Source organism: Streptomyces sp. NPDC053665 (assembly GCF_055585285.1).
The window spans coordinates 446,580-672,760 of record NZ_JBVJKK010000003.1 but is presented as its reverse complement, the minus strand read 5'-3'; the positions used below and the strand labels follow the sequence as shown (position 1 = coordinate 672,760).

The 226,181-nt window shown below is 72.5% G+C and carries 205 protein-coding genes (1 of these 205 only partly in view); 90 read left to right on the top strand and 115 right to left on the bottom strand.

Features of this window, described 5'->3' with window-relative positions:
* From ACZ6ZN_RS16045 to ACZ6ZN_RS16025, 5 genes are all read right to left on the bottom strand, one after another.
* Positions 1–755: the 5' portion of an ABC transporter permease gene (locus ACZ6ZN_RS16045; protein WP_398106669.1), read on the bottom strand. It extends 238 nt beyond the left edge of the window; 755 of the gene's 993 nt are visible here — the first part of the coding sequence; the start codon lies at positions 753–755; its stop codon lies off the left edge, out of view.
* 4 nt (positions 756–759) lie between these two features.
* On the bottom strand, positions 760–2,478 hold the full coding sequence (locus ACZ6ZN_RS16040) for an ABC transporter substrate-binding protein (protein ID WP_469646606.1): 1,719 nt from the start codon (positions 2,476–2,478) through the stop codon (positions 760–762).
* 187 nt (positions 2,479–2,665) lie between these two features.
* Positions 2,666–2,758, bottom strand: a complete 93-nt coding sequence (locus ACZ6ZN_RS16035; protein ID WP_311774658.1) for an Ms4533A family Cys-rich leader peptide — start codon at positions 2,756–2,758, stop codon at positions 2,666–2,668.
* Between the two features lie 67 nt (positions 2,759–2,825).
* Entirely contained in the window at positions 2,826–4,409 is a 1,584-nt protein-coding gene (locus ACZ6ZN_RS16030) for a DUF3152 domain-containing protein (protein ID WP_469646602.1), read from the bottom strand.
* 8 nt (positions 4,410–4,417) lie between these two features.
* Positions 4,418–5,458, bottom strand: coding sequence for an alpha/beta fold hydrolase (locus ACZ6ZN_RS16025; RefSeq protein ID WP_451876097.1), 1,041 nt, complete (start codon positions 5,456–5,458; stop codon positions 4,418–4,420).
* A 245-nt stretch (positions 5,459–5,703) separates the two neighbouring features.
* Here ACZ6ZN_RS16025 and ACZ6ZN_RS16020 point away from each other — a divergent pair, with 245 nt between their 5' ends.
* From ACZ6ZN_RS16020 to ACZ6ZN_RS16005, 4 genes are all read left to right on the top strand, one after another.
* A complete protein-coding gene (locus tag ACZ6ZN_RS16020) occupies positions 5,704–5,928 on the top strand; it encodes a hypothetical protein (RefSeq protein ID WP_451876096.1) in 225 nt (74 codons plus the stop codon).
* Positions 5,929–6,135: 207 nt separating this feature from the next.
* Complete coding sequence (locus ACZ6ZN_RS16015) at positions 6,136–6,783, top strand: TetR/AcrR family transcriptional regulator (RefSeq protein WP_398106674.1); 648 nt, start codon at positions 6,136–6,138, stop codon at positions 6,781–6,783.
* 135 nt (positions 6,784–6,918) lie between these two features.
* Complete coding sequence (locus tag ACZ6ZN_RS16010) at positions 6,919–7,146, top strand: DUF3107 domain-containing protein (protein ID WP_037674258.1); 228 nt, start codon at positions 6,919–6,921, stop codon at positions 7,144–7,146.
* Between the two features lie 228 nt (positions 7,147–7,374).
* Complete coding sequence (locus ACZ6ZN_RS16005) at positions 7,375–7,644, top strand: hypothetical protein (protein WP_451876095.1); 270 nt, start codon at positions 7,375–7,377, stop codon at positions 7,642–7,644.
* Positions 7,645–7,717: 73 nt separating this feature from the next.
* On the opposite strand, the gene ACZ6ZN_RS16000 is transcribed toward ACZ6ZN_RS16005, so the two are convergent.
* Complete coding sequence (locus tag ACZ6ZN_RS16000; protein ID WP_451876094.1) at positions 7,718–8,467, bottom strand: ferritin-like domain-containing protein; 750 nt, start codon at positions 8,465–8,467, stop codon at positions 7,718–7,720.
* A 476-nt stretch (positions 8,468–8,943) separates the two neighbouring features.
* Between ACZ6ZN_RS16000 and ACZ6ZN_RS15995 the strand changes: the two genes are divergently transcribed.
* Both ACZ6ZN_RS15995 and ACZ6ZN_RS15990 read left to right on the top strand, forming a co-directional pair.
* On the top strand, positions 8,944–11,547 hold the full coding sequence (locus ACZ6ZN_RS15995) for a DEAD/DEAH box helicase (protein ID WP_469646598.1): 2,604 nt from the start codon (positions 8,944–8,946) through the stop codon (positions 11,545–11,547).
* A 128-nt stretch (positions 11,548–11,675) separates the two neighbouring features.
* On the top strand, positions 11,676–12,548 hold the full coding sequence (locus ACZ6ZN_RS15990) for an alpha/beta fold hydrolase (RefSeq protein WP_398106678.1): 873 nt from the start codon (positions 11,676–11,678) through the stop codon (positions 12,546–12,548).
* An 83-nt stretch (positions 12,549–12,631) separates the two neighbouring features.
* On the opposite strand, the gene ACZ6ZN_RS15985 is transcribed toward ACZ6ZN_RS15990, so the two are convergent.
* Positions 12,632–13,525 carry an NYN domain-containing protein gene (locus ACZ6ZN_RS15985; RefSeq protein WP_398106679.1) on the bottom strand — a complete coding sequence of 298 codons (894 nt, stop codon included), beginning with the start codon at positions 13,523–13,525 and terminating at the stop codon, positions 12,632–12,634.
* Between the two features lie 204 nt (positions 13,526–13,729).
* On the opposite strand from ACZ6ZN_RS15985, the gene ACZ6ZN_RS15980 reads away from it, so the two are divergent.
* Entirely contained in the window at positions 13,730–13,906 is a 177-nt protein-coding gene (locus tag ACZ6ZN_RS15980) for a hypothetical protein (protein ID WP_167545766.1), read from the top strand.
* 112 nt (positions 13,907–14,018) lie between these two features.
* On the opposite strand, the gene ACZ6ZN_RS15975 is transcribed toward ACZ6ZN_RS15980, so the two are convergent.
* From ACZ6ZN_RS15975 to ACZ6ZN_RS15965, 3 genes are all read right to left on the bottom strand, one after another.
* Positions 14,019–14,624 carry a MarC family protein gene (locus tag ACZ6ZN_RS15975; RefSeq protein ID WP_398106680.1) on the bottom strand — a complete coding sequence of 202 codons (606 nt, stop codon included), beginning with the start codon at positions 14,622–14,624 and terminating at the stop codon, positions 14,019–14,021.
* A gap of 207 nt (positions 14,625–14,831) precedes the next feature.
* Entirely contained in the window at positions 14,832–15,692 is an 861-nt protein-coding gene (locus tag ACZ6ZN_RS15970) for a PHP domain-containing protein (RefSeq protein ID WP_469646593.1), read from the bottom strand.
* 226 nt (positions 15,693–15,918) lie between these two features.
* Positions 15,919–16,560, bottom strand: coding sequence for a DUF6758 family protein (locus ACZ6ZN_RS15965; RefSeq protein ID WP_398106682.1), 642 nt, complete (start codon positions 16,558–16,560; stop codon positions 15,919–15,921).
* A gap of 158 nt (positions 16,561–16,718) precedes the next feature.
* On the opposite strand from ACZ6ZN_RS15965, the gene ACZ6ZN_RS15960 reads away from it, so the two are divergent.
* The gene (locus ACZ6ZN_RS15960; RefSeq protein ID WP_398106683.1) at positions 16,719–17,942 is read left to right on the top strand and encodes an MFS transporter; all 1,224 of its coding nucleotides are present in this window, start codon (positions 16,719–16,721) and stop codon (positions 17,940–17,942) included.
* Between the two features lie 30 nt (positions 17,943–17,972).
* Here ACZ6ZN_RS15960 and ACZ6ZN_RS15955 read toward each other — a convergent pair whose 3' ends face one another.
* Entirely contained in the window at positions 17,973–18,557 is a 585-nt protein-coding gene (locus tag ACZ6ZN_RS15955) for a suppressor of fused domain protein (RefSeq protein ID WP_451880230.1), read from the bottom strand.
* 455 nt (positions 18,558–19,012) lie between these two features.
* On the opposite strand from ACZ6ZN_RS15955, the gene ACZ6ZN_RS15950 reads away from it, so the two are divergent.
* Together ACZ6ZN_RS15950 and ACZ6ZN_RS15945 are read left to right on the top strand one after the other, a co-directional pair.
* The gene (locus tag ACZ6ZN_RS15950; RefSeq protein ID WP_398106685.1) at positions 19,013–20,128 is read left to right on the top strand and encodes a magnesium and cobalt transport protein CorA; all 1,116 of its coding nucleotides are present in this window, start codon (positions 19,013–19,015) and stop codon (positions 20,126–20,128) included.
* A 23-nt stretch (positions 20,129–20,151) separates the two neighbouring features.
* The gene (locus ACZ6ZN_RS15945) at positions 20,152–20,667 is read left to right on the top strand and encodes a hypothetical protein (RefSeq protein WP_398106686.1); all 516 of its coding nucleotides are present in this window, start codon (positions 20,152–20,154) and stop codon (positions 20,665–20,667) included.
* A 4-nt stretch (positions 20,668–20,671) separates the two neighbouring features.
* Here the strand turns inward: ACZ6ZN_RS15945 and ACZ6ZN_RS15940 are convergent, their stop codons facing one another.
* On the bottom strand, positions 20,672–21,427 hold the full coding sequence (locus tag ACZ6ZN_RS15940; protein WP_398106687.1) for a hypothetical protein: 756 nt from the start codon (positions 21,425–21,427) through the stop codon (positions 20,672–20,674).
* A gap of 225 nt (positions 21,428–21,652) precedes the next feature.
* Between ACZ6ZN_RS15940 and ACZ6ZN_RS15935 the strand changes: the two genes are divergently transcribed.
* From ACZ6ZN_RS15935 to ACZ6ZN_RS15925, 3 genes are read left to right on the top strand one after another with little or no spacing between them, the layout of a single operon-like run.
* Positions 21,653–22,936: a magnesium transporter MgtE N-terminal domain-containing protein gene (locus ACZ6ZN_RS15935; protein ID WP_469646589.1), complete on the top strand. Its 1,284-nt coding sequence runs from the start codon at positions 21,653–21,655 to the stop codon at positions 22,934–22,936.
* Positions 22,926–23,522, top strand: coding sequence for a DUF1003 domain-containing protein (locus ACZ6ZN_RS15930; RefSeq protein ID WP_398106689.1), 597 nt, complete (start codon positions 22,926–22,928; stop codon positions 23,520–23,522). Before ACZ6ZN_RS15935 ends, ACZ6ZN_RS15930 begins: the two co-directional genes overlap by 11 nt.
* 43 nt (positions 23,523–23,565) lie before the next feature.
* Positions 23,566–24,699, top strand: coding sequence for an Mrp/NBP35 family ATP-binding protein (locus ACZ6ZN_RS15925; RefSeq protein WP_376332476.1), 1,134 nt, complete (start codon positions 23,566–23,568; stop codon positions 24,697–24,699).
* Between the two features lie 146 nt (positions 24,700–24,845).
* On the opposite strand, the gene ACZ6ZN_RS15920 is transcribed toward ACZ6ZN_RS15925, so the two are convergent.
* The 5 genes from ACZ6ZN_RS15920 to sigE form a co-directional block, all read right to left on the bottom strand.
* Positions 24,846–25,517, bottom strand: a complete 672-nt coding sequence (locus ACZ6ZN_RS15920; protein ID WP_398106690.1) for a hypothetical protein — start codon at positions 25,515–25,517, stop codon at positions 24,846–24,848.
* 235 nt (positions 25,518–25,752) lie between these two features.
* Positions 25,753–26,190 carry a sec-independent translocase gene (locus tag ACZ6ZN_RS15915; RefSeq protein ID WP_398106691.1) on the bottom strand — a complete coding sequence of 146 codons (438 nt, stop codon included), beginning with the start codon at positions 26,188–26,190 and terminating at the stop codon, positions 25,753–25,755.
* Positions 26,191–26,406: 216 nt separating this feature from the next.
* On the bottom strand, positions 26,407–28,494 hold the full coding sequence (locus tag ACZ6ZN_RS15910; RefSeq protein ID WP_469646585.1) for a S1C family serine protease: 2,088 nt from the start codon (positions 28,492–28,494) through the stop codon (positions 26,407–26,409).
* A 133-nt stretch (positions 28,495–28,627) separates the two neighbouring features.
* Positions 28,628–29,611 (bottom strand): anti-sigma factor family protein, encoded by a 984-nt coding sequence (locus ACZ6ZN_RS15905; RefSeq protein ID WP_451880251.1) that lies wholly within the window; start codon positions 29,609–29,611, stop codon positions 28,628–28,630.
* On the bottom strand, positions 29,608–30,306 hold the full coding sequence (gene sigE, locus ACZ6ZN_RS15900; protein ID WP_369197193.1) for an RNA polymerase sigma factor SigE: 699 nt from the start codon (positions 30,304–30,306) through the stop codon (positions 29,608–29,610). The genes ACZ6ZN_RS15905 and sigE overlap by 4 nt, the downstream gene beginning before the upstream one ends.
* 234 nt (positions 30,307–30,540) lie before the next feature.
* Here sigE and ACZ6ZN_RS15895 point away from each other — a divergent pair, with 234 nt between their 5' ends.
* Positions 30,541–31,239, top strand: a complete 699-nt coding sequence (locus tag ACZ6ZN_RS15895) for an O-methyltransferase (protein ID WP_398107114.1) — start codon at positions 30,541–30,543, stop codon at positions 31,237–31,239.
* Between the two features lie 105 nt (positions 31,240–31,344).
* On the opposite strand, the gene ACZ6ZN_RS15890 is transcribed toward ACZ6ZN_RS15895, so the two are convergent.
* Positions 31,345–31,512 (bottom strand): DUF3117 domain-containing protein, encoded by a 168-nt coding sequence (locus ACZ6ZN_RS15890; RefSeq protein WP_003966491.1) that lies wholly within the window; start codon positions 31,510–31,512, stop codon positions 31,345–31,347.
* Positions 31,513–31,895: 383 nt separating this feature from the next.
* Here ACZ6ZN_RS15890 and chcB point away from each other — a divergent pair, with 383 nt between their 5' ends.
* Positions 31,896–32,699, top strand: a complete 804-nt coding sequence (gene chcB / locus ACZ6ZN_RS15885) for a 2-cyclohexenylcarbonyl CoA isomerase (RefSeq protein WP_469646581.1) — start codon at positions 31,896–31,898, stop codon at positions 32,697–32,699.
* Between the two features lie 68 nt (positions 32,700–32,767).
* On the opposite strand, the gene ACZ6ZN_RS15880 is transcribed toward chcB, so the two are convergent.
* Together ACZ6ZN_RS15880 and ACZ6ZN_RS15875 are read right to left on the bottom strand one after the other, a co-directional pair.
* Complete coding sequence (locus ACZ6ZN_RS15880; protein WP_469646578.1) at positions 32,768–33,355, bottom strand: DNA-3-methyladenine glycosylase I; 588 nt, start codon at positions 33,353–33,355, stop codon at positions 32,768–32,770.
* Positions 33,352–33,741, bottom strand: a complete 390-nt coding sequence (locus ACZ6ZN_RS15875) for a DivIVA domain-containing protein (RefSeq protein WP_398106696.1) — start codon at positions 33,739–33,741, stop codon at positions 33,352–33,354. Before ACZ6ZN_RS15875 ends, ACZ6ZN_RS15880 begins: the two co-directional genes overlap by 4 nt.
* A 135-nt stretch (positions 33,742–33,876) precedes the next feature.
* On the opposite strand from ACZ6ZN_RS15875, the gene folP reads away from it, so the two are divergent.
* Positions 33,877–34,737, top strand: coding sequence for a dihydropteroate synthase (gene folP, locus ACZ6ZN_RS15870; RefSeq protein ID WP_451880248.1), 861 nt, complete (start codon positions 33,877–33,879; stop codon positions 34,735–34,737).
* 273 nt (positions 34,738–35,010) lie between these two features.
* Here the strand turns inward: folP and ACZ6ZN_RS15865 are convergent, their stop codons facing one another.
* Complete coding sequence (locus tag ACZ6ZN_RS15865) at positions 35,011–35,769, bottom strand: LOG family protein (protein ID WP_398106698.1); 759 nt, start codon at positions 35,767–35,769, stop codon at positions 35,011–35,013.
* Between the two features lie 120 nt (positions 35,770–35,889).
* Positions 35,890–36,969, bottom strand: a complete 1,080-nt coding sequence (gene dapE, locus ACZ6ZN_RS15860) for a succinyl-diaminopimelate desuccinylase (RefSeq protein ID WP_469646575.1) — start codon at positions 36,967–36,969, stop codon at positions 35,890–35,892.
* Positions 36,970–37,054: 85 nt separating this feature from the next.
* On the opposite strand from dapE, the gene ACZ6ZN_RS15855 reads away from it, so the two are divergent.
* Entirely contained in the window at positions 37,055–38,155 is a 1,101-nt protein-coding gene (locus ACZ6ZN_RS15855) for a VldE C-terminal domain-containing protein (RefSeq protein WP_469646573.1), read from the top strand.
* Between the two features lie 347 nt (positions 38,156–38,502).
* A complete protein-coding gene (locus tag ACZ6ZN_RS15850) occupies positions 38,503–38,949 on the top strand; it encodes an ATP-binding protein (RefSeq protein ID WP_398106701.1) in 447 nt (148 codons plus the stop codon).
* A 79-nt stretch (positions 38,950–39,028) separates the two neighbouring features.
* Here ACZ6ZN_RS15850 and ACZ6ZN_RS15845 read toward each other — a convergent pair whose 3' ends face one another.
* Positions 39,029–40,120, bottom strand: coding sequence for a bifunctional succinyldiaminopimelate transaminase/glutamate-prephenate aminotransferase (locus ACZ6ZN_RS15845; RefSeq protein ID WP_469646570.1), 1,092 nt, complete (start codon positions 40,118–40,120; stop codon positions 39,029–39,031).
* A 119-nt stretch (positions 40,121–40,239) separates the two neighbouring features.
* Complete coding sequence (fdxA, locus tag ACZ6ZN_RS15840) at positions 40,240–40,560, bottom strand: ferredoxin (RefSeq protein WP_014048159.1); 321 nt, start codon at positions 40,558–40,560, stop codon at positions 40,240–40,242.
* A 140-nt stretch (positions 40,561–40,700) separates the two neighbouring features.
* On the opposite strand from fdxA, the gene ACZ6ZN_RS15835 reads away from it, so the two are divergent.
* Positions 40,701–41,720 carry a GNAT family N-acetyltransferase gene (locus ACZ6ZN_RS15835; RefSeq protein ID WP_469646568.1) on the top strand — a complete coding sequence of 340 codons (1,020 nt, stop codon included), beginning with the start codon at positions 40,701–40,703 and terminating at the stop codon, positions 41,718–41,720.
* A 17-nt stretch (positions 41,721–41,737) separates the two neighbouring features.
* The gene (locus tag ACZ6ZN_RS15830; protein ID WP_469646564.1) at positions 41,738–42,589 is read left to right on the top strand and encodes a transglutaminase family protein; all 852 of its coding nucleotides are present in this window, start codon (positions 41,738–41,740) and stop codon (positions 42,587–42,589) included.
* 163 nt (positions 42,590–42,752) lie between these two features.
* Here ACZ6ZN_RS15830 and ACZ6ZN_RS15825 read toward each other — a convergent pair whose 3' ends face one another.
* From ACZ6ZN_RS15825 to ACZ6ZN_RS15810, 4 genes are all read right to left on the bottom strand, one after another.
* Entirely contained in the window at positions 42,753–45,299 is a 2,547-nt protein-coding gene (locus ACZ6ZN_RS15825) for a hypothetical protein (RefSeq protein ID WP_469646562.1), read from the bottom strand.
* Between the two features lie 156 nt (positions 45,300–45,455).
* Positions 45,456–45,869 carry a DUF6113 family protein gene (locus ACZ6ZN_RS15820; RefSeq protein ID WP_398106706.1) on the bottom strand — a complete coding sequence of 138 codons (414 nt, stop codon included), beginning with the start codon at positions 45,867–45,869 and terminating at the stop codon, positions 45,456–45,458.
* Entirely contained in the window at positions 45,866–46,726 is an 861-nt protein-coding gene (mshB, locus tag ACZ6ZN_RS15815; RefSeq protein ID WP_469646559.1) for an N-acetyl-1-D-myo-inositol-2-amino-2-deoxy-alpha-D-glucopyranoside deacetylase, read from the bottom strand. The genes ACZ6ZN_RS15820 and mshB overlap by 4 nt, the downstream gene beginning before the upstream one ends.
* Before the next feature lie 28 nt (positions 46,727–46,754).
* A complete protein-coding gene (locus ACZ6ZN_RS15810) occupies positions 46,755–46,949 on the bottom strand; it encodes a hypothetical protein (RefSeq protein WP_398106708.1) in 195 nt (64 codons plus the stop codon).
* 177 nt (positions 46,950–47,126) lie between these two features.
* On the opposite strand from ACZ6ZN_RS15810, the gene ACZ6ZN_RS15805 reads away from it, so the two are divergent.
* The gene (locus ACZ6ZN_RS15805; protein ID WP_469646555.1) at positions 47,127–49,250 is read left to right on the top strand and encodes a prolyl oligopeptidase family serine peptidase; all 2,124 of its coding nucleotides are present in this window, start codon (positions 47,127–47,129) and stop codon (positions 49,248–49,250) included.
* A gap of 246 nt (positions 49,251–49,496) precedes the next feature.
* Here ACZ6ZN_RS15805 and ACZ6ZN_RS15800 read toward each other — a convergent pair whose 3' ends face one another.
* The 8 genes from ACZ6ZN_RS15800 to ACZ6ZN_RS15765 form a co-directional block, all read right to left on the bottom strand.
* A complete protein-coding gene (locus ACZ6ZN_RS15800) occupies positions 49,497–50,645 on the bottom strand; it encodes an ABC transporter ATP-binding protein (RefSeq protein WP_451880126.1) in 1,149 nt (382 codons plus the stop codon).
* A complete protein-coding gene (locus ACZ6ZN_RS15795; protein ID WP_398106711.1) occupies positions 50,638–51,696 on the bottom strand; it encodes an ABC transporter ATP-binding protein in 1,059 nt (352 codons plus the stop codon). The genes ACZ6ZN_RS15800 and ACZ6ZN_RS15795 overlap by 8 nt, the downstream gene beginning before the upstream one ends.
* Positions 51,697–51,707: 11 nt before the next feature.
* Positions 51,708–52,670, bottom strand: a complete 963-nt coding sequence (locus ACZ6ZN_RS15790) for an ABC transporter permease (RefSeq protein WP_398106712.1) — start codon at positions 52,668–52,670, stop codon at positions 51,708–51,710.
* Positions 52,663–53,592 carry an ABC transporter permease gene (locus ACZ6ZN_RS15785; protein WP_398106713.1) on the bottom strand — a complete coding sequence of 310 codons (930 nt, stop codon included), beginning with the start codon at positions 53,590–53,592 and terminating at the stop codon, positions 52,663–52,665. Before ACZ6ZN_RS15785 ends, ACZ6ZN_RS15790 begins: the two co-directional genes overlap by 8 nt.
* Positions 53,593–53,724: 132 nt before the next feature.
* Positions 53,725–55,338, bottom strand: a complete 1,614-nt coding sequence (locus ACZ6ZN_RS15780; protein ID WP_398106714.1) for a peptide ABC transporter substrate-binding protein — start codon at positions 55,336–55,338, stop codon at positions 53,725–53,727.
* A 610-nt stretch (positions 55,339–55,948) separates the two neighbouring features.
* Positions 55,949–57,856, bottom strand: coding sequence for a translational GTPase TypA (gene typA / locus ACZ6ZN_RS15775; protein ID WP_376334675.1), 1,908 nt, complete (start codon positions 57,854–57,856; stop codon positions 55,949–55,951).
* Between the two features lie 144 nt (positions 57,857–58,000).
* Positions 58,001–58,627 carry a hypothetical protein gene (locus ACZ6ZN_RS15770; RefSeq protein ID WP_469646551.1) on the bottom strand — a complete coding sequence of 209 codons (627 nt, stop codon included), beginning with the start codon at positions 58,625–58,627 and terminating at the stop codon, positions 58,001–58,003.
* 115 nt (positions 58,628–58,742) lie between these two features.
* Positions 58,743–60,908: an ABC transporter family substrate-binding protein gene (locus ACZ6ZN_RS15765; protein ID WP_469646549.1), complete on the bottom strand. Its 2,166-nt coding sequence runs from the start codon at positions 60,906–60,908 to the stop codon at positions 58,743–58,745.
* A 289-nt stretch (positions 60,909–61,197) separates the two neighbouring features.
* On the opposite strand from ACZ6ZN_RS15765, the gene ACZ6ZN_RS15760 reads away from it, so the two are divergent.
* Genes ACZ6ZN_RS15760 through ACZ6ZN_RS15745 form a run of 4 tightly spaced genes read left to right on the top strand, consistent with a single transcriptional unit; the run spans position 61,198 to position 65,112 of the window.
* Positions 61,198–61,488 carry a hypothetical protein gene (locus ACZ6ZN_RS15760; RefSeq protein ID WP_451880124.1) on the top strand — a complete coding sequence of 97 codons (291 nt, stop codon included), beginning with the start codon at positions 61,198–61,200 and terminating at the stop codon, positions 61,486–61,488.
* Between the two features lie 55 nt (positions 61,489–61,543).
* The gene (locus ACZ6ZN_RS15755) at positions 61,544–62,380 is read left to right on the top strand and encodes a hypothetical protein (protein ID WP_469646547.1); all 837 of its coding nucleotides are present in this window, start codon (positions 61,544–61,546) and stop codon (positions 62,378–62,380) included.
* A gap of 18 nt (positions 62,381–62,398) precedes the next feature.
* Positions 62,399–64,339 (top strand): fumarate reductase/succinate dehydrogenase flavoprotein subunit, encoded by a 1,941-nt coding sequence (locus ACZ6ZN_RS15750; protein ID WP_469646545.1) that lies wholly within the window; start codon positions 62,399–62,401, stop codon positions 64,337–64,339.
* A complete protein-coding gene (locus ACZ6ZN_RS15745) occupies positions 64,336–65,112 on the top strand; it encodes a succinate dehydrogenase/fumarate reductase iron-sulfur subunit (RefSeq protein ID WP_469646543.1) in 777 nt (258 codons plus the stop codon). Before ACZ6ZN_RS15750 ends, ACZ6ZN_RS15745 begins: the two co-directional genes overlap by 4 nt.
* A 45-nt stretch (positions 65,113–65,157) precedes the next feature.
* Here the strand turns inward: ACZ6ZN_RS15745 and ACZ6ZN_RS15740 are convergent, their stop codons facing one another.
* Positions 65,158–66,297: a glycoside hydrolase family 18 protein gene (locus ACZ6ZN_RS15740; RefSeq protein ID WP_469646542.1), complete on the bottom strand. Its 1,140-nt coding sequence runs from the start codon at positions 66,295–66,297 to the stop codon at positions 65,158–65,160.
* A 228-nt stretch (positions 66,298–66,525) separates the two neighbouring features.
* On the opposite strand from ACZ6ZN_RS15740, the gene ACZ6ZN_RS15735 reads away from it, so the two are divergent.
* From ACZ6ZN_RS15735 to ACZ6ZN_RS15720, 4 genes are all read left to right on the top strand, one after another.
* Entirely contained in the window at positions 66,526–69,510 is a 2,985-nt protein-coding gene (locus tag ACZ6ZN_RS15735) for a hypothetical protein (protein WP_469646541.1), read from the top strand.
* 11 nt (positions 69,511–69,521) lie between these two features.
* Complete coding sequence (locus ACZ6ZN_RS15730) at positions 69,522–70,373, top strand: immunity 49 family protein (RefSeq protein ID WP_469646539.1); 852 nt, start codon at positions 69,522–69,524, stop codon at positions 70,371–70,373.
* 519 nt (positions 70,374–70,892) lie between these two features.
* Positions 70,893–71,684, top strand: a complete 792-nt coding sequence (locus ACZ6ZN_RS15725) for an immunity 49 family protein (protein ID WP_469646537.1) — start codon at positions 70,893–70,895, stop codon at positions 71,682–71,684.
* Positions 71,685–71,707: 23 nt separating this feature from the next.
* Positions 71,708–72,574 (top strand): immunity 49 family protein, encoded by an 867-nt coding sequence (locus tag ACZ6ZN_RS15720; RefSeq protein WP_469646535.1) that lies wholly within the window; start codon positions 71,708–71,710, stop codon positions 72,572–72,574.
* 17 nt (positions 72,575–72,591) lie between these two features.
* Here the strand turns inward: ACZ6ZN_RS15720 and ACZ6ZN_RS15715 are convergent, their stop codons facing one another.
* The 8 genes from ACZ6ZN_RS15715 to ACZ6ZN_RS15680 all read right to left on the bottom strand — a co-directional run bounded on the left by ACZ6ZN_RS15715 (position 72,592) and on the right by ACZ6ZN_RS15680 (position 80,854).
* Complete coding sequence (locus ACZ6ZN_RS15715; RefSeq protein ID WP_469646533.1) at positions 72,592–73,008, bottom strand: hypothetical protein; 417 nt, start codon at positions 73,006–73,008, stop codon at positions 72,592–72,594.
* Positions 73,009–73,064: 56 nt separating this feature from the next.
* Positions 73,065–75,701, bottom strand: a complete 2,637-nt coding sequence (locus ACZ6ZN_RS15710) for a SpoIIE family protein phosphatase (RefSeq protein ID WP_451877702.1) — start codon at positions 75,699–75,701, stop codon at positions 73,065–73,067.
* Between the two features lie 252 nt (positions 75,702–75,953).
* Positions 75,954–76,361: an ATP-binding protein gene (locus ACZ6ZN_RS15705; protein ID WP_398106729.1), complete on the bottom strand. Its 408-nt coding sequence runs from the start codon at positions 76,359–76,361 to the stop codon at positions 75,954–75,956.
* 211 nt (positions 76,362–76,572) lie between these two features.
* Entirely contained in the window at positions 76,573–77,001 is a 429-nt protein-coding gene (locus tag ACZ6ZN_RS15700) for a (deoxy)nucleoside triphosphate pyrophosphohydrolase (RefSeq protein WP_469646530.1), read from the bottom strand.
* Between the two features lie 204 nt (positions 77,002–77,205).
* Positions 77,206–77,397, bottom strand: coding sequence for an SPOR domain-containing protein (locus ACZ6ZN_RS15695; RefSeq protein ID WP_451877703.1), 192 nt, complete (start codon positions 77,395–77,397; stop codon positions 77,206–77,208).
* A 341-nt stretch (positions 77,398–77,738) separates the two neighbouring features.
* Complete coding sequence (locus ACZ6ZN_RS15690) at positions 77,739–78,491, bottom strand: GntR family transcriptional regulator (RefSeq protein WP_398106732.1); 753 nt, start codon at positions 78,489–78,491, stop codon at positions 77,739–77,741.
* Between the two features lie 147 nt (positions 78,492–78,638).
* The gene (locus tag ACZ6ZN_RS15685; RefSeq protein WP_469646525.1) at positions 78,639–79,778 is read right to left on the bottom strand and encodes a DUF4190 domain-containing protein; all 1,140 of its coding nucleotides are present in this window, start codon (positions 79,776–79,778) and stop codon (positions 78,639–78,641) included.
* Between the two features lie 170 nt (positions 79,779–79,948).
* Positions 79,949–80,854, bottom strand: coding sequence for a LysR family transcriptional regulator (locus ACZ6ZN_RS15680; protein ID WP_451877705.1), 906 nt, complete (start codon positions 80,852–80,854; stop codon positions 79,949–79,951).
* Positions 80,855–80,946: 92 nt separating this feature from the next.
* Between ACZ6ZN_RS15680 and ACZ6ZN_RS15675 the strand changes: the two genes are divergently transcribed.
* Both ACZ6ZN_RS15675 and ACZ6ZN_RS15670 read left to right on the top strand, forming a co-directional pair.
* Complete coding sequence (locus ACZ6ZN_RS15675) at positions 80,947–81,777, top strand: oxidoreductase (protein ID WP_398106735.1); 831 nt, start codon at positions 80,947–80,949, stop codon at positions 81,775–81,777.
* Positions 81,778–81,969: 192 nt separating this feature from the next.
* Positions 81,970–83,550 (top strand): S8 family peptidase, encoded by a 1,581-nt coding sequence (locus tag ACZ6ZN_RS15670; protein WP_469646521.1) that lies wholly within the window; start codon positions 81,970–81,972, stop codon positions 83,548–83,550.
* Positions 83,551–83,625: 75 nt separating this feature from the next.
* On the opposite strand, the gene ACZ6ZN_RS15665 is transcribed toward ACZ6ZN_RS15670, so the two are convergent.
* Both ACZ6ZN_RS15665 and ACZ6ZN_RS15660 read right to left on the bottom strand, forming a co-directional pair.
* A complete protein-coding gene (locus tag ACZ6ZN_RS15665; RefSeq protein WP_398106737.1) occupies positions 83,626–84,192 on the bottom strand; it encodes a DUF4383 domain-containing protein in 567 nt (188 codons plus the stop codon).
* Between the two features lie 52 nt (positions 84,193–84,244).
* Positions 84,245–84,754 carry a MarR family winged helix-turn-helix transcriptional regulator gene (locus tag ACZ6ZN_RS15660; protein ID WP_451877707.1) on the bottom strand — a complete coding sequence of 170 codons (510 nt, stop codon included), beginning with the start codon at positions 84,752–84,754 and terminating at the stop codon, positions 84,245–84,247.
* A gap of 74 nt (positions 84,755–84,828) precedes the next feature.
* Between ACZ6ZN_RS15660 and ACZ6ZN_RS15655 the strand changes: the two genes are divergently transcribed.
* The 7 genes from ACZ6ZN_RS15655 (at position 84,829) to ACZ6ZN_RS15625 (ending at position 94,851) form a co-directional block, all read left to right on the top strand.
* Positions 84,829–86,952 carry an MMPL family transporter gene (locus ACZ6ZN_RS15655; RefSeq protein WP_469646517.1) on the top strand — a complete coding sequence of 708 codons (2,124 nt, stop codon included), beginning with the start codon at positions 84,829–84,831 and terminating at the stop codon, positions 86,950–86,952.
* 111 nt (positions 86,953–87,063) lie between these two features.
* On the top strand, positions 87,064–88,659 hold the full coding sequence (locus ACZ6ZN_RS15650; protein WP_469646515.1) for an SDR family oxidoreductase: 1,596 nt from the start codon (positions 87,064–87,066) through the stop codon (positions 88,657–88,659).
* Positions 88,656–90,029: a cryptochrome/photolyase family protein gene (locus ACZ6ZN_RS15645; RefSeq protein WP_469646512.1), complete on the top strand. Its 1,374-nt coding sequence runs from the start codon at positions 88,656–88,658 to the stop codon at positions 90,027–90,029. Before ACZ6ZN_RS15650 ends, ACZ6ZN_RS15645 begins: the two co-directional genes overlap by 4 nt.
* A gap of 126 nt (positions 90,030–90,155) precedes the next feature.
* Positions 90,156–91,298 carry a polyprenyl synthetase family protein gene (locus ACZ6ZN_RS15640; protein WP_469646509.1) on the top strand — a complete coding sequence of 381 codons (1,143 nt, stop codon included), beginning with the start codon at positions 90,156–90,158 and terminating at the stop codon, positions 91,296–91,298.
* On the top strand, positions 91,295–92,872 hold the full coding sequence (gene crtI, locus ACZ6ZN_RS15635) for a phytoene desaturase family protein (RefSeq protein WP_451877712.1): 1,578 nt from the start codon (positions 91,295–91,297) through the stop codon (positions 92,870–92,872). Before ACZ6ZN_RS15640 ends, crtI begins: the two co-directional genes overlap by 4 nt.
* Complete coding sequence (locus tag ACZ6ZN_RS15630) at positions 92,859–93,851, top strand: phytoene/squalene synthase family protein (protein WP_469646505.1); 993 nt, start codon at positions 92,859–92,861, stop codon at positions 93,849–93,851. Before crtI ends, ACZ6ZN_RS15630 begins: the two co-directional genes overlap by 14 nt.
* The gene (locus tag ACZ6ZN_RS15625; protein WP_451877714.1) at positions 93,844–94,851 is read left to right on the top strand and encodes a DUF5914 domain-containing protein; all 1,008 of its coding nucleotides are present in this window, start codon (positions 93,844–93,846) and stop codon (positions 94,849–94,851) included. The genes ACZ6ZN_RS15630 and ACZ6ZN_RS15625 overlap by 8 nt, the downstream gene beginning before the upstream one ends.
* Positions 94,852–95,704: 853 nt before the next feature.
* On the opposite strand, the gene ACZ6ZN_RS15620 is transcribed toward ACZ6ZN_RS15625, so the two are convergent.
* The 4 genes from ACZ6ZN_RS15620 to ACZ6ZN_RS15605 all read right to left on the bottom strand — a co-directional run bounded on the left by ACZ6ZN_RS15620 (position 95,705) and on the right by ACZ6ZN_RS15605 (position 100,654).
* The gene (locus tag ACZ6ZN_RS15620) at positions 95,705–97,288 is read right to left on the bottom strand and encodes an FAD-dependent oxidoreductase (RefSeq protein ID WP_469646502.1); all 1,584 of its coding nucleotides are present in this window, start codon (positions 97,286–97,288) and stop codon (positions 95,705–95,707) included.
* A complete protein-coding gene (locus ACZ6ZN_RS15615; protein WP_469646494.1) occupies positions 97,285–98,052 on the bottom strand; it encodes a class I SAM-dependent methyltransferase in 768 nt (255 codons plus the stop codon). Before ACZ6ZN_RS15615 ends, ACZ6ZN_RS15620 begins: the two co-directional genes overlap by 4 nt.
* Positions 98,049–99,320, bottom strand: a complete 1,272-nt coding sequence (locus tag ACZ6ZN_RS15610; protein ID WP_469646491.1) for a lycopene cyclase family protein — start codon at positions 99,318–99,320, stop codon at positions 98,049–98,051. The genes ACZ6ZN_RS15615 and ACZ6ZN_RS15610 overlap by 4 nt, the downstream gene beginning before the upstream one ends.
* A 92-nt stretch (positions 99,321–99,412) precedes the next feature.
* Positions 99,413–100,654, bottom strand: a complete 1,242-nt coding sequence (locus ACZ6ZN_RS15605) for a MerR family transcriptional regulator (protein ID WP_469646488.1) — start codon at positions 100,652–100,654, stop codon at positions 99,413–99,415.
* Between the two features lie 160 nt (positions 100,655–100,814).
* On the opposite strand from ACZ6ZN_RS15605, the gene ACZ6ZN_RS15600 reads away from it, so the two are divergent.
* From ACZ6ZN_RS15600 to ACZ6ZN_RS15575, 6 genes are all read left to right on the top strand, one after another.
* Positions 100,815–101,423, top strand: a complete 609-nt coding sequence (locus ACZ6ZN_RS15600; protein WP_469646486.1) for a sigma-70 family RNA polymerase sigma factor — start codon at positions 100,815–100,817, stop codon at positions 101,421–101,423.
* A gap of 106 nt (positions 101,424–101,529) precedes the next feature.
* The gene (locus tag ACZ6ZN_RS15595; RefSeq protein WP_398106751.1) at positions 101,530–102,360 is read left to right on the top strand and encodes a DUF4397 domain-containing protein; all 831 of its coding nucleotides are present in this window, start codon (positions 101,530–101,532) and stop codon (positions 102,358–102,360) included.
* Positions 102,353–103,015, top strand: a complete 663-nt coding sequence (locus ACZ6ZN_RS15590) for a class F sortase (RefSeq protein ID WP_469646482.1) — start codon at positions 102,353–102,355, stop codon at positions 103,013–103,015. The genes ACZ6ZN_RS15595 and ACZ6ZN_RS15590 overlap by 8 nt, the downstream gene beginning before the upstream one ends.
* On the top strand, positions 103,015–103,380 hold the full coding sequence (locus tag ACZ6ZN_RS15585; protein ID WP_469646480.1) for a hypothetical protein: 366 nt from the start codon (positions 103,015–103,017) through the stop codon (positions 103,378–103,380). Before ACZ6ZN_RS15590 ends, ACZ6ZN_RS15585 begins: the two co-directional genes overlap by 1 nt.
* Before the next feature lie 93 nt (positions 103,381–103,473).
* On the top strand, positions 103,474–103,743 hold the full coding sequence (locus ACZ6ZN_RS15580) for a type II toxin-antitoxin system Phd/YefM family antitoxin (RefSeq protein WP_469646478.1): 270 nt from the start codon (positions 103,474–103,476) through the stop codon (positions 103,741–103,743).
* Positions 103,736–103,999 (top strand): type II toxin-antitoxin system RelE family toxin, encoded by a 264-nt coding sequence (locus ACZ6ZN_RS15575; protein ID WP_364867173.1) that lies wholly within the window; start codon positions 103,736–103,738, stop codon positions 103,997–103,999. The genes ACZ6ZN_RS15580 and ACZ6ZN_RS15575 overlap by 8 nt, the downstream gene beginning before the upstream one ends.
* 110 nt (positions 104,000–104,109) lie before the next feature.
* Here the strand turns inward: ACZ6ZN_RS15575 and ychF are convergent, their stop codons facing one another.
* Positions 104,110–105,198, bottom strand: a complete 1,089-nt coding sequence (ychF, locus tag ACZ6ZN_RS15570; protein ID WP_398106763.1) for a redox-regulated ATPase YchF — start codon at positions 105,196–105,198, stop codon at positions 104,110–104,112.
* Between the two features lie 169 nt (positions 105,199–105,367).
* On the opposite strand from ychF, the gene ACZ6ZN_RS15565 reads away from it, so the two are divergent.
* On the top strand, positions 105,368–105,973 hold the full coding sequence (locus tag ACZ6ZN_RS15565) for a DUF6542 domain-containing protein (protein ID WP_469646474.1): 606 nt from the start codon (positions 105,368–105,370) through the stop codon (positions 105,971–105,973).
* Here ACZ6ZN_RS15565 and ppgK read toward each other — a convergent pair.
* Together ppgK and ACZ6ZN_RS15555 are read right to left on the bottom strand one after the other, a co-directional pair.
* Entirely contained in the window at positions 105,970–106,716 is a 747-nt protein-coding gene (gene ppgK / locus ACZ6ZN_RS15560; RefSeq protein ID WP_398106765.1) for a polyphosphate--glucose phosphotransferase, read from the bottom strand. The genes ACZ6ZN_RS15565 and ppgK overlap by 4 nt on opposite strands.
* A gap of 71 nt (positions 106,717–106,787) precedes the next feature.
* Entirely contained in the window at positions 106,788–107,813 is a 1,026-nt protein-coding gene (locus tag ACZ6ZN_RS15555; protein WP_398106766.1) for a 4-hydroxy-3-methylbut-2-enyl diphosphate reductase, read from the bottom strand.
* A gap of 103 nt (positions 107,814–107,916) precedes the next feature.
* Between ACZ6ZN_RS15555 and ACZ6ZN_RS15550 the strand changes: the two genes are divergently transcribed.
* From ACZ6ZN_RS15550 to ACZ6ZN_RS15535, 4 genes are all read left to right on the top strand, one after another.
* On the top strand, positions 107,917–109,296 hold the full coding sequence (locus ACZ6ZN_RS15550) for an APC family permease (RefSeq protein ID WP_469646470.1): 1,380 nt from the start codon (positions 107,917–107,919) through the stop codon (positions 109,294–109,296).
* A gap of 93 nt (positions 109,297–109,389) precedes the next feature.
* On the top strand, positions 109,390–110,598 hold the full coding sequence (gene xseA / locus ACZ6ZN_RS15545; protein ID WP_451877725.1) for an exodeoxyribonuclease VII large subunit: 1,209 nt from the start codon (positions 109,390–109,392) through the stop codon (positions 110,596–110,598).
* Between the two features lie 9 nt (positions 110,599–110,607).
* Positions 110,608–110,853, top strand: coding sequence for an exodeoxyribonuclease VII small subunit (locus tag ACZ6ZN_RS15540; protein WP_451877726.1), 246 nt, complete (start codon positions 110,608–110,610; stop codon positions 110,851–110,853).
* A gap of 147 nt (positions 110,854–111,000) precedes the next feature.
* On the top strand, positions 111,001–111,591 hold the full coding sequence (locus ACZ6ZN_RS15535) for a malonic semialdehyde reductase (protein ID WP_398106770.1): 591 nt from the start codon (positions 111,001–111,003) through the stop codon (positions 111,589–111,591).
* An 85-nt stretch (positions 111,592–111,676) separates the two neighbouring features.
* Here the strand turns inward: ACZ6ZN_RS15535 and ACZ6ZN_RS15530 are convergent, their stop codons facing one another.
* Positions 111,677–112,201: a DUF4245 domain-containing protein gene (locus tag ACZ6ZN_RS15530; protein ID WP_469646467.1), complete on the bottom strand. Its 525-nt coding sequence runs from the start codon at positions 112,199–112,201 to the stop codon at positions 111,677–111,679.
* A 128-nt stretch (positions 112,202–112,329) separates the two neighbouring features.
* Between ACZ6ZN_RS15530 and glpX the strand changes: the two genes are divergently transcribed.
* The gene (gene glpX, locus ACZ6ZN_RS15525; protein WP_333932393.1) at positions 112,330–113,364 is read left to right on the top strand and encodes a class II fructose-bisphosphatase; all 1,035 of its coding nucleotides are present in this window, start codon (positions 112,330–112,332) and stop codon (positions 113,362–113,364) included.
* A gap of 70 nt (positions 113,365–113,434) precedes the next feature.
* Here glpX and ACZ6ZN_RS15520 read toward each other — a convergent pair whose 3' ends face one another.
* Both ACZ6ZN_RS15520 and ACZ6ZN_RS15515 read right to left on the bottom strand, forming a co-directional pair.
* Complete coding sequence (locus ACZ6ZN_RS15520) at positions 113,435–113,812, bottom strand: WhiB family transcriptional regulator (protein ID WP_369197122.1); 378 nt, start codon at positions 113,810–113,812, stop codon at positions 113,435–113,437.
* Between the two features lie 174 nt (positions 113,813–113,986).
* On the bottom strand, positions 113,987–114,703 hold the full coding sequence (locus tag ACZ6ZN_RS15515; protein WP_469646464.1) for a DUF1707 SHOCT-like domain-containing protein: 717 nt from the start codon (positions 114,701–114,703) through the stop codon (positions 113,987–113,989).
* Between the two features lie 167 nt (positions 114,704–114,870).
* Between ACZ6ZN_RS15515 and ACZ6ZN_RS15510 the strand changes: the two genes are divergently transcribed.
* The 4 genes from ACZ6ZN_RS15510 (at position 114,871) to ACZ6ZN_RS15495 (ending at position 121,242) form a co-directional block, all read left to right on the top strand.
* Complete coding sequence (locus tag ACZ6ZN_RS15510) at positions 114,871–116,541, top strand: fumarate hydratase (protein ID WP_469646461.1); 1,671 nt, start codon at positions 114,871–114,873, stop codon at positions 116,539–116,541.
* Positions 116,542–116,618: 77 nt separating this feature from the next.
* Positions 116,619–118,022 carry a class II fumarate hydratase gene (locus tag ACZ6ZN_RS15505; protein WP_469646458.1) on the top strand — a complete coding sequence of 468 codons (1,404 nt, stop codon included), beginning with the start codon at positions 116,619–116,621 and terminating at the stop codon, positions 118,020–118,022.
* An 82-nt stretch (positions 118,023–118,104) separates the two neighbouring features.
* Positions 118,105–118,797, top strand: coding sequence for a cytidylyl-2-hydroxypropylphosphonate hydrolase (gene fomD, locus ACZ6ZN_RS15500; RefSeq protein WP_398106775.1), 693 nt, complete (start codon positions 118,105–118,107; stop codon positions 118,795–118,797).
* A 315-nt stretch (positions 118,798–119,112) separates the two neighbouring features.
* A complete protein-coding gene (locus ACZ6ZN_RS15495) occupies positions 119,113–121,242 on the top strand; it encodes a SpoIIE family protein phosphatase (protein WP_398106776.1) in 2,130 nt (709 codons plus the stop codon).
* A 111-nt stretch (positions 121,243–121,353) separates the two neighbouring features.
* Here the strand turns inward: ACZ6ZN_RS15495 and ACZ6ZN_RS15490 are convergent, their stop codons facing one another.
* The gene (locus ACZ6ZN_RS15490; protein ID WP_451877730.1) at positions 121,354–123,645 is read right to left on the bottom strand and encodes a transglycosylase domain-containing protein; all 2,292 of its coding nucleotides are present in this window, start codon (positions 123,643–123,645) and stop codon (positions 121,354–121,356) included.
* Between the two features lie 274 nt (positions 123,646–123,919).
* Between ACZ6ZN_RS15490 and ACZ6ZN_RS15485 the strand changes: the two genes are divergently transcribed.
* The 5 genes from ACZ6ZN_RS15485 (at position 123,920) to ACZ6ZN_RS15465 (ending at position 128,768) form a co-directional block, all read left to right on the top strand.
* A complete protein-coding gene (locus ACZ6ZN_RS15485) occupies positions 123,920–124,855 on the top strand; it encodes an SPFH domain-containing protein (RefSeq protein ID WP_469646453.1) in 936 nt (311 codons plus the stop codon).
* The gene (locus ACZ6ZN_RS15480; protein ID WP_398106779.1) at positions 124,852–125,127 is read left to right on the top strand and encodes a hypothetical protein; all 276 of its coding nucleotides are present in this window, start codon (positions 124,852–124,854) and stop codon (positions 125,125–125,127) included. The genes ACZ6ZN_RS15485 and ACZ6ZN_RS15480 overlap by 4 nt, the downstream gene beginning before the upstream one ends.
* Before the next feature lie 94 nt (positions 125,128–125,221).
* Positions 125,222–125,746 carry a PadR family transcriptional regulator gene (locus tag ACZ6ZN_RS15475; RefSeq protein ID WP_398106780.1) on the top strand — a complete coding sequence of 175 codons (525 nt, stop codon included), beginning with the start codon at positions 125,222–125,224 and terminating at the stop codon, positions 125,744–125,746.
* Positions 125,743–126,432, top strand: a complete 690-nt coding sequence (locus ACZ6ZN_RS15470; RefSeq protein WP_451877733.1) for an ABC transporter ATP-binding protein — start codon at positions 125,743–125,745, stop codon at positions 126,430–126,432. The genes ACZ6ZN_RS15475 and ACZ6ZN_RS15470 overlap by 4 nt, the downstream gene beginning before the upstream one ends.
* Positions 126,429–128,768 (top strand): ABC transporter permease, encoded by a 2,340-nt coding sequence (locus ACZ6ZN_RS15465; protein WP_469646451.1) that lies wholly within the window; start codon positions 126,429–126,431, stop codon positions 128,766–128,768. Before ACZ6ZN_RS15470 ends, ACZ6ZN_RS15465 begins: the two co-directional genes overlap by 4 nt.
* Positions 128,769–128,784: 16 nt before the next feature.
* Here ACZ6ZN_RS15465 and ACZ6ZN_RS15460 read toward each other — a convergent pair whose 3' ends face one another.
* Positions 128,785–129,729, bottom strand: coding sequence for a LysR substrate-binding domain-containing protein (locus ACZ6ZN_RS15460; RefSeq protein WP_469646922.1), 945 nt, complete (start codon positions 129,727–129,729; stop codon positions 128,785–128,787).
* Positions 129,730–129,868: 139 nt separating this feature from the next.
* Here ACZ6ZN_RS15460 and ACZ6ZN_RS15455 point away from each other — a divergent pair, with 139 nt between their 5' ends.
* Positions 129,869–130,423 (top strand): peroxiredoxin, encoded by a 555-nt coding sequence (locus ACZ6ZN_RS15455; RefSeq protein ID WP_469646448.1) that lies wholly within the window; start codon positions 129,869–129,871, stop codon positions 130,421–130,423.
* 6 nt (positions 130,424–130,429) lie between these two features.
* Positions 130,430–130,963, top strand: coding sequence for an alkyl hydroperoxide reductase (locus ACZ6ZN_RS15450; RefSeq protein WP_381427571.1), 534 nt, complete (start codon positions 130,430–130,432; stop codon positions 130,961–130,963).
* Between the two features lie 72 nt (positions 130,964–131,035).
* Here the strand turns inward: ACZ6ZN_RS15450 and ACZ6ZN_RS15445 are convergent, their stop codons facing one another.
* From ACZ6ZN_RS15445 to ACZ6ZN_RS15430, 4 genes are all read right to left on the bottom strand, one after another.
* Positions 131,036–132,346: an AI-2E family transporter gene (locus ACZ6ZN_RS15445; RefSeq protein ID WP_469646446.1), complete on the bottom strand. Its 1,311-nt coding sequence runs from the start codon at positions 132,344–132,346 to the stop codon at positions 131,036–131,038.
* Positions 132,347–132,486: 140 nt separating this feature from the next.
* A complete protein-coding gene (locus ACZ6ZN_RS15440) occupies positions 132,487–133,185 on the bottom strand; it encodes an aggregation-promoting factor C-terminal-like domain-containing protein (protein WP_398106784.1) in 699 nt (232 codons plus the stop codon).
* Positions 133,186–133,601: 416 nt separating this feature from the next.
* A complete protein-coding gene (locus tag ACZ6ZN_RS15435; RefSeq protein ID WP_451877736.1) occupies positions 133,602–134,927 on the bottom strand; it encodes a PhoH family protein in 1,326 nt (441 codons plus the stop codon).
* Between the two features lie 322 nt (positions 134,928–135,249).
* Positions 135,250–136,023 (bottom strand): isoprenyl transferase, encoded by a 774-nt coding sequence (locus ACZ6ZN_RS15430; protein ID WP_398107117.1) that lies wholly within the window; start codon positions 136,021–136,023, stop codon positions 135,250–135,252.
* Between the two features lie 771 nt (positions 136,024–136,794).
* Between ACZ6ZN_RS15430 and ACZ6ZN_RS15425 the strand changes: the two genes are divergently transcribed.
* Positions 136,795–137,961, top strand: a complete 1,167-nt coding sequence (locus tag ACZ6ZN_RS15425; protein WP_469646442.1) for a winged helix DNA-binding domain-containing protein — start codon at positions 136,795–136,797, stop codon at positions 137,959–137,961.
* Here ACZ6ZN_RS15425 and ACZ6ZN_RS15420 read toward each other — a convergent pair whose 3' ends face one another.
* The 3 genes from ACZ6ZN_RS15420 to ACZ6ZN_RS15410 all read right to left on the bottom strand — a co-directional run bounded on the left by ACZ6ZN_RS15420 (position 137,962) and on the right by ACZ6ZN_RS15410 (position 140,285).
* On the bottom strand, positions 137,962–138,765 hold the full coding sequence (locus ACZ6ZN_RS15420) for a class I SAM-dependent methyltransferase (RefSeq protein ID WP_469646439.1): 804 nt from the start codon (positions 138,763–138,765) through the stop codon (positions 137,962–137,964).
* Positions 138,766–138,841: 76 nt separating this feature from the next.
* Positions 138,842–139,333 (bottom strand): GNAT family N-acetyltransferase, encoded by a 492-nt coding sequence (locus ACZ6ZN_RS15415; RefSeq protein WP_451877739.1) that lies wholly within the window; start codon positions 139,331–139,333, stop codon positions 138,842–138,844.
* A 70-nt stretch (positions 139,334–139,403) separates the two neighbouring features.
* Complete coding sequence (locus ACZ6ZN_RS15410; RefSeq protein WP_451877740.1) at positions 139,404–140,285, bottom strand: LLM class flavin-dependent oxidoreductase; 882 nt, start codon at positions 140,283–140,285, stop codon at positions 139,404–139,406.
* Between the two features lie 180 nt (positions 140,286–140,465).
* Between ACZ6ZN_RS15410 and ACZ6ZN_RS15405 the strand changes: the two genes are divergently transcribed.
* On the top strand, positions 140,466–140,882 hold the full coding sequence (locus ACZ6ZN_RS15405) for a DUF192 domain-containing protein (protein ID WP_469646434.1): 417 nt from the start codon (positions 140,466–140,468) through the stop codon (positions 140,880–140,882).
* A gap of 28 nt (positions 140,883–140,910) precedes the next feature.
* Here the strand turns inward: ACZ6ZN_RS15405 and ACZ6ZN_RS15400 are convergent, their stop codons facing one another.
* The 16 genes from ACZ6ZN_RS15400 to ACZ6ZN_RS15325 all read right to left on the bottom strand — a co-directional run bounded on the left by ACZ6ZN_RS15400 (position 140,911) and on the right by ACZ6ZN_RS15325 (position 155,854).
* Positions 140,911–141,759 (bottom strand): hypothetical protein, encoded by an 849-nt coding sequence (locus tag ACZ6ZN_RS15400; protein WP_469646432.1) that lies wholly within the window; start codon positions 141,757–141,759, stop codon positions 140,911–140,913.
* On the bottom strand, positions 141,756–143,870 hold the full coding sequence (locus tag ACZ6ZN_RS15395; protein WP_469646429.1) for a hypothetical protein: 2,115 nt from the start codon (positions 143,868–143,870) through the stop codon (positions 141,756–141,758). The genes ACZ6ZN_RS15400 and ACZ6ZN_RS15395 overlap by 4 nt, the downstream gene beginning before the upstream one ends.
* 104 nt (positions 143,871–143,974) lie before the next feature.
* Positions 143,975–144,622, bottom strand: coding sequence for an OmpA family protein (locus ACZ6ZN_RS15390; RefSeq protein ID WP_469646427.1), 648 nt, complete (start codon positions 144,620–144,622; stop codon positions 143,975–143,977).
* An 8-nt stretch (positions 144,623–144,630) separates the two neighbouring features.
* Positions 144,631–145,212 (bottom strand): hypothetical protein, encoded by a 582-nt coding sequence (locus ACZ6ZN_RS15385; RefSeq protein WP_469646424.1) that lies wholly within the window; start codon positions 145,210–145,212, stop codon positions 144,631–144,633.
* 16 nt (positions 145,213–145,228) lie between these two features.
* On the bottom strand, positions 145,229–145,855 hold the full coding sequence (locus tag ACZ6ZN_RS15380) for a pilus assembly protein TadG-related protein (protein WP_469646920.1): 627 nt from the start codon (positions 145,853–145,855) through the stop codon (positions 145,229–145,231).
* Positions 145,855–146,088 (bottom strand): hypothetical protein, encoded by a 234-nt coding sequence (locus tag ACZ6ZN_RS15375; RefSeq protein WP_361301215.1) that lies wholly within the window; start codon positions 146,086–146,088, stop codon positions 145,855–145,857. The genes ACZ6ZN_RS15380 and ACZ6ZN_RS15375 overlap by 1 nt, the downstream gene beginning before the upstream one ends.
* A 148-nt stretch (positions 146,089–146,236) precedes the next feature.
* Entirely contained in the window at positions 146,237–147,205 is a 969-nt protein-coding gene (locus tag ACZ6ZN_RS15370) for a response regulator (RefSeq protein ID WP_469646421.1), read from the bottom strand.
* Positions 147,206–147,231: 26 nt separating this feature from the next.
* Positions 147,232–148,995, bottom strand: coding sequence for a sensor histidine kinase (locus tag ACZ6ZN_RS15365; protein WP_469646419.1), 1,764 nt, complete (start codon positions 148,993–148,995; stop codon positions 147,232–147,234).
* Between the two features lie 28 nt (positions 148,996–149,023).
* The gene (locus ACZ6ZN_RS15360) at positions 149,024–149,911 is read right to left on the bottom strand and encodes a DUF5936 domain-containing protein (RefSeq protein WP_398106798.1); all 888 of its coding nucleotides are present in this window, start codon (positions 149,909–149,911) and stop codon (positions 149,024–149,026) included.
* Between the two features lie 16 nt (positions 149,912–149,927).
* Entirely contained in the window at positions 149,928–150,872 is a 945-nt protein-coding gene (locus ACZ6ZN_RS15355; RefSeq protein WP_451877749.1) for a type II secretion system F family protein, read from the bottom strand.
* A 9-nt stretch (positions 150,873–150,881) separates the two neighbouring features.
* The gene (locus ACZ6ZN_RS15350; RefSeq protein ID WP_469646416.1) at positions 150,882–152,219 is read right to left on the bottom strand and encodes a CpaF family protein; all 1,338 of its coding nucleotides are present in this window, start codon (positions 152,217–152,219) and stop codon (positions 150,882–150,884) included.
* 25 nt (positions 152,220–152,244) lie between these two features.
* The gene (locus tag ACZ6ZN_RS15345) at positions 152,245–152,601 is read right to left on the bottom strand and encodes a TadE/TadG family type IV pilus assembly protein (protein WP_398106801.1); all 357 of its coding nucleotides are present in this window, start codon (positions 152,599–152,601) and stop codon (positions 152,245–152,247) included.
* On the bottom strand, positions 152,591–152,986 hold the full coding sequence (locus tag ACZ6ZN_RS15340) for a pilus assembly protein (protein ID WP_398106802.1): 396 nt from the start codon (positions 152,984–152,986) through the stop codon (positions 152,591–152,593). The genes ACZ6ZN_RS15345 and ACZ6ZN_RS15340 overlap by 11 nt, the downstream gene beginning before the upstream one ends.
* Positions 152,983–154,236: a CpaE/TadZ family protein gene (locus tag ACZ6ZN_RS15335; RefSeq protein ID WP_398106803.1), complete on the bottom strand. Its 1,254-nt coding sequence runs from the start codon at positions 154,234–154,236 to the stop codon at positions 152,983–152,985. Before ACZ6ZN_RS15335 ends, ACZ6ZN_RS15340 begins: the two co-directional genes overlap by 4 nt.
* Before the next feature lie 6 nt (positions 154,237–154,242).
* Positions 154,243–154,950: a Flp pilus assembly protein CpaB gene (gene cpaB / locus ACZ6ZN_RS15330; RefSeq protein ID WP_451877751.1), complete on the bottom strand. Its 708-nt coding sequence runs from the start codon at positions 154,948–154,950 to the stop codon at positions 154,243–154,245.
* A gap of 70 nt (positions 154,951–155,020) precedes the next feature.
* Complete coding sequence (locus ACZ6ZN_RS15325) at positions 155,021–155,854, bottom strand: hypothetical protein (protein ID WP_469646918.1); 834 nt, start codon at positions 155,852–155,854, stop codon at positions 155,021–155,023.
* 385 nt (positions 155,855–156,239) lie between these two features.
* On the opposite strand from ACZ6ZN_RS15325, the gene ACZ6ZN_RS15320 reads away from it, so the two are divergent.
* Genes ACZ6ZN_RS15320 through ACZ6ZN_RS15300 form a run of 5 tightly spaced genes read left to right on the top strand, consistent with a single transcriptional unit; the run spans position 156,240 to position 160,919 of the window.
* Positions 156,240–157,799, top strand: a complete 1,560-nt coding sequence (locus ACZ6ZN_RS15320; protein ID WP_469646412.1) for a hypothetical protein — start codon at positions 156,240–156,242, stop codon at positions 157,797–157,799.
* 19 nt (positions 157,800–157,818) lie between these two features.
* Entirely contained in the window at positions 157,819–158,379 is a 561-nt protein-coding gene (locus tag ACZ6ZN_RS15315; protein WP_469646410.1) for a hypothetical protein, read from the top strand.
* Between the two features lie 2 nt (positions 158,380–158,381).
* Positions 158,382–158,816 carry a DUF3592 domain-containing protein gene (locus ACZ6ZN_RS15310; RefSeq protein ID WP_451877754.1) on the top strand — a complete coding sequence of 145 codons (435 nt, stop codon included), beginning with the start codon at positions 158,382–158,384 and terminating at the stop codon, positions 158,814–158,816.
* A complete protein-coding gene (locus tag ACZ6ZN_RS15305) occupies positions 158,813–159,202 on the top strand; it encodes a hypothetical protein (protein ID WP_451877755.1) in 390 nt (129 codons plus the stop codon). The genes ACZ6ZN_RS15310 and ACZ6ZN_RS15305 overlap by 4 nt, the downstream gene beginning before the upstream one ends.
* Positions 159,203–159,233: 31 nt before the next feature.
* A complete protein-coding gene (locus ACZ6ZN_RS15300) occupies positions 159,234–160,919 on the top strand; it encodes a chitinase (RefSeq protein ID WP_469646405.1) in 1,686 nt (561 codons plus the stop codon).
* A 104-nt stretch (positions 160,920–161,023) separates the two neighbouring features.
* Here ACZ6ZN_RS15300 and ACZ6ZN_RS15295 read toward each other — a convergent pair whose 3' ends face one another.
* From ACZ6ZN_RS15295 to ACZ6ZN_RS15280, 4 genes are all read right to left on the bottom strand, one after another.
* Complete coding sequence (locus ACZ6ZN_RS15295) at positions 161,024–162,328, bottom strand: Nramp family divalent metal transporter (protein ID WP_469646403.1); 1,305 nt, start codon at positions 162,326–162,328, stop codon at positions 161,024–161,026.
* 156 nt (positions 162,329–162,484) lie between these two features.
* A complete protein-coding gene (locus tag ACZ6ZN_RS15290; protein WP_398106811.1) occupies positions 162,485–162,967 on the bottom strand; it encodes an ATP-binding protein in 483 nt (160 codons plus the stop codon).
* An 81-nt stretch (positions 162,968–163,048) separates the two neighbouring features.
* Complete coding sequence (locus ACZ6ZN_RS15285) at positions 163,049–163,954, bottom strand: anti-sigma factor RsbA family regulatory protein (protein ID WP_469646400.1); 906 nt, start codon at positions 163,952–163,954, stop codon at positions 163,049–163,051.
* A 42-nt stretch (positions 163,955–163,996) separates the two neighbouring features.
* A complete protein-coding gene (locus ACZ6ZN_RS15280) occupies positions 163,997–166,651 on the bottom strand; it encodes an ATP-binding protein (RefSeq protein WP_469646397.1) in 2,655 nt (884 codons plus the stop codon).
* A 273-nt stretch (positions 166,652–166,924) separates the two neighbouring features.
* Between ACZ6ZN_RS15280 and ACZ6ZN_RS15275 the strand changes: the two genes are divergently transcribed.
* The gene (locus tag ACZ6ZN_RS15275; RefSeq protein ID WP_469646394.1) at positions 166,925–168,271 is read left to right on the top strand and encodes a M14 family metallopeptidase; all 1,347 of its coding nucleotides are present in this window, start codon (positions 166,925–166,927) and stop codon (positions 168,269–168,271) included.
* Between the two features lie 22 nt (positions 168,272–168,293).
* On the opposite strand, the gene ACZ6ZN_RS15270 is transcribed toward ACZ6ZN_RS15275, so the two are convergent.
* The 5 genes from ACZ6ZN_RS15270 to ACZ6ZN_RS15250 all read right to left on the bottom strand — a co-directional run bounded on the left by ACZ6ZN_RS15270 (position 168,294) and on the right by ACZ6ZN_RS15250 (position 172,670).
* Positions 168,294–168,812, bottom strand: coding sequence for a hypothetical protein (locus tag ACZ6ZN_RS15270; protein ID WP_469646391.1), 519 nt, complete (start codon positions 168,810–168,812; stop codon positions 168,294–168,296).
* A gap of 65 nt (positions 168,813–168,877) precedes the next feature.
* Positions 168,878–170,356 (bottom strand): GntP family permease, encoded by a 1,479-nt coding sequence (locus ACZ6ZN_RS15265; RefSeq protein ID WP_469646389.1) that lies wholly within the window; start codon positions 170,354–170,356, stop codon positions 168,878–168,880.
* A gap of 102 nt (positions 170,357–170,458) precedes the next feature.
* Positions 170,459–170,869: a RidA family protein gene (locus ACZ6ZN_RS15260; RefSeq protein WP_398106817.1), complete on the bottom strand. Its 411-nt coding sequence runs from the start codon at positions 170,867–170,869 to the stop codon at positions 170,459–170,461.
* Positions 170,866–171,633, bottom strand: a complete 768-nt coding sequence (locus ACZ6ZN_RS15255; RefSeq protein ID WP_469646385.1) for an IclR family transcriptional regulator — start codon at positions 171,631–171,633, stop codon at positions 170,866–170,868. Before ACZ6ZN_RS15255 ends, ACZ6ZN_RS15260 begins: the two co-directional genes overlap by 4 nt.
* Positions 171,630–172,670 (bottom strand): sugar kinase, encoded by a 1,041-nt coding sequence (locus ACZ6ZN_RS15250; RefSeq protein ID WP_469646383.1) that lies wholly within the window; start codon positions 172,668–172,670, stop codon positions 171,630–171,632. The genes ACZ6ZN_RS15255 and ACZ6ZN_RS15250 overlap by 4 nt, the downstream gene beginning before the upstream one ends.
* Positions 172,671–172,803: 133 nt before the next feature.
* Between ACZ6ZN_RS15250 and ACZ6ZN_RS15245 the strand changes: the two genes are divergently transcribed.
* Entirely contained in the window at positions 172,804–174,087 is a 1,284-nt protein-coding gene (locus ACZ6ZN_RS15245) for an amino acid deaminase (protein WP_469646380.1), read from the top strand.
* Between the two features lie 13 nt (positions 174,088–174,100).
* A complete protein-coding gene (locus ACZ6ZN_RS15240) occupies positions 174,101–175,714 on the top strand; it encodes an N-acyl-D-amino-acid deacylase family protein (protein ID WP_469646377.1) in 1,614 nt (537 codons plus the stop codon).
* A 20-nt stretch (positions 175,715–175,734) separates the two neighbouring features.
* Here ACZ6ZN_RS15240 and ACZ6ZN_RS15235 read toward each other — a convergent pair whose 3' ends face one another.
* Both ACZ6ZN_RS15235 and ACZ6ZN_RS15230 read right to left on the bottom strand, forming a co-directional pair.
* Positions 175,735–176,661, bottom strand: a complete 927-nt coding sequence (locus tag ACZ6ZN_RS15235) for a S1 family peptidase (RefSeq protein ID WP_469646374.1) — start codon at positions 176,659–176,661, stop codon at positions 175,735–175,737.
* 161 nt (positions 176,662–176,822) lie between these two features.
* Positions 176,823–177,581: a hypothetical protein gene (locus tag ACZ6ZN_RS15230; protein WP_469646372.1), complete on the bottom strand. Its 759-nt coding sequence runs from the start codon at positions 177,579–177,581 to the stop codon at positions 176,823–176,825.
* A gap of 125 nt (positions 177,582–177,706) precedes the next feature.
* Here ACZ6ZN_RS15230 and ACZ6ZN_RS15225 point away from each other — a divergent pair, with 125 nt between their 5' ends.
* Positions 177,707–178,918 (top strand): pyridoxal phosphate-dependent aminotransferase, encoded by a 1,212-nt coding sequence (locus tag ACZ6ZN_RS15225; protein WP_398106824.1) that lies wholly within the window; start codon positions 177,707–177,709, stop codon positions 178,916–178,918.
* Positions 178,919–179,046: 128 nt separating this feature from the next.
* Positions 179,047–179,463 (top strand): SCO4983 family protein, encoded by a 417-nt coding sequence (locus ACZ6ZN_RS15220; protein WP_469646369.1) that lies wholly within the window; start codon positions 179,047–179,049, stop codon positions 179,461–179,463.
* Between the two features lie 162 nt (positions 179,464–179,625).
* Here the strand turns inward: ACZ6ZN_RS15220 and ACZ6ZN_RS15215 are convergent, their stop codons facing one another.
* On the bottom strand, positions 179,626–180,687 hold the full coding sequence (locus tag ACZ6ZN_RS15215; RefSeq protein ID WP_469646367.1) for a hypothetical protein: 1,062 nt from the start codon (positions 180,685–180,687) through the stop codon (positions 179,626–179,628).
* A gap of 401 nt (positions 180,688–181,088) precedes the next feature.
* Positions 181,089–182,918 carry a phosphoenolpyruvate carboxykinase (GTP) gene (locus ACZ6ZN_RS15210; RefSeq protein WP_469646365.1) on the bottom strand — a complete coding sequence of 610 codons (1,830 nt, stop codon included), beginning with the start codon at positions 182,916–182,918 and terminating at the stop codon, positions 181,089–181,091.
* 325 nt (positions 182,919–183,243) lie between these two features.
* On the opposite strand from ACZ6ZN_RS15210, the gene trhA reads away from it, so the two are divergent.
* Both trhA and ACZ6ZN_RS15200 read left to right on the top strand, forming a co-directional pair.
* Positions 183,244–183,957 (top strand): PAQR family membrane homeostasis protein TrhA, encoded by a 714-nt coding sequence (gene trhA, locus ACZ6ZN_RS15205; protein ID WP_469646362.1) that lies wholly within the window; start codon positions 183,244–183,246, stop codon positions 183,955–183,957.
* Between the two features lie 112 nt (positions 183,958–184,069).
* Positions 184,070–184,810: a Mut7-C RNAse domain-containing protein gene (locus ACZ6ZN_RS15200; RefSeq protein ID WP_469646359.1), complete on the top strand. Its 741-nt coding sequence runs from the start codon at positions 184,070–184,072 to the stop codon at positions 184,808–184,810.
* A gap of 84 nt (positions 184,811–184,894) precedes the next feature.
* On the opposite strand, the gene ACZ6ZN_RS15195 is transcribed toward ACZ6ZN_RS15200, so the two are convergent.
* From ACZ6ZN_RS15195 to ACZ6ZN_RS15170, 6 genes are all read right to left on the bottom strand, one after another.
* Positions 184,895–187,237, bottom strand: coding sequence for a galactose oxidase-like domain-containing protein (locus ACZ6ZN_RS15195; RefSeq protein WP_469646916.1), 2,343 nt, complete (start codon positions 187,235–187,237; stop codon positions 184,895–184,897).
* A gap of 59 nt (positions 187,238–187,296) precedes the next feature.
* The gene (locus tag ACZ6ZN_RS15190; RefSeq protein ID WP_469646356.1) at positions 187,297–188,490 is read right to left on the bottom strand and encodes a glycosyltransferase; all 1,194 of its coding nucleotides are present in this window, start codon (positions 188,488–188,490) and stop codon (positions 187,297–187,299) included.
* Positions 188,487–190,136: an ArnT family glycosyltransferase gene (locus tag ACZ6ZN_RS15185; protein ID WP_469646355.1), complete on the bottom strand. Its 1,650-nt coding sequence runs from the start codon at positions 190,134–190,136 to the stop codon at positions 188,487–188,489. Before ACZ6ZN_RS15185 ends, ACZ6ZN_RS15190 begins: the two co-directional genes overlap by 4 nt.
* The gene (locus ACZ6ZN_RS15180) at positions 190,133–191,416 is read right to left on the bottom strand and encodes a glycosyltransferase (protein ID WP_469646353.1); all 1,284 of its coding nucleotides are present in this window, start codon (positions 191,414–191,416) and stop codon (positions 190,133–190,135) included. Before ACZ6ZN_RS15180 ends, ACZ6ZN_RS15185 begins: the two co-directional genes overlap by 4 nt.
* A gap of 146 nt (positions 191,417–191,562) precedes the next feature.
* Positions 191,563–193,596 (bottom strand): thioredoxin domain-containing protein, encoded by a 2,034-nt coding sequence (locus ACZ6ZN_RS15175; RefSeq protein WP_469646350.1) that lies wholly within the window; start codon positions 193,594–193,596, stop codon positions 191,563–191,565.
* Between the two features lie 49 nt (positions 193,597–193,645).
* Positions 193,646–194,962 (bottom strand): recombinase family protein, encoded by a 1,317-nt coding sequence (locus ACZ6ZN_RS15170; protein WP_469646347.1) that lies wholly within the window; start codon positions 194,960–194,962, stop codon positions 193,646–193,648.
* A gap of 158 nt (positions 194,963–195,120) precedes the next feature.
* On the opposite strand from ACZ6ZN_RS15170, the gene ACZ6ZN_RS15165 reads away from it, so the two are divergent.
* A complete protein-coding gene (locus ACZ6ZN_RS15165) occupies positions 195,121–198,318 on the top strand; it encodes a tetratricopeptide repeat protein (protein WP_469646346.1) in 3,198 nt (1,065 codons plus the stop codon).
* Between the two features lie 161 nt (positions 198,319–198,479).
* Here the strand turns inward: ACZ6ZN_RS15165 and ACZ6ZN_RS15160 are convergent, their stop codons facing one another.
* Positions 198,480–198,767 carry a hypothetical protein gene (locus ACZ6ZN_RS15160; protein WP_469646343.1) on the bottom strand — a complete coding sequence of 96 codons (288 nt, stop codon included), beginning with the start codon at positions 198,765–198,767 and terminating at the stop codon, positions 198,480–198,482.
* Positions 198,760–199,641 (bottom strand): mycothiol conjugate amidase Mca, encoded by an 882-nt coding sequence (gene mca / locus ACZ6ZN_RS15155; RefSeq protein WP_398106837.1) that lies wholly within the window; start codon positions 199,639–199,641, stop codon positions 198,760–198,762. The genes ACZ6ZN_RS15160 and mca overlap by 8 nt, the downstream gene beginning before the upstream one ends.
* A gap of 147 nt (positions 199,642–199,788) precedes the next feature.
* On the opposite strand from mca, the gene ACZ6ZN_RS15150 reads away from it, so the two are divergent.
* Together ACZ6ZN_RS15150 and greA are read left to right on the top strand one after the other, a co-directional pair.
* Positions 199,789–200,187, top strand: coding sequence for a DUF4307 domain-containing protein (locus ACZ6ZN_RS15150; protein ID WP_451876650.1), 399 nt, complete (start codon positions 199,789–199,791; stop codon positions 200,185–200,187).
* Positions 200,188–200,366: 179 nt separating this feature from the next.
* Complete coding sequence (greA, locus tag ACZ6ZN_RS15145) at positions 200,367–200,864, top strand: transcription elongation factor GreA (protein WP_398106839.1); 498 nt, start codon at positions 200,367–200,369, stop codon at positions 200,862–200,864.
* A 58-nt stretch (positions 200,865–200,922) separates the two neighbouring features.
* Here greA and ACZ6ZN_RS15140 read toward each other — a convergent pair whose 3' ends face one another.
* From ACZ6ZN_RS15140 to ilvA, 3 genes are all read right to left on the bottom strand, one after another.
* Positions 200,923–201,780 carry an ABC transporter permease gene (locus ACZ6ZN_RS15140; protein ID WP_398106840.1) on the bottom strand — a complete coding sequence of 286 codons (858 nt, stop codon included), beginning with the start codon at positions 201,778–201,780 and terminating at the stop codon, positions 200,923–200,925.
* On the bottom strand, positions 201,777–202,754 hold the full coding sequence (locus ACZ6ZN_RS15135; RefSeq protein WP_469646340.1) for an ATP-binding cassette domain-containing protein: 978 nt from the start codon (positions 202,752–202,754) through the stop codon (positions 201,777–201,779). Before ACZ6ZN_RS15135 ends, ACZ6ZN_RS15140 begins: the two co-directional genes overlap by 4 nt.
* Positions 202,755–202,933: 179 nt before the next feature.
* Positions 202,934–204,163 carry a threonine ammonia-lyase gene (ilvA, locus tag ACZ6ZN_RS15130; RefSeq protein ID WP_469646337.1) on the bottom strand — a complete coding sequence of 410 codons (1,230 nt, stop codon included), beginning with the start codon at positions 204,161–204,163 and terminating at the stop codon, positions 202,934–202,936.
* 164 nt (positions 204,164–204,327) lie between these two features.
* On the opposite strand from ilvA, the gene ACZ6ZN_RS15125 reads away from it, so the two are divergent.
* From ACZ6ZN_RS15125 to ACZ6ZN_RS15115, 3 genes are all read left to right on the top strand, one after another.
* Entirely contained in the window at positions 204,328–204,834 is a 507-nt protein-coding gene (locus ACZ6ZN_RS15125; protein WP_398107120.1) for a MarR family winged helix-turn-helix transcriptional regulator, read from the top strand.
* Between the two features lie 199 nt (positions 204,835–205,033).
* Positions 205,034–205,534, top strand: a complete 501-nt coding sequence (locus tag ACZ6ZN_RS15120; protein WP_398106843.1) for a sigma factor-like helix-turn-helix DNA-binding protein — start codon at positions 205,034–205,036, stop codon at positions 205,532–205,534.
* A gap of 37 nt (positions 205,535–205,571) precedes the next feature.
* The gene (locus tag ACZ6ZN_RS15115; protein ID WP_451876647.1) at positions 205,572–205,820 is read left to right on the top strand and encodes a hypothetical protein; all 249 of its coding nucleotides are present in this window, start codon (positions 205,572–205,574) and stop codon (positions 205,818–205,820) included.
* Between the two features lie 22 nt (positions 205,821–205,842).
* On the opposite strand, the gene ACZ6ZN_RS15110 is transcribed toward ACZ6ZN_RS15115, so the two are convergent.
* Entirely contained in the window at positions 205,843–206,997 is a 1,155-nt protein-coding gene (locus tag ACZ6ZN_RS15110; RefSeq protein WP_451876646.1) for a cystathionine gamma-synthase, read from the bottom strand.
* A gap of 173 nt (positions 206,998–207,170) precedes the next feature.
* Between ACZ6ZN_RS15110 and ACZ6ZN_RS15105 the strand changes: the two genes are divergently transcribed.
* The 4 genes from ACZ6ZN_RS15105 to ACZ6ZN_RS15090 all read left to right on the top strand — a co-directional run bounded on the left by ACZ6ZN_RS15105 (position 207,171) and on the right by ACZ6ZN_RS15090 (position 211,947).
* Positions 207,171–208,289, top strand: a complete 1,119-nt coding sequence (locus tag ACZ6ZN_RS15105; RefSeq protein WP_469646333.1) for a hypothetical protein — start codon at positions 207,171–207,173, stop codon at positions 208,287–208,289.
* A 132-nt stretch (positions 208,290–208,421) separates the two neighbouring features.
* On the top strand, positions 208,422–209,528 hold the full coding sequence (locus ACZ6ZN_RS15100) for an AI-2E family transporter (RefSeq protein WP_451876668.1): 1,107 nt from the start codon (positions 208,422–208,424) through the stop codon (positions 209,526–209,528).
* 75 nt (positions 209,529–209,603) lie between these two features.
* Positions 209,604–210,794 carry an MFS transporter gene (locus ACZ6ZN_RS15095; RefSeq protein ID WP_469646330.1) on the top strand — a complete coding sequence of 397 codons (1,191 nt, stop codon included), beginning with the start codon at positions 209,604–209,606 and terminating at the stop codon, positions 210,792–210,794.
* Positions 210,795–211,023: 229 nt separating this feature from the next.
* Positions 211,024–211,947 (top strand): DUF5829 family protein, encoded by a 924-nt coding sequence (locus ACZ6ZN_RS15090; RefSeq protein ID WP_469646328.1) that lies wholly within the window; start codon positions 211,024–211,026, stop codon positions 211,945–211,947.
* A 28-nt stretch (positions 211,948–211,975) separates the two neighbouring features.
* Here ACZ6ZN_RS15090 and ACZ6ZN_RS15085 read toward each other — a convergent pair whose 3' ends face one another.
* Entirely contained in the window at positions 211,976–212,359 is a 384-nt protein-coding gene (locus ACZ6ZN_RS15085) for a VOC family protein (protein WP_469646325.1), read from the bottom strand.
* A gap of 177 nt (positions 212,360–212,536) precedes the next feature.
* Positions 212,537–213,577, bottom strand: a complete 1,041-nt coding sequence (locus ACZ6ZN_RS15080) for an NAD(P)-dependent alcohol dehydrogenase (RefSeq protein WP_398106849.1) — start codon at positions 213,575–213,577, stop codon at positions 212,537–212,539.
* A 179-nt stretch (positions 213,578–213,756) separates the two neighbouring features.
* Between ACZ6ZN_RS15080 and ACZ6ZN_RS15075 the strand changes: the two genes are divergently transcribed.
* From ACZ6ZN_RS15075 to ACZ6ZN_RS15060, 4 genes are all read left to right on the top strand, one after another.
* Positions 213,757–214,677 carry a helix-turn-helix transcriptional regulator gene (locus ACZ6ZN_RS15075; RefSeq protein ID WP_469646323.1) on the top strand — a complete coding sequence of 307 codons (921 nt, stop codon included), beginning with the start codon at positions 213,757–213,759 and terminating at the stop codon, positions 214,675–214,677.
* 454 nt (positions 214,678–215,131) lie between these two features.
* The gene (locus ACZ6ZN_RS15070) at positions 215,132–215,593 is read left to right on the top strand and encodes a hypothetical protein (RefSeq protein ID WP_469646321.1); all 462 of its coding nucleotides are present in this window, start codon (positions 215,132–215,134) and stop codon (positions 215,591–215,593) included.
* A 75-nt stretch (positions 215,594–215,668) separates the two neighbouring features.
* Entirely contained in the window at positions 215,669–215,965 is a 297-nt protein-coding gene (locus ACZ6ZN_RS15065) for a hypothetical protein (protein WP_469646319.1), read from the top strand.
* Positions 215,962–216,336, top strand: a complete 375-nt coding sequence (locus tag ACZ6ZN_RS15060) for a hypothetical protein (RefSeq protein ID WP_398106853.1) — start codon at positions 215,962–215,964, stop codon at positions 216,334–216,336. Before ACZ6ZN_RS15065 ends, ACZ6ZN_RS15060 begins: the two co-directional genes overlap by 4 nt.
* A 65-nt stretch (positions 216,337–216,401) precedes the next feature.
* On the opposite strand, the gene ACZ6ZN_RS15055 is transcribed toward ACZ6ZN_RS15060, so the two are convergent.
* The 3 genes from ACZ6ZN_RS15055 to ACZ6ZN_RS15045 form a co-directional block, all read right to left on the bottom strand.
* On the bottom strand, positions 216,402–219,644 hold the full coding sequence (locus ACZ6ZN_RS15055; RefSeq protein ID WP_469646914.1) for a S8 family peptidase: 3,243 nt from the start codon (positions 219,642–219,644) through the stop codon (positions 216,402–216,404).
* Between the two features lie 386 nt (positions 219,645–220,030).
* Positions 220,031–221,281 carry a L,D-transpeptidase gene (locus ACZ6ZN_RS15050; RefSeq protein WP_451876641.1) on the bottom strand — a complete coding sequence of 417 codons (1,251 nt, stop codon included), beginning with the start codon at positions 221,279–221,281 and terminating at the stop codon, positions 220,031–220,033.
* A gap of 274 nt (positions 221,282–221,555) precedes the next feature.
* A complete protein-coding gene (locus ACZ6ZN_RS15045) occupies positions 221,556–221,888 on the bottom strand; it encodes a hypothetical protein (RefSeq protein ID WP_469646314.1) in 333 nt (110 codons plus the stop codon).
* A gap of 109 nt (positions 221,889–221,997) precedes the next feature.
* Here ACZ6ZN_RS15045 and ACZ6ZN_RS15040 point away from each other — a divergent pair, with 109 nt between their 5' ends.
* Positions 221,998–222,312 (top strand): LPXTG cell wall anchor domain-containing protein, encoded by a 315-nt coding sequence (locus tag ACZ6ZN_RS15040; protein WP_398106856.1) that lies wholly within the window; start codon positions 221,998–222,000, stop codon positions 222,310–222,312.
* Positions 222,313–222,392: 80 nt separating this feature from the next.
* Here the strand turns inward: ACZ6ZN_RS15040 and hutH are convergent, their stop codons facing one another.
* The 3 genes from hutH to ACZ6ZN_RS15025 all read right to left on the bottom strand — a co-directional run bounded on the left by hutH (position 222,393) and on the right by ACZ6ZN_RS15025 (position 226,168).
* The gene (gene hutH, locus ACZ6ZN_RS15035) at positions 222,393–223,931 is read right to left on the bottom strand and encodes a histidine ammonia-lyase (protein ID WP_469646913.1); all 1,539 of its coding nucleotides are present in this window, start codon (positions 223,929–223,931) and stop codon (positions 222,393–222,395) included.
* A 102-nt stretch (positions 223,932–224,033) separates the two neighbouring features.
* Entirely contained in the window at positions 224,034–225,185 is a 1,152-nt protein-coding gene (locus tag ACZ6ZN_RS15030; RefSeq protein WP_451876639.1) for a GGDEF domain-containing protein, read from the bottom strand.
* A 182-nt stretch (positions 225,186–225,367) separates the two neighbouring features.
* A complete protein-coding gene (locus ACZ6ZN_RS15025; protein ID WP_398106858.1) occupies positions 225,368–226,168 on the bottom strand; it encodes an enoyl-CoA hydratase/isomerase family protein in 801 nt (266 codons plus the stop codon).
* Positions 226,169–226,181 lie beyond the last annotated feature (13 nt).

Genomic DNA, 226,181 nt, shown 5'->3' with positions numbered 1-226,181 from the left:
GCCTCGACGGTGATGTTCGTCGGGACGAGGATGGCCGCGAAGGTGATGACGGGCGCCGCGAGCCCGGGCAGCAGTTCGCGCCGGGCGATGCGGACGGTGCCCCAGCCGCTGAGCCGGGCGGCGGCGACGTAGTCGAGCTGCTTGAGCGTGAGGGTCTGCGCGCGCACCATCTTGGCGAGCGTGCCCCAGCCGGAGACCAGGCCCACGACCAGCGCGACCAGCACGGGGCGCGGGAAGCTCGTGGGCACGACGGCGAGCAGGGCGAGGGCGACGACCATCAGGGGCATGGCGACGAAGATGTCGGCGACGCGGGTCAGGACGAGGTCCACCCAGCGGTTGCCGAGCCCGGCCGCGACACCGACGACCACGCCGAGCACGAGCTGCACGACCGTCGCGGCGAGCGCGACGCCCAGCGACACCCGCGCGCCGTACACCAGCCGGGCGAAGAGGTCCCGGCCGGTCTGGGGTTCGACGCCGAGCCAGTGGTCGGCGCCCGCGCCGCCGAACGGGCCGACGGGCACACCACCGCGCGCGGAGTCGACGAGGGCGGGGTGGTAGGTGGTCGGGTCCTGCCCCTCGACGGCGGTGAGCAGGGGTGCGGCGAGCGCGACGAGGACGAGAGCCGCGACGACGGCCGCCGCGACGAGGGCGGCGCGCTGCGTGCGCAGCCGCCGCCAGAACTGACGGGCCCCCGAGGCGGCCGGGACGGTGGTGTCCGTCCGGGCCGCCTCGACGGTGACGAGTGCCTCGCTCACGACGTCACTTCACCGCGACCTGCGAGACGTCCAGCACACCGGTCCAGTCGCTGATGACGACGTTCTTGACGTCCTCGCCGTACAGGCGCTTGTAGACCGGGTGGAACAGCGGGACGGTCAGGGCCTTCTCGCCGATCTTCCTGTCCAGCGCGCCCCAGCGCTTCGCGGCCTCGTCGAGGTCGGTCAGCTTGTTGATCGCGTCGATCTCGGCGTTGACGGACTTGTCGTCCAGCAGGCCGGTGTTGAAGTTCGCGCCGTCCTCGACGATCTGCCGGCCGTCGAAGATCGGGGCGAGGAAGGGACCGCCGGAGGGCCAGTCGGCACCCCAGTGGGCGAGGAAGAGACCCGGCTCGGTCTTCACGTCGTGGATCTTGTCGGAGTAGTCGTTCTCCTCCAGGCCCTGGAGCTTGACCGTGATGCCGGCCTTCTTCAGGGCGTCCTGGACGGCGGTCGCGATCTCCGGGCTGGTCTCGAAGTCCTTGGCGTTGGAGTGCGTCAGCGTGATGGTCAGGCCGTTCGGGTGCCCGGCCTCCTTCAGCAGCTGCTTGGCCTTGGCCGGGTCACCGGCCTTGCCGGCCGGGAAGAGGTCGTAGGGCGTGTAGCCGAAGGACTTCTGGTTCGGGAGGAAGGTGGTGGCCGGTTCGGCCAGCGCGGATCCGCCGGCCGCGTTGACCACGGAGGACCGGTCGACGGCGTACGAGATCGCCCGGCGCACCTTGGCGTCGTCGAAGGGCTTGATCCTCGGGTTGAACGCGAGGTAGTTGGTGTAGCCGAAGTGCCCGGTGCCCACGCGTGCGGCGAGGTCCTTGTCGCCGGTGACCTTGGCGAGTTCGGCCGGGCCGAGGTTGGTGTCCGTGGTGACGGCGGCGGCGTCCGCTCCGCGGGAGGCGGACAGCCGCTGGTTGATGACGGACGAGTCGAGCCCGGACCGTACGTCGATCTTGTCCGGGTAGGCCTTGCGCTCGTCGTCGGTCGCGGCGGACCAGTGGGTGTTGCGCTCCAGGATCAGCCGCTCGCCGTCGTTCTCGTTGCGCACGACCTTGTAGGGCCCGGAGGAGACCGGGTGCTCCTCGTACTTGGTGCCCTTGTCCTTGCTCTTCGGGACGGGCGTGAACTGCGTCTGCGTGGCCAGGTAGGGGAACTCGCCCTCGGGCTTGTTCAGATGGAACACGATGGTCCGCTCGTCCGGCGTCTCGATCGCGTCCAGGCCCTTCTTGTCCTTGTAGGGGCCCTGGTAGTCGGCGGCTCCGGTCAGCCAGTCCCGCAGGTAGGGGGCGCCGCCGGACAGCTCGGGGGCGAAGGAGCGCTCGATGCCGTACTTGATGTCGGCGGAGGTGATCGGCGTGCCGTCCTCGAACTTCAGGCCCTCCTTCAGGGTGTACGTCCACACGGTCGCGTCCTTGTTGGGACGCCCGGTGTCGGTGGCCAGGTCGGGGACGACCTTCGCGCCGGCCGCGCCGTCCTCCCGGTTGCGGGTGGTGAGGGTGCGGAAGACCAGGGAGGGGACGTTGCCGCCGCCGGAGGTGTAGAGGCGGGCGGGGTCGAAGTCCTGCTGCGGGTTGGCGTTCAGGACGGTGAGGGTGCCGCCCTTGCGGGGCGTGGAGTCGCCGCCGGCGGCCTTGGCATCGTTGTCCTCAGGCCCGCAGGCGGCGGCACCCGCTGCCAGGAACAGGCTGACGGATGCCGCGGCCACGCGGCGCGCTGTGACGGACGGTTGGCGCATCGGGATGACGACCTCTCGGAAGGGCGTCCCGCCGCGTCCGGATCGGTCGATCCCGGATGGCGAGACGGAGTGACGAAGGGTGAGACGGATGAAGACAGACGTCTGCCCGGCGCCGGGTCGTCGAAGAAGGCGTGACGGGGTCACGCACAAGAGGGTGCTGATTCGCGACGCGCGCCTCGGGCGGGCGTCAGCAACAGTGGATGTCGGCCACGCAGAGCGGGGTCACGCCGATGAGCGCCAGCTCGATGGCGGCGCGAACGGAGACGTGACGGGGCGACATGCTCAGAAATATGTACGAACTCTCTGCACATGTCAACGCGAGCCGCGACACACCTCCGCCCTGCGGGTCAACTGCCCGGATACGGCCAGGCGTTGGCGCGGCAGCTGATGCCGTCGTGCTCCAGGAACTTGGTCTGCTGCTGCATGACCGGGGCGAGATCGCCGTCCTTGTCACAGGTCACGTGACCGTATCCGAGCCGGTGCCCGACCTCGTGGTTGATCAGCATCTGGCGGTAGGCGTGGATCCTGCCGTCCCCGTAGGTCTCCGAACCCTGGGCCCACCGGTAGGCGTTGATCATCACGCGCTCGGTGGCGGCCGAGTCGCAGGAGACGTTGTCCACGGTGGTGTCCAGACCGGACTTGGCACACCAGTCGGCGGTGGTGCCGGGGCTGGCGAGCGTGATGACGAAGTCGGGCTCGCCGGAGTGGATGCGCTCGAAGGTGCGGGCGCCGCCGTGGGCCCAGCTGCGCCCGTCGTTGAGCGTCTTCTGCACGGCCTCGGCGAACAGTTCCCCGTCCAGCCCGAGTCCTCGCTCGACGTCCACGCGGTAGGTGTACTTCCGGCCGGTGCCGGGCGCCTTGTCGATGCCGGGGACGGCGTCGAACTTCCCCGAACCCGTGAACGCGGCGCCGAGCGGGTAGATCCGGCCCATCTTCTCGCCGTACGTCGGCGGGGGCGCGGCGGGCAGCGGGGCGGGCGCCCTGCCGTCCGCACGCGAGGCGGAATCACGCAGGTCACGGGCCTGATCGGTGGCGGACTGCGACTGCACGCCGGTCCCGCCCCGGTCGTCGGCGACCTGTCCGGCGACGACGACGGCCAGCACGGTGGTCACGGCGGCGGCCGCGATGCCGGTGAAGGCGCGGCCCTTGCCGCCCTTGCCTGGCACGGGCGTACCGGAGGGCCGGCCGGCGTCGCCGGAACCGGCCGGGGCGCCGGCCTTCCGGTCCGGCGCGGAACCGCCGGCGTCCGCGGCGTGCGCGGAGGCGGGCGTACGGGGCGCGAAGACGTCGTCCTCCTCGTCGAAGGCGTCGAGATACTCCTGCCGCGGCACGGGCACGGACGCCCGGCGCTGCCGCGGTATCGGAGCACCGACTCCGGCGGGTCCCCCGCCGCTCCCCCTCGACTCACCCCAGCCGCCCCCGGCTTCCCGCTGCTCGGGGTGACCGCCCCGGACCTGCGGGAACCCGTGCGCGGGCGTGCCGTCCGGCGGCCGGTGCGCACCCCGGGCGGGGGTGCCGTCCGGGATGCGCGGCACTCCGCGCGGGGGCGTGCCGTCCGCGAACCGCGGATCATCCTGCGGGACCGTCCCACCGCCGGAACCCGGCACTCCACGACCAGGAGTACCGCCCGGCGGCCGAGGCACACCTCGCGCCGGGGTGCCGTCGGGCAGACGCGGTAGACCGTGCGCCGGCGTGCCGTCCGGGAAGCCGCTGTCGGGGTGCCGCGGTGCGGCGCCCGGGGAGGGCGCGGGACGCCGTCCCGGGAGCCTGCGCGTGCCCGGCGGCGGCCAGCCGCCCTGCGCGGCGCCGGGTGCCGCGGCGCGGCCGCCCCGGCTCGTGTCGGAGCCGGGCGCCGGCCTCTGCGCCGAAGCGGCCCTGCTCTCCGCGGTGTCGCCCTTGGCGACCGACCCGCGGCGGCTGTGGCGTCCCACGTCGCGCCTCAGCCCCCCATGCTCTCGTCGGTGCTCTCCGGCTCTGGCCCGTCCTGCGCGGCGCTCTCCGCCCGTCGCGCCCGCTCGGTGCCCAACTCTCCCGCATCGGCGAGGAGTTCGCGAAATGCCGTGGCCACCGTCTCCGGGTACTCCATCATCGCCACATGGCCCGCCTCCGGCAACGTCACCAGCCGGGAGTCACGGAAGGCGCGGGCCGCCCGCTGGGCCATGCGGAAGCCGACGAGCTGGTCGCGGCCGCCGTAGACGAGCAGGGTGGGTGCGAGGACCCGCTCGGCCTGGCGCCACAGTCCGTGCTGGCCGCCCAGGGTGTAGGCGTTGACGATCCCGCGCGCGGAACGCGCCATCGCGTCCCAGAAGTACGGCAGCCTCAGCCGCCGCTCCATCTCCTGCACGGCGTTGCGGAACCCTTCCGGCGTCACGCGCCCGGGGTCGCCGTAGCAGAGGGCCATGACGCCGCGGACCCGCTGCTCGGCCGTCCAGGTCCGGGTGAGGCGGGTGAAGAGCGGGGCCACGCCGGGCACCGCCAGGAGCCCGGTGGGCACGGCGGAGCGCTGGACGCGGATCTCGGGCAGAGCGGGTGACACAAGCGTGAGCGTACGGACCAGATCGGGACGGACCGCGGCGACACGGGTGGCGATGGCGCCACCGAGCGAGTTCCCGAACAGGTGCACGGCTCCGCGGCCGGAGGCGTCGAGGTAGCGGATGACCGCGCGCGCGTGCCCGGTGACGGAGTAGTCGCCGTCGTCCGGTGGCGGCGAGTCGCCGAAGCCCGGCAGGTCCAGTGCCTCGCTGTCGACGGCGTCCGCCAGCAGCGGCATCAGCGCCGACCAGTTCTGCGACGACCCCCCGAGCCCGTGCACGTACAGGGCGGGCGGCAGCCCGTCGCGCGCCGGCGGCCTGGACCGGACGGTGAGGGTGACCCCGGGCAGCTCGACCGACCTCAGCCGCTCGCCCTCCGCCACCCGGACGGTGCCCACCTTCGGCAGCACGTTGGCAGGCGGCACGAACGGCAGCTCGGTCGAAGACATGCGGCAATGTTACGAGACGATCACGCCGCGGCCCGTGTGTTCGCCGTCACAGGAATGAGCCGGATGGGGGGTCGCACCCGAGGCACTCGGTAGCACCATGGAAAGCAGTCGACGGGACGCACAACGGGTCACACTCCGGACGCGGATCGCATAGCGTCCGGAACGGGTGTCTCCTACGCTCGTGGAGAGGGCACCCGCGTGTGGCCCCTGCATTCCCAGGGACGATCGCAGGAAGGGAGCCCAGCATGGCCGTAGACCCCACCGACCCGGAGACGTTCGAGGCCGAGGACGCGCCGCAGGCGCCGGAGTTCGACGTCGAGGCCCCCGAGGTCGACGCGGCCGAGCAGCACGCGGACATCACGCCGGACCGCGACGACCCGCTGACGGCCGTCGACCCGGGGCGCGCCAACGAGGCCGACATGGCGGAGCAGGCGCGGATCGTCTCGCTGGACGAGGACGACTACCGGTGACGCACGTCGCCGAAGGGCGGCGGAACGCACCACCGAGCAGGAAAGGAGCCGCATTTTGCCCGCTCTGACCCTGTTTGAAACCTTGTCAACCGCTTTCGTAACCGTCCGGTCCGTGAAATTCTGCGCTCTCACCGCGCACACCACGGTTACCGAAAAGTACGATGGCGACGCGGCCAGATCCGCACGTGGACGACTTTGGGAGGCGGCGTGACAGCCATCGAGCAGACAGAGGCGGTTCGCCCGAGAGGTACACGCCTGCCGCGCCGTGCCCGACGCAACCAGCTTCTGGGTGCCGCCCAGGAGGTGTTCGTGGCCCAGGGCTACCACGCCGCCGCGATGGACGACATCGCGGAGCGGGCCGGCGTCAGCAAGCCGGTGCTCTACCAGCACTTCCCGGGCAAGCTCGACCTCTACCTCGCCCTGCTGGACCAGCACTGCGAGTCGCTCATCCAGTCCGTGCGCAGCGCGCTCGCCTCGACGACCGACAACAAGCAGCGCGTCCGCGCCACGATGGACGCCTACTTCGCGTACGTCGAGGACGACGGCGGCGCCTTCCGCCTGGTCTTCGAGTCGGACCTGACCAACGAGCCCGCCGTGCGCGAGCGCGTCGACAAGGTCACCAACGAGTGCGCCGAGGCGATCTGCGACGTGATCGCCGAGGACACCGGCCTGTCGCGGGCGGAGTCGATGCTGCTCGCCTCGGGCATGGGCGGCCTCGCCCAGGTCGTGGCGCGCTCCTGGCTGCACAGCGACCGCAGCGTGCCCCGCGACCAGGCGGTGCAGCTGCTCACCTCGCTGGCGTGGCGGGGCATCGCGGGCTTCCCGCTGCACGGGACGGATCAGCCGCACCACTGAGGGGCGCTTTGTTCCCGCCCGGTGTTCGCTCGTGGCGTTCTCGGGCGGAGCATGTACGTCCCCTCACCGGGCTAATGTGTGCTGCGTACGGCGCGGAAGGTCGCGCACATCACTGACCGTCGGAGGGACATAGCCGTGGAGGTCAAGATCGGCGTGCAGCACGCGCCCCGCGAGATCGTTCTGGAGAGCGGTCAGAGTGCCGAGGAGGTCGAGCGGGCGGTGTCCGAGGCGCTGGCCGGGAAGTCGGCGCTGCTGAGCCTCGTGGACGAGCACGGCCGCAAGGTCCTGGTCCCGGCCGACCGTCTCGCCTACGTGGAGCTCGGCGAGCCGGCTCCACGCAAGGTGGGCTTCGGCGCGCTGTAGACGCTCGCACGCGAACGGGGCGGGACCGCCGGTCGGCGGTCCCGCCCCGTTCGCGTTTCCCCGCCTCCATTCGCGGTCCCGCCCCGTTCGCGTTCCCGCCTCCGGGTTTCGGCATGTCTCCACGAATGGAGCACAGGCACCCCACAGGTGGATTGGATTCCGCAGGTCAGGGGTAAGACGGGCTACGACCGATTCGGGCAGGCCGGCCGTGTGGGAGGGACCCCCGACATGCTCCTGGAAACGCTGACTTCCGCGCTCCTCGGCCTCACGCTGGCCTGGGCGGCCGTGCACCGCCTGCCGCACCGCCTCCCGGCCCGCCCCCTGGTCCTGTCGACCGGTGTCATGGGCGCCCTGTTCGGGGCGTTCGTCATGCACAGCGCGCTGGACGCGGGGCACCTGCTCGTGGTGCTGCTCGGCGCGGTGATCGTCTCGGTCGCCTCGCTGTCGCTGCTGCTGCGCCCCGCGGGAAGACTGCGCCGCCGGTCGGCGACCGCCTGAGCGGCCGCAGGCGCCGGCGGCCGGGGCGACGGAAAGACCCCGAGGGCGGTTCCGGCCGGGGCGCGGCGGCCCGCTAGGCGGCCAGGCCCAGGGCGGCCATCCGCTTGGTGTGCGCCTCGGTGATCCGGGAGAACATCTTCCCGACCTCCGCGAGGTCGAAGCCGTCCGCGACACCGCCCACCAGCATCGTCGACAGCGCGTCGCGGTCCGCCACCACCCGCTGCGACTGGGACAGGGCCTCGCCCATCAGCCGCCGTGCCCACAGCGCCAGCCGTCCGCCCACCCGCGGGTCGGCGTCGATCGCGGCCCGCACCTTCTCCACGGCGAAGCCGCCGTGGCCGGTGTCGTCGAGCACGGCCAGCACCAGGTCGCGGGAGTCGGAGTCCAGCCGGGCGGCGACCTCACGGTAGAAGTCACTGGCGATGGAGTCCCCGACGTAGGCCTTGACGAGTCCCTCGAGCCAGTCCGAGGGGGCCGTCTGCTTGTGGAAGCCGTCGTAGGCGGCGACGAACGGCTCCATCGCCCGCGTCGGCTCCTCGCCGATCTCGGCGAGCCGGTCGCGCAGCCGCTCGAAGTGGTGGAACTCGGCCGACGCCATCTTGGCCAGCTCCGCCTTGTCCTCCAGCGTCGGCGCCAGCTTGGCGTCCTCCGCCAGCCGCTCGAACGCCGCCAGCTCCCCGTACGCGAGCGCACCCAGCAGGTCCACGACCGCGGCGCGGTACTGCGGGTCGGCGGAGGCCGTCGCCCAGTCGCGGGCGGCGACCGGGGTGGCCGCGGAGGCGGCGGTGTCCGAGGCGTTCTCAGGCTTGTCAGAGCTCGTCATGCAGCGCACAATAGCCCGCCCGCCGGGGGGTGTAAGGCCCTGGTCGATCACTGTGACGACGACTACGTGACCAAATCGGCCATCGCATGTGCGGGAATCCGGGGTATGGTGGTAATGCGCCTGCTGGTACGTCGACGTACCTCGACAGGCCGCACGTATGAGGATGCCCGGTCGGTGGCCCGATCGGCTCCGACCCGACAGACCTCCAGCCCGTACGGCACAGTGCGTACGGCAGCCGGAGGGACACCCTCAGCGGCATGAGCGCTAGAGCGTCGGCGCGGTCCCGTGCTCTACGGCCCGCCCGTAGGCAGCCGACGTACCCGGCACGGTCCTGACACGACCCCGCGCTCGCCTCGCGCCGCCCACACAGAAGAGGCAGCACCCTGACTACGACGTTCCGAGAGCTCGGAATCCTCCCCGAGACCGCCGAGGCCCTGGAGGCCGTCGGCATCATCAACCCCTTCCCCATCCAGGAGATGACGCTCCCCGTCGCCCTCTCGGGCAAGGACGTCATCGGCCAGGCCAAGACCGGTACCGGCAAGACGCTGGGCTTCGGCCTCCCGCTCCTCGAGCGCGTCACCGTCCCCGCGGACGTGGAGGCCGGACGCGCCGCGCCCGAGGACCTCACCGAGGCCCCGCAGGCCCTCATCGTCGTCCCCACGCGCGAGCTGTGCACGCAGGTCACCAACGACCTGCTGACCGCGGGCAAGGCACGCAACGTGCGCGTCCTCGCCATCTACGGCGGCCGGGCCTACGAGCCCCAGGTCGAGGCCCTGAAGAAGGGCGTCGACGTGGTCGTCGGCACCCCGGGCCGGCTGCTCGACCTCGCCGGGCAGAAGAAGCTGAACCTGAAGCACGTCAAGTGCCTGGTCCTCGACGAGGCCGACGAGATGCTCGACCTGGGCTTCCTGCCCGACGTCGAGAAGATCATCAACATGCTGCCGGTGCGGCGCCAGACGATGCTGTTCTCGGCCACCATGCCGGGCGCGGTCATCGGCCTGGCCCGCCGCTACATGTCGCAGCCCACGCACATCAGCGCCACCTCCCCGGACGACGCGGGCGCGACGGTCGCGAACACGAAGCAGTTCATCTACCGCGCGCACAACATGGACAAGCCCGAGATGGTCGCGCGCATCCTCCAGGCCGAGGGCCGCGGACTGGTCATGGTGTTCTGCCGCACCAAGCGCACCGCGGCCGACCTCGCGGACCAGCTCAAGCAGCGCGGCTTCGCCTCCGGCGCGGTCCACGGCGACCTCGGCCAGGGCGCCCGCGAGCAGGCCCTGCGCGCCTTCCGCAACGGCAAGGTCGACGTGCTCGTCTGCACCGACGTCGCCGCCCGCGGCATCGACGTCGAGGGCGTCACGCACGTCATCAACTACCAGTCGCCGGAAGAGGAGAAGACGTACCTGCACCGCATCGGCCGGACCGGCCGCGCGGGCGCGAAGGGTACGGCGATCACGCTGGTCGACTGGGACGACATCCCGCGCTGGCAGCTGATCAACAAGGCGCTCGACCTGGGCTTCACCGACCCGCCGGAGACGTACTCCACCTCCCCGCACCTGTACACGGACCTCGGCATCCCCGAGGGCACCAAGGGCATCCTGCCGCGCTCGGAGCGCACCCGCGCGGGTCTGGACGCCGAGGTGCTGGAGGACCTGGGCGAGCCGGGCGGCCGCGGGCCGCGCGGCCGCGGTGGCCGGGACGGACGCGGCGGGCGCGACGAGTCGCGTTCCGCGGACCGCGAGCGCTCCGAGCGCACGCCGCGCCGCCGTCGCCGCACGCGGGGCGGTGCGTCGACCGAGGGCGCCCCGGCGCCCGCGGGCACCGGCGCCCCGGAGACCGCCGTCGCCGGCGGTACGGCCGAGGCGGAGGCCGACACGGCGCCGCGCACGCCGCGCCGCCGTCGCCGCACGCGCGGTGGCGCCGCGGCCGGAGCCGCTCCGGTCACGGCTGCCCCGGCAGCGGTGACCGAGCAGGCGGAAGCGGCGGTGGCGACGGCCGAGGGCACGGTTGCCGAGGGCACGGCTACCGAGGCCGCGACGGCCGCCGGGACGGACACCGCGCCGCGCCGGCGCCGCACGCGCCGCTCGCAGACGCCCGCGGTCGAGACGCCGGTGGCGACCGAGACCGTGCCGGCCGTGGAAGCCGAGCCGGTCACCGCCGAGCCCGAGGCCCGTGCGCCGCGTCGCCGTACGCGCAAGGCCACCGCTACTCAGGACGCCGTCGACACGGCCAAGGGCACCACGGAGGCCGCGCCGACGGAGCCGAAGCCGCGCCGCACGCGCAAGGCCGCCGCCCAGGCGGAGACCCCTGCCGTGGCCGAGCCGGCCGAAGCCGCTGAAGCCGCCGAGGCCAAGCCGCGCCGCACCCGCAAGACCGCGGCCGCCAAGGCAGAGGCAGCGGTCGACACGGCCGAGGCCGCCGAGGCCAAGCCGCGCCGGACGCGCAAGGCGGCTGCGACCGCCGAGGCCGCGGACACGGTCACCGAGACCAAGCCCCGCCGCACCCGCAAGACGGCCGCCGCCGCGCAGGATGCCGTCGACACGGCCGAAGCCGCCGAGGCCACGCCGCGCCGCCGCACCCGCAAGGCCACCGAGACCGCCACCGCCGACATCCCGGCCCAGACGGTCCAGGAGCCCGACGCCGCCGAGGCCAGGCCGCGCCGCACCCGCAAGACCGCGGCCGCCAAGGCAGAGGCAGCGGTCGACACGGCCGAGGCCGCCGAGGCCAAGCCGCGCCGGACGCGCAAGGCGGCTGCGACCGCCGAGGCCGCGGACACGGTCACCGAGACCAAGCCCCGCCGCACCCGCAAGACGGCCGCCGCCGCACAGGAAGCCGTCGACACGGCCGAGGCCACCGAGGCCACGCCGCGCCGCCGCACCCGCAAGGCCACCGAGACCGCCACCGCCGACATCCCGGCCCAGACGGTCCAGGAGCCCGACGCCGCCGAGGCCAAGCCCCGCCGCACCCGCAAGACCGCGGCCACCAAGGCCGAGGCAGCGGTCGACACGGCCGAGGCGAAGCCGAAGGCACGCCGTACGCGCAAGGCCACGGCCGGCGCGGAGCCCACGGAGGGCTGACCTCCCGCCCGACGGCCCGGCCCCCGCACCCGGGGGCCGGGCCGTCGGCGTTCTCGCGCCGCTCCGGGGCAGCACGGTCACGGACGCCGCGCGACCCCGAGGGCCGTGCCACCCGTTACCCTCACCCCGTGACCAGCCACCCCGCCTTCCCCCCGCCCCCGGGCGCCCGTGCCTACCGTCTGCGCACGGACCGCGGTGAGTTCGCCGTCGTCGACTCGTCGCCGGAGGAGGGGAGGGATCTCGCGGGGGTCGTGCTGATGCTGCCCGGGTTCACCGGCAGCAAGGAGGACTTCCGGTTGCTGCACGAGCCGCTCGCGGAGCGCGGCTACCGGCTCGTCGCCGTGGACGGGCGCGGCCAGCACGAGTCGGACGGTCCCGAGAGCGACGAATCGGCCTACGGCCAGCGGGAACTGGCCCGGGACGTGCATGCCCAGGCCGCGGCGCTGGGCGTGCCGGTGCACCTCGTCGGGCACTCGCTCGGCGGGCAGATCGCCCGTGCCGCCGTCCTGCTCGACCACTCCCCCTTCCTGTCCTTCACCCTGATGTCGTCCGGCCCGGCCGAGATCTCCGTCTCCCAGCAGCAGCGGGTGAAGCTGCTGCGCGACGCGCTGGCCGTGATGTCGATGGAGGAGGTGTGGGAGGCCATCCGGGCGATGGGCCCGCCGGAGGAAGTGGGCGGTCCGGCCCGGGGGTTCGGCGACGAGGAGCAGATGCGCCGGCGCTGGCTGGGCAACAAGCCCGCGCAACTGCTCGCGACGGGACGGCAGTTGTGCAGCGAGCCGGACCGTGTGGCCGAACTGGCCGCGGTGCCGCTGCCGATGCACGTCCTGTCCGGCGCGTACGACGACACCTGGCCCGTGCCGGTCCTGGACGACATGGCCGTACGCCTGGGCGCGCACCGCACGGTCGTCGAGGGTGCCGAGCACTCCCCCAACGCCGACCGCCCCCTGCCGACGGCGCAGGCCCTGGCCGACTTCTGGGACGGCACGCGGCGCGGGTGAGGAACCGGCGTCCGCGCGACCACCGGCTGCGGGCCGGCGGGTGCGGGCCGGCGAGTGCGGCGCCGCTCACCGCGGGCAGGCGCCTAGTACAGCGTCTGCAAGTGGTCCCAGAAGCCGTCGCGCAGGGAGCGGCGCAGGTCCGCCTGGCCGCGCAGGGAGTACTGGAGGAGGCCCTCCGCCTCCACGAGCAGGTCCTGGTCCACCGAGCCGGGCAGGTACGGGTGGCCGGGCAGCAGTTCCACCAGCGCGTCCCGGCCGCGGGCGGCCAGCCACTTCGCCGCGATCTGCGCACCCACGAACCGCACGTCGTCCCGGGTGGGCCGGGACGCGGCCGGCTCGTAGGCGGCGGCCGTGCGGCGGGAGACGTACGGCTTGAAGAAGTCGAGGTCGAGGGTGCGCTGGCTGTCGACCTCCCAGAGCAGGGGTTCCGCCTGGTTGCGGCCCTCCGGCGCCTCGATGCCCCACAGGTGGACCCGGGCGCCGTAGCCCTGGGCGGCCTCGACCGCGGAGACCAGGTCCTCGTCGCCGCCCAGGAGGGCCGCGTCGCTGATGGCGCGGTGCCGGGCGAGGGACTCCAGGTCGGTGCGGATGAGGGAGTCGACGCCCTTCTGCTGGTTGTTGGCGTTCAGATTGCCCAGCCGCACCTTGACGTCCGGCAGTTCGGCGATGGTCTGCTGCTCGGCGGTGTGGATCCGGCGGCGGGCGCCGTCGTACCAGTAGACCCGCAGGAGCCTGCTGTCCGCGAAGACCGTGCGGGCCCGGTCGATGAGCGCGTCGATCAGCCCTTCGGCGTCCAGGTCGAAGGCGCGCCGGTCCTCCGTCCCGGAGACCAGGCGCCCGGCGGCCGCGTAGAGGTACCCGGCATCTACGAAGATCGCGTGCGTGGAGGGCGTCTTCGCCACCTCGGCGAGCATGCGCTGGAGCAGCTCGTTGGTGCGGTCGATGCGGGCACTGAGGGCCGCCAGGTCGTCGTTCATCTCTTCCATTGTCCGGGCGGTCACACTGCGAACACAACCGGTCCCGGTCGGTCCCGTAACAACACTCTTACGGCTCAGTAATTAGACGTTCGAAAATTTTCCTTAGCGTAGGGAATGTTTGAGGCACCCGATTCCGTTGACCCCTACGGAACACCGAGCGCCGCAGCCTGGTGGGCCACCACTCAAGTAGTTCTCCTCAGGAGGATGACCAGACGAAGGGAGAAGCCCTTGCGCTTCGAAATCATGCGACTCGACGACGTCGACGGCACACCTGTCGACTCGACCGTTGTGGACGCCGCCTCCGTCAACCGCATCGTGCAGCAGGCCGCCGCCATCGGGCAGCGCCTGTGGATACGCCCGGCCGAGACCACGGCCTCATAACGCGCGCAGCGCTTCCATGCTTCGCAGCCCCCGCCCGGCACCGGCCGAGCGGGGGCTGCGCTGTTGCGCGACGGCGGACACGAGCCGGGTGCCCGCCCGCCGCCGGGCCGCCTCAGGCGCCCTGGATCACCTGCGTGACGCCGTTGATGATCTGCTGCACGGCGATCGCGGAGAGCATCATGCCCGCCAGCCGCGTCACCAGGACCACGCCGCCGTCCTTGATGATCCGGATGATCACCAGCGAGTAGCGCATGACCAGCCACAGCACGACGTGGATGGCCAGGATCGCCGACCACACCGACACCTGCGTGGCCACGCTGTCGGCCTTCTGCACGGCCAGGATGACCGACACGATCGCGCCCGGCCCGGCCAGCAGCGGCATGCCGAGCGGCACCAGGGCCACGTTGACGTCCTTGGTCTGCTGCGGCTCGTCGGTCTTGCCGGTGAGCAGGTCGAGCGCGATGAGCAGGAGCAGCAGCCCGCCCGCGATCATCAGGGCGGGCACGGAGACGTGCAGGTAGTTGAGGATCTGGTGCCCGAGCAGCCCGAACACCGTGATCACCCCGCCGGCGACGCAGACCGCCTGGAAGGCCATCCGCTTCTGCACCTTCCCGGGCCGCCCCGCGGTGAGCGCGAGGAAGATCGGGGTGATGCCCGGCGGGTCCATGATGACGAACAGGGTGAGGAAGAGGGAGCCGAAGACGGCGAGGTCGAACATGTGCGTGATGGCCTTGCGAGTGAGCGGAGGGCGGAGCGGGACGGCGGGCCGCGGGCGACGCGACCACCGGTGCCACCGCCGAGGGCAGGCGTCCGTCCGGCGCGGCGGTGCGGGGCACCGGCCCGCACGGACGCGGGTGAGGACGTGACGAGGCCGCGGCGGATCGCGCCGTGGCCCGTCAGGCGAACGGAAGGGTGGTGGAACGCCTCAGACGGTTCCGCCGGCGCCGGGCACCGGGAACGCCCCGAACGCCCGCCGGGTGATCTCCCCGTAGACCTCGGGGTCGGTCGTGTACTCGCCGAGCACGCAGGTCTTCCGGCTGCCGTGGTAGTCCGAGGACCCGGTCACCAGCAGCCCCAGTTCCTTGGCCAGACCGCGCAGCCGTGCCCGGGTGTCGGCGTCGTGGTCCATGTGGTCGATCTCGATGCCGTCCAGTCCGGCCTCGGCCATCTCCGCGATGGCGGCGTCCGGCACGGTGCGCCCGCGCTTGCTCGCGCCGGGGTGGGCGAAGACCGCGACCCCGCCCGCGCCCTTGACCAGCCGGATCGCCTCGAAGGGGTCGGTCTCGTGCTTCTCCACGAAGACCCGGCCGCCGTCGGCCAGCCAGTCCGGGGTGAAGGCGTCGTTGACGGTGGGCACGACACCCAGCTCGACGAGCGCGCTGGCCACGTGCGGCCGTCCGACCGACCCGCCCGCGGCGATGCGCGCCACCTGCTCCCAGGTCACGGGCACACCCAGGTCCTGGAGCTTGGCGATCATGCCCTGGGCGCGCGGCACCCGGTCGTCGCGCACGAGCTCGCGTTCGGCGAGCAGCGCGGGCTCCTCCGGGTCGAAGAGGTAGGCCAGCATGTGCATGCTGATGCCGTCGATCCGGCAGGACAGCTCGGCCCCGGTGACCAGCGTCAGCCCCTCGGGCAGGGCGGCGACCGCCTCGGCGTGGCCGCGCGTGGTGTCGTGATCCGTGAGCGCGACGACGTCCAGGCCGGCGACGGCGGCCTTGCGGACCAGTTCGGCCGGTGTGTCCGTACCGTCGGAGGCCGTGGAGTGGGTGTGCAGATCGATACGCACGACACGGACTCCCAGCGGGGGACGACGGACACGGACGCTTCAGGATAACCGTCTTTTCAGCCCGCCCTGTCACACCCGCTCGGCGCCGGCGCCCCCTACACGCAGCCCACTGCACGCAGCCCCCTACACGCAGCCCACTGCACGCAGCCCCGAACGGACACGTTCCCCCACCCGCGTCCACGCCCGCCGGCGGGACGACCGCCGGCCCGGCGCGGGCCCCGGCCCGCTACGGCTGAAGCAACCGCGGCGACAGCGCGCCGCACGGCACCAGGTCCACCTCCGCGCCCGCCTCCCGCAGATCCGCCAGCACCAGCTCGTCGTACATCAGCAGGCCCGACTGCTCCGGCCACACCACGGCCCACAGCCACATCCCGAGGGCCTCGCCGGCGAACACGGCACGGTCGCCGGGCGCCCCGGTCACGTGCCACAGCGGCGTGGGCCGCCCCGCGGCCAGCACCTTCGCCTGCGCCGGCTTCCCGACGTCGATGAGCGGGCCGGGATCGGGGCCGTCCACCCCGGCGTACCGCGCGCCGAGTCCGACGCCGAGCTCCTCCGCGACCAGGATCAGCTCGCCCATCCCGCCGAGCGGCCCGGGTCCGGTGCACGCCACCGCGGTCGCCCGGCCGCCGGTGCGGTCGTCGCCCGCGCAGGCCACTCCGGTGAACAGCCACCCCACGGGCAGCGGCCACGGCATCCACACCGGCACCTGCGTGCGGTGCACCACGACGTTGAGGGCGTCCACGCTCGGCGGTATCACGGGCTGCACCGGATGGACGGTGCCGTGCGCATCGCACTGCCACGCATCGGAGAAGAGGCCGGGAGCCCTGACCCGGCCACCGCACTTCGGGCAACTGGGTTCGCCCCTCATAGGGCCCCACGGTCCTACCCCCGCCCCGCCGCGTCAAGGACGATCACCCAACCGGACGGAACGCTTCACCCCGAAACCAGATGTAGGTTGCATTAGTTAGAGTGGCTAACTTAGTATGTGTATATACCAACTACCTCGTCTCGGGAATGGGAGCACGCATGGACCCCTTCGACGCCGGAGCGGGCGGCCTCCTCAAGCAGCCCAAGTCCGTGTGGGCGACCGCCGGGGCCTCGGTCGTCGCCTTCATGGGCATCGGACTCGTCGACCCGATCCTGCCGTCCATCGCCCAGGGCCTGGACGCCACGGCCAGCCAGGTCTCCCTGCTCTTCACCTCGTACTTCCTGATCACCGCCGTCGCGATGCTGGTGACCGGCTTCGTCTCCAGCCGGATCGGCGGGCGCAAGACCCTGCTGGCCGGCCTGGCACTCGTGGTCGTGTTCGCCGCACTCGCCGGGACCTCGGGCTCGGTGGCCGAACTGGTCGGCTTCCGGGCGGGCTGGGGCCTCGGCAACGCGCTGTTCGTCTCGACGGCCCTCGCGGTCATCGTCGGCGCGGCGGCCGGCGGCAGTGCCGCCGCGATCCTGCTGTACGAGTCGGCCCTCGGCCTCGGCATGGCCTGCGGTCCGCTGCTGGGCGCCCTGCTCGGCGACGCCAGCTGGCGCTACCCGTTCTTCGGCACGGCGTTCCTGATGGCCGTCGGCTTCCTGTGCATCACGGTGTTCCTGAAGGAGCAGCCCCGGCCGGCCCGCAAGACCTCGCTGCTGGACCCGCTGAAGGCCCTCGGCCACGGCGGCCTGGCCTCGGCGGCGGTCTCGGCGTTCTTCTACAACTACACGTTCTTCACCGTGCTGGCCTTCACGCCGTTCGTGCTGAACATGAGCCCCTACCGGTCGGGCGCGGTGTTCTTCGCCTGGGGTGTGCTGCTCGCCGTGTTCTCGGTGATCGTGGCGCCCCGGCTGCAGAAGCGCTTCGGCTCGCTGAAGGTGCTGGGCGGCTCGCTGGTGCTGCTCGCGGCCGACGTCCTCGTGCTCGGCTACGGCTCGCACACCACCGCCGTCGTGTGCACCGTCCTGTCGGGCGCCTTCATCGGCGTGAACAACACCGTCTACACCGAACTGGCCCTCGGCGTCTCGGACGCGCCCCGGCCGGTGGCGAGCGCGGGCTACAACTTCGTCCGCTGGTTCGCCGCCGCAGCCGCGCCCTACTTCGCACCGAAGATCGAGGAGTGGGCCGACCCGCACATCCCGTTCGTGGTGGCGGCCGTCACCGCGGTCCTCGGCGCCGCCGTGGTGGTCGTGCGGCGCAAGGCGCTGACGCACGAGGCCGAGGAGCTCCAGCCCCGGCACGCCACCGAGGACGGGGTCACGGTCTTCGCCAACTGAGGCTCACTGAATCGAAGTTGGTGAGCTTGCTCACTCCAGCGGCACGGACGTGCGGGACGGGTCCCGCAGGTCCGTGCCGTGGTTCAGCCAGCGCTCCTGCAACGCCTGCGCCCCGTGCACCCGCTTCCAGGCGGCCTCGTTCGGCGTCATCGGCAGCAGCGGCAGGAACCGGACGGGGTCCAGCGGCTCGTCCAGTTCCAGGTCCTCGATCAGGCCGCCCGGTTCGGCGACCAGGACCGAGGTGAAGGGCGCCCCGGGCCACAGCGGGTCACCGACGTCCAGGGACGCGCCGGGAGCCACCACCAGGCCCTCCACCTGCGGGGAGGCGGCCAGCACGGCGAGCGGGCGCAGCACCTTGCCGGTGTCCGCGCCCCCGGGGCGCACCGACAGGACCAGCTCGGCCCGCGGGCCCCGGACCGGGTCGGCGACGACCGCCGTGGGGTCCGTCATGGGGTGCGCGGACATGCCGAGCGTGGCGTAGCGGACGACGTCACCCTCCTGGAAGCGGAGCACCTCGATGCGGTCCGCCCCGAGGAAGGTGACCGCCGCGCGCGCGTCCGGCTCGCCCAGCGCGGTGCGCAACCGGGCCTCGACCAGAGGAAGAACATCTGCCATGCGGCGAGCATAGAACTCGTCAGTAGCGGGCAAAGCAGCGCCTTGACAGGTGTGTCGGCTGCTACTCTTGCCCGGTGGTTCGGGGCAGCACGCAGAAGCGTCGCGGTCAAGCCCCGGCGCCGAAGGAACTCCCTTACGAGGGACCGGCCGGAGGAGGTGGGGCTGCAATGGATCGAAGTCGACCGTGCAGTAGCACCACGCTCTCCCGCCGCTGATGTAGCTGCTCCGTCTTCTGGCCGGCTGCCACCTCTCGCACTCGCCTCACGCGGAAGAGCGCTTCGTCTCGCTTTGCCTGATCTGCCTCAGTAGCTGAATCAGTGACGAACTCGCCACCGCGACGGTGCGGTGCTCCCCGCTTTGTGGACGTGCCAAACATCCGCAGTCCCCACGTCTTCATTCCGGGTGGTTCCAGCCGTCGCCGGGCCGTTCGTCGCCCTCCCGCGAAGGAGCCCGCCATGTCGATGATCCGCGACCTGCGCGCCGTTGTCCGTCCCTCCCGCGTGTCGCTGCGCAAGGACGGCGGGACGTACGACAGCACCCGCAGCCCGGCGGCGGCCACCGCCGTCGTCGACTGCGCCGTCTACCGCGACGGCCGCCGCATCGAGACCGAGACCCCGCTGACCCCGCACGAGGCGGTGCGCCTGGTGCGCCGCGACGGGGGCTTCGTGTGGATCGGGCTGCACGAGCCGACGGAGGACGAATTCTCCGGCATCGCCCGGGAGTTCGGGCTCCACCCGCTGGCCGTGGAGGACGCCGTCCAGGCCCACCAGCGGCCCAAGTTGGAGCGCTACGACGACTCGCTGTTCACGGTGTTCAAGACCATCCACTACGTGGAACACGACCAACTCGACGCCAACAGCGAGGTCGTCGAGTCCGGCGAGGTCATGTGCTTCACCGGCCGGGACTTCTTCATCACCGTCCGGCACGGCGGCCAGGGTTCCCTGCGGGCGCTGCGCCACCGCCTCCAGGACGACCCCGAGCTGCTGGCCAAGGGCCCCTCGGCCGTACTGCACGCCATCGCCGACCACGTCGTCGACGGGTACATCGCCGTCGCCGACGCCGTGCAGGACGACATCGACGAGGTCGAGACCGACGTGTTCTCCCCCGGGCGCAAGGGCACGCCGCGGGGGTCGGACGCCGGCCGGATCTACCAACTCAAGCGCGAGGTGCTGGAGTTCAAGCGGGCCGTGTCTCCGCTGCTGCGACCCATGCAACTGCTCAGCGAGCGGCCGATGCGGCTGGTCGACCCGGACATCCAGAAGTACTTCCGGGACGTCGCCGACCACCTGGCCCGCGTCCAGGAGCAGGTCCTCGGCTTCGACGAGCTGCTCAACTCCATCCTCCAGGCCAACCTGGCGCAGGCGTCCGTCGCGCAGAACGAGGACATGCGCAAGATCACCTCCTGGGCCGCGATCATCGCCGTGCCGACCATGGTATGCGGGGTGTACGGCATGAACTTCGACCACATGCCGGAGCTGCACTGGCGCTACGGCTACCCGGTCATCCTGGGCTTCACGGTGGTGGTGTGCCTCGGCATCCACCGCACCCTGAAGCGCAACGGCTGGCTGTGAGCCGCCTGGATAGGCTGGTGCCCATGACAAGCGAGCTGCTCGGCCAGGCCCTCGTCGAGGAGGCCACCAAGAAGTCCGGCCTCGTCTGGGTGCAGGGCCCGGACGGCCCGGCGCGCGCCCTGTGGCACGTGTGGCACGAGGGTGCCGCCTGCCTGGTCGGCGACGGGCCCGGCGAGCAGCCGCTGCCCGGCCTGGCCGACGGTGCCGAGGCCCGGGTGACGGTCCGCAGCAAGGACAAGGGCGGCCGGCTGGTCTCCTGGACCGCCCGGGTCACCCAGCTCCAGCCGGACACCGAGGCGTGGGAGGCGGCCGTCGCCGAGCTGAAGGGCAAGCGGCTGAACGCGCCCGACGGCGAGGCCATGACCGGGCGCTGGGCCCGCGAGTGCCGGGTGCTGCGGCTGGAGCCGACCGGGGCGACGGAGCCGCTGCCCGACGGCTCCCTGTCCGAGCCGCCCCTGCCCTCCCCGGCGACCACGCGCCGGCCGGTTCCGGCGGGCCTGCCCCGTCTGCTGCTGAAGAGGAAGCGCAGACGGGCCTGACGCCCTACGAGGCCGGCAGCTGCTTGCCGTAGTCCACGGTCTCGCTCCTGTCCGGCTCCCGGAGCGCGAAGTCCTGCCCCCAGGCGGAGAACGTCAGCGTGCCCGCGCCGCCGGCCCGCTCCAGGCGCAGCGGGTAGGGCCTGCCCTCCAGGGAGACCTCCAGGGTGCCGCCCGAGCCCTTGTCGCCGGTGACCCGGATGGTGCGCACGCCCGCCTCCTCGTCGTGGCCGTCCGTGGCGAGCGTGCCGTGCAGGGTCAGCAGACCGTCGAGGAGGACCCCCTTGTCCGTGAACCCCGTGAACTTCTTGTACGAGGGGTCGCCCTGCGGCACCTTCACGTACTTCCCGCCCAGCTTGGAGGCCGCCGCCGCGTCCGACGCGCCCCCCTTGCCCTGGCCGCTGCCGTGACTCCAGAACTCCGCGTCCGCCATCACGAAGAGCTGCTCGCCGACGCGCAGCAGCTTGAAGGTCGCCCCCTTGGTGGTCACCGACCCGGTGCCGCCGTCGTCCTTCAGCCGCATGTCGAGCGCATACGTCCGGCCGCCGCTGACGACGTTGCCGTGCACCCGGACCGCCCCCGCGGACTCGGCCACCGCACGGGTCTTGGCCTGGATCTTCGCCGCCGGGAGCCGGCCCACGCCGTTGGTGCCCTCGTTCGGGTCCTCCGCGCAGCCGGTGAGCACCGTCCCCGTCACGAGCAGCGCGCACGTCGCGCTCGCGAGTGCGGCACTGCGGTGGCGGCCGTGGCGAATCGGAGTCACAGGTGGGGCTGCCTCTCTGACGGGAGACCTGAACGGCGTACCGCAGGGTACCGGGGACGTGCGGGCAGGTCGGAGCCGGTCCGTCCGGACCGTCCGCCGACGCAACCCCGATCGGGACGGGCTAGCCTGAAGCCCACCCGAGCGGGCAATTCGGAAGAGACAGGCACCAGCACAGCCCCACACACCGGCATCACGAACCACCCCGCACGAAAAGGAGCCGCGGCCATGGCAGCGGGCGCCCCCCGGATCTTCGTATCGCACCTCTCCGGCATCGCCGTGTTCGATCCCGCCGGCGACCAGGTGGGACGGGTGCGCGATCTGGTCGTCATGCTGCGGGTGGGCCAGCGGCCGCCGCGACTGCTCGGCCTCGTCGTCGAACTCGCCACCCGGCGCCGCATCTTCCTGCCGATGACCCGGGTCACCGCCATCCAGTCCGGCCAGGTGATCACCACCGGTGTGCTCAACGTCCGGCGCTTCGAGCAGCGGCCCACCGAGCGGCTGGTGTTCGGGGAGCTGCTGGACCGACGCGTGACGCTGACCGAGACGGGTGAGGAGGTCACCGTCCTGGACCTGTCGGTGCACCAGCTGCCCGCCCGCCGGGACTGGGAGATCGACCGGGTCTTCGTCCGCAAGGGCAAGCCCGGCGGGGCCTTCCGGCGGGCCCGGGGCGAGGCGCTGACCGTCGAGTGGTCGGCCGTCACCGGCTTCTCGCTGGAGGAGCAGGGGCAGGGCGCGGAGAACCTGCTGGCGACACTGGAGCAGCTGCGCCCGGCCGACCTGGCCAACGTGCTGCACCACCTGTCGCCCAAGCGCCGGGCCGAGGTGGCCGCCGCCCTCGACGACGACCGGCTGGCCGACGTGCTGGAGGAGCTGCCGGAGGACGACCAGATCGAGATCCTCGGCAAGCTGAAGGAGGAGCGGGCCGCCGACGTCCTGGAGGCCATGGACCCGGACGACGCGGCCGACCTGCTGGGTGAGCTGCCGACGGACGAGCAGGAGCGACTGCTGAGCCTGATGCAGCCGGGCGACGCGGCCGACATGCGGCGGCTGATGTCGTACGAGGACCGTACGGCGGGCGGGCTCATGACCACCGAGCCGATCGTGCTGCGCCCGGACGCCACCGTCGCCGACGCCCTCGCCCGCGTCCGCAACCGCGACCTCTCCCCCGCGCTGGCCGCTCAGGTCTATGTGTGCCGGCCGCCGGACGAGACCCCGACCGGCAAGTACCTGGGCACGGTCCACTTCCAGCGCCTGCTGCGCGAGCCACCGCCGTCCCTGGTCAGTTCCATCGTGGACACCGACCTGCAGCCGCTCGACCCGCAGGCGGACCTGCCCGCCATCGCCGGGTTCTTCGCCACGTACGACATGGTCGCCGCCCCCGTCGTCGACGAGGCGGGGTCGCTGCTCGGCGCGGTGACCGTGGACGACGTGCTCGACCACATGCTCCCGGACGACTGGCGGGAGCAGGAGTTCCACCTGGACGAGGAGGTGGCGACCGATGGCTCCTGAGCGCGACACCGCGCGCGACCGCGCCCCCGCGGGCGCCACCGCCGCCTCCCGCCCGCGCACGCGCCTGGACCAGCCGCTGCCCCGCCGGCGCCGCTTCCTGCCCGAGTACGACCCGGAGGCCTTCGGGCGGCTGTCGGAACGGATCGCGCGCTTCCTGGGCACCGGGCGGTTCATCGTCTGGATGACGGTCGTCATCATCCTGTGGGTCGTGTGGAACGTCTTCGCGCCGGGCCATCTGCGCTTCGACGAGTATCCGTTCATCTTCCTGACGCTGATGCTGTCCCTCCAGGCGTCCTACGCCGCCCCCCTGATCCTGCTCGCGCAGAACCGGCAGGACGACCGCGACCGGGTCAACCTGGAGCAGGACCGCAAGCAGAACGAGCGGTCCATCGCCGACACCGAGTACCTGACCCGGGAGATCGCCGCCCTGCGCATCGGCCTCGGCGAGGTCGCCACCCGCGACTGGATCCGCTCCGAGCTGCAGGACATGGTCAAGGAGCTGGAGGAGCGGCAGAACGGCCACCGCCACGACCCCGTCGTATTCCCGGCGGAACGGTCACGGGGACGTGACGCAGACGACCGCTGAGACGCTTTCCTACGCCCCGGTACGGCGCCGTACCATCGTCCCTATGGCTATGGAAGACGCGGTGCGCGAGGCACTGGCGACGGTGAACGACCCCGAGATCCACAAGCCCATCACCGAGCTCGGGATGGTCAAGTCGGTGGAGATCGGTGCTGACGGGGCGGTCGCGGTCACCGTGTACCTCACGGTCTCGGGCTGCCCGATGCGGGACACGATCACGCAGCGCGTGACCGACGCGGTCTCCGCGGTCGAGGGCGTCACCCGCGTCGACGTCACGCTCGACGTGATGAGCGACGAGCAGCGCCGCGAGCTGGCCTCCGCACTGCGCGGCGGGCAGACCGAGCGCGAGGTCCCCTTCGCCAAGCCGGGCAGCCTCACCCGCGTCTACGCGGTCGCCTCCGGCAAGGGCGGCGTCGGCAAGTCCTCGGTGACGGTCAACCTGGCCGCGGCGATGGCGGCCGACGGCCTGAAGGTCGGTGTCGTGGACGCCGACATCTACGGCCACTCCGTGCCGCGCATGCTGGGCGCCGACGGCCGCCCCACCCAGGTCGAGAACATGATCATGCCGCCGTCCGCGAACGGCGTGAAGGTCATCTCCATCGGCATGTTCACCCCGGGCAACGCCCCGGTCGTCTGGCGCGGCCCCATGCTGCACCGCGCCCTCCAGCAGTTCCTCGCGGACGTGTACTGGGGCGACCTGGACGTCCTGCTGCTGGACCTGCCCCCCGGCACCGGTGACATCGCGATCTCCGTGGCCCAGCTGGTCCCGAACGCGGAGATCCTCGTCGTGACGACCCCGCAGCAGGCCGCCGCCGAGGTCGCCGAGCGCGCGGGTTCCATCGCCGTGCAGACCCACCAGAAGATCGTCGGCGTGGTGGAGAACATGTCGGGGCTGCCCTGCCCGCACTGCGGCGAGATGGTCGACGTGTTCGGCACCGGGGGCGGCCAGCTCGTCGCCGACGGCCTGACGCGCACGACCGGCGCGAACGTCCCGGTCCTCGGCAGCATCCCGATCGACGTGCGCCTGCGCGAGGGCGGCGACGAGGGCAAGCCGGTCGTCCTGACGGACCCGGACTCCCCGGCGGGCTCGGCCCTGCGCGCGATCGCGGGCAAGCTGGGCGGCCGCCAGCGCGGCCTGTCGGGCCTGTCGCTGGGCATCACCCCGCGCAACAAGTTCTAGTCCAAGACGTCCTCGGGCCGACCCCCAGGGGGCGCGGGGAACTGCGCGACAAGCCACGACGAACCCGACAGTCGCCCACGAACCCTGCCCCCTACGGCGAAGGGGCGCCGAAACACCCGGCGCCCCCGGCTCACTCACGCGCGAGCTCACGCGTACGCGGCGATGTCCTTCACCACGGCGAAGCCGAGCCCGTACGCACTCATGCCCCTGCCGTACGCCCCGACGTGCACCCCGGCCGCGGTGGAACCGGCGAGCACCCAGCCGAACTCCGACTCGCGGTAGTGGAACGCCGTCGGCACGCCGTCGACGGGCAGCGACAGCGTCGACCAGTCGGACCCGTCGAGGTCGTCGGCCAGCACCCACGCCGTCTCGGTCTGCTGCTCCAGCCAGTCGTCCCGCAGGGCGTGGTCCATCTGCCCGGGCCAGGTGAAGGACAGCAGGCCCACACCGGCGAGCCAGGCCGCGGACGACACCGACGTGGCCTCGAGCAGGCCCGTGCCGTCGGCCGTGCGCCGCTGGGGATTGGCCGCCACGGTCACCACGACCGCGAACTTCTCCTTGGACTCCTGATCGCCCCCGGCGGCGTGCTCGTTGCGCACCGTGGGCTCGTCGCCGTGCCCGATGGACCCGTGCTCCACGGCTCCGTCGGCCGTGGTTCCGACCTGCATCAGCCAGCGCGGTCCCGTGAAGGCCTCGTCGAGGCCGTACCACGGGAAGGGCGCACGCAGGTAGCCGTCGACCGTGCGCCGTGCGAAGGGGGCCTGTTGTCCGCCCTCCGCGGCCGGCGCCTGCGCGACCGCCCGACTCGTCGTCTCCATGTGCCCGGACGCCTCCTCGCTCTCGTCGGGCCGGTGGGCCCGCCCCCCTCGGGTGGCGCTGCTGGTCCGTGTGCGGCCACCCGTCAACTGGGCAGCATAGCCACACCGCCGCGAGCAGCAGGGAAAGCGCCCGGCGCGTGGGCCGCACGGGCGCCCGGATCAGGCCGTACTCGCCCCGACCGGAGTATGAGACGCGTCACTCGCGCCGGGGCGGGCCTCCCGGGCGGCCGCTCGCTCAGGTGGCGTCCGCGTCGAAGGGCGGACGGTCGTCCCGGCCCGGCGTCTCGGGCTTCTTCGTCATGTCGATCCGGCCGCCGGAGGAGCCGGACGAGGAGGAGGACGCGTCCGAGTCACGGCTGTGGACGGCGTCGGTGACCTCGGCCATCTCCTTCTTCAGGTCGAAGCCGTTGCGGATCTCCTTGAGTCCGAGGTCCTCGTTGTCCAGCTGCTTGCGGATGAACGTCTTGGGATTGAGGTCCTCGAACTCGAAGTCCTTGAACTCCGGGCCCAGTTCCTCCCGGATGTCGTTCTTGGCGCTCTCCGAGAACTCACGGATCTTCCGGATCGTGCGCGTCACGTCCTGGATGACCTTGGGGAGCTTGTCCGGACCGAAGACGAGCACGGCGAGGACGATGAGCGTCACCAGCTCGAGTGGTCCTATGTCATTGAACACCTGAAGCTCCTAGCGATGTCCTCGGTCCTCGGCCCTCGTGGTCGGTGCGGTCCTGCCGTGGTCCGGGCCGGATCCACGGTACCCGCCCATCCCGTCCGACCGGTACCGTCCCGGGGTCGCCGGCCGCGCGAGGTGGGAGCGCTTCCCCGATTGTTCGTCTCATCGGCCCCTCCCGGGAGCCGACGAGACGGCTGCGCGCGTCCGGCACGTCATCCCTCAGCCGCCCGACGATCCGAGGACCAGGGAGACCGTCCGGCTCTTGCCGCCCCGCTCCACGGTGAGTTCCAGCCGGTCGCCCGGGCGGTGCGCCCGGGTCTTCACGATCAGCTCCTCCCCGGAGTGGACCCGCGCGCCGTCGACCTCGGTGATGACGTCCCCCGCCTTGATACCGGCCTCGGCCCCGGGGCCGCCCTTGGTGACGGGCGGCCCGCCCTCGCCGCCCTTGGCGGCGACCCGGGCGCCGTCGCCCGAGTAGTCCATGTCGAGGGTGATGCCGATGACCGGGTGGGTCGCCCTGCCGGTGTTGATCAGTTCCTCGGCGACGCGCTTGCCCTGGTTGATCGGTATGGCGAAGCCCAGGCCTATCGAACCGGCCTGCCCGCTGCTGTCCGGGCCCGAGCCGCTCTCGGCCGAGCGGATGGCCGAGTTGATGCCGATGACCCGGGCCCTGGCGTCGAGGAGGGGCCCGCCGGAGTTGCCGGGGTTGATGGGCGCGTCGGTCTGGAGCGCGTCGACGTACGACACGTCGCTGCCGTCGCCCTTCTCGCCGCCGGCGGTGATGGGCCGCTGCTTGGCGCTGATGATGCCGGAGGTGACCGTGCCGGCCAGGTCGAAGGGCGCGCCGATGGCCACGACCGGGTCGCCGACCCGCACGTTGTCCGAGTTGCCGAGGGGCAGGGGGGTGAGGCCGCGCACGCCCTTCACCTTCACGACGGCGAGGTCGTAGCCGCTGTCCCGGCCGACCACCTCTGCCCGGGCGGTCTGCCCGCCGTCGAAGGTGACGGTGATGTCCCCGCCCGATCCGGCGGGCTGGACGACATGGTTGTTGGTGAGGATGTGGCCGCGGGTGTCGAGCACGAACCCGGTGCCCGTGCCCTGCTCGCCGGAGCCGCTCACATGCAGGGTGACCACGCTGGGCAGCGCCCGGCCGGCGATCCCGGCGACCGTGCCGGCGTCCCGCCCGGCGGGCTCCTTGCCGGCCTGCGGCAACTCGACGGCGCCGATGCCGCCGTTGCGCTCCAGGTACGTCCCCACGGCGCCTCCGATGCCGCCGGACACCAGCGCGATCACCAGACCGGCCACGACCAGTGCCTTCCGGCCCCTTCTGCGCCGCTGCCCCGTGCTCGGCACGGTGGCGCCGGTCTGCTGGAGCGGGCCGTGGCTGCCGCCGGGGGCCGCCCAGGGGTCGTAGCGCCGCCAGGGGTCGGGAGCGGTGGGTACGGCCTGGCCCTGGGCGCCGGGCGCCGCCGGCGGCGCAGCGGACGCGGGGCCGCCGGGGGGCGCTGCCTGGGCCGGCACCGGCGCGACGGCGGGCGGGGCAGGGGTGGGCGGGGTCTGCGCGGGCGGCGGGGCGACGGCGGCCGGGGCCGTGGGCCCGGGCGGCGCCATCGGTGCCGCACCGTGGGAGACCGGTACGGGGGCCGCCTCCGCCGGGGCCGGGTGCGCCGGGGCCTGGTGCGCCGGGGCCGGGTGCGCCGGGGCGGCCGCGGCCGGTGCCGCCGCGGGGTGCTGCACGGGCGGGGCGGGCGCCCAGGGCCCCGGCTGGCCGTAGGGCGGGGTGCTGTAGGGGTCGGGATCGTGCAGGAGCCGGGGACCGCTCACCGCGGACCCGGAGACGGAGGGCCCGGGCACGGTGGCCGCGGCCGGGCCGGGATCGCCCTGCGGGGCGTCGCCGGCCGCGGGGACCGACGGGTCCGGCTCCTCGGCCCTGCCGTCGGCCGGCGCGCCGGGTTCCGCCACGGGGGCCTCGGGGCTCCGCAGCTCGTAGTCGCCGTCGCCCTGGTCGCCCCGGTCGGGCTGATCATTCTCGGTGCTCTGGGCGCTCGGGGCGCTCGGGGCGCTCTGGGTGTGCGGTTCGTGCTCGTCGTCGCCGGCGGGCCGGGCCGCGGGTCGTGCGAGTTCGAAGTCCCCGTCGGTGCCGGTGGGCGTCCGACCGGCGGCGTCCGCCGGGACGGGCTGCGGCGGCCGGCCGGTGCCGCCCTGCTCCGTCGCCTGCTCCGGGCCTGCGTCCTGCGGCTCACCTGCGGGTTCCTGCGCCCGTGGCCTGCCCCACCACTTCGCCTTCGTGGGCTTCCCCTCGTCCATGCTCTCCCCACAGCCGCGGCACGGCCCGTCGCGGTGGCCGCAGTTCGTCGAATCGGCGCCCGGCCCCCTGGCTGGGCCGCGGGCGGCACCCCCCGGATTCAATCAGGTTCCCCGGCCACCGCGCAGGGGCCGGTCAGCGGGCCGTCCGGGACGAGGGCGCCGGGGAAGGAGTGGCGCCGGGGTCGGTCAGGGGTACCGCGAGCAGGGGCGCCGTGATCTCCGGGACCGCGGACCAGGAGGTCAGAGCGGCCGGTGTGGCCGCCTCCAGCGGGCGTATCAGCGGGGACACGACCGCGGCGCCGGCCATGACCGGGGCGGCCAGCGCGTGCACGGCCTGGTGGGGAGCGGAGGGCGCCGGCACACCGGGCAGCAGGGGCGCGGACACCTCGGTCGGGGCGACCGGGGAGTGCCCCAGCACGTTCTGCGTGAGCAGCGGGACGGCGGCGCGGCGCCGCTGGGAGTCGGGGGCCGTCGCGGCGCCCGTGCCCTGCGTGCGCATCGGTGTCACATTGCTGCCCGTGCCGGAGCCGCCGCGGGCCTCGGTGTCGGCCGGGGTGCCGGCGTTGACACCGCCGAGCGCGATCGCGGCCAGGGACACCGCGCCGGCGGCCACGAAGGCGAACCGCAGCCGCGAGGAGGACCGGTCCGGGTCGGGCCGGTGCACGTCGTGGATGCGGAAGCCCTGGCTTCCCGAGGGGAGGCCGCGCTGGTCGGACGGCAGGGCGGGCGCATGGTCGCGGGACGGGGCGTAGCCGAACTCGAAGCCGCCGCGCTTCACGCCGAAGGCCCCGGACGACGCGAACCGTCCGGACACGTCGGGCAGGCCTCCCCCGCCCGGCGGTGTGGCATCACCGTCCGGGCCGCCACCCGCGGGTAGTCCCTGCAGGCGGGCCAGGAAGCTCTCGGAGGGAGGCGGTGGTGCCGCCTCCGCGAAGACGTTCTTCAGCCGGCGCTGGGCGTCCACCTCCGCCTTGCACTTCGGGCAGGTGGCCACGTGCGCCAGTACGCGCTCGCGCGCGTCATGACCGAGCTCTCCGTCCACCAGGGCGGAGAGTCGGTCTCCCAGGTGCTGCTCTGCGAGGCGTCCCTCGGAAGCCTCCGGTCGTGTTCCGCTCACGCGCTCGCGCCCCCTCCTCCCAGGGCGGGGACACGGGGCACGAAGGAACGGCGCTCGGCGCGCGCCTCCGGCGAGCGGTGCGCGAGGGCCTTGCGCAGCTGGGAGCGGCCGCGGTGGATGCGCGAGCGGACGGTACCGAGCTTCACCCCGAGCGTCGCGGCGATCTCCTCGTACGACAGTCCTTCGATGTCGCACAGGACGACCGCGGCGCGGAACTCGGGGGCCAGGGTGTCGAGGGCCTGCTGGACGTCCGCGTCGAAGTGCGCGTCGTTGAAGACCTGCTGGGGCGTGGGCTCCTTGCTGGCCAGCCGCTCGGCCGCGTCGTCGCCGAGCGCGTCGAAGCGGATGCGCTGCTTGCGGCGGACCATGTCCAGGAACAGGTTGGTGGTGATGCGGTGCAGCCAGCCCTCGAAGGTGCCGGGCGTGTAGGTCGACAGGGAGCGGAAGACGCGGACGAAGACCTCCTGCGTGAGGTCCTCCGCGTCGTGCTGGTTACCGGTCAGACGGTAGGCGAGCCGGTAGACCCGGCCGCTGTGCGTGCTGACGATCTCCTCCCAGGTGGGCGGAGTCCACGCCTGCCCGTCCGCGTCGCTGGTGAAGGTCGCGGTCTGGGTGAAGCCGGCGTGGCTCTGGTCAGCAACGGTGTCGTTCACAGATGTCGGCCTGCCCGCCGATCCGAGGAAGCGCCGGAGCACCCCTGCACGATCCACAGACGCAGCCGCACCTCCCCTGTCAGCTCTGGTGGTGTCCAGTGGAGCCCCTACCATAGCCACCTCGCCCGTTAGGACCGGATAAGCGGTTTTACGAGAAATTGATGTGGGTCGATACGCCTCGTACTGCTGCGTCGGGACTTGCTCGCCGTCCTGATCCACCGTCTGCCCCCCGTCACGGCCCACGCCTGTCGCTCATCCCCTTAAACGACCGGTCCCATCTGCGGGTTCCCGCGCCCAACGGATACAGTCACGCCCAGGCATTCACGGGGACAGGAGAGGGTCATTACCGGCAACCGGCAGACGAGCTGGGCGTTCGCCGACGCCTATGTCGCCGAGGACGAAGCGCTGCAGTGGGCCCGGGACCGGGCCCGTGAGGCAGGGCTGCGCTCGGTGACGCCCGGCACGGGCGCCGCGCTGCGCTTGCTGGCGGCCTCCGTCGACGCCAAGGCCGTCGCCGAGATCGGGACCGGCTGCGGGGTCTCCGGGATCCACCTCCTGCACGGTATGCGGCCGGACGGCGTGCTGACGACCGTCGATCCGGAGCCGGAGCACCAGCAGTTCGCCCGCCAGGCGTTCCGCGCCTGCGGCTTCGCCAGCAACCGGGCGCGCTTCATCCCGGGCCGCGCCCTGGACGTGCTCCCCCGCCTCGCGGACGCCGGCTACGACCTGGTCTTCTGCGACGGCGACCGCCTCGAGGTCATGGACTACCTCGCCGAATCGTTGCGGCTGCTGCGCACCGGCGGGCTGGTCGTCTTCGAAGGCGCGTTCGCCAACGGGCGGACCGTGGACTCCGGCCCGCAGCCCACCGAGGTGCTGCGGCTGCGGGAGCTGCTGCGCGCGGTGCGCGAGAGCCAGGAGCTGGTGCCGTCGCTGCTGCCGGTGGGCGACGGCCTGCTGTGCGCGGTGAAGCGCTAGCGGCTCACCGCGGCCACCCCGGCGCAGGGCGCCGGAGCGGGAAGACAACCGCCCCGGCACCTCAGGTGAGGCCGGGGCGGTTGAAAGGGTATGGTCGCTTGCGCGTCAGCCGACGACCTTCTTGAGGGCGTCGCCGAGCGCGTCGGCCTCGTCCGGGGTCAGCTCGACGACGAGCCGACCGCCGCCTTCGAGCGGAACGCGCATGACGATGCCCCGCCCCTCCTTGGTCACCTCGAGCGGGCCATCACCCGTCCGCGGCTTCATGGCCGCCATGCTCGTTCCCCTTCCTGAAACCCAGCTCATCGTCAAAGCCGACGCCCTGAGAAGGGCACACGTGCGGCCCTTGTGGCAGGACACGCGTCACCGGCATCGAACACATTGCTTCCCAGCCATTATCCCGCATCCCAGGACCCGATGACCAACATCGGTTGGCATCGCTTGGGCAACGCACGCGTGCAAAACCACTCAATTCGGCGATGAGGCTGCGATACTCCGCCACCACACGCGCATCCGGCGAACGGATCCGGACGAGAATTCTTTGACGCAGGTCACACGTCCGGTCCGGTCTTCCGCCGGTGATCTCCGTCATGCTGTCCTGCAGACCCGGGACGTACCGGCCGGTACGTCCCCGATCCGCGACACGGAGGGGATACGCCATGGCCGACGCCGTGCTCTACGAGGTGAGCGACGGGCTCGCGACGATCACGCTCAACCGCCCGGAGGCGATGAACGCGCTGAACGTGGCGGCCAAGGTGGCCCTGCGGGAGGCGGTCGAGTCCGCGGCGGGCGACGCCGCCGTGCGGGCGGTGCTGCTGACCGCCGCCGGCGACCGGGCGTTCTGCGTGGGCCAGGACCTGAAGGAGCACATCGGCCTGCTGGTCCAGGACCGGGAGACCGGGTCGGGGCAGACCATGAGCACGGTCCGGGAGCACTACAACCCCATCGTGCGGGCCCTGGCCGGGGCGAGGAAGCCGGTCGTCGCCGCGGTGAACGGGGTGGCCGCCGGGGCGGGCTTCGGCTTCGCCCTCGCGGCGGACTACCGGATCGCGGCGGACACGGCCTCGTTCAACACCTCGTTCGCCGGGGTGGCGCTGACCGCCGACTCGGGCATCTCCTGGACGCTGCCGCGGGTGATCGGCCCCGGCCGCGCCGCCGACCTGCTGCTCTTCCCGCGCAGCATCAGCGCCCAGGAGGCGTACGAGCTCGGGGCGGTCAACCGGGTGGTGCCGGCCGGGGAGCTGCGCGCGGAGGCCGAGAAGGTGGCGCGGGCGCTGGCCGAGGGGCCGACGGTGGCCTACGCGGCGCTGAAGGAGTCGGTGGCCTACGGGCTGACGCACTCGCTGGAGGAGGCGCTGGTGAAGGAGGACGAGCTCCAGACCCGGGCGGGCTCCTCCGAGGACCACGCGATCGCCGTCCAGGCCTTCGTCAACAAGGAGAAGCCGAAGTATCTGGGCCGGTGAGTCCGGGGCGGCAGGCGCCGTCGAGGGCCGCGGGCGCGTGGAAACTGGTCGCGCGGTTCCCCGCGTCCCTACGACGTGCTTCGGGCGACGCACAGCTCCAGGTGGTCGTCGACCAGGCCGCACGCCTGCATCAGGGCGTACGCCGTCGTCGGGCCGACGAAGCGCAGGCCCCGCTTCTTCAGCGCTTTGGACAGGGCCGTCGACTCGGGGGTGACCGGCGGGACGTCGGACAGGGCCCTGGGGGCGGGGCGGGCGGCCGGGTCGGGGGCGTGGGACCAGATCAGCTCGTCCAGCTCGCCGGGGGACCACTCGGCCAGCACGCGGGCGTTGGCCATCGTCGCGTCGATCTTCGCGCGGTTGCGGATGATGCCGGCGTCCGCCATCAGGCGCTCGCGGTCCGCCTCCGTGAAGGCGGCCACCGAGGCGATCTCGAAGCCGGCGAAGGCGGCGCGGAAGCCAGGCCGGCGGCGCAGGATGGTGATCCAGGACAGGCCGGACTGGAACGCCTCCAGGCTCAGCCGCTCGAAGAGCGCGTCGTCGCCGTGGACGGGGCGGCCCCACTCCTCGTCGTGGTAGGCGATGTACTCCGGGGCGGACAGGGCCCAGGGGCAGCGCAGCGCGCCGTCCGGGCCGGCGAGGGCGGCACCGGTGCTCACGGGCGGTCCTCCTGACCGGGGGCGCGCTTGTCCAGGGGGACGTGGTGGTCGCCGGTGCCGTGCACCGGGCCGTGGGCCGCGGCCGAGCGGGCCCCCGCCAGGGCCGACTCCAGGTCCGCGATGCGGGCGTCGCGCTCGGCCAGCTCCGCGCCCAGACGGCTCAGGGCGTCGTCCACGTCGGCCATCCGGTAGCCGCGGGCGGCGAGCGGGAAGCGCAGGCGCTCCACGTCGGCGCGCTCGACCGGGCGGTCCGGGGGCAGCGGGTCGCGCAGCCGCTCGGGCGCCGCCTCGGGCAGCGGGCCGTTCTCGCCGCCGCCCACCACGGCGAGGGTCACGGCGGCGACCACGACGGCGAGCGCGACGACCAGGAAAAGGAACATAACCATCGCGGGCCCCCACGGTCGCATGGAACTTGAGTCTTCTCGGACGGACGGTGTCAGGGTCCGATCGTGCCATGCGCGTGTGACGGTTAGGGTCGCAGGCGGCGGAAGAGGGGCACCTACCAGGAAAGGTCACAGGGGATGCTCAGGCTGGGCAGGCGGGAATTCGGACCCCACGAACCGGTGATCATGGCGATCGTCAACCGGACCCCGGACTCCTTCTACGACCAGGGAGCCACCTTCCGCGACGAGCCGGCCCTCGCGCGGGTGGAGCAGGCCGTGGCCGAAGGCGCCGCGATCGTCGACATCGGCGGGGTCAAGGCGGGGCCGGGCGAGGAGGTCACGGCCGAGGAGGAGGCCCGGCGCACGGTCGGGTTCGTGGCGGAGGTCCGCCGCAGGTTCCCCGACGTGGTCATCAGCGTGGACACCTGGCGGGCCGAGGTCGGCCGGGCGGTGTGCGAGGCCGGGGCGGACGTCCTCAACGACGCGTGGGGCGGTGTCGACCCGGCCCTGGCTCAGGTCGCCGCCGAGTACCGGGTGGGTCTGGTGTGCACGCACGCGGGGGGCGCCGAGCCGCGCACCCGCCCGCACCGGGTCGAGTACGACGACGTCATGGCCGACGTCCTCGACGTCACGGTCGCCCTGGCCGAGCGGGCGGTGTCGCTGGGCGTGCCGCGGGAGTCGGTCATGATCGACCCCGGGCACGACTTCGGGAAGAACACGCGGCACAGCCTGGAGGCGACGCGGCGGCTGGACGAGATGGTCGCCACGGGGTGGCCGGTGCTGGTGTCGCTGTCCAACAAGGACTTCGTCGGGGAGACGCTGGACCGGCCGGTGAAGGAGCGGGTGGTCGGGACGCTGGCGACCACGGCCGTGTCCGCGTGGCTGGGCGCGCAGGTGTACCGGGTGCACGAGGTGGCGGAGACCCGGCAGGTGCTGGACATGGTGGCGGCCATCGCGGGACACCGGGATCCCGCCGTCGCGCGACGCGGGCTGGCCTGAGGGCGGCCGCGCGGCGCGGAGCCGGTCTGAGAGCCATCGCGCGGCGCGGGCTGGCCTGAGGACCGTCGCGCGGCGGGACCGGCCTGAGAGTCGTCGCTCGGCACGGGCCGACCTGAGAGCCATCGCGCGACGCGGCCGACCTGAGGACCGTCGCTCGGCGCGGGCCGGTCTGAGCCACCGGGAGTCGGGAGCCGCGCCCCGGCCCCCCGGCCTGGCCCGCCGTGCACCCCCGCGGTCCGGCCGGGCGCCGGGGCTGCCCGGCCGGGGACGTGCCTACCTGCCCGCTTCCTTCGACACCAGGGCCACCGCCTCGTCCACGTCGTCCGTCACGTGGAAGAGCAGCAGGTCCTTGTCCGCCGCCTTGCCCTGGGCGATCACCGTGTCGCGCAGCCAGTCCAGCAGGCCGCCCCAGTAGTCGGTGCCGAAGAGGACGATGGGGAAGCGGGTGACCTTCTGGGTCTGGACCAGGGTGAGGGCCTCGAAGAGCTCGTCGAGGGTGCCGAGTCCGCCGGGCAGGACCACGAAGCCCTGCGCGTACTTGACGAACATCATCTTCCGGACGAAGAAGTAGCGGAAGTTGAGGCCGATGTCGACGTACGGGTTCAGTCCCTGCTCGAACGGCAGCTCGATGCCGAGGCCGACCGAGACGCCCTTGGCCTCGCAGGCCCCCTTGTTCGCGGCCTCCATGGCACCCGGCCCGCCGCCGGTGATGACCGCGAAGCCCGCCTCCACCAGGCCCCGGCCGAGCCGGACTCCGGCCTCGTACTCCGGGGAGTCCGCCGGGGTCCGGGCCGAGCCGAAGACGCTGATGGCGGGCGGCAGTTCGGCCAGGGTGCCGAAGCCCTCGATGAACTCCGACTGGATGCGCAGCACCCGCCAGGGGTCGGTGTGCACCCAGTCGGAGGGGGCGCGCTCGTCGAGCAGCCGCTGGTCGGTCGTCGCGGGCTGGACCTGATCCCGCCTGCGGAGGACCGGGCCGAGGCGCTGTTCCTCCGGCGGCTGCTTCTTCCCCTCGGGGTTGCCGGTCGCCATGTGCGCTCCCTCCGTCGTGCCTGTCTTTCCACCTCAGCGTAGATCTACGCGGGTTACGAACGAGGGACGTGAGCATGTCCGCGATGCAGCGGCGTAAACACGGCGGGTGCGACCGGGGTGTCAGGCGGTGAGCCAGTTCCGCAGGCGCTCCTCGCCGGCCAGGATCTTGGCGATCTCCACGCGCTCGTCCCGCTTGTGGGCCAAGTGGGGGTTGCCGGGGCCGTAGTTGACCGCCGGGACGCCCAGCGCCGAGAAGCGGGAGACGTCGGTCCAGCCGTACTTCGGCATCGGGGTGCCGCCGACCGCCGCGATGAACGCCTTGGCCGCCGGGTGGGACAGCCCGGGCATCGCGGCCGGGCTGTGGTCGACGACCTCGAACCCGCTCAGCGCGCAGTCCGCGAAGACCTCCCGGACGTGCGCGACGGCCTCCTCGGGCGTGCGGTCCGGCGCATAGCGGAAGTTGACCGTGACGACGCACTCGTCGGGGATGACGTTGCCGGCCACTCCCCCGCCGATGCCGACCGCGTTCAGGCCCTCGCGGTACTCCAGGCCGTCGATCACCGGCCGGCGCGGCTCGTAGGCGGCGAGGCGGGCGAGGAGCGGGGCGGCGGCGTGGATGGCGTTGGAGCCCATCCAGCCGCGCGCGGAGTGGGCCCGCTCGCCCGCGGTCCTCAGCTCGACGCGCAGGGTGCCCTGGCAGCCGCCCTCGACCTGGCCGTCGGACGGCTCCAGCAGGACCGCGAAGTCGCCCTCCAGCCATTCGGGACGGGCCTCGGCGACGTGCCGGAGGCCGTTGAGCTCGGCGGCGACCTCCTCGTTGTCGTAGAAGACGAAGGTCAGGTCGCGGTTGGGGGCCGGGACGGTGGCCGCGATGCGCAGCTGCACCGCCACGCCGGACTTCATGTCGCAGGTGCCGCAGCCCCACAGGACGCCGTCCTCGTCGAGCCGGGAGGGGACGTTGTCCGCGATGGGGACGGTGTCGATGTGCCCGGCCAGGACGACCCGTTCGGAGCGGCCCAGGTTCGTCCTGGCCACGACGTTGTTGCCGTACCGGTCGACCGTCAGGTGGGGCAGCGCGCGCAGCGCGGTCTCGATCGCGTCCGCCAGCGGCTTCTCGGTGCCGCTCTCGGAGCGGAAGTCGACGAGCCGGGCGGTGAGCTCCGCGGCGTCCAGCGTGAGGTCAAGCGAGGTGTCGGCCATGCCGTCGACCCTAACGCGCGAGGTCGTGCGGCCGCTGTGCGCACCGGGCTCCTGCCACTCCGTACTCTCCAGTACCTTGTACCGCGTGCCTGAGCAGTCATCTCCCCAGCGCCGTGGCCGCCTCTTCCGATTCGGGTCCGGCCTCGTGGCCCTGCTCGCGGTCGCCGGTTACCTCGTCGTGCAGTACGTCACCGGGGGATCGGGCGGGCCGGGCTGCAAGGTCGTCTCGGGCAAGGGCGACGGGGCCTCGTACGAGTTCACGCCCGAGCAGGCCGTCAACGCGGCGACGATCACCGCCGTGGGCACCGCGCGCGGCCTGCCGGAGCGGGCCGTCACCATCGCGCTGGCGACCGCCCTCCAGGAGTCGGCCCTGCGCAACATCGACTACGGCGACCGCGACTCCCTCGGCCTGTTCCAGCAGCGGCCCTCGCAGGGCTGGGGCACCCCGCGGGAGATCATGGACCCGACGTACTCGGCGGGTGAGTTCTACGACCACCTGGTCAAGGTGCCGGGGTACACGCGGCTGCCGCTCACCGTCGCCGCGCAGCGGGTGCAGCGCAGCGGCTTCCCGCAGGCCTACGCCAAGCACGAGCCGGACGCGTCCCTGCTCGCCGCGGCCCTGACCGGGCAGTCCGCGGCCACGCTGACCTGCGAGGGCCGCCCAGGTGCCACGCGCGCCTCGGGTGCGGACGGAGTGCGGGCCGCACTGGTGCGCGACTTCGGCCGGGACGTGCTGGCGCCGGCCGCCGCCCAGGTGGACGCCTCCCCGTCGGCCGCCTCCACGCCCTCGCCGGGCGACACGGCCCCCTCGACGCCCTCGCCGGGCGACACGGCCGCCTCGGCGCCGTCGCCGGGCACCTCGGCCACGACCGCGCCCTCCCCCGCCGCCCCGGCCACGCCGACGCCCTCCCCGAGCGGCTCCGCCGGGGACGGCGGCCGCACGGTCACCCTCCCGGTGCCCCCTGGCACACCGTCCGCCGGGGGGCGGGGCCCGGACCAGCGGGGCTGGCAGCTGGCCCACTGGGCGGTGGCCAACGCCTCCGAGCTGCACATCGCGCGGGTCGCCTACGGGGGCCGCGAGTGGGTCGCGGGGAGCACGGCCAGCGAGTGGCGCGAGGCCGCGGGCGCGGGCACGGCGGGCGCCGAGCGCGCCGCGGAGACGGTCCGCATCGTCACGATGCGCTGACTCGGGCAGGGGTGCGGGGGCTCACTCCGGAGAGTTGCCCCGCCGGTGCCGCGGTGCTCGGGTGGGCAGGTTTTCGCACGCTCACCCCACGTACCCCGAAATCCCTTGGGAACAAAGGGCGGGAAGGTTTCCGCGAGCATTTCCACGAGGGCCTCTTTGACCGTTTTTATCCGCAGCCGATAATGCGACGCATTACCAACTCTTTACGTCGGGTCGCCGCAACCTTCGCGGGCTTCGAGCGGTAGTCACTGCGTCCGAGCCGGAGCGATCAACAGCCAGTCGATCAACTCCCGGACCAGGCCGGACCGTTCACGAACCTCACTGTTCTCACCCGTCGAAGGAGCACCATGTCCCTCCCCCTGACCCGCCGGATCGCCCGTGCCGCGCTGCTCGTCGCCGCGGGAGCGGCTGCCGGGGTCGGTGCGGCCGGCTCCGCCGGCGCGGCCCCCCAGCTGCCCGCCGCCCCCAGCCTCGGCGGCCTGACCGCCCTGGACGGGGCGAACGTCGCCAACACCGTCGACGGTGCCGCGCAGAACGTCACCGAGTCCGCGGGCGAGACCGGCGGCGCGACCGTCGAGAAGGCGGTGCCGGCCGCGGGCAGGACCGGCGGCAAGGCGGTCAAGAAGACCACGCCCGTCGCGCAGCAGGCGGCCGGTGACGCGGCCGGCACGGCCGGGCAGCTCGTCGGCGACACCGCCGGCTCGGCCAAGGGCGGCCTGCCGACCGACTCGCTGACCAAGGGCGGCGTGCCGTCGGCCGACTCGCTGCCGGTGAAGAGCCTGCCGCTCGGCTGACCCGCCGGTGTCCTGACGCGGAAGGGGCCCGGGGAGTTCTCCCCGGGCCCCTTCCGCGCGCTGTGCGGCCCTGCGGCGGTCACAGCCGCCGTACGGCCGCCGCCACCCTCTCGTCCGTCGCCGTGAGCGCCACGCGGACGAACTGCGCGCCCGCGGGGCCGTAGAAGTCGCCGGGGGCCACCAGGATCCCCCGCTCCGCGAGGTGGGCCACGGTGTCCCAGCAGGACTCGCCGCGCGTCGCCCACAGGTACAGGCTCGCCTCGCTGTGCTCGATGCGGAAGCCGTGTCCGAGCAGCGCCTCGCGCAGCAGGGTGCGGCGGGCGGCGTAGCGCTCGCGCTGCACGCGCACGTGCTCGTCGTCGCCGAGGGCGGCGACGACCGCCGCCTGGGTCGGCGCGGACGTCATCATGCCGCCGTGCTTGCGGATCTCCAGCAGCGGGCCGAGGACCGCCGGGTCGCCCGCCAGGAAGGCGGCGCGGTACCCGGCCAGGTTCGAGCGCTTGGACAGGGAGTGCACGGCGACGATGCCGTCGTACGAGCCGCCGTTGACGTCGGGGTGCAGCACGGAGACCGGGTCGGCCTCCCAGCCCAGTTCCAGGTAGCACTCGTCGGAGACGAGCAGGACGCCGTGCTCACGGGCCCAGGCGACGGTCCGGGTCAGCTCCTCCTGGGACAGCACCTTGCCCGTGGGGTTCGACGGGGAGTTGAGCCAGAGCAGCCGCAGGCCCTCGGGGTCCAGCGCGGTCGGGTCGTCGTAGGCCTCGTACGCGGCGCGGGCCAGCCGGGCGCCGACCTCGTAGGTCGGGTAGGCCAGCCGCGGGAAGGCCACGCGGTCGCCCGGGCCCAGGCCGAGCTGGGTCGGCAGCCAGGCGACGAGCTCCTTGGAGCCGACGATCGGCAGCACGTGGCGGTGGGTGACCCCCCGGGCGCCCAGGCGGCGCTCGACCCAGCCGGTGATCGCGTCGCGCAGCTCGGGCGTGCCCCAGACGGTGGGATAGCCCGGCGAGTCCGCCGCGGCCACGAGGGCCTTCTGGATCAGCTCGGGGACCGGGTCGACCGGGGTGCCGACGGACAGGTCCACGAGGCCGTCCGGGTGGGCGGCGGCCGTGGCCTTGTAGGGCGTCAGCTTGTCCCAGGGGAAGGTGGGCAGGCGGTCGGAGACTGCGGACACGGGTTCTGGCTCACTTTCTGGTCCGTCCGAGCCGGTGACGGCGAACGCCTCGGCCCCGTACGGCGATCACCGGGTGATCGGGCCGTACGGGACCGAGGCGGCGCTGGCGCGGACCGCTCTTACTGGTTCTGCGGCGGCAGCGCGGCGACGAACGGGTGGTCCCGCTCGATCAGACCCAGCTTGCTCGCTCCGCCGGGCGAGCCGAGATCGTCGAAGAACTCGACGTTCGCCTTGTAGTAGTCCTTCCACTCCTCGGGAGTGTCGTCCTCGTAGAAGATGGCCTCCACCGGGCACACCGGCTCGCAGGCCCCACAGTCGACGCATTCGTCCGGGTGGATGTACAAGGACCGCTGGCCCTCGTAGATGCAGTCGACCGGGCACTCCTCGATGCACGCCTTGTCCTTGACGTCGACACAAGGCTGCGCGATGACGTAGGTCACGCTGTCGTTCCTCCTCGATAGGGCGCTGGCGGGCCTCCGTAGGCTCCGCCGCCTGGCGCGCGGGAGCGCGGCGTCGTCGATGCCCGCCCCTAGTATCTCCGTTCCTGGGCATGATCCGAACAGGAGGGGTGAACTGACCTGTGGAAATCTCTGCCGCCGGGCGACTCGAGGTCCGTATCACGCCTGCTGACGTGGGCAAACGGGTCTCCGTCCGGAGCTTGATCGAACATCCGGTTCCGGTGGAGAAGTTCACCGACACGGTCGGTGTTCTCACATCATGGGACAACGGTGTGCTGCTGATCACACGCCGGAGCGGCGAACGCGTCCGCATCGCGGAGTCCGCGCTGGTCGCGGGCAAGATCGTCCCGGCCGCCCCGGCGCGTCGCCGCGGCCCGGCCGCCTCCTACGAGGAACTGGCCCGGGTCGCCGCGCGGGCCTGGCCGCCCGTGGAGAGCGAGCGGCTCGGGGGGTGGGAGCTGCGTGCCGCGTCCGGGTTCACGCGCCGCGCCAACTCGGTGCTGCCGCTGGGAGAGCCGGGCCTGCCCCTCGACGAGGCCCTCGCCGCGGTACGGCGGTGGTACGGCGAGCGCGGCCTGCCCGCCTACGTGCAGACCGCGACCGGCGCGGAGGGCACCCAGGAACTGCTCTGCGCCGCGCTGGAGGAGCGCGGCTGGGTGCGTGAGGTGACCGCCGAGCTGTGGGTGGGACCGCTGGCGCCGGTCGCCGACCTGGAGCAGTCGCCGGAGGTCGTGCTGTCCCGCGAGGCGGGCGAGGACTGGCTGGCCCGCTACCAGCGCAAGGGGGTGAGCGAGGTGGCCCTGCGCGTGCTGCACGCGGGTCCGTCCGTGTGGTTCGCGACCGTGCCCGGGTCCGCGGGGCCGGCCGCCGTGGGGCGATGCGTGGTGGACGGGCGCTGGGCCGGTTTCGCCGCCGTCGAGGTCGATCCGGAGCTGCGGCGCCGGGGGCTGGGTACGGCCGTGATGGCCGCGCTGGCCCGGCGGGCGCTCGACGAGGGAGCGTCGGCCGCCTGGCTCCAGGTCGAGACGGACAACGAGGCGGCGCGGGCGCTGTACGCCGGGATGGGGTTCGGGGCGCACCACGCCTACCACCACTACCGGGCGCCGGACGTCACCGGCCCGGCCGGTGACGAGACGTCGTGAGAGGGGCCCGGCCGACCATGCCCGACCCCTTCCCCCCGTCCCCGGAGCGTTCCGCCGAGCTGCGTCGGCGCTTCGCCGAGGAGGCCCGCTCCGAACGGCCCGACCTGGCGACGCTGTGCCTGCTGGTGGGCGCCCAGGCCGACGGCGGACTCGACGAGGCGGGTCTGGACGCCGCACAGGTCGAACTGGACCGGCTGGCGGGGCTGCTGCCCTACCGGCCCGGCGGGCCGCGTGCCTGGGCGCTCGCGCTGCGCGACCTGCTCGGTGAGCGGCTCGGCTTCCACGGCACGCCGGCCGACTACCGGCGGCTGGAGTCCTCCCTGCTGCACGCGGTGCTCACCCGGCGCCGGGGGCTGCCGATCCTGCTGTCGGTGGTGTGGATCGAGGTGGCCCGCCGGGCCGGGGCGCCCGTGTACGGGGTCGCCCTGCCGGGGCACTTCGTGGTCGGTTTCGGGCCCGACGAGGGGCAGGTGCTCGCCGACCCCTTCGACGGCGGGCGCGTGCTGAGCGGCGGGGACGCGGAGCTGCTGGTGGCCGGGGCGACGGGGGCGGGGATCGATCCGTCGATGCTGCGGCCGGCGGACCCGCTGGAGGTGGTGGTGCGGATCCTGAACAACGTGCGGGCGTGGGCGGCGGCCCGGCCCGAGCGGTCGGACGTGGCGTTGTGGGCGGTGGAGTTGTCGCTGCTGCTGCCCTCGCATCCGGCGCGGTTGCGCTACGAGCGGGCGCAGTTGCTGGTGCGGCGGGGTGAGTTCGTGGCCGGGGCCACGGAGTTGGAGGCCTACGCGGAGGTCGTCTCGGCGGTGGACGAGGCGGCTGCCGAGCGGGTGCGGGGGGAGGCCTTCGCGGCCAGGGCGATGTTGAACTGACGCCTTCTCGCCGTAGCGGCAGGTGTGGGATCGCGGGTGCGGGTACGTCGTGGCTCGTCGCGCAGTTCCCCGCGCCCCTTAAGGGGCGCTCCGCGGTTGCGGACGAACGACGCGAGCCCCCGCCCTCGGAGGGGCGGGGGCTCGCGTGCCGCGGGCGGCCGGGTCAGTTCGGCTTGGTGTCGATGACTCCGACGCGCTCGGCGGGTGTCTTGCCGCGCAGGGCCTCGCGCAGGGCCGAGACGACGTCCTGCGGGGTGACGTCCCGCTTGCCGCTCGCGCCCTCGATCTGCACGCCCTCGAAGGTCTGGCCGTAGGCGGCTCGGAGCGCCTTGAGGTCGTAGGTGTCCTGCAGCTTGCCGTCGACGGCCTTGAAGCTGAGGATCTTCGGCAGGGAGACCGGGCCGAAGTCGATGCTGTGGGCCGCGTCGGTGCGCACGGTGACCAGGTCGGACATCGCGGGCTGCGCGATCTCCTTCAGCACGCGGTCGACCTCGGCATCGGAGACGGTCGGCTGCCGGGTGGTGGTCGGCAGGGCGACGGTGCCCGCCGCTCCCGTCTCCACCTGGGCGCGGTACGCCTGCTCCACGGCCGTCGTCGACTTGGCGAGGTCGACGCCCTTGCCGGGCTTGCCGTAGACGGGGACGGCCTTGCCGCCCTTGAACGTGATCGTGCCGTCGGTCGAGGCGCCCGAGCCGCCCGCCGCGTTCTGCAGGGAGGCGTGCAGCTTCTCCTCGTCGACCGGCATGACCGGGGTGACGACGCGGTGCCGGCCGAAGAGGGAGCCGATCACGGAGACCGGGTTGTAGTCGCTCTTCGCCGCCGTGTCGGCCGTCGCGTCCATGTCGAACTGGAGGCCCGCGTTGTCCGGGTCGAGGGAGACGGTCCTGCCGGCCACCGACAGCTTCAGCGGCTTGCCCGCCTGCTCCTCGAAGGCCGCGTCGAGCTTCTTCACGGCGCCGTCGCGTGTGGTGCCGCCGATGTCGACGCCGAGCACGGTGGTGCCCTTGGGCACGTCGGTGCGGTTCATCAGCAGGCCGGCGCCGTAGAGACCGCCGGCGGCCACGACCAGGCCGGCCACGAGCAGGACGAGCTTGTTGCGGCCCTTCTTCTTCGGCGCCTTCGCGGAGGTCGCCGGGGACGGCGGGACCGGCGCCGGCTTGGGGGCCGTGCGCGGTGCCGGGCCGTCGCCGGGCGTGCCCGGGCCGAACGGCGAGCCGGTGCCGGGCGTCACGACGGGCATGCCGCTGGTGACGGTGTGCCCGGAGACGTTGTCGTGCCGGGGCGGGTAGCCCTGGCCGTCCAGCGGCTCGGGGGCCTGCTTCTGCGGGGTGAGGACGGCGGTGTCGTCGCTCAGCCCGCCGCCGGGGCCTGCGGTGCCCGGGGCGGTGGGACCGCCGGCGGGTGCGGGGCCGGTGGGGCCGCCGGAGCCGGTGGGTGCGCCGGGGCCGCCGCCTATGGCCCGCGGGCCCGTGGGAGCGCCCGGACCGCCCGGGTCGCGGAAGGTGCCGGGACCGCCGGGAGCACCGGGACGGCCGGGATCGCTGAAGTTCTCGGGCCCACCGGGCCTGTGCGGCTCGCCGAAGCCACCCGGGACCCGGGGCGCGTCGAAGCCGCCCGTGCCGTTCGGGGCGTCGCTGAACCCGCCCGGCACGCCGGAGCCGCCGGAACGGCCGGGGCCGCCCTGCGGGTCGAAGGCGTCCGCGCCGCCGAGGGCGTCGGGCCGGCTGAACGCACCCGTGTCCTCGGGGCCGAGGGGACCGCCGGGTCCGTCGAAGCCGCCGTGCGCGCCGTAGGCGTCGGGACCGTCGGGGAGGCTGTAAGAGCCCGTGTCCTCGAGTCCTCCGGGAGCGCCCTGCCCCGCGAAGTCCCCGGTGACGGGGCCGCCGGTGGGCCCGGCCGGCCCGCTGCCGTTCTCCGAGAAGTACGGCAACTCGTCGCGGCGGGCGTCGCCGTTGCCCGGGGCGGGACGCGAACCGCCCGCCGTCAGCGCCTCGGTGACGTCGAAGGAGCCCGTGCCGCCGCCGTGCCCCGGGGCGACCGGACCGCCGGTCGCCCCTCCGGGGAGGCCGGAGCCGTTCGTGCCGCCGGACCGGGAGCCGCCCGGCACGCTCATCGAGCCGACCACGCCGCCGGGCCGACCGGCACCCGGCCGGGCCCCGCCCGGCGTACCGGCACCGCTGCCCTGCGCCCCGGCGCCGGGTGCGCCCGAAGTCGGGGCACCCGGGGCGGAACCGCCCGCCGCGGGCCCCGAACCTCCCGGAGCACCCGCCCCGTTCGGCGCGCCGCCGCCCGGACCGCCCTTGGCCGGGGCGGACTTGCGTGGCGCGAACCAGTCGCTGGTCGGCTTGTCGTCGGCCGGCGGGGCGGGTTCGGCGGCCGGCGGCTCGGCCGGGCCCGCGCCCTGCGGGGCGGCGGGGCCGGCCGGCGTGGGCGTCGCGGCGCCCGCGTCGGTGTCGCCGGAGGCGTCCGTGTCGGTGACGGGCTTGCGCATCACCACGGGCGGGATCGGCCGCGACCCGGGGATGTTGATCCGGATCCGGGTCGTCAGCGTGGTCTCGGTCTTGCGTTCCTCCGGCCGCGTGGCCGAACGGCCCGCGTCCGTACCGTCGTCGGAGACCACCGGGGTCCCGTACGGCGGCGTACCCGACGGGTAGGCGGCTCCGCCGCGCCCGTTGGGCCCGGAGGACGAGGTGTCAGTTTCACGACTCAAGGCAGGTTCTCCCGGTTGGCTCCGCCGCCCGACACGACCTCACGCGGGCAGCTCGGCGACGCGCACCACCATACTGGCCACTTCTCGCCCGTATCCCGGGACCGCCGGGGAAACTCACACCGGACCCCCACGGGCATGTTCAGGCGAAGTGGTACGTCACTTGGCAAGTCGGGCTGGGCCGCCGTCCGGTTGCCGTCCGGGGGTGAGGGTGGCGCAGATCACAGCCACCAGGATGCCCCCGAGCAGGAAGAGGTAGGAGCCGCTTCCCGCGGCGAAGAGGAAGTCGCCCTCGGGGCGGCTGGCGGTGAGCAGGACGACGGCGAGCATCCAGCCCGCGGCGGTCGCCACACCCCCCGCCCGGGCCCGCATGAGGCGCGCGGCACCGAGCACGGCCCCGGCCTCGCCGGCCAGGGCGAGCAGCAGCCCGCCCGGGAACCAGCCGGGCTGCACCAGCGCCCCGGCCGCGCCGACCAGGGCCCCGAGCACGAAGAGCCCCGCGTAGGCGCCGAGGCGTCCGGCGGACGGCGGCCGCATCGGCTGGGCGAGCAGGGAGGTCGTCCGGTCGTTCACGAGACCCCCTCGACACCGGCGAACAGGTCGGTCTCCCGCGCGCCGGGGCCCCGCTCGCCGCGCACCAGCTCGTAGTACTCGGTGGTGAGGATCGGCTGGGCGAGGTCGTTGGACAGCACGAAGTACTCACCGTCGACGGTGATCTGGGTGGCGTGGGCGCGCATCGCGGCGGCCTTGGCGGCGGCGTACGCGGTGCCGTCGATCTCGGTGGTGACGCGCTCGTCGGGCACCACGCCCGGTACGTCGCCGACCTCGGCGGTCTTGGTGAAGGGGGTGCGCGGCAGGTCCTGGCGGAGCCGGGCGAAGGCGTCCTCCACGACCGACCGGGGCGCCCGGTTCCAGTAGATCTTGGGGATCGTCCAGCCCGACTCGGCGGCCAGCCCGGCCGCCCGCATGGCGACGCGGTGGGCCTGGATGTGGTCGGGGTGGCCGTAGCCGCCGTCGTCGTCGTAGGTGACCAGGACCTGGGGCCGCACCTCGTGGATGATCTCGGCCAGCTGGGCGGCGGCCTCGTCGACGTCGGCCCGCCAGAAGCAGGCGGGGTCGTCGTTGTCGGGCAGGCCCATCATCCCGGAGTCGCTGTAGCGGCCGGCGCCGCCGAGGAGGCGGACGTCCCGGACGCCGAGCGCCTGCATGGCCTCGGCGAGTTCGCGGCGCCGGTGCCGGCCGAGGGCGGCGCCGCTCAGGTGCGCGAGCCCGGGCGGGATGACCTCGCCGCGTTCGCCGAGGGTGCAGGTCACCAGGGTGACCTGGGCACCCTCGGCCGCGTAGCGGGCCATGGTCGCGCCGTTGTTGATCGACTCGTCGTCCGGGTGCGCGTGCACCAGCAGCAGACGACGGCCGGGCAGATCCTTCATGGGCCCAGCCTACGAGGTCGCGCGGGGCTCAGAACTTGATGCTGCCGATCATCCCCGCGATGTTGTTCGTCAGCTCGCTGATCGTGGGAGCGACGGTCGAGGAGGCGAGGTAGAAGCCGAGCAGCATGCAGACGATCGCATGCCCCGCCTTCAGTCCCGACTTCTTGACGAGCAGGAAGACGATGATCGCCAGCAGCACCACCGCCGAAATCGAGAGTGCCACGGCGGCTCACCTCCAAAGATCCACGAGGGCGCGGGGGGTCGGACTGTGGGGGCAGTAAATCCGTACAGCAGCAAGCAGGTTGATACCCACTATGCGACATTGATCATAACTATCCCGGCGTGCGCATCGCTCGGCGCACGGCCGCACAAGGGGGCGCATGGCCAATATGGTCAGGGCATGACGACCGAGCCTGACTCCTTTCCCCGACGGCACGCCCGTACCCAGCGCTTCACGCTCGGCGCGCCGCGTTCGTTCACCGTGGCGCCCGACGGTTCGCGTGTCGTGTTCCTGCGCTCCGGTTCCGGCACGGACCGGGCCGGCGCGCTGTGGGTCCTCGACCCGCAGACGGGCGGGGAGCGCGTCGCCGCCGACCCGCGCGCCCTGCTGGGCAGCGGCGCGGAGGACCTCTCGCCCGAGGAGCGGGCCCGGCGCGAGCGCAGCCGGGAGGGCGGTGCCGGCATCGTCGCCTACGCCACCGACACGGCCGTGGAGCTGGCCTCCTTCGCCTTGTCGGGGCGGCTCTTCACGGCCGGGCTGCGCGCCGGGACGGCCCGTGAACTGCCCGTCGCGGGACCGGTGATCGACCCGCGTCCGTCGCCCGACGGGCGGTTCGTCGCGTACACCGCGCGGGGCGCCCTGCGGGTGGTGGAGGCGGACGGGACGGGCGACCGGGTGCTCGCCGAGCCGGAGGCGGAGAACGTCTCCTACGGGCTGGCCGAGTTCGTCGCGGCCGAGGAGATGGGGCGTTCGCGGGGCTTCTGGTGGGCCCCGGAGTCGGACCGGCTGCTGGTGGCGCGGGTGGACGACACGCCGGTGCAGCGGTGGTGGATCTCCGACCCGGCGCATCCGGAGCGGGAGCCGCAGCGGGTGGCGTACCCGGCGGCCGGGACCGCGAACGCGCAGGTGCGGCTGTTCGTGGTCGGTCTCGACGGGACGCGCACGGAGGTGGTGTGGGACCGGGCGCGCCATCCGTATCTGACGCGTGTCCACTGGTCGGCGGCGGGTGCGCCGCTGCTGCTCGTGCAGTCGCGCGATCAGCGCGGCCAGGTGTACCTCGCGGTGGACCCGGACACGGGCGCGACCCGGATGGTGCACGCCGACGAAGATCCAACATGGCTGGAACTTTTCCCCGGTGTGCCGTGCTGGAGCCCCTCCGGGCAGCTGGTCCGGATCGCGGACGAGGGCGGCGCACGGGTGCTGGCGGTCGGTGAACGGCCGCTCACCGGGGCGCAGTTGCACGTCCGTGCGGTGCTGGACGTGTCCGACGCGGACGTGCTGGTCTCGGCGTCGGCCGGGGAGGACGCCGCCGACCCGGAGACGGGCCAGGTGCACGTGTACCGGGTGAACGAACTGGGCGTGGAGCGGGTGTCCCGGGAGCCGGGTGTGCACGCGGCGGTGCGGGCCGGGGACGTGACCGTGCTGGTCTCGGCGGTGCTGGATCGGCCAGGTTCCCGGGTGCAGATCCTGCGCGACGGAAAAGCGACCACGACTGTCCGCTCGTACGCAGAAGACCCTGGTTTGTCCCCCCGCGTGACGCTCACCGAGGGGGGCGCACGCCGTGTCCCGTGCGCCGTGCTTATGCCTCGGGACTACGACGGTGACACCCCGCTGCCGGTGCTCATGGATCCGTACGGCGGTCCGCACGGCCAGCGGGTGGTCGCCGCGCACAACGCGCACCTCACCTCACAGTGGTTCGCGGACCAGGGCTTCGCGGTCGTGGTCGCGGACGGCCGGGGTACCCCGGGCCGCTCCCCCGCCTGGGAGAAGGCCGTCCACCACGACTTCACGCTGTCGCTGGAGGACCAGGTGGAGGCGCTGCACGACCTCGCCGGGCTCTTCCCGCTGGACCTGTCCCGGGTCGCGATCCGCGGCTGGTCCTACGGCGGCTGGCTGGCGGGCCTGGCGGTCCTGCGCCGCCCGGACGTCTTCCACGCGGGCATCGCGGGCGCGCCGGTGACGGACTGGTCCCTGTACGACACCCACTACACGGAGCGCTACCTGGGCACTCCGGCGGATCAGCCGGAGTCGTACGCGCGCAGCTCCCTGGTCACCGCCGGGGGTCTGTCCGCGCCGGCCGAGCCGCACCGGCCGCTGATGATCGTCCACGGTCTGGCGGACGACAACGTCGTGGTCGCCCACGCGCTGCGGCTGTCCTCGGCCCTGCTGTCGGCCGGCCGCCCGCACGAGGTCCTGCCGCTGTCGGGCGTCACGCACATGACCCCGCAGGAGCAGGTCGCCGAGAACCTGCTGCTCCTCCAGGTCGACTTCCTCAAGCGCGCCCTGGGCATCACCGCCGGCTGACCCCCGACCGCGGGACGACGGGCCGGGGCGACATGGCGCGCCCCGGCCCGTGACACGGCACCCGCACGGCCGTACACCACCCACCCTGACGCGCGGTCATATCGACCCCGGGTCAACCGGGTTGCCTGTGTGTTAACGATGTCCAGGGTCGCCCGGAACGCCTTGCGATGCAGCACGTCGGCGTCACCCGGAACGCCGGTTCCCGGCACCCCGTTCAGGGGGCCGGGAACCGGGAGGGAAGGGGTGTCAGGCCGCGTGGACGACGTCCTTCTCCTCGGCGAAGTGGCAGGCCGACTCGTGCGCCGCCGGGGTGTCCGCGTCCTCGAAGCGCGCGGGGATCGCCAGCAGGGGCACCTCCTCGGCGCACTTGTCCTGCGCCTTCCAGCACCGGGTGCGGAAGCGGCAGCCGGAGGGCGGGTTGGCCGGGGACGGCACGTCACCGGTCAGGATGATCCGCTCGCGGCCCTCGCGGGCGTCCGGGTCGGGCACCGGGACCGCCGACAGCAGCGCCTGGGTGTAGGGGTGCGTCGGATGGTCGTAGATCTGCTCGTCGGTGCCGATCTCGGCCATCTTGCCGAGGTACATGACCCCGACCCGGTCCGAGATGTGCCGGACGATCGACAGGTCGTGCGCGATGAAGAGGTAGGAGAGGTTGAACTCGTCCTGCAGCTTCTCCATCAGGTTGACGACCTGCGCCTGGACGGACACGTCCAGCGCGGAGACCGGCTCGTCGCAGATGATGATCTCGGGGTTGAGCGCGAGGCCGCGGGCGATGCCGATGCGCTGGCGCTGACCGCCCGAGAACTGGTGCGGGTAGCGGTTGATGTACTCGGGGTTGAGGCCGACCACGTCCAGGAGTTCCTGGACCCGGCGCCGGCGGTCGCCCTTCGGCGCCACCTCGGGGTGGATCTCGAAGGTCTCGCCGATGATGTCGCCCACCGTCATACGGGGGTTGAGCGAGGTGTAGGGGTCCTGGAACACCATCTGGATGTTCCGGCGGACCGCCTTCAGCGCACGCCCGGACAGCTTGGTGATGTCCTGGCCCTTGTAGAAGATCTCACCCGCGGTGGCCTTCTCCAGCATCATCAGCAGCTTGGCGACCGTGGACTTGCCACAGCCGGACTCGCCCACGATGCCGAGCGTCTCGCCCTGGTACAGGTCGAAGGAGATGCCGTCGACCGCCTTCACCGCGCCGACCTGCTTCTTGAACAGGATGCCCTGGGTGAGCGGGAAGTGCTTCACCAGGTTGCGCACCTGCAGGATCGGCTCGCCGCGGTCCACCGGCGCCTCGATCGCGGCGACCGCCTCCGTCTCGGAGGAGGCGTCGACGACCTCGACCTCGGAGACGTTCGGCGTGGCGTCCTGCGGCCCGTCGGTCTTGCCGAGCTCAGCCATGGATCGTCTCCTTCCAGAAGTGGCACGCGCTGCCGCGGCCGACCAGCTCGCCACCGTCCCGCTCGGTGACGGGGTACAGCGGCGGGACGTCCGTGCGGCAGATGTCCTGCGCCTTGGGGCAGCGCGGGTTGAAGGCGCAACCGGACGGGATACGCGTCAGGTTGGGCGGCAGGCCCTTGATCGCGTACAGGTCCTGGCCCTTCTGGTCCAGGCGCGGGATCGAGTCCAGCAGACCCTTGGTGTACGGGTGCGCCGGCCGCTTGTACAGCTCGTGGACCGGGGCGCGCTCGACGATGCGGCCCGCGTACATCACGGCGATCTTGTCGGCGACGTCGGCGACCACGCCGAGGTCGTGGGTGATCAGGATCAGACCCATGTTGTACTCGCGCTGAAGGTCCGCGAGCAGGTCCATGACCTGGGCCTGGACCGTCACGTCGAGGGCCGTGGTGGGCTCGTCGGCGATGATCAGGTCCGGCTCCAGGGCGAGCGCCATCGCGATCATGATGCGCTGGCGCATACCGCCCGAGAACTGGTGCGGGTAGTCGTTCACCCGGGCCGCGGCGGCCGGGATCTTCACCCGGTCCATCAGCTCGATGGCCTTGGCCTTGGCGTCCTTCTTGGACATGCCCTGGTGGACGCGGAACATCTCCGCGAGCTGGTAGCCGACGCTCAGCACCGGGTTCAGCGAGGACAGCGCGTCCTGGAAGATCATGGCGATGCGCTGGCCGCGGATCTTGCGGCGCTCCTCGGCGGACATCTTCAGCATGTCCTGGCCGCGGAAGAGGATCTCGCCCTTGGGGATGCGGCCGGGCGGCATGTCGAGGATGCCCATGATGGCCTGGGCGGTGACGGACTTGCCGGAGCCGGACTCGCCGAGCACGGCGAGCGTCTCGCCCGCGGACACCGAGTAGTTGACGCCGTTGACGGCCTTGGCGACACCGTCGCGGGTGTGGAACTCCACGTGCAGGTCGCGCACTTCGAGCAGCGGGCGGCCCGTGCCCTCCGCACCGTCCGGTGCCGGGTTCTCGGCCACTTCATCGATGATGGTCACGTACGCCTCCCTCAGCGCAGCTTGGGGTCGAGGGCGTTGCGTACCGCATCGCCGAACATCAGGAACGACAGCACCGTGATCGACACCATCACTGACGGGATGATCAGGGTGTGCGGGGCGATACGGAGCTGTTCACGTCCTCGCGCCACGTCGCCGCCCCAGGATACGGCCGTGTCTCCGAGACCCACGCCCAGGAAGGACAGGGTGGCCTCGGCCGCGATGTAACCGCCGAGCGCGATGGTCGCGACGACGATGATGGGCGCGAGCGCGTTGGGCAGGATGTGCCGGAACAGGATCCGCGAGGTCGAGGCGCCGAGTGCCTTGGCGGCCACGACGTAGTCGGCCTGCTTGATGGTGATCACGGCACCGCGGGCGACTCGGGCGATCTGGGTCCAGCCGAGGAAGGCCAGCGCCATGATGACGACCCAGACGGTGCGGTCGTCGAAGGAGTTGAGCACCACGAGCGCGCCGAGCAGGAACGGGATGCCGAGGAAGATGTCGGTCACCCGCGACAGCAGCGTGTCGGTCCAGCCGCCGAAGTAGCCGGCGATCATGCCGATGATCGTGCCGAGGATGGTCACGGCGACGGTGACGCCCACACCCACGGTGATCGAGGCGCGGGCGCCGTAGACGACGCGCGCGTAGATCGACCGGCCCTGGACGTCGTAGCCCAGCCAGTCCGGGGCGAAGAAGTGGCCCCAGTTCGGCTTGCCGAGGTAGTGCTTGGCCAGGTCGGCGTCGCGCGGGGAGGCGCTGGTGAACAGCCCCGGCCACAGCGACATGACCAGCAGGAAGACGATGAGCGCGGCGGAGACCAGGAACAGCGGGTTGCGCCGCAGGTCGTGCCAGGCGTCGGACCACAGGCTGCGCGGCTTGTCGGGGGCCGGGCCGGCCTCCGCCACCACGACGCCCGCGGTGCTCACGGTGTCGCCGGGGAGGGCGTCGACCTTCTTTTCTACGGTCTTGTCAGGCATACCGGATCCTCGGGTCCAGGACCGCGTACAGCAGGTCGACGATCAAGCTGGCGGCGAGGTAGATGAGCACCATCAGCGAGGCGATGCCCACGACCGTGGCGCCTTCACGCCGGGTGAGCGCATCGTAGATTTCGAGGCCGATGCCCCGCACGTTGAAGATGCCCTCGGTCACGATGGCACCGGTCATCAGGTTTCCGACCTCGATACCGAGGAAGGTGACCACGGGGATCAGCGAATTGCGCATCAGGTGGACGCCGATGATGCGGCGGCGCGGCAGGCCCTTGGCCACGGCGGTGCGCATGTAGTCCGAGCGCAGGTTCTCCGCGATCGACGTACGGGTCAACCGGGCCACGTAGGCGAGGGAGAGCGATGCCAGCACGGTGGCCGGGAGCGCGAGCTGCGCCCAGTCCGTCGAGTCGGTCACCGTGGGGGTGGTGATCGACCACTTGAACGCGAACAGGTACTGCAGCAGGAAGCCCAGCACGAAGGACGGCATCGACACGAGGACCAGCGTCAGCGTCAGCAGACCGCGGTCGCGCAGCGTGTCGGGGCGCAGACCGGCGACCACACCCAGGCCGATGCCCACGAGCGTGACGAAGGTGAACGCGAAGATCGTGAGTCGGATCGTCACCGGGAACGCGTCGGCGATGATGTCGGCGATGGGCCGCTGACTGGCGATCTGCGTACCGAAGTCGCCCTGGAACAGGCCGGTCATGTAGTTGACGTACTGCTGAAGGAGCGGCTGGTCGAGGCCCAGCTCCTTCTTGATGCTCGCGACCACCGTCGGGTCGTACGCCTGGTCGCCCATCATGGCCCGGACGGGGTCGCCGGGCAGGGCGTACATCATGCAGAAGATGAGCAGGGTTGACCCGATGAAGACCGGGATCATCTGGAGCAGTCGTCGTGCGACATAGCGCCCCATAGGTGCCTCCGTGAGGGGTTAACGCAGGTGCGGGGGCCGTCTCCTGGTGACGAGACGGCCCCCCGCACCTCCCGCCGCCACCGGGGTGGCGGCGGGCTTACGGCCGAGTGGGAAGAGCCCGCAGGACTCCTCTTACTTGGTGGTGACGGCCCACACTTCGAGGTCACCGTGGAAGTCGACGTTGACGTTGTCGACGTTCTTACCGTGGCCGCCGTTGATGCGGTAGTACCAGAGCGGGATGGCCGGCATGTGCTCGACCAGCTTCTTCTCGACCTCCTGGAAGGCCTTCACCGACGCCTCGAGGGACTTGGCGTTGTCCGCCTTGTTCATCAGCGAGTCGATCTCCTTGTTGGAGAAGCGACCGTTGTTGGCCTCGGCGGTGGTGTGGTACAGCTCCTTCATGAAGTTGGCGTTGACCGGGTAGTCGGCGACCCAGCCACCGCGGTACATGCCCTTCACCTGGTCGTTGTCACGGGCCTCGAGGTCCGTGGCGAAGTCGGGCTTCGGGTCACCCGTGCAGTCGACACCGGTGGCCTTGCGGATGGACTCGCAGACCGCGGTCACCCACTCCTTGTGCCCACCGTCGGTGTTGTACTGGATGGTGAACTTGTTGCCCGGGACGCCGCCACCCTCCTTGATGAGCTGCTTGGCCTTCGCCGGGTTGTACGTGAACACGTCCGTGTCCAGGTTCTGGTTGCCCTTGACGCCGGGCGGGGTGAAGCCCTTGGCCGGCGTGCGGGTGTTGTTCAGAACCGTCTTGGTGATCGTGTCGCGGTCGATCGCCATCGACAGACCCTGCAGGACCTTCGGGTCGATGTCCTTGAAGGTCTTGGAGTAGAACGCCGGGGTCAGCGTCTGGATGGCCGCGTACGGCTGCTCGATGGCGCCGTCGCCCAGGTCCTGCTTGTACTTCGGCAGGTCCGTCGGGCCGACCTGGCGGATCATGTCCAGGTTGCCGGAGACGACGTCCTTGTACGCGGCCTCGAGGGTCGTGTACGCCTTGAACTGGACGCCCTTGTTCTTGGCCTTGTTCGGGCCCTGGTAGTCGTCCCAGGCCTTGACCTGGATGAGCTTCTTGTGGTCCCACTTCTCGAACGTGTAGGGACCGTTGCCGACCGGCTTCTGGCCGAAGGCCTTCGGGTCGTCGTAGAAGACCTTGGGCAGCGGGGCCCAGGTGGTGTAGCCGAGCTTGTAGTTGAAGTACGGCATCGTGTACTTCAGCTCGATGGTGAAGGTGTGGTCGTCCACGGCCTTCAGACCGGACATGGTCTCGGCCTTCGGGTCACCCTTCTCCGGGTGGACATCGTCGTAGCCCTTGATGTCCTGGAACCAGAAGGAGTTCTGCTGGTTGTTCTTGATGTTGGCGTACCAGTTCCAAGCGTCGATGTACGACTTGGAGGTGACTTCTTCGCCGTTGTGGAACTTCCAGCCCTTCTTGAGCTTGACCGTCCACGTCTTCGAGTCGTCGGTGGTGACCGACTCGGCGTTCGTGTAGACGATGTCGCCCTTGGCGTCGAAGTCCAGCAGCTGGGTGAAGAGGGCCTGGATGACGTACGAGCCGTTGCTCTCGTTCGTGTCGGCCGGGATCAGCGGCTTCTGCGGCTCGCCGACGTCGACCGAGACATAACCGGCAGGTCCGGAACCCTTGCTCTTGCTCTCACCATCACCGTCGCCGCCGCAGGCGGTGGCGGCCAGGGCGACGACTATCGCCCCCGCGACCCACTTGGCGCTCCTGGCACCGCGCATGGGTTCCTCCTAAGAAGTCATTGGTTCACCGCGAAGGGAGCACACGACACATCACGGCCCCCGCCCGTCGCCGGTGCCGGAATTCGTCGAGTGCCCCCGCGCTCGTGAGTCGCGCCGCTGCCGGCTACTGACCCGTTCATCCGAGCTCTACGCGCCTAACTATCTGCCAAACGCCTGGACCGAACCACACTCTCGAGGTCTCGGTTCGATCACAGCTCACACCTACATCTTCCAAAATCCGGACAAAGGGTTTGGTGAAAGATCCCTGCGAAACGGACTTGTTACACATCTATCGGTGGCGACCGTCCGCATTCCGGACGCGAGAGGGAGAAAAACCGCTTGCGGTCGTCGCGGACCCCGTGCAGGGTTCCAGCGGAGCCGGCCTCACGCTCAACGAGCGTGTGCGGCACGGAGGTTGCACGACGCCGGAATCGTCAGGCGCGCCACTTCCGCAGCAGGGTAGTGGCGGCGGGCCGCCCGCGGCGGGCGCGGCGGCCAGGTCAAGGGTTTTCCCTACCCTTCTCCTCCACGTCGCTCCCCCTTCAACAGCACAGCACCGGGTGCCCCGCGGGGTGCGGGGTGCCCGGTGCTGTGCGCCGTGGAGAGGGTGTCAGCCGTGCTTGGCGCGGCTCGCGGCGCGGGCGCGCTCACGGGCGTCCAGGTTCACCTTGCGGATGCGCACGGCCTCCGGGGTGACCTCGACGCACTCGTCGTCCCGGCAGAACTCCAGGGACTGCTCCAGCGACAGCTTGCGGGGCGGGACGATCGACTCGGTCACGTCGGCGGTCGAGGACCGCATGTTCGTGAGCTTCTTCTCCTTGGTGATGTTGACGTCCATGTCGTCGGCGCGCGAGTTCTCGCCGACGATCATGCCCTCGTACACCTCGGTGCCGGGCTCGACGAACAGCACGCCGCGCTCCTGGAGGTTGGTCATCGCGAACGCGGTGACGGCGCCGGAGCGGTCGGCGACCAGGGAGCCGTTGTTGCGGGTCTGGAGCGTGCCGAACCAGGGCTCGAAGCCCTCGTGGATGGAGTGCCCGATGCCCGTGCCGCGGGTCTGGGTCAGGAACTCGGTACGGAAGCCGATGAGACCGCGGGAGGGCACCACGAACTCCATGCGGACCCAGCCGGAGCCGTGGTTGGACATGTTGTCCATGCGGCCCTTGCGGACGCCCATGAGCTGCGTGACCGCGCCCATGTGCTCCTCGGGCACGTCGATCGTCATGCGCTCGACCGGCTCGTACGTCTTGCCGTCGACCTCCTTGGTGACGACCTGCGGCTTGCCGATGGTCAGCTCGAAGCCTTCCCGGCGCATCGTCTCGACCAGGATGGCCAGCGCCAGCTCACCGCGGCCCTGCACCTCCCAGGCGTCCGGCCGCTCGGTGTCCAGCACCCGGAGGCTGACGTTACCGATCAGCTCGCGGTCGAGGCGGTCCTTGACCTGGCGGGCGGTGACCTTGCGGTCCTTGACGGCCGCCTTGTTGTCGGCGCCCTTGCCGGTGGCGCCGCGGCCGACCAGCGGGGAGGTGTTGGTGCCGATGACCATGGAGATCGCGGGCTCGTCGACCGTGATCAGCGGCAGCGCGACCGGGTTCTCCGGGTCGGCCAGGGTCTCGCCGATCATGATGTCCGGGATACCGGCGACGGCGCAGATGTCACCGGGGCCGGCCTTCTCGGCGGGCTTGCGGGTGAGCGCCTCGGTCATCATCAGCTCGGAGATGCGCACGTTGCTGACGGACCCGTCGCGCTTCATCCACGCGACCGTCTGGCCCTTGCGCAGCTCGCCCTGCTCGACGCGGAGCAGCGCGATACGGCCGAGGAAGTTGTCGGCGTCCAGGTTGGTGACGTGGGCCTGGAGCGGGGCGTCCTCGTCGTAGGTCGGGGCCGGGATGTGCTCCAGGATCGTGGAGAAGAACGGCTCCAGGCTGGTGGAGTCGGACGGGACCGTGCCGTTGTCCGGCTTGGTCAGCGAGGCGATGCCGTCGCGGCCGCAGGCGTAGACGATCGGGAACTCGATCTGCTCCTCGTCGGCGTCCAGGTCGAGGAAGAGGTCGTAGGTCTCGTTGACGACCTCGTCGATCCGGGAGTCCGGGCGGTCCGTCTTGTTGATGCACAGGATGACGGGCAGGCGCTGCTGGAGCGCCTTGCGCAGCACGAAGCGGGTCTGCGGGAGCGGCCCCTCGGAGGCGTCCACGAGCAGGACGACGCCGTCGACCATCGACAGACCGCGCTCGACCTCGCCACCGAAGTCGGCGTGGCCGGGGGTGTCGATGATGTTGATGGTGATGGGCTCCCCGCCGTCCTTGGGGTGATACTTCACCGCCGTGTTCTTGGCGAGGATCGTGATGCCCTTCTCACGCTCCAGGTCGTTCGAGTCCATCATGCGGTCGTCGACCGAGTCGAGCTGGTGGGCGGCGAAGGCACCGGCCTGCTTCAGCATGCCGTCGACGATGGTGGTCTTGCCGTGGTCGACGTGGGCGACGATGGCGACGTTGCGGATGTCGTGGCGCGTGGCCATAAAGCGGCGATCTCCCGGAGTGTGAGGAAGGGGCCGTCGCGTACGTCTGTGTTACGCGGACCCTGCCGGGCTCAACATGCCACGGCCTCACCCCATGGTACGGGTCCGCGCCCCCGGAGGTGACCCGGGCCGTGTCGACGCAGGTCAGGCACCCTCGGCGGCCTCGGATCCGGCGGGGCACCGGCGCTGGGCGGCGATCCGGCCCGCCGCTTCGTCCGGGGGCTCCGCGGAGCAGGGCAGCAGGGCCGATCCGGATCCCTCCCAGGTGCGCACGTGTCCCCGCGCCGGCTCGCCGTCCCCGCAGGTGCGGGTGAAGTCGGCGTCGACCAGGTCGAGCTGCGCCCAGGCGTAGTACGCGCCCCGGCCGAGGCCGTTCCGGTATTCGACGAAGTGGTCCTCCGCCGGCCGCTCGGTCCGCGACGGCCCGGCCAGGGGCCCCTCGGTCTTCAGGTGCCTGGCGAGCTCCTTGATCACCCCGGCCGCGTCCGTGCCCCGGGGCGTACCGGTCACCGACGGCCGGTACACCGTGTCTCCCACGGCTTCCAGACGGAGGGAGTAGGTGTCGGGTTCCTCCGTGAACCTGATCGGGTCGGACAGCGCGGTCAGCCGCTGCTCCCTGCGGACACCCGACCAGGTGTAGGTGCCCTCGTCGCAGGTCCCCGCCCTGTCCGCACGGCCGCTGCCCCCGCCGGGCGCGCATCCCGCGGTCCCCGTCGCCAGCAGCCCGGCGACCAGGGCCGCCAGGCAGGTGTGTCGTGCCGTTCCGCGCATGCGCCGGCTCCGTCCCCCGTACGCGGACCCGCCCGGCGTCCGCACCATGATCACGTACGGACTCATGGTGGGGACGCCGGGCGGGCGGCGGCAAGCTATTTGAGCGTTCTCGGAGCTACGGCGCCGTCGAGCCCTTCGCCGAGGCGCCCGAGGCCGGCTTCGCGCCCTTCTTCAGGAAGCCCATGTCCTCGTACACCGGTGTGCCGAGGCCGAAGGCGCCCGTGTTGACCAGGTTCTTGCGGGCCGCGACGAGCTGCGGGCGCTGGAAGAGGGGGAGGGAGCCGGCCGCCGCCCAGATGCGGGAGTCGGCCTTGCGGATCAGGGAGCGGGACTCGCCCTCGTCCAGGGTGGCGGCGGCCTGGTCGAAGAGCTGGTCGACCTGGTCGGTGCCGACCCGGGTGTAGTTCTGCTCGACGTTCAGCGAGCCGTCGGCGGCCGGCACGGGCTTGGCGTAGACGGGGCGGGCGTCGGTGGCCGGGTAGGCGCTGGCGGGCCAGGACCACAGCGCGAGGTCGTACTGACCGGAGGCGATGTGGTCCTTGAAGTAGGACTCGTCGGACACCTTGGAGATCTCCGTGCCGATGCCGACGCGCTCCAGCATGGCGGAGATGCGCTCGGCGACCGTGCGCAGTGTCTGGGAGCCGGGCCCGGAGGGGAGCACGAAGCGCAGGGTGAGCGCCTTGCCGTTCTTGGCGAGCCGGGCGGCCTCCTGGTTGGCCGGAGCGGCACTGCCCTTGGGGGCGTACGCGCCGGGCGCGCCGCCCTGGTGGGCCTGCTGGTGGCCGGCGGGGTCGAGCCCGCGCGGGGCCTTGTCGTCCTGCCCGACGATGTAGGTGCCGTCGTCGGACGTGTCCTTGGAGTCGGACTTCTCGCCCTCGGCGCCTGCCGCCTTCTCCTTCTCCTTGTCCTTCTTCTTCTCCTGCTCGACCGGGCCGCCGCGCACCCATCCGGCGTCGGCGAGCAGGGCCTGGGCCTCCTTGGTGTCCTGGCCGCCGAGGGCGCCGCTGCCGTCCGCGTAGGCGGCCTGCCCGGACAGGGCCAGGTGGCTGCCGACCGGGACGGCGGGCAGGCCGAGCGGCTTGAGGACGGCCTCGGCGAGTTCCTTGCGGTCCAGCGCGCGGGCGACGGCCCGGCGGACGCGCTCGTCGGCGAGCGGTCCCTCGGCGCCGTTGAGGGCGAGCTGGGTGAAGGCCGGTTCCAGGGACTTGCGCACCTCGAAGCCGCTCAGGGCCTGCTGCTGCCGGGCGTACTTGGCGGCGGCCTTGCGCAGCTTCCTGCGGGCGACGGTCTCCTCGTCGGCGGCGTCCTCGTCGGAGCCGTTGGCGACGGCCCAGGACTTCAGGGAGTCCGCGGCGGAGCGGTCGGCGCCCGGGCCCATCATCGGGCTGCTGGAGCTGTGCGGGCGGGCGGCGACGGTGATGCGGCGGGCCGCGGTGGGGTCGATCTCGGCCAGGTCGAGGTCTCCGGCGGCCAGCTCGGCGGCCCGCTTGTCGCGCGGGACGGAGCGCAGCACGATCCCGGACAGCTTGGCGGGCTCGCCCCACCAGCGCGGGTTGCGGGCGAGGGTGATCTCGTCGTCCTCGCGGTCGACCTTCTTCACGGTGAAGGGGCCCGCGCTGACCTCGAGTTTCTTGCGGGCGCCGTCGTTGAAGGAGTCGGGGGTGCCCATGACGTCCTTCGGGTACAGCGGGGAGAACAGCGAGCGCCAGTCGGCGTAGGGGCGGCTGAAGGTGACCCGGACCTCCAGGGCGCTGTCGCCGCGCTCGACCTTCTGGATGCGGTCGTACCCGGCGTTGCGGGCGGTCCAGTACGCCGTGTCCTTGCCGGACAGGGCGCGCCACTGGGCGGCGAAGTCGGCGGCGCCGATCTCCCGGCCGTCGCTCCAGACGGCCTGCTGGTTGAGCTTGTACAGCACCACCTGCTTGGGCTCGGTGTCGACGACCTCGGCGGACTCCAGGTAGTCCGCGTTGCGCTCGGGGCGGCCGGAGGCGTTCATGCGGAACATCGACGGCAGGACGGCCTGGGCGACCCGGCCGGTGGTGGCGTCGGCGTCGGACTGGAAGGTGTTCAGGGTGTCGGGCACCGAGTCCACGGCCCAGCGCAGGGTGCCGCCGTCGGCGATCCGGTCGCGGGCGGCGGGCCGGACGTCCTGGCCCGCGAGCGGCTTGCCGGAGGGGTCGTCGGAACCGCATCCGGCGAGCGCGGGCACGGCGAGGACGCCCGCGGTCAGGAAGGCGGCCGAGCGCGCGAGGGCGCGTGGGCCGACGCCGTGCTGGGACATCTGTGCTACCTCCGGGGAGCCGCGGGCGTTACGATCACATTTGGCGGTATTTGGAGCTTGTCTGATGTATGCCGCCACTGAAGAGGAAAGGGTTCGGCAACACAGGGCGACACGGCGGTCACGGGCGGCACATCACCCGTCCGGCGCAACACCCCCGCCGGCTGCACCCGCACGCCCCGGCCAATCGATGCACATCCCTTCACAGCGCAAGGTGTGACGCGCAACACTCGCAGGCGCATGAACGTTGCCGCCTTGGGCCGCGAAGGACCCGTGGAAGTGAGGGCAAGTCATGTCCGTTCACGACGAACTGACGTCAGTCCAGCGCAGTCTCGACGAACTGTCCCGCTCGCTGGGACGCCTGGAGAAGCAGCTCGGCACCGGCGGCCTGGAGATGCGCCGCGTCCGCGCCGACGCCAACCACCTGCGCGAGAGCGTCGCCCTGCTGCGTGAGGCCGCCGCCTCACCGGCCGCGCCCGTCCGCCCGGAACTGGTCACCATCTCGGACGCCCCCTACGACCCCTCCCTGTGGATCGACTCGGACGACGAGGGGCTCGGCGCCCGGGACCGGCGCGCCCCCTGACCGGGAGGGCGTCGAGCGACCGGCACCTCCCCCGACACCCGACCGGAGTCGTCACGTGGCCACTGGTACGGAACCTCCCGCCACCGATCCCCGTCCGATAAGCGGCGGCGTGCGGACGGGTACGCGCGCCGCGATCGCCGCCCCGCACCTGCGCACCGACCGCTGGTGGCTGGCCCCGGCCGGCACGGTCGCCGGGCTGCTCGCCTTCATCGTGTACTCGACCTGGCGGGCCTTCGCCGACGCCGACTACTACGCGGCGCCCTACGTCTCGCCCTTCTACTCCCCCTGCCTGGCCGAGCGGTGCGAGCCGATGCGGTCCGGCCCCAACTGGGAGATCTTCGGAAGCTGGTGGGGGATCTCCCCCGCGATCATCATCCTGATCTTCCCGCTCGGCTTCCGGCTGACCTGCTACTACTACCGCAAGGCCTACTACCGGGGCTTCTGGGCCTCCCCGCCGGCCTGCGCGGTGGCCGAGCCGCACAAGAAGTACACCGGTGAGACCCGCTTCCCGCTGATCCTCCAGAACGTCCACCGCTACTTCTTCTACGCCGCGCTCCTGGTCGCCGGCATCCTCACCTACGACACCGTGCTCGCCTTCCGCGACGAGACCTACGCCTGGGGCCACATGGGCCTGGGCACGCTGGTGTTCCTCGTCAACATCGTGCTGATCTGGGCGTACACGATCTCCTGCCACTCCTGCCGGCACATCGTCGGCGGCAAGCTGAAGCACTTCTCCCGGCATCCCGTGCGCTACCGGATGTGGCAGTGGGCCGGGAAGCTCAACGCCCGGCACATGCAGCTCGCCTGGGCGTCGCTGGTGAGCGTGGCGCTCGCCGATCTGTACGTCTACCTGGTCGCGTCCGGCGTCTTCGACGATCCGCGCTTCTTCTAGAGGGATGGGGACCGACTGATGTCCGTGATCGACCGGCAGGAATGGGACGTCGTCGTGGTGGGCGCCGGCGGTGCCGGGCTGCGCGCCGCGATCGAGGCCCGCGAGCGGGGCGCCCGTACGGCCGTGATCTGCAAGTCGCTGTTCGGCAAGGCGCACACGGTGATGGCCGAGGGCGGCATCGCCGCGGCGATGGGCAACGTCAACAGCGGCGACAACTGGCAGGTCCACTTCCGCGACACCCTGCGCGGCGGGAAGTTCCTCAACCAGTGGCGCATGGCCGAACTGCACGCGCAGGAGGCGCCGCAGCGGGTCTGGGAGCTGGAGACCTGGGGCGCGCTGTTCGACCGTACGAAGGACGGGCGGATCTCCCAGCGCAACTTCGGCGGGCACGAGTACCCGCGCCTCGCGCACGTCGGCGACCGCACCGGCCTGGAGCTGATCCGCACCCTCCAGCAGAAGATCGTCGCGCTCCAGCAGGAGGACTTCGAGGCCACCGGTGACTACGAGTCCCGGCTGAAGGTCTTCCAGGAGTGCACGGTCACGCGCGTGCTGAAGGAAGAGGACCGGGTCTCCGGCGTCTTCGGCTACGCGCGCGAGTCGGGGCGCTTCTTCGTGCTGGAGGCGCCCGCCGTGGTGATCGCCACCGGCGGCATCGGCAAGTCCTTCAAGGTGACGTCGAACTCGTGGGAGTACACCGGCGACGGGCACGCCCTGGCGCTCCTCGCGGGTGCTCCCCTGCTCAACATGGAGTTCGTGCAGTTCCACCCGACGGGCATGGTCTGGCCGCCGTCGGTGAAGGGCATCCTCGTCACCGAGTCGGTGCGCGGTGACGGCGGTGTGCTGCGCAACTCCGACGGCAAGCGGTTCATGTTCGACTACGTCCCCGACGTCTTCAAGGACAAGTACGCCGAGACCGAGGAGGAGGCCGACCGCTGGTACGACGACCCGGACCACAACCGGCGTCCGCCCGAGCTGCTCCCCCGTGACGAGGTCGCCCGGGCGATCAACTCCGAGGTGAAGGAGGGCCGCGGCTCACCGCACGGGGGCGTGTTCCTCGACGTGTCGACGCGGATGCCGGCCGAGGTCGTCAAGCGGCGGCTGCCGTCGATGTACCACCAGTTCAAGGAGCTGGCGGACGTCGACATCACGGCGGAGGCGATGGAGGTCGGCCCCACCTGCCACTACGTGATGGGCGGGGTCGCGGTCGAGTCCGACACGGCCGCGGCGCGCGGGGTGCCGGGCCTGTTCGCGGCCGGCGAGGTGGCCGGCGGCATGCACGGCTCCAACCGGCTCGGCGGGAACTCCCTGTCCGACCTGCTGGTGTTCGGCCGCCGGGCCGGCTGGCACGCGGCCGCGTACACGGCGGGGCTCGCGGGGGCGCGGCCGGTGGTGGACGACTCCCTGGTCGAGGCCGCCGCGGCCGAGGCCCTGCGGCCCTTCTCCGCCGAGGCGGAGACCGAGGAACCGTCGGGCGGCCCGCCGGAGAACCCCTACACCCTGCACCAGGAACTGCAGCAGACCATGAACGACCTGGTCGGCATCATCCGCCGTGAGCCGGAGATGAAGCAGGCCCTGGAGAAGCTGGCGGAGCTGCGGGTGCGGGCCCGCCGGGCCGGGGTCGAGGGGCACCGGCAGTTCAACCCGGGCTGGCACCTCGCCCTCGACCTCAGGAACATGCTGCTGGTCAGCGAGTGCGTGGCGCGGGCCGCGCTGGAACGCACCGAGTCCCGCGGCGGGCACACCCGTGAGGACCACCCGGGCATGGACCGCAAGTGGCGGCGGATCAACCTGCTGTGCGCGCTCACCGACCCGACGGGCGGACTGGCGGCGACGGACCCGGTCCGGGGCCAGATCACCCTCGCCCGGGAGACCACCGAACCCGTCCGTGCCGACCTGCTCGCCCTGTTCGACAAGGAGGAGCTGGTCAAGTACCTCGCCGAAGAGGAGCTGTACGAATGAGCGGCTACACGGCCCACTTCAAGGTGTGGCGCGGCGACACGGCAGGCGGCGGCCTGGAGGACTTCGAGGTCGAGGTGAACGACGGTGAGGTGGTGCTGGACATCGTCCACCGCCTCCAGGCCACCCAGGCGCCCGATCTCGCGGTGCGCTGGAACTGCAAGGCGGGCAAGTGCGGTTCGTGCTCGGCGGAGATCAACGGCCGTCCGCGGCTGATGTGCATGACGCGCATGTCGGTCTTCGACCGGGCGGAGACGATCACGGTCACACCGCTGCGGGCCTTCCCGGTGATCCGCGACCTGGTCACGGACGTCGGCTTCAACTACGACAAGGCCAGACAGGTCCCGGCCTTCGTGCCGCCGGCCGGGGTCGCCCCCGGCGAGTACCGCATGATGCAGGAGGACGTGGACCGGCCGCAGGAGTTCCGCAAGTGCATCGAGTGCTTCCTGTGCCAGGACACCTGCCACGTCGTCCGTGACCACGAGGAGAACAAGCAGGCCTTCGCCGGGCCCCGCTTCCTGATGCGGGTCGCGGAGCTGGACATGCACCCGCTGGACGCGGCGGGGGAGACGGGCCTGGACCGCAAGGCCACCGCCCAGGACGAACACGGCCTGGGCTACTGCAACATCACCAAGTGCTGCACGGAGGTCTGCCCCGAGGGCATCAAGATCACGGACAACGCCCTGATCCCCCTGAAGGAACGCGCGATCGACCGCAAGTACGACCCGCTGGTCTGGCTGGGCTCGAAGATCAGACGCCGCTCCTCGGCGGGCTGAGCACCCGGCGGCCGTGCGCGCCGCCGGGCCCGTGTCCCGGGCCACTCACCCGAGCCACCCCTTCTCGTAGGCACGCCAGTCCGCCTCGGTCGCGGCGAAGTCGATGTACAGGGCGACGCCGAAGCGGGCGCGGTCCGCGTCCGTGCGCGACAGGCCGAGGCGGACGCCGCGCACGGCTGCGGGGACGGTCTCGGCGTGGTTCCAGTGGCCGAAGCGGTTCTCGTGGAAGAACGGCAGGCCCATCAGCAGGTCGGTGGAGGACGGCGTCACCTCCAGCGCGAGGGACGTCTGCTGGGCGACGTAGCCGCTGTAGGTGCTCTCCAGCGGCTGCATCGTGTCGTACGACATCACGGCGATCTGGTCGACGCGTCGGGCGACCTGGCCGAAGAACTGCTGCGACCACCACTTGGGGTGGCCGGTGACGCTGCCCCACAGGGTGTGGAAGCCGGGCAGCGGATCGATCTGGTGTGCGGCGACGGAGAGCCGGGCGTCGCGGGCACGGGTCTCGCTGCGCAGGGCGTCGAGCAGGGCGAGGTAGTCGCGGTCGCCGGAGTGCAGCGGTTCGAGGTCGAGGTGGACGCCCTCGTAGCCGGCGTCCAGGACCTGCCGGGCGGACGCGACGACCGCTGCCCGGGTCCGGGGCTCCGCCAGCCGCATGCCCTCCGGGCCCTCCGTCGCGAGGACGTCGCCCAGGAAGGCCTGGACCCGCACGCCGGGCATCTCCCGGTGCACCGCGTCGATGAACCAACGTGCCTTCGGATAGACGGACTTCGGCAGCGTGCCGTCATGCTCCAGCGGCCCGGTGTGGACGTACAGGTCCCGGACACCGGTGTCGTGGAGGCGGTCGGCCAGGGCCCGGACGTCGGCGTCCTTCCTGCGCCCGTCGACCCAGGCGTGGCCGAGCCAGAGGGCGTCGCGGTCGCGGGTGCGGGTGCCCGGCGCGAGGTCGCCGGTGTGGTGGACGTAGAGGGCCGTCTCGGCGGCGAGCACGGGGAGGAGCAGGGCGAGCACGAGCGCGAGGGCGACGCGCCGCGCCCGGCGGACCAGGCGGGTGCGGCGGGAGCGCGCAGTCGCGTGCGGGCCGGGCGGCGCGCCCTGTGCGCCCCCGGGGGTGGCGCTCGCGCTCCCCTCCGCCACCTCGCTGCCGGACACCGGCTCGGTACGCCCCGTCGTCTCCGTCCCCATCCCACTCCCCCTCGCCGACGGGTGTTGCGTGGGAGGACGACGAAGGTCGGCGCCCCGGTTGCGCCCGGCCGCGGCGCGACGCCTCCTCACCGGAGTGCTCCGCCTGTGTAGGGGTTCCGTAACGAGCCCTGAAACAGCCGTACTTCCCTTTGTAAGATGATCCAACTTGCCAGAGCCTGGGATGACTTGCCGAGCCGATGGTGACGGACACACGGGGGTGGGGAAGCAGTGATCCAGCCGGAGAAGATCCCGCAGTTCACGGGTGATCTGGAGCAGCTGGAGTCGGACCATGCGGCCCTGAAGAAGGACGCGGGTGCTGTCCGGGGTGCCGGTGGGGACATCCATTCCCGCTTCCAGGGTCTGTCGGCGTACTACACCGCTCCGGAGGCGGAGCAGTTGTTCGCGACGACGAAGCCGGTGAAGGACCGGGCGGATGCGTTCGCGGACGATCTGGAGACGGTGTCGGGGGCGTTGTCGTCGTATGCCACCGAGGTGCGTCCGCTGGTGGCGAAGCTGAAGCAGTTGAAGGCGGACGCGGCGGCGTTCGTGTCGTCGGTGAAGGACGACGACGAGTGGGAGTACGACGAGGACAAGGTCGGGGAGCACAACAAGCTGCGGGACGACATCACCGCGACGGTGGCGGCGTTCTGGGCGGCGGAGCGCACCTGCCACAACAAGATCACCGCGTTGTGGCCCGGCGGCACCCAGATGGTGGCCGGGGACGGCTCCGAGAAGGAGAACCAGTACGGGTTCAACGCGGAGGATCTGAAGAACGCGAAGCTTCCCTGGGGTGACCCGGTGGAGGAGAAGCACCATTGGTACGAGGTCGGCCACTGGGTGAAGTCGTTCGTGTGGGACGGGCTGATCGTGGACGGCATCTGGGGCACGATCAAGGGCCTGGGCACGCTGGTCGGTTTCGGTGGCTGGGAGGCGATGGGCCAGGCCTGGAAGGGCTTGGCGCAGCTCGCGACGGGGCTTGCCCTGTCGGCGATCCCGGGTGTGGCGACGGCGTTCTGGGCGCTGCCGGACGACAAACTTCCCTCCTGGATTCGTGATTCGCGCACGGCGATGAAGGAGACGGGCAAGGCGCTGGTGGCGTGGGACGAGTGGGGCAAGAACCCTGCGCGTGCTGCGGGTGCGGTGACGTTCAATGTGGTCACGACGGTGTTCACGGGTGGTGCGGGGGCTGCGGCGTCGGGTGCGGGCAAGGCCGGTGCGGTGGCCAAGGCGTTGTCGGTGGCGGGCAAGGCGGGCCGGGTGATCGACCCGATGACCTACATCGCCAAGGGCGCCGGCGCGGGGTTGTCGAAGATCGGCGACATCACCAAGGGCCTGCGCGGAGTCGGTGCCATCGACATTCCTACGCTCCCTGAGAACGCGCTGACGCTGCCGAAGGGTTCGACGGTGCTGCCGGACGGGACGGTGCACCTGCCGGAGGGTGCGGCGGTCCCGGCTGGGCTGCACGAGCTGCCGGGCGGCGGGTTCAAGGTGCCCGACGACGTGCCGGTGGTGCACGAGGACGCGTTGCCGGTGAAGGCCGAGGGCGGCGATCCGGTCCTGTACGCCGACGGCAACGGCAACATCGTGGACGGGCAGGGCAAGGTCCTGCTGGACGTCGAGAAGCCCGGCACGCAGGACGTCGTGGACCGCCCCGCGGGCCCGGAGAGCACGGGTCCGGCGGGCGCGGACGTGCCCAGGGTGGACTCCCCGGCGAAGGTCCCGGCGATGGCGGGGGCGGCCCCGCACACGGTGGACGCGGGCACCCACCTGAACCTGGCCGACAGCCTCGACACCAACCTGGGCGACGTCGGCCGGGCCACGGACAACCCGGCCACCACCCCGGCCGTCCACGCCGGAGGGGACCTCCCCGGGGGCTCGGTGGGCGACCACCTTCCGGGCGGCACGGCGGGCCACACGCCAGGCGGACGGGTGGGCGACCACCTGCCCACGAACGAGCTGGACAACGGGCGCCACGGCGGCACCGACGGCACCCCGGGGACGGGTGCGGGCCGCCCGGAGACGCCGTCCACCGCCGGCCACACGGACGGCCCGGGCACGAGCGGCACACACGGCGACGGCCCCGCAACGGGCGCCGGCGGCCACCACGAGCCGCCGGCACCGGGCAGCGGCGGCCTGCCCGGCGGCGCGGACGACCTGGGCCGGGGCGCGGACGACCTCGGCCGGGGTGCGGACGACCTGGGCGCGGGTGCGGACGACGCGGCATGGGGCGCGGATGACGTCGCGGGCGGGGCGGACGATGCCACCGGCGGGCCGGCTCAGCACGCGGACGACGCTGCTCGGCACCGCGCGGAGTACGAGGCGGCGCGCGAAAAGCCCGCCGACGCTCGCACTCCCGACGAGCGGGCCGTGATCACCCGCGAGCACGTCCGGCTGGCCAACGAGGACCCGGTCTGGCGCGCGGAGCACTATGACAAGTGGGGTCCCGGCAAGCGCAACAACGCCGAGGAGATGGTCGACGGCCAGCTGCTGCCCAAGCTGGTCGAGAAGCCGGGGGGCGGCTGGATGGCCGCCGCTGACCTGCCGTACGCGAACCCGGAGGCATATCACCTCGACGATCTCGTGCGAGGGCGTGACACAGTCGATCCGCGAGGACTCGGTCATCTCGATGACGTCGCGGCAAAACGGTACGCCGGCATGGAGCTGACCAGCGCGGAGAAGGCCTACAAGGCCGACCCGACCGGTGAAACTGCGAAGGCACTGGCCGAAGCACAGGAGAACTTCCACAAGACAGTCGGCGAGGGAGTCAACAACAACAGCAGACTGGGCGAAGCTCTCGGTGAGGAAGCCGCGCGCCGGCACATGCTCTTGCAGAAGGAGTTCGAAGGAGCCAGGGAGATCACCGATCTGCCCGAGACCCCGAACGGATCCCGGCGATTCGACCAGCTCTGGCGCGACAAGGACGGCAACCTCGTCATCGTGGAAGCGAAGGGGCCCAACGCGCGGTTGGATTGGCGCCAGGGCAACGGCTCTCTGGACCGGCGCACCATGGTCAAGCAAGGAACCATCGAATACGTCCGCACGATCTGTGCCGATATGGAGCAGCGCGCCCTCGCATCTCCTAAGGACGCTCAGTACGCGCGGGAGATCAGGGCTGCCCTCAAGGCCAAAACGTTGCGGTATGTCCTGGTCCAGGCCACTGAGAACACCGGCCGGTACGCTGGGGCTGAGCTCAAGCACTTCAAGCTCTTCTAAGGAGAATCGCCTTGGTCTCGACCATTGCCCGTCACCCCTTTCCCACGGGGAACGCGGAGGAAGGCCTCGTCGTCCTCCAAGAGAATGCGCAGGAACTGCTCGAGGGCTTGGAAGCAGATTCGACCGGCCTTGGCGATGCGCTGAGTACGACGCTTACTCTCGCCGAAGCGCACTGCCTCATGGATCCGCGGGCGGCGATCTTTCCGACGTGGGACGCCTGGGTGACCGCGATGCAGGTGGGTTCCGCCGTCTTCGCCACCGCGACGGCGACCGAGGGGAACGTGCAGTGCCGCATCGCGCACAAGGACCGCACGCTGCAGGCGACGGGCCCGCAGTGGTACGTGCACCCCGGAGCATGGCTCACGGCCTTCTACCTGGCGGTGGCGTGCCGGGAGAAGGACAGGATCACGGCGCTGTGCCGCGTTCCGTTGTCCTTGCTGCGTGAGAACGGCGAGCAATTCGAGGAGCACGACTACGCCTGGATCGACACACTCCAGACCTACTGGCTCGGAGGGCAGGACCTGGTCGCCAAGTTGGTTTCGGCAGTAGACGGCACCGACCCCGAGGCCGTCTTCGATCGGGAGACGGTGAGCAAACTCATCTATCCGCCCATGGAGATGTTCCACCGCTTCATCCGCAAGGACCACGAAGGCTTCAATCGCGCGCTTGCTCAGGCACTCGAACTGCACAAGCAGTACTGGAGTGAGGAGGACCGTGCCGTCAGCGTCGCGGGACTCGTCGCCTTGGCTCCGCTTGCCATGGTCTGCCTTGCACACGACGCGGGGATCCCGATCGAGGTCGAGTCCGAGTACCTCCCGGCCGTCCTGATCAAGCGCAACTGGTGCGGCGAATTCCCCACATGACGCACTGCGGGCGGCGTCGTCCCGACGTGACCGAAAGGCACACGGAGGCGGCGCCGTGAACACCACCATTGCCCGGCACTGGGAACCCACTCCTACGTCCGCGAGCTGGGCCGAGTCTCTCGGGAGGATGTCGCGGCGGACGCGGGGAAGGTCGAGCAGCGGCCCGACAGGCTGGACTCCATGTTCGACACCGCTCTGCACCTGCAGGCCCGGTGCACGGTGGATCCCCGCGCAGCACAGCTCGAGACGTGGAAGGTGACTGTCTCCGCCCTGCAGATCGGGTCGGCACTGTTCGCCGCCACTGGGCAGACCGACGGTGTCGTCGAGTGCCGCATCAACCACCAGGTCCGACGTCAATTCTCCGTACATTCCCGGCCAGTTGCTCAACCGCGCGTGGCTCGGCGAGTTCCCGACGTGAGCAGTCAGTGCGTCGCACCCACTCTTCACAAGGAGAATCCGCTGCCTGCTGTCATCTCCCGCCCTCCGTTGCCCACGGGGAACGCGGAAGAGGGTCTCGCCGTGCTCCAGGAGAACGTGCGGCAGCTGATCGACGGGCTGGAGGAAAGCTCCACGAGGCTGGGCGACGCCCAGCGCGTCACGCTCACGCTGGCCCAGTCGCGCTGCCTGGTCGATCCTCGGGCGGCGGAGTTCCCGACGTGGGACGCCTGGGTCACGGCAATGCAGGTCGGCTCAGCCGTCTTCGCTGCGGCGACCGCGACGGACGACCAGGTGCAGTGCAGCATCGCGCACAAGGACCGCACTCTGCGGGCCACCGGTCCGCAGTGGTACGTGAATCCCGGTAGTTGGCTCTCCGCCTTCTACCTGGCCGTGATCTGCCGGGAAAGGGACCGGATCACCGCTCTGTGCCAGGTCCCGTTGTCCCTTCTGCGGGAGAACGGCGGACAGTTCGAGGAGTACCACTACCTCTGGATCGATACCCTCCAGACCTACTGGCTCGGCGGCCCGGACCTGGGCCCGAAGCTGGTCGCCGCGGTCGACGGCACCGAACCGGAAGCCGTCGCGGACCCCGAGACGGTGAGCAAGCTGCTTTATCCGCCGATGGAGGTCTTCCATCGCTTCGTCCGGAAGGACCCGGAAACCTTCAACCAGGCACTGGCCCGGGCGCTGGAACTGCACAAGCAGTACGGGAGCGAGGAGGACCGCACCTTCCAGGCCTCGGGTCTCGTCGCCCTGGCTCCGCTCGCCATCGCCTGCTTCGCACACGACGCGGGCATCCCGATCGAGGTCGAGTCCGAGTACCTCCCGGCCGTGCTGATCAAGCGCAACTGGTGCGGTGAGTTCCCCACATGACGCACGTTGGGCGGTGTCATCACATGGTCACCCGCATCCCCCGCCATGCCTTCCGCACGGACGACGCGGGTGAGCTCATCGCCCCTGTCATCAGGGGCACCAACGACGTGCTCGACCACATCGAGACGTCGGAGGACGACCGGTACGACGCCCTGGAGACAGCGCTCACGCTGGCGAAGTGGCGCTGTCTGACGGACCCGACAGCGGGTGAGTTCCCGGCCTGGGAGGCGTGGGTCACCGCCATGCAGGTCGGTTGCGGGCTTTTTGCAGCCGGTATGGCCAACGAGGGCACCGTGTCGTGCCGCGTGGGCAGTAACGGTGAGGTGAAGCAGCTGCCCGCCACCGGTCCGCAGGACTACCTGCACGCGGGCAACTGGCTGACCTCGTTCTACCTGGCGGTGATCTGCCGCGACAACGACCGGGTCGACCAGCTGGCACACGTGCCCGTCTCCTTCCTGCGGGAGTCCGGCGCGGAGTTCGACGAGTACGTCTACGCCTGGGTGGAAACCCTCCAGCACTTCTGGTTCGGTCGTCAGGAAACCTGGGACACGCTCGTCACCGCCGTCGACGGCACGACGCCCGAGGCGGCCACGATCGCCGGCCCGGAGCTCATGCTGAAGATCCTCCACCCACCGCTGGAACTGTTCCAGCGCTGTCTGCGCCGCGAGGCCGAGCAGTTCAACGCCGCACTCGTCGACGCCCTCACCTGGCACAAGGAATACTGGACCGCCAACGAGGCACGATCGCTCAGCGGTGAGGGGCTGGTCGCTCTCGCCCCGCTCGCCCTCGCCTGCATGGCCTACGACGCCGGCCTTCCCGTCGAGGTGGAGTCCGAGTACATCCCTCGGGCCCTCCTGACGCGGGCCTGGGTGGGTGAGTTCCCCACCTGACGTCCGGCAGAGGCCGCCTAGTGAGGGACGGTGGTGACCGCTTGGCTCAGGTCCATCGTCACCAGGGCTCCGGAACGGGACACGAGCAGGTCGGGGATGTCGTTCTCGTACCAGCGCAGTTGACCGATGACGCCCTCGTTCTTCGCATGGTGCGCGAGCGTCTCCGCCAGTGACATCAGGTCGGCGAGCAGCTCGGCGTGGATCTCCTGGCGGGCCGTCAGGGACCAGTGGTGCTCGGCGCGCTGGAGGGCACCGGTGAGGAGGCCTCCGATGCGCCGGGCCGGGCCGCGGTCCGCCAGCAGGGGGACGAACTCCGCCTCGTCCTCCTGGCCGTCGGCGTCGCCCTCGAGGTGCAGGCGCAGGAGCTCCAGCACGGGGTCGGGCGTCGTGGGCGACAGGTCGAGGGCCAGGTCAACGGCGTAGAGGTCACTCATGCGCGAGGAGTGTAGGCCCGGCCCGGCCGGGGGTGATCGCCGGCCGGGGTGCGCGCTCAGAACAGGCTCAGCAGTGCCTCCGCCGGGTCCGGGAGGCCCGGGCCGCCGTCGGGGAGGGGGAGTTCGAACCAGACGGTCTTGCCGCGCGGGGTGCGACGGGAGCCCCAGGCCGCGCTGAGGAGGCCGACCAGTTGCAGCCCGCGGCCGCCCTCGTCCGTGTCGCGCGCGCGGCGGCGGCGCGGCTGGACCAGACCCGCGTCCCACACCTCGCAGACCAGGGTGCGGTCCAGGAGGAGCCGCAGGCGGATCTCGCCCTCGCCGTACCGCAGGGCGTTGGTGACGAGTTCGCTGACGAGCAGTTCCGTGGTGTCGACGAGCGGCTCCAGGTCCCAGCTGAGCAGCTGGGCGCGGGCGTACTCGCGGGCCCGGCCCACACTGCGCGGCTCGCGCGGCAGGGTCCAGTCCCCGACGGACTCGGTGGGCAGGCCCTGGACGCGTGCCATCAGCAGGGCGATGTCGTCCTCGCCGTGATGGGTGTCGAGCGTGTGGAGGACGTGGTCGCAGACGTCCTCCAGCGGCTGGGTGGGGTCGGCCAGGGCGCTGACGAACGCCTGGAGGCCCTCGTCGAGGGGGTGGTCGCGGCTCTCGACCAGTCCGTCGGTGTAGAGCGCGAGCAGGGCGCCCTCGGGCAGTTCGACCTCGACCTCCTCGAAGGGCTCACCGCCGACGCCGAGCGGCATGCCCGGCGGTACGTCCAGCATCAGGGCCGGCTCGCCGGGTTCGACCAGGACGGGCGGCAGATGGCCGGCGTTGGCGAACGTGCAGCGCCGGGTGACGGAGTCGTAGACGGCGTAGACGCAGGTGGCCAGGTAGACCTCCGACAGGTCGGCCTCGCGGGGGCGGCGGGCCGCCCGCGTGGCCTGCTGGACGCCGCCGGGGGCGCCGAGGCCCCGGGCGATCTCGTCCAGCTGGGAGAGCACCTCGGCCGGTTCGAGGTCGAGCTGGGCCAGGGTGCGGACCGCCGTGCGCAGTTCGCCCATGGCGACGGCGGCGCGCAGGCCGCGGCCCATGACGTCGCCGACGACCAGGGCGGTGCGGTGCCCGGGCAGTTCGATGACGTCGAACCAGTCGCCGCCGACCTCGCTGGGCCGGCCGGTGTTGGCGCTCCCGGGCAGGTAGCGGCAGGCGATGTCCAGGCCGGAGGCCTCGGGGTCGCCCGGCGGGAGCAGGGACCGCTGCAGTATCAGGGCGCGTTCATGCTCGCGGCGGTAGAGGCGGGCATTGTCGATGCAGACCGCTGCGCGGGCCGCGAGTTCCACGGCCAGGTCGCGGTCGCGTTCGCCGAAGGGCTCGCTGCCCTTGGTGCGGGCGAACTGGACCAGCCCGACGACCGTGTCGTGGGCGACCATCGGCACGGCCAGCGTGGACTGCACCAGGCCGCCGTCCTCGCCGGCGACGGTCTGTGGGCGGGCCGTGCGCAGGGCGTCCGCGCAGGGCGAGTTGAACGGGTAGTGGTGGACGGCGCCGACCGAGACGGGCGCGCCGGCGCCGGCGAAGGGCGCGTCGGAGACGGCGCTGGCGAAGGCGACGCGGCGCAGTTCGCCGCTGCCGTCGGCGAGCCCGGGCGGGGTCTCGTCGCCGACCAGCAGGCCCTGGTAGAGGTCGACGGTGGCCAGGTCGCAGAAGCCGGGGACGACGACGTCGAGGAGTTGCCGGGCGGTGGTCTCCAGGTCGAGGGAGTTGCCGATGCGGGCGCCGGCCTCGTTCAGCAGGGCGAGGTTGCGGCGGGCGGCGGCGGCCTCGCGGGCGGCGGCGCGGCGGGCGGTGATGTCGGTGCCGAGCCAGGCGACGCCGATGGGCCGGCCCGAACCGCTGTGGACGCGGTAGAGGTTGACGGACCAGTGGCGGCGTTCGTCGGAGTCCGGCACGAAGCCCGTGACGTGCATGTCGGTGATGGAGTTGCCGGTCTCCAGCACGCGGCGCAGCGTGGCGGAGACCCGTTCGGCCTCCGCGCGCTGGAGGTAGTCGTGGACGCCCTTGCCGCGGTGGTCGTCGGGCGAGCCGCCGAAGATGGACGCGAACCGTTTGTTGGCGCGGCGGACCCGCAGGTCCGGGTCGATGAGCAGGAAGCCGAACGGCGATTGACCGAAAATGGCCTGCGAGGCGGCGAGGTCGGTCTCGATGCTGCGCAGGGTGCGCACGTCGACGACGATGCACACGGCGGCCTTCTCGCCGTCCTCGGTGCGCGTCGGCATGACGTACACCTCGGCGAGTCCCTCGTGGCCGCACTCCCCCTCGGCGCCCTTGGGCAGCCGGAAGGGCACCACGCCGGTCCACTCCCGGCCGTCGAGGATCTCGGCCATCTTGCGCATGCCCCGCTCGTGGTGACGCGGGTCGATGAACGCCTCGATGGGGTCCATGCCGACGGCCCGGCCGGCGGGGATGCCGAAGAGGTGCTCGGCGCGCAGGCTCCACTGCTCGATCAGCCCGTCGGGGCCGATGGAGAAGGACGCCACCTTGATGTAGTCGTAGATGGAGCCGGGGGGACTGGCCTGCCAGATCGCGTCCCCCGCGCGGGCGCCATCGGCCGCGAAGGCAGCCGTGGCCGCGGGGTCCGGGCCGTCCGCGGCCCCGGCCCTCGCGCCCTCCGACGGGTCCTCGGACTCCGTGGCCTTCGCTGGTATCTCGCTCACGCGAACCGTCCCCTCCAGCTCACCGCGCCCGGCACCGGTCACCGGGGGCGGCTGCCCGCAGTATCCAGCACTACGGTGCCGCACAACACGGTGTTCACGATCACAGCACGGTCCCGATGGTTTTCGGTCCGGACCGTGACAACACTTCCAGTCTTCTAACCAGGGGACACGTCGTCGAATCACGTTCCGCGGCACCGGTCACCAGCCCGAACCGGCCGCTCTACAGGGATGACGGGTACGTACACCGTTTTTTCACTCCGGCACCGGGAGTTCGAACCACACGGTCTTGCCCAGTCCGCCGGGCCGGGTGCCCCAGCGGCGGGAGGAGGAGGCCACCAGTTGCAGTCCGCGGCCGCTCTCGTCCTCGGGGCGTGCGGCGCGTGCGCGGGGCGGGTCGGGGAGCGGGTCGGAGACCTCGACCCGCAGGACGCCGCCCGGACCCGAGGGGCGGACGAGGCGGACGCCGATGGGGCCGGTGGCGTGCCGCAGGGCGTTGGTGACCAACTCACTGACCAGCAGCGCCGCCAGGTCGGCGAGGGGGTCGAGGCCCCAGTTGCGGAGTCTGCCGCGGACGGCCTGGCGGGCGGTGCGCACGGCGCCGGGCTCGGCGGGGAAGGTCCACTCGGCGCAGTCACCCTCGGGGTTCGTCACGCCGATCACTTCCAGACAGACGGCCGACCCATGTCCGGTTTCATGGGGTTAATGGGCACATACCCGATATCCGGGGCGGAGTACCGCGCGGGATGGCGCACTGTGGCACGAAAGGCGTACGCAGTGCCCCTGCAGCGGACGTGGCGCCCCGTACGCCCCCGTCCGGCCTCGCGCGCCGGGCGCCTGCCCGGGTCTTGCACGCCGGGCGCCTGCCCGGGTGTCACACGCCGGGCGCCCCCGTGCGGCCCGGGCTCCCCAGGAGGGCGAGGGTCTGCCGTACGGCCGGGACGTCCTGGTCGAGCCAGCGCACCTCCCAGACGTCCGCGGAGCCGACCCAGCGGAGTTCGTCGTGGTCCTGGAGGGGCTCGGGCGGGGCGGACCCGGGACGCAGACGCGCGGTGAACACCTGCAGGACGTAAGGATGCTTCAGGGGCCACTCCCCCGGGACGCGCGCGCCGGCCTCCGCCTCGACGCCGAGTTCCTCGCGTAGCTCGCGCTCCAGCGCCGCCTCGGGCGTCTCCCCCGGTTCGACCTTGCCTCCGGGCAACTCCCAGCGCCCGGCCAGTTCGACGGGCGCGCTGCGCCGGGCGGCGAGCAGCTGCCCGTCCTCGATCAGCGCGGCACCCACGACGACGATCCGCTCACTCATGCGGGGAGCCTACGGGAGGCCGCTGAGCGCCGGGTCCACTCCCGGGGCCGGGTCCACTCCCCGGGCCGGGTCCCCTCCCGGGCCGCCCGGCGGACACGGGCCGGTGCCCCCTGGCTGCGCCTGCCCTCCCCGCTCGTCAGCAGGGTCCGCGGGTCGCGCCCGTGAGCCGTGTCCTGTCAGCCGGATCCCGTCAGTCGGGTCCCGTCAGTCGTGTCCGGCCGATCCGCCCTGCCCGAGGCGCTCGACCCAGTAGAGCTGCTTGTGGCCGCGGCCGTCGAGGCTGTCCGCGATCTTCTGGGCCTCGGCCCGGGTCGCGTACCGGCCCACGCGGTACCGGTTGCCGTTGTCGTCCTCGCGTATCACGAGCCAGGGCAGAGCGACCGTGCTGTCGTTCATCGCGCCCCTCCTCTTCCCACCCGCGGCCTGAGCCGTGCCCCACCCGCCAAGGAAACCGCACTGCGCATATGCCCGAGCCTACGCCTTACCTTCACGGAGCGAATACGGCTTTACACAAAGAGGTACGCAACCAGCCAGAACCCCGGGGGCGCACGCCCGTGAACGCGCCGTCCGCACACCCTCGCGCCGCGGGGCGGAGGCACACCGCGCACGTCGTCCCCGAGCAGCGGGAACGACGTGACGAGGGAGCAAGCGGAACGGGCCGGTCACCGGCGGGCGATGTACCGGTCGTGTGAGCGGGGCGCGCGGGAAGTGCGCCCCGGGGCGGATGTGAGCGTCCGCTACTTGACCGGAAGGTGGTAGGCGACCCGGTACCGGTCGGCCGGGACGACCACGTCGGCCGTCTCGACCGGACGGCCCGACGCGTAGAACGTGCGCTGGATGACCAGCACCACATGACCCGGGACGCCGCCCAGCGCGAGCAGTTCCTCGGCGAGGCCGGGACGGGCGCCGACCTCCTCGGTGACGTTGTCCACGATCACGTCGATGGCGCGCATGCGCTCGACGACCCCCATGCCGCCGACCGGGCCCTCCTCCGGCAGCATCACGGGCGTACGCCCCGTCACGGCGAGGGGCTCCCAGGACGTGGACAGCATCATCGCCTCGCCGCCCTCGCGGTACAGATACCGCGTGCACATGACCCGGTCGCCCGGCTCGATGCCCAGCCGCTCGGCGATCGCGATGCCGGCCTCGGTCTGCTCGCTGCTGGACTCCCAGGTGCCCCGCCCCTCGCCGTCGGCCTGCTCCTGGCGGAACGGCGTGGCCCCACCGGCCGGGAGGTAGCCCGAGCGGGAGATGCGGCGGGGCACCGGGCGCTCGCGCACGTACGTCCCGGAGCCGGAACGGCCCTCGACCAGGCCCTCCGCCATCAGGACCTTGCGCGCCTCCAGCGCCACCGTGTCCGAGACGCCGTACTCCTGGCGGATCCGGGCCTGGGAGGGGAGCCGGGTGTGCGGCGGCAGCTGACCGTCGACGATCTTCTGGCGGAGATCACCCGCGACGCGCAGGTACGCCGGCTGCTCACCGAATGTCACTGGCCGCTCCCATCAGGTTGTACAGACAGCAACAGCGTGGCAACCGTACGTTGTGCGAGGCAAGCAAAGGCCAGAGAATCACTCGATGTGATGACATGTGACGGCTGAAGCCTTTACGCAGGCACTTTCTCCCCGCTATGGGCGCCGTCACACCTGCGCCGCGGAGTCACCGCCCCGGCCCGCCCGGGGGGACGGCGGGGTGGCGGCCAGCCCGAGGGCCTTGCGGGCGGTGACGGCGGCGGGACCGTCGTGGTACGCGTACGCCTCGTCGTGGTGCGCGCGATACGCGTCCGCGTCGGCCGCGGTGCTCGCCCGGTCCCACGCCTCCCGCGCGTCCTCGAGATCGGCGGTCAGGGCGCCGACCGGCCCGCGGGCGCCGGACGGCCAGGCGTGCCCGCGCAGTGCCTCGATCTGCTCGCCGAGCACGGCGTGGACCCGCGCCGCCCAGGCCCGGTGGGCGGCGAGACCGTCCTCCGGGGCGCTTCCGGGTTCCTCGTACAGGGCCGCGTCGACGGCGTTGGCCGCGGAGAGGAGGACGACCTGGTGGGAGTCGAACGCCGAGGGGGCGCCGCGCAGCGATCCGGTCAGCGGGGGGCCCTGGTCGATGCGGGCGAAGACGCAGGTGACGGCGTGGCCGCCGGAGCGCCGGCTCATCGGTGAGGGCATCAGGTAGTACACGTCCACGTCGGCGGGCAGCGCCCAGGTGTCCATCGCGTACTCGCTCCGGAGTGCCGCGCACCGCTCCTCGGCGAGGGCGGCGGTCCTCGTGTCCCCGGGGCGGGAGCCGCGCGGCAGCGGCACGACGCCGAAGACCTCGCCGTCGTGCCCGCTCGCACACGGCACCGTGCGCAGGTCCGGGGTGTCGCCGTCCAGGCCGCCGGGCGCGTTGAAGCACTCGCCCTCCTCCAGGACGAGGATCTCGTCGCCCCGCGCGGCGTCCGTCAGCCCTTCCCACGCCCGGGAGGCCAGTCCGGTGGACAGCACCGCCGTCCAGAGCACGGCCCCCGCGGTGGACAGCACCACCCCCGTGATCGCCATGCCCCGGCCGCTCTGTCCCGTCCTCCTGATCTGCGACAGCGCGACCAGGCCCAGGACGAGGCCGGCGACGGGCAGGAAGCAGAGCAGTCCGAGCACCAGGGCGGCCACGGCGAGCCCGTTGACGGACACCGGCGTGCCGTGCGGACGCCCGTGCGGCGGCGGGGCGAGCGGGGCCGGCGGCGCGTCGGCCGGCGGCGGCGCGAACGGGTCGCGGGGCTGCCGCTCGTCCGGGGGCGGGGGTATCGACACGGGCGGGACGCTCCTGGTTGAGGCGGTGGACGGGCTCCGACGGACGGCTGGGCGCATCGTAGGCGGCCGGGGTGACTCGGGACGTCGGACGGGCGGTCCGGGACGGGCGGGACAGGGCGCGGGGCCGCCGCGGAGGACGTGCGGGCCACCGGGCTCGCCCCCGCCCCGGTTCAGGCCCGCCCCGTCACCTGCCGGCAGGCCCGCGCATAGGCCCGGATCAGGGTCCGGTGCTCGTCCTCCCGGCGCCAGGCCAGGGCGTAGCGGCCGGGTGGGACGCCGTGGACCGGGCGGGCCGTCACGCCGCCGAGGGTGAGCAGCGGGACGTTGCCGGCGGCGACGAGGCAGACGCCGAGACCGGCGGCCAGGGCCTCGTAGGTCTCCTCCGTGCCCGCGACCTCGGCGCCGATGCGGGGCGGGCGGCCCGCGCGGGCGTCGAGCGCGAGCCAGAAGTCGCGCAGCGGGCCGCTTCCGGCGGGCAGGGCGAGGAACGGTTCGTCGAGCAGGTCGGCGAAGTCGACATCGGGGCGGGCGGCGAGGGGGTGGGTGTCCGGGAGGGCGACCATCAGCGGCTCCTCGGCCACGATCGTCCAGGCGTAGCGGTCCTGGTCCGGCAGGGGCAGCCAGACGAACGCCACGTCGGCCGAGCCGTCGGCGAGGCCGGCGGTCGGGTCCTGCCAGCCGACCTGGCGCAGCCGGACGGTGGTGGCGGGGTGTGCGTCGGTGAAGCGGGAGCGGATCGCGGGCAGCAGCCCGCCGCGGACCGGACTGGTGCTCATGCCGACCACCAGGGTGTCGCGCCGCCGGGCCCGCAGGGCGTCCATCGCCGCCGCCCCCTCCCGCCACGCGTCCAGCACGGCCCGGGCGTGCGGCAGCAGGGCCGCCCCGGCCTCCGTGAGGGACACGCCGTGCCGGTCGCGCCGGAACAGCTCGGTGCCCAACTGGCGTTCCAGGGCGCGGATCTGCTTGCTCAGGGCGGGCTGCGACACATAGAGCCGTTCGGCGGCACGGGTGAAGTGCAGGTCCTCGGCCACGGCGACGAAGGAGCGCAGGTCCCGTACGTGCACGTCCACGGTCATGCCCATCAGTTATCACCGAAAGTCTTGGACGGGCAACGGCTTCGGCGGTGAGGGTGGTCGGTGACAGGACGAGGACGAGGCGAGGAGCCGTCATGGACAAGGTGTGGTTGATCACGGGTGCGAGCAGCGGGTTCGGCCGGGCGATCGCCGAGGCCGCGCTCGCGGCGGGTGACGTCGTGGTCGGAGCGGCCCGGCGCCCCGAGCACCTCGGCGATCTGGCCGCGGCCCACCCCGACCGGGTGGAGGTGCTGCGGCTGGACGTCGCCGACACGACGGCCGCCGAGGCGGCCGTACGGGACGTGGTGGCGCGGTACGGGCGGATCGACGTGCTGGTGAACAACGCGGGCCGCACGCACGTCGGGGCCTTCGAGGAGACCACCGAGCAGGAACTGCGGGAGCTGTTCGACGTGCACGTGTTCGGTCCGGCGGCCCTCACCCGGGCCGTGCTGCCGTTCATGCGCGAGCGGCGCTCGGGCGCGATCGTCCAGATGAGCAGCATGGGCGGGCAGATGTCGTTCGCCGGCTTCTCGGCGTACAGCGCGACGAAGTTCGCCCTGGAGGGCCTGTCCGAGGGGCTCGCGGACGAGGTCGCGGAGTTCGGGATCAAGGTGCTGGTCGTCGAGCCGGGCGCCTTCCGTACCGGTCTGTTCGCGGCCGGGCGGGCCGGGACCAGTCAGGACAGCGGCGTCTACGCCAAGGTGGCCGGGACCCGCGCCGCGGTCGCCGGGGGTGACGGCAGTCAGCCGGGCGATCCGGCCAAGGCCGCCGCGCTGATCCTGGCCGCGCTGGACTCCGACGCCACGCCGCTGCGCCTGCCCCTCGGGGACGACGGCGTCAGCGCCGTGCTCGGCCATCTGGACCAGGTGCGCGACGAGGTCCGGGCATGGGAGAAGCGAAGCCGGGACACGGCGTTCGACGCCTGACGGACCGCCACAAGGGCCCTGCGGTGCGCGCAGGGCCCTTGTGCAATCCCCGGGCAGGCCTCAACCTGACGCTGACGCACACGAGTTGCCGCTTGATTGACATGCCCATGACCCTCAGGCCACTCATCGGCGGCGACCGACGGGCGTGCACCCCACCCCCCAGCGCACCACCGATCGAGGAGGACCCCTCAGATGGCAGTGATGCGTACTCCCCACGGTTCACCCCGCCGCAGACTCGCCGCGCTCGGCGCGGCTGCCTGCGCGGCACTCGTCGCGAGTCTCGTCTCCGCCCTCCCCGCCGGAGCGGCGCCGGTCGCGGCCGAAGGGCGCATCCAGTACGAGGACGCCGCGAACTCCGTTCCCGGCAGCTACATCGTCACCCTGAAGACCGGGCGGGCCGGCTCCGCCCAGGGCCGCGCGCTCGCGCACAAGTACGGCGCTGACATCGAGCGGACCTACACCAAGGCCCTGAACGGCTACGCGGTCGAGGCCTCCGCGTCCGAGGCGAAACGTCTCGCCGCCGATCCGGCCGTCGCCTCCGTCGTGCAGGACCGGACGTTCTCGATCAGCGCGACTCAGCCCGGTCCGCCGTCCTGGGGCCTGGACCGCATCGACCAGCGGAACCTGCCGCTGAACAACGCGTACACCTACCCGGACTCGGCCGGCGAGGGTGTCACGGCGTACGTCATCGACACCGGTGTCCGCATCTCGCACGGCGACTTCGGCGGCCGGGCCGCCAACGGCTACGACGCCGTCGACAACGACAACACCGCCCAGGACGGCCACGGACACGGCACGCACGTCGCCGGCACGATCGCGGGCAGCGCCCACGGCGTGGCCAAGAAGGCCAGGGTCGTCGGGGTGCGCGTGCTGAACAACTCCGGCCAGGGCACCACCGCCCAGGTCGTCGCGGGCATCGACTGGGTCGCCCGCAACGCGGTGAAGCCGGCCGTCGCCAACATGTCCCTGGGCGGTCCCGGTGACACCGCCATCGACACGGCGGTGCGCAACGCCATCACCGCCGGCGTCACCTTCGTGGTCGCGGCCGGCAACGAGTCCACCGACGCCTCCACCCGCTCCCCGGCCCGCGTCGGGGAGGCCGTGACGGTCGGCGCGACGACGTCCTCCGACGCCCGGGCGAGCTACTCCAACTACGGATCGGTCCTCGACCTGTTCGCCCCGGGCTCGTCGATCACGTCGGCCTGGAACTCGAGCGACTCCGCGACCAACACCATCTCCGGCACCTCGATGGCGAGTCCGCACGTCGCCGGGGCCGCGGCCCTGCACCTGGCCGCCAACCCCGCGGCCACGCCCGCGCAGGTCTCCGCCGCCCTGACGTCCGCCGCCACCACCGGCGTCGTCACCAGCCCCGGCACCGGCTCGCCCAACCGCCTCCTGAACGTCGGCGGCGGCTCGACCACCCCGCCCGGGCCGCGTTTCGAGAACAGCGCCGACCAGGCCATCGCCGACAACGCCACGGCCGAGTCGCCGGTGACCGTCTCCGGCGTCTCCGGCAACGCCCCCGCCGCCCTGGCGGTCGAGGTGCACATCGTCCACACCTACATCGGCGACCTCCAGGTCCAGCTGGTCGCCCCGGACGGCACCGCGTACACGCTGAAGTCGTACGGCACCGGCGGCAGTGCGGACAACATCGACACCACGTACACCGTGAACGCCTCCTCGGAGGTGGCAGGCGGCACCTGGAAGCTCCGGGTGAGCGACAACGCCCGGTACGACACCGGGCGGATCGACGCCTGGGCGCTGCAGTTCTGATCCACGCGAGCGGAAGGGGGCCGGGCCGGTGACGGCCCGGCCCCCGGCCGTGGCGGGTGCGGCTCGTGGCTCGGCTCAGCCGGGCAGGTGCCCCCGGGACGCGCCACCGCCCGTCGTCGCCGCCGGGAGCCGCCGCGGGGGAGCCGCCGCGGCGCCGAGCGCCTTCGGGTCGCGGGCCGCGCGCTCCGGGTGGCGGCGCCGGTAGTAGGGGTTGTCGGGGGCGAGCCGGCTGGAGACGCGGCCGTACATGCCGAACGTGGCGATGACCAGGCCCATGACGAAGCTGAAGATCACGTTGGTCATGCCGAAGTCGAGGATGTTGGCGGGCCGGTCCAGCACGAAGACGTGGGCGAAGCCGCTGAGGACGAACAGGGCTCCGACCGTCATGTTGAGGGTGGAGGCGAAGTTGCCCCCGATCACCGCTCCCGCGAGCAGCGCGAGACCGACCACGGTGGAGATGACGCTCAGCGCCACGTTGGTGGTCATGCCCGCGACGGTGTCGCCGGAGGTGTCGAAGGGGCTCAGGGCGTCGGCGAAGCCGAGGGCCGCGAACACCAGCAGCACCAGGCCGCAGAAGCCGGCGCCATAGCGGTAGACGGTCGCCAGGTGGTGGTCGACCGGGAGTTCGTCTCGTAGCTTCATGCCCCGGTTTCGGCGGTTGTGTCCCGCTCGGATGCGGTGCCCGGGGAGGCTCTCAGTCCGGGGTACGGCGCAGCCGGGCGAGTTCGGCGTTCATCTCGGCGAGGAAGCGGACGACCACGGCCAGTTCGTCGGGGCCGAACCGGCTCCGGGCCGCCTCGGTGCCGCGGGCCAGGGGCCGGAAGTAGTCCCGGGCCAGGCTGCGGGCCGCGTCGGCGTAGTGGAGGTGCACGACACGGCGGTCGCCGCCGTCCCGCACGCGCCGGACGTGCCCCGCCCGCTCCAGCCGGTCCAGGCAGGCGGTCACCGCCCCGGACGTGAGGTTCAGCTGCTTGCGCAGCCGGCCGGGCGTCATGGGCTCGCCGCTCGCCTCGGGATCGGCCTCCGCGTCCAGGATCGCGATCAGCGCCTGCATGTCGGTCAGGTGCAGGCCCTGCGCCTGGGCGAACTCCTGCGCGATGCGGTTGAACTCGCTGTTCATCCGGCGCAGCAGAACGGCGAAGGACTGCAACCCGATGGGGTCGTCCGCCGGAAGAGATGCCGTGGGCACGCCGGGACCGCTCATCCCCCCAGCCTAGTATCTCTCAATGATTGAGATACTTTATGAGTGAGTTATTTCGTCTACGGCTTGGGATGCGCATGACTACCGCACAGCGTTGGGCCCGACGGCTCGTACCGCTCGCCCTCCTGCTCGTCTGGCTGGGGGTGGGCGGGACGCTCGGCCCCTACGCGGGCAAGCTCGGCGAGGTGGCCACCAACGACCAGGCCGCCTTCCTCCCCCGCAGCGCCGAGTCCACCCGGGTGCTGGAGGCCCGCAAGGCGTTCGACCAGTCCGAGACGGTGCCGGCCATCGTGGTGTGGACGGCGGACGGGCAGCGCTTCACGGCGGACCGGCAGGCGCAGGCCACCCGGGCCGTCGCCGGGCTCGCCGGCGAGCCCGGCGTCGTCGGCCGCCCCTCCCCCGCCCTGCTCTCCGACGACCGGGAGGCGATGCAGGCCGTCGTCCAGCTGGAGCCCGATCTCGGCGACGAGTTGCCCACCACCCTCGACGCCGTACGGAAGGCGGCCGACGGCGTACCGGGCACCGAGGCGCGGATCGCCGGGCCCGCGGCGAGCCAGGCCGACCTGTCGGACGCGTTCGCCGGCATCGACGGACTGCTGCTCGGCGTGGCCCTGGGCGCCGTGCTGCTGATCCTGCTCCTGGTCTACCGCAGCGTCCTGCTGCCGTTCCTGATCATCCTCAGCTCGGTCTTCGCCCTGGGTCTGGCCTGCGCCGTGGTCTACGCCCTGGCGGAGCGGGACGTGGTCCGGGTCGACGGGCAGGTGCAGGGCATCCTGTCGATCCTGGTGATCGGCGCGGCCACGGACTACGCCCTGCTGCTCGCCGCGCGCTTCCGCGAGGAACTGGCCGTGCGCGGGGACCGGGTCGCCGCGGCCGTGACCGCGGTGCGCCGCTCGTCCGGCGCGATCACCGCCAGCGCCGCCACCGTGGCGCTGGGCCTGCTGACCCTGCTGGTCAGCGACCTCACCAACAACCGCGCCCTCGGCCCCGTCGGCGCCATCGGCATCGCCTGCTCCCTGCTGACCACGCTGACCTTCCTGCCCGCCGTGCTGGCCCTGCTGGGCCGCACCGCGTACTGGCCGTCCCGGCCGAAGCAGCCGCAGGACTCCGTGGAGGGCAGCGGGGTGTGGCGCCGGGTCGCGGCCCTCGTGTCCGCCCGGCCGCGCCGCACCTGGGCGGTGACGGCGCTGCTGCTGGCCGTGTGCGCGGCCTTCGCCCCGTCCCTGTCGTCCAAGGGCGTGCCCCTGGACGAGATCTTCGTCAACGACGCGCCCTCGGTCGCGGCGCAGCGCACCCTCGGCGAGCACTTCCCCGGCGGTTCCGGCAACCCGGCGATCGTCATCGCCGACGCCGGCCGGACCGAGGAGGTGACGGCCGCCGCCCGCTCCACCGAGGGCGTGGCCGGCGCCGGTGCCGTCTCCGCCTCCGGACGCCCCGGGTCCGGCAAGCCGCTGGTGGCCGACGGGCGGGTGCGCATCGACGTCACCCTGAAGGCCGCGGCCGACAGCGACGCCGCCAAGGAGACCGTCGAGCGGCTGCGCGAGAAGGTGCACGCCGTGCCCGGCGCCGGCGCCCTGGTCGGCGGCTACACGGCGCAGCAGTACGACACCCAGCAGACCGCCGCCCACGACCGGACGCTCATCGTGCCCGTCGTCCTCGCGGTGATCCTGCTGATCCTCATGGTGCTGCTGCGCTCGCTGCTCGTGCCGGTGCTGCTGGTCGCGACCGTCGGGCTGAACTTCCTGGCCACGCTGGGCGTCTCGGCGCTGGTCTTCCAGCATCTGCTGGGCTTCAGCGGCACGGACGCCTCCGTGCCGCTGTACGGCTTCGTGTTCCTGGTGGCGCTCGGCGTCGACTACAACATCTTCCTGATGTCCCGGGTGCGGGAGGAGGCCCTCGCGCACGGCAACCGCCAGGGCGTGCTGCGCGGGCTGACCACGACCGGCGGGGTGATCACCTCCGCCGGTGTGGTGCTGGCCGCGACGTTCGCCGCGCTCATGGTGATCCCGCTGGCGTTCCTGGTGCAGATCGCGTTCATCGTCGCCTTCGGCGTCCTGCTGGACACGCTCGTGGTGCGCTCGCTGCTGGTGCCCGCGCTGATGATCGACGTCGGGCCGAGGGCGTGGTGGCCGAGCGCCCTGGCCCGCGAGGAGGAGCCCGCGCCGCGGGAGAAGGCCGCCGCCGCTGCTCCGTCCGGCTGAACGGGCCGCGCCACGGGCCGGGTGCATCCGCGACGGGCGCCGGGCGGGAAAAGCTGCTGTCGGGACCGGCCGTGCCGCGGCGGCGCGGAGGCCCATCGGACGGAGGCGGGTATGACGACGGACGGGCAGCGGCCGCTGTGCCTGGTCACCGGGGCGTCCGGATACATCGGGGGGCGCCTGGTGCCCGAGCTGCTGGACGCCGGGTACCGCGTCCGGTGCCTGGCCCGCTCCCCCGGCAAGCTGCGCGACCACCCCTGGGCGGGCGACGCGGAGACCGTGCGCGGGGACGTCACCGACCCGGAGTCGGTCGCCGCCGCCATGCACGGCGTCGACATCGCCTACTACCTCGTGCACGCCCTCGGCTCCGGCCCGGAGTTCGAGGACACCGACCGGCAGGCCGCCCGCGTCTTCGCCGAGCAGGCGCGGGCGGCCGGTGTCCGGCGGATCGTCTACCTGGGAGGGCTCACCCCCTACGGCGTCCCCGAGCACGAGCTCTCCCCGCACCTGCGCTCCCGGGCCGAGGTCGGGCGGATCTTCCTGGAGGCCCCCGTGCCGGCGGCGGTGCTGCGGGCGGCCGTGGTCATCGGCTCCGGATCGGCGTCGTTCGAGATGCTGCGCTACCTCACCGAACGGCTGCCCGTCATGGTCACCCCCAGCTGGGTGCACACCCGCACCCAGCCCATCGCCGTACGGGACGTGCTGCGCTACCTCGTCGGGTCGGCGTCCCTCCCCGACGACGTCGACCGGGCCTTCGACATCGGCGGCCCGGACGTGCTGACCTACCGGCAGATGATGCTCAGCTACGCGGCCGTCGCCGGGCTGCGGCGGCGGCTCATCGTGCCGGTCCCGGTCCTCACCCCGCGCCTGTCCAGCCACTGGGTCGGGCTGGTCACGCCCGTGCCCGCCTCCCTCGCCCGGCCCCTGACGGAGTCCCTGCGGCACGAGGTCGTCTGCCGGGAGCACGACATCGCCCGCCACGTGCCGGACGGGCCGGGCCTGCCGCTGCCGTTCGACCAGGCCCTGTCCCTGGCGCTGCGCAAGGTCCGCGACGCGCAGGTGTCCACCCGCTGGTCCTCGGCGTCCGTGCCCGGCGCGCCCAGCGACCCGCTGCCCACCGACCCGGACTGGGCGGGCGGCAGCCTCTACCAGGACGAGCGGGAGCGGCCCGTCGACGCCTCCCCGGAGGCACTGTGGCGGGTCGTCGAGGGCATCGGGGGCGAGAACGGCTGGTACTCCTCCCCCCTGGCCTGGGCGGTACGGGGTTGGCTCGACCGGTTCGTCGGCGGGGTGGGACTGCGCCGGGGGCGGCGTGACACCCACCACCTGAGGGTCGGCGACTCCCTGGACTTCTGGCGGGTGGAGGAGATCGAGCCGGGCCGTCTGCTGCGGTTGCGGGCCGAGATGCGCCTGCCCGGGCTCGCCTGGCTGGAGATGTACACCGAGACCGACGAGCAGGGCCGCACCCGCTACCGCCAGCGCGCCCTGTTCCACCCGCGCGGCCTGCTGGGCCACGCCTACTGGTGGAGCGTCGCCCCCTTCCACGCCGTGGTGTTCGGCGGGATGGCGCGCAACATCGCCCGGGCCGCGGCCGGGGAGGCCGGCACCGGCCGCGGCGCCCGCGCCCGGCGCATCCGCCGGAACCGCTCCTCGGGAAGCACGGGGCAGCCCCGTACGGAACCGCGCCACCGCACCAGGAGTGACACATGACCGTCGCGGTCGTCCTGTTCACCTCGGACCTGCGCCTGCACGACCACCCGCCCCTGCACGCGGCGCTGCGCGCGGCGGACGAGGTGGTACCGCTGTTCGTGCGCGACCCCGCGGTCCACGCGGCGGGTTTCGACGTGCCGAACCGGGCCGCCTTCCTCGCCGACTGCCTGGCCGACCTGGACGCCGCCCTGCGCGAGCGCGGCGGCCGCCTCGTGGTGCGCTCGGGCCCGGTCGCCCGGGAGGTGCGCGCGGTCGCCGCCGCCTGCGGTGCCGCGGAGGTGCACCTGGCCGCCGGCATCACCGGGTTCGCCCAGCGGCGCGAGGAGCGGCTGCGCGAGGCACTCGCGGCGGACGGCGTCGCGCTGCACGTGCACGACGACGTCATCACCGCCCTCGCCCCCGGACGGGTCACGCCCAGCGGCTCCGACCACTTCGCCGTGTTCACGCCCTACTACCGCCGCTGGTCCCGGGAGCGGCTGCGCGAGCCCCTGCCCGCGCCGGACGCGGTCCGCGTGCCCGCCGCGGCCACCGGCGAGGAACCGCCGTCCCGCCCGCGGGAGGCGGACGTGGCGCCGGGCCTGCCGGCCGGTGGCGAGACGGCGGGCCGCGAGCGGTTCGCCGACTGGGCGCGCGGCGACCTCGCCCGGTACGCCGACCGGCACGACGACCTGGCCGGTGACGCCACGTCACGGCTCTCCCCGTACCTGCACTTCGGGGCGCTGTCACCGGCCGAACTCGTCCACCGGACCCGGGCACAAGGCGGCGCCGGCGCCGAGGCGTTCGTGCGGCAGCTGTGCTGGCGCGACTTCCACCACCAGCTCCTCGCGGTCCGGCCCGAGGCGTCCCGGCAGGACTACCGCAGCCGCGGCGACCGGTGGCGCGACGAGGACGAGGCGGCCGGGGACATCGCCGCCTGGCGGGAGGGCCGCACGGGCTATCCGATGGTGGACGCGGGCATGCGCCAGCTGCGCCACGAGGGCTGGATGCACAACCGGGCGCGGCTGCTGACGGCGAGTTTCCTGACCAAGACGCTGTACGTCGACTGGCGCGTCGGGGCCCGGCACTTCCTGCGGCACCTGGTCGACGGCGACATCGTCAACAACCAGATGAACTGGCAGTGGGTCGCCGGCACCGGCACCGACTCGCGCCCCCACCGCGTGCTCAACCCCGTGGCACAGGGCAGGCGTTACGACCCGGACGGCGCCTACGTACGGCGCTGGGTGCCCGAGCTGGCCGACGTCGGGAGTGGCGCGGTGCACGAACCCTGGCGGCTCCTGGACGACCGGCGCGCCGCGCTGCGTTACCCCGAACCGGTCATCGGCCTCGGTGAGGGTCTGGCCCGTTTCCGCCAGGCGCGCGGTCGCTCATGAGGATCCGGGTACTCAGGAGCTGGCCGCGCGCGGACGGGCGGCCACGCCGCGTCGGTGCGCATCCGGATCACCACTCCCGGCGGAAGCACTGATGTGCGAATGACCGGATGCGAGAAGGGGTTGCGCATGCTTGGACCGCGGCCGACAGCGGCCGGACCGGGGGCACCGGACGACGCCCCGCTCACCGCCCCCGGGGCCACCCGGGCCGTGGAGGCCGTCCTCGGGCGGGTGCTCGAGGCGCGGCTGCGCCAGGCCCGGCAGGCCGACACGGTGGCCGCCCGCGATCTGGCCGAGCGCGTCGCCGCGTTCGCCCTGCGCGGCGGCAAGCGGCTGCGTACGGCGTTCGTGTGGTGCGGCTGGCGGGCCGCGGGCGGGTCCGGCGACACCGGGCCCGTCCTGCGGACCGGGGCCGCCCTGGAACTGCTCCAGGCGTGCGCCCTCATCCACGACGACGTGATGGACGGCTCGCCGCTGCGCCGGGGCGCGCCTGCCCTGCACGTGGACTTCGCCCGCGGGCACCGGGCCGCGCGGATGTCCGGCTCCGCCGAGGCGTTCGGCTCGTCGGCGGCCGTGCTGGCCGGCGACCTGGCGCTGGCCTGGGCGGACGACCTGCTGACGGAGACGGCGCTCGCCTCGCCGCACGGCGCCCGGCTGCACGCCGAGTGGCGGGCCATGCGCACCGAGATGGTCGCCGGCCAGTACCGCGACCTGAAGGCCCAGGCGAACGGCTCCTCCAGCGGCGAGGAGGCCCTGACCATCGCCGAGTTGAAGAGCGCCCTGTACACGGTCGCGCGGCCGCTGGCGCTGGGTGCCTCGCTGGCGGGAGCCGACCCGCGCACGATGGACGCCCTGCGGGCCGCCGGCCGGAGCGCGGGGCTGGCCTTCCAGCTGCGCGACGACCTCCTCGGCGCGTTCGGCGACCCGCTGCTGACCGGGAAGCCCGCCGACGACGACCTGCGCTCGCGCAAGCTCACCCATCTGCTGGCCACGGCCGTACGGCTCGCCGGGACCACCGGTGACCGCGAGGCCTCCGCCGTGCTCGCCGCGGGCCCGGGCGGGCGGCCGCAGCAGACCGTGGAGCGCATGCGGGCGGCGCTGGAACGGACCGGTGCGCGGGCCGAGGTGGAGGCGAGGATCGCCGAACTGGCGGCCGCCGGCCTGCGGCACTTCGAGGCCACCGGGGCCGGCCCGGAGGTGCGGCGGGAGTTCTCCGCCCTGGTCGAGCGGGCCGCGGGCGTCGCCCCGCGCCCCGCGGAGGAGCTGGTATGAGGACCGTTCCGGGTCCGACCGACCACGTCGTCGTCGTGGGCGCCGGGCTGTCCGGCCTGGCCTGCGCGCTGCACCTGCTGGGCGCGGGCCGCCGGGTCACGCTCGTCGAACGGGACCCAGGGCCCGGCGGCCGGGCCGGCCGGGTACGGCTCGGCGGCTACCAGGTGGACACCGGCCCCACCGTGCTGACCATGCCGGACCTGGCCGACGAGGCGTTCGCCGCGGTCGGCGACAGCCTGTACCGCCGCGTCGAGCTGACGCCGCTGCACCCCGCCTACCGGGCCCGCTTCGCCGACGGCAGCGCGCTGGACGTGCACACCGACGGCGAGGCCATGGAGGCGGAGGTGCGGCGCTTCGCGGGGCCCGCCGAGGCCGCGGGCTACCGCAGCCTGCGCACGTGGCTGGAGCGGTTGTACCGGGCGCAGATGCGCCGCTTCATCGACACCAACTTCGACTCGCCGTTGCAGCTGGCGCACCCCGACCTGGCCCGCCTGGCGGCCCTCGGCGGCTTCGGCCGACTGGACGCCCGCATCGGCCGCTTCCTCGGCGACCCGCGGCTGCGGCGGGTGTTCTCCTTCCAGGCGCTGTACGCCGGGGTCGCCCCGGCCCGGGCGCTCGCGGCCTACGCGGTGATCGCCTACATGGACACCGTGGCCGGTGTCTGGTTCCCCAAGGGCGGTATGCACGCCCTGCCCCGCGCGATGGCCGACGCGGCGGCGGACGCCGGTGCCGAGCTGCGCTGGTCGGCGGAGGTCAGCGCCCTGGAGCGGGTGTCCGGGCGGGTGCGGGCCGTCCGCCTCGCCTCGGGCGAGCGCATCCCGTGCGACGCGGTGGTGCTGACCTGCGAACTGCCCACCGCCCACCGCCTGCTGGGCCGGACACCCCGGCGCCCGGTGCCGCTGCGGCACTCCCCCTCGGCGGTGATCCTGCACGCCGGCACGGACCGCACCTGGCCCGGGCTCGCCCACCACACCCTGTCGTTCGGCGCCGCCTGGGAGCGCACGTTCGACGAACTGACCCGCACCGGGACGCTGATGAGCGACCCGTCCCTGCTGATCACCCGCCCGACCGCGCACGACCCGTCCCTCGCGCCGCCGAGCCGCCACCTGCACTACGTGCTGGCGCCCTGCCCCAACACCGACGTCGGGCCCTCAGCCGCCGCCTGGCGGGACCTCGGCCCGCGCTACCGCGACAGCCTCGTCGCCGAGCTGGAACGGCGCGGCCTGGACGGGTTCGCGGGCAGCGTCCAGGAGGAGATGCTGGTGACGCCGCTGGACTGGGCGGCCCAGGGCCATGCTGCGGGCAGCCCCTTCTCCGTGTCCCACACCTTCGCCCAGACCGGGCCGTTCCGGCCCCGCAACCTGGTGCGCGGCGTGGACAACGTGGTGCTCGCGGGCTGCGGCACCACCCCGGGCGTCGGCGTGCCGACCGTGCTCATCAGCGGCAAACTCGCCGCCGCGCGCGTCACCGGCGGCGCCGTCCGCCGTTCCCCGGGGCCCCGGCCCCGGCCCCGCCCCGCCGCGGCGGATCTCCCGTCCACCCCGACCGGAGCAGGAGCCCATGACCCGTCGTGAACTGGACGCCGCCGGGATCACCGACCCCGGCCTGCGCGCCGACTACACCCGGTGCCGGGAGCTCAACGCCCACCACGGACGCACCTACTTCCTGGCCACGCGCCTGCTCCCGCTGGAGCGCCGCTCGGCCGTGCACGCCCTGTACGGCTTCGCCCGCTGGGCCGACGACATCGTCGACGACCTGGACCGCGGCCTCGGACCCGAGGAGCGCGACCTGGCGCTGAAGCGGCTGGAGGGCGACCTCGCGCAGGCGCTGCGCACCGGCGGCGGCGACGAGCCCGTGGTGCGGGCGGTGTCCGACACCGCCGAGCGGTACGGCATCGAGGTGGCGCTGTTCGAGGACTTCCTCGCCTCGATGCGCGCGGACCTGACCGTCACCGACTACCCGACCTACGCCGACCTGCGGGCCTACATGCACGGCTCGGCCGCGGTGATCGGCCTGCAGATGCTGCCCGTGCTCGGCACGGTCGGGCCGCGTGAGGAGGCCGCACCGCACGCGGCCGCGCTGGGCGTGGCGTTCCAGCTGACCAACTTCCTGCGGGACGTGGGCGAGGACCTGGACCGCGGCCGGGTGTACCTGCCGGCGGACCTGCTGGCCGCGCACGGCGTGGACCGGCCGCTGCTGGAGTGGAGCCGGCGCACCGGCCGTCAGGACGCGCGCATCCGGGCGGCGTTCGTGGCGGCCGAGGCGCTGACCCGGGACGTGTACCGGCAGGCGGAGCCGGGCATCGCGATGCTCGACCCCCGGGTACGCCCCTGCATCCGGGCGGCGTTCACGCTGTACGGCGGCATCCTCGACGCGATCGCCCGGCAGGAGTACACCGTGCTGCACCGCCGTGCCGTCGTCTCCCGCCCCCGGCGGGCGGCGACCGCGGCGGCCGGGATCGTGCGCGTGGCCGGTGCGCGCCGGCGCGCCCGCTCGGCGCGTGCGGCGACGGGGACCGCAGGACGGGAACGGAAGGAGCCGGGCCATGGGTGACCGGACGGACAGGGCAGGCTGGACCTCGCCGTTGCGGCGGCGCAGCGGGCCGGCGTGGGCGGAACAGACCCCGACCTGGCGGGCAGCGAGGCCCGGCCTGATCGCCGACGCGCTCAAGCGCGCCGGGGCGCGGCCCTCCGGCAACTGGTTCGTGGCCGGCGCCTCCCGGGACGTGCGCCCTGGGGGCGGCCCCCGCGGCCGGACGATCGGCGGTGTCGAGGTCGTGCTGTGGCGCTCGGACTCCGGTGAGCTGCGCGCGGGCCCGGGCGCCTGCCCGCACCTGGGCGCTCCGCTCAAGGACAGCCGGGTGGTGTGCGGGACGCTGGTGTGCCACTGGCACGGGCTCGCCCTGGACGGGTCCCCGACCGCCGGCTGGCAGCCGTTCCCGGTCCACGACGACGGGGTGCTGGTGTGGGTGCGGCTGGACGCGCTCGGCGGGGAGGAGCCGTCCGAGCGGCCCGTGGTCCCGCCGCGCCCCGCGGCCGGCACGGGCGTGGACTCCGTGTACACCGGGGTCGGGCGCTGCGAACCGCAGGACGTCGTCGCCAACCGGCTCGACCCGTGGCACGGCTCCTGGTTCCACCCGTACTCCTTCGTCGACCTGGAGGTCGTCCGGGAACCGGAGGGCGAGGAGGACGACGCCTTCGTCGTCGACGTGTCCTTCCGGGTGGCGGGGCGTCTGGTGGTGCCCGTGCGCGCCGAGTTCACGGCGCCCGAGCCGCGCACGGTCGTCATGCGGATCACCGACGGCGAGGGCGCCTCGTCCGTGGTGGAGACCCACGCGACGCCGCTGTCCCGGCCCGGCGCCGAGCGGCCGCGCACGGCGGTGGTGGAGGCGGTGATCGCCACCTCCGAGCGGCGCGGCTTCGCCCTCGCCCGGGCCGCCGCCCCGGCCCTGCGCCCCTTGATGCGGCACACGGCGGGACGGCTGTGGCGGGACGACCTGGCCTACGCGGAGAGGCGCTGGGAACTCCGCAGCACGGGCCGCTTCCCGGGCTGACGCCCGGGGCCCCGCCCGACCCGCCGGGCGGGGGCCCGCCGGACGGACCCGAGCAGCGCCCCCGGCCACCGAACGACACCGCCGGCCAGACCGACCGACGCTCGGGCCTGACAAGGCCCGGCCGGGCAGGCCCCCGTCGACGCACCCGGTCGATACGGCACCGCCGCACAGGCCCGGGCAGCGCATCGGCCGGAGCCGCACCGCCGGGCAGGGCCGAGCGGTGCTCGGGGCTGACAAGGCCGGGCCGGACGGACCGAAGGGGCGCCCCGGGCGGAAACGGCACGGCGCACAAACCCCGAGCGGCCTCCGGCCTGGTATGACACCGCCGGGTGGCCCGACCAGCTCGCCGGGCTGACAAAGCCCCGCCGGGTGACCCGAGCGGCGCTCCGGCTCATAAGGCACGCCCGGGCAGGCCCGACCGGTGCCCTGGCCCAAACGGCACCGGCGCACAGCCCTGGGCAGCGCAGCAGCCGATACGGCACCGCCGGACGGACCGAAGCGGCGCCCCCGGCCAACCCGCCGGTGCACAGGCCCGAGCGGCCCACGGGCCGACAAGACCCCGCCGGGTGACCCGAGCGGCGCTCCGGGTCATGGGGCCTCGGGCAAGCCCGACCGGCGCCCCCGGCTCAAACGGCGCCGCCGCACAGCCCCGAGCAGCGCACCAGCCGTAACGGCATCGCCGGGCGGGCCCGGGCGACTCGACCGGGGCCCGGGCCCGCCCGGCTGCCCGAGCCGACCCCGGGGCCCGTGCCCGTCGGGCGACCCGGAGCCCGTCCGGCGACCCGGAGCCCCTCAGGTGGCCCGGGGGCCGTTCGGCGGCCCGGGGGCCTGTGGACTGGCCGGGCGCGTCGGCTCAGGGGTGTCGTCCCGCCAGGGTGCCGAGGGCGCGTAGCGCCGGGGAGCGGCCCGCGCGGGGGACGGTCCAGAGCACCTGGCCGCGTACGCCCCACCGGGCGAGCAGCGCGTTGGACGCCAGGAAGCCGGTGGTGGCGGCGCGTTCCATGAGCGCCACGGGCAGGTCGCAGCGCAGGCCGTCGCCGGCCAGTGTCAGCCACGGGTGAGGGGTGGTCACCGTGGGACGGCGGTGGTGGGTGCCGGCGGTGAAGAGCGGGCAGTCGGCACGCCACTCGTGCCGTGCGTCGACGACCCGCGCCCGCCTCGTCTCGGGGTACACCCGCCGCAGCTGCGCGAGCAGTTCGTCCTGCACCTTGTCCCGGTCCGCGTCCTCGGGGACGGCGTAGGCGTGCAGTTCCACGACCGAGCCGCCGGTGCGCGCCGCCCAGCGGGCGGCCTCGCCCTCGTAGCGTTCCAGGACGCTGATGTTGTCCAGGCCCTCGTAGCCGCTGGTGCCGAGGAAACCGGGGCGGTCGGCCCGCACGGGGCGGTCCAGCCAGAGCCGGGAGACGAGGAACGGCGGTGCGGTGCGCAGCGCGTCGATGTCCTCGCGCCAGGCGCCGGTGCCGAGGCCGGGCGAGGCCGCGACGGTGTGCCGCAGTCCCTCGGTGTCCAGGGCGAGCACCACCGCGTCGTACCGGGCGGTGCCGGTGCCGGTGCGTACCCGGGCCCCGCCGTCGTCGAGGGGGTCGATGCCGTGGACGGCCGTGCCGGTGCGGATGTCGGCGCCCAGCCGCCGCAGGTAGTCGCCGAGCGGCTCCCACAGGGCCTGGGGGAAGGGCTCGTCGGGCACGTCGAACAGCAGCCCCTCGGACGAACCGAGGAAGTAGATGTGGAACATCAGCATCAGCTCGGCGGCGGACAGTTCCCGCGGATCGGCGAAGAAGCTGCGCGAGAACACCTCGAAGGCCAGGTGGTGCGCGGCCTCGGGGAAGCGCACGCCGCGCAGGAACCCGGTCGCGCTGACGTGGTCGAACCGCTCGTACACCTGCGGCACGCGGACGTCCAGCAGCGGCAGCGCCGCGCGGGCGTCCATGGAGGTCAGGTCGCGCCAGCCGAAGGTGGGGCTGAGGGCGACGAAGCCGAGGGCGCTGAGCGGCGGGGTGCGCGGGACGCGGGCGAAGCTGTCGGTCAGTCCGCCGCTGTGCCGCAGGGGGTAGTCGGGCAGCGGGGTGAGCCGGTCGAGGCCGGGGTCGGTCCGGCGCAGCAGGCCGCGCAGGTTGTAGTACTGGCGGAAGAACGCGTGGAAGCCGCGGCTCATGGTCACCTCGGAGCCGTCGGCGAGCCGGGTGCGCCGCCCGGCGAGGCGGCCGCCGAGGGACTCCTCCCGTTCGTAGAGGGTGACCCGGGCGCCGCGCTCGGCCAGTCCGGTGGCGGCGGCGAGGCCGGCGATGCCGCCGCCCACCACGGCGACGGACGGCGCGTCCCCCGGCCCGAACCGGTCCCGGCCGGGGGCGGGCATCAGCACCTCGGCCTTGCGGTCCCGGCCGCGGCGGGCGGAGTGTCCGGCCCGGCCGCCGCTCATCGGGCGGCCGCCGCTCATCGGGCGGCCTCCGCTGCCGGGGCGGCCTCCGCGGCCGGGGTCGCCTCCGCGGCCGGGGCGGAGCCGTTGCGGGCGACGAAGGTGTGGGTGATGCCGGTCTGCCATCCGGCCAGCGGCAGCGCGCGGGCGTCCGCGAACCCGGCGCGGGCCAGCCGGCCGGTGAAGGCGGGGGCGGTGTCGAAGGCGAGGACGCTGTGCCACAGGTGCCGGTACAGGGCCCGGTCGCCGGTGAGGGTGCCCGCCGGGATGACGACCCCCTGGCAGACGGCCGTCCACAGCGCCCGGTGCGCGGGTGAGCCGCCGAGGCTGTACTCGTGCACGGCCAGTCGCCCGCCCGGCTTCAGCCGGGTCCGCACCGAGCGCAGCACAGCGTCCGGATCGGAGACGTTGCGGAACAGGTAGGCGGCGAACACCGCGTCGAACGGGCCCTCGTCGGCCGTCGTCAGTTCCTCGGCGCTCAGGTGCAGGAAACGCACCCGGTCGGGCCACGGCTTGGCCAGCGCCCGGCGGAGCATGCCGCCGGAGGCGTCCACGGCGGTGATCCGGGCCCGGGGCGCGGCCCGCAGCAGGGCCCGGGTGGAGGCGCCGGTGCCGCATCCGAGGTCGAGCACGTGCAGTCCGGCCCCGTCGTCGGGCAGCCGGAGCCGGCGCGCCGAGCGGAGCAGGTCGGTGCGGTAACCGGGGTTGAGGGCCGTGAGCCGGTCGTAGGTGCGGGACGCGTGGTCGAAGGCGCGTGCCAGGTCGTGGTCGCGCAGCAGGGTCATCGGTGGCTCTCTCCGGTTCCTGGGAGGGGGTGGGTTCTGCGGGGCAGGAAGGGCACCTCGAGCGCGGTGCGCAGCATCGGTCCCACCGGGGTGCGCAGGCCGATGCCCCACTCCTCCCGGAGCGAGGTCGCGCCGTCGAGGAAGCGCAGCAGGCGGTGTGCGGGCGTACGGCGGAACAGGCCGGTGAAGAAGGCGGGGCCGTCGACGCGGCCGGTGTCCAGGGCCCGCAGCAGCACCGCGTCCATGGCGAGGGCTCGCCGCCCGTGCGGCGGGGGCACGGTGCCGCGGCCCTCGCGCAGGGCGGTGGCGACGGCCCGGCTGTGCCGCTGGACGGCGGCGAAGGTGTAGCCGGTGGCGGGGCGCGTGGCGCCGCCGGCCGTGCCGATGCGGAACACGGAGCGGCCGGCGCGGCGCGGGAAGCGCCCGTCGGTCATGGGGATGACGCCCTGCTCGGCCGACTCGACGTCGAACGCGCCCAGCTTCAGCACGTCGCGGGCGTAGTGGCCGAGTGCGGCCTCGTACGCCGCGGTGGTCAGCGGGGAGCGGGAGAACTCGGTGTACTCCACGAGCGCCCGGTCCGGCGCCAGCGGGAGGACGTAGCCGAAGGCGAGCCCGTGCCGGGGCTGCGGCACCCGGAAGTCCATGAGGTCGGCGACCGCGGGGTCGAACCGGGCCCGGCCCGTCCGCACGAACCACCCGCGGAAGTGCTGGAGCAGCTGCGTGCGGGCCGGGGGCAGCCCCGGCGGCGGGCGGGAGTCGAACACGTACCGGGCGCGCAGCGTCAGGGCCCGCCCGTCGGGTGCCGTGCACCGGACCTCCGCGCCCCCGGGGACGTCCCGCACGGTCTGTGCCGTCGCCCGCAGCAGGCGCCCGCCGGGGTCCCGCTCCAGACGCGCGTGCACGAGCCGCTCGAACGCCGAGGAGCGCACCATGCGGTAGGTCGCCGGGGCCGGGTCGACGGTGAGGGCGGTGCCGTCGCGGCCGTGCACCCGCAGCAGGGACCAGTCGGCCGTCACCGCCGCGCCGAGCCCGTCGTCGCCTTCGTCGTCACCGTCGCCGTCGCCGTCGTCCCAGTAGCACCAGGTCCGTTCGGCCGGGCGCGTGGGACCGTCCGGGGGCTCCACGACGGTGACGGTGGCCGTGCCGGTCCCGAGCAGCCGGTGGGCCAGGCTCAGCCCGGCTGCCCCGCCCCCGACGATCACGACGTCCGGCCCGCCGGACACGTCCGCGACGGCGCCGGCGGCCGCCTGCCCGCGCGCACCGCTCATCCGCACACCCGCTCCCACCGCCCGGCCGAGGCCGCCATCCGATCCTCCGTCACTTCCCCGTCCGGGCGGCTCCCGGATGCGGCCGGACCCGGCTAACGCGACACGACCGACTCCAGGAGGGCGACGGCCTCCGCCAGTCCGGCCGGCCGCGGCAGCCCGGTCACCGCCCGGCCCGCCCAGCCCGGCCCGATCGTCAGGACGACCGGTTTGCGCCGGGCACCGCGTACCCCCCATTCCATCGCGGCAACGTGCGCGGCGAGGGGACGGCTCGCGGTGGTACGGGACTGGGCCCACAGCGCCACCGCCGCCGGGCCGGTCCTGCGGACGGCGGTGACGAGGGACTCCACGGGCAGCGCGCCCCCGAACATCCGCACGGGCAGGCCGCGTTCGGCCAGCGCGGCGGCCAGCACCTCCAGCGGCAGGGTGTGGCTCTCCCCCGGCACGCACGCGAGCACGATGGTGGCCCCGGGGCGGTCGGCGGCGGAGGGCGGGGTGCAGCGCCGCAGCGCGCCGGAGACGTGCCAGGACAGGAAGTGCTCCACCTCGACGTACTTCTCGCCCGAGCTCTCCCACTTGCGGCCGACCGCCTGGAGCGTCGGCATGATCACCTCGGTCCACGCGGTGACCAGCCCGTGTTCGTCGATCGCCGAGCCGAGCAGGTCGTCCAGCGCGGCGGCGTCCAGCCGCAGGGCGGCCCGGGCGATGCCCTTGCACTCCTGGCGCACGTCGCCCAGGCGCATCCCGCTTCCGGCACGGCTGCCTCCCCGGGCCGTCCCGGCACCCCGGGCGGAGCGGCGACCCGGCGCGCCGGCGACGGCGGCGGAGGAGGAGGCGTAGGAGGAGGACGACGACTCCGCGTCCGGGCCGTCGCCGGAAGTTGCGTCGATTGCCGCCCGGCCCCGACCGGACACCCCTGCCGCGTCGGTCGCAGCCCCGTCCGTTGCGTCGAAACGGCCGGGAGCGGAGTCGGGGGGCGACGCCCCCGCCGGGTCCCCGTCCCCGAGGGGCCCGCCCGCTGCCGGCGGCGTCTCGCTCAGGACCGTCCGGGCCGCTTCGGCGGGTGCCACACCCGTCGCCGTCAGCGCGCACATGCGCTCCAGCCGGGCCATGTCCACGGCGGTCCACCTGCGGTGCCGGCCCCCCGTGTGCGCGTCGGGCCCGAGGCCGTAGCGCCGGTCCCAGGTGCGGACGGTCGTGGGGGCCACGCCCAGCCGCCGTGCCACCTCACCGGTGGTCAGTCCCGCGTCCCCGGGCAGCTCGGCGCGCGGCTGCCGGGCCACCGTGCGGTCGTCGCGGTGATGGCGGTCGTCGCGGTCGCGTTCTCGTGCACCCATGCGTCGATCGTACGACGCACAAACGACGCATGTTGAGCTGCGTCGTTTATGCACCGAACACTGGCGGGGAACGCACGGCCGGCGCCTTCCCCGCCGCAGCCGGTGCGGTCCGACAACGGCCTTCCGTCCCCGTACGGAGCCCGGCAGGAGGAACCCGGCCATGATCACGAACACACGAGTCGCCGCCCCAGCCCCGCCCGTGGAGGAGACGCGTGACGAGGAGGAACTGGCCCGTGGCCTGCTGGCCGCCGACGAGGAGGCGTTCGCCGCGATATACCGGCGCTGGGGCTCCTTGGTCCACACCATGGCCACCCGGGTGCTCGGCGATACCTACGAGGCGGAGGACGTCACCCAGCAGGTCTTCCTCGGCGCCTGGCACGGCCGCGCGGGATTCCGCCCGGAGCGGGGGCCCCTGGGCGCCTGGCTGGTCGGGATCACCCGCCGCAAGATCGTCGACGCGCTGGCGGCCAGGACGAGGCGACTGACCCTCGCCGACTCCGCCGCCCGGGACGCGGACGCCCCGGCGGGCCACGGCGAGTCGGCACCGGACCGCGTCCTGGACCGCGTCCTGCTGATCGACGCCCTGGCCCGGTTGCCGCACCACCAGCGGGAGGTGCTGTGCATGGCCTTCTACGAGGACCTGACCCAGACGCAGATCGCCGAACGCACCGGCATGCCCCTGGGCACCGTCAAGAGTCACGCCCGCCGCGGCCTGCACCGGCTGCGCCAGACGGTCGAGCAGCCCCCGGTCCACGACACCGGCGTGTGACGCGACTTCGGCCGGCCTGCGGCGGCACGCATCCGCAGCGGCCCCGGCACCCGAAACAGGACCGAGACTCCGCACCGTACGGAGACTTGCTGAAGGGATGATTCCGATGACCTCCCCCCTCCGCCTCGCCCTCGCCGCCTCGACCGGTGCCTGCGCCCTGGCGCTCGGCGTGACCGCGCCCGCCCTGGCCGCCGACGACTCCGGCAAGGCCATGGTGTCCGTCTTCCACGGCATCCCCGGTATGACGGTGGACGTGTACGCCAACGGCGACGAACTGATCGGCGACTTCAAGCCCGGCACCGTGACGGACCCGCAGTCCCTCGACGCCGGCACCTATGACATCAAGATCTTCGAAGCGGGTCAGGGGCCGGACGGCACCCCGGCCCTGGAGAAGAAGGTGGAGGTGCCCGAGGGCGGCAACGCCACGGTCGCCGCCCACCTCTCCGCCGACGGCAAGCCCGAGCTGACGGCCTTCACCAACGACGTCTCGCAGGTCGACGCGGGCAAGTCCCGCCTGACGGTCCGCCATGTCGCCGCGGCACCCGCCGTCGACGTCCGCGCCGGCGGGCAGACGGTCTTCAGCGACCTGACCAACCCGAAGGAGGACACCGCCGTGGTCGACGCGGGCACGATCAACGCGGACGTGGTGCTCGCCGGCACGGACACGGTGGCCATCGGCCCGGCCGACCTGAACCTCGCGGAAGGCACGAGCAACGTCGTCTACGCCTGGGGCAGCGCGCAGGACAAGAACCTGGCCCTGGCCACCCAGACGTTCAGCGGCATGGAGTCCGCTCCGCGCGGTGTCCCCGCCGGCGGCAGCGGGGCCGCCATGACCCCGAACTCCTCCGACCTGTCGGCCGGCTGGGCCGTCGCGGGCGGGGCGGCCGTGCTGACGGGCGCGCTGCTGGTCCGCCGGATCGCCGGCCGGCGTGGCTGACCGCGCGCGCCGGCTGACCGGACCGATCGTGGCGGCTGCCGCTCTGGCAGCCGTCCTCGGTTTTCCGCCGGCCCCGGGGGAGGCCCCGGCCGGGGCGGACTTCGGGGCGGCCCGTTCGGACGCCGCGTCCCGCACGGCCCCTCCGGCCGAGGGCGCCGGCCCGGGGATCACGCACCGCCGGCTCCCCGCGGCACCGGCACCCCCGCCCGAGCAGGTCCTCGCGCCCCGCGCCGGCCTCGACGCCCGGGTCCGCCCGGTGGGCGTGACGGGCCAGGGCGACATGGCCGTCCCCGAGGACCCCTCCGAGGCCGGCTGGTACCGCTACGGCCCCGCGCCGGGCGGCGACCGGGGCTCGGCCGTGCTCGTCGGGCACGTCGACGACGACACCGGGGAGATCGGCGAGTTCGCCGCGCTCCTCGACGTGCGCCCCGGGGACCGGGTGGAGGTGCGCCGGGCGGAGGCCGGGCCGGTGCGCTACCGCGTCGTCGCGCGCCGGACCGTGCCGAAGGGCGAACTGCCCGCCTCGGCGTTCCGCCGCTCCGGCGCTCCGGTGCTCACGCTCATCACCTGCGCGCCGCCGTTCGTCCCCGAGCGGGGCGGCTATCTGTCCAACCTCGTCGTCACGGCGGAGCCCGTCGAGCCCGGGAGGGCGTAGTGGCCCACGTAGAGCCCGCTCACCTGGTGGAACTCGCCCTGGGGCATGGCACGGCGAGTGAAGAGGACGCCGGGGCGCTGCGGCACATCGACCGGTGCCGTCGCTGCCGGGACGAGCTGCGGACGATGACCCGCGTGGTGACCGCCGCCCGCACGGCCCAGCTGGTCGACCTCCCGGCCGCGCCCCCGGAGCGCGTCTGGCAGCGCATCACCCAGGACCTCTCCCCCCGGCCCCCGGCCCCTCGGGCCCCCGGCGACCGCACGAAGAGGGACAGACTCCTCGCCACGGCCTGCGCCGTCACGCTCCTGGCCGCCGCCGTCAGGGCCGCCCACCGCGCCCGCCGTCCGCGCACCGGGGCCGGCTAGGCCCGCGGCTGCGGGCAGCGAAGCGGAGGACGGCACCTCAGACGGACCCCTGAGCCGTTGTGTACACATGAGACACTCGGTACACTTGGGCGCATGACACAGCCGTTGCCCACAGAGTCCATCCGCGATGTCCGGGCACACCTGGCCGAGGTCGTGGAGCGGGCCGACCGCGACGACCTGCCCACAGTGATCACGCGTCGGGGCAAGCAGGTGGCTGCCGTGGTGTCCATCGAAGTCCTCCGGAAGTACCAGGAGTGGGAAGAGCGCGAGATCAACCGCATCATTGACGAGCGCATGGCCAACCCGGCTCCCGGCGTCCCCATCGAGGACATCATGAGGGAGACGCTGGCGCGCAGTGAGTGAGTACCGCACGGTCTTCCGGCCCGAGGCTCAGGCCGAGCTCCGCAAGGTCCCGCGAGACATGGCCCTCCGCATTCTGGCCAAGCTGACCGAGCTGGAGAGCGACCCGCTGGGATTCAACACCACGGCACTCGTCTCCCAACCCGACCGGCGCCGCCTCCGGGTGGGCGATTACCGCGTGATCTACACGCTCGACAACGGTGAACTGGTGGTGTGGGTCGTGCACGTCGGGCATCGCTCCACCGTCTACGACACCTGAGGTCTCCTGACACCCACCTGGTCGGAGGAATCCCGCACCGATCCGGCACGGGATCGACGAAGGGGCCGGACTCTCAGAGCCCGGCCCCTTCCGACGTGAATGTCGGCCGCTCACACGTTGAAGCGGAACTCCACCACGTCGCCGTCCTGCATGACGTAGTCCTTGCCCTCCATGCGGGCCTTGCCCTTGGCGCGGGCCTCGGCGACCGAGCCGACCTCCACCAGGTCGTCGAAGGAGATGACCTCCGCCTTGATGAAGCCCTTCTGGAAGTCCGTGTGGATGACGCCGGCCGCCTCGGGGGCCGTGGCGCCCTTCTTGATGGTCCAGGCGCGGGACTCCTTGGGACCGGCCGTGAGGTACGTCTGCAGGCCGAGCGTGCGGAAGCCGACGTGCGCCAGGGTCGCGAGGCCCGGCTCCTCCTGGCCGACGGACTGGAGCAGCTCCAGCGCCTCGTCCTCGTCGAGCTCGGCGAGGTCCGCCTCCAGCTTGGCGTTGAGGAAGATCGCCTCGGCGGGGGCGACCAGGGCCCGCTGCTCGTTCTTGAAGTCCTCGTCGGTCAGCTCGTCCTCGTCGACGTTGAAGACGTAGAGGAACGGCTTGGTCGTGAGCAGGTGCAGGTCGTGCAGGAGCTCGGCGCGCTCGCTGCCCTGGACGACGCCGTGCGCGAAGAGCGTGTCGCCCTTCTCCAGGATCTCCTTGGCCTCCTCGACGGCCTTCACCTTCGGGGCGATGTCCTTCTTGATCCGCGACTCCTTCTGGAGCCGGGGCAGGACCTTCTCGATGGTCTGCAGGTCCGCGAGGATCAGCTCGGTGTTGATCGTCTCGATGTCGTCCTTGGGCGAGACCTTGCCGTCCACGTGCACGACGTTCTCGTCCTTGAAGGCCCGGATGACCTGGCAGATCGCGTCGGACTCGCGGATGTTCGCGAGGAACTTGTTGCCCAGGCCCTCGCCCTCGCTCGCACCGCGCACGATGCCCGCGATGTCGACGAAGTCGACCGTCGCCGGGAGCACCCGCTGCGAGCTGAAGATCTCCGCCAGCTTCGTCAGGCGGGGGTCGGGCACGCCGACCACGCCGACGTTGGGCTCGATCGTGGCGAACGGGTAGTTGGCCGCCAGCACGTCGTTCTTGGTCAGGGCGTTGAACAGGGTCGACTTGCCGACATTCGGCAGACCGACGATTCCGATCGTGAGCGACACGTTGCGACTTCCCGTGAGTGGAGGGGGCGGGGGGCCGATGGAGCGGCCGATCCACCAGTCTACGGCGTGCCCGCCACCGCCCCGGCGACGTATCGAACGCTTGCCCAGGCTGGGGTCCACGGCGTGTCAGACAGCCTATTCGGCATATTGAACGACCTAAGTTGGTGCGGTGGAGCGATACAGGACGCGACCTGCCCAGTACGGAACGCGACGCGACCGGCCGCGGCCGCCCCTGCCGCCGCAGGTGAAGCGCGGTGCGGACGGCCGTCCCGCGCGCCCGGCCCGGCCCCCGGGCCAGCAGCGGCCCCCCGGCCAGCAGCGGCGCCCGGCTCCGGTGCGACGGCCCGCCGCCGCCCCCGCTCCGGCCGCCCGGGGCCTGCCGAACCCGCGGCTGACCGGGCTCGGCAGCGGGCTGTTCTGCGCGGCCGTGATGTTCCTGCTGGGCGCCCTCTGCTCGGCCCTGTTCGGGGCGTCGCTCACGGCGTACGGGGTGCTGTTCCTGCCGGTGTGCGTGCTGACCGCACTGTGGGTGCGGCCCGGGGACCTGATGACCGCGCCCATCGTGGTGCCGATCGCGTTCGCCGTGGGACTGCTGCCGCTGGCCGACGGCGACAGCGGGGCGGGCGGCCGGCTGATGGGCCTGGTGACGGCACTCGCCACGCAGGCCGGCTGGCTGTACGGCGGGACGCTCGTCGCCGGGGTGCTCGTGATCGCCCGCCGGATCCGGCTGGTGCACCGGCGCCGGACGGCGGCGGCGCGCCAGCCGGCCGCCTAGAGCTCCGCCACCCGCATCGCCGCGCCGACGATCCCCGCGTTGTTCTGCAACTGCGCGGGGACGATCTCGGCCTTGACGCCCTCGATGTGGGGCAGGAACTTGTGGGCCTTGCGGCTGACGCCGCCGCCGATGATGAACAGCTCGGGCGAGAACAGCATCTCCACGTGCGCGAGGTACGTGCTCACCCGGTGCGTCGCCCAGTGCTCCCACGTCATGTCGTGGTCCTCGCGCACCTTGCTGGAGGCCCGCTTCTCCGCGTCGTGCCCGTCCAGCTCCAGGTGGCCCAGCTCGGTGTTGGGCACGAGGGCGCCGTCGACGAAGAGCGCGCTGCCGATGCCCGTGCCGAACGTGAGCAGGATGACGGTGCCCCGGCGGCCGCGGCCCGCGCCGAAGTGCATCTCGGCGACGCCCGCCGCGTCCGCGTCGTTCAGCACCGTCACCGGCAGGCCGCCCAGCCGCTCGCCGAGCAGGGCCCGGGCGTCGGTGTCGATCCAGCCGGCGTCGACGTTCGCCGCCGTGCGGATGGTGGCCCCGTCGGTGACCACGCCGGGGAACGTGACGCCGACCGGCCCCGACCAGCCGAAGTGGTCGACGACCTGCTTGACGCCGTCGGCCACCGCGTCGGGGGTCGCCGGGTGAGGGGTGAGGACCTTGTGGCGCTCCTGCGCCAGGTCGCCCTTGTCGAGATCCACCGGGGCGCCCTTGATCCCGGAACCGCCGATGTCCACACCGAAGATCTGCATGACACCCACGTTACGACGTACGACGGACGGTCACGGGCCGGACGGCGGTCACCGCCCGGCCCTCGGCACGATCACTCCGCGGAACGTTCACCGGTCCCGGCGCCGCCCCGCCCGGCGACCAGCGCGGCCGCCTCCTCGCGCAGATCGCGGCGCAGCTCCTTGGGCAGGGAGAAGGTGATGGACTCCTCGGCCGCCTTGACGATCTCGACGTCCTCGAAGCCGCGCCGGGAGAGGAACTCCAGGACCTGCTCGACGAGGATCTCCGGGACGGAGGCGCCGGAGGTGACGCCGACCGTGGTCACGCCCTCCAGCCAGGCCTCGTCGATCTCGTCGGCGAAGTCCACGAGGTAGGCCTCGCGGGCGCCGGCGATCTTGGCGACCTCGACGAGCCGCTTGGAGTTGGACGAGTTGCGCGAGCCGACCACGATGACCAGGTCGGACTCGGCGCCCATCTGCTTCACGGCCAGCTGACGGTTCTGCGTGGCGTAGCAGATGTCGTCGCTGGGCGGGGAGACGAGCTGCGGGAACTTCTCCTTCAGCGCGTCGACGGTCTCCATGGTCTCGTCGACGGACAGCGTGGTCTGGGAGAGCCAGACGACCTTGGAGGGGTCGCGGACCTCGACCTTGGCGACGTCGCCGGGGCCGTCGACGAGCTGGATGTGGTCGGGGGCCTCGCCGGAGGTGCCGATGACCTCCTCGTGGCCCTCGTGGCCGATCAGCAGGATGTCGTAGTCCTCACCGGCGAACCGCACGGCTTCCTTGTGGACCTTGGTGACCAGGGGGCAGGTGGCGTCGATGGTGGCGAGCTTGCCGCGCTCGGCCTCCTCGTGGACGACGGGGGCCACGCCGTGCGCGGAGAACATGACGATGTTCCCCGGGGGCACTTCCTCCGTCTGCTCGACGAAGATCGCGCCCTTCTTCTCCAGGGTCTGCACGACGTACTTGTTGTGGACGATCTCGTGCCGGACGTAGACCGGAGCGCCGTACTGCTCCAGCGCTTTCTCGACGGCGATCACGGCGCGGTCCACGCCCGCGCAGTAGCCACGGGGGGCGGCGAGCAGGACACGGCGGCCAGGCGAAGCAGACATGCGTCCCATCGTAAGGCCGCGTTCGGCGGGTCAAAGATCGCGGCCGTCCGCGGTCCCCGGGAAGACTGAACGAACGGGAACGGCGGTGACGCGGAGCGGAGGGCGGGCCACGATGGCGGAGACCGGTACGCGGGCCCCTTCCCCGGGCGGGGAGCACGCCCTGCGGCGCAGCCTCGGCTTCCGCGACCTGGTCGTCTACGGGCTGCTCTTCATCGCGCCGATGGCCCCGGTGGGCGTGTTCGGCACGCTGGACGCCAAGTCGCACGGCGCGGTGGCGCTGGTGTACGTCGTGGCCACGGTCGCGATGGCGTTCACCGCGTTCAGCTACGCCCAGATGGTCCGGGTAGTCCCGCAGGCCGGGTCGGTGTTCGCCTACGCGCGCGTGGCGCTCGGCAACGGGGCCGGGTTCGTGGCGGGCTGGATGGCGATGCTGGACTACGTCCTGATCCCGGCGGTGGCGTACCTGTTCTCGGGCGTGGCGATGAACGCGCTGGTCCCGGAGGTGTCGCGGTGGGTGTGGTCGGCGCTCGCGGTCCTGGTGACGACGCTGCTCAACCTGTGGGGCGTCCGGGCGGCCGCCCGGGTGGGCTTCCTGGTGCTGGCGATGGAGGTCGTGGTCCTGGCCGTGTTCGTCGTGACGGCGATCGTGGTGCTGGCGCGGGACGGGGCGGAGCGGGATTGGCTGTCGCCGCTGACGGGGGACGGCTCGCAGGGCGCGTTCGCGCTGTCGGCGGTGCTGGGGGCGGTGTCGGTGGCGGTGCTGTCGTATCTGGGGTTCGACGCGATCGCCTCCTTCGCGGAGGAGGTCACGGGCGGTTCGGCGAAGATCGCGCGGGCGCTGCTGTTCTGCCTGGCGCTGGCGGGTGTGCTGTTCCTCGTGCAGACCTACCTGGTGGCCCTGCTGGAGCCGGTGTCGTCCGCGCGGCTGGCGGCGGAGCCGGGCCGGCAGGGGTCGGCGTTCTACGACACGCTGGACGCCGCGGTCGGCACCTGGCTGCACGACCTGGTGGCGGTGAGCAAGGCCATCGGTGCCGCGTTCGCGGCGCTGGCCGGGCAGGCCGCGGCGGGCCGGCTGCTGTTCGCGATGGGACGCGACGGGCGGCTGCCGCGCGTGCTGGCGCGGACCGACGCCGGGGTGCCGCGGGTGGCCCTGCTGGTCGCGGCGGTGATCACGCTGGTGGCGGCGGTGTGGGCGGCCCGCCGCGACGACGGCATGGACCAGCTGGTGTCGGTCGTCGACGTGGGCGCCCTCACGGCGTTCACGCTGCTGCACGCGAGCGTGGTGGGCTGGTTCGCGGTGCGGCGCCGGGGCGGCCCGGTGAGCTGGTGGCGCCATGTACTGATCCCGGTGGCGGGCGCGGCGATCACGGTCGCGGTGATCGTGGAGGCGTCGCCCACCGCCCAGGCGGTGGGCGCGGTGTGGCTGGCGATCGGCCTGACGGTGCTCGCGGCCCAACGAGGCCGCCGCCCCGCCCGGGACACCACCCCGTGACGCGCCCGCGGGTCGTGACCCCGGCCTGGACGGCCGGGAGCGGGCGGGGGCGGGCAGGGGCGTGTTGTCGGTGGGGGCCACTACGCTCGCGGCATGGCAGTGAACACGACCCCGGAGTCCCCACTGCCCGTCGGTGAGGTGTCGCGCCTCATCGGGGGGTGGATCGACCGGCTCGGCGCGGTGTGGGTCGAGGGGCAGATCACGCAGTTGTCGCGGCGGCCCGGCGCCGGTGTGGTGTTCCTGACCCTGCGCGACCCCTCGCACGACATCTCGGTCGGCGTGACCTGCTACCGGCAGGTGTTCGACCAGGTGGCGGACGTCGTGAGCGAGGGCGCCCGGGTCGTCGTCCTGGCCAAGCCCGAGTGGTACGCGCCGCGCGGGCAGCTGTCGCTGCGGGCCACCGAGATACGGCCCGTGGGCGTCGGCGAGCTGCTCGCGCGCCTGGAGCAGCTGAAGAAGTCCCTCGCCCGGGAGGGCCTGTTCGCGCCGGAGCGCAAGAAGCCGCTGCCGTTCCTGCCCCAGCTCATCGGGCTGGTCTGCGGCCGGGCCTCGGCCGCCGAGCGGGACGTGCTGGAGAACGCCCGGCACCGCTGGCCCGCCGTCCGCTTCGAGGTGCGCAACGTGGCCGTGCAGGGCGTGCACGCCGTGCCGCAGGTCGTGCAGGCCGTGAAGGAGCTCGACGCGCTCGACGACGTGGACGTGATCATCGTCGCCCGGGGCGGCGGCAGCGTCGAGGACCTGCTGCCGTTCTCCGACGAGCAGCTGGTCCGCACGGTCGCCCAGTGCCGCACGCCCGTGGTGTCGGCCATCGGGCACGAGCCGGACAACCCGCTGCTGGACCACGTGGCCGACCTGCGGGCCTCGACGCCGACCGACGCCGCCAAGAAGGTCGTGCCGGACGTGGGCGAGGAGTTCGAGCGGGTGCGGCAGCTGCGGGACCGGGCCCGGCGGTGTGTGCACGCGCTGCTCGACCGGGAGGAGCGCGGCCTGGCGCACGCGCTGTCCCGCCCCTCGATCCAGGACCCGCACCGCATGATCGACGAGCGCGCGGACCAGGTCGAGGACCTGCTCGACCGCGCCCGGCGCTGCCTGCGCCACCAGCTCGACCGGGCCGAGTCGGAGCTGACGCACACGCACGCACGCGTGGTGGCCCTCTCCCCCGCCGCGACCCTCAAGCGCGGCTACGCCGTGCTCCAGCGGCCGGACGGGCACGCGGTGCGCGACCCGGGCGAGGTGGAGCCCGGCCAGACCCTGCGCGCCCGGGTCTCCGAGGGTGAGTTCTCCGTACGAGTGGACACATAGGGTGGGTGGATGACCAGCGAGGTGGAACAGGCGCCGGGCGTGAGTGAGGCGCTCGGGTACGAGCAGGCGCGGGACGAGCTGATCGAGGTCGTCCGCCGTCTGGAGGCGGGCGGTACGACGCTGGAGGAGTCCCTGGCGCTGTGGGAGCGCGGCGAGGAGCTGGCCCGGGTGTGCCGGCGCTGGCTGGAGGGGGCGCGGGCCCGGCTGGACGCGGCGCTGGCTGACGAGGCCGTGGCCGACGAGGACGGCGAGTAGCGGGATCCCCGGTCATCTCCGGTTTTCCGGACGGTGACGCACGACACCCCCCACTTAGTTGAACGTTGAACTTCATTGGCGTAGGGTCGCAGACGTCAGCCGGTCCGGCTCCCGCCGGGCCCGACGTACGTCCCGAGAAGGTTCTCCATGTCTCTCGTTCTTGACCCCGCCGCCCAGGACCTCCTGTTCCGCGAGGCCCGCACCGCCAACGCGTTCACCGACGAGCCGGTGACCGACGAGCAGGTGAAGGCGATCTACGACCTGGTCAAGTACGGCCCGACCGCCTTCAACCAGACCCCGCTGCGCATCACCCTGGTCCGCTCCCCCGAGGCCCGTGAGCGCCTGGTCGCGCACATGTCCGAGGGCAACCGTGCCAAGACCGCGGCCGCCCCCCTGGTCGCGATCCTCGCCGCGGACAACGAGTTCCACGAGGAGCTGCCCCAGCTGTTCCCGGCCTTCCCCCAGGCCAAGGACGCCTTCTTCGCCGAGCGCCCCGTCCGTGAGGGCTCCGCCGCGATGAACGCCGCCCTCCAGGCCGCGTACTTCATCGTCGGCGTCCGCGCCGCCGGTCTCGCCGCCGGCCCGATGACCGGCTTCGACTTCGAGGGCGTGCGCAAGGAGTTCCTCGACGACGACCACACCCCGCTGATGGTCGTCAACATCGGCCGCCCGGGCCCGGACGCCTGGTACCCGCGCTCCCCGCGCCTGGAGTACGAGCAGGTCGTCACCACGGTCTGACCGCACACGACGAAGGCCCCCGGTACGCACCGGGGGCCTTCGTCGTGTGCCGGTCGCGCGAGGACCTTTCGCGTGTCCGGCGCGGCTACTTCGTCTCGAGCGCCTGCGCCATGCGCGTCAGCTGCCCGAACCCCGCGGTGCCCGTGACGACCGTCGTCGAGCCCTTGGTGCCCTCCAGCACCAGCGCGTCGTAGCGGCCGCCCTCGTAGCGGGTCCACGTCCTGCCGTCGATCGTCTGGGTCCGGCCGGTCTCCCGCGCCCCCTGCGTCGCCTCGTCCAGGAAGACGGGCCGACGCTGAGTGGACTGCTCGACCGCCACGTACTCCCCGTCGGGGTCGTGGAACCCCAGGTGCCAGGCGTCGAAGTCGTCGCCCCGGAAGCGGACGGAGGTGGCCTTCCACGCGTCGGACAGGCCCTCGGGCGCGGCGACGGGGTAGGGGGCGGCGCGGCGGGCCGTGAGCAGCTCGACCCGGTAGTCGACGCGCTTGACGTCGGGTTGGCTCTCGTCGTGCGGGATGAAGAGGTAGATGAAGCCCGCCACGAGGACGATGACCCCGAGGGAGAGGATCATGTCGCGCGCCGTCTTCTGCTTGCCGTTCGTACCTGCCACGCCCCCTATCGTCGCAGGTGTCCGTCGCGCTCATCCGTGGGGGCCCCTGCTCATTCTGCGCGCCCGGATATAGAGTCGGGCGAACAACACCCTCATCCGGCCGTCGTCGTACAGAAAGGTGCGCTCCGATGACCGAGCATCATCACTTGCCGTCCGAACTCGATGTGCCCTCCGAGGCCCCCGACCGCAACCTCGCCCTGGAGCTGGTCCGGGTGACCGAGGCGGCGGCGATGGCCGCGGGCCGCTGGGTGGGACGCGGGGACAAGAACGGCGCCGACGGTGCCGCAGTGCGTGCCATGCGGACACTCGTCTCCACCGTCTCGATGAACGGCGTCGTCGTCATCGGTGAGGGCGAGAAGGACGAGGCGCCCATGCTGTTCAACGGCGAGCGCGTCGGGGACGGCACCGGGCCCGAGTGCGACATCGCCGTCGACCCGATCGACGGCACGACGCTGACCGCCAAGGGCATGACGAACGCGATCGCGGTGCTGGCCGCCGCCGAGCGCGGGTCGATGTTCGACCCGTCGGCCGTCTTCTACATGGACAAGCTCGTCACCGGGCCGGAGGCCGCCGACTTCGTCGACATCGACGCCCCGGTGTCGGTGAACATCCGCCGGGTCGCCAAGGCCAAGCGCTCCACGCCGGAGGACGTGACCGTCGTCATCCTGGACCGGCCGCGGCACGAGGGCATCATCAAGGAGATCCGCGACACCGGGGCGCGCATCAAGCTGATCTCCGACGGTGACGTGGCCGGCTCGATCCTGGCGCTGCGGGAGGGCACCGGGGTCGACCTGCTGCTCGGCATCGGCGGCACCCCCGAGGGCATCATCTCGGCGTGCGCCGTGAAGTGCCTCGGCGGCACCATCCAGGGCAAGCTGTGGCCCAAGGACGACGAGGAGCGGCAGCGGGCGATCGACGCGGGCCACGACCTCGACCGGGTGCTGACGACCGAGGACCTCGTCACCGGCGAGAACGTGTTCTTCGTGGCGACCGGCATCACGGACGGCGAGCTGCTGCGCGGGGTGCGCTACCGCGCCGAGACCGCGACGACCGACTCCATCGTGATGCGCTCGCGCTCGGGCACGGTCCGCAGGATCGATTCGGAGCACCGGCTGTCCAAGCTGCGCGCGTACAGCGCGATCGACTTCGACAAGGGCAAGTAGCGCCCGTCGGGCGGACAAGGCGAAGGGCGTCCCCGGTGCGGTGGGGACGCCCTTCTCCGTGGGCGTGCGGTCAGCCCGCCGCGGCTATCTGGTTCGCCGCGCGGGCCGTCTTCTTCAACTCCATGTCGCGGCGGCGGCGCCGGGCCAGGACCACGCGGCGCTCCGCGGCGGTCAGGCCGCCCCAGACGCCGTAGGGCTCGGGCTGGAGCAGGGCGTGCTCGCGGCATTCGACCATGACCGGACAGCGGGCGCAGACCCGCTTGGCCGCCTCCTCCCGGGACAGCCGGGCCGCGGTGGGCTCCTTGGAGGGGGCGAAGAACAGGCCGGCCTCGTCCCGCCGGCACACCGCCTCGGTGTGCCACGGGGCGTCCTGGTCCCTGTCTCGCGCTGGCACCCGCGGGGCCGGAACGGCAGCTACCTGCAGGGACGAATGCGGCGGTTGCAGCACGGTCTACTCCTGACGACGGCTTCGCGAGCGAGAGACGATGCAGCAAGGCCTACCCGCTGTACGCGCGCCTATGCACTGAGTTCCCAAGGGCTGCACGCGCCCCGTCCCGCGGGGCCGCGGACCGACCGCCGGCCGGGGCCGGCCGGACTCGTGCACCCGGCCGATTCGCGATCGTCAATGGCCCAGGTGCCTGCGCAAACCCTTGTCGACCTTGCGCTGCACCCGGTCCAGGATGTCCGCGACGAGCTTGCCGCGGCGGGGCCGCGCCTCGACGCTGCCCAGCACGGCCCACCCGTCGACGTAGACGATGGGGGCCTCCGGATCGCCCGAGTCGAGGGTGGCCACCTCGAAGCTGCCGAGGACGCCGCCGCCCATGCCGCGCAGCGACACGTTCTCCGGGACGCGGATGTCGACGCTACCGAAGACCGCCCACGACTTGATGACGACCTGCTGGTGGTCGTAGAGCGCCTCGCTCAGGTCGATCTCGACACTGCCGAAGATCGCGTACGCGTGGATCCGGCGGCCCGCGCGCCAGCGGCCCTTGCGGACCGCGCTGCTGAAGACCGCGACGACGTTGTCGTCCGGCTCGACCGGGATGGCGCCGGCCGTCGGCCGGTGGGGAGCCGCGGCGTGGGCCGCCCCGGGGCCCCGGCCGTGGGCCGCGGGCAGGTCCCGGACGAAGACCTCCAGCTCGCCCACCGTCTTGGCGCGCAGCACCCCCTCGACGCGCTCGGCGTGCTCGTCCGCCGTGAGGCGGCCCTCGGCCAGGGCGTCGTGCAGGAGGTCGGCGATGCGGTCGCGCTCGGCGTCGGAGGCGCGCAGCTCGGAGGCGGCGAGCGCGGCCTGCTGCCGGGTGTCCGGCTTCTGTAGGTCCTGCTTCTGAAGGTCCACGGCAGCAGCGTACCGAAACACGATAGATCGCGACACCCCCCGGGAGCGCGGCCGGTGTGACGAACTGAGCCTTACCTCACAAGCTCGCCGTCCGCGGCAGGTTCTACGCTGGTTGGCGCTCGCCGATGGAGGCGGGCCGCCGTCCATAGAGTGAGGAATGGGCTGAGATGCCTGAGTTCGCGTACACCGATCTGCTCCCCCAGGGAGAGGACACCACCCCCTACCGGCTGGTGACCTCCGAGGGCGTCTCGACGGTCGAGGGACCGGACGGGCGCACCTTCCTCCAGGTGGAGCCGGAGGCGCTGCGCAAGCTCGCCGAAGAGGCGATCCACGACATCCAGCACTACCTGCGCCCGGCCCACCTCGCGCAGCTGCGCCGCATCATCGACGACCCCGAGGCGTCGGGCAACGACAAGTTCGTGGCGCTGGACCTGCTGAAGAACGCCAACATCGCGGCGGCGGGCGTGCTGCCCATGTGCCAGGACACCGGCACGGCCATCGTCATGGGCAAGCGCGGACAGAACGTGCTGACCCAGGGCCGCGACGAGGAGGCCCTGAGCCGCGGCATCTACGACGCCTACCGGAACCTCAACCTGCGCTACTCGCAGATGGCTCCCCTCACCATGTGGGAGGAGAAGAACACCGGCTCCAACCTCCCCGCCCAGATCGAGCTGTACGCGACCGACGGCGGCGCCTACAAGTTCCTGTTCATGGCCAAGGGCGGCGGCTCGGCCAACAAGTCGTTCCTGTACCAGGAGACCAAGGCCGTCCTGAACGAGTCCTCCATGATGAAGTTCCTGGAGGAGAAGATCCGCTCGCTGGGCACGGCGGCCTGCCCGCCCTACCACCTGGCGATCGTGGTCGGCGGCACATCCGCCGAGTACGCCCTGAAGACCGCGAAGTACGCCTCCGCGCACTACCTGGACGAGATCCCCGCCGAGGGCTCCGAGCTCGGGCACGGCTTCCGCGACAAGGAGCTGGAGGAGAAGGTCTTCGAGCTGACGCAGAAGATCGGCATCGGCGCCCAGTTCGGCGGCAAGTACTTCTGCCACGACGTGCGCGTGGTGCGCCTGCCCCGGCACGGCGCGTCCTGCCCGGTGGCCATCGCGGTCTCCTGCTCCGCCGACCGCCAGGCCGTCGCCAAGATCACCGCCGAGGGCGTCTTCCTGGAGCAGCTGGAGACGGACCCGGCGCGGTTCCTGCCGGAGACCACCGACGAGCAGCTCGACGAGAGCGGCGACGTCGTGAGGATCGACCTGAACCAGCCGATGGAGACGATCCTCGCGGAGCTCACCAAGTACCCGGTGAAGACCCGCCTGTCCCTGACCGGCCCGCTGGTCGTGGCGCGCGACATCGCGCACGCCAAGATCAAGGAGCGGCTGGACGCGGGCGAGGAGATGCCGCAGTACCTGAAGGACCACCCGGTGTACTACGCCGGCCCCGCCAAGACCCCCGAGGGCTACGCGTCGGGCTCCTTCGGCCCGACCACGGCCGGCCGGATGGACTCCTACGTGGAGCAGTTCCAGGCGGCGGGCGGCTCCAAGGTGATGCTGGCCAAGGGCAACCGCAGCAAGCAGGTCACCGACGCGTGCCACACGCACGGCGGCTTCTACCTGGGCTCCATCGGCGGCCCGGCCGCACGCCTGGCCCAGGACTGCATCAAGAAGGTCGAGGTCGTCGAGTACGAGGAGCTCGGCATGGAGGCGGTCTGGAAGATCGAGGTCGAGGACTTCCCGGCGTTCATCGTCGTGGACGACAAGGGCAACGACTTCTTCCAGGACCCGGCCCCGGCGCCGACCTTCACCTCCATTCCGGTACGCGGTCCCGGACTCGCCTGACGCGGGCGGTGACGAATCGCCTCCACGGGGAACAGTGGTCGCGGCGCTGACGCTGTGACACGTGGAGGTGATCGTCGATGACCGACGAGCAGGACAGGACCGAGTACCGCACCGAGCACGACTCCATGGGCGAGGTGCGGGTGCCCGCGCACGCCAAGTGGCGGGCCCAGACCCAGCGGGCCGTGGAGAACTTCCCGGTCTCCGGGCAGCGCATCGAGCGCGCGCACATCGAGGCGCTGGCCCGCATCAAGGGCGCCGCGGCCAAGGTCAACGCGGAGCTGGGGGTCCTGGACGAGGACGTCGCGCAGGCGATCCAGGAGGCGGCCGGGGAGGTCGCCGAGGGCCGATGGGACGAGCACTTCCCGGTCGACGTGTTCCAGACCGGGTCGGGGACCTCGTCGAACATGAACACCAACGAGGTCATCGCCACGCTGGCGAGCGAGCGGCTGGGCCGCGGCGTGCACCCGAACGACCACGTGAACGCCTCCCAGTCGTCCAACGACGTCTTCCCCTCCTCGATCCACATCGCGGCCACCGCGGCCGTGACGCGTGACCTGGTCCCGGCGCTGGAGCACCTCGCCGCCGCCCTGGAGCGCAAGGCGGAGGAGTTCGCCGATGTCGTGAAGTCGGGCCGGACGCACCTGATGGACGCCACGCCCGTGACGCTCGGCCAGGAGTTCGGCGGGTACGCGACCCAGGTGCGCTACGGGGTCGAGCGGCTGCGGTCCTCCCTGCCCCGGCTCGCCGAACTGCCCCTCGGCGGTACGGCCGTCGGCACCGGCATCAACACCCCGCCCGGCTTCTCCGCCGCCGTCATCGAGGAGGTCGCCCGCACCACCGGGCTGCCCCTGACCGAGGCCCGCGACCACTTCGAGGCGCAGGGTGCCCGGGACGGCATCGTCGAGACCAGCGGCCAGCTGCGCACCATCGCGGTCGGCCTCACCAAGATCGCCAACGATCTGCGCTGGATGTCCTCCGGACCGCGCACCGGCCTCGCCGAGATCGCCCTGCCCGACCTCCAGCCCGGCTCCTCGATCATGCCCGGGAAGGTGAACCCGGTCATCCCCGAGGCCGTGCTGATGGTGTGCGCCCAGGTGATCGGGAACGACGCCACCGTCGCCACCGCGGGCGCCGCCGGCAACTTCGAGCTCAACGTGATGCTGCCGGTCATCGCGAAGAACGTGCTGGAGTCCGTCCGGCTGCTCGCCAACGTCTCGCGGCTGCTGGCCGACCGCACCGTGGACGGCATCACCGCGAACCGCGAACGGGCCCGTGAGTACGCCGAGTCCTCCCCCTCCGTCGTCACCCCGCTCAACAAGTACATCGGGTACGAGGAGGCCGCGAAGGTCGCCAAGAAGGCGCTGGCCGAACGGAGGACCATCCGTCAGGTCGTGCTCGACGGCGGCTACGTGGAGCGCGGCGACCTGACCGCGGAGCAGCTCGACGAGGCGCTGGACGTGCTGCGGATGACGCGGCCGTGACCGGAGCGGCGGGTGTACGCCCGGCGCGTGAACCGTGACACGCGCCGCAGCGTCGTATGCCTACGGCACCTAATATCTGTGCATGGCGGACGGTGATGCGATGAGACGCGTGGAATCGGGTGGTGCGGCGGGCTTCTGGGCGCCGGGGGACCGGATCCTGTGGCGGTACCGGGAGAACGCGGGTCCGCACGTCCACATCGCCCGCCCCGTCACGGTGGTGCGCGACGACGCCGACCTGCTCGCCGTGTGGCTGGCGCCCGGCACCGAGTGCGTCAAGCCCGTGCTCGCCGACGGCACGCCCGTCCACCTGGAGCCCCTGCGCACGCGCTACACCAAGCCCCGCACCGTGCTGCGCGACCGCTGGTTCGGCACGGGCGTGCTGAAGCTGGCCCGCCCCGGTGAGCCCTGGTCGGTGTGGCTGTTCTGGGAGCCGGGCTGGACGTTCAAGAACTGGTACGTGAACCTGGAGGAGCCGCTGACCCGTTGGGCGGGCGGCGTGGACTCGGAGGACCATTTTCTGGACATCTCCGTGCACCCGGACCGCAGTTGGCACTGGCGCGACGAGGACGAGTTCGCCCAGGCCCGGCGGGACGGCCTGATGGACGACCGGCAGGCCGAGCGGGTGCGCACGGCCGGTGAGGCCGCGGTGGATCTGATCCGCGCGTGGGGGCCGCCGTTCTCGGAAGGCTGGCAGCACTGGCGTCCGGACCCGTCCTGGCCGGTACCGTCACTGCCGGACGACTGGGATCGTACGCCCGCGCACGTGTCCTCATGAGACCCTTGATGCGCCCCCGGGCGGGAAACGTAGGATCGTCCTCCGCAAGAGCGCGGGTGACAACTACCGGAGCACGCGCTGAGCTTGACCGATCGTCACCGAGGGGCGGCAGGACGTGAGCGAGGGGTACGAGGGCGACACCGGCGGTACCTGGGCCGCGGGCCCCGCGAGCCGCGGGCGGCTCGCCGCCGGCACAGGAACCACCTCTGACCGCGCGGGAATTCCGTTCCTGGGGCACGTATTCCGGGTATCGGAGTTTCGGCGGGACCACCTGCACCTGTGGCGTGCAGCCCCGGACGGACGGATTCGACACGCGTGACGGAGCAGCCGACCTCCTTCGAACGCCCCCAGCCGGGCGTCGACCCCGCGGACCCCCGCGGGGCGCTCGTGCACACCCCGGCACCCGCGCACGCGCCCGGCGCGGGCACGTTACCGGTACAGGGCCGCCCCGGCGGCGACGTCACCGTTCCGGTCACGACGGCGCACCTGACGCCGGGCACGTCGGACCCGGGCACCTCCACGCCGTTCGGCAAGGGCAAGGACACCGTGAGCGACCCCGCCTCCGAGCACTCCCAGCCGGGTGCCGAGCAGACCGCCGAGCGCGACACCCCCCGGCCGCGACCCGCCCCCGAGGGCATCCCGCTCCAGCCGGCGGACGAGCAGGACCGGCCGCTTCCCGACGCCGGGTCGCAGGAGCGCCGCAGCGGCCAGACCCTGCCGCCCGGCCGCCCCACGCCGATGCGGCGGGACGGCGACCGGCTGCGGTTCGTCGGGGCCGCCACCCGGCGGATCGCCCGCGGCATCGACCTCGACGAGATCGTGATGGGGCTGTGCCGGGCCACCGTGCCCACCTTCTCCGACGCGATCCTGGTCTACCTGCGCGACCCGCTGCCCGTCGGTGACGAGCGGCCCACCGGTCCGCTGGTGCTGCGGCTGCGCCGCACCGACCGGATACCGGCGGAGCGCGACACCGAGAACGGCTTCCTGCCGGCCGCGCAGCCCGAGCCGAGCGAGCTGGACTCGGTCGGCGCCGAGCTGTGCGAGGTGCGGCCCGGCAGCGCGCTCGCCGAGGTGCTGCGCGGGGTGCGCCCGGTGTTCACCGAGGCGCCCGCCGCCCGCGCGGCCCTGCCGGAACTGCTCGGTGAGGGCGGGGAGTTCGCGCTGCCCGACGGACAGCGCGCGATCCTGGCCCCCCTGCGGGGCCGGCGGCGGGTGATCGGCGCGGCCCTGTTCCTGCGCCGCCCCGAACGCATCCCGTTCGAGCCGGACGACCTGCTGGTGGCCGCCCAGCTCGCCACGCACAGCGCCCTCGGCATCGACAAGGCGGTGCTGTACGGGCGCGAGGCGTACATCGCGGACGAGTTGCAGCGCACCATGCTGCCCGAGACGCTGCCCCGCCCGACGGGTGTGCGACTGGCCTCCCGCTACCTGCCGGCCGCGGAGACGGCCCGGGTCGGCGGCGACTGGTACGACGCGATCCCGCTGCCGGGCAGCCGTGTAGCGCTGGTCGTCGGCGACGTGATGGGCCACTCCATGACGTCGGCGGCGATCATGGGCCAGCTGCGCACGACGGCCCAGACCCTCGCCGGGCTGGACCTGCCGCCGCAGGAGGTCCTGCACCACCTCGACGAGCAGGCCCAGCGCCTGGGTGTGGACCGCATGGCGACCTGCCTGTACGCCGTCTACGACCCGGTCGCGCACCGCATCACCATCGCCAACGCCGGTCATCCGCCGCCCGTTCTGCTCCACCTGGGCGGCCGGGCGGAGGTGCTGCGCGTGCCCGCCGGAGCCCCGATCGGCGTCGGCGGTGTCGACTTCGAGGCCGTGGAGCTGGACGCGCCCGCCGGCGCGACCCTGCTGCTCTACACCGACGGCCTGGTGGAGTCCCGGCTGCGGGACGTGTGGACCGGCATCGAGCAGCTGCGCGAGAAGCTCGCCGCGGTCGCGCAGCTCACCGGGCCGGACCATCCGCCGCCCCTGGAGGCGCTGTGCGACGAGGTGCTCGACATGCTCGGCCCGGGCGACCGGGACGACGACATCGCGCTGCTCGCCGCCCGCTTCGACGGGATCGCGCCCAGTGACGTGGCCTACTGGTTCCTGGAGCCGGAGGACGCCGCCCCCGGCCGGGCCCGCCGCCTGGCCCGCCGGGCGTTGCAGCGCTGGGGCCTGGAGGAGCTGAGCGACTCGGTGGAGCTGCTGGTCAGCGAGGTCGTGACGAACGCCGTGCGGTACGCGTCCCGGCCGGTGACCCTGCGGCTGCTGCGTACGGACGTGCTGCGCTGCGAAGTGGGTGACGACGTCCCGCAGTTGCCGCGGTTGCGTCAGGCCCGCGCGACGGACGAGGGCGGGCGCGGCCTGTACCTGGTCAACCGGCTGGCCCGGCGCTGGGGCGCGACCCGGCTGAGCACCGGCAAGGTGGTCTGGTTCGAGCTGAACCGGGGCTGACCCGGGCACCCGCCCGTACGAACGCGCCGAAGGGCGCCCGGCCTGTGCCGGGCGCCCTTCGCCGTCCTGCTCGTCGTCGTCCTGCTCGTCGCCGCCCTACTCGTCGCCGCCCTACTCGTCGTCGTCCGGTCCGAGCGGCTCGAACGGGTCGCCGCCGTCGCCGGGCGGTGTCGTCGACGGGCTCGTGGGCGGGGTGGTCGTCGGTGCCGTGGTCGACGGGCTGGCGGGCGGCGAGCTGCTCGGCTTCTCGCTCGTCGGCGGCGGGGAGGACGACGGCTCCTCGGTCGTCGGCTCCTGCGTCGGTTCCTCGGTGGGCTCCTGCGTGGCCGAGGGTGTCCTCGTCGGCTCCACGGCCGCGCCCTGCAGCGTCTCGAGGTCGAACGCGGTCGTCTGCCGCATCACGCCGAAGGTGTACGCGGCCCAGATCTGCGCCGGGAAGCCGCCGCCGTTGACGCGGGGCTGCCCGCCGGCCTTGTACATGGGGACCTGCTTGTACGGGGGCTTGTCGTCCTCGCCGAACAGTCCCACGGACGTGACCAGGTTGGGCGTGTAGCCGGTGAACCAGGCCGACTTGTTGTTGTCGGAGGTGCCCGTCTTGCCCGCGACCTGCTGGCCGTTGCGCTGCGGGTTGTCCCGTACGGACTTCTGGGCGGTGCCGTCGTCGACGACGCCGGTGAGCACGGAGGTGACCGTGTCGGCGGCCTCGCGGCTGATGACCTGCTCACCGACCGGATCGGGCATCTTCACCGTCCGGCGCAGATGCTCGGCCGACTTCAGCACGGACGGGGTGACCTTCCTGCCGTGGTTGTCGAGGGTCGCGTAGACCCCGGCCATCTGCAGGGGGCTGGCGCCCATGCTGCCCAGGGTCTGGGCGGGCACGGGCTCCATGGTCTCGATCTCCATGCCGAGCTTGCCCGCGATCTCGACCACCTCGGGCATGCCGACGTCGACGCCCATCTGCGCGAAGACGGAGTTGACGGACTTGTTCATGGCCGTCTGCACCGTGATCGGGCCGTAGTTCGCGTCGTCCTCGTTCTCCGGCGCGAAGCCCACCTTGCTGCCGTCGCTGACCACCGGGCGCTTGCTCGTGCCGTCGTAGACGGTGTTCGCGGTGATCGGCTTGCCGTCCTGCGTCTTCGCGCCCTTCTCCAGGGCCGCGGCCAGGATGACCGGCTTGAACGTGGAGGCGGGCTGGTAGTCGGCGCGGGTGGCGTTGTTCACGTAGTGCTTGAAGTAGTCCTTGCCGCCGTACATGGCGACCACGGCGCCCGTCTTGGGGTTCACGGACACGGCACCGGCCTGGACGTCCGCGTCGACCTTGCGCTCGTCCGGGTCCAGCTTGCTGTTCAGCTGCTGCCGGACCGACTTCTCCAAGGCCGCCTGCTTCTTCTTGTCGATGTTCAGCGTGAGGGTCCAGCCGCCGGCGTTGACCAGCGCCTCGGCCTCCTTGGCGCTGTCGGCGGCGCCCTCGGCGACCAGCTGCTTCTCCAGGGCCGCGTTGGCCGCGTTGACCAGGTAGCCCTTCTGGCCCTCCATGCCCGGGGCGGGCTTCGGATCCTTCGGGACGGGGAAGGTCATGCCGTCGCGCTCGGAGCGGTCGAGCCAGCCCTCCTCGACCATGTTGTCCAGGACGTAGTTCCAGCGGGCCTTCACCAGCTTCCGGCCGGCCGGGGAGGCGACCGCCCAGTCGTACTGGCTGGGGGCCTGGAGCAGTGCGGCGAGGTAGGCGCCCTGCGCGACGGAGAGCTTCTCGGCGTCGGTGCGGTAGTAGGCCTGGGCGGCGGCCTGGATGCCGTAGGCGCCCCGGCCGTAGTAGCTGGTGTTGATGTACCCGGCGAGGATGTAGTCCTTGGACTTCTCGCGGTCCAGCTTCAGGGAGATGACCAGCTCCTTGAGCTTGCGGGAGACGGTCTGGTCCTGCGTCAGGTAGTAGTTCTTGACGTACTGCTGGGTGATCGTCGAGCCGCCCTGCGCGCCCCGTCCGGCCAGGGTGTTGAACAGGCCGCGGGCGGTGCCCCGGAAGTCGACGCCGGCGTCCTTGTAGAAGGTCTTGTTCTCGGCCGCCACGAAGGTCTGCCGCACGCCCTTGGGGACCCGGGACAGATCGACGTTCTCCCGGTTGACCTTGCCGTCGCGGGCCATGATCGTGCCGTCGCTGTACTTGTAGATGTTGCTCTGGCGCTTGGCGTCGGCGTTCCCCTCGGGGATGTCGATCACCATGTACAGCACGATGAAGGCCCCCATGCCGAGGAGGCACAGGCCGAGGAAGGTCCCGAGGATCTTCTTCCAGGTGAAGAGCCTGCGTATGCCGCTCTTGCCGGCCGCGTCCGACGAACGGCGGCGCCGGGGCGCCGCCCGGCGCCCACCGCGCTGTCGGGCGCGTCTCTCTTCCGCTCGTCCCATGGGTCCGATCCGCTCCGCTTCGTTCATGTGTGCGCGTGTGTCACACAGGTTCGCCGCTCAGGTCAGCTCAGAAAGCTAACACCGGGAGATATGAGATAGGGCTGCCGATCCGGCCCCAACCGGACGTGACAATCAGCACCCATCCCAACGGAACCGACGTACGAACCCTGTACGAGGTTGCCAGGAACGGTTAAAGTGATATCACTTAGCTAGACAGAAGCTATGCGGCCGCCGGCTGCTGGAGACGGCTTCTTCCGAGAACGGGGGTTCACCCATGCCCACCCACGACACCCAGGTCACGGCCGACGTGCCCGAGATGCCCGCGCCGCGCGTGCGGGAGTTCGCGGCCCACAGCATCGGCGGCGGGCTCGCCCTGCTGCTGGGACTGCTCGGGCTGCTCGCCGGCGCCGGGCTGATCGCCGCCGCCACGGCCGCGGGCTCCTCCGGCGCGAAGGCCGCACTGATCGTCGCCGGCATCCTGGTGGCGCTCGCCGCGTTCCTCGCCATGTGCGGGCTCAACATGGTCGCGCCGGGCGAGGCCCGGGTCGTGCAGCTCTTCGGCCGCTACCGGGGCACGATCCGCCAGGACGGTCTGCGGTGGGTGAACCCCTTCACCTCGCGCACCAAGATCTCCACGCGGGTGCGCAACCACGAGACCGCCGTGCTGAAGGTCAACGACGCCTACGGCAACCCGATCGAGCTCGCCGCCGTGGTGGTGTGGCGGGTCGAGGACACCGCCCAGGCCACGTTCGAGGTGGACGACTACGTCGAGTTCGTCTCCACCCAGACCGAGGCGGCCGTGCGGCACATCGCCATCGAGTACCCCTACGACGCCCACGAGGAGGACGGCCTCTCGCTGCGCGGCAACGCAGAGGAGATCACCGAGAAGCTCGCCGTCGAACTGCACGCGCGCGTGGAGGCGGCCGGCGTGCAGATCATCGAGTCCCGCTTCACCCACCTCGCCTACGCGCCCGAGATCGCCTCGGCGATGCTCCAGCGGCAGCAGGCCGGCGCGGTGGTCGCCGCCCGGCGGCAGATCGTCGACGGAGCCGTCGGAATGGTGGAGGCCGCGATCGCCCGCATCACCGAGCGGGACATCGTGGAGCTGGACTCCGAGCGCAAGGCGGCCATGGTGTCCAACCTCATGGTCGTGCTGTGCGGCGACCGCGCCGCCCAGCCGGTCCTCAACACCGGGTCCCTCTACCAGTGACCGTCCCCGACGAGAGCCCGGGTGCGCGCCGCCGGCCGCAGCAGCAGCGCAAGCAGGTGCTGCTGCGGCTGGACCCCGCGGTGTACGAGGCGCTGGCCCGGTGGGCCGGGGACGAGCTGCGGTCGGCCAACGCGCAGATCGAGTTCCTGCTGCGCAGGGCACTGGCCGAGGCGGGCCGGCTCCCCCGGGAGACCGGACCGCTGCCCCGGCGGGGGCGCCCACCGGGAAACCCGCCCGGCCCCCAGGGCGGACCGCCTGTTGCGGAACCGTGACAACAAGGCCCGACCTGCGCTCCCGTACACCCCGCCATGCACTGCACACTCGGCGTATACATCGTGCGTATACACGCCGTGTACAGTCCTTCCCATGTCCATCGGTCACACCCTCCTGGGGCTCCTGGAGTCCGGCCCGCGCCACGGTTACGACCTCAAGCGGGCCTTCGACGAGAAGTTCGGTCACGACCGGCCGCTGCACTACGGCCAGGTCTACTCGACGATGTCCCGCCTGCTCAAGAACGGGCTCGTCCAGGTCGACGGCATCGAGGCCGGCGGCGGTCCCGAGCGCAAGCGGTACGCCATCACCGAGGCCGGCGTCACGGACGTCGAGCGCTGGCTCGCGACCCCCGAGAAGCCGGAGCCCTACCTCCAGTCGACCCTCTACACCAAGGTCGTCCTCGCGCTGCTCACCCGGCGCGACGCCGCCGACATCCTGGACACCCAGCGCTCGGAGCACCTGCGCAGCATGCGGATCCTCACCGACCGCAAGCGCAAGGGCGACCTGGCCGACCAGCTCATCTGCGACCACGCGCTGTTCCACCTGGAGGCGGACCTGCGCTGGCTGGAGCTGACCGCGGCGCGTCTGGACAGGCTCCGTGAGGCGGTGGCCCGATGACCGCTCCCGCCGGCTCGCTCCTCACCGCACACGACCTGCGCAAGACCTACGGCCCGACGACGGCGCTCGACGGCGCCGGGTTCTCCATCCACCCGGGCGAGATCGTCGCCGTCATGGGCCCCTCGGGCTCGGGCAAGTCCACGCTGCTGCACTGCCTCGCCGGGATCGTGATGCCCGACTCGGGCTCCATCGCCTTCGACGGGCGCGAGGTGACCTCCATGAGCGACGCGGAGCGCAGTGCCCTGCGCCGCTCGGAGTTCGGCTTCGTCTTCCAGTTCGGGCAGCTGGTGCCGGAACTGACCTGCGTGGAGAACGTCGCCCTGCCGCTGCGGCTGGGCGGCAGGTCCCGCAAGGAGGCCGAACGCACCGCGCTGGCCTGGATGGAGCGGCTGGAGGTGGACGACCTGCGCAAGAAGCGCCCGGGTGAGGTCTCCGGCGGCCAGGGGCAGCGGGTGGCCGTCGCCCGGGCGCTGGTCACCGACCCGCGGGTCGTCTTCGCCGACGAGCCGACCGGCGCGCTGGACTCCTACAACGGCGAACGCGTCATGGAACTGCTCACCGACGCCGCCCGGTCCGCCAACGCGGCCGTGGTGCTGGTCACGCACGAGGCCCGGGTGGCCGCGTACTCCGACCGCGAGGTCGTCGTGCGCGACGGGAAGTCACGGGACATGGAGCGCGTCGTATGAGCCTCGGGCAGTGGCCCCGTGATCTGGCGATGGGCACCAGGTTCGCGTTCGCCGGCGGGCGCGAGGGCTGGACCCGGGCGGTGCTCACGGCCGTCGGCGTCGGGCTGGGGGTGGCGCTGCTGCTGCTCACCACCGCCCTCCCCAGCGCGCTGGCGGAACGGCAGCGGCGCGACGAGGCCCGCAGCGACCACACGTACAGCCAGCCGAAGATACCGAAGGCCGACGACACGCTGATCGTCGTCGACGCGAACACCACCTTCCGCGACCTGGACGTACGCGGGCGGCTGCTGGAGGCGGAGGGCCCGAAGGCCGCGCCGCCCCCGGGCGTCGCAGAGTTCCCGGGCCCGGGCGAGATGGTCGTCTCCCCCGCGCTGAAGGAGCTGCTGGCCTCCGACGAGGGCGAGCTGCTGCGCGAGCGGCTGCGGTACCGCGTCGCGGGCACCATCGGCGAGCAGGGGCTCATCGGGTCGCAGGAACTCGCCTACTACGCGGGCGGCGAGGGGCTCGCGCGGAAGATCGAGGGCTCCGCGCAGGGGGCCCGGATCGACGGCTTCGGCGACGACGGCCCGGCGCAGTCCGACCCCTGGGACCCGGTCCTGCTCCTGCTGGTCCTCGTCGTCTTCGTGGTGCTGCTGATGCCCGTCGCGGTGTTCATCGCCGCGGCCGTCCGGTTCGGCGGCGAACGGCGTGACCGCAGGCTGGCGGCGCTGCGGCTGGTGGGCTCCGACAGCCGGGCCACCCGGCGCATCGCCGCCGGCGAGGCCCTCGCCGGCTCCCTGCTGGGGCTCGTCCTGGGCACCGGCTTCTTCCTGGCCGGACGCCGGCTGGCCGCCTCCTTCGAGGTGTTCGGCGTCAGCGTCTTCCCCAGCTATCTGAACCCCTCCCCGCTGCTGGCCGTGCTGGTGGCGCTGGCGGTGCCCGCGGCCGCGGTGCTGGTGACCGTCCTCGCCCTGCGCGGGGTCGTCATCGAGCCGCTGGGCGTGGTGCGCACGGCCAGGCCCGCCCGGCGCCGGCTGTGGTGGCGGCTGCTGCTGCCGCTGGGCGGACTCGCGCTGCTCGCCCCGATGATGGGGCAGGGCGACGACGGGGGGCAGTTCAACCAGTACCTGGTCGTCGGCGGTGTGATGCTGCTGCTGGTCGGCGTCACGGCCCTGCTGCCGTGGGTGGTGGAGACGGTCGTCTCCCGGCTCGGCGCGGGCGGGGTCGCCTGGCAACTGGCCGTACGCCGCTTGCAGTTGAGCAGCGGTGCGGCGGCCCGCATGGTCAACGGCATCGCGGTCGCGGTGGCCGGGGCGATCGCGTTGCAGATGCTGTTCGCCGGGGTGGAGGGGTCGTACACCAAGGCGTCGGGGTACGACGTCTCCCGGGCCCAGATGAGCGTGGACGTGCCGGACGGCGCGGGCCTCGCGGCCACCGTGCGGCAGTACCGCGACACCGAGGGCGTACGCAAGGTCACCGCGCTCTCCGACGTCCATCTCGCCGACCGGCGCGGCGAGGAGGCCTCCTACGTCCAGGTCACCATCGCCGACTGCGCCTCCCTGCGCGAGGTGGCCACCCTGTCCTCCTGCCGCGACGGCGACGTCTTCGCGCTCCGGGGCGCGCGGGACGGCGAGGAGAGCGAGAAGGCGGCCCGGCCCGGCGCCGAGCTCTGGGTGGACCCGAGCGGCACCGCCCGCCCCGGTGACGACTGGTTCTCCTGGACCCTGCCGCGGGACCTGCGGACGGCCGAGTCCCGCGAGGACCCCACGGGCTACGAACGCAGCGGCGTCCTGCTCACGCCCGGTGCCCTGCCCGGCAAGCTCGCGGCGTACGCCTCCTCCCGGCTCTTCCTGAGCTTGGACCCCTCGGTGCCCGACGCGCACGACCACGTGCGCAACACGGCCGCGCGGCTGGATCCGACGTCGGATCCGATGACCTGGCAGAGCGTCGAGCGCAACGAGCGCTACGCGACGATCCGCACGGGTCTGTCGGTCGGAGCCGCGGCGGTGCTGGCGCTGATCGGGGCGAGCCTGCTGGTGTCGCAGCTGGAGCAGCTGCGTGAGCGGCGCAAGCTGCTGTCGTCGCTGGTCGCGTTCGGCACCCGGCGCCGCACCCTCGGCCTGTCGGTGCTGTGGCAGTCGGCCGTGCCGATCGGGCTGGGCCTGCTGCTCGCCGCGACGGTGGGCATGGCCCTGGGCGCCGTCCTGCTGCGCATGACCGCCACGGCGGTCCGGGTGGACTGGGCGAGCGTGCTGATGATGACCGGCATCGGGGCGGGCGTGGTGCTCGCGGTGACGCTGCTGAGCCTGCCGCCGCTGCTGAAGCTGACGCGGCCGGACGGACTGCGCACCGAGTAGCGCACCGGACGCGCCGTCAGGCGTCCTGCTCCAGGACGCGTACGGGCAGCGGCCGCAGCGCCTGCCGCAGGGCCGCCGCCAGCTCCTCGTACTCCGCGCCGCGCGCGGCCCCCGTCCGCATCGCCAGGGCGACCCGGCGGGTGGGGGCCGGCTCGGCGAAGGACCCGGTGAGGAGCTGGCTGCTGCGCGAGATCTCCACCTTCAGGGCGGTGCGCGGCAGCAGGGTCACACCGAGGCCGCCGGCCACCAGCTGCACCAGCGTGGACAGTCCGGCGGCCGTGGTGGTGACGGGGGCGTCCTCCCGGCCGGCCTCCCGGCAGATGTCGAGGGCCTGGTCGCGCAGGCAGTGGCCCTCGTCCAGCAGGAGCAGGCGCAGCTCGCGCAGCGCCTCGCGCGGGATGCCCTCCCGGCCGCCGAGCCGGTGGTCGAGCGGGGTGACGAGCACGAAGTCCTCGTCGAACAAGGGCAGTTCGGTCACGCCCGGCACGCCCAGGGGCACGGCGAGCAGCAGCAGGTCCAGCCGTCCGCCGGCGAGCCCGTCGAGCAGGTTGGCGGTCTGCTCCTCGTGCACCTGGAGGTCGAGGTCCGGGTAGCGCTCGTGGACCAGCCGCAGGACGGTCGGCAGCAGATAGGGCGCCACCGTCGGGATGACGCCCAGCCGCAGCACCCCCGTGAAGGGGGCACGGGTCGCCTCGGCCTCCTCCATGAGCGACTCCACCTCGCCCAGCACCGCCTTGGCCCGTGCGGCGATCCGCTCGCCCTCGGGCGAGAGCAGCACCTTGCGCGTCGTACGCTCGAGGAGCGTCACTCCGAGTGTCTCCTCCAGGGCCGACACGGCACCGGACAGCGCGGGCTGGCTCATCCCGATCGCGGCGGCGGCGTCCCGGAAGTGCAGGTGCTCGGCGACGGCCGCGAAGGCCCGCAGCTGCGCCAGGCTCGGCTGCCTGCGCTTACTACCCACGGTCACTGATAACTACCTCCGATCAACCCGACCGAGTGTAGCTATTTCCCTAATCAATCGACGCTGTGCCAACATCAACACCGTCCAACCCATGGGAAACACCCGCAATCCGGGTGTTTCTTCGCTGCAAGGAGAGCGTGTGCTCACTGTCGGTGACAAGTTCCCCGAGTTCGACCTGACCGCCTGCGTCTCGCTGGAGAAGGGCAAGGAGTTCCAGCAGATCAACCACAAGACCTACGAGGGTCAGTGGAAGGTCATCTTCGCGTGGCCCAAGGACTTCACCTTCGTGTGCCCGACCGAGATCGCCGCCTTCGGCAAGCTGAACGGCGAGTTCGCCGACCGCGACGCCCAGGTCCTCGGCTTCTCCGGCGACTCCGAGTTCGTCCACCACGCCTGGCGCAAGGACCACGACGACCTGCGCGACCTGCCCTTCCCGATGATGGCCGACTCCAAGCACGAGCTGATGCGCGAGCTGGGCATCGAGGGCGAGGACGGCTTCGCCAAGCGCGCGGTGTTCATCGTGGACCAGAACAACGAGATCCAGTTCTCCATGGTGACCGCGGGCTCCGTCGGCCGTAACCCCAAGGAGGTCCTGCGGGTCCTGGACGCCCTCCAGACGGACGAGCTGTGCCCCTGCAACTGGTCCAAGGGCGACGAGACCCTGGACCCGGTCGCGCTGCTCTCCGGGGAGTGATCTGACATGTCCCTCGACGCACTGAAGTCCGCCATACCGGACTACGCCAAGGACCTGAAGCTCAACCTGGGCTCGGTCATCGGCAACTCCGACCTCCCGGCCCAGCAGCTGTGGGGCACGGTCCTGTCGACGGCGATCGCCTCGCGCTCCCCGATCGTGCTGCGCGAGCTGGAGCCGGAGGCCAAGGCCAACCTGTCGCCGGAGGCGTACACGGCCGCCAAGGCCGCCGCCGCGGTGATGGCGATGAACAACGTCTTCTACCGCACGCGCCACCTGCTGTCGGACCACGAGTACGGCAGCCTGCGCGCGGGCCTGCGGATGAACGTCATCGGCAACCCGGGCGTCGACAAGGTCGACTTCGAGCTGTGGTCCTTCGCCGTCTCCGCCATCAATGGCTGCGGCATGTGCCTCGACTCGCACGAGCAGGTCCTGCGCAAGGCGGGCCTGGACCGTGAGGTCGTCCAGGAGGCGTTCAAGATCGCTTCCGTGATCCAGGCGGTCGGCGTCACGCTGGACGCCGAGGCCGTCCTGGCCGAGTAGTCCCCGGCCGCCGGCCGGTCATGGCAGGGCCCCGTCCACCACCGGTGGACGGGGCCCTGTCGCGTCGTCGCGTCACTCCGCCGGGGACTCGGCCGGGGCGGGCTCCGCGCTCACCGCCGTGGCCCCCCGCGGCGGCACGGCCTGCCGCACCGCGGCCTTGCGGGAGTACGACCGCAGATACCCGGCGACCGTGTTGGTCACGGCGACCAGCGGCACCGCGACCACGGCCCCGCCGATCCCGGCCACCATGCCGCCGCAGGCCACCGCCAGCACCACCGCGAGCGGATGCACCCGCACGGCCCGTCCCAGGATGAACGGCTGGAGGATGTGCCCCTCGATCTGCTGGACCGCCAGCACCACCACCAGCGTCATGACGGCCGTGAACACGCCCTGCGTGACCAGCGCGACGACCACCGCCAGCGCCCCGGACACCACCGCGCCCACCAGCGGGATGAACGCGAACAGGAAGATGAACACCGCCAGCGGCACGGCCATCGGCACGTCCAGGAAGTAGATGCCGAGCCCGATGAAGATGGCGTCGATCAGGGCGACGATCACCGTGCCCCGCACGTACGCCGTCAGCGTCCGCCAGGCCGCCGGGCCCGCCCCGGCCACGCCCGGGCGCGCCGCCGCCGGCACCAGCTTCAGGCTCCACTGCCAGATCCGCTTGCCGTCGTAGAGCAGGAAGAGGGTGCAGAAGACGGCCAGCAGGATCCCGGTCAGCGCCTCGACGACCACCGTGACGCCTTCCAGCCCGGCCGAGGTGATCTGGTCGGTGTTGGCGCCGACCGCCTCGCGCAGGTTCGCGGCGATCTCGTTGATCTGCTTGTCGGTGACGTGGAAGGGGCTGTTCAGCAGCCAGTTCCGCAACTCGTCGATGCCGTCCTGGATCTGGCTGGAGAGGTCGTCGATGTTCTCCATGACCTGCCAGGTCACGAACCAGCCGATGAGGCCCATCACGACGAACCCGAGGATCGCGGTGAGGGCGGTGGCCGGGCCGCGCGGTACCCCGTGCCGGCGCAGCCGCGCCACGGTCGGCTGGAGCAGGGCCGTGATGAGCAGCGCGATGACGAAGGACAGCACCACGAGCTGGACGGCGCTGATGACCCGCATCAGCACCCAGAGGGTGCCGGCCAGGACGAGCAGCCGCCAGCCGGCCTCGGCGGCGACACGTACCCCCCAGGGCACGGCGAGCGCGGGGTCGGGCCGGGGGGCGACGTCGGGTGCGTAGTCCGGGGGCGGCGGGACGTGTTCGTAGACCCGTGCGCCGGACTCGTCGTCCTCACGCCGGCGTTCGGCTTCGGCGCGGCGCTCGTTGTACCGCTCGCTGATCTCGGTCAGCCCGGCACCGACCCGGCCGAGCCACCCTGGCACTCGCGACATGATCCGTCCTCTTCCCCCGTCTGTCCGCGCCACTCCCCCGGAGGAGGTGTCCGCGTCCGACCGTACATGGCGCGAGCCCCGCACCGGACGACGGTGCGGGGCTCGTGCTCAGGATCGGTTCGGCCCGGGGGCCGGCCGGCTCAGTACCAGTGGTTGGCCTGCCAGAACGACCAGGCGTCACACGGACTGCCGTAGCGCTCGTTCATGTAGTTCAGGCCCCACTTGATCTGGGTGGCCGGGTTGGTCTGCCAGTCCGCGCCGGCGGACGACATCTTGGAACCGGGCAGCGCCTGGAACATGCCGTAGGCCCCGGACGAGGGGTTGACCGCCTTGTAGTTCCAGTCGGACTCGTGGTCCACGATGTTGCTGAAGCACTGGAACTGGCCCGCCGGCACCATCTGCCGCGCCATCGCCTGGATCTGGGCGATGGAGTAGGAGCTGGCGACGGGGAAGTCGGAGATGTCCTTGGAGCGGCTCGCGGTCTTCTTGACCTCCGCGCGCTCCTTGGCGGCCTTCTCCGCCTCGGCTGCCTTCTCGGCGGCCTGCTTCTTGGCGATGGCCGTCTCGGCGGCGGCCTTGCGGGCGGCCTCCTCGGCGTCCTTCTTCGCGCTCGCGTCCGCGGCGATGGCCTGGACATCGGCCTGCTGCGTCAGGGAAGCGGTCTGCACCTGGGCCTGCTGGCCCGCGGGGATGTCCGCGAGCAGCGTGGTGCCGCTTGCCGTCGCTTCGGCGTCGTTGTTCTGCGCGGTGCTGCCCGAGGCAACGCCGACGACGCTTCCGACAGCGGTGACCGCGGTGGCCGAGGCCACTGCGAGTCCCCGGACCGAGATCCGGCTCACACGGTTTCCTTCCAGCATCGCCCGCTTCGGTGACCCTCGCGGACGCAATCGTGCCCCTGGCGCTGGCCTCCCCAACTGCGGGTCACGGGAGGCGCGGACCCGGTGGGCAACTCCCACGAAGGGAGCGCCGCGTGGTGCTCGGGCGGCATACGACATCGCTATGGAGTTGGCGTGGTGTTCGGGTGGCGCTGTACCGCTGGGGGTACGCCTGAGTCGTATGCGGGGCCTGACAGGAGTGAGACTCTGCCGTAACCCGACGGCGCGAGGCAATTCCGAGTTGCGTGTGAAAGCTCACATCTCGTTTGGCGCGGGAAATTCACAGGAACGGCCCCACGCGAAGGCGCCGCCCGGCTAGGCTCTTCGCCTTTCCGGACGGCGCCAACTCCTGAGCAATCGCCCCCGCTTGGGGCGCTTGGTCAGACTTGCCCGTCTTCGAGCATTTCGGTCACAAGGGCGGCGATCTGCGACCGCTCGGACCGGGTGAGGGTCACATGCGCGAAGAGCGGATGGCCCTTCAGCTTCTCCACGACGGCGACGACACCGTCGTAGCGGCCGACCCTCAGGTTGTCCCGCTGGGCCACGTCGTGGGTGAGGACCACCCGCGAGTTGGCCCCGATACGGGACAGCACGGTGAGCAGGACGTTCCGCTCCAGCGACTGGGCCTCGTCCACGATGACGAACGCGTCGTGGAGGGAACGGCCGCGGATGTGGGTGAGCGGCAGCACCTCCAGCATGCCGCGCGCGGTGACCTCCTCGATGACCTCGCGGCTGGTGACGGCCGACAGTGTGTCGAACACCGCCTGCGCCCAGGGGCTCATCTTCTCGGCCTCGGAGCCGGGCAGATAGCCGAGCTCCTGCCCGCCGACCGCGTAGAGCGGACGGAAGACCATCACCTTCTGGTGCTGACGCCGCTCCAGCACGGCCTCCAGGCCCGCGCACAGCGCGAGCGCCGACTTGCCGGTGCCGGCCCGGCCGCCCATGGACACGATCCCCACGTCCGGATCGAGCAGCAGGTCGAGAGCGATGCGCTGCTCGGCGCTGCGGCCCTTGATGCCGAACACCTCACGGTCGCCGCGCACGACCCGGACATTGCCGTCCGGGGTGACCCGGCCCAGCGCCCTGCCGCGCTCGGACTGGATGACCAGGCCGGTGTGCACGGGCAGTTCGGCGGCCTCCGGGACGTGGACGCGGCCCTCCTCGAAGAGGATGTCCACCTGCTCGCCGGACAGGGTCAGTTCGGACATACCGGTCCAGCCGGAGGCGTCCGTGATGGCGAGTTCCGCGCGGTACTCCTCGGCGAGGAGCCCGACGGAGGACGCCTTGATCCTGAGCGGGAGGTCCTTGGACACGACGGTGACGTCGAACCCCTCGGCCTGCAGGTTGCGGGCGACCGCGAGGATGCGGGAGTCGTTGTCCCCCAGGCGGTAGCCGCTGGGCAGCACGCTGGGGTCCGAGTGGTTGAGCTCGACACGGACGGTCCCGCCGAGATCCCCGATCGGGATGGGGGCGTCGAGGCGACCGTGCCGGATCCGGAACTCGTCGAGCAGGCGCAGGGCCTGCCGGGCGAAGTAGCCGAGTTCGGGGTGGTGCCGCTTGGCCTCCAGCTCCGTCACCACGACGATGGGGAGCACGACCTCGTGCTCGTCGAAGCGGCTCAGGGCGTTCGGATCGGCCAGCAGGACGCTGGTGTCGAGAACATAGGTGCGCCGGTCGGGCTTGTGGCGCTTTGTGCTGGTCACCACGGAAGGACGTACCCCCTCGGATGAGGTCGGGGAGCGACGGTATGGAGCTGGACCGGTCGTCGGCCGCCCTGCGCGGGCCGAGAACCGGCCCTCCGCCTCTTCGTCCGTGCTGTGACCGCACGATCGGGCTGGTGCAAAGGGCCTCCCGGGCGGACGGCCCCGTGCCGCCCGCTGAGATCCGACACCCGTGGTTCGGGCGTCGACCTGACTGGGTTATGCCCTCGAACGAGCGTCGCCATGCCACGGCATATGACGGCGCAGCGGTGAACTCCGCGTGACGTCCCTGCGCCGCGGGGTACCCGGTACTGCTGCAACCTGCGACTCAGCCGCCGTAGCGCCGGTGCCGGGCGGCGTAGTCGCGCATGGCGCGCAGGAAGTCGACCTTGCGGAAGGCAGGCCAGAACACGTCACAGAAGTAGTACTCGGAGTGCGCCGTCTGCCAGAGCATGAATCCGGACAGCCGCTGCTCACCGCTGGTGCGGATGACGAGGTCGGGGTCGGGCTGGTCGCCGGTGTAGAGGTGACGCCCGATCATCTCGATGTCGACGGCCTCGGCGAGCTGCTCCATCGAGGTGCCCTTGTCCTGGGCGTCGAGCAGCATCGAGCGGACGGCGTCGGCGATCTCCTGCCGGCCGCCGTAGCCGATGGCCACGTTGACCACTATCCCCTTGACGTGGGCGGTGGCCTCCTCGGCCTCCTTGAGGACCGTCTGCATGCCGGAGGGCAGCAGGTCGGGCGTGCCCACGTGGTGCACGCGCCAGCGGCCGTCGGCGGCCAGGGTGCGCACGACGTCCTCGATGATGCCGAGGAGCGGGACGAGTTCCTCCTGCGGCCGGTCGAAGTTGTCCGTGGACAGCAGCCAGAGGGTGACGACCTCGACGTCGGTCTCGGAGCACCAGCCGAGGAACTCCTCGATCTTCCCGGCTCCGGCCCGGTGACCGTCGACGGTGCTGGAACCGGCGGCCTTCGCCCAGCGCCGATTGCCGTCCATGATGACGCCGATGTGCTTGGGCACCTGAGCGTGGTCCAGGTGGCCTTCCACCCGGCGTGCGTACAGCCTGACCAGCAGGCCGCGCAGCTTGTCGCGCAGGTTCACGTGATCGTCAGCCCCTCCGTGCGGATCGGACGGGCCGCTGCGTGCGGCCCGGTCGAGGCCGCGGGCGTCCCCGCCCATGCGGCAATCCCCGGGGGCGAAGCCTACCCCCGGTACGGCTGCCGGCGGCCAACGGGTGCGGAAGGAACGGTTCCGGCCGCTGCTTCGAGCCGCTGCGCGGAGGAAGAAAAAACGGGCCGGTCCGTGGGGGGGAGACGGACCGGCCCGAGGGGGGGTTTCCACCATAACCCTTTGTAAGTGATGCCGCGTGCATCGGCGTGCCACAACTACTCTCCGGAGCCGAGCGGCGACGCGGCGGTGCCCGCGGAGGGTGACGTTCCGGGGTCGCTTCCGGCCGGGAACCGGCCTGTACGCAGGGGAAACGCGGCACGCGGGGGTGAGATCCGGCGGATCGGCGCCCTCCCCGGGCCTTTTCGGGCCACCCGCCCGGGGGTCCCCCCGACGGGTGAACCGGCTGTGGACACCGGCTTGACCGGGCCGCAGCACCGGGGGGCGGCGGCGACGGTCCGCCGCGAGGTCCGGGCACCGCGCAGCCCCCTCCACTGCGCGGTACCGCCCCGCGCAGCTTTGCTCACGCGAATCACCTTGGTCCGAACCTACGGGAAGGGGCGACACGGAGGCGAGCCACGGGCGATAACGATGTGAAAACCCTCGTCGGGTGTGAGAGGAGTGACCTGGCCCCCGGGGCGGACGTGCGCACCGTCTGTAGCATTTAGGACACACTCTGTCCTCCTCGCTCCCTAGCGTGGCTCCATGACGACGAACAGGACGCTCATGTGGGACGCGGTGGGCGCGCGGCGGGCGGAGCGGCAGTTCCTGGCCGGTGCGGCGACGCCGGACGTGCCGGCCGCCGAGGTGGTCCGTGCGATGCGGGGCGCTCATGCCCAGGTGCAGTCCGCGGCCGAGCTGTCGGTGGGGCTGCGGATGACACCCGGGGTGACGCGGACGCAGGTGCGGACCGCGCTCCTGGACGACCGGTCGCTGGTCAGGACGTACGGTCCCCGCGGGACGGTCCATCTGCTTCCCGCCGGTGAACTCCCCCTCTGGTCGGCGGTCCTGACCGCGGTGCCGGCGGGGCCGAACCCGTTCCCGCCCGGGGTGCGGCTCACCGAGGAGCAGACCGGCCAGGTGGTGGCGGCGATCGGTGAGGCGCTCGACGGCCGGTGCCTGACGCTCGACGAACTGGGCGAGGAGGTCGTCGCGCGTACCGGGCCGTGGGCGGGCGACCGGGTGATGCCCGCGTTCCAGGACCTGTGGCCGCGCTGGCGGCAGGCCATGCACCGGGCGGGCTGGGCGGGCGCCCTGTGCTTCGGCCCAGCCCGCGGCCGCAAGGCGACGTACACCCACCCGCCGAGGACGGGCGGGGGGACACCGGCCCCGAAGGACGCACTGCCCGCCTTCGTCCAGCGCCAGCTGCGCGCCTACGGCCCGCTGACCGCTGCGCAATTCGCGCGGTGGCTGGCCGCGCCGCCGGGCTGGGCCGCGGCCCTGTTCGCCGAACTGGCCGCCGCGGGCCGGATCGAGGAGGTCGAGTTCGAGGGAAGCCCGGCCTGGGTGGCGGCCGGGGACACCGAGTTCCCCGGCGGGCCCGCGCGCGGGGTGCGGTTGCTGCCCTACTTCGACGCGTTCGTCGTCGCCGGGCAGCCCCGCGAGCGGCTGTTCCCCGGGGCGGCGTACCGGCGGGCCCTGGCCGGGGGTCAGGCGGGCAACTTCCCCGTGCTGCTGGTGGACGGGGTGGTCGCCGGGGTATGGCACCAGCGCCGCCGAGGCCGCCGTACGACCGTCACGGTCGAGGTGCTGCGCTCCCTGACGGCGCGGCAGGAACGGGAGCTGGGCGAGCAGGCCGAGCGGGTCGGCGAGGTGCTCGAGGCGACCGCGGAACTGGTCCTCGGCGAGGTGACCGTCGGGCCCCACGCGTGATCAGGCGGCGGGTCCTCGACCTCCGGGCTTGCGGGCGTCGAAGAGGTGCCGGGTGCTGTGGGCGACGAAGGGCCCGTCGGCCAGGATCCGCGCGTGCAACGCCCTCAGCTGCGGTTCGTACGCCTCGACGGTGAAACCGGGGACCATCCACACCACCTTGCGCAGGAAGTGGACCACCGCGCCGATGTCGTGGAACTCCATGCGCAGCCGCTCCGCCCGCAGCTCGGCGACCTCGAGTCCGGCGGCCTCCGCGGCGGCCCGCTCGTGGTCGGGCCTGCGGCCGTCGCGCACCTCCTGCGGCTGCGGCCCCAGGAAGTACTCGACGAGCTCGAAGACGCTGGCCGGCCCCACGTGCTGGGCGAAGTACGTGCCCCCGGGGCTCAGCACCCGGGCGATCTCCTCCCACCGCGGGCGGACGGGGTGCCGGCTCAGCACCAGGTCGAAGGCGCCGTCGGCGAAGGGCAGCGGGTCGTCCTCGGCAGCGGCGACGACGGCGACGCCGCGCGGGCGCAGCAGTGCCGTGGCCCGGGCCACGTTGGGGGCCCAGCCCTCCGTCGCGACGGCGAGCGGCGGCCGCCTCCCGGCCCGGGCGAGCGCGAAGTCCAGCACCTCGCCGCCGCCGGTCTGCACGTCGAGCACGGCCTGCGCGCGGCCCAGCCGTCCGGCCGCCGACACCGCGTACCCCCAGGAGGGGCGCGCCTCCGTCGCCCGGCCCTCGAACCAGGAGAAGTCCCACCCGTCGGTCGGGGCGGCGACGGCCTCGTCGACGAGCTCTTCGAAGGTGGGGGGTGCCGGGGATGTCATGGGGGGATGGTGCCAGGTCGCCAGGGGCCGGTGCCCGTTGTTTTCCGCGGCTCTCCCCTCGGTCCTCCCCGGCCTGTCAGTCCTCGCCGGCCTCTCGGGCCTCTTCGAGGACGAGCAGGACGTGCTCGTCCTCGCCGTGGTGGACGGTGCCGGTGCGGCGGAAGCCGTGCTTCTCCAGGAGCCGCACGGAGCCGGTGTTGCCCAGGTAAGGGTCGGCGTACAGCGGGCGGTTGGTCTCCCGCTCCAGGAAGAGGGCCAGGGCACGAGTGCCGACGCCGCGCCCCCAGTACGCCCGCCCCAGCCAGTACCCGAGGAAACGGCGGTCCTCCTCCCACCAGGCGACGATGTTGCCGGCCACCTCGCCGGCCACGGTCACCGTCTGCACGAGGTTCGTGTCGTCCCCGAGGACCCTGGTCCTCCAGTGCCGCAGGAACGCCTCGCGCGGCCGGGGCGTGAACCGCGACCGGCGCGCCGCTTCCTCGTCATGCTCGTACGCCAAGAAGAATTCCAGGTCGGCGTCCACCACGTCGCGCAGGCGGACGTCGTCGTCCGTGAGGTCATCGCTCATGGCGGGAGTGTGGCAGCAGCCACTGACAACGGCCGGTGACGCGGGTCGTGAGGCGAGCGGTGGCCGGCCCTCACGGCACCAGGGCACGCACCTCCTGCGCGGCGAAGCGGACGAACGCCTCCGGGTCGGTCTCGTCGGCCGTCGGTTGCAGGACGACGGTGTCGGCCCCCGCCTCGACCAGCCGCTCGATGGCCGCCGCCACCGCCTTGGCGTCTCCCGCGACGCCCAGGCCGGGCACGGCCGCCACGCCCTCGGCAGCCAGTTCGGCGCGGAGCCGGTCGTCCGCGCCGGGCCCGGTGGCGGTGAGGAGGTTGACGACGACCCGGTGCGGCCCGGCCGCCCGCCCCGCCGCCGCCCGTCCCTCGGCGACGAGCCGCAGGGCCTCCCGGACGCCGTCGGCGTTCGTGTGGGCCGTGAGGATGGTCCCGTCGGCGGCCTCACCGGTGAGCCGCAGCGACTTGGGGCCGGTGGCACCGGCGAGCACGCCGCCGCTCGCGCGCCCTTCCGGCGGCCAGTCGAGGGCGACGCCGTCGAGCCGGACGTACCGCCCATGGGTCGTCAGGCGCTCCCCGTCCAGGAGGGCGCGGAGTGCGAGCAGGTACTCCCGCAGCAACGTCACCGGCGACTCGGCGCGGGCGCCCACCTGCCCCATCCAGTCCTGCACGCCGTGCCCGACGCCGGCCATCGCCCGTCCCGGGAACATGCGGTGCAACGAGGCGATCTCCATGGCGGTCAGGGCCACGTTCCGCAACGGCACGGGCAGCAGGCCGACCCCGACCCGCACGCGCTCGGTCCAGGCGAGGGCCGCGGCGGCGGTGGAGATCCCGCCCTCCATGAAGCAGTCCTCCCACAGCCAGAGTTCCTCGAGCCCGGCGCTCTCCGCGGCGTCGCAGACGGAGCGCAGCCGCTCCGGGGCCAGTTGGGGACGGAAGACGGCACCGAGTGTGGTCATGCGGAGCTTCCTACCCGCCCCGGCGAGCGCTCAACAAGGCACTGCGGTGCACCGCTCCGCTCACTGGGCCCGTGGGCCCATGTGGCGCCGGGCGGCCGGGGATACCTTCGGGCGGGAAGGACGGCGCAGGGGCGCTGGGAGAACACCGGAGCGGAACCGAGGGTCTGAGGGGCGGCACGGATGGGACGGCGTTGGCGCGACGGGCACGGGGAACTGATCGTGCACGGGATGGAAAACGAGGACGGGGACGGGGACGGGGTCGCGGAGGGAGGCCGGGCGGAGGCCGCGCGGATCCCCCTGGAGATCGCGACGTCGTACCGGGCACGCACGAAGGGGCTGCTGGGGCGGGACGCGGTCGCCGGAGCCCTGCTGCTCTCCCCCGCCAACAGCGTGCACACCTTCCGGATGCGGATGCCGATCGACGTCGCCTACCTCGACCGGCACCTGCGTGTCCTCGCCGTGCGCACCATGCGGCCGGGGCGGCTGGGCCTGCCACGGCCGGCGGCACGGCATGTGGTGGAGGCGGCTGCCGGGGTGATGGCCGGGTGGGGGCTGCGCGAGGGGGCCCGGGTGGAGGTCGTGGCCGACGCGGGTTAGTCCCCCGCGGGTCCGCGCCGCCGCCCGCTCATCGCCACGGCGTCCGGCGGGGCACGCGATACCACCACCAGCCGGCCCGCTCGCCCTGTTCCTCGTCGTCCGGCGCGGTCGCCTCCGTACCGGTGGTGAACCCCTCGTCCAGCGCCGCCACCGCCACCCGGAGACCACCGGCGTGCGTCTCGTCCAGCGCGCCGATGTGCCGCTCGAGCGCGTCACGGGCCCGGAGGTCACGGCGGAACAGGTCCTCCCGGTACTTCCCGGAGGGCGCCCAGCCGGAGTGCAGCCGACGGACCAGGCGCTCCCACACGCGCAGGTCGTAGCGGACGTGGGCCTCGACGCCGTCGGTTGCGCCCTCCGGGAGGGTGGCGAGGAAGGCGTCGGAGACGGGGGTGCCGATCGGCTCGCGGTCGAGGATCTCCGGGAGGACCTCCACCCGTGCGCCGGGAAGGTCCGGGACCTCCTCCTCCACCGCCTCCACCCGGTAGGCCGTGTCGTCGGGGCCCGCGTCGACCGGTTCGAGGCGGCATCTGACCGTGCGGCCGTCCGGCACGGCCGCCCAGTAGGCGCTCGGCAGGTCGAGGTCCGCAGGGTGCAGCACGGAGCTGCCCGTCGCGGCCGCGAGGCGGAGGGCCAGTTCCCCCTCCGTCAGTCCGGCGGCGGTGTCGTCCCGCACCGTGACGTCCAGTTCGACGGCGAGGTCACCGGGCGGCAGCAGGCGCCGGGTGCACAGCACGGGGGCGTCCCAGTCGCGTCCTTCCTGGTCGCCGTCGGCGTCGGCGGCGTCGACGGCCGCGGGCGGGACCCGCAGCAGCCGGGCGAGGGCGCGGCGCAGGTCGTCCGGCGTCAGCGGCGCGACGGTGAAGAGGTTCGCGATCACCGGTACGTCCCGTCGTACACGGCCTTGGCCTTCTCGACCTTCTCCGGGTTGCCCACGAACTTCGGGTCGCGCCGCAGTTGCTGCGACGCGCCGACGTCGCCCTTGTTGCGCGCGATCTCCTTCAGCGCCGCGTACTCGATGCGGTCCATCTGCACCAGGCCCGGGCCCGACTTCGGGAAGACCGTCCCGTTGCCCTCGACCTCGTACGCACGGCCGTTGATCTCGTAGGTGTTGCCGTCGGCCGACAGGGTGGCGCGGCCGTTCGCGATTCCCTCGATGTCGGCTCGGACGAGGTCCTCGTTGCCCCTGAGGATCACCGTGTTGCGCTCCTTCACCTGTCCGCCGGACGCTCCGCTGACAGTGTGGCGCTTGTTCGGGAACTTCAGGACCTTGCCGCGCGCCGGGCCGGGGATGTCGTCCCCGGCCTGCCAGGCGTCGGCCGGCCTGGTGCTCCGCTCGGCCTCGTCGGCGGCCCGGTCCGCCTCGTCCGCCTGCTTGCGGGCCTCCTGGGCCTGCTGCCTGGCCTCCTCGTCGCAGCCGTCCTCCGCGAGGACGACGTGGGCGCCACCGGCCCGCGCGGCGGCCAGGACCGTGGTGCCGGTGCCGGGGCCGCCGCCGAACGGGGCCCTGCGGGGCGGGGCGGCGATGGGGCAGCCCGACTCCCGGGCCCTGCGTTCGGCTTCGTCCGCCGCTTCGTCGGCCTCCTTCGCCGCCCTGCGCGCGCCCGCCGCGTCACCGGCGCCGGCGGCCTTCCGGGCGTCCTCGGCCGCGCCGACGGCCTTGTCGGTGAGCTTGCCCAGGTCACCCAGTTTCCCGAGCTTGCCCAGCTTGCCGGCCTTGCCGGCGACTTTGGCCTCGCCGTAGCCGGGGATGAAGAGGGAGCCGACGTTCCAGATGACGGTGGTGACGGCGCGGGTCTCGTTGCCCTGGTTCCACTGGTCGCGGACGTCGTCCCCGACGAACATGTCGTCGAGGATCCTCCCGCCCGAGTTCACGGTCGCGCCGCCCCAGTCGGTGAGCGCGTCGAGGTGGTCGCCCGCCGCCCACTTGTCGGCGGCGTCCCCACTGTCCTGCGACCACTGGTCGGCGATGACGCCGCCGTAGTCCTTCAAGCCCTCCAGGGAGTCGAGCGGGTGGGTGACGGTGTCCCACATGCCTTCGAGCTCACCGCCGATGCCGTCGACGACGAGTCCTTCGCCGACCTGTTTCAGCTGGTCGCCGGCACAGCCGAAGAAGGCCCCGGCGCCGGAGAAGCAGCCGTCGTCGTCCTTCTCGTCGCCCACGGAGCCGCCGTCGGCGGGGCGGGTGGCGTCGTTCTCTTCGCCCGGGGCCTGTCCACCGCCGGCTTCGGGGGCCGTCCCGCCGTCGGGATGGGGGGCCGTTCCGTCGTGCTCGTCGCCGCCCGCCCTGCCGTGGGCGGTCGTGGTGTCCGTGCCGTCGCCGGGTGCCGGACCGGCCGGGCAGGCCGCGCCGGTGACCTTGCAGACGGCCGCCTGCAGGCCGCCGTAGATCTGCGGGCCCAGGCCGCTGACGAGGAGGGCCGTGACGACCGCGGCGACGACCGCGACGAGACCGGCGTACTCCACCGCCGTCTGGCCCTCGTCCCGGCGCCAGCGGATCATCCGGGGCAGGGAGAAGGGGCGGCGTTCCGCGCGCCGGTTCTCCGGGAGCCGGTACCAGGCGCGGCTGTCCGGCCGGGTGAGGAAGTACAGGACCAGGACGGGCAGGAAGAGCTGGGTGAAGCCCCGGGGCGAACCCTGGGTGATGCTCGTCGCCGCGCCCACGAGCAACCAGAGCTGTACGGCCATGAGGGCGGCGCGGGTTCTGCTCCCGCCCTGCCAGGTGCGGCGGGCCAGCCACCAGCCGAGGACGCCGGGGGCCGCCGCGTAGGCGGTGAGGGCCAGGAGGCGGCCGTCGACGGCGTCGTACGAGGCCGCGGTGAGGAGCAGGCCGAGGCCGCCGGCCAGGGTGATCGCGAAGAGGGTGTGGAGGAGGACCAGGGCGGCCGCGAGGGCGGGTGGCATCGGCTGCCGGCCGCCGCCGGGCAGGTGTCCGGACGGCTGCCCGGCGGCTTCCGGCACGGGCTCTCTCGGTCCGCCGATCCAGGCCATCGCCGCCGCCCCCTCCCTGGTTCACGACATGACCGAGGCTAGGGAGGGAGCGGCGGAGCGGGATGGGCCCGTGGCCCCAATTCGGGGCCCAAGGGGTCGCCCTCTCAGCTCTCCGAGCGGGGGAAGGAGACCTCGACCCTGCGGTTCTTCTTGCGCCCCGACTCCGTGGAGTTGTCGGCGATCGGGTACTGCTCGCCGTAGCCGCGTACCTCGTACGTGACGCCGGCGCTGGTCAGTTCCTGGTCCAGGACGTTCTGCACGGCGTCGGCGCGCTTGCGGGACAGGACGTCGCCGTGGGCGGAGGAACCGAGGTTGTCGGTGAAGCCGAAGACGCGGATCTTCGTGGCGTTCTGGGCCTTGATCTCCTCGGCGATGGCGGAGATCCGGGCCTTGGCGGGAGCGCTGAGCTTCGCACTGTCCTTGCCGAAGAGGACCTCGGCCTGGAGGGCGAACTTGACGTCGGAGTTGGTGTCCTCCCGACGTTCGTCACCGCTCTGGTCCTCGACGACCTGCTTGATGTCGAGCACCTTGGGCTCGGCGAGGGTGGCGCCTTCGGGAAGCTTGAGATCGGGATCGGCGGGGTCGACCTCCACCGGGGCGGAGGCGGTGGCTTCCGTGCCGGGCGGGACGCCGGGTGTCTCGTCGGCGTGGGCCGAGACGGCACCGTAGACGTTCGCGGCGACCATGAGGGAAGCGGCGGTGAGGACCAGGGCGAGACGTGGCGTCGCCGGCCGGCTGCGCGTGGGGGTCATGGCGGTCCTCACCCGGAGATCTTGATGGAGCCGCTGGAGAAGGTGGGCACCTGCAGGGTGACGTCCGTGGTGCTGGCAGGTGGCGCCGGGAACTGCATGAAGACCGGGAGGGTCTGGCCGGCCTCCAGGTTGCCGAGGCCGGTGGTGGTCAACGGCCGCCCTTCGGTGTCACGAAGGGTGTAGTAGCGCTTCTTTCCCTTCGGGTCCACGATGGTGGCCCCACCGAGGGAAGGGCCGTGCTTGATGACTTCCGTCTCGTCACCACTCGTCTGTGGTGGAACAACCACGGACTTGTCGCCGTCGTTCTTGACGGTGCCGTTGACAGTGAGGAAGCCGCCGGAGTCTCTCGCCGCCGAAGTGATCTGCAGAAGCAGGCCATCCGTGCCCCTCAGCTCGGCCAAGGGCGTTTTCGACTGGCCCTCTTGAGCACTCGGCTTGGATCCAGTGTTTCCGGGGGCCGAGGCCGACGGACTCGACTTGTCATCGTTGTCGCCGCCACCGCTGCAGCCGGCCGCACCGAGGGCCAGTCCGGCCGCAACGGTCAGCGCGACCATCCCCCTGCAGGCCTTCGCGGTGAACCGAATGCTCATTTCTCAGCTTCCTTCGTCACTCGTCGTTCGCTTGTGGTTCTTCGGCCAGGTGGACGTCGAAGAGCTCTTCGGGCTCCGGCAGGATGGACAGGTCGTCCGGTTTCAGTTCCCAGTCCTTGCCACCCTTGCAGAAGAGCTTGGGCAACACGTCGGGATCGACCTCACCGGTCGGAGGGTCGAAGTCGCAGCGGGGCTCGATGACGGCCTTGGCCGTCGCGTTGGCCTTCTGCTCCTCGGTGCCGGGAACGATGGACTCGCCGACGGACTTGTTGGTCTCGACCTCGACCACGAAACTCAGCGGCGTGTCCGGCAGACACTCGAGTCCCGCCAACCGCGCGTCGTTCCGTGCTGCCAACTCGCCGGCCCGCCAGCAAGAAGGCTGGAGCCCTTCGGCGTCGCCGGCGAAGATCTGCAGCCACTTCTTCGGTTCCAGCACGTCCTTCAGCCACGCGCCCGCCAGTTGGTCACGCTTGTCCTGCGCGGCTGCCAGAGCCGCGGCATCCGCGGCAGTCTGGGCGCCATTCCTGTTCGCCCCGGCCTGGCCGACCGCGAAGTACGCGAACGCGAGAAAGAGCAGGCCCCCCACCACCGTGATGTAGATGGGGAAGGCCTGCCCTGCGTCACCGTAGCGGCGCGCTCGGATCAAGGAGCGACCTTGGCGATCTGCGCCTGAATCTTTCCAAGGATCGTCTGACCGATGTTCGTGCCCGTGATCGCCAGCACGATGGCCACCACCACCGCGATGATGCCCAGGTACTCGACCGCCGTCTGGCCCTTGTCGCCGGCGCGGCGCTGCATCGCCTCGACCGTCGTGTTCTTCCAGCCGTTCACGCGGACCTTGGTCGCGACGGCGGTCTTCAGCATCAGGTCGCTCATGGTGTTCCCCTCCGGTTTCGGCTGTGCCGCTTTCGGCACGAGGAACGTACGGCCGGACGGGCTCTCGGCCGCAGGGCCCCTGGGCCCAATTACGGGCCCAATCGCTCGGGCCCACCCCGGTCTTCCTCACCCATGCCGTCACCGGAGGTCACCCCCGTCCCCGCTGTGCGTCCGGCGCCGTGCCGATCCACTTCGCCGCGGCCTCGGCACGGCTCGTGCTGTGGAGCTTGGCGAAGATGCGGTTGATGTGGTTCTTGACGGTCTTCTCGCTGATGAAGCACGTGGCGGCGATCTGCTGGTTGTTCATCCCGGACGCGATGAGGTCCATGATCTCCGCCTCCCTCGCACTCAGCTGGAACCGCGACCTGTCGACAGCAGCCGGCCGGCCACTCGACCACCCAGACGACGACTGTGCCACACGCGGTTGCATGTGCGAAAGGTTTTCCGGCGAAACGACTGGATGGGGAGCAGGCTCTGCCCCGAAACCCGCTGCTTGAACAGCCTGTTGAGTGTGACTATGCGAATGCCCGTCTGGCGAAACTCCGTATGCAGTCGCACTCCCCGACTGACCCAGGCCCTCGGGGAGCGGTGCAGTCGGCGGCTGCTGGGTCCGGCGGAGCTGGGTGAGCAGGGCCCCTGCCGCCGTGGGCGTGAAGTGGGGCCTGCCCTCCCTGATGTCCCGTACCGCCTGCACCAGTTGATCGGCCGTGAACTCCCCGTGGACCAGGTAGCCGCCCGCCCCCCGTCGCAGGGCCTCCTGGACGATCTCCGACTCCCTGCTGTAGGTCAGCATCACGACCGGGGCGATGCCCACCAGGTACGGGAGGGCCGAGATGCCGTCCACGCCGGGCATGCGGACGTCGAGGAGGACCACGTCCGGGCGGTGCTGCCGGGCCGCCTCGTAGGCCTGGCCGCCGTCGGCCGCCTCGGCCACCACCTCGATGTCCTCGCGACCGGAGAGCAGGGCGGTGAGGCCCGCGCGCACCACGGGATTGTCGTCGGCGACGACGACCCGGAGGGGGCGAGCCGGGGGCGCCGGTTGCGGGCAACCGGCGAAGGGGTTCTGCGGGGGCGGCGGCTGGAACGCGCCGGGGTGGTGGGGCGGCTGGTCCGGCATCGGTGCCTCCTCTCGGGTCGTGGGGGTCACGCCGTGGGGGTCGTCAGGGCTGCCAGGGGGAGTTCCAGGCGGACTTCCGTGCCCCGGGGGTGGGCACCACGGCCGACGCGGATGCGGGCGCCGACCGACGCCGCCCGCTCGACCATGCCGACCAGGCCGAAGTGCCCGGCCCGGCGCAGCTGTTCGAGGGTGGTGCCCGGCGGGAGCCCCCGGCCGTCGTCGTGGACGCTGATGCGGAGCAGCCCGGCGTGGACGCCCGCGCAGACGTCCACCCGGGTCGGTTCCGCGTGGCGATGGGCGTTCTCCATGGCCTCCGAGGCGATGGTGAGCAGTTGCCGGGCGACCGCGGGCGGAACCGGCGGTACGGCGTGGTCGCCGATGGGCCGGTACACGGCGGGCAGGCCCGTCCGGGCGCTGAAGTCACGGGTGCGGGCGGCCAGTTCGACGAGCACGTCGGTCGCCTGGGACGGGTCGGACTCGCGACGCAGGTCGGCCAGGAGTTCGCGGGACTCCGCGGCGGCCCGGCGGGCCGAACGGGCGACCAGCGCGGCCTGCTGCCGGACCAGGGCCGGATCCATGCGCTCGGCGCCCGCCGAACCCGTCAGACCATCCGCGGCGAGGGCCACGCCGTGCAGGGTCTTGGCGACCGAGTCGTGCATCTCACGGGCCAGGCGGGCTCGTTCGGCGCTCACCGCCTCCGTGACGGCGAGCCGCGCCTGGACCGTCGTGAGGGCCTGGGTGGCGGCGCCGAAGCGGAGCATGAGGTTGCGGAGGCTGGAGCCGACGGCTCCCGCGATCACGCAGAGGCCGGGCAGGAGGGCGGTCTCGGCGATGCCGGGCGCCGGATCCTCCTGGGCCGCGTGGATGAGGAGCAGCAAGAGCGCCTGGAGCGAGGCGAACACGGCCGCGCCCCGCCAGCCGTAGACCAGGCCGGCCAGCAGCGGGGTGCAGACGCTGACGTAGGCGAGGGTGCTGGTGGGGCCCGCCGCGATGAGGAGCAGGGCGCCGAACAGGGTGTCCGCCGCGAGGAGCGTGGGGTGCCGCAGGAGGAGGGGCCCGAAGCGCTCCCAGTCCCGGAAGAGCACGTAGGAGGTCATGAAGGTGACGACCACGGCGGCGCCGACCAGGCGGGTGGGGAGGCCGTCGTGGGCGTTGACCAGGGCCGTGGGCGTGGCCAGGGCGATCATGGCGAGCCGGAAGCCGAAGACCTGCCGGCACATGGCCTGGAGGGCGTTGACCTGGATGTCGATGGCCGGACCGGCGGGGGCCGGGGCGCCGTTCTGAGGGGCGTCGACCTGGGCGGTGTCCCCCGACGGCCGGTCCGGGCGGCGGCCGGGCGCCTCGGGCGCTGCCCCGGGCGCGGGCGCGGGTGCCTGAGCCGGTGGAGGGGATGACGGGACCGAGGGGGCCGGTGCCGGAGCGGCGGCACGCACCGGCGTCCGGCCCGCCCCCCGAGTGCCCACGGCGCCCTCCGGGCCCGCCCCCGGGCCCTGCGCGGCGCTCCCCGCACCCCCCGTCCCCACCGGCCGCCCGCGACCACCGCCGCCACCACCGCCCGCGCTCGCGCCCGCGCCCGCGATCCGCAGTGTCGGCTCGCCGCCCACCGCGCCCGCCGCCTCCCAGCCCGGCGGCAGGGCCGGGGTCACCGAGGTGACCGGGACGTCGGGGGCGCCGGTGCGGACGTGGGCCGGGAGGACCGTGCCGGCCGGTGGCGTGGTGATCTCGGGGTTGCGGTCCGCGCGGCGGCGGCGACGGCCCAGCAGACCGTGGCGTTCCCCTGTCATCGACATGCTGTCGCCTCCTCCCCTGCTTCCCCGTCTACTTCCCCGTCACCGAGCCGAAGTCCGTGCCCGAGCCGAGGATCAGGCCCGCGCCCAGCAGCAGCATGGTGGCCGGGACCATGAAGGTCGTGATCATCATCGTGGCCTTGGGCACGGCCCGGGCCGCCTTGCGGCGGGCGTTCTGGGCGTCGGTGCGGCGCATGTCCTTGGCGAGGGCCACCAGCGTGTCGACGATCGGCGCGCCCAGTTCCTCGCCCTGCTGAAGGGCCGTGACGAACATGGCGACCTGCTCGGAGTCGTTGCGGCGGCGCAGTTCCGCGAAGGCCTGGCGGCGGCTCATGCCGAGGTCCATCTGGCGCAGGGTGATGCGCAGTTCGTCGGCCCAGGGCCCCTCGTACTTGGCGGCGACCCGGTCCAGTGCCTGGCGGAAGCCGAGGCCCGCGCTCACCACGACGGCGAGGACGTCCAGGAAGTCCGGCAGGGTGCGTTCGATGACGTCCTTGCGGACGCGGATGGCCGACCAGATGCCGACCTCCGTCCAGAACGCCCCGAACGCCAGCAGCAGCAGCGCGACCAGCAGCTGGCCGCGCAGGAGGAACACCAGGAAGCCGACACCGCCCAGGGCGCCGTAGACCGCCCGGCGGGCCGCGTAGCGGTCGATCGTCAGGCCGCCGGGGTTGCCCGCGAGGTCGATCTTCCGCCGGTACCTGGCCACCTGCTTGGGGCCCATCAGGCGGAGCACGGCGGGCGCGTAGCGCATGCCCATGCGGTCGACGAGGGAGTCGACCGCCCCGGTGCGGGTGGAGCCGACCTCCAGGGCGAGGGCGAGGTCGCCGGGGAGTTTGGCCTCGGCCCGGTACATGCGGATCCCGGCGAAGATCCCCCAGACGCCGAGGCCCGTCAGCAGCGCGAGCAGCAGTCCCATGGTTGCCTCCTGGCTCTCAGACGTCGATGCGGGACAGGCGGCGGATGAGGACGAAGCCGACGGCGTACAGCGAGAAGGCGATGATGACCGCCGCCTGGCCGAACGCGGAGCCGGTCATGCGGTCCAGGGCGCCGTCCTTCACCCCGTTCATGAGGAAGAGCGAGCCGATGCCGAGGACGGGCACCGCGTACGACGTCATGTTGACCTGGGAGAGCTGGGTGCGGACCTCGCGCCGGGTCTCCTTGCGTTCCTCCAGCGTCTCGGTGAGGTTGCGCAGGGCGCTGACCACCTGCCCGCCCGCCCGGTTGGACAGCACCAGGGTGGTGACCAGGACGACCAGTTCGCGCGAGGGGAGGCGGTCGGCGAGTTCGTCCAGGGCGTCGTCCAGGGACGCGCCGACCGCGAGCTGCGCGGCCACCTTGCCGAGTTCCTCGCCCGCCGGGGCCTCCATCTCCTCCGCGGCCATGCCGATGGCCGTGCGCAGGGCGAGGCCCGCCTGGGTGGCGTTGGCGAGGATCCGGGCCATCTCGGGGAGCTGGTTGATGAACCGCTCGATGCGTTTCTGGCGTTGCCAGTTGAGGAACTGGACGGCGACGCCGATGCCGAGGAGCCCCGCCAGCGGCCCGAAGAACGGGGCCAGGGCCGCCTGGCCGATGAGCCACAGGCCGGCGACCGTGGCGAGCATGTAGACGAAGAACTCGCCCGGTGTGACGTCCAGGCCGGTCGCCGCCAGGCGCAGTTCCAGCTTCTTGCCGAGCCGGGTGCGCCGCAGCCGGCGGTCGATCCCGCGGAAGTTGCGGCGCCGGCCGGTCACGGGGATCTGGCCGGTGGCGGAGAGGCGGTCGACGAGCGCCTGCCGCTGGGCCTTTCCGGTGGCGTACGCGTGCAGGCCGACGACCGCGAGGACGCACGTCAGCAGGGTGACGCCGGTGGTGAGCGTGATGAGCGTGTGCAGTTCCATCGGTCGGTCCTACCTGGCTTCTCGGGTGGCGAGTTCGTCCGCGGAGCGGGCGATGCCGAACGCCTGGGGAAGGGGCTGGCCCGCCATGTAGAGGCGGTCCGCGGTGCGGCGCGGGAGGGCGAAGTACTGGAACGCGCCGTGGATGCGGCCGTCGGCCGTCATCGGCTGCGCATGGAAGCGGGCGACCGTGACCAGGCGGTACGGGTCGCTGCCGTGGCTGTCCATCAGCGCGATCTCGGTGATGCGGCGGGCGCCGTCGGCGAACCGGGTGAGCTGCACGATGACGTCGACCGCGCTGTTGATCTGGTCGTGCAGCGCGACGAAGGGGATCTCCACGTCCGACATGGACGCCAGGGTCTGCAACCGCATCAGCGCGTCCTCGGCGCTGTTGGCGTGGACGGTGGCGAGGGAGCCGTCGTGGCCGGTGGACATCGCCTGGAGCATGTCCAGGGACTCGCCGCCGCGGACCTCACCGACGACGATCCGGTCGGGACGCATGCGCAGGGAGTTGCGGACGAGGTCGCGGATGGTGACCTGGCCCTTGCCCTCCACGTTCGGGGGCCGGGACTCCAGGCGGATCACGTGGGGCTGCTGGAGCTGGAGTTCGGCGGAGTCCTCGATGGTGATGATGCGTTCGCCCTCGGGGATCAGGCCGGACAGGGCGTTGAGCAGGGTCGTCTTGCCGGTGCCCGTCGCGCCCGAGACGATGATGTTGAACTTCGCCTGCACCAGGCCCGCGAGCAGGTACAGCATGTGCTCGTCCAGCGAGCCGAGGCCGATCAGCTCCTGAAGGGTGAAGGAGCGCGGGAAGCGGCGGATGGTGAGGGTGGCGCCGGTCAGGGACAGCGGCGGGATGATGACGTTGACGCGCTCCCCGGAGGGCAGCCGGGCGTCGACCATCGGGTTGGACTCGTCCACGCGGCGGTTGACGGTGGACACGATCCGCTCGATCGTCTGCATGAGCTGGTCGTTGGAGGCGAAGCGCAGGGGCAGTTGCTCGACCCGGCCGCCGCGCTCCACGAAGATCGCGTCCGGGCCATTGACCATGATCTCGGTGATGGAGGCGTCCTCCAGCAGCGGCTCCAGGATGCCGAGGCCCAGGGCCTCGTCGACCACCCTGCGGATCAGCTGCGAGCGCTCCACCGTCGACAGGACCGGGCCCTCGCGGCTGATGATGTGCCCCAGCACCCGCTCCAGCCGGGCCCTGCGCTCGGCGGCGGCCAGCGAACTCATCTCCGCGAGGTCGATCTCCTCCAGGAGCTTGGCCCGGTAGGAGGCGACCATGTGGCCGTCCTCGCCCCGGTTGCCGTTCTCCTCGGGGGTGTTGATGCGTGCTCGCAGACTCATGAGTGCGGTGCTCCTGGTTCGTCGTTCAGTGGTCGAGCGGCATCGTGGCGCGCTTGACGGCCGGATCGAACTCCCAGCCCGGCACGAGGGACGGGATCTGCACGGTGGCGGTGACGGTGACCTCGTCCGCGCCCTGCGAGGGGGAGCAGCTCGTCCGGCCGGCCAGCCAGCTGCTCACCGCCGCCCGGCAGTCCGCCTCCGCCGGTCCGCCCAGCGAGGCGCTGCGCGCCCCCGCCCGGGCCGCCGTGCCGGCCTGCTGGGCCGTGTACGCGATCAGGCCGAGCTGCACGGCCGCCAGGGCGACGATCAGCAGGATCGGCAGGAAGCCGAGGTACTCGATGGCGACTTGGCCGCGGTCGCGGCGCTCGGGGTCACGGGGCACCTGTCTCCTCCTCCACCGCTCCGGCGTGTCCGCGGATCCGGATCGGGACGGACAGCGCGCCCGGGAAGAGCACCGGGACGTCCAGGGCCACGTCGGCCGTGACGTACCCGGAGCCGCCGCAGCCGACCTCCGCTCCGGAGCGCCACGCCTCCGACAGGTGCCTGAGCCCGGCCTCCTGGCAGGCGGCGGTGCGCGCGCCGCCCGGTGCCGCCGCCGTCCCCGCGCGCACCGCCTCGTCCGCGGCGTTCCCCGCGAGGACGAAGGTGTAGCCCACGAGGACGGCCTGCCACAGCGCGATCAGCGTCACGATGATCGTCGGCGTCATGCCCAGGAACTCGATCGTCACCTGGCCCTCGTCGTCCCGCTTCCGTAAAGCCACGCTCATCCCTCCCTGCGCCGCTTGAAGCTCACCGCGCCCCGGTCGCCGCCCCGCAGTCCCCGGCCCGTCTTCTGGGCGCCGTCCGGGACCTTGACCAGGCCCAGTTCCCCGGCCAGGCCCCACAGGGCCTGTTTGACCGAGCTCTTGCTCTCCAGTTCGTGGATGCGGCCCGCGTCCACGACGCCCTGGAGCTCCTTGAAGTTCGCGGGGACCGCCGTGGCCGCGACGGTGGTGCCGGTGATCTTCTGGATCAGCTGGGGCTGGATCTCCGTGTGGCGGGAGTGCCGGTTGACGACGACGGTCGTCTCCTCGGCCTTGCGGATCTGCAGCCGGTCCCACATCCGCACCGCCCGCTTGGCCCCCCGTACGGCCACCACGTCCGGCGTGGTGACGAGCAGCGCCCGGTCGGCCATCTCCACGGCGGCCGCGCCCGCCCCGCCGAGCTGGGCTCCGCAGTCGATGACGACGACCTCGTAGCGGGAGCGCAGGGCGCTGACGATCTGGCGGGCGGAGCGGTCGGTGACGTCCTCGCCGCGTTCGCCCTCGGCCGGGGCGAGCAGCAGGACGAGGCCGGTGTCGTGGCGGAAGACCGCGTCGGCCAGGACGCGCGGGGAGATGTCGTTGATGGCGGCGAGGTCGACGACCGAGCGGCGGAACTGGACGTCGAGGTAGGAGGCGACGTCGCCGGTCTGGAGGTCCATGTCGACCAGGGCGGTGCTGCGGCCGGAGGCCTGGGCGGCCAGGGCCAGCTGGATGGCGGTGAGGGTGGTCCCGACACCGCCCTTGGCGCCGCTGACGGTGACGACGGTGCCGCCCACGCCGGTGAAGACGTCGCCGCCGGACCCGAGGTGGCGCCGCACGCCGGTGGACCACTGGGCGACGGCCTGGACGCGGCTGGCGAGTTCCTCGTAGCTGAGGGGCAGCGCGACCAGCCCGCGGGCGCCGTAGTCCATGGCGGCCTGGAACAGGCCGGGGCTCGCGTCGGAGGTGACGAGGATGACACCGACGGCCGGGAAGCGCAGGGCCACTTCGCGGATCAGCTCCAGCGCGGGGACCGGTCCGATGCGCTCGTGCACGACGACGACCTCGGGCAGCTCGTCGACGGACTCGGCCGCCAGGCGGGCCAGGGTGTCGACGAGCTGGGTGGAGTCGACCACCGGGGCGACCGGTTCGGCGTCCGGGAGCTGGCTGAGCAGCGTCGTGAGGGACCGGACGGCGTCCGCGTCGCCGACTGCCGGGAGGATCCTCGTGGGCATGCGCGGTCACTTGTCCTTCGCGAGTTCGTACGTCCGGTCCTGCTCGGGGACGGTGGTGTCGCTGCCGGGCGCGACGAGGGCGAGGCGCACGCGCTTGGCGAACGACTCGGCGTAGGTGATGCGCTGGGCGTCCCGGGCGGACAGCGCGAAGGTGATCGGGACGGCGTCGGTGGGCTGCTGCGTGCGGCTGCCCTCGTCGGGCTTCAGCGCGGTCAGTTCGCCGACGTCGAGGACCTCGGCATCGGTGACGATGATCTTCGACTGGTCGGGGTCGCCCTCGCGCTGCCCCTCGAAGGTGGCGTAGACGTTGACCGAGGCGCCGGGCGTGATCTTGCCCGCGACGCCGGTCGCCGCGTCGATCATGATGGCGACCTCCTGCTGCCCGGGGCGGAGGGCCGGCCGGCGGACGATCATGTCGGACTGGAGCAGGGAGCCCGCGCGCAGCGTCGTGACGGCGATCTTGCCCTGTATCTCGCGCAGATCGGTGACCGCGTTGTCCGAGAGCCACCGCTCGGGCATCTTGATCTTCTCGAACTGGCCCGTGGCAAGGGTGGTGTAGGGCGGCACGTCGGACTTGAGCCGGTAGGCGGTGACCTCGGGCCCGACCTTGGACTTGACGTCGCTGATGACGGACAGCACGCCGGTGAAGGCGCCCAGGGCGCAGACGACCGACAGGAGCAGGAGAATCACGCCGCGGCGCTGACGGGAGTTCATGAACCGTACAACCTCGTTGGGGATATCGGTCGAGCGGGATCGGAGCAGTGCTGACGAGCGGGGTCAGGGCTCACCCGACGGCCGTTCGGCTCTCGAGCTGTCTCGGGGGCGGGCTGTCGTGGACGGGCGGGGTGGCCGAGCAGAAGACGCAGCGGTCTCCGATGACGTCGATGCCGCACCAGTGGCAGCGGCTGCGCCGTACGGAGGTGACGAGCTGGTAGAGCACGGACAGGTCGGGCAGGTAGCTGCAGAACTCGATCAGCTTGCCGGTGCCCCACCAGGCGGGTGACTCGGCCGGGAGCGGCACCTCGCGCAGCCCCTGCACCTTCCAGGAGGGCGCGAGGGTGGCGCTGACCCAGTCGGACGGGAGCTGCCCCTTGGCGACGAGCATCCAGGTGCCGAACTCGGGCCCCGGCAGGGCGGCTTCGGGCGTGATGCGCACCAGGTGGGGCTCGGGGTGGGCGAGGACGCCGAACTGGCTGCCGGGCACCCAGGACTTGGCGTGCGACTTCAGGCCCACGGGGACCCGGTCGAGCCGGGCGACGGAGTTGAGCAGCGCCCCGGCGTGGATGTAGTGCACCAGCAGCCGCCCGGCCGAGGCGAGCACACCGGGGCTGAGGTCGCAGGACGCGAGCTGGCGCAACTGGCGGGCCAGGACGGCCAGTCCGAGCGGAGGCAGGTCCGGCTGGAACACGGCGACGCGGTCGGTCTCCATGAGCGCGCGCAGGGTGTGCAGCCGGCGCCGCACGGCGGTGGGCGCGGCCGGCGAGCAGACCACGATCACGTGCCCGTGGTGCTCGACCAGGGCCTGGAGATCGGTGAGGGCCTCCTCCAGGGGCCGTGCGGCCACGTCCCGGAGCACGGCGGCGGGCAGGGTGCGGTCGTCCTGTGGCGGCAGCGCCATGTCGGCGCTGGTCACGGCAATGGCAGTTGGCACGCGCAGCTCCCCGTTTCCCCATGCCCGTCGGAACGCCGGGTGTCACTCCGGCGCGCCGTGTCGACTTCACTGCGTGACTACCTCAGCACTGTAACCACGGCTCTGTGACCGGAGAACAGCGTTTGTGTAGCTGAGGAGCAACTGTCGTTGCACAAGACGCGTCATAACGGGGCAGGTTGAGCATCTTGCCGGTCGCCGTCGGTGTCCGGGGGCGGGCCGGGGCGGTGGGCCCAACGGGCCCGGAGTTGACGGTGGGCCTTCGTTTGGGCCCTGAGGCCCACGCCCCGGGCGGTGGTGCGTCCCTACGCTCGCGGTCCACGCAGAGGTGGTTCGCCGCGAGGAGGGGTGCCGTATGGCCGACGGGGGTGGCATACGGGCGTACGGACGCAGACCGGTCTTCGACGACCGCGGGGCGACCGGCACCGAGTACCTGGGGATGGTCGTCGTGAGCGCGGCGGTCGTGCTGGCGGTGTCGGCCACCGGGGTCGGGCAGCTGATCTACGACAGGATCGCCGCCCAGGTCTGCCGGGTCGCCGGGGGCGGTGACTGCGGCACGGGCGGCACGGGCCAGGGCAGGCCGCTGACCGACGCGGACTTCGAACCGGCGCTGTGCCAGGTCTCGTCGGTCACCGACAGGGCGGGCTCCAAGGCGAAGATCCTCTTCTGGGAGATCGGCAAGGAGTACGGCTTCCAGGAGCAGCGCCTGAAGGCGAAGACGGACGTGAACGGCGACGGCAAGGTCGACGACGGCGACCAGCTGGTGTACCTCACCTTCACGGACGCCGCCTCGGTCGCCGCCAAGAAGGACTTCAAGTCGGGCATGAAGGTGGGCCGGTTCGGCGCCGACAAGGTGGAGCTGGGGCTCGGCATCAAGGTCACCAACGGCGACACCTGGGTGTTCGAGAGCCCGGAGGAGGCCGAGCGGTTCCGCGACGACGTGGAGAAGCTCCAGATGTACGAGATGCGCCGGACCATGCCGGGCGGGGCGGAGGCGAGCCTCGGTGACGGCATCCTCTACCTCTTCGGCACGGGCCCCCTCAAGGACGAGGAGGACACCCAGAACCGGATCAAGGAGCACCTCGGCGACAACCGGAAGATCACCTACGGCAAGGTCGGCCTGGAGGCCTCGGCGTCGGCGGGCCTGAAGATCTCCGCGGGCGACGAGAAGAAGCTGAGCGCCGCCCTCGGCGGTTCCTTCAAGTACGCCCCCGAGGTGACCTGGACGGACAACGCCTACAAGAACACCAAGTCCTACACGTACGCCTCGTCCGTCGAGTACGGCTCGAAGGTGAGCTACGAGGCGGGCGCGCTCAGCGGCGAGTACACGGCCAACACGACGCTGACGGGCACCATCACGGTCACCTACGACAAGAAGACCGGCAAGCTGGTCCGCGTCGACATGACCCGCACGGTGGAGGAGGGCGGCCAGAAGGACGGCGCCAAGGCGGGCGGCGACAACGGCAAGAAGGACGGGGACAAGCGCGGCGGCAACGCCGGGGTGAAGGGCACCGACTCGCAGACGGGCATCGAGATCGTCACGAACACGCTCACCTTCGACCCCGGGCCGGCCGGCGACCGGGACCGGGCGGTCGCCGAGCAGTGGCTGGACAGCAGCAACGAGCAGATCGCGACGCCCTTCCAGTACATGTTCTCCGACCACGCGCCCACCGCCCGGCCGGGCGCCGACGACCTTTTCGGGCAGCTGATGTTCGACCAGGGCAGGTCGAGCCGGATGACGTACACCGGCGAGGTGAACGCGGCCGAGTACGGATTCGAGTTGAATCTGGGGCTCAGTCTGGGCATGACGATCAGCACGGAGAAGAAGGCGGAGACCCTGACCGGCGCCGAGTTCCTGGGGGCGCCCCACGGAGACGGCCGTTCCTATCTCCCCTACAGCTACTGCGCGAACTGACGAGACGGAGCACCTGCCGATGACGACCCGCCGCGCCTGCCTGGCCGCCGCCCTGCTGACGACCGCCCTGGCCCTCACCGGATGCGGGGACCCGGACCCGGGTGCGGGCTCCGTGCCCGACGGCTGGGGCACGCTGAGAACCAAGGGCGTCGACGTGTTCTACCCCGAGGGCTGGCAGAAGCAGAGCGCCGCCGAACGGGGCGGGCACAACGCGGCGGCCGCGGTGCGCACGGAGGGCGGCAGGAAGGCCGCGGTCCTCACCGTGCAACTGGGCTTCACCGAGGCCGGTTCGGCCGAGCAGGCCGCCATCGCGGCCGAGGCGGGCATCCAGATGGGTGCGAAGGTCGAGGGCCAGAAGGACGTCGACCTGGCCGGCACGGACGACGCCAGGCGGATCGATTTCTCCTTCGAGGCGACCGGTGAGGACGGGGGTCCCGCCAAGGGCACGCCGGTGAAGGGGGTCATCCTCACCGGTCTCGACTCGTCCGACACGGCGTTCGCCGTCCGCATCGACGCCCGGCGGGGCGCTCTGCCCGCCGGCGACCTGGACCGGATCATCGACTCGGTTCAGGTGCACTGACCGTGGAGGTGCCCGGCTCCGGCTACGTCGTCCCCGCGCTGCTCGTCGCGCTGTTCGGTGCACTGGCGTCGCGGTACGCCCGGCGGCTGGTGACGGTGGTGCGGGTGCTGCGGCGCGGCGCCCGCGCCGAGGGCAGCTGCGTCCGGGTGGAGACCGAGCCCTACGGCCGCTCCGACGCCCGGCGGCACGTCTTCGCCTTCCGTACGGCCGACGGGGACCGCGTCGAGTTCGAGGACCTGGCGGCCTGGTCGACGACGGAGGGCACCGCGGTCACCGTCACCTACGACCCGCGCGATCCCGCGGGCACGGCGACGGTCGCGGGCCGGGGCAGCTGGTCCCCGGTGCTCCAGGCGCTGGCGCTCACGCTGGGCTGCGGCCTGGGCGCCCTGGGCTTCGCCGTCCTGCTGTACGCCGAGATCTCCGGAGGCAACCCATGACGCTCGTCCGCTGCTGGGCCGTCGGCATCGTGGTGCTGGTGGTCGCCGAGTACCTCCAGATGACCCTGCTGCACGACCCTCTGGTCGGGCCCGAGGGGGTCGGCTCGTTCGGAGCGGCCGTGGCGCTGGTGCACCTGCCGAACCTGGTGTGCGTGGTGCTGGCGACCTGGGCGGCGGCGCGGGTGCACCCCGAGCCGTGGCGGGAGGTGCCCGCACGGCATCTGGCGGCGGCCTGCGCGGCTCCCGTGGCGGCGCAGCTGCTGCTGCTGGGCCTGCGGCCCGACGTGCTCGACCTCACCGGACCGGCGTTGTGGATGTCGACGGGCGTGCTGCTTGCGGGGTGCGCGGTGGGGCTGCTGCTCGACAGGTTGGTCTGGACCTCTTGACAGCCGCTTTGGTCTGGACCATTTTCTTGTCATGTCCCCACACAGATCCCTGCGGCTGTGGTCGGGTGCCCTCATGGCAGCCCTGGCCCTCACTGTCACGACCGTCGGCCAGGCCTCGGCCGCCGACGTCAACAACGCCAGGAACGCCGGCTTCGAGGCGGGCCTGAGCAACTGGACCTGCTCCGCGGGCAGCGGCACGACGGTCTCCTCCCCCGTGCACTCCGGGTCGGCCGCGCTCCAGGCCACCCCCTCGGGGCAGGACAACGCCCGGTGCAGTCAGACGGTGGCGGTGAAGCCCAACTCCACCTACACCCTGGGCGCCTGGGTCCGCGGCGGGTACGCCTACCTCGGTGTCTCCGGCACGGGCACGACGGACGTGTCGACCTGGAGCCCGGACTCCACCGCCTGGAAGCAGCTGTCGACGACGTTCAAGACCGGCGGTTCGACGACCTCGGTGACCGTCTACACCCACGGCTGGTACGGGCAGGCCGCCTACTATGCGGACGACGTGTCGGTCGTCGGCCCCGACGGGGGCGGCGGCACCGACCCGGGCCCCACCGTCCCCGCGGCACCGGCCGGCCTCACGGTCTCCGGCACCACGACCTCGTCGGTGTCCCTCGCCTGGAACACCGTCTCGGGCGCGACCGGCTACACCGTCTACCGCGACGGCACGAAGGTCACGGCCGTCTCCGGCACCTCCGCCACCGTGACCGGCCTCGCCGCCTCTACGGCCTACTCCTTCCAGGTCACGGCGACGAACGCGGCCGGTGAGTCGCCCAAGTCGGCGGCCGTCACGGCCACCACGAACAAGCCGAACGGGCCCGGTCCCGCCCTGCCGAAGCACGTGGTGACCGGCTACTGGCAGAACTTCAACAACGGTGCGGCCGTCCAGAGGATCTCCGACGTCCCCGGCCAGTACGACATCATCGCCGTCTCCTTCGCCGACGCCACCTCGACGCCCGGCGCCGTCACCTTCAACCTGGACACGGCGGGCCTGAACGGCTACACCGTCGACCAGTTCAAGGCGGACGTCCGGGCCAAGCAGGCGGCCGGCAAGAAGGTCATCATCTCCGTCGGCGGCGAACGCGGCACCGTCGCCGTCAACGACGCCACCTCGGCGGCCAACTTCGCCAACAGCGTCTACGCGGTGATGCAGGAGTACGGCTTCGACGGCGTCGACATCGACCTGGAGAACGGCCTCAACGCCACCTACATGACCCAGGCGCTGCGGTCGCTGTCGGCGAAGGCCGGACCGTCGCTGATCCTCACCATGGCCCCGCAGACGATCGACATGCAGTCGACGTCCAACGCGTACTTCCGCACCGCGCTGAACGTCAAGGACATCCTCACGGTCGTCAACATGCAGTACTACAACAGCGGTTCCATGCTCGGCTGCGACGGCAAGGTGTACAGCCAGGGCTCGGTCGACTTCCTCACGGCGCTGGCCTGCATCCAGCTGGAGAACGGCCTCGCGCCCTCCCAGGTGGGCCTCGGCGTCCCGGCCTCCACCCGCGGCGCGGGCAGCGGCTACGTGGCGCCGAGCGTGGTCAACAACGCCCTGGACTGCCTGACCAAGGCCGTCAACTGCGGCTCCTTCAAGCCGCCGCGGACCTACCCCGACCTGCGGGGCGCGATGACCTGGTCGACCAACTGGGACGCCACCGCGGGCAACGCCTGGTCCAACGCGGTCGGACCGCACGTGCACGCCCTGCCGTAGCACCCGCTCGGCACCAGCGACGGGGTGGAGGGGGCCGGTTCCCCTCCACCCCGTCGGTCCGTCGGTCCGTCGGTCCGCCCGGGACGGCTGCCGCGGCCGTCCGGCTAGAAGAAGTCGCCCCAGGGCTGGTCCCAGATCTGCTTCAGGCACAGCACCAGGAACAGCAGCCCGGCCACGGCCAGCATCACGTTGCTGAGCGGGCCGTTGCGCCACTCGCGCGGGGTGCGCGAGGTGTTGAGCAGCCAGATGAGCGTGCCGGCGAGGAACGGCATGAACGCCGCGCCCAGCACGCCGTAGATGATGACCAGGCGGAACGGCTGCCCCTCGAAGAGCAGGAGCATCGGCGGGAAGGTCAGCCACAGCAGATAGCCGCGGAAGGACCAGGAGCGTTCCCGCTCGCCCGAGGCGACCTCCTCGCCCTTGGCCTGGCCCTTGCCCGTCAGCCGGGCCACGAAGTCGGCGAACATCAGGCTCACGCCGTGCCACACGCCGATCAGCGAGGTGAAGGACGTGGCGAAGAAGCCGATGAGGAAGAACGTGGCCGTGGCCTCGCCGTACTGCTCCTCCAGGATGTCGCCGAGCTGGACCAGGCCCTTGTCGCCGCCGGCGATCGCCACGTTCGCCGAGTGCAGCAGCTCGGCGCCGACGAAGAGCATCGCGATGACGAAGACGCCGGTGGTGAGGTAGGCGACCCGGTTGTCCAGCCGCATGACCTTCATCCAGCCGGTGTTCGTCCAGCCCTTGGCGTTGACCCAGTAGCCGTACGCGGCGAGGGTGATGGTGCCGCCGACGCCGCCGATCAGGCCCAGGGTGTTGAGGATCGAGTCCTTCTCGTCCGGCAGGACGGGCAGCAGACCGGCGAAGGCGTCCGCGAGGTTCGGCGTGACCCGGACGGCCAGGTACACCGTCACCACGAACATGACGCCGACCAGGATGGTCATGACCTTCTCGAACACCGCGTACTTGTTGAACCAGACGAAGACCAGCCCGACCAGCCCGCAGGCGATGCCCCACCACTTCAGGTCCATCACGCCCGGGAAGAGCGCCTGCAACGGGAGCGCGCTGGAGGACATCGCCGCCGCCCCGTACACGAAGCCCCACACCACGACGTAGACCGCGAAGAACCAGGTCGTCCAGCGGCCCAGGCTCGCCCAGCCGTCGAAGAGGGTGCGGCCGGTGGACAGGTGCCAGCGGCCCGCCGCCTCGGCCAGGGAGATCTTCACCAGACAGCCGATGATCGCGGCCCACAGCAGGGTGTAGCCGAAGTTGCTGCCCGCGATCAGGGTGGCGACGAGGTCGCCGGCGCCGACACCGGTCGCCGCGACGACGATGCCCGGGCCGATGTACTTCCAGCCGGCTTTACGGGGTTGTGGGGGGTGGGTGGCCTGGTTCTCCGTGGTGTCAGCCATGCAGATCAAGAAACCGCATGGCGCCGCGGCCGACAAGAGGGCGGTGGCCGTCCGGCTCGGGGGCGCGGGGAACGGCGCGAGCACCGCATCCGGTGAGCGGTCCGGCACCGGACCGAGGCGGCACGCCGGACCGCCTCGGCCCGGCCCGGTGGGGCGTCACGGCTGCCGCCCGCCGCAGCCGTCCGCACGGCACGTGCCGAGTTCGAACCACACGGTCTTGCCCGGCCCGTCCCGGTGGCAGCCCCAGCGCCGGGCCAGCGCGTCCACCAGGAACATCCCGCGGCCGCTCTCCCCGGTGCCCGCCTCCACGACCCGGGGCACCCGCCGCTCGGTGTCGGCGACCTCGCAGCGCAGGACGCCGTGTGCGGCGGTGAGCGTGAGCCGGAAGGGAGTCCCGGCGTGCACCAGTGCGTTGGTGGCCAGCTCGCCGACGAGCAGCTCCGCCACGTCCACGACCTCGCCGCGCTCGTCGAGGCCCCAGTCCTCCAGTGCCCTGCGCACCTCCGCGCGCGCCTCGCGGACGGTGACGGGCCCGGGGGCGTACTCGACGCTGAGGTGGCCCGCTCCCAGGGGCGGCTGGGGGAACGGGCCGTGGTGGGCGTCGGGGTCCGGGACGGGGCACCCGGAGAGTTGCAGCATGCCTCCAGGGTGATCCCCGGGTACGTCCGGGCGCAGGGGGAGGACTACCCGTTCCCGTACCTGCTCGCGCAGGTGGGGGGCCTACGCGTACTGCAGGCGGACCGTGGCGCCGTCGCTGTCGTCGCGGATGTCCACGTACGCGCAGACCTGGCGCGCGTACCACAGGCCGGGTGCCGCTTCGCCGCCGTCGGCCGGGGGCGGGACGAATCCGGCGAGCGGGTCGTCGACGCGGCGTGCGGAGCGCAGTTCGCACACGCACGCGGGCGCCTCGCCCCACACCAGGGCGGCACCGTCGAGGGGCGCCAGGGCGGCGGCGGTCTCCGCCACGGCGGCGGCGAACAGTTCGGCCTCCGCGGCGGGCAGGCCCCGCCCCTCGGCCCAGCTCCGCACGGCCGCCGCGTCCGGCCCGGCCGGGAGGGTCCGGGCCCCGGCCGGGGGCAGCGGCAGGGGGACGGCGTCGAGTTCGGCCGCGATCCGCTCCGGCTCCCGGTACACCCCTGTGCCCGGGTGGGCGCGCAGGGCCGCGGCGACGACGGCGGGCCCGGCGGTGCGGGTGTCGTAGGCGCACAGCGCCGTCGTGGCCAGGGGCGCGAACAGCAGGTTGGCGAGGGCCTCGTAGCGGATCCACTCGGTGGTCTCGCGCGCCGACCGTCCGGCGCGGCCGCTCCACACCGGCTCCATGAGCAGGTGGATGCCGCCGCCCGGACCGGCGTGCGCGGTGAGGTAGCCGGCGGCCTGGGCGACCGCGTTGGCGGCGGATCCGGTGTACCAGTCGGTGTGCCGGATGCGGACGACGTCGTCGGCGTCGCCGCCGAGCGCGCCGCGCAGCAGGTCCAAGTGGTGCGGGGCGGCGATGGCCACGGGCGGGGGTTCGCCGGGGGCGGCGAGCCCTTCGGCCAGGAAGGGCAGGGCGGCGGCGAGGAAGGCGTCGTCGGAGCCGAAGACGGTGATGCGGTGGTCGAACGGGGCGGGTCGTCCGTCGGTCATGCGATCTCCTCGGGGTGGGTGCGGATGGAGGTGGGCGGCGGGTCAGCGCCGGGCCGCCACCCAGGCGGCGATCTGGCTGCGGTTGCTGAACCCGAGCTTGCCGAGGATGCGTTCCACGTGGCCCTCGGCGGTGCGGCGGGCGATCACCAGGCGGTCGGCGATCTGCTGGTTGGCGAGTCCTTCGGCGACGAGCCGGGCGACCTCGTCCTCGCGGCGGGTGAGCCGGGCCGCGCGGCCGTCCTGCGCGGGTTGCGGCGCGTCGGGCCCGCCGGGGCGGGGGCGGCCGGGCTCCTGGAGCGCGTGGCCGGTGAGGTCGGCCAGGGTGAGGCCGCCGCCGTGCCGGTGGGCCCGGTCGAACGCCTCCTGCCCCAGGGCCCGGCAGGCCAGCTCCTCGCTGCGCCCGCGCGCGGAGTTGAGGGCGCGCGAGCCCCAGCGGCCGGCGTGGATGCCGGACCAGAGGCGGTCGGCGCCGCCCAGCAGCACGGCGGTGCGCTCGTGGGCGCCGCGTTCGGCCGCGACGGAGGCGAGCAGGTCGAGGGTGAGGGCCATGCCGATGACGTCGTGGACGGCGGCTTTCAGCCGCAGCGCCTCACGGGCGTGCCGCTCGGCCCGGGCCCAGTCGCCGCGCACGGTGTGCGCCAGGGCGAGCATGCGCGTCACGTACGAGCGCACCCACTGCTCGCCGTGCCGCTCGCAGAGCCGCAGGGCCCGCTCGCAGACGTCCACGGCCCGGTCGGCCTCGCCCAGGAAGCCCAGCGCGCAGGCCAGTTCGACCTGGTCGAGGCCTACGAGACTGAGGTGCTGGCCGGGCACCGGGCCGCGGGCGACGGTCGCCTCGAAGTGGGTCAGCGCCCCGGGCAGGTCGTCGCCGAACAGCTGGATGACGCCGATGACGTACTCGGCGTGCGCGGCCTCGGGGGCGTCACCCAGGGCGCGGGCCAGGGCGAGGGCGTCGGCGGCGTGCCGGCGGCCCCGGGGGAGGTCCTGCGTGGCGGCGGCGAGCAGACCGGCCACCCACAGGCCGCGGGCCCGCTCCCGGGTCGGCTCGGGGCAGGCGGCGAGGGCGCGGTCGAGCCAGTGAAGGCCCTCGCGGGAGGCGCCGCAGGCGTGCCAGTAGAACCAGAGCGTGCCCGCGAGGCGCAGTCCGGCGAGGGCCTCGCCGGGTGCGGTCAGGCTGAAGTCCAGTGCCGCGCGCAGGGCGTCCCGGTCGGCGCGCAGCCGGGCGACGGCCTCCGGCTGGCCGGGCCCGAACCACGCCCGCTCGTACGCCTCGACCCGCCGCAGGACGTGGTCGCGTTGCCGCCGCCGGGCGGCCTCCTCCTCCCCCGGGACCCGCCGCAACTGCTCCAGCCCGTACTCCCGCAGGGTGTCGAGCATCCGGTAGCGCACCCCGCCGGGCCCCGTCTCCCGCTCCAGCACGGACTTGTCCACGAGGCCGGCCAGGGCGTCCAGGACGTCGTCCGCACGCAGGAAGTCCCGACGGGGCCCGGCACGCCGGTTCTCCGCGTCCCGGGGGCCGGACACGGACGGCGCCGGGTGCCCGGACGGCGGCTCGGCCACGGGCGGCACGAGAGGGCGGAACAGCGACCCCGCGCCGGTCCCGGCCCCCACAACGAGTACCGGGCCCGGCCCGGGCGGCGCGTCCGGGCGGGGCAACGGCTCCGGCCCGGGCGACCACACGGGCGGCCCGTCCGGGCGGGGCAATGGCTCCGGCCCGCGCGGCCACACGGGCGGCGACACGGAGGGCCCGTCCGGGCCGGGCAATGGCTCCGGCACGGGCGGCGTCACGGGTGGGGCGTCCGCGCATACCGTCTCCGCGGTCTCCGCGTCGAACGTGCCCGCCAGGACCGACAGGCGGGCCCACGCCAGCCGCTCCGGGCCGGTGCACAGGTCGTGGCTCCAGGCGACCGCCGCGCGCAGGGTCTGGTGGCGGGGCTGGCCCGCGGGGCTGCCGGTGGTCAGGACGCGGTAGCGGTCGTCGAGGCGGGCCAGCAGCTGCTCGGCGTCGAGCACGCGCATGCGGACGGCGGCGAGTTCGATGGCGAGGGGCAGACCGTCCAGCCGGCGGCACAGGCGGGCCACGGCCGCCCGGTTGGCGGGGGTGAGGCGGAAGCCGGGGACGACGGCGGCGGCCCGGTCGGCGAAGAGGGTGAGGGCCGGGTAGCCCTCGGCGGCCGACAGGTCGCCGTCGGGATCGGGCACCGGCAGCGGACGCACCTCCATCAGATGCTCCTCGGTGAGCCCGAGCCGGTGCCGGCTGGTGGCGAGGATCCGGACACCCTCGGCACCGCGCAGCAGCGCCGCCGCCAGCCGGGCGCAGGCGGCCGCCAGGTGCTCGCAGTTGTCCAGGACCAGGAGCAGCCGCCGCTCGCGCACCTGCTCCACCAGGGCGTCCGGCTGCGGCCGGCTGGAGTGGTCGTGCAGCCCGAGCGCGTCGGCGACGGCGAGCGGGACGAGGTCCGGGTCGTGCAGGCCGGAGAGGTGCACGATCCGGACGCCGTCCGGGAAGGCCCGCCGTACCCGGGCCGCGAGGCGCGCGGCCAGCCGGGTCTTGCCGACGCCGCCCGGCCCGGTCAGCGTCACCAGCCGTGCGCGGGCCAGCAGTTCGCGGCCCTCGGTCAGTTCGCCACGCCGGTCGACGAAGCTGGTCGTCTCGGCCGGCAGGGAATGCTCCCGTCGTGGCGCTGATCCGCCCATGATCAGCCAGTCCTTCGGGGGTGTGGTCCCGGGGTCCGGTCGTCCCGGCTCCCCTTGCGCGAGCCCCCACCCTCTCCCGGTCACGGGTCGATAGGCTCGCGCGGATCACACCCCCGGGTGCACTTGCGCCGCTCCTCCCCCACCACCACACCGCACGCGTACACTGCGCGGCCGCTTTCAGTCTTGACCTGCTCATGCCATTGGCAGAACGATGTGCGCCACCCGCACCACGCACGTCGCACGGAACAACCCCACCTCCCACCAGGAGATTTCATGCGACTTCGCACGTCAGGACCGGGCGCCGGCAGACGCACCGCCGCGCTCGCCACCCTCCTCGCCCTCGCCCTCGCGGCTCCCCTCTACGGGACGACCTCCGACGCCACCGCCGACAGCGCACCGAAGGCCGCCTCCTCGGCCGACGACATCCGGCAGTACGAGGTCCACCTGCACGCGACGGCCGAGGACCGCACGGCGCTCCAGCGCACCGGCGTGAGCGTCGACGAGGCCGACAGCCACGGTGTCGTGGTCTCCGGCCGCGCCGACCAGATCAGGAGACTGCGCGCCCAGGGCTACGAGGTCACCCCGCTCGGGGCGGTGCCCGACCGGTCGGCGGGCAAGGACGACGTCCGGCTCTTCGACTTCCCGTCGGGCGACTCGAAGTACCACAACTACGCGGAGATGACGAGCGAGATCAACGCGATCGTCGCCACCAACCCCTCCATCGCGAGCCAGCGCGTCATCGGCACCTCGTACCAGGGCCGCAACATCGTCGCCGTCAAGATCAGCGACAACGTGGCCGCGGACGAGTCCGAGCCGGAGGTCCTGTTCACCCACCACCAGCACGCTCGTGAGCACCTGACGGTCGAGATGGCGCTCTACCTGCTGCGCGAGCTGACCTCCGGCTACGGATCCGACTCCCGCGTCACCAGCATGGTGAACAACCGCGAGATCTGGATCGTCCCGGACATCAACCCGGACGGCGGCGAGTACGACATCGCCACCGGCTCCTACCGCTCCTGGCGCAAGAACCGCCAGCCCAACTCCGGTTCGTCCTACGTCGGCACGGACCTGAACCGCAACTGGAACTACCGCTGGGGCTGCTGCGGCGGCTCCTCCGGCTCGACGTCCTCGGAGACCTACCGGGGCCGGGCGGCGGAGTCCGCGCCCGAGGTGAAGGTCGTGGCCGACTTCGTGCGCAGCAGGGTCGTCGGCGGTGAGCAGCAGATCACGGCCGGGGTGGACTTCCACACCTACAGCGAACTGGTGCTGTGGCCGTTCGGCTACACGTACTCGGACACCACGACCGGCATGACCGCGGACGACAACGCGGCGTTCAAGGCGGTCGGGCGGAAGATGGCCGCGAGCAACGGCTACACGGCGGAGCAGTCCAGCGACCTCTACATCACGGACGGGTCGATCGACGACTACCTCTGGGGGACGCACAAGATCTTCGCGTACACCTTCGAGATGTACCCCCGGTCCGGTGGGGGTGGGTTCTACCCGCCCGACGAGGTGATCGAGCGGGAGACCTCCCGCAACCGCGACGCGGTCCTGCAGTTGCTGGAGAACGCCGACTGCATGTACAGGTCCATCGGGAAGGAAGCCCAGTACTGCAGCTGAGGTGCGCGGTTCCTCGCGCCCCTTACTCGGCGTTCTCCTCGAAGTAGGCGTCCAGGACCGCGTCCAACTGCTCGTCCCACTCCTTGAAGTGGCTCCTGGCCGGCGCCTCGATCTCGATCGGGTACCAGCGCCGGTCAGGGGTGTGGACGGTGACGGTGTACCGCTTGCCGAAGCGGGCCGTCTCCGTCTCCACCGCGCCGATCTCGTCCCAGCGGAACTCGCACTCCTGGTCGTCCAGGCAGAGGCGAACTCCCCTGTGGTCGGCGGTCATCCGCGCGCGGCGGTCGGACGCCTCGAACACGGGCCCGCCGGACACGGTGTCCTCCTCCGGCCCGGAGGAGGACACCGTGTCCGTCTCCTCCGGCCCGGCGGCGGCCGCCTCGGCGTCCTCGGCCTGCTCCGCCTCGGCCGTCTCGGGTTCGTCCACCGGCTCGCCGTCCTTCGCCCGTGGGGACGCGGGTGACGTGAGCCCGGGGATGAAGGCCGGATCGAATCCGGCGCCTTCCAGGGGCTGGCTGCTCGAACCTATGCGCTGCTCCACAGCCCAGCAGTATGGTCGACAAACCTGTGTGGCACACAGTCGGACCCGACTTCGTTATCAGACCCCTACACGAACAGGCTCAGCACCGCCGCGACCGCGAACCCGGCGAGCGACAGCACGCTCTCCAGCACCGTCCACGACTTGAGCGTGTCGCGCTCGCTGATACCGAAGTACTTGGCCACCATCCAGAATCCGCCGTCGTTGACGTGCGAGGCGAAGATGGAACCGGCGCTGATGGCCATGATGACCAGGGCGACGAACGCCTGGGAGTGGTCGCCCTCGGACAGCAGCGGCGCGACGATGCCGGCCGTCGTCACGATCGCCACCGTCGCCGAGCCCTGGGCGACGCGCAGCACGACGGAGATCAGGTAGGACAGCACGATCACCGGCAGGCCGACGCCGTGGAACGTGTCCGACAGGGCCTGGGCCACGCCGCTCGCCTTGAGGACGGCGCCGAAGACGCCGCCCGCGCCGACCACCAGCAGGATGTTGCCGACCGGCTTGAGGGACGCGGTGGACACCGTCTCCAGGGACTTGCGGGACCAGCCGCGGCGGATCCCGAGCAGGTAGTAGGCGAGCAACAGGGCGATCGTCAGCGCCACGAACGGGTGGCCGAAGAACTCGATCACCGAGCGGAGCGTGGAGGGCTCCAGGGCGATCGAGGAGAAGGTGGCGGCGAGGATGAGCACCAGGGGCGTGCCGATGATGCCGAGGACCGTGCCGAGGGGGACCGGGTCCTCGCGCGGCTCCACCCCGGCGGCGCGCTGCTCGTCCACGACGGCCTGCCTGGCCTCCTGCGCCGCGTCGACCATGTCCTGCGGCACGGCGACGAAGACGCGCCGGCCGATCCACGCGGCGTAGCCCCACGCGGCCACCACGGCGGGCAGACCGCAGACGATGCCCATGAGGATGACCCAGCCGAGGTCGACGTGGAGGAGGCCGGCGGCGGCGACCGGGCCGGGGTGCGGCGGCAGGAAGGCGTGTGTCACGGACAGACCCGCGAGCAGGGGCAGGCAGTAGAGCAGGATCGATTTGCCCGACCGCTTGGCGGCGGCGTAGACGATCGGGGCCAGGACGAAGATGCCGACGTCGAAGAAGACCGGGATGCCGAAGATCAGGCCCGTCAGGCCCATGGCGAGCGGGGCGCGCTTCTCGCCGAACAGGCCGAGCAGACGGCTCGCCAGCACCTGGGCGCCGCCGCTGACTTCGAGGATCGCGCCGAGCATGGTGCCCAGGCCGATGATGATGGCGACATGGCCGAGGATCCCGCCCATACCGGACTCGATGGTGGAGACGGCGTCCGACTTCTGGACGGTGCCGAAGAGTTCGGTGACGGACAGGCCGGCCGCGAGGCCGACGGCTATGGAGACCGCCAGCAGGGCGACGAAGGGCTGGAGCCTCGTCCTGATGATGAGGAAGAGCAGCAGTGCGATGCCGAGCGCGGCGGTGAGCAGGAGCCCGGCGGTGCCGTCGACGAGGAGGAGCAGTCCTCCGGTGTGCGGCGGGGCTTCGGCGGGGGCGGACGCGGCGAGCGGATGGGACATACGGGGGTCCTCTGCGTAAGGGCATGCAGCTTCTGGGTAGGGGGGAGCGCGGCGCGGCGCATCGAAGGCGCCGCGCCTCGGGGAAGGCGGGGTGGGGGTGGGTCAGCCGAGGACGGCCAGCGCGTCGATCTCGACGAGGAGACCCGCGGGCAGGCCGACGTAGACGGTCGTGCGCGCGGCGGGCGGCTGGGTCAGCCCCTGCTCCGCGAAGTACGCGTCGTAGATCCCGTTGAACTCGGGGAAGTGGGCCACGTCCGTCAGGTAGACGCGGATCATCATCACGTCGTCCCAGGAGGCGCCGCCCTCCTCCAGGATGGCCTTGACGTTGGCGAGGGTCTGGAGGGTCTGCTCGCGCAGGGCCGGGCCGGCGGGCGTGGGCGCCTTGCCCTCCTCGGCGGGCAGGAAGCCGACCTGCCCGGCGACCTGGAGGATGTTGCCCTTCCTCACCCCGTGGGAGAACCGGGCCGGCGGGGTGGTGTGGGTCTTCGGGGTGAGTGCGATCTTGTCGGTCATGCGGTGGTGGTGCCCTTCACTGGTGTTCTGCCGGAGTACTCCCCGCTGATGGCGTCGGCCGTGCGGCGCACCAGCGGCAGGAGGGTGAGGAGTTCGTCGGCGGTGACGACGACGTTCGGCGCGGAGACCGACATGGCGGCGACGACCCGGCCGTCGGCGCCGCGGATGGGCGCCGCGACGCAGTTGATGGACTCCTCGTGGCCGCCGAGGTCGGTGGCCCAGCCCTGTTCGCGCACCTTCTCCAGCTCGCGCAGGAACGCGCCGGCGTGGGGGGTCGAACGGGACGTGTAGGAGGGGTAGTCGAGCTTCTCGGCGACGGCCCGCCGCTCGTGCTCGGGCAGGTCGGCCAGCAGCAGCTTGGCGACCGCGGCGACGGTGATGGCGACCGGCTTGCCGATCCGCGAGTACATGCGCACCGGGTAGCGGCTGTCGACCTTGTCGATGTAGAGGACCTCGTTCTCCTCGTACACGGCGAGGTGCACGGTGTGCCCGCAGGTCTCGTTGAGGCGGACCAGGTGGGGGTGGGCGATCTCGCGGACGTCGAGGTTCTCCATGGCCTCCTGGGCGAGGGCGAACAGCCGGGCGCCCAGCCGGTAGCGCTGGTCGGACTGGCGGTAGACCAGGCCGTGCTCGTGCAGGGTGCGCAGCAGGCGCAGCGCCGTGGACTTGTGCACGCCGAGGCGGTCGGCGACCTGCCCCAGGTCGGCGGGGCCCTCGGCGAGCAGCGGCAGGATGCTGAGCGCGCGGTCGACGGTCTGGCTCATGACGGACGTACCTCCTCGTCGGCCCGCTGTGTCTCCTCGGTCCAGCCCGGGCCGAGTCGCAGTCTCCCCCATGCGTCGTCGTCCAGGGCGGCGAGGCGGTCGGCGTGGTCCCGGGCGGGCGGGGCGGCGAGGTCGCCGGGGGCGGTGAGCGCGGCGGCGGCCGTCAGGTGCCCGTGGCGCAGCCGGTCCCGTACGGGCAGCCGGCGCAGGGTGGCGGACAGGAACCCGGCGGCGAAGGCGTCCCCGGCGCCGACGGCGGCGACGACGTCGACCCGGGGGGCGCGCACGCGTGTGGTGTCCCCGCCGAGGGCGACGGCGCCGTCCGCACCCAGCTTGACGACCACCAGGGCGGGCTCGGGCAGCGCGGCCCGGATGGCGGCCGCCCCGCTCAGGCCCCAGGCGTCGAGGGCCTCGTCGGCGCCGACGAAGACGACGTCCGCGCGGCGGGCCAGGTCGAGCAGCACCCGCGCCCGGTCCGGTTCGGCCCACAGCCCCGGGCGGTGGTTGACGTCGAAGGAGACGAGCGGGCGTTCCGTTCCCGGCTCGGTCAGTTCCCACAGCAGGTCGAGGCAGGTTCCGGACAGGGCCGCCGTGATCCCGGACAGGTGCAGGACGCGTCCGGCGCGGGCCGCCGCCAGGTCGACCGTGGCGGTGGACATGGCCGAGGCGGCCGAGCCGGCCCGGTAGTAGGCGACCTCGTGGGCGTCGTCCGCGCGGTCGCCCGCGGTGCGGAAGTAGATGCCGGTCGGGCGGGCCGGGTCGCGCCGCACGGACGCGACGTCGACGCCGTACCCGCCGATCTCCGCGACGAGGTGGTCTCCGAAGCCGTCGGCGCCCACGGCGCTGACCCACCGGGTGGAGTGGCCCGCTGCCGCCAGCACGCACGCCACGTTGGACTCCGCGCCGCCGATCCCGCGGTCGAAGGACGGCACGTCGGCGAGGCGGCCCGGCCGGGAGGGCAGGAACGTGACCATGGACTCGCCGAGCGCGACGACGTCCACGACGTCGGGGGCGTTGCAGGGTCCGGTGGGGGTCACGATGCTCGTAGCTCCTCGGTGGTCCGGTGGATGGCTGATCCATTGACCGGGGGTGGCCGAGATGTTAGACAGCGTTGAGCGCTATACGCAATGAATGTTGCAAGCAATGCAACACTGCTGATCAGGAGGGTTCATGCCAGCCGACACCGCAGCCGAGTCCCTCGCCCGGCTGGCCGCCGAGCGGGTCGACCACCGCTTCAAGGGGCTTCCGCCGGACGCCGACGGGCTGACCGTCGGCGAGCTGGCCGCCCAGCGCCGCAACCTCTTCACGGACGGGTTCGCCACCCCCGTGCTCGCGCTGTCCGCGGAGCGGCTGGAGCACAACCTGGAGCTCATGGAGACCTACGCGGCCCGGCACGGCCTGGCCTTCGCCCCGCACGGCAAGACCTCCATGGCACCCCAGCTGTTCCAGCGGCAGCTCGAGCACGGGGCGTGGGGCATCACGCTCGCCGTGCCGCACCAGGTGCGGGTCGCGCGGGCGTTCGGGGTCCGGCGGGTGTTCCTGGCCAACGAGCTGGTCGACGCGGCGGCCCTGCGGTGGATCGCCGCCGAGCTGGACGCCGACCCGGACTTCCGGTTCGTCTGCTACGTCGACTCGGTGCGCGGCGTGGAGCTGATGGACGCCGCCCTGCGGGACGCCGGCGCCACCCGCCCGGTGGACGTCGTCGTCGAGCTCGCCGCCGGTGAGGGCGCCCGCACCGGCGTCCGCACCGAGACCGGGTGCGCGGCGGTCGCGGACGCGGTGGCCGCCACGCGGACCCTGCGCCTGGCCGGCGTCGCGGGCTACGAGGGCGAGGTGCCGAAGGCCGACACCGAGCGGGTGACGGCGTGGCTGCGGCGGCTGGTCGCGCTGGCCGCCGACTTCGACAGGGCCGGGCGGTTCACGGGCCTGGACGAGATCGTGGTCAGCGCGGGCGGCAGCGCCTGGTTCGACGCGGTCGCCGACGTGTTCGCTCAGATCCCCGAACTGACCTCGCCGGTGCTGAAGTTGCTCCGCTCGGGCGCGTACGTCTCGCACGACGACGGCCACTACCGCAAGCTCACCCCGTTCAACCGGGTCCCCGAGGAGGGCGCCCTGGAGCCCGCGTTCCGCCTGTGGGCCCAGGTGGTGTCGCGGCCCTCCGCGGAGCAGGCCTTCCTCAACGCGGGCAAGCGGGACGCCGCCCACGACCTCGACCTGCCCGTCGCCCAGGTGCTGCGCCGCGAGGGCGCCGAGCGCCCCGCCACCGGCGTCACGGTCACGGCCCTGTCCGACCAGCACGCCTGGCTGAGCACCACGCCGGAGGCGGACCTGGAGGTCGGCGACTGGGTCGGGCTCGGGCTGTCCCACCCGTGCACCTCGTTCGACAAGTGGCAGCTGATCCCCGTCGCCGAGGCCGACGGCACGGTCGTCGACTACGTGCGCACGTTCTTCTAGGAGGTCGGCGGCGATGGAAGAGCTCGTCATCCGGGACGCCGACGTCGTCGACGGCTCCGGCGCGGACGCCTACCGGGCCGACGTCGTGATCGACGGCGGCCGGATCGCGGCGATCGTCAAGGAGGCCGCGGCGGCCGGCTGCCAGCGGCCGAGGGCCCGCCGGGAACTGGACGCCGAGGGGCTGGTCCTCTCCCCCGGCTTCGTCGACATGCACGCCCACAGCGACCTGGCGCTGCTGCGCGACCCCGACCACAGCGCCAAGGCCGCCCAGGGCGTCACCCTGGAGGTCATCGGCCAGGACGGCCTGTCGTACGCGCCGGTCGACGACCGTACGCTCGGCGAGGTGCGCCGGGCGATCGCCGGGTGGAACGGCCCCGGGGACGACATCGACTTCGACTGGCGCACGGTCGGCGAGTACCTCGACCGGCTGGACCGCGGGATCGCCGTCAACGCGGCCTACCTGATCCCGCAGGGCACGGTCCGGGCACTCGCCGTCGGCTGGGAGGACCGGCCGGCCACCCCGCGGGAGCTGGAGCGGATGCGGCAGCTGGTGGCCGAGGGCATGGAGCAGGGCGCCGTCGGCATGTCGTCGGGACTGACGTACACGCCGGGCATGTACGCGCGGGACGCCGAACTGACCGAGCTGTGCCGGGTGGTGGCGTCCTACGGCGGCTACTACTGCCCGCACCACCGCTCCTACGGCGCGGGCGCCCTGGAGGCCTACCGGGAGATGGTCGCGCTGACCCGGGAGGCGGGCTGTGCGCTGCATCTCGCCCACGCCACCATGAACTTCGGCGTGAACAAGGGCCGGGCGCCCGAGCTGCTGGCCCTGCTGGACCGGGCCCTCGCGGACGGCGCGGACATCAGCCTCGACACCTATCCCTACACCCCCGGCTGCACCACCCTCGCGGCCGTCCTGCCGAGCTGGGCGAGCGAGGGCGGCCCGGAGAAGACCCTCGGGCGGCTGGCGGACGACGCCACCGCCGAGCGCATCCGCCACCACCTGGAGGTCGTCGGCTCCGACGGCTGCCACGGCGTGCCCGTCGAGTGGGACACCATCGAGATCTCCGGCGTGAACGACCCGGCCCTGGCCCCGTTCGTCGGCCGGACGGTGGAGGAGTCCGCGGCGCTGCGGGGCGAGGAGCCGTGGGTGACGGCGCGGGGCCTGCTGCTGGCGGACCGGCTGGCCCCGACGATCCTCCAGCACGTGGGCCACGAGGAGAACGTCCGGGAGATCATGCGCCACCGGGTGCACACCGGCGGCTCGGACGGCATCCTCCAGGGCGCCAAGCCGCATCCGCGCGCCTACGGCACCTTCCCGCACTACCTCGGGCACTACGTGCGGGAGTTGGGAGTGCTGACGCTGGAGGAGTGCGTCGCGCACCTCACCTCGCGCCCGGCCGCGCGGCTGCGCCTGCCCGACCGGGGCCTGGTCCGTGAGGGGTACGTGGCCGACCTGGTGCTGTTCGACCCGGCGACGGTGGCGGCGGGCTCGACGTTCGCCGCGCCGCGCACCCTGCCGACGGGCATTCCGTACGTCCTGGTGGACGGCCGGTTCGTGATCGAGGACGGCCGGCGCACGGACGTGCTGGCGGGCCGGGCGGTGCGCGGGACTCCCCCCGCGTGACCGCCCGGCCGGCCCCTTCCCTACGGCTTGGGCAGGGTGCAGCCGCTCGCGCTCAGGTCGAGCTTGCTGTCGATGCCGAAGCAGGCGGGGATCCCGTAGGTCTGCTGGGCGTAGTTGATGCCCTGGCGGACCGTCACGTTGCCGCCTGCGTCGACCTCGCACGGGTTGTTCACCGTGCAGCGCTCACCGTCCTCGTTGCCGGTGTTGTTGATGGCGACGACCTTGTTGGTGGCCTGGTCGACGACGGGCGAGCCGGACGTGCCGCCGATGGTGTTGCAGGCGGAGGTGTAGCGGACCGAGTCCTTCCAGGTCCAGCCGCCCTCCTTGAGCGTGGGCACGAACCCGTCGATGGTGCAGCTGTAGATCCGCTTCCAGTACCCGGAGGGGATGCTGATGGCGGTGCCGGCGACCGGGTGGGCGTCGTTCAGCGTCAGCGCGTCGATCCCGTACGCGCTCTTGATGCGCCCGTAGGTGGTGCTGAGCTGGTACAGCGCGACGTCCGTGTCGGTCATCGTGCCGTAGGCGAGCTTCGCGGCGCGCAGGGTGGCGACGCGCGAGCCGGAGGCGTTGAGCAGGCTGAACGTACGGCTGGACGACCGGTCGACGAGCACCTGTCCGGGGCTGGGGAAGCCGGACTCCAGGCAGTGGCCGTTGGTCATCACCAGCGCCGGGTCGTCGCTCTCGGAGTCCGGCATGCGCACCACGGAGCCGGAGCAGTTGCTGAGCGCGACGGTGCCGGCGAAGGTGACGGCCTGGGCCGACGGCCGGGTGAGCCCGGACAGCGCCTGCCCGACGGACGCGACCACGTCCGACACGGCAGACGTGGCCGGGCCCGCGTCCGCGGCCTTGCCGACGCCCGTGGGGGCGACGTCGGCGGCGGTCGCGGGAGCCGCGCCGGCCCCGGCTATCGCCAGGGCGAGGAACGCGGCGGCGAGAGGTTTTCTCATGGGGGGTCCCCTCTTGCGACGGAGGCGGCCGGAGATCCTCCGGCCGCCCGCACTGTTGTCATGTGCATTGTCATCGTCGCAAGGGGTCCGCACAAGAACCTGTTCCACGACCGGAACGGCAGGTTCCGTCGCAGGGCGTCCCAACCGGCCTTTCCGGCCGATTACTTGGGCCCCTTCGTCCCGCCCGGTCCGCGCCCCGGTTTCCCGCCGGACCGGCCGGGGCCCGCGGACGCGACCGTGGGCGAGGGGTCCTCCGGAGCCCCGGTCGCCGTGCCGCCGGACGCGGGCGGAGCGCCGTCGGTGGCGGACGGGGCCGGGTCCGCACCCGCGACGCGGGCGGGACTCGCGGACGCGGACGTGGACGGCCCGCCGGACGCGTCCGGGCCGTCCGGCGCATCGGTGAGCGGGACGGCAGGCGGCACGGACGCGGTGCCGGTGGCCGAGGCCGCCGGGGACTCCTGCGCGGTCGGAGCCGTGCGCCCGCCCTGACCGCCCCGCGTCCCGCCGGAGGGCGAACCGGACGGGGAGGACCCGCCCACGGCGGCGACCAGGGCGACCACGGCGGCCACCGCCACGGCGCCCACGGCGCCGACCACCACCGGACGGCGCGCGGCTGTCCGCCGGGGCTTGCGCCGGGACCCGCCCCCCGCGCCCGGACGGCGCCGCGACGGTCCGGCGGACGGCTCCCGGGACCCGTCCGCACCGCCGGGAAGCCCGTCGGCAGGGGCGCCGTCCGCGCCACCGCCCGCGGCCGAGGCGGCTCCCCCGGCGCCGTAGCCGTCCTGCCAGCCGTGCGCGGCCGCCGGATCCGCGTAGGCCTCGTACACGGGGCGCGCGGCGCCGCGCGGCAGATAGACGGGCGGCGGCCCCGGCGGGCCGCCGCCCGTCGCTCCATCGGCGTACTCGAACTGCTCGGGCATGGCGGCGCATTCTAGGGACCGAAGGCGCTGGTGGGACAGCGCGCGGCGATATCCCACCAAAGCGCCCCGTCTCACGTGGCGGAAAACACGACCCGCCCCGCGTTACCGGGCCGTAAGCTCCCTGCATGCAGGTGATCCAGTCGACCAAGCTCGCCAACGTCTGTTACGAGATCCGGGGCCCGGTGCTCGAGGAGGCGATGCGGCTGGAAGCGGCCGGCCACAAGATCCTCAAGCTGAACACCGGCAACCCGGCGGCGTTCGGCTTCGAGTGCCCGCCGGAGATCCTGGAGGACATCCTCCGCAACGTCTCCTCGGCGCACGGCTACGGGGACGCCAAGGGCCTGCTGGCCGCGCGCCGCGCCGTCGTCATGCACAACCAGACCCTCGGCATCGAGACGGACGTCGAGCACGTCTTCATCGGCAACGGCGTCTCCGAGCTGATCGTGATGGCGATGCAGGGCCTGCTGGACGACGGCGACGAGGTGCTCGTCCCGGCCCCGGACTACCCGCTGTGGACGGCGGCCGTCTCCCTCTCCGGCGGCACGGCGGTCCACTACCGCTGCGACGAGCAGTCCGACTGGATGCCGGATCTCGCCGACATCGAGCGCAAGGTCACCGACCGCACCAAGGCCCTCGTCATCATCAACCCGAACAACCCGACGGGCGCGGTCTACGACGAGGCGATGATCAAGGGCCTGACCGACATCGCCCGCCGCCACAACCTGCTGGTCTGCTCCGACGAGATCTACGACAAGATCCTGTACGACGAGGCCGTGCACACCCCGACCGCCAAGGTCGCCCCCGACCTGCTGACCCTCACCTTCAACGGCATGTCGAAGGCGTACCGGGTGGCCGGCTACCGGGTCGGGTGGATGTCGATCTCGGGGCCCCGCGCGCACGCCGACTCCTACATCGAGGGCCTGACGATCCTGGCGAACATGCGCCTGTGCGCCAACATGCCGGGACAGCACGGGGTCGTCGCCGCGCTCAGCGGACGCCAGACGATCAACGACCTGGTCCTGCCGGGCGGGCGGCTGCGCGAGCAGCGGGACGTGGCCTACGAGATGCTGACGCAGATCCCGGGGGTGAGCTGCGTGAAGCCGAAGGGGGCGCTGTACCTCTTCCCGCGCCTGGACCCGAAGGTCTTCAAGATCAAGGACGACCGCCGGATGGTGCTCGACCTGCTCCGGCGCGAGAAGATCATGGTCGTGCAGGGCACGGGCTTCAACTGGCCCGAGCCGGACCACTTCCGGGTGGTGACCCTGCCGACGGTCGGGGACCTGCGCGACGCGGTGAGCCGGATCGGCCACTTCCTGGACGGCTACGGCCAGACCTGACCCCGCCGCCTTTTCCGGCCGACCACCTGTTCACCGTATGTGTACAGGCAGTCCGATCTTGTGAACGACTCAACTTTAGACGAAATCTAAGCTAGGATGGTTTCCTGTTGAACTCAGGAGGCCCTCCCATGTACGAACCGATCCGCACGAAGTCGGTCCACCACACGGCTGACGGCCCCAACCCGGACTACCCCCACCGTTCCCGTGAGGAGGAGCTGGACATCCAGCTCGCCGGGCACCTCGCCGCCCTGCTCGCCGTCACGGACGAGCTGCGCGCACGGGAGGACTCGGCCGACCTGGACACGGCGGCGGAGCGGCTGGCGGAGCAGGTGGGCCGGCTGAGGGGTGGCCCCGCCCCGGCGCGGGTGACCGGCACGCGGCGCGAGCGCAGTGCCGCCGCCCTGCACCGCAAGGCGCACGCACTGGCGGGCCGCGCGCTGGTCGTCGCCGCCTCGCGTGCCGACACGGCGGCCGCGATCCTGGCCGCCGAGCGCATGGACGCTCACACGGCGGCCCTGGAGCCCCGCGAACTCGCCTCCCGCTGAGCCCCCTTCGGGGCTCCCCCCGACGGCCCCGGTCCGCGCGCACCCGCAGCGACGCGCGGACCGGGCGCCACGCACGTACTCGTGAGGGCCACCGGGCGTCGTCACGCCGGGCCGGGCGGTCCGTCCGGACGGCGCGACGGACTCGGCCTGGGACGGCCCGGATCAGCCCTGGGCCGAAGCGCCGAGGGCGGTGACGACGTGGCGGAGGACCACGCGGCCGTCCGCCTCCTCGCCGCCCGTCGCCCCAGCCGTCCCCTCAGCCGTCGCTTCCGCCCGCACCAGGACACCCGTCTCCGGGTCGATCGTGAACTCGCAGGTCAGGCTCTCGTCAGAGGCCCAGGCGCTGAGCGGAAAGGCGCGCAGCGGACGGACACCCGCCCGGACGGAGGTCGCCGAGACGGCCGTGACGTGGGCCAGGTGGGACACGATCCTGGCCGGTGCGAGCAGTTCGGCCAGCCGGGCCGCCGCCGGGCTCGTCGCGTCCGGCGCGTAGTCCCCGGTCACCCTCAGCTCCCGCCCGGAGGCCGAGACCGTCCAGGACCGGGCCGACGGCTCGCCCGCGAAGGTCAGGTCCTCGTACGGGTCGGCCTCGACGGCGACGTCGGCCGTCAGCCGGACGGGCTCGACCAGGGTCCTGGCCATCCGCGCCACCACCCGCCCCGCGGCGGCCGACGACCGCACGTCGCGGACGCCCGGTTCCTCGACCCGGGCCGTGGCCAGCGGGCCGCGGTCGTCGTGGAGCGTGGCGGACGACAGGAAACCGGTGACCGGATCGAGCCGCACGACCAGGCCCCGGGCACCGGGCGGCAGCCATGCGTCGGTGGGGTCGGCGAACAGCGGGTGCGGAACCAGGGAGAGTTCGACGCCCCCCTCACCGCGCTCGGCCCGCGTCACCGCCGCGATCCCCCGGATCAGCCGGGCGGGGTCGAACAGGGCGGCCCACGGCTCGCAGGAGTCCTCCTCCCGGAGGAGGGCGGACGAGACCCCTTCCAGCCGGAAGGCCCGTGTCCCCCCGGGCCACCGGGGGGCGGGCCCGCCGGTCGTCCCGCAACCGAACGGCCCAGCGAGCTCCGGCGCGGTCTCCCGCTCCTCGTAGGAGATCTCGACCACCGCGTCCACCCGGGCGTCCTCGGCGACCGTCGCGGCGATCCGGGACAACGCCCAGGCGGTCAGCGGGTGGTGCTCCGCGGGCGGGTCGCCCAGCCAGTGGGTGGTTGCTGCCATGGTGCCCAGGTCTCCTCGGCACCGGGACGACGATCAGGTGCCCACTGCACGTACCGTACGCGGCCCGTCGGAGCAGCCGGCGCGGAGGCCCGGGCGCCGGCCGTGCGCTGGGCCGTGCACCCGGCCTTGTGCCGGAGACGCCCGGGCGCCCCGGGCGACGCGGGGCGTCGGCCGGGGCGCTCGGTCATGCATCGGCACGTTCGTGAGCCCGCGGGGCGGGCCGCGCCGAAGCGGGCGGGAGTGTGCCTGTCGCCACCGGTTCCGTCGGGGCGGACGGAGGGCGGCGACGGGCTCGGAACCCCGCACGCCGTTGTGCGGGTCCCGCCGGTTCGTCCCGCGGCCGGCCGTGACGATCACTGGTCAGGGCACATCCGTGCCGGCCGCGGAGTTCGGGGTGGGGCTCAGCCCAGGCGCTCCACCAGGGCGCGGTACTGGTCCCACAGCTCCTTCGGCGTGTGGTCGCCGAAGGTGTTGAGGTGCTCGGGGACCAGCGCGGCCTCCTCGCGCCAGACCTCCTTGTCGACCGTGAGCAGGAACTCCAGGTCGGACTCGGCCAGTTCCAGGCCGTCGGTGTCGAGGGACTCCTTGGTCGGCAGGACGCCGATGGGGGTCTCGACGCCGTCGGCCTTGCCGTCCAGGCGCTCCACGATCCACTTCAGGACGCGGCTGTTCTCGCCGAAGCCGGGCCAGACGAACTTGCCCTCGTCGTCCTTGCGGAACCAGTTGACGTAGTAGATCTTCGGCAGCTTGGACTGGTCCTTGTCCTTGGCCACGTCGACCCAGTGGGCCATGTAGTCGCCCATGTTGTAGCCGCAGAAGGGCAGCATCGCGAACGGGTCGCGGCGCAGCTCGCCGACCTTGCCCTCGGCGGCGGCGGTCTTCTCGGAGGCCACGTTGGCGCCGAGGAAGACGCCGTGGTTCCAGTCGAAGGACTCCGTCACCAGCGGCACGGCGGTGGCGCGGCGGCCGCCGAAGAGGATCGCCGAGATCGGCACGCCCTTGGGGTCCTCCCACTCCGGCGCGATGATCGGGCACTGCGACGCCGGGACGGTGAAGCGGGCGTTGGGGTGCGCGGCCGGGACGCCCGACTCGGGGGTCCAGTCGTTGCCCTTCCAGTCCGTGAGGTGGGCCGGGGCCTCCTCCGTCATGCCCTCCCACCACACGTCGTTGTCGTCGGTGAGGGCGACGTTGGTGAAGACGGCGTTGCCCCACAGCGTCTTCATCGCGTTGGCGTTGGTGTGCTCGCCGGTGCCGGGGGCGACGCCGAAGAAGCCGGCCTCGGGGTTGATGGCGTAGAGGCGGCCGTCCTCGCCGAAGCGCATCCAGGCGATGTCGTCGCCGATGGTCTCGACCGTCCAGCCGGGGACGGTCGGCTCCAGCATGGCGAGGTTGGTCTTGCCGCAGGCGCTCGGGAAGGCGGCGGCGACGTACTTGGCCTCGCCGCGCGGCGGGGTCAGCTTCAGCACGAGCATGTGCTCGGCCAGCCAGCCCTCGTCCCGGGCCATGACGGAGGCGATGCGCAGGGCGTAGCACTTCTTGCCGAGCAGGGCGTTGCCGCCGTAGCCCGAGCCGTAGGACCAGATCTCGCGGTCCTCGGGGAAGTGCGAGATGTACTTGGTCTGGTTGCACGGCCACGGCACGTCCTGCCGGCCGGCCTCCAGCGGGGCGCCCAGGGTGTGGACGGCCTTGACGAAGAAGCCGTCGGAGCCGAGCTCGTCCAGCACGGCCTGGCCCATGCGCGTCATGGTGCGCATCGAGACGGCCACGTACGCCGAGTCCGTGATCTCGACGCCGAGCGCGGACAGCGGCGAGCCGAGCGGGCCCATGCAGAAGGGCACGACGTACATGGTCCGGCCGCGCATCGAGCCGCGGAACAGGCCGCCCTCGCCGCCGGCGCCCTGGAAGATCTCCCGCATCTCGGCGGGGGCCTTCCAGTGGTTGGTCGGGCCCGCGTCCTCTTCCTTCTCGGAGCAGATGAAGGTCCGGTCCTCGACGCGGGCGACGTCGGTCGGGTCGGAGGCGGCGTAGTAGGAGTGGGGGCGCTTGATCGGGTCGAGTTTCCGGAAGGTGCCCTTCTGGACGAGCTCCTCGCACAGCCGCTCGTACTCTGCCTCGGATCCGTCACACCAGACCACGTTGTCCGGCTGCGTCAGTTCGGCGATCTCGTTGACCCACGAGATCAGTCCCTGATGGGTGGTGGGGACGGTGGGAGCCGCGATGTCGCGCGCCACGATTGCTCCTAGATGAGGGATTTTTGTCGTTGTGGAGGCCCCGTGGGGGCTGCGACCCGGATGCTTGTCGATGACTTGGCGCTCATCCGGTGCCGACCGCACTCATTTGATCATCCGATGGAAGTGCCCATCTGTCCAGAGGAGCGCACAGGTGAGCAACGTGAGGATCGCCACGGTTTCTCGCGGGCGCTTTGCGTGCACGTTGCGTTCACCTGACCGTCCATTTGCGTGACCATCGGCCGGGACGAGGTGGGACCGCCCACACGCGGCCGGCGAAGGGACCCTGCCGATAGGCCACTTACGGTTCCGTAGCTACCATTCCGACATGACTGCGTTCGCCCCCGACGCGCCCACGGACACGCCGGACGACGGCAGCGGTCCGCAGGCGCTGCACCTGCCGCACCCGGTGAAGCCGAAGCTCCGCGGCTGGCTCCACCTGGGCATGTTCCCGGCCGCGCTCGTCGCCGGACTCGTCCTGACCGCGCTCGCCGACTCGACCAGAGGACGCATCGCCTGCGGGATCTACGCGCTGACGGCGTGCCTGCTGTTCGGTGTCAGCGCGCTGTACCACCGCGGGGACTGGAGCCCCCGCATGGACGGCATCCTGCGCCGGCTGGACCACGCCAACATCTTCCTGATCATCGCGGGCACCTACACCCCCCTGACCATGCTGCTCCTGCCGGACGCCAAGGGCCGGTGGCTGCTGTGGGGCATCTGGGCCGCGGCCGCGGCCGGCATCGTCTTCCGCGTCTTCTGGGTCGGCGCCCCGCGCTGGCTCTACACGCCGTGCTACATCGCGATGGGCTGGGCCGCCGTGTTCTACCTGCCCGACTTCATGCGCACCGGCGGCATCGCCGTCCTCGTCCTGATCGTGATCGGCGGCGTGTTCTACAGCGCGGGCGGTGTCGTCTACGGCATCAAGCGGCCGAACCCGTCCCCCCGCTGGTTCGGCTTCCACGAGGTGTTCCACTCCTTCACGCTCGCGGCCTTCATCGCGCACTACGTGGGCATCTCCCTGGTCGCCTACCAGCACGGGTAGAGCCGTGGGCGGACGTCCCGCGGCACGGGCTGCGCGCGGCCCTCGACCCAGGCGCGGGCCGCCGGCCGGAAACTCCCACGGCCGGCGCCCGTCCCCGTGACATCCTGACCGGGTGAACGGTCCCGAGATCCACGTCGAATTCGCGCCCCTCCTGCACGTCTTCGTCCCCCGCGCCCGCCTGGACGGCACCGTGCGGGCCGCCACCGACGGCGTCTCCAGCCTCGGCCACGTCGTCGAGTCCCTGGGCGTGCCGCTGACCGAGGTGGGCGTCCTGCTCGCCGACGGCCGCGAGGTCCCGGTCTCGCACGTCCCGGTCGCCGGGGAGTCGGTGGAGGTGCGGGCCGTCACCCGCCCGCAGCACGTGCCGGGCGCTCCTCTGCGCTTCCTCCTCGACGTCCACCTCGGCACGCTGGCCCGCCGGCTGCGCCTGCTCGGCGTCGACACGGCCTACGAGTCGACCGACATCGGCGACCCGGCGCTGGCCGCCCGTTCCGCCGCCGAGCAGCGGGTCATGCTGAGCCGCGACCGGGGGCTGCTGCGCCGGCGCGAGCTGTGGGCCGGGGCGTTCGTGTACAGCACCCGGCCCGAGGAGCAGCTCGAGGACGTCCTGGACCGGTTCCGGCCCGACCTGCGCCCCTGGACGCGCTGCACCGCCTGCAACGGGCTGCTGCGCCGGGCGACCAAGGAGGAGGTCGCCGACCAGCTCGAACACGGCACGCAGGCGACCTACGACGTGTTCGCGCGGTGCGGTGCGTGCGGGCGGGCCTACTGGAAGGGTGCGCATCACGAGCAGCTGGAGGCGATCGTGGAGCGGGCCGTGGCGAGCTTCGGCCCGAGCGCCGTGGACGGCTGAGGAGCGTGGAGGACCGCGCGGCCGTCGTCACTGGTCGCGCGGTTCCCCCCCCCGCCCCTGAGGGCGCGTTCCTCGAAGGCGCTCTCAGCGCCTGGTCACGTCCCCCTTGCCGCAGGCGATCCCGTCCCTGTTCCGGTCCAGGCCCAAGGGATCGTCCTTGCCGTTGACCTTCAGGCGGCCGTAGTCGTTCGTCCTGAGCCACTCACAGCGGGCCGCCGCCGTCCTCTTCACCTCCGCCGGGAAGCGCGTCGGCACGCAGACGTTGATCGAGCCGTAGTGGCGGTCGCAGCCGGAGACCGTCGGACCGACCTGCTGCGACACCCGCTTCCTGCCGGGCCCCGTGGCCTTGCCCCGCGGTGCGTCGGCGAAGTCGTGGACGTGCGCCGAGGCGTCGGTCGCCTTCAGGGCCTGCGGGCCCTGGAGGTGCACCCACTCGGCGACCGACGGCACCCCGTTCGCGTCCACCGCGAAGAGCATGTACCAGCCGGGCGGGGCCAGGTTGGGGTTGCTCGTCACGTTCAGGTCGACGTTGTCGCCGTCGACGGACAGCGGCAGGTCGACGAACCGCTGGTTCGGGTCGGAGGAGTGCGTGACGGCGGCCGGGCGGATCAGCTCGGCCTTGGCGATGGGCCGGTCGACCGTGATGCGCTGGGTGTCGCCATAGGTCCACTCGGTGTCGATGACCGAGGTGATCCGCGGGCGCGGGCCCTTGAACAGGTAGGGCGGGCTGTAGACCGACACGTCGTGGTTCCAGGAGCCGTTGCCCGGGTTGTCGCCGGTGGTCATCACGCGGCCGTCGGGCAGCAGGAACGCCGAGGAGTGGTAGCCGCGCGCCTCGGGGTCGACGGCCACCGGGTCGAAGGTCTCCGAGGCGGGGTCGAAGAGGGAGGTCTCGTAGACCGGGTCGGCGCGGTTGTGCAGGGCGCCGCCCGTCTCCAGGACCTTGCCGTCGGGCAGGAGCACGGCGGAGACGTACATCTTGCCCTGGTTCCCGGTCTGCGGGACCGGGCCGTTGCCCAGGTCGACCGTGCCCTGCGGGATCGGCGGCCCGGCCACGTAGGACGGGTTCGGCTGCTTGAGGTCGATGATGTCGGTCAGGCGGTTGGCCTCCGGATTGGAGTCGATGTTGCCGCCGCCGAGGGTGAGGACCTTCTGGTCCTGCGCCGGGGGCAGCAGCACGCTGGCCGACTGGTCGCGCTCGTCCTTGTTGCGCAGGCCCGGCACCTGGGTGGTGGTGTTGGCGCCGTAGTCGTAGATCGCCGAGCCGGTGCCGGGGATGTTGTTGCCGAAGACGTGGCTGCCCGAGTAGAAGAGGCGGCCGTCCTGCATGAGGATCATCGACGGGTACAGGCCCCAGTACGACCAGGTCTGGTTGACCTTCCACAGCGGCTGCCACCGCTGCTCGGCCTCGGAGAACAGCTCGGCGGTGACCGAGCCGGTGGAGTCCTCGCGCAGGCCGCCGAAGGAGATGACGTCGCCGTTGCCGAGGATCGTCGCCGACGGGTACCAGTGGCCGTCGTTCATGTCGTTGGTCCTGGTGTAGGTCTCGGTCTCCGGGTCGAAGACGTAACTGTCCTTGTAGCCCTGGTAGCCGACGCGGCCGTCCGCCGTCGGGTAGCCCTTGTTGCCGGACATCACCAGCACCCGGCCGTCCTGGAGCTGGACGTGCCCGGCGCAGAACATGTCCTTCGGCGTCGGGACGATTCTGTAGGAGCCGTTCGCCGGGTCGTACACGGCGGAGGTGAAGGTGCCGGCCTCGAACATCGACTCGTCGTTGCCGGAGCCGGCGATCAGCAGCACCTTGCCGTTGCGCAGGACGACCGAGTGCATCGAGCGGACCGGGTTCTGCGTGGGCAGTACGTCCCACCTGCCGTCGGCGCACTGTGCGGCCGTGCCGGTGCACTGCGGCGGCAGCACCGGGTCGGGCACCTGGTCCATCGTGTAGTCGTCGGTGGTGGCCGAGCCGGTGCCGTAGACCGACACGCCCCAGGAGATGCGGTCGGTGCCGGCCGGGACCTCGGGGGTGCGGACCGTGGCCTCGGTCCAGCCGCCCGCCAGGTCCAGGGTCTTGAGGTCGGTCCAGTACTGCCATCCGGCCGTGGTGTCGTGCCGGAACAGGGTGATCGCCGCGTCGGGCGTGGTCGTCTTGTACCAGAGGCCCAGGTCGTACTGCTTGCCCGGCGTCACCACCGGGGCGCAGGCGGCGGACTCGGTGATCAGGGCCTTGCGGTCGCCGTCGACGCGGCGGGTCAGTTCGACCTTCATGGCCTTGGTGCCGGTGTGCGCGTCGGCGGTGGTGGTGAAGGTGAAGTCGTTGTCGCCCCAGCCGGACCTCTCCCAGCAGTACGGCATGTCGCCGGTGCCGGCGGTCTCGAAGCCGGGGTTCTTGATCAGGTTGGCGGCCGACGCGGTCTGGGGTGCGGTCATCAGCAGACCCGCGGTGAGGCCGGCCACGGACAGCAGGGCGGTCGTTCTGCGACGGAGGTTCACGCGGCTCTCCTTGCGGTGCGGTCGCCGCGCGCGGGCCTCTCACGCCCCCGGCGCGGCAGGTAGACCAGCGCTTCGGTCGCCGCGAAGCGCAGGACGAACGTCGTCACCAGCGCGAGCGCGGTGGCGGACAGCACGCCCAGGTGCAGCCGGTGCACGAACAGGGCGATCAGCGGCAGGCGCAGGGCCAGGTCGGCGTTGGCCAGCAGCGCGAACCGCCCGGCCCGGTCCCACCAGCGCCGGTGCCGGCGCCGCTCGCGGAACAGCAGGTGCTCGATGAGCAGGAAGTTCCAGGCGACGCCGAGCTGGTTGGCGAGGACCTCCGCCGGTACGTAGTGCATGCCGAGCGCGGTCAGCGCCCACAGGCCCAGCAGGTTCGGCACGAAGCCGGTCAGCCCGATCAGGCCGAAGCCCACCATCCGCGCGACCGGTGAGGCGGCGCGCAGCCCGGCCAGGTGGCGCAGGAAGCGCATCCCCTCCCGCGCGGTCGACTTCGACTCCCCCGCGAACCGGTCCTGGAAGACGAACGGCACCTCGGTGACCGTACGGGGCCGGCTGCGCACGGCGAGTTCGAGCAGGATCTTGTAGCCGAGCGGCTGGAGGATCTCGGCGGTGACCGCGCTGCGGCGGATGGCGAAGAAGCCGCTCATCGGGTCGCTGATGCCGTGCAGCCGCCGCGGGAAGAGCGCCTTGGTCAGCCAGGTCGCCCCGCGCGAGACGGCGATGCGGTAGCCGCCCGCGAGCCCGGCCCGGCTGCCGCCCTCGATGTACCGGGAGGCCACGACCAGCCCCGCGTTGGCGCGTTCGCCGGTGGCGACCAGGTCGGGCACGAGGGACGGCGGGTGCTGGCAGTCGCCGTCCATGACGACGATCCAGTCGGACGTGGCCGCCTTCAGCCCTTCGACGACGGCACCCCCGAGCCCGCCGGCCGGCTCCTCGCGGTGCAGCACCGTCACGGGGAACGGGCAGTCCTGCGCCGCCTGTTCGATGACCGCGGGCGTGTCGTCGGTGGAGTCGTCGACGAAGACCACCTCGCAGGGCAGCCGGGACGGCACCGAGTCGGTGATCAGACGCAGCAACTGCCGTACGTTGGCCGACTCGTTGAAGGTCGGTACGACGAGGGTGACGGCGCCCGGCTCGGGGACCTCGGCGGTCTCGACGACCTCACGGGGGGCGGTGTACTCCTGGCTCATCGCGCGCCTCCGGCGGACGTGTGGATGCGGCGGATCTCGATGCGGTCCTCGCCGGTGCCGAAGGTGGCGACCGCGTCCGAGTGCTTCATGGCGGCCCGGACGTTGGGCAGGTCGGCCGCGTCCCGCCGCACGGTGGGCGAGGCGACGACGTAGTCCAGGTCCTTCCAGCCGCGCGGCATCGTCTTCGTCACCGCCGGGTCGAGGTCGGCCTTGTAGAACCAGATGACGCCGAGGCCGGGCCGGTAGCCCTGGTGCACCAGGTCCAGCCAGAGGGCGTCGTCGACCAGCACGCGAGTGCGCTCCCGGTCCTCGACCTCGGTGGCCAGCCATGCGGAGGCCGCCCGGTAGGGGGCGTTGGCGTCGGTGGTGACGGCCGTGTGCGCGCCGTCGTACCAGCGGGGCAGCACGTAGGCGCCGGCCGCCAGGGCGAGGACGGTGGCGAGCGCGTACCGGCCCGCCCTGACGTGGCGCTTCTCCGCCTCGGAGCGCCGGCGCCTGAGCACCGCGTGGGCGACGGAGGCGGTCCCGCCGGCCAGCACCAGGGCGAGGAACGGCAGGGCCTGGATGACGTACATCGCGGGCAGGTAGCCGTTCGGGCGCAGGGCGAGCGCGGCGAGGATCGCGACGGCCAGGGCCGGTCCGGCCAGGGCGCGGGCGGTGACCGACCAGCGCCAGATGACCAGGAGCAGCAGGGCGCCCGCGAGGCCGCCGAGGGGCAGGATCCTGTCGTAGTACAGCCACGACTGGAGCACGCCCCAGGAGCCGGAGCCCCGGTCCAGGATGAAGCCGGAACCGGGCCTGGTCATCTGGTACGTGACGCCGTCCCAGAGGGAGACGTGCCCGGCGCCCGGCAACAGCTCGCCCTTGAGCAGGGCGAACAGCGGGTAGGAGAAGCCGATCAGGGTGCAGGCCGTCACCGCGCCGGTGAGGGCGAACTTGCGGGTGTCGCGGTGGCTGTGCCGCCACATGGTGAGGAACAGGGCCGGCAGGACGACGAGCATCGTCTCCTTGGTCAGCACGGCCGTGGCGGCCGCGATGCCCGCGCCGAAGTGGTGCCACAGGTGGCGGCTCGGGGAGGCGGCCAGGGTGAACGCCAGCAGCGTCCACATCACCGCGAGGTTGTCGAGGAAGATCTCCCGCTGGAGGACCACCGACAGCGGGGACAGGCCGAACAGCGCCATGCCGAGCCCGGCGGCCCAGCGCGGCAGGGCCAGCCGGCGGCCCAGCAGGTAGACCAGGACCGCGCTGATGCCGCTGATCACCAGCATCGCGGCGCGCATGGTGCCCACCGTCATCGACTCGGGGCTGATCAGCGCGGGGATCCAGGTCAGCAGGGCCAACTGGATCCAGCCGAGCGGCGGGTGGTCGTACCAGTAGGTGTAGTGGGCCAGGCCGTCGCCCTGCTGCACCGACCAGGCCTGGGCGAGGTAGGTGCCCTCGTCGTCGCTGAGGGCGGGGTAGTCGGCGATGTTCCAGCCCTGCACGACGAGGATCGCCAGGAGCAGCACGCCGCACAGGAGCAGGTCGGGCCGTGAGGAGCGCAGCCGGCTCGGCGGCTCGGGACGAGGGTGCGCGGGGGTGCCGGGCGCGGGCCGGCGCTGCGCGGGGACCTTCGCGGAGGCCGCCGCGGGAAGGGTGGAGGTCACGCGGGAACGTCCTCTCGGGTCGCGTCCTGCCGGGTCACGGCCGTCTCGTCGAGGTGCGCCCCGACGTGGCTGGTCAGCTCCCAGTCGTTGCGGCCGCGCTGCTCGCGCCAGACCGCGCGCAGGGCCGCGCCGGCGAGGAGGACCTGGTAGAAGGGGCCGCCCAGGACCAGCTTCAGGTAGTGCACGAGGCGCACGCGCAGCCCGTACTGCCTGCCGAAGTCGTGCAGTCCGACGATCTCGAAGACGAAGGTCACCAGGGCGGTGACGGCCGGCAGGAAGGTGATGAAGGCGATGCCGACGGGCACGTCGAGGAAGAGCGCGATCGCCACGTTCAGCGGGATGATCAGGCCGGTGAAGGCCTGCATGAACGGCGTCATCAGGGTGTAGCGGGCGAGCAGCCGCTGCCCGAGGGTGGGCAGTTGCTTCCAGTCCTTCTTCCGGTACACCTGGAGGAAGCCCTGGTTCCAGCGGGTGCGCTGCTTCAGCAGGGACATCAGCGAGCCCGGGGTCTCCTCCCGGGTCACCATGTCGGAGTCGTAGGCGACGACGACCTTCTTGCCGACGCTGGACAGGCGCACCCCGAGGTCGCAGTCCTCGGCGAGGCAGTCCGGGTCCCAGCCGTCCGCCTGCCGCAGGACGTCGGTGCGGACGAAGACCGTGTTGCCGCCGAGCGGAATGAAACCTTTCTGCGCGTGCAGGTGGAGCCGTGAGCGGAACCAGAAGAAGTACTCCAGGCAGTTGCGCAGGCTGTACCAGCTGGAGTGGAAGTTGATCAGCTGCACCCCGCCCTGCACGACGTCGGCGCCGGTGGTGCGGAAGGCGTGGTCGACGTGGGCGAGCAGCTCGGGATGGACCTGGTCCTCCGCGTCGAAGACGCCGACGACGCCGCCGCGGCAGTGCGGCAGCGCCGTGTTCATGGCCTTCGGCTTGTTCTTCTTCTCGTGGGTGTCGACGACGACCCGGACCCGTGGGTCGCGCGCCGCGGCCCGTTCGGCCACGGCGGTGGTCTCCGGGTCGTCGTGCCCGACGATCACGATGATCTCGAAGTCGGTGTGGCTCGACTCCAGCAGCCGCTGGATGGTGTGGTCCAGCACCGCCTGTTCGTGCCGCGCGGGCAGCAGCAGCGAGAACGAGACGTGCTCGTCCCCGTCCGGACTGGTGAACCGCGTGGAGGCGAGCACTTCCGGCGTGCGCCAGGCGTGCATCTGCCACCACAGGGTGAACGCCGCCATCCAGAACAGAGCCAGCGAAACGGCAGCGATGAAGACAGACGTCAGCAAGCAGATCCCCCCAGATCCTCGAGCCCCCGTCGTGACGGTGTGCCGATGCGGCCCTCTCCCGTCACGTCACCGTGCAGAGATTAGGGGGGAACTGTGAAGCCCGGGGGCTGTTCCGATAAAGAGCGTGTTTCCGTTGATTTCCGACTTCAGTTGCTCAGCACCGCACGCAACCGTTCAACTTCCGTCGTCGGCGCGTCACATGTGAAGTTACGGCAGACATAGGCGGATGGTTCACCACCGACCAGCGGACGGTCGCCCAGCAGCGGGAACTCCTCGCTCCCCGGGACGCCCACGGCGACGACCGCCCCCGGCGCCGTCCCCAGCAGTGCCGTGCGGTGCAGGGCCCGCGTGCCCGCGTCGTCCAGCGACGGCCCCACGATCGCCACCTCGCGCGGACCGTCCAGCACGGCCTCCGCGGCGGCGAGCCCCCAGCCGATGAACCGGGGCACCCGCGGCCCCAGCGCCTTCACGACCCCCAGCGCCTTCTCCGCGGCCGTGCGGTGCGGCACGGAACCCGTGTGCGCGGCGTAGCTCAGCAGGGCACCCGCCGCCGCGCTCCAGCCGGAGGGCGTGGCGTTGTCGGTCGGGTCCTGCGGCCGCCGGATCAACTGCTCGGCGTCGGCGGCCGTGTCGAACAGCGAACCCGACTCGGGGTCCGTGAAACGGGCCAGGACATGGTCGAGCAGGAACCCGGCGAACTCCAGCCACACGCCCTCCCCGGTGACCGACGCCAGCGCCAGGAACCCCTCCGCCACGTCCGCGTAGTCCTCCAGGACACCGGCGTTGGCGCCCGCGTGCCCGTCCTTGCTGGTACGCGTCAGACGCGCCTGCTCGTCCAGGTGCAGCCGCACCAGGAGATCGGCGGCGGCCACGGCGGCCTCGACCAGGTCCGGCCGGTCGAAGTAGGCGCCCGTCTCGGCCAGCGCGGCGATCGCGAGCCCGTTCCACGCGGCGACGACCTTGTCGTCCCGGCCCGGCGCCGGACGCCCGGCCCGCGCCGCCAGCAGCCGCTCCCGGATCGAGGCGATCCGCTCCGCGTCGAACAGTCCGTCCTCCACGGGCAGTTGCAGCACGGACTGACCGTGCTCGAAGGTGCCCTCCTCGGTCACACCGAAGTACCGCACGGCCACCTCGGCGTCCTGCTCGCCCAGCACCTCGCGCAACTGCTCCGGCGTCCACACGTAGTACGCGCCCTCGACGTGCCGCCCCGTGCCGTCGTCGCTGTCGGCGTCCAGCGCGGAGGCGAACCCGCCCTCGTTCGTGCGCAGTTCGCGGACCATGAAGTCGGCCGTCTCCAGCGCGACCCGCCGGGCCAGCTCCGAGCCGGTGGCACGCCACAGGTGGGCGTAGACCCGGCACAGCAGGGCGTTGTCGTACAGCATCTTCTCGAAGTGCGGCACGATCCAGTCGCGGTCGACCGAGTAGCGCGCGAAACCGCCGCCGAGCTGGTCGTAGATGCCGCCGCGGGCCATCCGCTCACAGGTGTCGGCCGCCATCTGCAGGGCGCCCTCGGCGCCGGTGCGGGCGTGGTGGCGCAGCAGGAACTCCAGCACCATCGACGGCGGGAACTTCGGCGCCCCGCCGAACCCGCCCCGCTGCGGGTCGTACTCCCGGGTGAGCCCGAGCAGCGCCTGGGCCAGCTCCTGCTCCCCCGGCGTCTGCGCGTCCCCGTAGGAGATCTCCCGCCCGGCCAGGTCCCGGACGATCTTCCCGGCCACCTCGGTGACCTCGTCTCGCCGCTCCTCCCACGCCTGGCTGACACCCTGGAGCACCTGCCGGAACGAGGGCATGCCCTGCCGGGGCTCGGGCGGGAAGTACGTACCGAAGTAGAACGGCTCGGCCTCGGGCGTCAGGAACACGGTCATGGGCCACCCACCGTGCCCGGTCGCGGCCTGCACGGCCTCCATGTAGACGGCATCCACGTCGGGGCGCTCTTCGCGGTCGACCTTGATGTTGACGAAGTGCTCGTTCATGAAAGCGGCCGTCACCTCGTCCTGGAAGCTCTCCTTCGCGAGGACGTGACACCAGTGACAGCTGGAGTAGCCGACACTCAGATGCACCGGCAGCTCCCGCCGCCGCGCCTCCGCGAAGGCCTCCTCCGACCAGGGCCACCAGTCGACGGGGTTGTCGGCGTGCTGCAGGAGGTAGGGGGACGTCTCGTGCGCCAGTCGGTTCGGCATGCCTCCATCCTGCCTCACCGGGGCTGCCCGGCCGGGGAACGCAGGTTCCCTACCCCTGCGCCACGACGGGCGGAGAGTCCACTCCACGCCAGACAGGTTCTACGCGGGAGTGGTCCCAGGTGTGGACACCCTTCACACCCGGGCGTACGACACAGTGGGTGATCACGCTCGCGATCGTGTTCCTCTTCTCGGTGATCGACATGGTGGCACGCCAGTGCTCATGCACCGACCCCGGGAGCCGCGCACGAGGCGGGGCGTGCTCGAAGAGGATCAGTTCCAGGGCCTCGTCGGCCAGCGGCCCGCTGATGCTGCAATGCCGGCAGGCACGACAGGAGTACGCATAGGGGCTTCTCCTGCTCCTGCCCCTCTGAGCGGACAGCGGGCTCCCGCAGAGCTTTCCGTCGTCGAAGCGCGCACCACAACGCAGCAGGCCACTGGCGAGATGGCTGGGGGCGTTCGTCCCGCTTGTTCTCCGCGGTGCACCTGTTCCGCGGTGCAGATAGAGGTTGCCAGGAGAGAAGGACGAACAGACCGCTTGCCACTGCTCGGGAGTCACGATCGGCTCCCACTGGCCGAGGACGGGTAGCCCCGTCTCCGGCACAAGCAACAGCCGACCCTTGTTGGACCGGTAACCACACACCCGGGGCGCCGTGATGATCTGTGTGACCGTCTGGGCATTGGGTCGGGCACCGCGCGTGCCGGTCACGCCCAGCTCGCACCACTCCCGTGCGATGGCCCGTACTGCCGTACCGCGGACGCGATCAGTCACGGCTTTGCGGATCAGCGCGGCCTCGACCGGGTGCTGTGTGATCCGGTCCTCCTGCCACCCGAAGGGACGCGGCCCGCTGTGCGGCACACCTTCCATGGCACGCGCCCAGTGCCAGTGCTCTACACGCCGGCTTCGCGCTCGTGTCTCCGCCAGCGAGGCCTCCAGCGACCTCAGAGCCTGCAGCAGACCTTCCCCGGAGTACGGATCCCGCGTGCCCTCCGCATTCACATGGACCCGTCCCGGCCTCGCGGTCAGCGCGGCATGGAAGCGGGCGAAGTCGTCCGGACGGCGGTAGAGCCGGTCGTCCGCAACGCAGACAACCCCCTGGACCGCCTGACGGTCGGCGGTCAGTCCGCTGGCCAGCGCCGCGACGAGGCGATCGAAACCGGGTCGCGTGACACCGTCCTTCGACGCGCTGAGGCCGTTGTCGGTGTATTCCGCGACGATGCGACACCCCTGCTCACGGGCCGTCCGCTCGTTGATGCGCAACTGATGGCGTACTCCATGGCTGTCCCGTCGGCGGGAGTCGTCCGACGTGCGTGCGTACGACAGGACGGGAATTCCTCCGGTGGGCCCCCCGGCGATGTGGCCAGTCACTTCTCCCCCTGATCGGCAGTCAGTTCACTGTTCGCACCAACGAGCGGACCAGTCATGAGTCACCGGGTAACAGCCTTCGATCTTCGCCCCCTCGCGCTCACGCTCCTCACCAAGGACACTCGTGGTCAGTGCAGTTGGGTGCCGGAGGGGGACGTGACATGCGGGACGGTCATCGGGGGGAGGCCGAGCGGTTGTTGGCCCGGGCCGTGGAGGAGGAGGTGCGGCGTTCCGGCGGGCGCACCGACGGCGGCGTGCTGCTCGCGCGGGGGCGCGCGGCGCTCGACGAGCTGGCGCGCAGCGCGTCGGAGGAGTACGAGGCGTACACGCGCGCCCTGGACGAGGCCGCGGCCGGGCAGCTGACCTTCGGGCAGCGCTACGCGCGGGAGGGCGCGGGCACTCCCCTGCTGGTGGCGGGGGCGGCGGCGGTGGCGGCGGTCGTCGCGGACCTGGCGCTGGGCACGGGCGCGGGGACGGCCCTGGGCGCGGGCGCGATGGTGGGGGTGGTGGGCGCGGCGGCGACCGTCGCGAAGGTGGCCGGCGCGCACGTGCCGGCCGCGCACCACAGGGCCGGGGCGCTCGGCCAGCCCGGTGGTCCGGAGCAGCTGCGGTTGCAGTGGCTGACGGCGCTGGAGGTGCGGGGCATCCGGCCGTTCCTGGACCAGCAGCGGATGCTCGCCGCGTCCACCGGGCCGAAGAAGGCGGGGCCGCGGCTGCGGGGCGCGGACAAGAGCGCGGCGGCGCGCGGGCGGGGCGTGCTGGCGCAGTCGTTCGCGCAGTTGCCGCGGGCGGTGGAGCCGTTCGCGGGGCGGCGGCGGGAGCTGGCGCAGATCCGGCAGTGGGTGCAGGCGGCCCGGGCGAGTACGGAGACCCGGGCGACCGTGGTGGTCCTGCACGGCACGCCCGGCAGCGGCCGGACGGCCCTCGCGGTGGCCGCCGCGCACGAGCTGAAGGACTACTTCCGCGGCGCCTGCGTCGTCGACCTGCGCGCGGAGGGCCCGGGCGGTGCGCCGCTGTCCACGCGTGACGCCCTGCTGCATCTGCTGAACCGGCTGGGCGCACCGCGCGAGCAGTTGCTGTTCCGGGAGCGTTCCTCGCCCGACCAGCAGGTCAGGCGGTTGACCGAGCTGTATCACCAGCATCTGACGGGCGTGCCGGTGACGATCGTCCTGGACGACGCCTCGGACGCCGGGCAGATCCGCGCCCTGGTTCCGGAGCGGTCCGACAGCCTGGTGCTGGTGACCGCGCGGGAGCCGCTGGAGCCGGCGGACCTGCCGGCGCGGGTGCACCGGCTGGCGGTGGAGCCGCTGGACGCGGCCGGTGCGGAGGAGCTGCTGGGCGCGGTGGCGGAGGACCGGTCCGGGCCGTACGACGCGGAGTCCGCTGACCGGGTGCGGGAGCTGTGCGGCGGGCTGCCGCTGGCGCTGCGGATCGCGGGCTCGTGCCTGGGTGTGCGCTCCCCGCGTGCGCTGGCCGCGGACCTGGCGGCGTACGGGCCGGTCGAGCCGGTGGAGCGGGCCCTGTGGCTGCGCTACACCGACCAGCCGGAGGCGGTGCGCCGGCTGCTGCGCCGGCTGGCGCTGGCGGGCCGGGCCTCGCTGGGCGCCGCGGCGGCCGCCGCACTGCTGGCCACGGACGAGGCGGAGGCGACGCGTCAGCTGCGGGCCCTGTCCCGTGCGGGTCTGGTCGACCCGGTGCGCGGCGACCGGTACCGGCTGCACGACCTGGTCCGTTCCTTCGCCCGGGCGCGGCTGCTGGACGAGGAGGACCCGGCCGAGCGGGCGGCGGCGCAGGAGCGGCTGATCGTGAACTACGCGGAGCTGGCCGACTCGGTGCTGCGCATGGTCGACGGCAACATGTCGACGCGCACCAACCGTTTCAGCCCGTACGGCTTCACCTCGCTCGACGAGGCGCTGCGCTGGCTGGACGACGAGTCGAGCTTCATCACGGCGGCGCTGCGGCACACCGAGGGCGTGGACCGGGGGGCGGTGCTGAACCTGCTGGGGGCACTGTGTGACTACTGCCTGCTGCGCGGCGACCTGTACCGGCTGGGCGAGATCAGCGAGCTGGCGCAGGCAGTGGACGAGGGGCTGCTGGTCCGTTCGGTGCAGTGGCGCACGGGTATCGCCGCCCGGCAGCTGGGCGAGCTGGACAAGGCGCGTACGACGCTCGCGTCGGTGGTCGACCTGTACCGGGAGGCCCACCACGACGCGGGGGCGGCCCGGGCGCTGTGCTCCCTGGGCATCACGCTGCACCACCAGGGGAATCTGACGGAGGCCTCGCAGAAGCTGCGCGAGGCTCTGGCCCTGCAGTCCTCGTCCGAGCTGGCGGCGGACCGGGCGTGGACGATGCACGCCCTCGCGGCGGTGGAGCGGGACCGGGCGCGGCTGGGTGAGGCGCTGGAGCTGCTGACGGAGTCGCTGGTGCTGCACCGCAGGGGCGAGTCGGTGCACGGCCAGGCGTGGGCGCACTTCCAGCTGGGTCAGCTGGGTCTGCGCATGGGGGACGTGGCGCGGGCGGAGGCGGAGCTGCGGGCGGCGCTGGAGCTGTACGGCCGGACCCGTGACGCGCGCGGGGAGGCATGGGCGCTGACGCAGCTGGCCCGGGTGCTGCTGGTGTCGGGGGAGGCGTCGCAGGCGGTGGAGGAGCTGCGGGGGGCGGCGGCGCGGCACCGCGACAACGAGGACGCGCGCGGTGAGGCGTGGACCTTGTACTACCTGGGTCAGGCGCTGGAGGAGACGGGCGACCTGGACCGGGCGGTGCGGGAGCTGGAGCGCTCGCGGACGATGTTCTCCCGCATGCGGGACGTGTACGGGCTGGCCTGCGCCCGTCACCACTCGGCGCGGGTCACCCGCGACCAGCGGGCGCAGCAGACGGGTTCGCTGCGCAACTCCGGCTTCGCCCGGCAGTTGCTGGTCGACGCCCGCGCGGACTTCCAGCGGATCGGGGTGGCCCACGGGGAGGCGTGGACGTGTCTGGAGCTGGCGGTGGTGGACGCGGGCAACGGCCGCACGCAGCAGGCGCTGGCCCTGTGTGACGAGGCGGTGGAGCTGTTCGCGTCGTACGGGGACCGCCGGGGCGGGGACTGGGCGGGCTTCCTGCGCTGCACGCTGCTTCCGTACGCGGCGCCGGGCGGTGTGGAGGTCGGCACGGCGGTGGCGCAGGAGGAGCTGTCCCGGCTGTCCCGGGCGGACCACCCGCTGCGCGACGACAAGCTCGACGACTACGCCGGTGCGTGGGCGCTGCTGCTGGAGCGCGGCGTGAGCCTGGAGTCGGGATGGCAGGCCTGGGGCCTCGGTATGACGCCGAGCAGGCACGCCCGCGAGGTGATGGGCGTACCGGTGCGGTCCCGGGCGTGAGGTGCCCCCGGGCGTGAGGTGCCGGGCGGGCGGGGCGCCGCGTGAGTCCGGAGGGCGGGGGCGGAGCCGGCCGGTTCCGGGATGCGCGCGGCGCCCGTCGGCGGCGGTGCGTGCCGCCGACGGGTGCGCATCCGGCCGGGGGGAGACCCGGCCGGACGGGGTCAGTCCTGCTTCCTGCCCTGGCCCGAGGGCTCCGCGTCGGCGGTGCCGGCGGGTCCCTCCGGGGACGCGTCCGTGTCGGAGGGCTCCCGGGGGTCGGGGACCTCGGTGAACTCGACCCTGTTCATGTGCCGGCTCATGGACTTCATCAGGGCCCATACGGCCAGGGCCATCGCCGCGAAGACGATGAAGCCGAGGACGCCGGGGGTGACCTTGTCCTCGTCGACCTCCTTGGCGAGGGTGACGAGGTGCGTCATTGCCAGGCTTGCGCTTGCGCTCATGTCAGGCATTGTCGCGGATGCCCGCAAAGAGGTCGTCCTCGGGGAGGGAGGTATCGACGAGGGACTTCGCCAGCTCGTACTCCTCGGTCGGCCAGACCTCCTTCTGGATCTCCATGGGCACCTTGAACCAGCCGCCGTCGGGGTCGATCTGCGTGGCGTGCGCGATCAGGGCCTTGTCGCGGATCTCGAAGAACTCGCCGCACGGGACGTGGGTGGTCAGCGTGCGCTGCTTCATCCCGAACTCGTCCCAGCGCTTGAGCCAGTCTCCGTAGGGCGACTCCAGTCCGCGGTCGAGCATGGCCTGGTGCAGGGCCTCGGTGCGGGGGCGGTTGAAGCCCTGGTTGTAGTAGAGCTTCTGCGGCTGGTAGGCGGGGCCGTACTCGGCCTCCGGGTACTTCTCGGTGTCCGCGGCGCTCTCGAAGGCCACCATCGAGATCTTGTGGGTCATGATGTGGTCGGGGTGCGGGTAGCCGCCGTTCTCGTCGTAGGTGGTGATCACCTGGGGACGGAAGGCGCGGATCTTCCGCACGAGCTCGCCGGCCGCGTGGTCGACGTCCTCCAGGGCGAAGCAGCCCTCCGGCAGCGGCGGCAGCGGGTCGCCCTCGGGCAGGCCTGAGTCGACGAAGCCGAGCCACTCCTGCTGGACGCCCAGGATCTCGCGGGCCTCGTCCATCTCCTTCTTGCGTACCTCGTGGATGTGCTCCTCGATGTACGCGTCGCCCTGGAGCTTGGGGTTGAGGATGGAGCCGCGCTCCCCGCCCGTGCAGGTCACGACCAGCACGTCCACCCCCTCGGACACGTACTTCGCCATGGTCGCCGCGCCCTTGCTCGACTCGTCGTCGGGGTGGGCGTGGACGGCCATCAGTCGCAACTGGTCAGTCAAGACTCAATCCTCAGTAAGTCGGCGCCCGGTGTGCGTCGGCGCAATCGGCGGCTTCTATAGTGACCGAATCGGGGGGCGAATAATTCCGGGACCGGGTCCCGGAGCCCCTTTCGGGACGCGGGTCCCGGCCCTGTCTGGAGGACGATCATGACCACGGCGAGCACGCGGCCGCCCGAGGGCCGCTACGGCCGCACCTCGGACGAGCGCGCCGACCGCACGCTCAAGGTCGTCGGCGCCGTCCTCGCGGCGGCGCTGCTGGGGCTCGTCGGCTGGTTCGGCTACCACTACGTCGCCAAGAACGAGATCAGCGCCGAGGTCATCAGCTTCGAGCAGGGCGAGGAGTCCGTGCGGGTGCACCTGGAGGTCCGCAAGGACGCGGGCACGGACGGCTACTGCACGGTCCGCTCCCAGGCCGAGAACGGCGCCGAGGTCGGCCGGGCCGACTTCCGCTTCGCGGGCGACGCGACCCGCATCGACAAGGTCGTCACGCTGCGCACCACCTCGCCGGGGACGACGGCCGAGCTGCTGGGCTGCCACGCCGACTGACAGCGACCGGGTGTCACCCGCAATACGCCGGGGCTGACCTGCGCGGACGTGATTCTGGTCGCTTATGTCCTCCCCCTGGGGCCCCTGAATTGTTAGGCTCGTGGTTTCGCCCTTCCGTGAAGGAACATGCTTCTGGGTAGGGCGATGCTTTGTATTCCCAGTACCTACGAGGAGCACCTGTGACCCAGACCAGCGAGAACGTCACCTGGCTGACCCAGGAGGCGTACAACAAGCTCAAGGCTGAGCTTGAGTACCTTACTGGTCCTGCGCGGGCGGAGATCTCCGCGAAGATCGCCGCGGCGCGTGAGGAGGGCGACCTGCGGGAGAACGGCGGGTACCACGCGGCCAAGGAGGAGCAGGGCAAGCAGGAGCTCCGTGTGCGCCAGCTCACCCAGCTCCTCGAGAACGCCAAGGTCGGTGAGGCGCCCGCCGCCGACGGTGCGGTGGCTCCCGGCATGGTCGTCACGATCGCCTTCGACGGTGACGAGGACGACACGCTGACCTTCCTGCTCGCCTCACGCGAGTACGCCAGCTCCGACATCGAGACCTACTCCCCGCAGTCCCCGCTGGGCACCGGCGTGATCGGCCACAAGGTCGGCGAGGACGCGGAGTACGAGCTGCCGAACGGCAAGAAGGCCTCGGTGAAGATTCTCAAGGCCGAGCCGTACGAGGGCTGACCCTCTCCTTCCCGGATCATCGACCTGCCCCCGGCGCCGCACCGCGCCGGGGGCTTCGTCATGCGGTCGCGGAGCGGTACTTGCGCACCGCCAGGGTGCGGAACACCACGATGATGACGACCGAGTAGATCAGCGAGGCCCACACGGGGTGCTGCATGGGCCAGGCGTCCGAGGTGGACCGGCCCGGGTTGGCGAACAGCACCCGGCAGGCCTGCACGGTGGCGCTGAAGGGGTTCCACTCGGCGATGTGCCGCAGCCAGGGGGTCATGTGGCTGGTGTCGACGAACGCGTTGGAGATGAAGGTGACCGGGAAGAGCCAGATGAGGCCGCTGGAGGTGGCCGCCTCCGGTGTCCGCACGGACATGCCGATCAGCGCGCCGATCCAGGTGAACGCGTAGCCGAGCAGGAGCAGCAGGCCGAAGGCCGCGAGGACCTTGGCGGCGTTGGTGCTGCCGTCGGACCCGACGCGCCAGCCGACGAGCAGGGCGACGGCGGCGAGGACGACGAGGGTGAGGGCCGTCTGCACCGAGTCGGCGAGGGTGCGTCCGGTGAGGACCGCGCCGCGTGCCATGGGCAGGGAGCGGAAGCGGTCGATGAGGCCCTTGTGCATGTCGTCGGCGATGCCGGCGCCGGAGCTGGCGGTGGCGAAGGTGACGGTCTGGGCGAAGATGCCGGCCATCAGGAAGTTCTTGTAGTCGGTGGCGCTGGTGCTGTCGCCGATCTGCATGGAGCCGCCGAAGACGTAGGTGAACAGCACCACGAACATGATCGGCTGGATCAGGCCGTAGATGATCATCTCGGGGATGCGGCTCATGCGGATCAGGTTCCGCTTGGCGACCACCATCGAGTCCCGGATCGACTGGCTGACCGGGTTCGCGGCCGGCGCGACCCGCACGGTGTCGGTGACGGCGCTCATTTCGCGGCCTCCTCGTCGCTGTCCTCGTCCTTGGTCTCGGCCACGTGCCCCGTCAGGGACAGGAAGACGTCGTCGAGGGTGGGCCTGCGCAGCCCGATGTCGTCGATCTCGATGCCGCGGGTGTCCAGCTCGCGGATGACCTCGGCCAGGAGCTTGGCGCCGCCGGTGACCGGGGTGGTGAGCTTGCGCATGTGCTCCTCGACCTTGGTGTCGCCCTTGCCGAAGCCGGCGAGCACCTCGGCGGCGGTGGCGATGTGCTCGCGCTCGTGCACCACGAGCTCGACGCGCTCCCCGCCGGTGCGGGCCTTGAGCTGGTCGGAGGTGCCCTTGGCGATGACCCTGCCGTGGTCGACGACCGCGATGTCGTGCGCCAGGTGGTCGGCCTCCTCCAGGTACTGCGTGGTCAGCAGCAGTGTCGTGCCCCCGGAGACCAGCTGCTTGATGACCTCCCACAGCTGCTGGCGGTTGCGCGGGTCCAGGCCGGTCGTCGGCTCGTCCATGAACATCACGGGCGGGGAGACGACGAGGGCGGCGGCGAGGTCGAGGCGGCGGCGCATGCCGCCCGAGTAGGTCTTGGTGGGGCGGTCGGCGGCGTCGGTGAGGTGGAACTGCTCCAGCAGCTCGGCCGCGCGCTGCTTCGCCGCCTTGGCCTTCATCTGGTACAGCTGGCCGACCATCTGGAGGTTCTCGCGGCCGGTCAGGTATTCGTCGACCGCCGCGAACTGGCCGGACAGGCCGATGGAGCGGCGGACCGCGTCGGGCTGCTTCAGCACGTCGATCCCGGCGACGACCGCCCGCCCCCTGTCGGGCCGCAGCAGGGTGGTCAGGCAGCGGACGGTGGTCGTCTTGCCCGCGCCGTTCGGCCCGAGCAGACCGAGGACGGTGCCCTCGGGCACGTCCAGGTCGACGCCGTCCAAGGCCCTGACGTCACCGAAGGTCTTGACCAGCCCTTCGGCATGAATGGCGCCTGGCATATGAGTCTCCACGTCTTCGGGGATTCCCGGACGGACGTCCGGTGAGGTTGCCGGACGTCCGTCCGGTGAGGTTGCTCACGGACACACCATAACGCGATGTATCGCGTCTTACAATGAGTTTCCGCGCGTCGCACTCCGTGATCACTAACCGGCCGCGGACCGGCCGGGTCCGCGGCACCTCAGTCCATGATCGTGTAACCCGCTCCGCGCAACGACCGGCCCACCTCGGCGCAGTGCGCCGGCCCCTTGGTCTCCAGGTGCAGTTCCACCTCCGCCTCCGTGAGCCCCAGCCGCGGGTCGGTCCGCACGTGGCGCACGTCCAGGACGTTGGCGTCGGCCTGCGACAACACGCCCAGCAGGTGCGCCAGGGCGCCGGGCCGGTCCGTCAGCCGCAGCCGGACCGCCAGGTAGCGGCCCTGCGCGGCCATGCCGTGCCGCAGCACCCGCTCCATCAGCACCGGGTCGACGTTGCCGCCGGACAGCACCGCGACTACCGGGCCCGTGAAGGAGCCGGGGGCGCTCAGCAGGGCCGCGACCGGGCTCGCCCCGGCCGGCTCCACCACCAGCTTCGCCCTCTCCAGGCACAGCAGCAGCGCGGCGGACAGCTCGTCCTCGCTGACCGTGCGCACCTCGTCGACCAGCTCGCCGATGATGCCGAACGGCACGTCACCGGGCCGTCCGACCTTGATGCCGTCGGCCATCGTGGCCGGGTTGTCGACCGTCACCGGCCGTCCCGCCGCCAGCGACGGCGGATAGGCGGCCGCGCCCGCCGCCTGCACGCCCACGATCCGCACGTCGGGCCGCAGGGCCTTGACGGCCACCGCGATCCCGGCGGCCAGCCCGCCACCGCCGATCCCGACGACGATCGTCGCGGCCTCGGGGCACTGATCGAGGATCTCCAGCCCCACCGTGCCCTGCCCGGCGATGACGTCGGGGTGGTCGAAGGGGTGGATGAACACCGCGCCCGTCTCGGCCGCGTACTCCTGCGCGGCGGCGAGCGTCTCGTCGACGACCTGCCCGTGCAGCCGCACCTCGGCGCCGTACTCCCGGGTCGCGCTGACCTTCGGCAGCGGGGCGCCCTGGGGCATGAACACCGTCGAACGCACGCCGAGCAGCGACGACGCGAGCGCCACGCCCTGCGCGTGGTTCCCGGCGCTCGCCGCGACCACACCGGCCGCGCGCTCCTCGGGCAGCAGGCCGGAGATCCTGACATAGGCGCCGCGCAGCTTGAACGAGCCCGTCCGCTGGAGGTTCTCGCACTTCAGGTGGACCGGCGCGCCCACCATCCGGGACAGGTGCCTGCTGCCCTCCAGCGCGGTCGCCCGCGCCACGCCCGCGAGCATCTTCTGGGCACCGCGCACGTCGTCGAGGGTGACCGAGCGCAAGGAGTCAGCCGTGCTGTAGCTCATGGCTCCCAGCATCGCAGTTCACGGGCGGGAACGACCGTTGTGACCAACCTCCGAGACCCGCTTTGCGCAGCGCCGGTACGGCCCGCCCCCCGGCCGCGTACCCTGTCCCCCAATCTGCCAGCCCTCCACGAAGTGAGCCCCCGGCCATGCCCACAACACCTGGAATGTCGATGGACATGACGACCGTCGGTGACAGCGGTCTCCTCGACACGCTGCAGCACGAGGTGGCGCTGTTCGCCCGCCGTGCCGAACAGACCCGGCTCGGCGGGGTGGGGCAGGTGCGCAACTCCATGGACCGCGCCGCCTACCTGCTGCTCAACCGTCTGGACAAGGAAGGCCCCATGGGCGTCAAGGCGCTCGCCGCGAGCATGGGGATCGACTCCTCGACGGTCACCCGCCAGGTGGCTCCGCTCGTCGACACCGGCCTCGTCAAGCGCACCTCGCACCCCGAGGACGGACGCGCGGTGGTCCTGCAGCTCTCCCCGCGCGGGCAGGCCCGCCTGGAGGAAGTGCGCTCCTCGCGCCGCCAGTTGATGGCCGAGCTGACCCAGGACTGGCAGCCGGAGGAACGCGAGGCGTTCTGCTCGCTCCTGACCCGCTTCAACAGCGCGCTGTCCTCCCGGATGTCGGCGCAGGGCGTGCCGGGCCCGGAGGCCCAGCCCGAGTCCTGACCACCCGTACGAACGGGCCGCACACGCGCGTGGCACTCGGAGGCGGACGCCGACACCGTCGCCCGGGCGGCGCGCGTGAACGGTCGTTCGGCTGCGCGGCTCTTGACCGCGGGGGCGTCGCCGGTCTGATATGAGATCGGGTCCCCGCCGGATGCGGCCGGGACCGCATCCCCGGGGTCGCCGTCGGGCGGGAGGCGCGGTGCGAGAGCGGCACGCTGTCCAGGCAGCCCGCCGGGCCCGTGAGTTCGAGGCGTTCGTCGCGGGCGCGGCCGGGCGGCTGCTGCACGCCGCCACCCTGCTCACCGCCGAGCCCCCGGACGACAACCCCCGCGCGCGGCGCCTGCTGACCCTGGCGCTGGCCCACACGTACGCGTGCTGGGACCGGCTGCGCGGCGACGACCCGTACGACCGCACCCGGCAGTACCTGGCCACCCGCTTCGCCCGGGGCGCATGGCACCACCACGCCGCCCTCCGGCGGCGGGCCCCGGCCGCCGGGCCGCTGGCGTCCCTCACCCCGCAGGAGCGGCTGGTCCTGGTGCTCCGGCTCCACGAGGGCGTCGCCGAGGAGCAGGTGGCGGCCCTGCTCGGCCTGTCCCCGGAGCGGGTGCGGGCGATCTGCCACCGGGCGAAGTCGGCCCTGCTGCACCGGCCGGGCCCTGGCGCACCGGCCGTCACGGCGGCCAAGGCGGTGCCGTCATGACCGGCTCGTCCCGTGCGGCGCGCGGCGGGGGCCGGGCATGAGGGGCGGCGACCGGGAGGCCGCCCTGCGGCGGATGCTGGAGCAGGGGCAGCGCACCGTGCCGCCCGGGATTTACGCGGAGGCGGTGCGCCGGGGCGGCCGGATGCTGCGGCGCAGGGCGCTGGCGCGCCGTCTGATGTGGCTGCTGCTCGTCGCGGCCGCCACGGCGTTCACCGTGTGGGCGCTGACCGTCCAGCCCTGGGTGGAGCCGCCGTCGGAGACGACTCCACCCCTGTCCGGCTGGTGACCTTGGCCGGGACGCCCCGGTCCTAGCCGAGCGCCTGCTGCAGGTCGCCGAGCAGGTCGTCGGCGTTCTCGATGCCGACCGACAGCCGCACCAGGTCGCCGGGGACCTCCAGCAGCGAGCCGGCCACGGACGCGTGCGTCATCCGGCCCGGGTGCTCGATCAGCGACTCGACGCCGCCGAGGGACTCGCCCAGGGTGAACACCTGGGCGCGGTTGCAGACCTCGACGGCCGCCTGCTCGCCGCCCTCGACCCGGAAGGAGATCATGCCGCCGAAGGACTTCATCTGCTTGGCGGCGACCTCGTGGCCGGGGTGCTCCGGCAGGCCCGGGTACAGCACGCTCGTCACGCGCGGGTGGCGGGACAGCATGTCGGCGACCTTGGCGGCGTTCTCGCTGTGCCGGTCCATGCGCACGGCGAGCGTCTTGGTGCCGCGCAGCACCAGCCAGGAGTCGAAGGGACCGGCGACGGCGCCCATGGCGTTCTGGTGGAAGGCCAGTTCCTCGCCCAGCTCGGCGTCGGCCGTGATCAGCGCGCCGCCGACGACGTCGGAGTGGCCGCCCATGTACTTGGTCAGGGAGTGCACGACGACGTCCGCGCCGAGCGCCAGCGGCTGCTGGAGGTAGGGGGTGGCGAAGGTGTTGTCGACGACGAGGCGGGCGCCCCCGTCCCGGGCGACCTGGGCGACGGCGGCGATGTCGGTGATGCCGAGCAGCGGGTTGGAGGGGGTCTCCACCCAGACGACCTTGGTCCTGGGCGTGAGGGCGGCGCGCACGGCCGCCGGGTCGCTGGTGTCGGCCACCGACCACTCGACTCCCCAGCGGGCGACGACCTTGGCGAACAGCCGGAACGTGCCGCCGTAGGCGTCGTTGGGGATGACCACGTGGTCGCCGGGGGCGAGCAGCGTGCGCAGCAGGCAGTCCTCGGCCGCCAGCCCGGACGCGAACGCGAGACCGCGGCGGCCGCCCTCGAGGGCGGCGAGGTTCTCCTCCAGCGCGGTCCTGGTCGGATTGGCGCTGCGGCTGTACTCGTAGCCGCCGCGCAGGCCGCCGACGCCGTCCTGCTTGTAGGTGGAGACCTGGTAGATCGGCGGGACGACCGCGCCCGTCAACGGGTCGGCGGTGTTGCCCGCGTGGATCGCGAGCGTCTCGAAGTGCTGACTGATGTGCCTGTCGCTCATGGGCCCGAGGGTAGTGCGCCGGGACGCCGAGTGCCGGGGGACGGGGCGGCGCGGGCGCCGCAGCGGCGATTCCGAGGGTTTTCCCCCGGGCCGGCCCGCCCGCGCGGCGGGGTTCTCCACAGGTGCGGGGAGCAGGTTGGCCAATTGTCGGCGCGGTCTGGTTCGCTTGACGCATGGAGATTCTCTGGGTCCTGATCGCGCTGGTCATGCTGGGCTTCGTGCTGCTTCCCTTCCTGCGGCGCAGGCGCGGTGCGGTCGGGCTGGTCTCGCCCGACCACCCGGACGCGGCGGACCCGGCGAACTACGGATTCGTCCGCGAGGAGGAGCTCGACATCCGCATGCCCGGCCCCGACCAGGACCTGCTGGACGTCCTGGACGTGGTGCAGCGCACGCAGGACTACCGCGCGGCCCAGCAGCTCCTCGCGGGCACGGAGGCCGAGGGCGAGCGCCGCTGGCAGCGCGTGCAGGCCTTCGCGGGAGCGGCCTCGCTGGAGCTGGCCCGGCGGCCCGGCGGGGTGAGCGACGCGCCGGGCGGCCAGTGGCTGCGGGTGTGGCGGGCCGAGGCGCCCAAGGACGCGGGCGGCGCCGCGGTGCACGCCGAGTTCCTGGTCCAGCAGGCGTGGCGCACGGCCACGCCCGGGTCGGACGAGTTCCGGATCATCATGGAGGAGGCCAGGGCGGCGTGCGGCGAGGCCGCGCTGCTCGCCCCGGGCGATCCGGTCCCCGCCATCGTGGAGCTGTCGGTGGCCCGCGGACTGGCCTACTCGCAGAAGGACTTCGAGCAGGTGTGGCTGAAGATCCTGGACCGCACCCCGGTCCACATGGGGGCGCATCTGGCCGCGCTGCACTACTGGTGCGAGAAGTGGCACGGCTCGCGGCAGGAGGCGTACGCGTTCGCGGAGGCCGCGGCGGCCCGCGCCCCGCAGGGCTCCCTGCTGGCGGCCATGCCGCTGTTCGCGGTGTTCGAGCACCTTCCCGAGGTGACGCTGGTCAGCAGCTTCTGGCAGAGCGAGGTCGTCACCAAGGCGGTGCACGGCGCGCTGCACGCGGTCCATTCGGCCCGCCCGGACGACCCGATGCTGGCGCACGTGCGGCACATGCTGGTGTTCTTCCTGGTCCGCAGCGAGCGCTGGTCGGAGGCGATGAGCCAGCTGGTGCACGTCGACGGCCATGTGGGCGCCCTGCCGTGGACGCTGTCCGCCGACCCGGCGGCGGAGTTCGCGGTGTACCGGGCGCTGGCGGTGGCGGGCTACGAGGCGAACGGCGGCAGCCCGGCGAGCCTGCCGCACTGAGCCGGAGCGCCCGGCACCGGCCCTGCCCGGTGGGGGTGGCCCGGGCCGGGGGCTGAGGGCGGGGAACCGGAGGTGACGGGTGGGGTCCGGTGTCCGGGGGGCACCCAATAGGGTGCCTGCGTGACTGCGCCCCTGAGTTCCGACAAGTCCCGTGCCGCGCTGCGGATAAGCGCGCGGGTGTCCGCCGAGTTCCTGCTGGTGTTCGCCGCGACGGCGGTCGCCCTGTGGTTGCTGGGCCGGATGTGGTCGATCGTGTGGCCGCTCGTGGTCGGGCTGCTGATGACCACCCTGACCTGGCCCGCCGCCCGGTACCTGCGCCGGCGCGGGTGGCCGCCCGCGCTGGCCGCGTCCGTGGTGACGGTGCTGTTCCTGCTGCTCGCCGCGGGCGTCGTGGCGCTGATCGCCGTGCCGGTGGCCTCGCAGTCCGGCGAGCTGACCGACGGGGTCGTGGAAGGCATCCAGCGCCTGCGCGAGTGGGCGGCCGGGCCGCCGCTGAACATCGGGGACGCGCAGATCAACAAGGCGTTCGACAGTGCCGTCGCCCGCGCCCAGGAGGGCGTGGGCAGCATGGTCGGCGCGGTCGTCACGGGCGTGAGCACCGTGGTGAACGGGGTCGTCACGGCCGTCCTCGCGCTGTTCCTGATGTTCTTCTTCCTCAAGGACGGGCCGCGGTTCCTGCCCTGGCTCGGCCGTCAGCTGCCCGGTCGGCTCGCCACCGACGTGCCGACCGTCTTCGACCGCGGCTGGGCGACCCTCGGCGCGTTCGTGCGGTCGCAGGCCGCCGTCGGTCTGATCGACGCCGTGCTGATCGGCCTGGGCCTGTGGATCCTGGACGTGCCGCTGGTGCTGCCTCTGGCGGTGCTGACGTTCGTGTCGGCGTTCGTGCCGATCATCGGCGCCTTCTTCGCGGGGTTCGTCGCGGTCCTCATCGCGCTCGTGTCCAACGGGCTCATGGACGCGCTGATCGTGCTGGGCATCATCGTCGTGGTGCAGCAGCTGGAGGGCAACGTCTTCCAGCCCATGATCCAGAGCCGGGGCCTCGGACTGCACGCGGCCGTGGTCCTGCTGGCGGTGACCCTGGGCGGCAGCCTCGCCGGCATCGTCGGCAGCCTGCTCGCCGTGCCCGTCGTGGCGCTGATCGCGGTGGTGTGGAACTACGTCCGCGAACAGCTCGTCGACCCGGCGGCCGGCGGGGACCCGGACGGCACCGACACGGCCGGTGCCCCCGTCACCCCCTGACGGCCGCCCGTCGCGTCCCCGCGGTCGCCGCCCTGTCGGCCCGGTGGCGGGGCTCCGCAGGGATACCGTCGGCGCATGAACGGTGATCGTCCGGGATGGCTCCGCTGCTTGCTCGCCGGCGCCGTGTTCGCCGTGTGCATGGCCGGGACCACCCTGCCCACCCCGCTGTACCCCCTCTACCAGGCGGAACTCGGCTTCTCCGAGCTCACCGTGACCGTCGTCTACGCGGTGTACGCCTTCGCCGTCATCGGCGTGCTGCTGCTGGCCGGCAACGCCTCCGACGCCGTGGGCCGGCGGCTGGTGCTGCTGGGCGGCCTCGGGTTCTCGGCGGCCAGCGCCGTCTGCTTCCTGTGCGCGACGGGGCTGGGCTGGCTGTACGCGGGCCGGCTGCTGTCGGGACTGTCCGCGGGCCTGTTCACGGGCGCGGCCACGGCGTACGTGATGGAGCTGGCGCCCCGCGGCGGCGCCTCCCGGGCCACCTTCGTGGCGACCGCCGCCAACATGGGCGGTCTCGGCTGCGGTCCGCTGCTGGCCGGGCTGCTCGCCCAGTACGCTCCCTGGCCGCTCTCCCTGCCGTTCGCCGTGCACCTGGCCCTGGTGGTGCTGTCGGCCGCCGTCCTGCTGCGCCTGCCGGAGACCGTGCGGGAGCTGCGGCCGCCGCGCACCGTCCGGCCCCAGCGGCCCGCGCTGCCCGCGCAGGTGCGGGCCGTGTTCGGCCCGGCGGCGACCGCCTCGTTCGTCGGGTTCGCGTTGTTCGGGGTGTTCACGGCCGTCAGCCCGGCGTTCCTCGCCGAGTCCCTGGATCTGCACGACCACGCCGTGAGCGGACTGGTCGTCGCCCTGGCCTTCTTCTCCTCGACCGCCGGGCAGCTCGCGGTCGGGCGCGTCGGCGTCGGCCGGTCCCTGCCGCTGGGCTGCTCCGTCCTGTTCGCGGGTCTGCTGCTGCTCGCGGGCGCCCTGCTCTGGAACCTGCTGGCGCTGGTGGTGCTGAGCGCGCTCGTCGGCGGTGTCGGGCAGGGACTGGCGTTCCGCGGGGCGCTGTCCGCGGTGGCCGCGGCGTCTCCGGCGGACCGGAGGGCGGCGGTGATCTCGACGCTGTTCGTCGTGGCGTACGCCGGGATCTCGGTCCCGGTGATCGGCGTGGGGCTGCTGACGGAACCGCTCGGCCTCCAGGGCGCCGGGCTGGTGTTCATCGCGTGCATGGGCGTCCTGGTCACCACGGCCGCGGTGTATCTGCTGCGCCGCCCGGTACGGGCCGGGGCCTGAGCGCGGGCCCGGCGCTCCCCTCCCCGGAACCCGACGGAGGCCGTCGCTCCCCTCCGGGAACCCGGCGGAGGCCGTCGCTCCCCATCCCAGGTCCCCGGCGGAGGCCGTCGCTCCCCTCCCCGAACCCCGGCGGAGGCCGTCACTCCACTCCCGGAACGTCGGCGGAGGTCTCCGTTCCCCTCCCGGGAACCCCGGCGGAGGCCGCCGTTCCCGCCCTACGCTCCCTCGCATGGTTCTCAGACGAGCGTTACAGGTGATCATGGTCGTCGTCCTGGCCCTCGCCGGGGCGGTCCAGGGCACGGCGCACGCCGGGCAGGGCGGGGACGGGCGGCAACTGCTGTTCTACAACCACGCATACGGCGTCCTCGACCGGGAGACCGCCGACGCCATCGAGCACTCCGCCTACCTCCGCCGGTTCGCGAACTTCCAGGTCCGCACCACCACCGGTGCCGACGGGCAGACCTGGACCGGCCGCTACCTGATGGGCCGCGAGACCTACCTCGAGCTGCTCGGGATCGGCGACGTCCCCGGCAAGGACGGCACCCTCGGTGCCGCGGGCCTGGGCGTCTCCGTCGAGCGGGCGGGCGACCTGGAGACCGTGGTCGCCCGGCTGCGCGAGGAGGGCGTCACCGACCCGGTCCGGTTCCGCCAGACCCGCGACTTCGGCGACGGCGTGCCCGTGCCCTGGTTCGACGCGGTCTTCACCACCGGCGAGTACGACCTGTTCGGCGCGTGGGGCATGGAGTACCGGCCCGAGTACTTCGCCGACCCGCGCAGCGGCACCGAGCCCGCCGCGCACCCCGGTGACGTGGGGCGTGAGCGCTACCTGTCCGACGGCTACCGCGAGCACCTGATGCGGGACGTGACGGGCATCCGCCTCGCGGTGACCGCCCGCGACCTCGCCGCCACCGTTCCCCTGCTGAGGGCCGGCGGCTTCCGGGTCCGCTCCACCGAGGACGGGGGCGTCGTCGCGAAGGGCGGCGGGACGACGCTGAGGTTCGACGTCGCGCCGCTCGACCGGGTCGGGCTCAAGCGCGTGGACCTGTCCCTGAACAGGGCGGTGCCCCACCGGCACGTGGAGCGGATCGGGCACTCCGGCCTCGTGGTCGGGCCGGGCCCCCGTGCCGTGTGGACCTTCGAGGGCCGGGGCTAGGGCGCTGTCGTCCGGATCCGGTCAGGGATCAGCCGCCGCTGCCGTAGGGCCTGGTGATGATCTCCAGCCGGTGGCCGTCGGGGTCGTCGAAGTAGGTGCCGCGGCCGCCGTCGTGGTGGTTGATCTCGCCGGGGCGGCTGTGGAAGGGATCCGCCCAGTACGTCACCCCGTCCTCCCGGATGCGGCCGAAGATCACGTCGAACTCCTCCTCCGAGACGAGGAAGGCGTAGTGCTGCGGCGTGATGGCTCCGGGGCTGTCCATGAAGTCGAGGGTGACGCCGTTGGGGATCTCGACCGGGAGGAACGGGCCGTAGGGCGGGCCGACCTCCAGCCCCAGGATGCCGGCGAGGAACCGGGCCGACGCGCGCTTGTCGTGCGAGGCGACGATGGTGTGGTCCAGCTGCACGGTCATGGCGGGCCTCCCCTGACGGAGCGGTGAACCCGTGGTGCACTCCCCCCCTGTCTACCCGGGTGCGCGGGCGCGCGCACCAGGAACGCCCGAGGGCCCCGGCTCGTGGCCGGGGCCCTCGGTGCGGGGGCGCCGGCTCGTGGCCGGGGCCCGGGTGTGTCGTACGGCGACCGTCCGGTCTCAGATGGTGGCCGTGTCGATCACGAAGCGGTACCGCACGTCGCTGGCCTGCACGCGCTCGTAGGCCTCGTTGACCTGGTCGGCGCGGATCAGCTCGATCTCGGCGCCCAGGCCGTGCTCGGCGCAGAAGTCGAGCATCTCCTGGGTCTCGGCGATGCCGCCGATCATGGAGCCGGCGAGCGACTTGCCGCCGCCGATCACCGAGAACAGGTTCAGGGAGATGGGCTCCTCGGGGGCGCCGACGTTGGCCAGGGTGCCCTCGGTCTTCAGCAGCGACAGGTACGCGCCGAAGTCCAGCGGGGCCGAGACGGTGGAGACGATCAGGTCGAAGGTGCCGGCCAGCTCCTCGAAGGTCTTCGGGTCGCTGGTGGCGTGGTAGTGGTCCGCGCCCAGCTTCAGGCCGTCCTCGCGCTTGCGCAGCGACTGCGACAGCACGGTCACCTCGGCGCCGAGCGCGTGCGCGATCTTCACGCCCATGTGGCCGAGACCGCCGAGGCCCACGATGGCGACCTTCTTGCCGGGGCCGGCGCCGAAGCGCTTGAGCGGCGAGTAGAGGGTGATGCCGGCGCACAGCAGCGGGGCGGCGACGTCCAGGGACAGGCCGTCGGGGATGCGGACGACGAAGTTCTCGTCGACGACGACCTTCTGCGAGTAGCCGCCGTAGGTGGGCTCGCCGTCCTTGCCGATGCCGTTGTAGGTCGGGATGTTGCCCTTGACGCAGTACTGCTCGCGGCCGGCCTTGCAGTTCTCGCACTCGCGGCAGGAGTCGACCATGCAGCCGACGCCCACGCGGTCGCCCACGGCGAACTTCGTCACGCCGGAGCCGACCTCGGAGACGACACCGGCGATCTCGTGGCCGGGGACCATCGGGAAGATGCCCTCGCCCCAGCCCTCGTTGGCCTGGTGGATGTCGGAGTGGCAGATGCCGGCGAACTTGATGTCGATCAGGACGTCGTACTCGCCGACCTGGCGGCGTTCGATGGTGGTGCGCTCCAGCGGGGCCTTGGGGGCGGGAGCGGCGTACGCAGCGACGGTGGTCATGCCGGGGTTCTCCTAGCGACGGGGTGTGCCCGGCTGCCTTCTGGATCTTCCGCCCGGGCACGTCCACCAGCCTGCGCGATCCCGGCGTCGCTACCCAGACCACGCTTTTGCGTACGCACACCGTGCGTACCACTGGCGGGGTCAGGCTCGTGTGCGTACGACCAGGAATACTGGACGGCATGGACGTACAGCCCGAAACCACCCCCGGCAGCGGCGGCGGCCTGGACCGGCGGGCCGAACTCAGCGAGTTCCTGCGCACGCGGCGGGCGCGGCTGAAGCCCGAGGACGTCGGACTGCCCGACTTCGGGCGGCGCCGGGTGCCCGGGCTGCGCCGGGAGGAGCTGGCGCAGCTCGCCGGGGTGTCCGTGGCCTACTACACGCGGCTGGAGCAGGGCAACGGGCACAACGTGTCGGCGGAGGTGCTCGACGCCATCGCACGCGCCCTGCGGCTGAGCGGCGCGGAGCACGCGCATCTGACGCACCTGGCGAAGCCGAAGCAGCACAAGAAGAAGCCGGCGGCGCGCAGCCAGCAGGTGCGGCCGGCGCTGCGGCACCTGCTCGATGCGATCGACAGCGTGCCGGCGTACGTGGTCGGGCGCCGTACGAACGTACTGGCCTGGAACCGGATGGCCGCGGCCCTCTTCGGGGACTGGGCGGAGCTGCCGGCGCAGGAGCGGAACTGGGCGCGGTTGGTGTTCCTGCGGCCCGAGTACCGCGACCTGTTCGTCGAGTGGGACCAGAAGGCGGCCGACATCGTCGGCTACCTGCGCATGGACGCGGGCTGCCACCCGGACGACCCGCAGCTGTCGGCGCTGGTCGGCGAGCTGTCGGTGAAGAGCGAGGAGTTCCGCCGCCTCTGGGCCGCCCACGACGTGAAGGAGAAGAGCCACGGCGTCAAGCGCCTGCGCCACCCCCTGGTGGGCGACCTGACCCTGTCCTTCGAGACGTTCCGCCTGGTCGACGACGCGGAGCAGTCCCTGATCACCTACCACGCGGACCCGGACACCGCCTCCGCCGAGGCCCTGCGCCTGCTGGCCAGCTGGGGCACGGACGCGACCCGCGCGGGGGCCTCGACGGACACTTCAACACCCTCGCAATGATCCAGCCGCACACGTGTCGAGAAGGTACGCGGGGGGGGGGCACACAGACCCGCAGCGGCTCCCTGTGTGACGTTTTCTTTCGCCCGCACGCTGTTCTCCATAGGGGCTGCCACATCAGCACGAGGCCATCGCAGTTGAGCGGAATTTGAGAAACCTACACGGCGGTATCGGACAGTCCGCTTATGACGCCAGCGCCGGTTGATGCTGATCAACGACAATTGTCCGGAACAGTTGATCAACGATCTCCCTTTGTGTCCCATTTCGCCACAAAGAACGAATCAAGGCGCAGCCTCGGAGAGATCTGGATTCACTGATCTACAGCGGGTTACGGTGTGAACCGCCTCCGGCACCAAGGCCGGGGGTGCGGGCGCCAACTGCATCGACGCACACGGTTTCCAGGCCAGCAGTGCACCGAGGAAAGCGCCCGCACCGTCCTACCCGAAGGACCAGGATAGTGAATCGTCGCTACATCCGTATAGGCGTCAGCGTGGCGTTGGCCGCAGTTACCTTAGGCGTTGCCGCCCCCATGGCCGCGGCGCAGGAGCACCGGAACAGCGAGCGCACCTTCCAGAGCGTCGCCGTCCGCGCCGCGAGTGACGTGACCACGCACGCCGAGTTCGTCAACTACCTCAACTCGGCCGAGGGCCAGGCGCTCATCGCTGAAGCCGAGCTGACCACCGCAGAGCGCGACGCTCTGTACTCCAGCAACACCACGACCGAGGCCGTGGTCCAGCATCGCCTTTCCGGCATCATCAAGCTGCTCAAGAAGGTGAAGGGCTGGGCCGCCGCAGCCAAGTCCAGCTACTCCAAGTTCAAGGTGTGGTACGCCGACAAGGTGCCCGCCGCTCTGCGCTGGGCCATCAAGTGGGGCTTTGACCTCTACACGATCTACCAGATCCTTCGGGGCATGGCCTAGGCCGGGTTTTCGGATGCGGCTGTTCGCACCCGACCGCGCGGACAGCCGCATCCGCCCTCTTTCTGGAGACGTCACATGCACACGATGCGCCATGAAGGCAAAGCGCCTGACACATACGTCGGCACCCTGGACTGGCTTGTGCCATCCCTCATCCTGATGTTCGTTGTCGCTCTCGACTACGTTTTCGGGGCACGCAGTTGGGCTTCCTTCGTGGCATGGCCCGTGTGGGCATGGAGCGTGGGCCTGTTGATCCACCACTGGTGTGTCGTCCTACGCCGCAGGGACGTCGAGCTCTGGGGATGGTGGGCCGCCACGCTCGCACATGTGACTGCCGCGTGGCACATCATCGCCGTAGTGAAGGACGTGAAATGAAGCATCTCATCTCGAAGGCCACGGCAACAGCCGCCACTTGCCTGGTTGCGGCGGCCGGTCTTGGCGCGATCGCGACGCCGGCCGTCGCCAAGGCCAGTGCCCCCACTTGTTCCAAGAAGACCTACCCGCTGGAAACCCACGGGTTCCGAGGCACTGTCACGACCTGCATCGACAGGGCCGCCGGTAAGACACGTGTATCCGGAGAGATAGAACCCGTCGCGTTCAACGTCGGTCTGAGAGTAAGAATCGGCGCCTACAGCAAGACGTTCGACTTCTGCGATGTCCGCCCGGAGAAGTTCGACACGGGCTATCAAACTGGAACCGGTGCCGCGACGTCCATCGTCGAGGGTCCCGACGTGCGGTGCACCTGAGCTCCGACCTGTAATGGCCCGCCGGAAGAAACCGGCGGGCCATTGCGTTCCGGCTCAAGCTGGAATCACTTGCCGTAGTACGCGTTGTAGATCGAGATCGTCGACTTGTTGCCCTTCTTGTCGGCGATCTTGGCGTGGAAGGAGATGGCCTTGCCCTTCTCCGGGTTCTTGAAGGAGACCTTGCCCTTCTTGACGTCGAGCTTCTTCCAGGTCTTGCCGTAGTCGTACGACACATACACCGACAGCGACTTCAGGTTGCCGCCCTTGGCCGCGCCCTCGACGGTGACCGGAACGGTGACCTGCTTGCCCGCCGGGACCTTGCTGTCCAGGCCGGTGGCCGCGTTGAAGCGGACGGTGGAAGCGGGCAGCTTCACACGCGTGTCACCGGACGGCTTCTTGGAACGGAAGGTCCAGCTGCCGTCGATACGAGTCGAAGCAGCGGCGACCTTGACGCTTCGCTTTACCGACGTTGTCAGCTTGTACTCGGCGTCCCCGGAGGCGACCCTGAACTCCTCGCCAGACAGCGGGTCGGTGTTGGAGCCGACCTTGGTGCCGTTGCGGTAGAGGTTCGTGGCGACTGACGTGAACTCGGACGAGCCCGCGTGCCCGGAGCCGTCGGCGAACAGCGGCAGCGAGCCGTATAGGGCGTTACCCCTGCGGAAGATGCCGAAGTCGGCGTTCAGACGCGGACCGAACACCGCCGTGTTGAAGGTCTTCGTGTACTTCTGGCCGGCCTTGTACGTCTGCGGGTCGAGCGAGTACCCGGCCTCGGGGATCGCGTCGCCGTTGGCGTCCTTGCCCTTGTACTGCGTGAAGTCGAACGCCCACTGGATCTTGTCCGAGGTCGACAGGTACATGGTGCGCGCGCTCGGCAGCTTCTGCTCCGCCGAGAGCGCGAAGGTCAGGGTGTCGGGAAGCAGACCCAGGATGAACAGGTCACCGGTCTTGCCGGATGCCGCCGCACCCATGTTGTGCTTCACCGTGGCGAGTTCACTCGCCTTGAAGTGCCGGACCTTGTCACCCTGGATCTTCTTGACCTTGGCCGAGGTGGCGACGTTGTACTCGGCGCTGTCGCCCTTGGCCCACTGCCCGCTCCAGACCTGGCTCAGCCCGGACACCTCCGGACCGAGGTGGGCCATGCGCAAGTCGGTGAATGTGCCGACACCGATGCCGAGACCTGTGTCTGCCGCGTCGTAGTAGTAGTCGACCATCGCGGACAGCGGCTTGGCCTGGGCGTCCGGAACCCTGATGTCGGCCGGCTTGGCCTTGCGGGCGTCGATGGTCACCGTGGTGTTCTTGGTGACGGCCAGCTTGGGCTGGACAAGCCAGTCGATGCCTCCTTCGAACGTCTCGATGTCTTCGGCGATCAGGCTGTTGAGCAGGTACGAGCCCTTGGGCAGGCGCAGGGTGGCCGCGCCGGTGGGCGCGTCGGGCACCGAGTAGGAACGCTCCTTGCCCAGGCCGGCATAACCCGAAGCCTCGGTGGTGTAGCCGATCGTCGGCTTGCCGTCCCTGCCGAAGTGCTTCACGGTGACGTCGTACGACTCCACCTCGCGCTGCACCGCCGCCGCCGTGCGGACGCTCTGGCCGCCGCCGGTGGCCGTCACGTACGCGGAGTACGCGCCGTCGAGCGTGCCGCCCAGCTTGGTGTTCACGGTGAAGGGGACGGTGGCCTTGCCGCCCGCGGGAACCGTCACCGACGCCGCGCCCAGCGTGAAGAAGCCGGAGGGGGCGGCCTGGCCCTTGGGGCCGGTGGCGGCCGACGCCAGCTTCAGCGTGACGTCCTTCGTACCGAGGTTGCGGTACGTCAGCTCCTTGGTGACCGGCTTGTCGTCGGTGTGCGGCCACTGCTGGACCCCGAAGCTCACCGACGCCGACTCGGCGATGACGGTCTGCTTGATGGCCTTGTCGACCTGGATGCGGCCCGAGCCCTGCTCGAACGGCGTGTACGCGCCGCCCTTGGTGGAGCCGGTGAGCGCGCCCTTCAGTTCGGCGTACTTCCACTGCGGGTGCTGCTGCTTGAGGATCGCCGCCGCGCCCGCGACGTGCGGGGTGGCCATCGAGGTGCCGGAGATCGTCATGTAGCCGGCCGGCTTCTCGCCGACCTCGCCGGCTATCTGGTTGCCCTTGGCCGAGGCGGCCGTGATGTCCACGCCGGGGGCGGTCACGTCCGGCTTGAGGGCGCCGTCCAGGCCCGGACCGCGGCTGGAGAAGTCGGCGATCTTGTCCTTGCCGTCGACCGCGCCGACGGTCAGCGCCGCGGCGGCGCTGCCCGGGGAACCGATGGTCTGCTCGCCGAAGTCGCCCTCGTTGCCGGCGGCGATGGCGAACAGGACGCCCTTGTCCTCGGAGAGCTTGTTGACGGCCGCTTCCATCGGGTCGATCGCGGGCGTGTCGCCGCCGCCCAGGCTCATGTTGACGACGTCGGCGCCCTCGGCGACGGCCCACTCCATGCCGGCGAGGATCTCGGAGTCGCTGCCGAACCCGTCGTCGTCGAGGACCTTGCCGTTGAGGATCTTCGCGCCGGGTGCGACGCCCTTGAACGTGCCGCCGGACTTCTTGCCGGTGCCGGCCGCGATGGAGGCGACGTGCGTGCCGTGGCCGACCTTGTCGGAGGCGTCGGGCGAGGCGGTGAAGTTCTTGGCGCCGACCACCTGCCCCTGGAGGTCCGCGTGGGTGGCGTCGACACCGGTGTCCAGCACGGCGATCTTGACGCCCTTGCCGTCGAACCCGGCGGACCAGGCCTTGGGCGCGCCGATCTGCGCGACGGACTTGTCGAGGCTGGCCTTGCGCACGCCGTCGAGCCAGACGTGCGCGATGCCGGAGGCGGTCCGGTCGCCGTCGGTGACGGCCTTCCAGAGCTCGGGCGTCTCCTGCTGCGGTGTCTGCACGGCGTCGGCGTTCAGGGTCTTCAGCGTGTGGCGCAGGGTGCCCGCGTCCCGGACGTCGGCCTTGGCCGCGGCGGCGCCGCCCCGGTAGCCGACGATGACCTTCAGGCCCTTCTTCTGGGCCTTGCGGGTGGCCGACCTGCCGAGTTCGGTGACGTCGAAGAGCCGCTGGTCGAGCCTGCCGGTGGCGATCAGCCGGGCCGCGTCGGCCGGGATCACCAGGGTGTGCCCGTCGAGCCTGCGGACCTGGACCGGTATGTTCTCGCGGCCCTCGGCCCGTTCGAAGCCGACGACGCGGCCCTTGGCGTCCAGGGTGACCCGGTCGCCGGTGATGAGGGTGACGTGGTGCCTGGCGGTCAGGGTCGCCGGCGCGGCGGCCGCGGCCGCCTGCTCGCCGTTCGCCGACGCCGGGCCGGTCATGCCCGCCGCCAGAGCCACGGCCGCCGCTGTCGCGACCGTGGCGGCGCACGCCCTTTTCACTTGTCTGCGCAAGTTTCCCCCTTGCAGAAGAACCGGGCGAATCCCCGTTCACCCGGCCGGGGGTGGTCTCGCACGCATGCGCGTACGCCCCCGGAGGACGCAGTATGCCGAGGGGTGATCAGCTGCTCAAGAGCGGGGAGGGGGGTGCGGGATCCGTCGGCAGGCTGTTACACGATCGCCGGAACTCCGTTACGGATGAGCGGAGTTGGCTCCGCGTGTGCTCCTTGACGAGGCGCGGCCCGGTGTCCGGGAACGGCCGAAGGCCGCCACCCGGCCCTTGGAGGGGTGGGCGGCGGCCTTCGTGCGCGGGTGGTTCCGGCGGTCCGTCAGACGGCCGAGCCGGCCTTCCAGTCGGCCCAGCTCATGTTCCAGCCGTTGAGGCCGTTGTCCGGCGCGATGGTCTTGTCGCCGGTGTTCTCGACGACGACCACGTCACCGAGGATCGAGTTGTCGAAGAACCAGGCACCCGGCATGTCCGGGTCGTTGGCGCCCTTGGCGTCCTGGAGACCCACGCAGCCGTGGCTGGTGTTGGCGCTGCCGAAGATGGACTTCGCGCCCCAGTAGTTGCCGTGGATGAAGGTGCCGGAGCTGGAGAGGCGGATGGCGTGCGGCACGTCCTTGATGTCGTACTCGCCCTTGCCGTCGTCGTCCGTGAAGCCCACGGTCGCGCCGTTCATGCGCGTCTCCTTGAACTTCTCGGACATCACCATGATGCCCTCGTAGGTCTTGTTCTCCGGCGAACCGGCGGAGATCGGGATGGTCCGCACGACCTTGCCGTCCTGCGTGACCTTCATCTGCTTGGTCTTCGCGTCGACGTAGGAGACCTGGTTGCGGCCGATCTTGAAGGTGACCGTCTTCTGCTGGACGCCGAAGACGCCCTTGGCACCCTCGACACCGTCGAGCGCGAGCTTCAGCGTGACGGTGGAGCCTTCCTTCCAGTAGTCCTCGGGACGGCAGTCCATGCGGTTGGCGTTGAACCAGTGGCAAGCCACTTCCTGGCCGCCGGTGGTGGTGACCGTGATGCCCTTCTGGACCGCGGCCTTGTTGGTGATCGCCTTGTCGAAGTTGATCGAGACCGGCATGCCGACACCGACGGTGGTGCCGTCGTCCGGGGTGAAGTTGCCGATGAAGCTGTTGGCCGGGGAGACCGTGGTGAACGAGGCGTTCTCGTGCGCGATGCGCCCGTCGGCGTCCTTGGCCTCCGCCGCCAGCTTGTAGGCGGTCGACCGCTCCAGCTGCGTGCTGGGCTTCCAGCTCTTCTTGTCCGCGGATATCTGGCCGCTGACCTCGGTGCCGTCGGCGGTGGTCATCTTCACCGACGTGAGCGTGCCCTTGCTCACGGTGACGGTCGCCGAGTTGTTGATCGAGGCGTTGTTCGAGCCGTCCTTGGGCGTGATCTTGATCTGGGCCTCGGAGGTCTTCTTGGCCGCGGCCTCGTCGACCTTCGACTGGGAGCTGTCGCCACCGTCCCCGCCGGAGGCGCTGTCGTCGCCGCCGGAACAGGCCGAGAGCACCAGCACTCCGCCGAGCAGTGCGGACGCGACCGTCAGGCCCCTGCGCCGCTTACTGACCGTCATCACACGCTTCTCCATCGTTGCCGATTTCCCCAGAACCCCGAGTCCCCCGCCACGGACCAAGTGCCCACGCGGCGCCGCGTGAGTCCCGGCCGGGAGTCCCCGTCGATAACTTTCAACGCTACGACCGGTCGGTCCGGTTCCCCAGTGGCACAGGTGTGGGGCTCGACACGTCCGCGGTGGGCCGTGCCGGACGAGGCGGGTGCGGCCGGTGCGCCGGCCGAGGGGGCGAGGACCCCGGGCGACGGCCGCCGCCCGGGCCGGTTCTCCCGCGCGCTCAGCCGTCGTCGCCGTCGTCCCCATCATCCTCGTCGAGGTCCCAGTCCTGCGCATCGGGGTCGTGGTCGATCCGCTCGGCACTCCAGGAGGCCTGCTGCAGGTCCACCCCCGGCACCTGGCTGACCAGGTCGAACGGGTCGACGAGGTAGGCGAGCGCCTCCGCGGTGTCTTCCGTCACAGCGCTCTCGGCATGGGTCCGCTCGGCCGCCGGCATGCCCTCGTCCTCGCCGATCCGGCGCAGCGCCGCCTTGGTGACCGCGTCGGCGTCGTCGACCTCGAGGACGAGGTCGACCCGAAGCCGTACAAAACGTGATGTCTCAGGAGTGCTCATGGCGCGAGCGTACGTCGAGGCCCACACGTGACTTTCCCGTGACCCGCGACTTTCACTAACATCGCCCCACACGGCCAATTCGCCGACGTCACAAGGGGATCGATATTCCGTGTCATCCGCCCGCCGCCCGTTGCTGACCGCCACTGCCGCGGCGTCCCTGCTGGGCGCCATGTGGTTCGTCCCGTCCGCCAACGCGACGTCGGAGAGCCCGGTGAGAGAGACGGCCTCGGCCGGTCCGTCGCCGCAGGTCACGGAGCAGGCGAGGATCGCCGCCACCACGACCGGCACCTCCGTGCCGGGGACCCGGCTCGCCGACACCGGCAGCTTCGACAGCACGCCGTACGTCATCGGCGGCACGTTCTGCCTAGCGCTGGGCGCCGGGTTCGTCGTGTACTCGGTCCGCCGGGAACGGCTCGGTCTCTGACCGCACTTGGGCCGGGCTCCGACCGCGCGTGACGGGGCCCCGCCCAACGGCAGGGCCCCTCGTCCCGCTCGCCGCGACCGCTACAGCAGCGGCCCGGTGACCTTCTCCACCACGGCCAGCAGCCGCCCGTCGCGTACGAACGCGTCCGCCGCGGCGAGGTCGGGCGCCAGGAAGCGGTCCGGCCCCGGCCCCTGAACTCCCGCCTCCCGTACGGCGTCGATGACGGCTCGCGTCGCGGGCGCCGGGGCGAGTCCCTCGCGCAGTTCGACGGCCCGGGTCGCGGCGTACAGCTCGACGGCCAGCACACGGGTGAGGTTGTCCACGGACGTGCGCAGCTTGCGCGCCGCCGACCAGCCCATCGAGACGTGGTCCTCCTGCATGGCGGAGGAGGGGATCGAGTCGGCCGACGCCGGCACGGCGAGCCGCTTCAGCTCGCTCACCAGGGCGGCCTGCGTGTACTGAGCGATCATCAGGCCCGAGTCCACACCGGCGTCGTCGGCGAGGAACGGCGGCAGCCCGTGGCTGCGGTTCTTGTCGAGCAGCCGGTCGGTGCGGCGCTCGGCGATGGAGCCGAGGTCGGCGGCGGCGACGGCCAGGAAGTCCAGGACGTAGGCGACGGGCGCGCCGTGGAAGTTGCCGTTGGACTCCACCCGGCCGTCGGGCAGGACGACGGGGTTGTCCACGGCGGCCGCCAGCTCGCGGTCCGCGACCAGCCGGGCGTGGGCCATGGTGTCCCGCCCGGCCCCGGCGACCTGCGGGGCGCAGCGCACCGAGTAGGCGTCCTGGACCCGCGGCGCGTCGTCCTGGTGATGGCCGGTCAGGCCCGAGCCCTGGAGCACGGCGAGCATGTTGGCGGCACTGGCGGCCTGGCCCGGGTGCGGCCGGATGGCGTGCAGCTCGGGGGCGAGGACCTTGTCGGTGCCGAGCAGGGCCTCCAGCGACAGGGCGGCCGTGACGTCGGCGGACCGGTAGAGCGTCTCCAGGTCGGCCAGGGCCATGATCAGCATGCCGAGCATGCCGTCGGTGCCGTTGAGGAGGGCGAGGCCCTCCTTCTCGCGCAGTTCGACGGGCTGGATGCCGTGCGCGGCGAGCAGGTCCGCGGCCGGGCGCACGACGCCGTCGGGGCCCTCGGCGTCACCCTCGCCCATCAGGGCGAGCGCGCAGTGGGACAACGGCGCGAGGTCCCCGGAGCAGCCGAGGGAGCCGTACTCGTGCACGACCGGGGTGATCCCGGCGTTGAGCAGGTCCGCCATGGTCTGCGCGACCTCGGGACGCACGCCGGTGCGCCCGGAGCAGACGGTCTTCAGGCGCAGGAACATCAGGGCCCGGACGACTTCCCGCTCCACCCGCGGGCCCATGCCGGCGGCGTGCGAGCGGACGATGTTGCGCTGCAGCTGAGCGCGCAGCTCGGGGCTGATGTGCCGGGTCGCCAGGGCGCCGAAGCCGGTGCTCACGCCGTACACGGGCTCCGGCTTGGCCGCCAGGGCGTCCACGATCTCCCGGGCCGCGGCGAGGGCGGCCACGGCCTCCCCGGAGAGCTCGACGCGGGCTCCGGCACGCGCCACGGCGAGCACGTCGGACGCCGTCGTCCCGGACGTCCCCACCACCACAGTGTGCATATCCATATTCAGGAGCGTACGCAGTGAATTCGATGGTGTCACCACTGGGGACCGGGTTCACCCCTTACCGATACGTCACAGCGCCCGGCCCCCGCGCGGCGCTCAGGGGGCGTGCCGGCCGCGGAAGCTCCGGCGCTCCCCGTCGGCCGTCTCCTTCGACGGCTCGTCCGCGAGCCGCAGGACGGGGTCGTCGGGACCGGCCCGGCCGGCGACGACCGGCTTCGCGGCCCGCTGCGCCTTGGCCTGGTACTGGGCCGCGTCGGCGAGGCGGAAGAGCCGCCGCGCGGAGCGCACCGGACCGATCGGGTCCTCGGTGGACGCGACCCCGCAGGCCACGCCGTCGCCGAGCCCCAACTCGGCCGCCCGGCGGCACAGTTCCCCGGCCGCCTTCACCACCTGGTCGGCGGGCGGCCCGACCGCGAGCAGGCAGAACTCGTCCCCGCCGAGCCGGGCCGCGAGCGCCCCCGGCAGCATCGCCCCGCACAGCGAAAGCACCGAGCCGAACCGTTCCAGCAGCCGGTCGCCTGCCGCGTGCCCGTGGGTGTCGTTGACCCGCTTGAGCCCGTTCAGGTCGCAGACGACCAGGCTGACCACGGCGTCCTCCCGCCGGTGGCGTTCGATCGCCTGCTCCAGCCGTACGTCGACGGCCCGGCGGTTGGCGAGTCCGGTGAGGGAGTCGGTGAAGGCCAGCCGGCGGGCCTCCTCCAGCCGCTCCGTCTGGGCGATGCCGGCCGCCACGACGGAGGCCAGGACGGTGGCGAAGTCGGCGTCGGCCCGTCCGAAGACGGGCCGGCCCACCGGCCGGGCCACGTACAGCTCGCCCCAGGCCCTGCCGTGCAGCACGATCGGCGCGACCACGCAGCAGCCGCGGCCGCGGCGGCGCAGGGCGGCGACGCGCTGGTGGCAGTACCCGGGCCGCCCTCCGGCGGGCCCCTCGGCGGTCTCCACCCAGGCGTCCGGCTCCCCGCCCCCGGCCCACTGCTCGTGCAGGAACTCGGTGATCTCCGCGAACTGGTGCACCGGGTAGGACTCGTCCTCGGGGAACTCCTCCTCCCCCTCGGCGAGCTCCCCGACGTTCACGAGGACCTTCAGCCGCCCCAGCTCCCGCTCCCACACCGACAGCGCGGCGAAACTCCCGCCCAGCGCCCGGCAGGCCCCCTGGGCCGCGGCACGCCACGCCTCACGTGACCCGTGCGCGGCCGCCATCCCCTGAGCCAACGCGACGACGGCGACCAGCCGTCTGTCCTCACCCATCACTCCAGGCTAGGGAGTTTTCAGCCAAACCGACCTGTTCTTGACGCGAACGGGGAGGAACGAGCACGGGGAGGTCCGCTGCTGCAGCCCGGGCAGTACGGGTTGCGCCTGCCGCCGGGAGCGGGCCCCCGCCGGGGGCGGGAGCGGGCCCGGTGGGGTGCCGCCGGGTCCGCTTCCGGGGTTCACTCCCCGGGCCACTCCGGCTTGCGGCGCTCGTTGAAGGCCGCGACGCCCTCCGCGCGGTCGCCCGAGAAGGCTGTGGCCCGCCACGCCGCGTCCTCCACCTCCAGGCCGGCCCGCAGGTCCAGTCCCTGGCCCAGCCGCAGCGCCCGCTTGGCCGCGCGCAGACCCACCGGGGAGTTCCCGGCGATCCGCGCGGCCAGCGCCAGCGCCTCGTCGCGGTCCCGGCCGGTCTCGACGACCTGGTCGACCAGTCCCCACTCCCCCGCCTCCGCGGCCTCCACCCGCCGCGCCGAGAAGATCAGCTCGGCCGCCCGGGCCGCCCCGACCCGGCGCGGCAGGAGCTGCGTACCGCCGCCGCCGGGAATCACGCCGACGGACACCTCCGGCAGCCCCACCACGGCCGTACGGTCCGCCACGATCACGTCGCACGCCAGGGCCAGCTCGAACCCGCCGCCGAGCGCGAAGCCGTGCACCGCGGCCACCGTCGGCACCGGCAGCTCCAGCACCCCGGTGTACGCCCCCCGGGTCACGGGCCGCTGGCGCAGCAGGTCGGCGTCGCTGAACGAGTTCCGCTCCTTCAGGTCGGCGCCGACGCAGAACGCCCGCTCGTGCGTGGAGGTCAGGACGACCGCCCGCACCTCCCGGTCCTCCCCCAGGGCCGTACAGGCACCGGCGATGGACCGCGCCATCTCCGTCGACACGGCGTTCATGGCCTTGGGCCGGTCGAGGACGAGCTCCGCGACGTGCCCCTGCTCATGCCGCCGCACCAGCACGAACTCCCCGAACCGTTCCTCACTCATGACACCCTCCGGT

Coding starts and splice junctions, on each gene's coding strand:
- ACZ6ZN_RS16040 (WP_469646606.1), bottom strand. CDS start 2,478: ATGCGCCAACCGTCCGTCACAGCGCGCCGCGTGGCCGCGGCATCCGTC.
- ACZ6ZN_RS16035 (WP_311774658.1), bottom strand. CDS start 2,758: ATGTCGCCCCGTCACGTCTCCGTTCGCGCCGCCATCGAGCTGGCGCTC.
- ACZ6ZN_RS16025 (WP_451876097.1), bottom strand. CDS start 5,458: ATGTCTTCGACCGAGCTGCCGTTCGTGCCGCCTGCCAACGTGCTGCCG.
- ACZ6ZN_RS16020 (WP_451876096.1), top strand. CDS start 5,704: ATGGCCGTAGACCCCACCGACCCGGAGACGTTCGAGGCCGAGGACGCG.
- ACZ6ZN_RS16005 (WP_451876095.1), top strand. CDS start 7,375: ATGCTCCTGGAAACGCTGACTTCCGCGCTCCTCGGCCTCACGCTGGCC.
- ACZ6ZN_RS16000 (WP_451876094.1), bottom strand. CDS start 8,467: ATGACGAGCTCTGACAAGCCTGAGAACGCCTCGGACACCGCCGCCTCC.
- ACZ6ZN_RS15995 (WP_469646598.1), top strand. CDS start 8,944: ATGACGCTCCCCGTCGCCCTCTCGGGCAAGGACGTCATCGGCCAGGCC.
- ACZ6ZN_RS15985 (WP_398106679.1), bottom strand. CDS start 13,525: ATGAACGACGACCTGGCGGCCCTCAGTGCCCGCATCGACCGCACCAAC.
- ACZ6ZN_RS15980 (WP_167545766.1), top strand. CDS start 13,730: ATGACCAGACGAAGGGAGAAGCCCTTGCGCTTCGAAATCATGCGACTC.
- ACZ6ZN_RS15975 (WP_398106680.1), bottom strand. CDS start 14,624: ATGTTCGACCTCGCCGTCTTCGGCTCCCTCTTCCTCACCCTGTTCGTC.
- ACZ6ZN_RS15965 (WP_398106682.1), bottom strand. CDS start 16,560: ATGAGGGGCGAACCCAGTTGCCCGAAGTGCGGTGGCCGGGTCAGGGCT.
- ACZ6ZN_RS15960 (WP_398106683.1), top strand. CDS start 16,719: ATGGACCCCTTCGACGCCGGAGCGGGCGGCCTCCTCAAGCAGCCCAAG.
- ACZ6ZN_RS15955 (WP_451880230.1), bottom strand. CDS start 18,557: ATGGCAGATGTTCTTCCTCTGGTCGAGGCCCGGTTGCGCACCGCGCTG.
- ACZ6ZN_RS15950 (WP_398106685.1), top strand. CDS start 19,013: ATGTCGATGATCCGCGACCTGCGCGCCGTTGTCCGTCCCTCCCGCGTG.
- ACZ6ZN_RS15945 (WP_398106686.1), top strand. CDS start 20,152: ATGACAAGCGAGCTGCTCGGCCAGGCCCTCGTCGAGGAGGCCACCAAG.
- ACZ6ZN_RS15935 (WP_469646589.1), top strand. CDS start 21,653: ATGGCAGCGGGCGCCCCCCGGATCTTCGTATCGCACCTCTCCGGCATC.
- ACZ6ZN_RS15930 (WP_398106689.1), top strand. CDS start 22,926: ATGGCTCCTGAGCGCGACACCGCGCGCGACCGCGCCCCCGCGGGCGCC.
- ACZ6ZN_RS15925 (WP_376332476.1), top strand. CDS start 23,566: ATGGCTATGGAAGACGCGGTGCGCGAGGCACTGGCGACGGTGAACGAC.
- ACZ6ZN_RS15920 (WP_398106690.1), bottom strand. CDS start 25,517: ATGGAGACGACGAGTCGGGCGGTCGCGCAGGCGCCGGCCGCGGAGGGC.
- ACZ6ZN_RS15910 (WP_469646585.1), bottom strand. CDS start 28,494: ATGGACGAGGGGAAGCCCACGAAGGCGAAGTGGTGGGGCAGGCCACGG.
- ACZ6ZN_RS15890 (WP_003966491.1), bottom strand. CDS start 31,512: ATGGCGGCCATGAAGCCGCGGACGGGTGATGGCCCGCTCGAGGTGACC.
- chcB (WP_469646581.1), top strand. CDS start 31,896: ATGGCCGACGCCGTGCTCTACGAGGTGAGCGACGGGCTCGCGACGATC.
- ACZ6ZN_RS15875 (WP_398106696.1), bottom strand. CDS start 33,741: ATGGTTATGTTCCTTTTCCTGGTCGTCGCGCTCGCCGTCGTGGTCGCC.
- folP (WP_451880248.1), top strand. CDS start 33,877: ATGCTCAGGCTGGGCAGGCGGGAATTCGGACCCCACGAACCGGTGATC.
- ACZ6ZN_RS15865 (WP_398106698.1), bottom strand. CDS start 35,769: ATGGCGACCGGCAACCCCGAGGGGAAGAAGCAGCCGCCGGAGGAACAG.
- dapE (WP_469646575.1), bottom strand. CDS start 36,969: ATGGCCGACACCTCGCTTGACCTCACGCTGGACGCCGCGGAGCTCACC.
- ACZ6ZN_RS15850 (WP_398106701.1), top strand. CDS start 38,503: ATGTCCCTCCCCCTGACCCGCCGGATCGCCCGTGCCGCGCTGCTCGTC.
- ACZ6ZN_RS15830 (WP_469646564.1), top strand. CDS start 41,738: ATGCCCGACCCCTTCCCCCCGTCCCCGGAGCGTTCCGCCGAGCTGCGT.
- mshB (WP_469646559.1), bottom strand. CDS start 46,726: ATGAAGGATCTGCCCGGCCGTCGTCTGCTGCTGGTGCACGCGCACCCG.
- ACZ6ZN_RS15805 (WP_469646555.1), top strand. CDS start 47,127: ATGACGACCGAGCCTGACTCCTTTCCCCGACGGCACGCCCGTACCCAG.
- ACZ6ZN_RS15800 (WP_451880126.1), bottom strand. CDS start 50,645: ATGGCTGAGCTCGGCAAGACCGACGGGCCGCAGGACGCCACGCCGAAC.
- ACZ6ZN_RS15790 (WP_398106712.1), bottom strand. CDS start 52,670: ATGCCTGACAAGACCGTAGAAAAGAAGGTCGACGCCCTCCCCGGCGAC.
- ACZ6ZN_RS15785 (WP_398106713.1), bottom strand. CDS start 53,592: ATGGGGCGCTATGTCGCACGACGACTGCTCCAGATGATCCCGGTCTTC.
- ACZ6ZN_RS15780 (WP_398106714.1), bottom strand. CDS start 55,338: ATGCGCGGTGCCAGGAGCGCCAAGTGGGTCGCGGGGGCGATAGTCGTC.
- typA (WP_376334675.1), bottom strand. CDS start 57,856: ATGGCCACGCGCCACGACATCCGCAACGTCGCCATCGTCGCCCACGTC.
- ACZ6ZN_RS15770 (WP_469646551.1), bottom strand. CDS start 58,627: ATGCGCGGAACGGCACGACACACCTGCCTGGCGGCCCTGGTCGCCGGG.
- ACZ6ZN_RS15765 (WP_469646549.1), bottom strand. CDS start 60,908: ATGTCCCAGCACGGCGTCGGCCCACGCGCCCTCGCGCGCTCGGCCGCC.
- ACZ6ZN_RS15760 (WP_451880124.1), top strand. CDS start 61,198: ATGTCCGTTCACGACGAACTGACGTCAGTCCAGCGCAGTCTCGACGAA.
- ACZ6ZN_RS15750 (WP_469646545.1), top strand. CDS start 62,399: ATGTCCGTGATCGACCGGCAGGAATGGGACGTCGTCGTGGTGGGCGCC.
- ACZ6ZN_RS15745 (WP_469646543.1), top strand. CDS start 64,336: ATGAGCGGCTACACGGCCCACTTCAAGGTGTGGCGCGGCGACACGGCA.
- ACZ6ZN_RS15740 (WP_469646542.1), bottom strand. CDS start 66,297: ATGGGGACGGAGACGACGGGGCGTACCGAGCCGGTGTCCGGCAGCGAG.
- ACZ6ZN_RS15720 (WP_469646535.1), top strand. CDS start 71,708: ATGGTCACCCGCATCCCCCGCCATGCCTTCCGCACGGACGACGCGGGT.
- ACZ6ZN_RS15715 (WP_469646533.1), bottom strand. CDS start 73,008: ATGAGTGACCTCTACGCCGTTGACCTGGCCCTCGACCTGTCGCCCACG.
- ACZ6ZN_RS15700 (WP_469646530.1), bottom strand. CDS start 77,001: ATGAGTGAGCGGATCGTCGTCGTGGGTGCCGCGCTGATCGAGGACGGG.
- ACZ6ZN_RS15695 (WP_451877703.1), bottom strand. CDS start 77,397: ATGAACGACAGCACGGTCGCTCTGCCCTGGCTCGTGATACGCGAGGAC.
- ACZ6ZN_RS15680 (WP_451877705.1), bottom strand. CDS start 80,854: ATGACCGTGGACGTGCACGTACGGGACCTGCGCTCCTTCGTCGCCGTG.
- ACZ6ZN_RS15675 (WP_398106735.1), top strand. CDS start 80,947: ATGGACAAGGTGTGGTTGATCACGGGTGCGAGCAGCGGGTTCGGCCGG.
- ACZ6ZN_RS15670 (WP_469646521.1), top strand. CDS start 81,970: ATGGCAGTGATGCGTACTCCCCACGGTTCACCCCGCCGCAGACTCGCC.
- ACZ6ZN_RS15665 (WP_398106737.1), bottom strand. CDS start 84,192: ATGAAGCTACGAGACGAACTCCCGGTCGACCACCACCTGGCGACCGTC.
- ACZ6ZN_RS15660 (WP_451877707.1), bottom strand. CDS start 84,754: ATGAGCGGTCCCGGCGTGCCCACGGCATCTCTTCCGGCGGACGACCCC.
- ACZ6ZN_RS15655 (WP_469646517.1), top strand. CDS start 84,829: ATGACTACCGCACAGCGTTGGGCCCGACGGCTCGTACCGCTCGCCCTC.
- ACZ6ZN_RS15650 (WP_469646515.1), top strand. CDS start 87,064: ATGACGACGGACGGGCAGCGGCCGCTGTGCCTGGTCACCGGGGCGTCC.
- ACZ6ZN_RS15645 (WP_469646512.1), top strand. CDS start 88,656: ATGACCGTCGCGGTCGTCCTGTTCACCTCGGACCTGCGCCTGCACGAC.
- ACZ6ZN_RS15640 (WP_469646509.1), top strand. CDS start 90,156: ATGCTTGGACCGCGGCCGACAGCGGCCGGACCGGGGGCACCGGACGAC.
- crtI (WP_451877712.1), top strand. CDS start 91,295: ATGAGGACCGTTCCGGGTCCGACCGACCACGTCGTCGTCGTGGGCGCC.
- ACZ6ZN_RS15630 (WP_469646505.1), top strand. CDS start 92,859: ATGACCCGTCGTGAACTGGACGCCGCCGGGATCACCGACCCCGGCCTG.
- ACZ6ZN_RS15625 (WP_451877714.1), top strand. CDS start 93,844: ATGGGTGACCGGACGGACAGGGCAGGCTGGACCTCGCCGTTGCGGCGG.
- ACZ6ZN_RS15620 (WP_469646502.1), bottom strand. CDS start 97,288: ATGAGCGGCGGCCGCCCGATGAGCGGCGGCCGGGCCGGACACTCCGCC.
- ACZ6ZN_RS15615 (WP_469646494.1), bottom strand. CDS start 98,052: ATGACCCTGCTGCGCGACCACGACCTGGCACGCGCCTTCGACCACGCG.
- ACZ6ZN_RS15610 (WP_469646491.1), bottom strand. CDS start 99,320: ATGAGCGGTGCGCGCGGGCAGGCGGCCGCCGGCGCCGTCGCGGACGTG.
- ACZ6ZN_RS15605 (WP_469646488.1), bottom strand. CDS start 100,654: ATGGGTGCACGAGAACGCGACCGCGACGACCGCCATCACCGCGACGAC.
- ACZ6ZN_RS15600 (WP_469646486.1), top strand. CDS start 100,815: ATGATCACGAACACACGAGTCGCCGCCCCAGCCCCGCCCGTGGAGGAG.
- ACZ6ZN_RS15595 (WP_398106751.1), top strand. CDS start 101,530: ATGACCTCCCCCCTCCGCCTCGCCCTCGCCGCCTCGACCGGTGCCTGC.
- ACZ6ZN_RS15580 (WP_469646478.1), top strand. CDS start 103,474: ATGACACAGCCGTTGCCCACAGAGTCCATCCGCGATGTCCGGGCACAC.
- ppgK (WP_398106765.1), bottom strand. CDS start 106,716: ATGCAGATCTTCGGTGTGGACATCGGCGGTTCCGGGATCAAGGGCGCC.
- ACZ6ZN_RS15555 (WP_398106766.1), bottom strand. CDS start 107,813: ATGGGACGCATGTCTGCTTCGCCTGGCCGCCGTGTCCTGCTCGCCGCC.
- ACZ6ZN_RS15550 (WP_469646470.1), top strand. CDS start 107,917: ATGGCGGAGACCGGTACGCGGGCCCCTTCCCCGGGCGGGGAGCACGCC.
- xseA (WP_451877725.1), top strand. CDS start 109,390: ATGGCAGTGAACACGACCCCGGAGTCCCCACTGCCCGTCGGTGAGGTG.
- ACZ6ZN_RS15540 (WP_451877726.1), top strand. CDS start 110,608: ATGACCAGCGAGGTGGAACAGGCGCCGGGCGTGAGTGAGGCGCTCGGG.
- ACZ6ZN_RS15535 (WP_398106770.1), top strand. CDS start 111,001: ATGTCTCTCGTTCTTGACCCCGCCGCCCAGGACCTCCTGTTCCGCGAG.
- glpX (WP_333932393.1), top strand. CDS start 112,330: ATGACCGAGCATCATCACTTGCCGTCCGAACTCGATGTGCCCTCCGAG.
- ACZ6ZN_RS15510 (WP_469646461.1), top strand. CDS start 114,871: ATGCCTGAGTTCGCGTACACCGATCTGCTCCCCCAGGGAGAGGACACC.
- ACZ6ZN_RS15505 (WP_469646458.1), top strand. CDS start 116,619: ATGACCGACGAGCAGGACAGGACCGAGTACCGCACCGAGCACGACTCC.
- fomD (WP_398106775.1), top strand. CDS start 118,105: ATGGCGGACGGTGATGCGATGAGACGCGTGGAATCGGGTGGTGCGGCG.
- ACZ6ZN_RS15490 (WP_451877730.1), bottom strand. CDS start 123,645: ATGGGACGAGCGGAAGAGAGACGCGCCCGACAGCGCGGTGGGCGCCGG.
- ACZ6ZN_RS15485 (WP_469646453.1), top strand. CDS start 123,920: ATGCCCACCCACGACACCCAGGTCACGGCCGACGTGCCCGAGATGCCC.
- ACZ6ZN_RS15475 (WP_398106780.1), top strand. CDS start 125,222: ATGTCCATCGGTCACACCCTCCTGGGGCTCCTGGAGTCCGGCCCGCGC.
- ACZ6ZN_RS15470 (WP_451877733.1), top strand. CDS start 125,743: ATGACCGCTCCCGCCGGCTCGCTCCTCACCGCACACGACCTGCGCAAG.
- ACZ6ZN_RS15465 (WP_469646451.1), top strand. CDS start 126,429: ATGAGCCTCGGGCAGTGGCCCCGTGATCTGGCGATGGGCACCAGGTTC.
- ACZ6ZN_RS15450 (WP_381427571.1), top strand. CDS start 130,430: ATGTCCCTCGACGCACTGAAGTCCGCCATACCGGACTACGCCAAGGAC.
- ACZ6ZN_RS15445 (WP_469646446.1), bottom strand. CDS start 132,346: ATGTCGCGAGTGCCAGGGTGGCTCGGCCGGGTCGGTGCCGGGCTGACC.
- ACZ6ZN_RS15425 (WP_469646442.1), top strand. CDS start 136,795: ATGACGACGAACAGGACGCTCATGTGGGACGCGGTGGGCGCGCGGCGG.
- ACZ6ZN_RS15420 (WP_469646439.1), bottom strand. CDS start 138,765: ATGACATCCCCGGCACCCCCCACCTTCGAAGAGCTCGTCGACGAGGCC.
- ACZ6ZN_RS15415 (WP_451877739.1), bottom strand. CDS start 139,333: ATGAGCGATGACCTCACGGACGACGACGTCCGCCTGCGCGACGTGGTG.
- ACZ6ZN_RS15410 (WP_451877740.1), bottom strand. CDS start 140,285: ATGACCACACTCGGTGCCGTCTTCCGTCCCCAACTGGCCCCGGAGCGG.
- ACZ6ZN_RS15405 (WP_469646434.1), top strand. CDS start 140,466: ATGGGACGGCGTTGGCGCGACGGGCACGGGGAACTGATCGTGCACGGG.
- ACZ6ZN_RS15395 (WP_469646429.1), bottom strand. CDS start 143,870: ATGGCCTGGATCGGCGGACCGAGAGAGCCCGTGCCGGAAGCCGCCGGG.
- ACZ6ZN_RS15390 (WP_469646427.1), bottom strand. CDS start 144,622: ATGACCCCCACGCGCAGCCGGCCGGCGACGCCACGTCTCGCCCTGGTC.
- ACZ6ZN_RS15385 (WP_469646424.1), bottom strand. CDS start 145,212: ATGAGCATTCGGTTCACCGCGAAGGCCTGCAGGGGGATGGTCGCGCTG.
- ACZ6ZN_RS15375 (WP_361301215.1), bottom strand. CDS start 146,088: ATGAGCGACCTGATGCTGAAGACCGCCGTCGCGACCAAGGTCCGCGTG.
- ACZ6ZN_RS15370 (WP_469646421.1), bottom strand. CDS start 147,205: ATGCCGGACCAGCCGCCCCACCACCCCGGCGCGTTCCAGCCGCCGCCC.
- ACZ6ZN_RS15365 (WP_469646419.1), bottom strand. CDS start 148,995: ATGTCGATGACAGGGGAACGCCACGGTCTGCTGGGCCGTCGCCGCCGC.
- ACZ6ZN_RS15360 (WP_398106798.1), bottom strand. CDS start 149,911: ATGGGACTGCTGCTCGCGCTGCTGACGGGCCTCGGCGTCTGGGGGATC.
- ACZ6ZN_RS15355 (WP_451877749.1), bottom strand. CDS start 150,872: ATGGAACTGCACACGCTCATCACGCTCACCACCGGCGTCACCCTGCTG.
- ACZ6ZN_RS15350 (WP_469646416.1), bottom strand. CDS start 152,219: ATGAGTCTGCGAGCACGCATCAACACCCCCGAGGAGAACGGCAACCGG.
- ACZ6ZN_RS15340 (WP_398106802.1), bottom strand. CDS start 152,986: ATGAGCGTGGCTTTACGGAAGCGGGACGACGAGGGCCAGGTGACGATC.
- ACZ6ZN_RS15335 (WP_398106803.1), bottom strand. CDS start 154,236: ATGCCCACGAGGATCCTCCCGGCAGTCGGCGACGCGGACGCCGTCCGG.
- cpaB (WP_451877751.1), bottom strand. CDS start 154,950: ATGAACTCCCGTCAGCGCCGCGGCGTGATTCTCCTGCTCCTGTCGGTC.
- ACZ6ZN_RS15325 (WP_469646918.1), bottom strand. CDS start 155,854: ATGGCGCTGCCGCCACAGGACGACCGCACCCTGCCCGCCGCCGTGCTC.
- ACZ6ZN_RS15320 (WP_469646412.1), top strand. CDS start 156,240: ATGGCCGACGGGGGTGGCATACGGGCGTACGGACGCAGACCGGTCTTC.
- ACZ6ZN_RS15315 (WP_469646410.1), top strand. CDS start 157,819: ATGACGACCCGCCGCGCCTGCCTGGCCGCCGCCCTGCTGACGACCGCC.
- ACZ6ZN_RS15305 (WP_451877755.1), top strand. CDS start 158,813: ATGACGCTCGTCCGCTGCTGGGCCGTCGGCATCGTGGTGCTGGTGGTC.
- ACZ6ZN_RS15300 (WP_469646405.1), top strand. CDS start 159,234: ATGTCCCCACACAGATCCCTGCGGCTGTGGTCGGGTGCCCTCATGGCA.
- ACZ6ZN_RS15295 (WP_469646403.1), bottom strand. CDS start 162,328: ATGGCTGACACCACGGAGAACCAGGCCACCCACCCCCCACAACCCCGT.
- ACZ6ZN_RS15290 (WP_398106811.1), bottom strand. CDS start 162,967: ATGCTGCAACTCTCCGGGTGCCCCGTCCCGGACCCCGACGCCCACCAC.
- ACZ6ZN_RS15285 (WP_469646400.1), bottom strand. CDS start 163,954: ATGACCGACGGACGACCCGCCCCGTTCGACCACCGCATCACCGTCTTC.
- ACZ6ZN_RS15280 (WP_469646397.1), bottom strand. CDS start 166,651: ATGGGCGGATCAGCGCCACGACGGGAGCATTCCCTGCCGGCCGAGACG.
- ACZ6ZN_RS15275 (WP_469646394.1), top strand. CDS start 166,925: ATGCGACTTCGCACGTCAGGACCGGGCGCCGGCAGACGCACCGCCGCG.
- ACZ6ZN_RS15265 (WP_469646389.1), bottom strand. CDS start 170,356: ATGTCCCATCCGCTCGCCGCGTCCGCCCCCGCCGAAGCCCCGCCGCAC.
- ACZ6ZN_RS15260 (WP_398106817.1), bottom strand. CDS start 170,869: ATGACCGACAAGATCGCACTCACCCCGAAGACCCACACCACCCCGCCG.
- ACZ6ZN_RS15255 (WP_469646385.1), bottom strand. CDS start 171,633: ATGAGCCAGACCGTCGACCGCGCGCTCAGCATCCTGCCGCTGCTCGCC.
- ACZ6ZN_RS15245 (WP_469646380.1), top strand. CDS start 172,804: ATGCCAGCCGACACCGCAGCCGAGTCCCTCGCCCGGCTGGCCGCCGAG.
- ACZ6ZN_RS15240 (WP_469646377.1), top strand. CDS start 174,101: ATGGAAGAGCTCGTCATCCGGGACGCCGACGTCGTCGACGGCTCCGGC.
- ACZ6ZN_RS15235 (WP_469646374.1), bottom strand. CDS start 176,661: ATGAGAAAACCTCTCGCCGCCGCGTTCCTCGCCCTGGCGATAGCCGGG.
- ACZ6ZN_RS15230 (WP_469646372.1), bottom strand. CDS start 177,581: ATGCCCGAGCAGTTCGAGTACGCCGATGGAGCGACGGGCGGCGGCCCG.
- ACZ6ZN_RS15225 (WP_398106824.1), top strand. CDS start 177,707: ATGCAGGTGATCCAGTCGACCAAGCTCGCCAACGTCTGTTACGAGATC.
- ACZ6ZN_RS15220 (WP_469646369.1), top strand. CDS start 179,047: ATGTACGAACCGATCCGCACGAAGTCGGTCCACCACACGGCTGACGGC.
- ACZ6ZN_RS15215 (WP_469646367.1), bottom strand. CDS start 180,687: ATGGCAGCAACCACCCACTGGCTGGGCGACCCGCCCGCGGAGCACCAC.
- trhA (WP_469646362.1), top strand. CDS start 183,244: ATGACTGCGTTCGCCCCCGACGCGCCCACGGACACGCCGGACGACGGC.
- ACZ6ZN_RS15195 (WP_469646916.1), bottom strand. CDS start 187,237: ATGACCGCACCCCAGACCGCGTCGGCCGCCAACCTGATCAAGAACCCC.
- ACZ6ZN_RS15190 (WP_469646356.1), bottom strand. CDS start 188,490: ATGAGCCAGGAGTACACCGCCCCCCGTGAGGTCGTCGAGACCGCCGAG.
- ACZ6ZN_RS15175 (WP_469646350.1), bottom strand. CDS start 193,596: ATGCCGAACCGACTGGCGCACGAGACGTCCCCCTACCTCCTGCAGCAC.
- ACZ6ZN_RS15165 (WP_469646346.1), top strand. CDS start 195,121: ATGCGGGACGGTCATCGGGGGGAGGCCGAGCGGTTGTTGGCCCGGGCC.
- ACZ6ZN_RS15160 (WP_469646343.1), bottom strand. CDS start 198,767: ATGCCTGACATGAGCGCAAGCGCAAGCCTGGCAATGACGCACCTCGTC.
- ACZ6ZN_RS15150 (WP_451876650.1), top strand. CDS start 199,789: ATGACCACGGCGAGCACGCGGCCGCCCGAGGGCCGCTACGGCCGCACC.
- ACZ6ZN_RS15140 (WP_398106840.1), bottom strand. CDS start 201,780: ATGAGCGCCGTCACCGACACCGTGCGGGTCGCGCCGGCCGCGAACCCG.
- ACZ6ZN_RS15135 (WP_469646340.1), bottom strand. CDS start 202,754: ATGCCAGGCGCCATTCATGCCGAAGGGCTGGTCAAGACCTTCGGTGAC.
- ilvA (WP_469646337.1), bottom strand. CDS start 204,163: ATGAGCTACAGCACGGCTGACTCCTTGCGCTCGGTCACCCTCGACGAC.
- ACZ6ZN_RS15125 (WP_398107120.1), top strand. CDS start 204,328: ATGTCGATGGACATGACGACCGTCGGTGACAGCGGTCTCCTCGACACG.
- ACZ6ZN_RS15115 (WP_451876647.1), top strand. CDS start 205,572: ATGAGGGGCGGCGACCGGGAGGCCGCCCTGCGGCGGATGCTGGAGCAG.
- ACZ6ZN_RS15110 (WP_451876646.1), bottom strand. CDS start 206,997: ATGAGCGACAGGCACATCAGTCAGCACTTCGAGACGCTCGCGATCCAC.
- ACZ6ZN_RS15105 (WP_469646333.1), top strand. CDS start 207,171: ATGGAGATTCTCTGGGTCCTGATCGCGCTGGTCATGCTGGGCTTCGTG.
- ACZ6ZN_RS15095 (WP_469646330.1), top strand. CDS start 209,604: ATGAACGGTGATCGTCCGGGATGGCTCCGCTGCTTGCTCGCCGGCGCC.
- ACZ6ZN_RS15090 (WP_469646328.1), top strand. CDS start 211,024: ATGGTTCTCAGACGAGCGTTACAGGTGATCATGGTCGTCGTCCTGGCC.
- ACZ6ZN_RS15085 (WP_469646325.1), bottom strand. CDS start 212,359: ATGACCGTGCAGCTGGACCACACCATCGTCGCCTCGCACGACAAGCGC.
- ACZ6ZN_RS15080 (WP_398106849.1), bottom strand. CDS start 213,577: ATGACCACCGTCGCTGCGTACGCCGCTCCCGCCCCCAAGGCCCCGCTG.
- ACZ6ZN_RS15075 (WP_469646323.1), top strand. CDS start 213,757: ATGGACGTACAGCCCGAAACCACCCCCGGCAGCGGCGGCGGCCTGGAC.
- ACZ6ZN_RS15065 (WP_469646319.1), top strand. CDS start 215,669: ATGCACACGATGCGCCATGAAGGCAAAGCGCCTGACACATACGTCGGC.
- ACZ6ZN_RS15060 (WP_398106853.1), top strand. CDS start 215,962: ATGAAGCATCTCATCTCGAAGGCCACGGCAACAGCCGCCACTTGCCTG.
- ACZ6ZN_RS15055 (WP_469646914.1), bottom strand. CDS start 219,644: ATGACCGGCCCGGCGTCGGCGAACGGCGAGCAGGCGGCCGCGGCCGCC.
- ACZ6ZN_RS15050 (WP_451876641.1), bottom strand. CDS start 221,281: ATGACGGTCAGTAAGCGGCGCAGGGGCCTGACGGTCGCGTCCGCACTG.
- ACZ6ZN_RS15045 (WP_469646314.1), bottom strand. CDS start 221,888: ATGAGCACTCCTGAGACATCACGTTTTGTACGGCTTCGGGTCGACCTC.
- hutH (WP_469646913.1), bottom strand. CDS start 223,931: ATGCACACTGTGGTGGTGGGGACGTCCGGGACGACGGCGTCCGACGTG.
- ACZ6ZN_RS15030 (WP_451876639.1), bottom strand. CDS start 225,185: ATGGGTGAGGACAGACGGCTGGTCGCCGTCGTCGCGTTGGCTCAGGGG.
- ACZ6ZN_RS15025 (WP_398106858.1), bottom strand. CDS start 226,168: ATGAGTGAGGAACGGTTCGGGGAGTTCGTGCTGGTGCGGCGGCATGAG.